The 227,114-nt window shown below is 71.1% G+C and carries 204 protein-coding genes, 7 tRNA genes and 5 pseudogenes (2 of these 216 only partly in view); 56 read left to right on the forward strand and 160 right to left on the reverse strand.

Annotated elements, in window-relative coordinates:
- On the reverse strand, positions 1–776 hold the 5' portion of the coding sequence (locus tag SSPS47_RS04470; protein ID WP_164248912.1) for a class I SAM-dependent methyltransferase. The gene continues 4 nt to the left of window position 1, outside the view; only the first 776 of its 780 coding nucleotides appear in the window; its start codon is at positions 774–776; its stop codon lies beyond the left edge, outside the window.
- Between the two features lie 260 nt (positions 777–1,036).
- On the opposite strand from SSPS47_RS04470, the gene SSPS47_RS04475 reads away from it, so the two are divergent.
- Genes SSPS47_RS04475 through SSPS47_RS04485 form a run of 3 tightly spaced genes read left to right on the forward strand, consistent with a single transcriptional unit; the run spans position 1,037 to position 4,385 of the window.
- Positions 1,037–2,446: an FAD-dependent oxidoreductase gene (locus SSPS47_RS04475; RefSeq protein ID WP_164248914.1), complete on the forward strand. Its 1,410-nt coding sequence runs from the start codon at positions 1,037–1,039 to the stop codon at positions 2,444–2,446.
- Positions 2,443–2,904 carry a MauE/DoxX family redox-associated membrane protein gene (locus tag SSPS47_RS04480; RefSeq protein ID WP_164248915.1) on the forward strand — a complete coding sequence of 154 codons (462 nt, stop codon included), beginning with the start codon at positions 2,443–2,445 and terminating at the stop codon, positions 2,902–2,904. Before SSPS47_RS04475 ends, SSPS47_RS04480 begins: the two co-directional genes overlap by 4 nt.
- The gene (locus tag SSPS47_RS04485) at positions 2,904–4,385 is read left to right on the forward strand and encodes a radical SAM domain-containing protein (RefSeq protein ID WP_203557785.1); all 1,482 of its coding nucleotides are present in this window, start codon (positions 2,904–2,906) and stop codon (positions 4,383–4,385) included. Before SSPS47_RS04480 ends, SSPS47_RS04485 begins: the two co-directional genes overlap by 1 nt.
- 82 nt (positions 4,386–4,467) lie before the next feature.
- Here the strand turns inward: SSPS47_RS04485 and SSPS47_RS04490 are convergent, their stop codons facing one another.
- From SSPS47_RS04490 to SSPS47_RS04545, 12 genes are all read right to left on the reverse strand, one after another.
- A complete protein-coding gene (locus tag SSPS47_RS04490) occupies positions 4,468–5,352 on the reverse strand; it encodes a cytochrome c biogenesis CcdA family protein (RefSeq protein ID WP_164248917.1) in 885 nt (294 codons plus the stop codon).
- 5 nt (positions 5,353–5,357) lie between these two features.
- Positions 5,358–5,945, reverse strand: coding sequence for a redoxin domain-containing protein (locus tag SSPS47_RS04495; RefSeq protein WP_164248919.1), 588 nt, complete (start codon positions 5,943–5,945; stop codon positions 5,358–5,360).
- A gap of 647 nt (positions 5,946–6,592) precedes the next feature.
- Positions 6,593–8,074 carry a polysaccharide lyase 6 family protein gene (locus SSPS47_RS04500; protein ID WP_164248921.1) on the reverse strand — a complete coding sequence of 494 codons (1,482 nt, stop codon included), beginning with the start codon at positions 8,072–8,074 and terminating at the stop codon, positions 6,593–6,595.
- Between the two features lie 488 nt (positions 8,075–8,562).
- Positions 8,563–9,342 carry a polysaccharide lyase family 7 protein gene (locus SSPS47_RS04505; protein ID WP_164248922.1) on the reverse strand — a complete coding sequence of 260 codons (780 nt, stop codon included), beginning with the start codon at positions 9,340–9,342 and terminating at the stop codon, positions 8,563–8,565.
- A 50-nt stretch (positions 9,343–9,392) separates the two neighbouring features.
- Positions 9,393–10,469 (reverse strand): DUF1565 domain-containing protein, encoded by a 1,077-nt coding sequence (locus tag SSPS47_RS04510; protein ID WP_164248924.1) that lies wholly within the window; start codon positions 10,467–10,469, stop codon positions 9,393–9,395.
- Positions 10,466–11,053 carry a hypothetical protein gene (locus SSPS47_RS04515; protein ID WP_164248926.1) on the reverse strand — a complete coding sequence of 196 codons (588 nt, stop codon included), beginning with the start codon at positions 11,051–11,053 and terminating at the stop codon, positions 10,466–10,468. Before SSPS47_RS04515 ends, SSPS47_RS04510 begins: the two co-directional genes overlap by 4 nt.
- Before the next feature lie 24 nt (positions 11,054–11,077).
- Positions 11,078–13,105 carry a heparinase II/III family protein gene (locus SSPS47_RS04520; protein ID WP_164248928.1) on the reverse strand — a complete coding sequence of 676 codons (2,028 nt, stop codon included), beginning with the start codon at positions 13,103–13,105 and terminating at the stop codon, positions 11,078–11,080.
- Between the two features lie 8 nt (positions 13,106–13,113).
- Positions 13,114–14,871 carry a heparinase II/III family protein gene (locus tag SSPS47_RS04525; protein WP_164248929.1) on the reverse strand — a complete coding sequence of 586 codons (1,758 nt, stop codon included), beginning with the start codon at positions 14,869–14,871 and terminating at the stop codon, positions 13,114–13,116.
- Positions 14,859–15,626 (reverse strand): SDR family oxidoreductase, encoded by a 768-nt coding sequence (locus tag SSPS47_RS04530; RefSeq protein ID WP_164248931.1) that lies wholly within the window; start codon positions 15,624–15,626, stop codon positions 14,859–14,861. The genes SSPS47_RS04525 and SSPS47_RS04530 overlap by 13 nt, the downstream gene beginning before the upstream one ends.
- 37 nt (positions 15,627–15,663) lie before the next feature.
- Positions 15,664–16,590 carry a carbohydrate ABC transporter permease gene (locus SSPS47_RS04535; RefSeq protein ID WP_164248933.1) on the reverse strand — a complete coding sequence of 309 codons (927 nt, stop codon included), beginning with the start codon at positions 16,588–16,590 and terminating at the stop codon, positions 15,664–15,666.
- Complete coding sequence (locus tag SSPS47_RS04540) at positions 16,580–17,572, reverse strand: sugar ABC transporter permease (RefSeq protein WP_164248935.1); 993 nt, start codon at positions 17,570–17,572, stop codon at positions 16,580–16,582. The genes SSPS47_RS04535 and SSPS47_RS04540 overlap by 11 nt, the downstream gene beginning before the upstream one ends.
- Positions 17,572–18,861, reverse strand: coding sequence for an ABC transporter substrate-binding protein (locus SSPS47_RS04545; protein WP_164248939.1), 1,290 nt, complete (start codon positions 18,859–18,861; stop codon positions 17,572–17,574). The genes SSPS47_RS04540 and SSPS47_RS04545 overlap by 1 nt, the downstream gene beginning before the upstream one ends.
- A 187-nt stretch (positions 18,862–19,048) precedes the next feature.
- Here SSPS47_RS04545 and SSPS47_RS04550 point away from each other — a divergent pair, with 187 nt between their 5' ends.
- Together SSPS47_RS04550 and SSPS47_RS04555 are read left to right on the forward strand one after the other, a co-directional pair.
- Positions 19,049–20,131 carry a LacI family DNA-binding transcriptional regulator gene (locus tag SSPS47_RS04550; protein ID WP_239064776.1) on the forward strand — a complete coding sequence of 361 codons (1,083 nt, stop codon included), beginning with the start codon at positions 19,049–19,051 and terminating at the stop codon, positions 20,129–20,131.
- A gap of 224 nt (positions 20,132–20,355) precedes the next feature.
- Positions 20,356–21,654 carry an MFS transporter gene (locus SSPS47_RS04555; protein WP_239065217.1) on the forward strand — a complete coding sequence of 433 codons (1,299 nt, stop codon included), beginning with the start codon at positions 20,356–20,358 and terminating at the stop codon, positions 21,652–21,654.
- A 297-nt stretch (positions 21,655–21,951) separates the two neighbouring features.
- On the opposite strand, the gene SSPS47_RS04560 is transcribed toward SSPS47_RS04555, so the two are convergent.
- Both SSPS47_RS04560 and SSPS47_RS04565 read right to left on the reverse strand, forming a co-directional pair.
- Positions 21,952–22,584 (reverse strand): GNAT family protein, encoded by a 633-nt coding sequence (locus tag SSPS47_RS04560; RefSeq protein WP_164248944.1) that lies wholly within the window; start codon positions 22,582–22,584, stop codon positions 21,952–21,954.
- A 133-nt stretch (positions 22,585–22,717) separates the two neighbouring features.
- A complete protein-coding gene (locus SSPS47_RS04565; protein WP_164254380.1) occupies positions 22,718–23,116 on the reverse strand; it encodes a DUF302 domain-containing protein in 399 nt (132 codons plus the stop codon).
- Between the two features lie 162 nt (positions 23,117–23,278).
- Between SSPS47_RS04565 and SSPS47_RS04570 the strand changes: the two genes are divergently transcribed.
- The 3 genes from SSPS47_RS04570 to SSPS47_RS04580 are packed head-to-tail and all read left to right on the forward strand — an operon-like array spanning position 23,279 to position 25,787.
- Positions 23,279–24,643 carry an MBL fold metallo-hydrolase gene (locus SSPS47_RS04570; RefSeq protein WP_164248946.1) on the forward strand — a complete coding sequence of 455 codons (1,365 nt, stop codon included), beginning with the start codon at positions 23,279–23,281 and terminating at the stop codon, positions 24,641–24,643.
- A gap of 38 nt (positions 24,644–24,681) precedes the next feature.
- Complete coding sequence (locus SSPS47_RS04575) at positions 24,682–25,047, forward strand: rhodanese-like domain-containing protein (RefSeq protein WP_164248948.1); 366 nt, start codon at positions 24,682–24,684, stop codon at positions 25,045–25,047.
- Positions 25,044–25,787 (forward strand): sulfite exporter TauE/SafE family protein, encoded by a 744-nt coding sequence (locus SSPS47_RS04580; RefSeq protein ID WP_164248950.1) that lies wholly within the window; start codon positions 25,044–25,046, stop codon positions 25,785–25,787. Before SSPS47_RS04575 ends, SSPS47_RS04580 begins: the two co-directional genes overlap by 4 nt.
- A 21-nt stretch (positions 25,788–25,808) precedes the next feature.
- Here the strand turns inward: SSPS47_RS04580 and SSPS47_RS04585 are convergent, their stop codons facing one another.
- On the reverse strand, positions 25,809–26,087 hold the full coding sequence (locus SSPS47_RS04585) for a metal-sensitive transcriptional regulator (protein WP_164254381.1): 279 nt from the start codon (positions 26,085–26,087) through the stop codon (positions 25,809–25,811).
- 85 nt (positions 26,088–26,172) lie between these two features.
- On the opposite strand from SSPS47_RS04585, the gene SSPS47_RS04590 reads away from it, so the two are divergent.
- Positions 26,173–26,739, forward strand: coding sequence for a rhodanese-like domain-containing protein (locus SSPS47_RS04590; protein WP_164248957.1), 567 nt, complete (start codon positions 26,173–26,175; stop codon positions 26,737–26,739).
- Between the two features lie 170 nt (positions 26,740–26,909).
- Here the strand turns inward: SSPS47_RS04590 and SSPS47_RS04595 are convergent.
- From SSPS47_RS04595 to SSPS47_RS04630, 8 genes and pseudogenes are all read right to left on the reverse strand, one after another.
- Positions 26,910–27,622 (reverse strand): annotated as a pseudogene (locus SSPS47_RS04595) (IS256 family transposase); the annotation flags it as partial.
- 1,397 nt (positions 27,623–29,019) lie between these two features.
- On the reverse strand, positions 29,020–30,069 hold the full coding sequence (locus SSPS47_RS04605) for a sugar-binding domain-containing protein (protein WP_187280310.1): 1,050 nt from the start codon (positions 30,067–30,069) through the stop codon (positions 29,020–29,022).
- A 102-nt stretch (positions 30,070–30,171) separates the two neighbouring features.
- Positions 30,172–30,855, reverse strand: coding sequence for a ribulose-phosphate 3-epimerase (gene rpe / locus SSPS47_RS04610; protein WP_078078347.1), 684 nt, complete (start codon positions 30,853–30,855; stop codon positions 30,172–30,174).
- Positions 30,856–31,146: 291 nt separating this feature from the next.
- The gene (locus SSPS47_RS04615; protein WP_164248959.1) at positions 31,147–31,437 is read right to left on the reverse strand and encodes a helix-hairpin-helix domain-containing protein; all 291 of its coding nucleotides are present in this window, start codon (positions 31,435–31,437) and stop codon (positions 31,147–31,149) included.
- Positions 31,437–31,571 carry a hypothetical protein gene (locus tag SSPS47_RS35935; protein WP_275405138.1) on the reverse strand — a complete coding sequence of 45 codons (135 nt, stop codon included), beginning with the start codon at positions 31,569–31,571 and terminating at the stop codon, positions 31,437–31,439. Before SSPS47_RS35935 ends, SSPS47_RS04615 begins: the two co-directional genes overlap by 1 nt.
- A gap of 10 nt (positions 31,572–31,581) precedes the next feature.
- Positions 31,582–32,193 (reverse strand): TetR/AcrR family transcriptional regulator, encoded by a 612-nt coding sequence (locus SSPS47_RS04620; RefSeq protein ID WP_203557786.1) that lies wholly within the window; start codon positions 32,191–32,193, stop codon positions 31,582–31,584.
- A gap of 79 nt (positions 32,194–32,272) precedes the next feature.
- Positions 32,273–32,761 carry a pyridoxamine 5'-phosphate oxidase family protein gene (locus tag SSPS47_RS04625; RefSeq protein WP_203557787.1) on the reverse strand — a complete coding sequence of 163 codons (489 nt, stop codon included), beginning with the start codon at positions 32,759–32,761 and terminating at the stop codon, positions 32,273–32,275.
- A gap of 117 nt (positions 32,762–32,878) precedes the next feature.
- Positions 32,879–33,454, reverse strand: a complete 576-nt coding sequence (locus SSPS47_RS04630; RefSeq protein WP_164248960.1) for a CGNR zinc finger domain-containing protein — start codon at positions 33,452–33,454, stop codon at positions 32,879–32,881.
- Between the two features lie 82 nt (positions 33,455–33,536).
- Here SSPS47_RS04630 and SSPS47_RS04635 point away from each other — a divergent pair, with 82 nt between their 5' ends.
- Entirely contained in the window at positions 33,537–34,709 is a 1,173-nt protein-coding gene (locus SSPS47_RS04635; protein WP_164248962.1) for an epoxide hydrolase family protein, read from the forward strand.
- A 106-nt stretch (positions 34,710–34,815) separates the two neighbouring features.
- Here SSPS47_RS04635 and SSPS47_RS04640 read toward each other — a convergent pair whose 3' ends face one another.
- From SSPS47_RS04640 to SSPS47_RS04675, 8 genes are all read right to left on the reverse strand, one after another.
- Positions 34,816–37,995: an amidohydrolase family protein gene (locus SSPS47_RS04640; RefSeq protein ID WP_164248963.1), complete on the reverse strand. Its 3,180-nt coding sequence runs from the start codon at positions 37,993–37,995 to the stop codon at positions 34,816–34,818.
- 4 nt (positions 37,996–37,999) lie between these two features.
- Entirely contained in the window at positions 38,000–39,316 is a 1,317-nt protein-coding gene (locus SSPS47_RS04645; protein WP_239064777.1) for a PLP-dependent aminotransferase family protein, read from the reverse strand.
- Positions 39,313–40,782 carry a (3,5-dihydroxyphenyl)acetyl-CoA 1,2-dioxygenase DpgC gene (gene dpgC / locus SSPS47_RS04650; RefSeq protein ID WP_239064778.1) on the reverse strand — a complete coding sequence of 490 codons (1,470 nt, stop codon included), beginning with the start codon at positions 40,780–40,782 and terminating at the stop codon, positions 39,313–39,315. The genes SSPS47_RS04645 and dpgC overlap by 4 nt, the downstream gene beginning before the upstream one ends.
- An 82-nt stretch (positions 40,783–40,864) precedes the next feature.
- The gene (dpgB, locus tag SSPS47_RS04655; RefSeq protein ID WP_164248965.1) at positions 40,865–41,629 is read right to left on the reverse strand and encodes an enoyl-CoA-hydratase DpgB; all 765 of its coding nucleotides are present in this window, start codon (positions 41,627–41,629) and stop codon (positions 40,865–40,867) included.
- Between the two features lie 109 nt (positions 41,630–41,738).
- On the reverse strand, positions 41,739–42,941 hold the full coding sequence (dpgA, locus tag SSPS47_RS04660) for a 3,5-dihydroxyphenylacetyl-CoA synthase DpgA (protein WP_164248966.1): 1,203 nt from the start codon (positions 42,939–42,941) through the stop codon (positions 41,739–41,741).
- Positions 42,938–44,182 (reverse strand): aminotransferase class I/II-fold pyridoxal phosphate-dependent enzyme, encoded by a 1,245-nt coding sequence (locus tag SSPS47_RS04665; protein ID WP_164248967.1) that lies wholly within the window; start codon positions 44,180–44,182, stop codon positions 42,938–42,940. The genes dpgA and SSPS47_RS04665 overlap by 4 nt, the downstream gene beginning before the upstream one ends.
- A gap of 114 nt (positions 44,183–44,296) precedes the next feature.
- Positions 44,297–45,664, reverse strand: coding sequence for a phenylacetate--CoA ligase family protein (locus SSPS47_RS04670; protein ID WP_164248968.1), 1,368 nt, complete (start codon positions 45,662–45,664; stop codon positions 44,297–44,299).
- A 143-nt stretch (positions 45,665–45,807) separates the two neighbouring features.
- Positions 45,808–46,659: an enoyl-CoA hydratase-related protein gene (locus SSPS47_RS04675; RefSeq protein WP_164248969.1), complete on the reverse strand. Its 852-nt coding sequence runs from the start codon at positions 46,657–46,659 to the stop codon at positions 45,808–45,810.
- Positions 46,660–46,966: 307 nt separating this feature from the next.
- On the opposite strand from SSPS47_RS04675, the gene SSPS47_RS04680 reads away from it, so the two are divergent.
- Entirely contained in the window at positions 46,967–47,968 is a 1,002-nt protein-coding gene (locus SSPS47_RS04680; protein WP_164248970.1) for a helix-turn-helix transcriptional regulator, read from the forward strand.
- Between the two features lie 21 nt (positions 47,969–47,989).
- Here the strand turns inward: SSPS47_RS04680 and SSPS47_RS04685 are convergent, their stop codons facing one another.
- The 4 genes from SSPS47_RS04685 to fmt all read right to left on the reverse strand — a co-directional run bounded on the left by SSPS47_RS04685 (position 47,990) and on the right by fmt (position 52,942).
- A complete protein-coding gene (locus tag SSPS47_RS04685) occupies positions 47,990–49,321 on the reverse strand; it encodes an MFS transporter (protein WP_164248971.1) in 1,332 nt (443 codons plus the stop codon).
- A complete protein-coding gene (locus SSPS47_RS04690) occupies positions 49,318–50,283 on the reverse strand; it encodes a hypothetical protein (protein ID WP_164248972.1) in 966 nt (321 codons plus the stop codon). The genes SSPS47_RS04685 and SSPS47_RS04690 overlap by 4 nt, the downstream gene beginning before the upstream one ends.
- A gap of 185 nt (positions 50,284–50,468) precedes the next feature.
- Complete coding sequence (locus tag SSPS47_RS04695; RefSeq protein ID WP_147877584.1) at positions 50,469–51,902, reverse strand: transcription antitermination factor NusB; 1,434 nt, start codon at positions 51,900–51,902, stop codon at positions 50,469–50,471.
- Between the two features lie 83 nt (positions 51,903–51,985).
- Complete coding sequence (gene fmt, locus SSPS47_RS04700) at positions 51,986–52,942, reverse strand: methionyl-tRNA formyltransferase (RefSeq protein WP_147877585.1); 957 nt, start codon at positions 52,940–52,942, stop codon at positions 51,986–51,988.
- Between the two features lie 279 nt (positions 52,943–53,221).
- Here fmt and SSPS47_RS04705 point away from each other — a divergent pair, with 279 nt between their 5' ends.
- Complete coding sequence (locus SSPS47_RS04705) at positions 53,222–53,758, forward strand: hypothetical protein (RefSeq protein ID WP_164248973.1); 537 nt, start codon at positions 53,222–53,224, stop codon at positions 53,756–53,758.
- A 146-nt stretch (positions 53,759–53,904) separates the two neighbouring features.
- Here the strand turns inward: SSPS47_RS04705 and SSPS47_RS04710 are convergent, their stop codons facing one another.
- The 14 genes from SSPS47_RS04710 to pyrR all read right to left on the reverse strand — a co-directional run bounded on the left by SSPS47_RS04710 (position 53,905) and on the right by pyrR (position 70,687).
- Positions 53,905–56,052, reverse strand: coding sequence for a primosomal protein N' (locus SSPS47_RS04710; RefSeq protein WP_164248975.1), 2,148 nt, complete (start codon positions 56,050–56,052; stop codon positions 53,905–53,907).
- A gap of 139 nt (positions 56,053–56,191) precedes the next feature.
- Positions 56,192–57,400 carry a methionine adenosyltransferase gene (gene metK, locus SSPS47_RS04715; protein WP_147877588.1) on the reverse strand — a complete coding sequence of 403 codons (1,209 nt, stop codon included), beginning with the start codon at positions 57,398–57,400 and terminating at the stop codon, positions 56,192–56,194.
- Positions 57,401–57,659: 259 nt separating this feature from the next.
- On the reverse strand, positions 57,660–58,910 hold the full coding sequence (gene coaBC, locus SSPS47_RS04720; protein WP_164254386.1) for a bifunctional phosphopantothenoylcysteine decarboxylase/phosphopantothenate--cysteine ligase CoaBC: 1,251 nt from the start codon (positions 58,908–58,910) through the stop codon (positions 57,660–57,662).
- Positions 58,911–59,026: 116 nt separating this feature from the next.
- A complete protein-coding gene (gene rpoZ / locus SSPS47_RS04725; protein WP_023542989.1) occupies positions 59,027–59,299 on the reverse strand; it encodes a DNA-directed RNA polymerase subunit omega in 273 nt (90 codons plus the stop codon).
- Positions 59,300–59,380: 81 nt separating this feature from the next.
- On the reverse strand, positions 59,381–59,944 hold the full coding sequence (gene gmk, locus SSPS47_RS04730) for a guanylate kinase (RefSeq protein ID WP_164248977.1): 564 nt from the start codon (positions 59,942–59,944) through the stop codon (positions 59,381–59,383).
- A 38-nt stretch (positions 59,945–59,982) separates the two neighbouring features.
- A complete protein-coding gene (locus SSPS47_RS04735; RefSeq protein ID WP_003970367.1) occupies positions 59,983–60,306 on the reverse strand; it encodes an integration host factor in 324 nt (107 codons plus the stop codon).
- 233 nt (positions 60,307–60,539) lie between these two features.
- Positions 60,540–61,433: an orotidine-5'-phosphate decarboxylase gene (gene pyrF / locus SSPS47_RS04740; protein WP_275405139.1), complete on the reverse strand. Its 894-nt coding sequence runs from the start codon at positions 61,431–61,433 to the stop codon at positions 60,540–60,542.
- Entirely contained in the window at positions 61,430–62,539 is a 1,110-nt protein-coding gene (locus tag SSPS47_RS04745) for a quinone-dependent dihydroorotate dehydrogenase (RefSeq protein ID WP_164248979.1), read from the reverse strand. The genes pyrF and SSPS47_RS04745 overlap by 4 nt, the downstream gene beginning before the upstream one ends.
- Before the next feature lie 14 nt (positions 62,540–62,553).
- Positions 62,554–65,865, reverse strand: coding sequence for a carbamoyl-phosphate synthase large subunit (gene carB / locus SSPS47_RS04750; RefSeq protein WP_164248981.1), 3,312 nt, complete (start codon positions 65,863–65,865; stop codon positions 62,554–62,556).
- Complete coding sequence (carA, locus tag SSPS47_RS04755) at positions 65,858–67,009, reverse strand: glutamine-hydrolyzing carbamoyl-phosphate synthase small subunit (RefSeq protein WP_147877592.1); 1,152 nt, start codon at positions 67,007–67,009, stop codon at positions 65,858–65,860. The genes carB and carA overlap by 8 nt, the downstream gene beginning before the upstream one ends.
- Positions 67,006–67,662, reverse strand: coding sequence for a hypothetical protein (locus tag SSPS47_RS04760; protein ID WP_164248983.1), 657 nt, complete (start codon positions 67,660–67,662; stop codon positions 67,006–67,008). The genes carA and SSPS47_RS04760 overlap by 4 nt, the downstream gene beginning before the upstream one ends.
- Complete coding sequence (locus SSPS47_RS04765) at positions 67,659–68,945, reverse strand: dihydroorotase (RefSeq protein ID WP_164248984.1); 1,287 nt, start codon at positions 68,943–68,945, stop codon at positions 67,659–67,661. Before SSPS47_RS04765 ends, SSPS47_RS04760 begins: the two co-directional genes overlap by 4 nt.
- 2 nt (positions 68,946–68,947) lie before the next feature.
- Entirely contained in the window at positions 68,948–69,988 is a 1,041-nt protein-coding gene (locus tag SSPS47_RS04770) for an aspartate carbamoyltransferase catalytic subunit (RefSeq protein ID WP_164248986.1), read from the reverse strand.
- Positions 69,989–70,111: 123 nt separating this feature from the next.
- Positions 70,112–70,687: a bifunctional pyr operon transcriptional regulator/uracil phosphoribosyltransferase PyrR gene (gene pyrR / locus SSPS47_RS04775; RefSeq protein WP_147877596.1), complete on the reverse strand. Its 576-nt coding sequence runs from the start codon at positions 70,685–70,687 to the stop codon at positions 70,112–70,114.
- Between the two features lie 216 nt (positions 70,688–70,903).
- On the opposite strand from pyrR, the gene bldD reads away from it, so the two are divergent.
- Entirely contained in the window at positions 70,904–71,404 is a 501-nt protein-coding gene (gene bldD / locus SSPS47_RS04780) for a transcriptional regulator BldD (protein ID WP_023542978.1), read from the forward strand.
- Positions 71,405–71,836: 432 nt separating this feature from the next.
- On the opposite strand, the gene nusB is transcribed toward bldD, so the two are convergent.
- The 14 genes from nusB to SSPS47_RS04850 form a co-directional block, all read right to left on the reverse strand.
- A complete protein-coding gene (gene nusB / locus SSPS47_RS04785; RefSeq protein ID WP_147877597.1) occupies positions 71,837–72,280 on the reverse strand; it encodes a transcription antitermination factor NusB in 444 nt (147 codons plus the stop codon).
- Between the two features lie 2 nt (positions 72,281–72,282).
- A complete protein-coding gene (efp, locus tag SSPS47_RS04790) occupies positions 72,283–72,849 on the reverse strand; it encodes an elongation factor P (RefSeq protein WP_147877598.1) in 567 nt (188 codons plus the stop codon).
- 83 nt (positions 72,850–72,932) lie between these two features.
- Complete coding sequence (locus SSPS47_RS04795; RefSeq protein ID WP_164248988.1) at positions 72,933–74,045, reverse strand: aminopeptidase P family protein; 1,113 nt, start codon at positions 74,043–74,045, stop codon at positions 72,933–72,935.
- A 105-nt stretch (positions 74,046–74,150) separates the two neighbouring features.
- The gene (locus SSPS47_RS04800) at positions 74,151–75,161 is read right to left on the reverse strand and encodes an AAA family ATPase (RefSeq protein WP_164248990.1); all 1,011 of its coding nucleotides are present in this window, start codon (positions 75,159–75,161) and stop codon (positions 74,151–74,153) included.
- Positions 75,162–75,315: 154 nt separating this feature from the next.
- A complete protein-coding gene (aroQ, locus tag SSPS47_RS04805) occupies positions 75,316–75,756 on the reverse strand; it encodes a type II 3-dehydroquinate dehydratase (protein WP_078078325.1) in 441 nt (146 codons plus the stop codon).
- Complete coding sequence (gene aroB / locus SSPS47_RS04810) at positions 75,753–76,856, reverse strand: 3-dehydroquinate synthase (RefSeq protein WP_164248992.1); 1,104 nt, start codon at positions 76,854–76,856, stop codon at positions 75,753–75,755. Before aroB ends, aroQ begins: the two co-directional genes overlap by 4 nt.
- The gene (locus SSPS47_RS04815) at positions 76,853–77,419 is read right to left on the reverse strand and encodes a shikimate kinase (RefSeq protein WP_164248994.1); all 567 of its coding nucleotides are present in this window, start codon (positions 77,417–77,419) and stop codon (positions 76,853–76,855) included. Before SSPS47_RS04815 ends, aroB begins: the two co-directional genes overlap by 4 nt.
- Entirely contained in the window at positions 77,416–78,600 is a 1,185-nt protein-coding gene (gene aroC / locus SSPS47_RS04820) for a chorismate synthase (protein ID WP_164248995.1), read from the reverse strand. Before aroC ends, SSPS47_RS04815 begins: the two co-directional genes overlap by 4 nt.
- 129 nt (positions 78,601–78,729) lie before the next feature.
- Entirely contained in the window at positions 78,730–79,575 is an 846-nt protein-coding gene (locus tag SSPS47_RS04825) for a shikimate dehydrogenase (RefSeq protein ID WP_164248997.1), read from the reverse strand.
- The gene (gene mltG, locus SSPS47_RS04830; protein WP_164248999.1) at positions 79,562–81,445 is read right to left on the reverse strand and encodes an endolytic transglycosylase MltG; all 1,884 of its coding nucleotides are present in this window, start codon (positions 81,443–81,445) and stop codon (positions 79,562–79,564) included. Before mltG ends, SSPS47_RS04825 begins: the two co-directional genes overlap by 14 nt.
- 191 nt (positions 81,446–81,636) lie before the next feature.
- Complete coding sequence (ruvX, locus tag SSPS47_RS04835; protein ID WP_237285771.1) at positions 81,637–82,113, reverse strand: Holliday junction resolvase RuvX; 477 nt, start codon at positions 82,111–82,113, stop codon at positions 81,637–81,639.
- Positions 82,114–82,139: 26 nt separating this feature from the next.
- On the reverse strand, positions 82,140–84,809 hold the full coding sequence (gene alaS, locus SSPS47_RS04840; protein WP_164249001.1) for an alanine--tRNA ligase: 2,670 nt from the start codon (positions 84,807–84,809) through the stop codon (positions 82,140–82,142).
- A complete protein-coding gene (locus SSPS47_RS04845; protein ID WP_164249003.1) occupies positions 84,809–85,183 on the reverse strand; it encodes a DUF6167 family protein in 375 nt (124 codons plus the stop codon). Before SSPS47_RS04845 ends, alaS begins: the two co-directional genes overlap by 1 nt.
- Positions 85,184–85,188: 5 nt before the next feature.
- Positions 85,189–85,659, reverse strand: a complete 471-nt coding sequence (locus SSPS47_RS04850; protein ID WP_147877608.1) for a DUF948 domain-containing protein — start codon at positions 85,657–85,659, stop codon at positions 85,189–85,191.
- Between the two features lie 213 nt (positions 85,660–85,872).
- On the opposite strand from SSPS47_RS04850, the pseudogene SSPS47_RS04855 reads away from it, so the two are divergent.
- A pseudogene (locus tag SSPS47_RS04855) lies at positions 85,873–88,174 on the forward strand (regulator).
- Positions 88,175–88,223: 49 nt separating this feature from the next.
- Here the strand turns inward: SSPS47_RS04855 and rpsD are convergent.
- Positions 88,224–88,838 (reverse strand): 30S ribosomal protein S4, encoded by a 615-nt coding sequence (rpsD, locus tag SSPS47_RS04860; RefSeq protein ID WP_147877610.1) that lies wholly within the window; start codon positions 88,836–88,838, stop codon positions 88,224–88,226.
- 180 nt (positions 88,839–89,018) lie between these two features.
- Here rpsD and SSPS47_RS04865 point away from each other — a divergent pair, with 180 nt between their 5' ends.
- Entirely contained in the window at positions 89,019–89,696 is a 678-nt protein-coding gene (locus tag SSPS47_RS04865; RefSeq protein ID WP_164249005.1) for a DUF2470 domain-containing protein, read from the forward strand.
- Positions 89,697–89,732: 36 nt separating this feature from the next.
- Here the strand turns inward: SSPS47_RS04865 and SSPS47_RS04870 are convergent, their stop codons facing one another.
- From SSPS47_RS04870 to SSPS47_RS04885, 4 genes are all read right to left on the reverse strand, one after another.
- Positions 89,733–91,100 (reverse strand): replication-associated recombination protein A, encoded by a 1,368-nt coding sequence (locus tag SSPS47_RS04870; RefSeq protein WP_147877612.1) that lies wholly within the window; start codon positions 91,098–91,100, stop codon positions 89,733–89,735.
- A gap of 45 nt (positions 91,101–91,145) precedes the next feature.
- Positions 91,146–91,781, reverse strand: coding sequence for a vitamin K epoxide reductase family protein (locus tag SSPS47_RS04875; RefSeq protein WP_147877613.1), 636 nt, complete (start codon positions 91,779–91,781; stop codon positions 91,146–91,148).
- Positions 91,782–91,937: 156 nt separating this feature from the next.
- The gene (gene hisS, locus SSPS47_RS04880; RefSeq protein WP_164249007.1) at positions 91,938–93,200 is read right to left on the reverse strand and encodes a histidine--tRNA ligase; all 1,263 of its coding nucleotides are present in this window, start codon (positions 93,198–93,200) and stop codon (positions 91,938–91,940) included.
- Positions 93,201–93,213: 13 nt separating this feature from the next.
- On the reverse strand, positions 93,214–93,927 hold the full coding sequence (locus SSPS47_RS04885) for an MBL fold metallo-hydrolase (protein ID WP_147877615.1): 714 nt from the start codon (positions 93,925–93,927) through the stop codon (positions 93,214–93,216).
- A gap of 192 nt (positions 93,928–94,119) precedes the next feature.
- Between SSPS47_RS04885 and SSPS47_RS04890 the strand changes: the two genes are divergently transcribed.
- Together SSPS47_RS04890 and SSPS47_RS04895 are read left to right on the forward strand one after the other, a co-directional pair.
- Positions 94,120–94,908: a peptidylprolyl isomerase gene (locus SSPS47_RS04890; protein ID WP_164249009.1), complete on the forward strand. Its 789-nt coding sequence runs from the start codon at positions 94,120–94,122 to the stop codon at positions 94,906–94,908.
- A gap of 248 nt (positions 94,909–95,156) precedes the next feature.
- Complete coding sequence (locus SSPS47_RS04895) at positions 95,157–96,386, forward strand: DUF349 domain-containing protein (protein WP_164249010.1); 1,230 nt, start codon at positions 95,157–95,159, stop codon at positions 96,384–96,386.
- Positions 96,387–96,454: 68 nt separating this feature from the next.
- Here the strand turns inward: SSPS47_RS04895 and SSPS47_RS04900 are convergent, their stop codons facing one another.
- The 15 genes from SSPS47_RS04900 to pgsA form a co-directional block, all read right to left on the reverse strand.
- Complete coding sequence (locus tag SSPS47_RS04900) at positions 96,455–99,079, reverse strand: bifunctional (p)ppGpp synthetase/guanosine-3',5'-bis(diphosphate) 3'-pyrophosphohydrolase (RefSeq protein WP_164249012.1); 2,625 nt, start codon at positions 99,077–99,079, stop codon at positions 96,455–96,457.
- Positions 99,080–99,353: 274 nt separating this feature from the next.
- Complete coding sequence (locus tag SSPS47_RS04905; RefSeq protein WP_164249014.1) at positions 99,354–99,899, reverse strand: adenine phosphoribosyltransferase; 546 nt, start codon at positions 99,897–99,899, stop codon at positions 99,354–99,356.
- Positions 99,896–101,035 carry a protein translocase subunit SecF gene (gene secF / locus SSPS47_RS04910; protein WP_164249015.1) on the reverse strand — a complete coding sequence of 380 codons (1,140 nt, stop codon included), beginning with the start codon at positions 101,033–101,035 and terminating at the stop codon, positions 99,896–99,898. The genes SSPS47_RS04905 and secF overlap by 4 nt, the downstream gene beginning before the upstream one ends.
- A 1-nt stretch (position 101,036) precedes the next feature.
- On the reverse strand, positions 101,037–102,839 hold the full coding sequence (gene secD / locus SSPS47_RS04915) for a protein translocase subunit SecD (RefSeq protein WP_164249017.1): 1,803 nt from the start codon (positions 102,837–102,839) through the stop codon (positions 101,037–101,039).
- A gap of 144 nt (positions 102,840–102,983) precedes the next feature.
- Positions 102,984–103,475 carry a preprotein translocase subunit YajC gene (yajC, locus tag SSPS47_RS04920; RefSeq protein ID WP_147877622.1) on the reverse strand — a complete coding sequence of 164 codons (492 nt, stop codon included), beginning with the start codon at positions 103,473–103,475 and terminating at the stop codon, positions 102,984–102,986.
- 164 nt (positions 103,476–103,639) lie between these two features.
- Complete coding sequence (gene ruvB / locus SSPS47_RS04925) at positions 103,640–104,758, reverse strand: Holliday junction branch migration DNA helicase RuvB (RefSeq protein WP_239064780.1); 1,119 nt, start codon at positions 104,756–104,758, stop codon at positions 103,640–103,642.
- A 93-nt stretch (positions 104,759–104,851) separates the two neighbouring features.
- Positions 104,852–105,475 carry a Holliday junction branch migration protein RuvA gene (ruvA, locus tag SSPS47_RS04930; protein WP_164249019.1) on the reverse strand — a complete coding sequence of 208 codons (624 nt, stop codon included), beginning with the start codon at positions 105,473–105,475 and terminating at the stop codon, positions 104,852–104,854.
- Positions 105,421–106,029 (reverse strand): crossover junction endodeoxyribonuclease RuvC, encoded by a 609-nt coding sequence (ruvC, locus tag SSPS47_RS04935; RefSeq protein ID WP_164249021.1) that lies wholly within the window; start codon positions 106,027–106,029, stop codon positions 105,421–105,423. The genes ruvA and ruvC overlap by 55 nt, the downstream gene beginning before the upstream one ends.
- 201 nt (positions 106,030–106,230) lie before the next feature.
- A complete protein-coding gene (locus SSPS47_RS04940; protein WP_164249023.1) occupies positions 106,231–106,983 on the reverse strand; it encodes a YebC/PmpR family DNA-binding transcriptional regulator in 753 nt (250 codons plus the stop codon).
- Positions 106,984–107,045: 62 nt separating this feature from the next.
- Positions 107,046–107,618: a pyridoxal 5'-phosphate synthase glutaminase subunit PdxT gene (pdxT, locus tag SSPS47_RS04945; protein WP_164254388.1), complete on the reverse strand. Its 573-nt coding sequence runs from the start codon at positions 107,616–107,618 to the stop codon at positions 107,046–107,048.
- A 22-nt stretch (positions 107,619–107,640) separates the two neighbouring features.
- On the reverse strand, positions 107,641–108,555 hold the full coding sequence (gene pdxS, locus SSPS47_RS04950) for a pyridoxal 5'-phosphate synthase lyase subunit PdxS (RefSeq protein ID WP_164249025.1): 915 nt from the start codon (positions 108,553–108,555) through the stop codon (positions 107,641–107,643).
- 134 nt (positions 108,556–108,689) lie between these two features.
- Positions 108,690–109,232: a hypothetical protein gene (locus tag SSPS47_RS04955; RefSeq protein ID WP_078078298.1), complete on the reverse strand. Its 543-nt coding sequence runs from the start codon at positions 109,230–109,232 to the stop codon at positions 108,690–108,692.
- A 148-nt stretch (positions 109,233–109,380) separates the two neighbouring features.
- Complete coding sequence (locus SSPS47_RS04960) at positions 109,381–110,544, reverse strand: glycosyltransferase family 4 protein (RefSeq protein WP_164249027.1); 1,164 nt, start codon at positions 110,542–110,544, stop codon at positions 109,381–109,383.
- Entirely contained in the window at positions 110,541–111,521 is a 981-nt protein-coding gene (locus SSPS47_RS04965) for a phosphatidylinositol mannoside acyltransferase (protein WP_147877629.1), read from the reverse strand. The genes SSPS47_RS04960 and SSPS47_RS04965 overlap by 4 nt, the downstream gene beginning before the upstream one ends.
- Entirely contained in the window at positions 111,518–112,174 is a 657-nt protein-coding gene (pgsA, locus tag SSPS47_RS04970; protein WP_203557788.1) for a phosphatidylinositol phosphate synthase, read from the reverse strand. Before pgsA ends, SSPS47_RS04965 begins: the two co-directional genes overlap by 4 nt.
- Positions 112,175–112,397: 223 nt before the next feature.
- On the opposite strand from pgsA, the gene SSPS47_RS04975 reads away from it, so the two are divergent.
- A complete protein-coding gene (locus tag SSPS47_RS04975) occupies positions 112,398–114,611 on the forward strand; it encodes an elongation factor G-like protein EF-G2 (protein WP_164249031.1) in 2,214 nt (737 codons plus the stop codon).
- A gap of 164 nt (positions 114,612–114,775) precedes the next feature.
- A complete protein-coding gene (locus SSPS47_RS04980; protein ID WP_147877632.1) occupies positions 114,776–116,428 on the forward strand; it encodes a hypothetical protein in 1,653 nt (550 codons plus the stop codon).
- 15 nt (positions 116,429–116,443) lie between these two features.
- Here SSPS47_RS04980 and SSPS47_RS04985 read toward each other — a convergent pair whose 3' ends face one another.
- A complete protein-coding gene (locus SSPS47_RS04985; RefSeq protein ID WP_164249033.1) occupies positions 116,444–117,016 on the reverse strand; it encodes an HIT domain-containing protein in 573 nt (190 codons plus the stop codon).
- 64 nt (positions 117,017–117,080) lie between these two features.
- Between SSPS47_RS04985 and SSPS47_RS04990 the strand changes: the two genes are divergently transcribed.
- Positions 117,081–117,791 (forward strand): potassium channel family protein, encoded by a 711-nt coding sequence (locus SSPS47_RS04990; RefSeq protein WP_164249035.1) that lies wholly within the window; start codon positions 117,081–117,083, stop codon positions 117,789–117,791.
- A 28-nt stretch (positions 117,792–117,819) separates the two neighbouring features.
- Here SSPS47_RS04990 and thrS read toward each other — a convergent pair whose 3' ends face one another.
- Positions 117,820–119,802, reverse strand: a complete 1,983-nt coding sequence (thrS, locus tag SSPS47_RS04995) for a threonine--tRNA ligase (protein ID WP_164249037.1) — start codon at positions 119,800–119,802, stop codon at positions 117,820–117,822.
- 192 nt (positions 119,803–119,994) lie between these two features.
- On the opposite strand from thrS, the gene SSPS47_RS05000 reads away from it, so the two are divergent.
- A complete protein-coding gene (locus SSPS47_RS05000; RefSeq protein ID WP_164249039.1) occupies positions 119,995–120,720 on the forward strand; it encodes an exonuclease domain-containing protein in 726 nt (241 codons plus the stop codon).
- Between the two features lie 87 nt (positions 120,721–120,807).
- Here the strand turns inward: SSPS47_RS05000 and SSPS47_RS05005 are convergent.
- Positions 120,808–120,879: transfer RNA gene (locus SSPS47_RS05005), tRNA-Val, on the reverse strand.
- Between the two features lie 39 nt (positions 120,880–120,918).
- Complete coding sequence (locus SSPS47_RS05010; RefSeq protein ID WP_164249041.1) at positions 120,919–121,374, reverse strand: SRPBCC family protein; 456 nt, start codon at positions 121,372–121,374, stop codon at positions 120,919–120,921.
- A 94-nt stretch (positions 121,375–121,468) separates the two neighbouring features.
- Here SSPS47_RS05010 and SSPS47_RS05015 point away from each other — a divergent pair, with 94 nt between their 5' ends.
- Positions 121,469–123,961, forward strand: coding sequence for a hypothetical protein (locus SSPS47_RS05015; protein ID WP_164249042.1), 2,493 nt, complete (start codon positions 121,469–121,471; stop codon positions 123,959–123,961).
- A gap of 84 nt (positions 123,962–124,045) precedes the next feature.
- Here the strand turns inward: SSPS47_RS05015 and SSPS47_RS05020 are convergent.
- Positions 124,046–124,117 (reverse strand) — tRNA-Val (locus SSPS47_RS05020).
- 54 nt (positions 124,118–124,171) lie between these two features.
- Positions 124,172–124,630, reverse strand: coding sequence for a TIGR02611 family protein (locus tag SSPS47_RS05025; RefSeq protein ID WP_164249044.1), 459 nt, complete (start codon positions 124,628–124,630; stop codon positions 124,172–124,174).
- Positions 124,631–124,820: 190 nt separating this feature from the next.
- On the opposite strand from SSPS47_RS05025, the gene SSPS47_RS05030 reads away from it, so the two are divergent.
- Both SSPS47_RS05030 and SSPS47_RS05035 read left to right on the forward strand, forming a co-directional pair.
- Positions 124,821–125,234, forward strand: a complete 414-nt coding sequence (locus SSPS47_RS05030; RefSeq protein ID WP_078078286.1) for an SsgA family sporulation/cell division regulator — start codon at positions 124,821–124,823, stop codon at positions 125,232–125,234.
- A gap of 206 nt (positions 125,235–125,440) precedes the next feature.
- Positions 125,441–125,998: a CGNR zinc finger domain-containing protein gene (locus tag SSPS47_RS05035; RefSeq protein WP_164249046.1), complete on the forward strand. Its 558-nt coding sequence runs from the start codon at positions 125,441–125,443 to the stop codon at positions 125,996–125,998.
- Between the two features lie 3 nt (positions 125,999–126,001).
- Here SSPS47_RS05035 and SSPS47_RS34730 read toward each other — a convergent pair whose 3' ends face one another.
- Both SSPS47_RS34730 and SSPS47_RS05040 read right to left on the reverse strand, forming a co-directional pair.
- Complete coding sequence (locus SSPS47_RS34730; protein WP_203557789.1) at positions 126,002–126,154, reverse strand: hypothetical protein; 153 nt, start codon at positions 126,152–126,154, stop codon at positions 126,002–126,004.
- A gap of 128 nt (positions 126,155–126,282) precedes the next feature.
- Positions 126,283–126,744, reverse strand: coding sequence for a hypothetical protein (locus tag SSPS47_RS05040; RefSeq protein WP_164249048.1), 462 nt, complete (start codon positions 126,742–126,744; stop codon positions 126,283–126,285).
- 205 nt (positions 126,745–126,949) lie between these two features.
- Here SSPS47_RS05040 and SSPS47_RS05045 point away from each other — a divergent pair, with 205 nt between their 5' ends.
- Positions 126,950–127,462, forward strand: a complete 513-nt coding sequence (locus SSPS47_RS05045) for a DsbA family protein (protein WP_164249050.1) — start codon at positions 126,950–126,952, stop codon at positions 127,460–127,462.
- A 24-nt stretch (positions 127,463–127,486) separates the two neighbouring features.
- On the opposite strand, the gene SSPS47_RS05050 is transcribed toward SSPS47_RS05045, so the two are convergent.
- Genes SSPS47_RS05050 through SSPS47_RS05060 form a run of 3 tightly spaced genes read right to left on the reverse strand, consistent with a single transcriptional unit; the run spans position 127,487 to position 130,246 of the window.
- Positions 127,487–128,326 (reverse strand): GNAT family N-acetyltransferase, encoded by an 840-nt coding sequence (locus tag SSPS47_RS05050; protein WP_164249052.1) that lies wholly within the window; start codon positions 128,324–128,326, stop codon positions 127,487–127,489.
- Between the two features lie 42 nt (positions 128,327–128,368).
- Entirely contained in the window at positions 128,369–129,190 is an 822-nt protein-coding gene (locus tag SSPS47_RS05055) for an aminodeoxychorismate lyase (protein ID WP_164249054.1), read from the reverse strand.
- Entirely contained in the window at positions 129,191–130,246 is a 1,056-nt protein-coding gene (locus tag SSPS47_RS05060) for a chorismate-binding protein (RefSeq protein WP_164249056.1), read from the reverse strand. It lies immediately after the preceding gene.
- A 178-nt stretch (positions 130,247–130,424) separates the two neighbouring features.
- Between SSPS47_RS05060 and SSPS47_RS05065 the strand changes: the two genes are divergently transcribed.
- From SSPS47_RS05065 to SSPS47_RS05085, 5 genes are all read left to right on the forward strand, one after another.
- Positions 130,425–130,497: transfer RNA gene (locus SSPS47_RS05065), tRNA-Gly, on the forward strand.
- Between the two features lie 36 nt (positions 130,498–130,533).
- Positions 130,534–130,607: transfer RNA gene (locus SSPS47_RS05070), tRNA-Cys, on the forward strand.
- 1 nt (position 130,608) lies between these two features.
- Positions 130,609–130,680 (forward strand) — tRNA-Val (locus tag SSPS47_RS05075).
- Between the two features lie 20 nt (positions 130,681–130,700).
- Positions 130,701–130,772, forward strand: a tRNA-Val gene (locus tag SSPS47_RS05080).
- A gap of 25 nt (positions 130,773–130,797) precedes the next feature.
- Positions 130,798–130,869, forward strand: a tRNA-Val gene (locus SSPS47_RS05085).
- 56 nt (positions 130,870–130,925) lie between these two features.
- Here SSPS47_RS05085 and SSPS47_RS05090 read toward each other — a convergent pair.
- The 4 genes from SSPS47_RS05090 to SSPS47_RS05105 all read right to left on the reverse strand — a co-directional run bounded on the left by SSPS47_RS05090 (position 130,926) and on the right by SSPS47_RS05105 (position 133,151).
- Entirely contained in the window at positions 130,926–131,207 is a 282-nt protein-coding gene (locus SSPS47_RS05090; RefSeq protein ID WP_164249058.1) for a zf-TFIIB domain-containing protein, read from the reverse strand.
- 68 nt (positions 131,208–131,275) lie between these two features.
- Positions 131,276–132,280 carry a phosphotransferase gene (locus tag SSPS47_RS05095; RefSeq protein ID WP_164249060.1) on the reverse strand — a complete coding sequence of 335 codons (1,005 nt, stop codon included), beginning with the start codon at positions 132,278–132,280 and terminating at the stop codon, positions 131,276–131,278.
- Positions 132,281–132,498: 218 nt separating this feature from the next.
- On the reverse strand, positions 132,499–132,705 hold the full coding sequence (locus tag SSPS47_RS05100) for a hypothetical protein (protein WP_078078277.1): 207 nt from the start codon (positions 132,703–132,705) through the stop codon (positions 132,499–132,501).
- A gap of 158 nt (positions 132,706–132,863) precedes the next feature.
- Positions 132,864–133,151 carry a hypothetical protein gene (locus SSPS47_RS05105; RefSeq protein WP_147877648.1) on the reverse strand — a complete coding sequence of 96 codons (288 nt, stop codon included), beginning with the start codon at positions 133,149–133,151 and terminating at the stop codon, positions 132,864–132,866.
- Between the two features lie 205 nt (positions 133,152–133,356).
- Between SSPS47_RS05105 and SSPS47_RS05110 the strand changes: the two genes are divergently transcribed.
- Complete coding sequence (locus SSPS47_RS05110) at positions 133,357–134,583, forward strand: serine/threonine-protein kinase (RefSeq protein WP_203558033.1); 1,227 nt, start codon at positions 133,357–133,359, stop codon at positions 134,581–134,583.
- Positions 134,584–134,590: 7 nt separating this feature from the next.
- On the opposite strand, the gene SSPS47_RS05115 is transcribed toward SSPS47_RS05110, so the two are convergent.
- From SSPS47_RS05115 to SSPS47_RS05155, 9 genes are all read right to left on the reverse strand, one after another.
- Positions 134,591–135,412 carry an RNA methyltransferase gene (locus SSPS47_RS05115; RefSeq protein ID WP_164249062.1) on the reverse strand — a complete coding sequence of 274 codons (822 nt, stop codon included), beginning with the start codon at positions 135,410–135,412 and terminating at the stop codon, positions 134,591–134,593.
- On the reverse strand, positions 135,405–136,652 hold the full coding sequence (gene cobA / locus SSPS47_RS05120) for a uroporphyrinogen-III C-methyltransferase (protein WP_164249064.1): 1,248 nt from the start codon (positions 136,650–136,652) through the stop codon (positions 135,405–135,407). The genes SSPS47_RS05115 and cobA overlap by 8 nt, the downstream gene beginning before the upstream one ends.
- A 300-nt stretch (positions 136,653–136,952) precedes the next feature.
- On the reverse strand, positions 136,953–140,549 hold the full coding sequence (cobT, locus tag SSPS47_RS05125) for a nicotinate-nucleotide--dimethylbenzimidazole phosphoribosyltransferase (RefSeq protein WP_164249066.1): 3,597 nt from the start codon (positions 140,547–140,549) through the stop codon (positions 136,953–136,955).
- Between the two features lie 337 nt (positions 140,550–140,886).
- Entirely contained in the window at positions 140,887–142,107 is a 1,221-nt protein-coding gene (gene cbiE / locus SSPS47_RS05130) for a precorrin-6y C5,15-methyltransferase (decarboxylating) subunit CbiE (RefSeq protein WP_164249068.1), read from the reverse strand.
- 176 nt (positions 142,108–142,283) lie between these two features.
- Complete coding sequence (locus tag SSPS47_RS05135; RefSeq protein WP_164249070.1) at positions 142,284–142,922, reverse strand: GNAT family N-acetyltransferase; 639 nt, start codon at positions 142,920–142,922, stop codon at positions 142,284–142,286.
- A gap of 118 nt (positions 142,923–143,040) precedes the next feature.
- Positions 143,041–143,901 carry a MetQ/NlpA family ABC transporter substrate-binding protein gene (locus SSPS47_RS05140; RefSeq protein ID WP_164249072.1) on the reverse strand — a complete coding sequence of 287 codons (861 nt, stop codon included), beginning with the start codon at positions 143,899–143,901 and terminating at the stop codon, positions 143,041–143,043.
- An 80-nt stretch (positions 143,902–143,981) separates the two neighbouring features.
- Positions 143,982–144,650: a methionine ABC transporter permease gene (locus tag SSPS47_RS05145; RefSeq protein ID WP_164249074.1), complete on the reverse strand. Its 669-nt coding sequence runs from the start codon at positions 144,648–144,650 to the stop codon at positions 143,982–143,984.
- A complete protein-coding gene (locus tag SSPS47_RS05150; RefSeq protein WP_164249076.1) occupies positions 144,647–145,759 on the reverse strand; it encodes an ATP-binding cassette domain-containing protein in 1,113 nt (370 codons plus the stop codon). The genes SSPS47_RS05145 and SSPS47_RS05150 overlap by 4 nt, the downstream gene beginning before the upstream one ends.
- A 462-nt stretch (positions 145,760–146,221) precedes the next feature.
- On the reverse strand, positions 146,222–146,869 hold the full coding sequence (locus SSPS47_RS05155) for an HAD-IA family hydrolase (protein WP_164249078.1): 648 nt from the start codon (positions 146,867–146,869) through the stop codon (positions 146,222–146,224).
- Positions 146,870–146,975: 106 nt separating this feature from the next.
- Between SSPS47_RS05155 and SSPS47_RS05160 the strand changes: the two genes are divergently transcribed.
- On the forward strand, positions 146,976–147,335 hold the full coding sequence (locus SSPS47_RS05160; RefSeq protein ID WP_164254390.1) for a hypothetical protein: 360 nt from the start codon (positions 146,976–146,978) through the stop codon (positions 147,333–147,335).
- Positions 147,336–147,457: 122 nt separating this feature from the next.
- A complete protein-coding gene (locus SSPS47_RS05165; RefSeq protein ID WP_343234922.1) occupies positions 147,458–147,793 on the forward strand; it encodes a hypothetical protein in 336 nt (111 codons plus the stop codon).
- A gap of 38 nt (positions 147,794–147,831) precedes the next feature.
- Here SSPS47_RS05165 and SSPS47_RS05170 read toward each other — a convergent pair whose 3' ends face one another.
- Together SSPS47_RS05170 and SSPS47_RS05175 are read right to left on the reverse strand one after the other, a co-directional pair.
- Entirely contained in the window at positions 147,832–148,335 is a 504-nt protein-coding gene (locus tag SSPS47_RS05170; RefSeq protein ID WP_147877658.1) for a GNAT family N-acetyltransferase, read from the reverse strand.
- A gap of 331 nt (positions 148,336–148,666) precedes the next feature.
- Positions 148,667–149,821 carry a glycerophosphodiester phosphodiesterase gene (locus SSPS47_RS05175; protein ID WP_164249080.1) on the reverse strand — a complete coding sequence of 385 codons (1,155 nt, stop codon included), beginning with the start codon at positions 149,819–149,821 and terminating at the stop codon, positions 148,667–148,669.
- Positions 149,822–150,101: 280 nt separating this feature from the next.
- On the opposite strand from SSPS47_RS05175, the gene SSPS47_RS05180 reads away from it, so the two are divergent.
- The gene (locus SSPS47_RS05180) at positions 150,102–150,776 is read left to right on the forward strand and encodes a lysophospholipid acyltransferase family protein (protein WP_147877660.1); all 675 of its coding nucleotides are present in this window, start codon (positions 150,102–150,104) and stop codon (positions 150,774–150,776) included.
- A gap of 75 nt (positions 150,777–150,851) precedes the next feature.
- On the opposite strand, the gene SSPS47_RS05185 is transcribed toward SSPS47_RS05180, so the two are convergent.
- Positions 150,852–152,405 (reverse strand): MFS transporter, encoded by a 1,554-nt coding sequence (locus SSPS47_RS05185; protein WP_164249082.1) that lies wholly within the window; start codon positions 152,403–152,405, stop codon positions 150,852–150,854.
- The gene (locus SSPS47_RS05190; protein WP_164249084.1) at positions 152,402–152,950 is read right to left on the reverse strand and encodes a TetR/AcrR family transcriptional regulator; all 549 of its coding nucleotides are present in this window, start codon (positions 152,948–152,950) and stop codon (positions 152,402–152,404) included. Before SSPS47_RS05190 ends, SSPS47_RS05185 begins: the two co-directional genes overlap by 4 nt.
- Before the next feature lie 138 nt (positions 152,951–153,088).
- Between SSPS47_RS05190 and SSPS47_RS05195 the strand changes: the two genes are divergently transcribed.
- Positions 153,089–155,308 (forward strand): NADP-dependent isocitrate dehydrogenase, encoded by a 2,220-nt coding sequence (locus tag SSPS47_RS05195; protein ID WP_164249086.1) that lies wholly within the window; start codon positions 153,089–153,091, stop codon positions 155,306–155,308.
- 79 nt (positions 155,309–155,387) lie between these two features.
- Here the strand turns inward: SSPS47_RS05195 and argH are convergent, their stop codons facing one another.
- The 3 genes from argH to SSPS47_RS05210 form a co-directional block, all read right to left on the reverse strand.
- Entirely contained in the window at positions 155,388–156,815 is a 1,428-nt protein-coding gene (gene argH / locus SSPS47_RS05200) for an argininosuccinate lyase (protein ID WP_164249088.1), read from the reverse strand.
- 149 nt (positions 156,816–156,964) lie between these two features.
- On the reverse strand, positions 156,965–158,158 hold the full coding sequence (locus tag SSPS47_RS05205; RefSeq protein WP_147877664.1) for an argininosuccinate synthase: 1,194 nt from the start codon (positions 158,156–158,158) through the stop codon (positions 156,965–156,967).
- 103 nt (positions 158,159–158,261) lie between these two features.
- On the reverse strand, positions 158,262–158,648 hold the full coding sequence (locus SSPS47_RS05210; protein ID WP_164249090.1) for a DUF488 family protein: 387 nt from the start codon (positions 158,646–158,648) through the stop codon (positions 158,262–158,264).
- Between the two features lie 75 nt (positions 158,649–158,723).
- Here SSPS47_RS05210 and SSPS47_RS05215 point away from each other — a divergent pair, with 75 nt between their 5' ends.
- Together SSPS47_RS05215 and SSPS47_RS05220 are read left to right on the forward strand one after the other, a co-directional pair.
- Positions 158,724–159,338 carry a pyridoxamine 5'-phosphate oxidase family protein gene (locus tag SSPS47_RS05215; RefSeq protein ID WP_164249092.1) on the forward strand — a complete coding sequence of 205 codons (615 nt, stop codon included), beginning with the start codon at positions 158,724–158,726 and terminating at the stop codon, positions 159,336–159,338.
- Between the two features lie 193 nt (positions 159,339–159,531).
- Positions 159,532–160,245, forward strand: coding sequence for a L,D-transpeptidase family protein (locus tag SSPS47_RS05220; protein ID WP_164249094.1), 714 nt, complete (start codon positions 159,532–159,534; stop codon positions 160,243–160,245).
- Between the two features lie 24 nt (positions 160,246–160,269).
- On the opposite strand, the gene SSPS47_RS05225 is transcribed toward SSPS47_RS05220, so the two are convergent.
- The 5 genes from SSPS47_RS05225 to argC are packed head-to-tail and all read right to left on the reverse strand — an operon-like array spanning position 160,270 to position 165,291.
- The gene (locus tag SSPS47_RS05225) at positions 160,270–160,881 is read right to left on the reverse strand and encodes an arginine repressor (protein ID WP_164249096.1); all 612 of its coding nucleotides are present in this window, start codon (positions 160,879–160,881) and stop codon (positions 160,270–160,272) included.
- Positions 160,882–160,888: 7 nt separating this feature from the next.
- The gene (locus tag SSPS47_RS05230; protein WP_164249098.1) at positions 160,889–162,103 is read right to left on the reverse strand and encodes an acetylornithine transaminase; all 1,215 of its coding nucleotides are present in this window, start codon (positions 162,101–162,103) and stop codon (positions 160,889–160,891) included.
- On the reverse strand, positions 162,100–163,041 hold the full coding sequence (gene argB, locus SSPS47_RS05235; protein WP_164249100.1) for an acetylglutamate kinase: 942 nt from the start codon (positions 163,039–163,041) through the stop codon (positions 162,100–162,102). The genes SSPS47_RS05230 and argB overlap by 4 nt, the downstream gene beginning before the upstream one ends.
- Positions 163,038–164,207, reverse strand: a complete 1,170-nt coding sequence (argJ, locus tag SSPS47_RS05240) for a bifunctional glutamate N-acetyltransferase/amino-acid acetyltransferase ArgJ (protein ID WP_164249102.1) — start codon at positions 164,205–164,207, stop codon at positions 163,038–163,040. The genes argB and argJ overlap by 4 nt, the downstream gene beginning before the upstream one ends.
- A 55-nt stretch (positions 164,208–164,262) precedes the next feature.
- Entirely contained in the window at positions 164,263–165,291 is a 1,029-nt protein-coding gene (argC, locus tag SSPS47_RS05245; protein WP_164249103.1) for an N-acetyl-gamma-glutamyl-phosphate reductase, read from the reverse strand.
- A 506-nt stretch (positions 165,292–165,797) separates the two neighbouring features.
- Between argC and SSPS47_RS05250 the strand changes: the two genes are divergently transcribed.
- Genes SSPS47_RS05250 through SSPS47_RS05260 form a run of 3 tightly spaced genes read left to right on the forward strand, consistent with a single transcriptional unit; the run spans position 165,798 to position 168,441 of the window.
- Positions 165,798–166,151, forward strand: a complete 354-nt coding sequence (locus tag SSPS47_RS05250) for a YciI family protein (protein ID WP_164249110.1) — start codon at positions 165,798–165,800, stop codon at positions 166,149–166,151.
- Complete coding sequence (locus tag SSPS47_RS05255) at positions 166,151–167,422, forward strand: sigma-70 family RNA polymerase sigma factor (protein ID WP_203557790.1); 1,272 nt, start codon at positions 166,151–166,153, stop codon at positions 167,420–167,422. The genes SSPS47_RS05250 and SSPS47_RS05255 overlap by 1 nt, the downstream gene beginning before the upstream one ends.
- 41 nt (positions 167,423–167,463) lie before the next feature.
- On the forward strand, positions 167,464–168,441 hold the full coding sequence (locus SSPS47_RS05260; RefSeq protein ID WP_164249114.1) for an SDR family NAD(P)-dependent oxidoreductase: 978 nt from the start codon (positions 167,464–167,466) through the stop codon (positions 168,439–168,441).
- Positions 168,442–168,532: 91 nt separating this feature from the next.
- Here the strand turns inward: SSPS47_RS05260 and SSPS47_RS05265 are convergent, their stop codons facing one another.
- From SSPS47_RS05265 to SSPS47_RS05275, 3 genes are all read right to left on the reverse strand, one after another.
- Positions 168,533–169,111, reverse strand: a complete 579-nt coding sequence (locus SSPS47_RS05265) for a histidine phosphatase family protein (RefSeq protein ID WP_147877315.1) — start codon at positions 169,109–169,111, stop codon at positions 168,533–168,535.
- A 31-nt stretch (positions 169,112–169,142) separates the two neighbouring features.
- Positions 169,143–169,586, reverse strand: a complete 444-nt coding sequence (locus SSPS47_RS05270; RefSeq protein ID WP_164249116.1) for a GNAT family N-acetyltransferase — start codon at positions 169,584–169,586, stop codon at positions 169,143–169,145.
- 63 nt (positions 169,587–169,649) lie between these two features.
- Positions 169,650–171,086, reverse strand: coding sequence for a PLP-dependent aminotransferase family protein (locus SSPS47_RS05275; protein ID WP_164249118.1), 1,437 nt, complete (start codon positions 171,084–171,086; stop codon positions 169,650–169,652).
- On the opposite strand from SSPS47_RS05275, the gene SSPS47_RS05280 reads away from it, so the two are divergent.
- Positions 171,085–171,981: a DMT family transporter gene (locus SSPS47_RS05280; protein ID WP_164249120.1), complete on the forward strand. Its 897-nt coding sequence runs from the start codon at positions 171,085–171,087 to the stop codon at positions 171,979–171,981. The two genes, SSPS47_RS05275 and SSPS47_RS05280, sit on opposite strands and share 2 nt — an antisense overlap.
- A gap of 31 nt (positions 171,982–172,012) precedes the next feature.
- Here the strand turns inward: SSPS47_RS05280 and SSPS47_RS05285 are convergent, their stop codons facing one another.
- Positions 172,013–173,263: a family 10 glycosylhydrolase gene (locus SSPS47_RS05285; RefSeq protein ID WP_239065219.1), complete on the reverse strand. Its 1,251-nt coding sequence runs from the start codon at positions 173,261–173,263 to the stop codon at positions 172,013–172,015.
- Positions 173,264–173,484: 221 nt separating this feature from the next.
- Between SSPS47_RS05285 and SSPS47_RS05290 the strand changes: the two genes are divergently transcribed.
- Positions 173,485–174,345, forward strand: coding sequence for a 3-hydroxybutyryl-CoA dehydrogenase (locus SSPS47_RS05290; protein ID WP_147877320.1), 861 nt, complete (start codon positions 173,485–173,487; stop codon positions 174,343–174,345).
- 27 nt (positions 174,346–174,372) lie between these two features.
- On the opposite strand, the gene SSPS47_RS05295 is transcribed toward SSPS47_RS05290, so the two are convergent.
- The 9 genes from SSPS47_RS05295 to infC all read right to left on the reverse strand — a co-directional run bounded on the left by SSPS47_RS05295 (position 174,373) and on the right by infC (position 184,586).
- Positions 174,373–174,912: an NUDIX hydrolase gene (locus SSPS47_RS05295; protein WP_147877321.1), complete on the reverse strand. Its 540-nt coding sequence runs from the start codon at positions 174,910–174,912 to the stop codon at positions 174,373–174,375.
- A gap of 51 nt (positions 174,913–174,963) precedes the next feature.
- Entirely contained in the window at positions 174,964–176,301 is a 1,338-nt protein-coding gene (locus SSPS47_RS05300; RefSeq protein WP_164249124.1) for a transcriptional regulator, read from the reverse strand.
- 476 nt (positions 176,302–176,777) lie between these two features.
- Positions 176,778–179,357 carry a phenylalanine--tRNA ligase subunit beta gene (gene pheT, locus SSPS47_RS05305; RefSeq protein ID WP_164249125.1) on the reverse strand — a complete coding sequence of 860 codons (2,580 nt, stop codon included), beginning with the start codon at positions 179,355–179,357 and terminating at the stop codon, positions 176,778–176,780.
- Positions 179,357–180,493, reverse strand: a complete 1,137-nt coding sequence (pheS, locus tag SSPS47_RS05310; RefSeq protein WP_164249127.1) for a phenylalanine--tRNA ligase subunit alpha — start codon at positions 180,491–180,493, stop codon at positions 179,357–179,359. The genes pheT and pheS overlap by 1 nt, the downstream gene beginning before the upstream one ends.
- 280 nt (positions 180,494–180,773) lie before the next feature.
- Positions 180,774–182,000 (reverse strand): ATP-binding protein, encoded by a 1,227-nt coding sequence (locus SSPS47_RS05315; RefSeq protein ID WP_164249129.1) that lies wholly within the window; start codon positions 181,998–182,000, stop codon positions 180,774–180,776.
- 95 nt (positions 182,001–182,095) lie between these two features.
- The gene (locus SSPS47_RS05320) at positions 182,096–182,935 is read right to left on the reverse strand and encodes an RNA methyltransferase (RefSeq protein ID WP_164249131.1); all 840 of its coding nucleotides are present in this window, start codon (positions 182,933–182,935) and stop codon (positions 182,096–182,098) included.
- A 157-nt stretch (positions 182,936–183,092) separates the two neighbouring features.
- The gene (rplT, locus tag SSPS47_RS05325; RefSeq protein WP_023542860.1) at positions 183,093–183,479 is read right to left on the reverse strand and encodes a 50S ribosomal protein L20; all 387 of its coding nucleotides are present in this window, start codon (positions 183,477–183,479) and stop codon (positions 183,093–183,095) included.
- Between the two features lie 95 nt (positions 183,480–183,574).
- Positions 183,575–183,769, reverse strand: a complete 195-nt coding sequence (gene rpmI / locus SSPS47_RS05330; protein ID WP_078078233.1) for a 50S ribosomal protein L35 — start codon at positions 183,767–183,769, stop codon at positions 183,575–183,577.
- Between the two features lie 121 nt (positions 183,770–183,890).
- Positions 183,891–184,586 carry a translation initiation factor IF-3 gene (gene infC, locus SSPS47_RS05335; protein ID WP_147877327.1) on the reverse strand — a complete coding sequence of 232 codons (696 nt, stop codon included), beginning with the start codon at positions 184,584–184,586 and terminating at the stop codon, positions 183,891–183,893.
- Positions 184,587–184,931: 345 nt separating this feature from the next.
- On the opposite strand from infC, the gene SSPS47_RS05345 reads away from it, so the two are divergent.
- Positions 184,932–185,294: a DUF1844 domain-containing protein gene (locus tag SSPS47_RS05345; protein WP_147877328.1), complete on the forward strand. Its 363-nt coding sequence runs from the start codon at positions 184,932–184,934 to the stop codon at positions 185,292–185,294.
- A 12-nt stretch (positions 185,295–185,306) separates the two neighbouring features.
- Here SSPS47_RS05345 and SSPS47_RS05350 read toward each other — a convergent pair whose 3' ends face one another.
- Positions 185,307–186,044: an SseB family protein gene (locus SSPS47_RS05350; protein WP_164249133.1), complete on the reverse strand. Its 738-nt coding sequence runs from the start codon at positions 186,042–186,044 to the stop codon at positions 185,307–185,309.
- Positions 186,045–186,116: 72 nt separating this feature from the next.
- Here SSPS47_RS05350 and SSPS47_RS05355 point away from each other — a divergent pair, with 72 nt between their 5' ends.
- Positions 186,117–186,824: a serine hydrolase gene (locus SSPS47_RS05355; protein ID WP_164249135.1), complete on the forward strand. Its 708-nt coding sequence runs from the start codon at positions 186,117–186,119 to the stop codon at positions 186,822–186,824.
- On the opposite strand, the gene mycP is transcribed toward SSPS47_RS05355, so the two are convergent.
- Both mycP and SSPS47_RS05365 read right to left on the reverse strand, forming a co-directional pair.
- A complete protein-coding gene (mycP, locus tag SSPS47_RS05360; RefSeq protein ID WP_164249137.1) occupies positions 186,802–188,067 on the reverse strand; it encodes a type VII secretion-associated serine protease mycosin in 1,266 nt (421 codons plus the stop codon). The genes SSPS47_RS05355 and mycP overlap by 23 nt on opposite strands.
- Positions 188,064–189,176 carry a hypothetical protein gene (locus SSPS47_RS05365; RefSeq protein WP_239064781.1) on the reverse strand — a complete coding sequence of 371 codons (1,113 nt, stop codon included), beginning with the start codon at positions 189,174–189,176 and terminating at the stop codon, positions 188,064–188,066. Before SSPS47_RS05365 ends, mycP begins: the two co-directional genes overlap by 4 nt.
- A gap of 578 nt (positions 189,177–189,754) precedes the next feature.
- Between SSPS47_RS05365 and SSPS47_RS05370 the strand changes: the two genes are divergently transcribed.
- A complete protein-coding gene (locus SSPS47_RS05370) occupies positions 189,755–190,957 on the forward strand; it encodes an amino acid deaminase/aldolase (RefSeq protein WP_164249139.1) in 1,203 nt (400 codons plus the stop codon).
- A 31-nt stretch (positions 190,958–190,988) separates the two neighbouring features.
- Here the strand turns inward: SSPS47_RS05370 and SSPS47_RS05375 are convergent, their stop codons facing one another.
- From SSPS47_RS05375 to SSPS47_RS05390, 4 genes are all read right to left on the reverse strand, one after another.
- A complete protein-coding gene (locus SSPS47_RS05375) occupies positions 190,989–191,921 on the reverse strand; it encodes a DUF2510 domain-containing protein (protein ID WP_164249140.1) in 933 nt (310 codons plus the stop codon).
- A 63-nt stretch (positions 191,922–191,984) separates the two neighbouring features.
- Positions 191,985–192,788 carry a 3-oxoacyl-ACP reductase gene (locus tag SSPS47_RS05380; RefSeq protein WP_164249142.1) on the reverse strand — a complete coding sequence of 268 codons (804 nt, stop codon included), beginning with the start codon at positions 192,786–192,788 and terminating at the stop codon, positions 191,985–191,987.
- A gap of 3 nt (positions 192,789–192,791) precedes the next feature.
- Entirely contained in the window at positions 192,792–194,165 is a 1,374-nt protein-coding gene (locus SSPS47_RS05385) for an aldehyde dehydrogenase family protein (RefSeq protein WP_164249144.1), read from the reverse strand.
- A gap of 11 nt (positions 194,166–194,176) precedes the next feature.
- A complete protein-coding gene (locus tag SSPS47_RS05390; RefSeq protein WP_164249146.1) occupies positions 194,177–195,547 on the reverse strand; it encodes a glutamine synthetase family protein in 1,371 nt (456 codons plus the stop codon).
- 77 nt (positions 195,548–195,624) lie between these two features.
- Between SSPS47_RS05390 and SSPS47_RS05395 the strand changes: the two genes are divergently transcribed.
- The 3 genes from SSPS47_RS05395 to SSPS47_RS05405 all read left to right on the forward strand — a co-directional run bounded on the left by SSPS47_RS05395 (position 195,625) and on the right by SSPS47_RS05405 (position 198,899).
- Positions 195,625–196,377: an FCD domain-containing protein gene (locus tag SSPS47_RS05395; protein WP_164249148.1), complete on the forward strand. Its 753-nt coding sequence runs from the start codon at positions 195,625–195,627 to the stop codon at positions 196,375–196,377.
- Positions 196,378–196,552: 175 nt separating this feature from the next.
- On the forward strand, positions 196,553–198,076 hold the full coding sequence (eat, locus tag SSPS47_RS05400; RefSeq protein WP_164249150.1) for an ethanolamine permease: 1,524 nt from the start codon (positions 196,553–196,555) through the stop codon (positions 198,074–198,076).
- A 106-nt stretch (positions 198,077–198,182) separates the two neighbouring features.
- A complete protein-coding gene (locus SSPS47_RS05405) occupies positions 198,183–198,899 on the forward strand; it encodes a gamma-glutamyl-gamma-aminobutyrate hydrolase family protein (RefSeq protein ID WP_239064782.1) in 717 nt (238 codons plus the stop codon).
- 525 nt (positions 198,900–199,424) lie between these two features.
- Here the strand turns inward: SSPS47_RS05405 and SSPS47_RS05410 are convergent.
- A complete protein-coding gene (locus tag SSPS47_RS05410; RefSeq protein WP_147877341.1) occupies positions 199,425–200,366 on the reverse strand; it encodes a LysR family transcriptional regulator in 942 nt (313 codons plus the stop codon).
- 70 nt (positions 200,367–200,436) lie between these two features.
- Here SSPS47_RS05410 and SSPS47_RS05415 point away from each other — a divergent pair, with 70 nt between their 5' ends.
- Positions 200,437–201,660, forward strand: a complete 1,224-nt coding sequence (locus SSPS47_RS05415; protein WP_164249152.1) for a TDT family transporter — start codon at positions 200,437–200,439, stop codon at positions 201,658–201,660.
- On the opposite strand, the gene SSPS47_RS05420 is transcribed toward SSPS47_RS05415, so the two are convergent.
- From SSPS47_RS05420 to SSPS47_RS05435, 4 genes are all read right to left on the reverse strand, one after another.
- On the reverse strand, positions 201,599–202,345 hold the full coding sequence (locus SSPS47_RS05420; RefSeq protein ID WP_343234866.1) for a helical backbone metal receptor: 747 nt from the start codon (positions 202,343–202,345) through the stop codon (positions 201,599–201,601). The genes SSPS47_RS05415 and SSPS47_RS05420 overlap by 62 nt on opposite strands.
- Before the next feature lie 11 nt (positions 202,346–202,356).
- Positions 202,357–202,905: a helix-turn-helix domain-containing protein gene (locus SSPS47_RS05425; protein ID WP_078078194.1), complete on the reverse strand. Its 549-nt coding sequence runs from the start codon at positions 202,903–202,905 to the stop codon at positions 202,357–202,359.
- Positions 202,906–203,239: 334 nt separating this feature from the next.
- The gene (locus tag SSPS47_RS05430) at positions 203,240–205,861 is read right to left on the reverse strand and encodes an ABC transporter permease/substrate binding protein (RefSeq protein WP_164249154.1); all 2,622 of its coding nucleotides are present in this window, start codon (positions 205,859–205,861) and stop codon (positions 203,240–203,242) included.
- Positions 205,854–207,011, reverse strand: a complete 1,158-nt coding sequence (locus SSPS47_RS05435) for a glycine betaine/L-proline ABC transporter ATP-binding protein (RefSeq protein WP_164249156.1) — start codon at positions 207,009–207,011, stop codon at positions 205,854–205,856. Before SSPS47_RS05435 ends, SSPS47_RS05430 begins: the two co-directional genes overlap by 8 nt.
- A gap of 288 nt (positions 207,012–207,299) precedes the next feature.
- Between SSPS47_RS05435 and SSPS47_RS05440 the strand changes: the two genes are divergently transcribed.
- The 4 genes from SSPS47_RS05440 (at position 207,300) to SSPS47_RS05455 (ending at position 211,026) form a co-directional block, all read left to right on the forward strand.
- Positions 207,300–208,205 carry a 5'-3' exonuclease gene (locus SSPS47_RS05440; protein WP_164254395.1) on the forward strand — a complete coding sequence of 302 codons (906 nt, stop codon included), beginning with the start codon at positions 207,300–207,302 and terminating at the stop codon, positions 208,203–208,205.
- A gap of 100 nt (positions 208,206–208,305) precedes the next feature.
- Entirely contained in the window at positions 208,306–209,151 is an 846-nt protein-coding gene (locus SSPS47_RS05445; protein ID WP_164249158.1) for a siderophore-interacting protein, read from the forward strand.
- A gap of 532 nt (positions 209,152–209,683) precedes the next feature.
- Entirely contained in the window at positions 209,684–210,268 is a 585-nt protein-coding gene (locus SSPS47_RS05450) for a sigma-70 family RNA polymerase sigma factor (RefSeq protein WP_147877346.1), read from the forward strand.
- Entirely contained in the window at positions 210,265–211,026 is a 762-nt protein-coding gene (locus tag SSPS47_RS05455; RefSeq protein WP_164249159.1) for an anti-sigma factor, read from the forward strand. Before SSPS47_RS05450 ends, SSPS47_RS05455 begins: the two co-directional genes overlap by 4 nt.
- A gap of 93 nt (positions 211,027–211,119) precedes the next feature.
- On the opposite strand, the pseudogene SSPS47_RS05460 reads toward SSPS47_RS05455, so the two are convergent.
- The 4 genes and pseudogenes from SSPS47_RS05460 to SSPS47_RS05475 form a co-directional block, all read right to left on the reverse strand.
- Positions 211,120–211,380, reverse strand: a pseudogene (locus SSPS47_RS05460) (DUF1295 domain-containing protein); the annotation flags it as partial.
- 58 nt (positions 211,381–211,438) lie between these two features.
- Positions 211,439–211,861 (reverse strand): annotated as a pseudogene (locus SSPS47_RS05465) (SAM-dependent methyltransferase); the annotation flags it as partial.
- 182 nt (positions 211,862–212,043) lie between these two features.
- Entirely contained in the window at positions 212,044–212,814 is a 771-nt protein-coding gene (locus SSPS47_RS05470; protein ID WP_239064783.1) for a DUF1365 domain-containing protein, read from the reverse strand.
- On the reverse strand, positions 212,811–214,127 hold the full coding sequence (locus tag SSPS47_RS05475; protein ID WP_164249161.1) for an FAD-dependent oxidoreductase: 1,317 nt from the start codon (positions 214,125–214,127) through the stop codon (positions 212,811–212,813). Before SSPS47_RS05475 ends, SSPS47_RS05470 begins: the two co-directional genes overlap by 4 nt.
- A 226-nt stretch (positions 214,128–214,353) precedes the next feature.
- On the opposite strand from SSPS47_RS05475, the gene SSPS47_RS05480 reads away from it, so the two are divergent.
- The 3 genes and pseudogenes from SSPS47_RS05480 to SSPS47_RS05490 all read left to right on the forward strand — a co-directional run.
- Positions 214,354–215,937: a molybdopterin-dependent oxidoreductase gene (locus SSPS47_RS05480; RefSeq protein ID WP_239064784.1), complete on the forward strand. Its 1,584-nt coding sequence runs from the start codon at positions 214,354–214,356 to the stop codon at positions 215,935–215,937.
- Positions 215,938–215,998: 61 nt separating this feature from the next.
- Positions 215,999–216,649 carry a fasciclin domain-containing protein gene (locus tag SSPS47_RS05485; protein WP_164249165.1) on the forward strand — a complete coding sequence of 217 codons (651 nt, stop codon included), beginning with the start codon at positions 215,999–216,001 and terminating at the stop codon, positions 216,647–216,649.
- A gap of 43 nt (positions 216,650–216,692) precedes the next feature.
- Positions 216,693–216,935 (forward strand): annotated as a pseudogene (locus SSPS47_RS05490) (ADP-ribosylglycohydrolase family protein); the annotation flags it as partial.
- Between the two features lie 12 nt (positions 216,936–216,947).
- Here SSPS47_RS05490 and SSPS47_RS05495 read toward each other — a convergent pair.
- The 11 genes from SSPS47_RS05495 to pafA form a co-directional block, all read right to left on the reverse strand.
- Positions 216,948–219,776, reverse strand: coding sequence for a DEAD/DEAH box helicase (locus SSPS47_RS05495; RefSeq protein WP_164254397.1), 2,829 nt, complete (start codon positions 219,774–219,776; stop codon positions 216,948–216,950).
- Positions 219,777–219,845: 69 nt separating this feature from the next.
- Positions 219,846–220,742, reverse strand: a complete 897-nt coding sequence (locus SSPS47_RS05500; protein WP_164249167.1) for a diacylglycerol kinase — start codon at positions 220,740–220,742, stop codon at positions 219,846–219,848.
- Positions 220,743–220,785: 43 nt separating this feature from the next.
- The gene (tatC, locus tag SSPS47_RS05505) at positions 220,786–221,679 is read right to left on the reverse strand and encodes a twin-arginine translocase subunit TatC (protein WP_164249169.1); all 894 of its coding nucleotides are present in this window, start codon (positions 221,677–221,679) and stop codon (positions 220,786–220,788) included.
- 112 nt (positions 221,680–221,791) lie between these two features.
- Entirely contained in the window at positions 221,792–222,085 is a 294-nt protein-coding gene (gene tatA / locus SSPS47_RS05510; protein WP_078078173.1) for a Sec-independent protein translocase subunit TatA, read from the reverse strand.
- Between the two features lie 209 nt (positions 222,086–222,294).
- A complete protein-coding gene (locus SSPS47_RS05515) occupies positions 222,295–222,492 on the reverse strand; it encodes a hypothetical protein (protein ID WP_147877359.1) in 198 nt (65 codons plus the stop codon).
- 54 nt (positions 222,493–222,546) lie between these two features.
- The gene (locus SSPS47_RS05520; protein WP_187280298.1) at positions 222,547–222,798 is read right to left on the reverse strand and encodes a hypothetical protein; all 252 of its coding nucleotides are present in this window, start codon (positions 222,796–222,798) and stop codon (positions 222,547–222,549) included.
- A 29-nt stretch (positions 222,799–222,827) separates the two neighbouring features.
- Positions 222,828–223,793, reverse strand: a complete 966-nt coding sequence (locus tag SSPS47_RS05525; protein WP_164249170.1) for a WYL domain-containing protein — start codon at positions 223,791–223,793, stop codon at positions 222,828–222,830.
- A gap of 18 nt (positions 223,794–223,811) precedes the next feature.
- The gene (locus tag SSPS47_RS05530) at positions 223,812–224,768 is read right to left on the reverse strand and encodes a WYL domain-containing protein (RefSeq protein WP_164249172.1); all 957 of its coding nucleotides are present in this window, start codon (positions 224,766–224,768) and stop codon (positions 223,812–223,814) included.
- A 134-nt stretch (positions 224,769–224,902) separates the two neighbouring features.
- Complete coding sequence (locus SSPS47_RS05535) at positions 224,903–225,277, reverse strand: FKBP-type peptidyl-prolyl cis-trans isomerase (protein ID WP_147877363.1); 375 nt, start codon at positions 225,275–225,277, stop codon at positions 224,903–224,905.
- A 43-nt stretch (positions 225,278–225,320) separates the two neighbouring features.
- On the reverse strand, positions 225,321–226,256 hold the full coding sequence (locus SSPS47_RS05540; protein WP_147877364.1) for an FKBP-type peptidyl-prolyl cis-trans isomerase: 936 nt from the start codon (positions 226,254–226,256) through the stop codon (positions 225,321–225,323).
- Between the two features lie 124 nt (positions 226,257–226,380).
- Positions 226,381–227,114, reverse strand: the 3' portion of a protein-coding gene (gene pafA, locus SSPS47_RS05545; protein WP_078078166.1) for a Pup--protein ligase. The gene runs 628 nt beyond the window's last position; 734 of the gene's 1,362 nt are visible here — the last part of the coding sequence; the start codon falls outside the window, past its right edge — the gene reads right to left on this strand; its stop codon occupies positions 226,381–226,383.

The raw sequence follows: 227,114 nt of genomic DNA on the forward strand, positions 1-227,114 counted from the left end.
ATCGGCTCCTGTGGCGGTCGTTCAGTGGGAAGGCCGGCCACCACGCGGCGCAGCGGCAGCTCCAGACGTCGCCCCGAGTCCGCCCAGCGCGCCAGGGAACGCTTGGCGGCCCGGGCGCGGTCCGGTGTCAGGCCGGGCAGGTACAGGGCGTCCGCCAGCAGTGCCGCGGAGTCGGCCGAGTCGATCGCCAGGGTGAAGACCCGCCGCTCATCGGCGCGAACGCGGAAGCCCGTCGTGCGCAGTAGGGCGGCCAGCCCGTCGCGGGCCTGCGGGTTGGGCCACGGTTGGCGTACGGCACGCAGGGATGTCATCACCCGGACCCAGTCGAACATGCCGGACGGGGAGAGCCCGGACCGGGACGGCACAAGCGCCGCGAGCGTCCCGCCGGGCCGCAGCACGCGCCGGATCTCCCCCAGCGTCTGCGGCAGGGGCGTGACCACCGGCAGGCACATCGCCGCGCAGACCGCCCCGACGCTCCCGGATGCCGCCGGGAGCGCGTCCGCACCGGCCCGCACCAGCGGCCCGCGACTCCGGCGCGCCGCCTCGGCGAGTTCCGCCGCCGACAGGTCGATGCCCAGCCAGTGGGCGTCGGGCAGCTCCGCCCGGGTGGGTGCCGAGCCACAGGCCAGGTCGAGCACCGTGCCCTCGACACCCCGCAGCGGTTCGGCCAGCCAGGCGTACGGGGATGCGTCGGCCAGGCCGAAGAGTTGCTCGGTGATGCCGGCGTGCGCCTGGTGATAGGCGGTGATGAAGCGCCGCCAGTCCGATTCGTCCATCCAACCCTCGCCCCTCTCTCGAACCGTGGGGACAGCTCGCCCCGCTGTGCTTGTTCGGGAACCCTGCCGGGCCTTTCCCGCATTCCGTTTCGGACACGCCGGACACGCCGGAGGCGGACGATGACGCGCGACGGCCCTCGTGACCGTGATGGTGGGGCCGGGAAAGGGAAGGTCCCCATGGTGTCACCGGGTTCCCCTCACATCCCACGACCGCGCGCCGACCGTCCCACGACGGCGCACCGACAAGAGAGCCCCGCACCATGAACAGGTACGACCTGGTGGTCGTCGGCGGCGGAAGCGCCGGCCTGACCGCGGCCCGCACCGCCGGACGCTTCGGCGCCCGCACGCTGCTCGTCGAACGCGACCGGCTGGGCGGGGACTGCCTATGGACGGGGTGCGTACCGAGCAAGGCGCTTCTCCGCGTGGCCGCCGATGTCCAGGCGGCCCGCCGCGCCGCCGCCTACGGGCTCCCGCCCGTGACCGGCCCGGCCGACCTCGCGGTGGCGATGGGAGCGGTGAGGCGGGCGATCGGCGCCATCGAGCCGCACGACTCGGCCGAGGCGCTCGCCCCGTACGGAGTCGATGTCGCCCACGGCGCGGCGTTCTTCACCGGTCCGGGCACCCTGACCGCGGGCGAGCGGGAGGTCTCCTTCCGGTACGCACTGATCGCCACGGGCTCCTCGCCGACCCTGGCACCGGTCCCCGGCCTGGCCGAAGCCGAGCCGCTGACCAGCGACACCGTCTGGGAGCTCGCCGAACTCCCCCGCCGCCTGGTGGTGCTCGGCGGTGGGCCCATCGGCTGTGAGCTGGGGCAGGCGTTCGCCCGGCTCGGCTCGCAGGTCACCCTCGTGGAGGCGATGGACCGCCTGGTGCCCCGCGAGGAACCCCGGGCCTCCCAGGTGCTGCGGGAGCGGCTGGAGGCCGAGGGCGTCACCGTGCTGACCGGCTACCGCGCCGCGAAGGTCGACGCCGGAGCCGTACACGGCCCCGGCGGCCCTCTCCCGTACGACGCGCTGCTGGCCGTCACGGGCCGCCATGCCGCCACTCGGGGCCTGGACCTGGAAGCCGCCGGTGTGGCGGTGACCGGTACCGGTGACGTCCTCACCGACGGCCGGCTGCGCACCACCAACCACCGGATCTACGCCGCCGGAGACGTGACCGGTCGCTCGGCCTTCACGCACCTGGGCGGCACGCAGGGCGGAGCAGCCGCCGTGGACGCTCTGCTGGGGGTGCGCCGCCCCATTGACTACCCGGCGGTGCCCCGGGTGACGTACACCGATCCCGAGATCGCCCGCGTCGGCCTCACCGTCGACGCGGCGCGTGAGAAGTACGGCGACACCACGCGCGTTCACACCCTGGAGAACGACCGGGTCGACCGGGCGGTCGCCGACGGCCGCACCGAGGGCTTCACGACTTTGGTGCTGGGCCCGCGAAGGAAGATCGTCGGGGCCACGGTGGTGTCACCCAGGGCCGGCGAGACCATCGCCCACCTGGCGGCGGCGGTGCGCCTGGGCTGGACGCCCTCCGACTACGCGCGCACCGTGCACCCCTATCCCACCTACGCCGACGGGCCGTGGCACACGTCGCTGGCCGACGTCTACGCCCGTCTCACCCGCGGCAGCGGCCCCATCGGCACACTGCTGAAACTCCGCAGAGGGGTCATCCGGTGACCCTCCGCACAGTCCTGGGCCTACTCCTCGCCACGATGGCGCTGGGCCAGCTCGCCTCCTTCGACGCGATGCCGGCCATCCTGACCTCCTACGGCCTGACCTCCGGCGCCGTCTCGACCGCCCTGGCCGTGGTATTGATCGGCGCCGAGGCCGTAACAGCCCTCTGGTTCCTGGTCCGGCCCCGCTCCCGCGCCGTCACGCCCGTCCGGCTGTACACGGGCGTCGCGGTGGTGTGGTCGGTGCTGGCCGCCCAGGCGTTCGCCCGCGGGTTCGTCCTGGACAACTGCGGCTGCTTCGGGACCTACCTCGCCCAGCCGCTGCGCTGGTACGTCCTGGTTGAGGACGCGCTGATGGTGCTGTACGCCTGGCTGCTGTGGCGCGGCCTGCGCCGGGCCCGGCCCAACCCCCTCACCGACCGAACCTCAACGGCAGCCCCCACACCGCAGGAGAACCACTGATGCGGATCATCGCGGCACTGCGCGACCTCGAACACGCCACCCGCCCCTACGACAGTGAGTTCGCCGCGGCCATGGAACGCCGCTGGGCGGAACTCCCCGAGGCAGCCAAGACACCCGGCCAGATCCTCGGCCGGCACGGCGTCGGCTGCGAGGGCACCCACGGCGTCTTCCCCAAGTGCAACCTCAAGTGCACCCCCTGCTACCACTCCAAAGACGCCAACCAGGTACGCGTCGACGGCCCCCACACCCACGAACAGATCACCGCGCAGATGCGCCTGCTGCGCGAACTGCGAGGCCCGCGCGCCCACACCCAGCTCATCGGCGGCGAGGTCAGCCTGCTCACCCCCGACGACCACGCCACCGCCCTCGCCATCATGCGGGAGCACGGCCGGGAACCGATGAGCTTCACCCACGGCGACTTCGACGACGACTACCTCACCCGCCTCGCGCTCGGCCCGGACGGCACACGGCGCTTCGACCGGCTGTCCTTCGCCGCGCACTTCGACAAGTTCATGTACGGCCGGCGCGGCATCGAACGCCCGACCGACGAGAAGGCGCTCAACCCCTACCGCGCCCGATTCGCCGCCATGCTCACCCGCCTTCGGCACGAGCACGGGGTGCGGTTCTTCCTCGCCCACAACATGACCGTCACCCCGGGCAACCTCGACGAGGTCGCCGACGTGATCCGCGACTGCCACGCCATGGGCTACGGGATGTTCTCCTTCCAGCCCGCCGCCTTCCTCGGCGACGACCGCCGCTGGAAGGAGAAGTACCGCGAGGCGACCCCGGACGCCGTGTGGGCGGAGATCGAACGCGGCGCCGGAACCCGGCTGGACCACCGCGTCTTCGAGAACGGCGACGTGCGCTGCAACCGCACCGCCTACGGCTTCTACGTCGGCCGGCGCTGGTACCCGTTCCTCGACGGCGACGACCCGCGCGACCTCGCCGTACGCGAGGCGTTCTTCCGGTACTTCGGGAAGGTGACCTTCACCGGCACCCCGCCCGCCCTCCTCGTGGCAAGGCTCCTGCGGGTGGTGGCCCGCCACCCGTCGACCGCGGTGACGGCGCTGCGCTGGCTGACCCGCACGATCCGCCGCGTCGGACCACTGCGGCTGGCCCGCCACCGGATGCGGGTGCGCCCGGTCACGTTCGTCATGCACCAGTTCATGGACGCCGACGTCGTCGCCCCGGCCTGGGAGATGATGCGGCGGGGCGAACAGGCCGCCGAGCCCCGGCTGCGCGAGACCCAGGAACGCCTGGCCGCCTGCCACTACGCCATGGCCCACCCCGAGAACGGCACCCTCGTCCCCGCCTGCGTGCAGCACGCCGTACTCGACCCCGCCGAGAACGCGGCACTGCGCACCCTGCTGCCGGTCGTCGAGGTCCGCGGGGCGGGAGACCGCCCGCCCGTGGCGGGTGCGCACGACCTCACGCCGCCTGCGGGAGTGGGGAGATCTCCCGGCGCTGCTGCGGACAGGTAGCAGGCAGCTGACCGCACCCCGGCAGTCGTCTTCGCGGAGCCGCTCGACCCCGTCACCAAGGACGGACCCGCCAGGCAATGGTTCACTCGGAGGGGCGGGACGTTGTACCGGGCCGCTTGGTGCGGGGGGCTCGGCGTGCCCGTCGGCGGATCGCCCAGGCCGTCACGAGCAGCGCGGCCAGGAGCCCGGCGAGGACAGCGGGTCCGGCGCTGTCCAGACTGTCGGCGAGGACACGCTGGACAGCACCGGCGGCGTCGATGACGGGATCGGTGGTGGTGGGGTCGCGCTGGACACGGATTTCGTACCAGCCGTAGTAGGCGACGTAGGCGCCGACGAGGAGAAGGAGTCCGCCGCCGATACGGGGCGCGAGCGCGCCGGCGCGGCGTAGCTGACCAACAGCGGCGCTGCGGGTGAGGGCGACGGTCACGGAGGCGACTCCGACGATCAGGCCCATGCCTGCCGCGTACGCGGCGAACAGGGCGACTCCCTCGCCCGTCGAGCCGCTGCGGAACGCGGAAACGACGATGGCGAGGAAGGGCGCGATGGTGCAGCCCAGGGACGCCGTGGCGTAGGCCATGCCGAACAGAGCCATCGAGGGGACGGAGCGGGTCACCGAGGGAGCGCGTCGGACCTTGGGCATCAGGGCGGGCAGTTGACGGCCGGCCGACAGCCAGGCTCCGGCCAGGCCCATGAGGATGCCGAAGAAGATGGTGAACCAGGGCAGGTGTTCCTGGACCTGACCGGCGACGGGCTGGATCGCCAGGCCGAATACGCCGAACAGGGCGGCGAAGCCGACGGTGATCGAGGCGGTCGCGGTGAGGGCGCGGCCGACGGCGACACCGCGGGTGGGGCTGTCGTCGCCGAGGACGAGGAGGGAGAGGTAGGCGGGGAGCAGGGCGAAGCCGCACGGGTTGACGGCGGCGAGGACGCCCGCGGTGAGCGCGAGGGCGAGGGGGAGATCGGACATCGCGGTCAGCCGGTCAGTCCGGCGACCTTCTCGGCCAGCCCCTCGCCTCCGGGCAGGACGCCCTCGTAGACGGTCTTGCCGTCCTTGTCGAGGATGACGTAGCGGCTCTGCTCGATGACCTCGAACCGCCTCCAGACCTCGCCCTTCTCGTCGGACAGCTGTGGAAAGCCGTCGGTCCCGGTGTCGGCGACGAAGTCCTTCATCGCTTCGTTCCTGTCCAGGCCCGCCACACCGACGACGTTGGCCTTGCCCGCGTAGTCGGCGGCGACCTTGGCGGTCTCGGCGGCCTGCGCCTTGCACTTGGGGCACCAGGGCGCCCAGAACCACAGCACGGTCGGCTTGCCCGCCAACGTCTTGGCGTCGAAGGGCTTGCCGTCCACCGTCGTCGCGGTGAACCGAATCGCCTGTGGTGCGGGGGACCCGGTGGCCGCGGTGTCGCTCGCGTCGGGGGAGGCAGACGGCTGTCCCGGGGACGACGCGTTCGAAGGGGACGTGCTCGCTGTCTCGTCGTCGGCGCCACTGCCGGTTCCACATCCCGTGAGAGTGATCAGGGCGGCGGCAAGGGCGGCCGGGAGGAAGGTGCGGGCGCGCATGGGGATCTCCAGTGTGCTCGGGATGAGTGTGACTGTAGATCCCCCGCTCTCACCGGGTGGGTGGTGGTGGGCTTACGGTTCGGTGACATCAGCCGGCGGAACCGGACCGGCCGGGGACGCCTCGATCGGGGTCAACCGAACGAACGAACTCTCCCGGCTGGGTTGGACATCCGTTGCTCTCACCGCGAGGGCGTGTCCTCACGGCATCGGGCACCCTCAGTCGGTGCTTCATCGTGTCCTCGCCGATCCCGCCCCCACCCTGACCACTCCCCACTGCCCCTCGCACCGTTCTTCCCCCGGCGCACCGTGGCCGAGCGAGGTGTCACGCCGGATGTCGCGCGGCAACGGTGCTCTGCGTGGCGCTCGGCGCGGGGCCGCGACCGGCTCCCGTACGGTCGCGGCCCCGCGCTCAGGGGCGTTGGGGTCGGTCATGACCGCAAAGGCCGCCCCCGTCGGTCTCGGGGCCCGTTCGTCGAAGAGTCCGGCTCCGCCGCGGGCGCCGGTTTCGGGGAGGGCGAGTTCGACGCGGTCGGCCGCTTCGAGGTCGGCGGCGGCACCTGTCCCGTCCTCCCCGGCAAGCACCCTGTCGACATCGGCGGCTGCCCGCCACACCTCGTGGTGTGGCGGGCAGCGCTGTTCCGGCCCCGTCAGGGGGCGCTGATTCCGACGTCGGCGGGTTTGAGCGGCTTGTGGACCACGGTGCCGGTGGACAGTTCGTCCGCTCCGACATCGGCCGTTCCACTGCGTGACTGGCCGTCCATGTCCTCGGCGAGGAAGCTGTAGCCACCCGACGCGGTGTTCACCGCGGGGCTACCGGTACCGAGGCGGTACACCTCACTCTGCTTGACCAGGAGCGGGTTGACCGTCCGGACACCAGTGGTGATCCCGATGGTGGCGGAACCGGTCGGCCAGCCGATGTTGCCCGAGTACGTCATGTTCTTGGGCGCCTTCAGCTCGTTGAAGAGCTTGCCGGAGGAACCGACGACGATGTTGTCGGCGACCAGGCTGTCGACCGGGGCGAGAGTGTAGTTGGCGCCGATCTCGATGTTCGAGACGTTGTTGACGAAGGTGTTGTGCACCGCCGTGGCCCGGTACACCCGCCAGTGCGAGGAGAGCGCGCCCGAGGTGTCGACGTCCCCGCCGTCGAGTTGCAGCGCCGCGTCGTAGCCGCTGCCGGTCAGTCCTTCGAAGTGGTTGTTGTAGATCTTGTGGTCCTGGCCGTAGACCCGGACACCGCCGGTGCCTGCCTTGCCGCCCCCGAAGAAGAAGTTGCCGTAGACCTGGCTGCGGTTGCCGTGGCGCAGGGACAGGGAGCCCTGTGATGTCCGGAAGGTGTTGTACCGGACGGTGTTGGCGTTGCTCTTCACGGAGACGATCTCGGGGTCGCCGTCGCAGTTCTCGAAGAGGTTGTTCTCGATCGTGGTGAACCCGTCCGACTTGGAGATCGCGCTCCAGCCGACCCGGATCGCCTCCATTTCGTTGGTCGCCCGCGGACCGATGTTGCGAAAGTGGTTGTAGTCGATCTGGTCGTACTGCGACTGCTGGGTCGAAGACCCGTCGATGGTGATGAAGTTGCCGAGCTCGTGCTTCTCCTCGAACAGGTTGTGATCGATCCGGTTGTGGTGGCTGTTGGCTCCCTGGATGATGATCCACTTCAACGATTCCGACTCGGTGAGCCGGAAGTGGTTGCGGGTTAACCGGATGTGGTGCGAACTGGTGATCTTCAGCGTGTCGCTGTTCGTCCACTTCAGCCCGGAGAACGTCACGTACGACGAGCTGAGAACCTCGAGCTGCCCTTCGGTGATGACCGCCTTGCCCTGTTGGGCGGCCATGATCGTGATGGGTGCGCCGGCGGTGCCGTTCTTGGCGTTGAGCTTGCCGATCGAGTAGGAGCCGTTGGCGAGGACGATCGTTTGACCGGCCACGGCCTTGGACATCGCGGTGGTCAACTGCGACGACGTCGAGACGTTGACGATGGTGGCGTTGGCCTGCGTGGTCGAGGTCGTACTCGGGTTGAGCGATGACGTGTCGCCGGTGGAGGCGAGAGCGGGTGCCGCAGTGGTGAGGGCCGCGATCGTGAGCGCCGCGGCGGCGATCGCGCCGCAGTTGCTGAGCTTTGATCTGGTCATGTGTTTTCTCCGCACGGTAGAGAGGGGCATGGGACGTCGAGCAACCCAGCGCTGGACAAGTAGGCCGTCCAGGTGCTGATGGGACGAGCCTGTGACAGTCGCGCGTGATGGCTGTGGCCACGCCGGCCGGTGGAGGCCGGGGTGGCCAAGAGGTGGAAGTCGATGACCTGCATCGGTGATGTGCGAGTTCGCGGCGCCGACCAGGGTCTGTCTTGAAAGTCCCGCCTGGCACGACACTTCGCCGCGTCGTCGGACTCGGACTCGGCCAAGTAGGCCCAGTACAAGACCGATCCTCGGCCTTGCGATGCACCGCGCCGTCCGCCCGCGGGTCCCGCCCCGCGGGCGGACGGCGCTGCTTGTAGGCAGGCCATGGGCCGCGATGTCTCTCACCGCGCACGCCGGTGGCCTGTGGGGCGGAAATCCGTGCATCGTTGTACCGTGCTGCGAGGTGCCGGGCCTCCTAGTCCGAGGCCCGGCACCCCCTGGCGTCAGGAGTGGGTGGCCTGCAGGCTGTAGATGCTCACCTGCCCGTAGTTGGAGCTGCTGCACGGCGAGGAGTTGTCGCAGTTCGCCTGGGTGTAGGCGCCGGCCTTGAAGTAGTTGCCGGACGCCGAGTGCGCGATGGTCGTCTGGAGGGCGCCGTTGTAGTAGACCTTGATCTGGCCGCCGCTGACCACGAACTTGCCCTCGAAGACCGTGTTCAGCTTGTAGTTGCTGGTCACGAGCTTGTGGTGCGTGGTGTCACCCTTGGTGATGTAGAGGCTGGTCCCTTCGAGGCGGAAGACCGTGACGTCGTCGTCGCCGTCGTGGATCTGCGCGCCGACGACGTGCGGCTTGGTGCTCGGGAGCTTGTTGAACGCCTCACGGAAGGTGAGGGTGTGGGTCCCGGAGGTGGACGACCAGGAGGCGTTCGACGTGCCGTTGTTGGCCATCTCGCGCAGTTCGGAGCGCGCGTAGCTGGAGCCGGAGGTGGTCACGCCGTTGACCGCGGAGCGGAACTGCACTCCGGTGCACGCGGCGTTCACCATGAACCAGGGGTTCGAGGAGAAGGTCGCGAGTGCGGGCTGCTTGATCTCGGTCGGGGAGCCGGAAGACCCGGTCGGCAGGGTCTCCTTCCAGTTGGTCAGGTTGAGCTGCTGGGCGGGGTAGTCGCACGGGGCGGCCGCCACGGCGGTGCCGGAGGTGACGATGGGGGCGGTCATCGCCGCGAGGGCGGAGAGCGCGGCCACGCCGGCCGTGGTGAGGGTGCGCTTGCGGGTGAGACGCATGTCAGCTGTTTCCTTACGGTTGATTGGACCGGGTTGCTGGGGTGGTTCGCTCAGCAGGGGCGCGACGGGTGGTACTGGTCCCCGTAGGTTCCTGTCGCGGCGCCGCCGGTGTTGCCCGCCAGGGTGTTTCCGCACACCTGGCCCTGCGGGGTGGCTTCGAACTTGATGCCCCCCGCAGCGTTGGAGAGGAGGACGTTGCCCTCGATGTTGTTGCGGGTGCCGTCGGCGGGAGTGTCGCCGCCGACCCGGACACCGGCACCGACGTTGCCGTAGGAGCGGTTGGCCTTGAAGGTGTTGCCGCTGCCGCGTGCGTCGAGGCCGGCCGAGTTGGGGTCGAGCTGGCCGGTGCAGTCGTTGCGTTCCACCAGGTTCGCGGTGGAGTTCTCCTTGATGTCCACGCACTCGTTGCCCCGGGTGTCGATCCGGTTGTGGTGGATCCAGTTGTCGCGGCTGACATCCGGCCGGTCGTCGGGTGCGCCGTTCATGCCCTGCTGCTCGGGCGCCGTCCCCAGGTAGATGCCCTCACCCACCTTGCCGCCGTCGTCGAAGTGGAAGTCCCACACCCCGCAGCCGGTGATCCGGTTGTGGGCGACCTCGGCGCCGGTGATCAGGTAGCGCAGCCGCACGCACTCCTCCCCGGCGTTACGCAGTGTCATCCGCTCGATACGCAAGCCGTCCACTCCGTCACCGGATGTCAGGCTCATGACATAAATAAGCTTCTTGCGATAGTCGGCCTTCTGCGTGGGATCACCGAAGAGGCCGTCGACGGTGAAGCCCTTCAGCCGGACGTCGTCGTGCTGGATCTCTACGACAGCACGGCCGGCACCGGAACCCTGGACGACGGCGGACGCGGGTCCGGTGATGGTGACGCCGGGATTGCGGCTGATGAAGTCCTGGAGATAGCGGCCGGGGGCCAGATGCACCGTCGATCCCGGTTCGGCGGCGTCCAGCGCGCGCTGGATGCCCGCGAAGGGCGAACCGCTCGTGCCGGCGTTGGTGTCGCTGCCACGCGGAGAGACGTAGTAGTCCTGGGAGCCTTTCGGTACGGCGGCGGACGCGGCGGGCCCGGCCGCCGTCATTGCCCCCAGTAAGGCGGCCAACGCGGCGATGCGACGGGTGACTCTCATACCGTTCTCCTCGAATGCGTGGGTGTGTGCAGGGAAAGGGCCAGGAGCAGGGGAAGGGTGGGGCCCAGCAGCAGGGGTCCCAGGGGGATCGGGAGCACGGCGAGCGGGGCCAGTACGAGGACGAGCAGCAGGGCTGCGGTTCGCCGCGGTGAACCGAAGGCCAGGACGGCCGCCGCGCGCCGAGGGTCTCGATCCGTGCCGACCGCGCGAACGGCTGCCAGCGACAGGGCGTACACCGCCACCGTGGCCATCAGCCCCGCCTGCACGGGGAGCAGGACCAGACCTGTCGTGCTCCCCGTGTCCAGGAGGAAGAGGCAGTTCAGCGTGAGGACGGCCAGCACGGCGGTGGCGACGAGCCCTTCCTTCCACAAGGCCCGCCAGAAGCGCGGGAAGGCCCGCAGCGTCGCGGTGAAGGGGCGTCCGCCTCCGTCACCGCGCCAGTCCTGCAGCGCGCTTCCCGCAGCGGCCAGCGCCGGCAGCCAGGTGACGACCCCCAGGGCGAGCAGGCAGAACGCGGCGCCCGCCAGCGCCGGCTGTGCGACGAACTCCATCGCCCGCAGCGCACCGCGTTCCCAGCCCTTCATGGAGTGCTCCAGGGTCTCGAACGGTCAGATGGTCAGAAGGCCCGTGAAGGGCTGGTCGGTCCGGAGCACGTCGCTTCCGTCGAGCTGGACACCGCGCGCCCGTACGGCCGCGATGTGCGTGCCGGAGAAGAGAACCGCCGCCGCGTCGGCGCGCACGCCCTCCGTCTCGATGACTCCCGTGCTAGGGGCGAGGAGGACGAGTTCGCTCTCGGCGCCCTGGCCGACGGACACCGCGTGTCCTTGGTCCGAGGGCAGGAGCACGGCCGGCACCGGATGCGGGGCCAGCGAACCCGTGCTTTCGAACACGGTCAGGAACGTGGCCGTGCTGGTCCTCGGGGTGGCGAGGCGCAGGGTGTGCATCGTCTTGCTGACCTTGAGGCTCGGAGTGCTGGAGGTCGGGTTCGCCTCCACCTCGGTGCGCTCCTGAGTGGCCGAGGCGTCGGTGGGCAGGAGCCGGGTGAGGCGTGCGCTGCCGGGGCCCGACTCCAGCCGCCAGCCGTCCGGCTCCAGCTGTGTGGTGGGCCAGTCGGTGTGCAGCAGGTAGGACCACTCGCGCGGTGCGTCGGCCTCGAGCTCGTCGAGGATGACCACCCGCCCGCGCGGAGTCACCACCAGCGTACGGTCGATGCGCCGCACCCCCAACCCCTCGGAGAACATCGCCGCGGACTCCGCCGTGGCGTGGGCGAACCCGCCCTCCGCGAGCACGTCCCGTACGCGCGCCCGGCGCTCGTGCGGTATGCCTTCGTACACGTGGTAGCGGCCCTCGTCCGCCCACCCCTCGCCGTCGACCAGGATCAGATTGTGGTGAGCGGCGCGCTTGTGGTTGCTGTACCCCTCGTCCACCGCGAGGAAGGCGCCGTGCGAGTGCAGGACGAAGGCGCCGGCGTCGGGATGGTGGTGGCCCGCGCTCATCGCGTCCCAGCCGCCCGCGGCCTTCAGCCGGTGCCCCTCCTCCCAGGCCCGGTGGCCACCGCCGGGCGCCGCCTTGAAACTGACGCAGGTGGCGGCGGCGTCCCAGCCGGTGCGCGCCGTGATCTGCCCGAGGTCCGGGAAGTACGCCGTGAGGGGCTCCTCGTCGGGCGCGACGGGCGCGACCTCCGGGTCGTACCAGAGCAGTTCGAGGAATGCCTCGGGCATGACACCGGGGCGCACACCCGACTCGTACGCCTCGCGCCAGAAGTGGCGCTCCGCGACCAGGTTGCCCAGCCACTGAGCCGTCCCGTCCTGGTACGCGGAGGCCAGACGGTAGTAGAGGGCGACGCTGTGGCCGCTGCGCCGGTCGTGGCAGTCGCCGTGATCGATGTTCTCCTCGAAGCCCGGCGCGCTCTGGTGCAGGCGCCAGTGCGTGGTGTGGCGCAGGAAGCCGCCGACCGACCACAGGTCGGCCTTCTCCTGGTGCTGCACGAGGTCGGTGTGGATCGCGAGCCACGGCACGCCGTACCGCCAGTAGACGACGCCCTCGGAATCCGAACCGTCTTCGGGGAGCATCCCGAGGACCGTCTCCAGGTTCGCGCGGGCCGCCTTGGTCCACTCGGAGCGCCCCAGCGCGTAGCCCGCGGTGGCGACCCCGGTCCAGCAGATCCAGTTGTGGTTCTGCCAGTACGCGCTCGACCACCAACTACCGGTGGTCTCCTCGGCGTACGAGTGGAGCCGCTCACCCTGCAGTTCCAGTTTGGCGCGCAGGATCTCACGCCGTTCCGGCTCCAGGTCCTCGCCCAGCCAGGAGTACGCGAGCGAGAGACCGTGCAACAACCACCCCGCGTCCAGGTCGTGATCCGGCATATGGGCGCGGCCCCAGTGGGGGAAGCCGACGCAGGCCGAGATCCAGCGCCATGCCTCTTCCAGATATCCGCGCTGGCCGGTGAGCCGGTAGGCGAGAGCGAGGTTGGCCGCGGCGGGCCCGAAGTAGGTGATGCTCGCCTCGGGGTGCTCCGTGGGCGGCGTCTGCCGGCGATACCAGTCGCACTGTTCGTACAGCCGGCGCCACTGGGAGGCACGCGCGCCGTTCAGCTCGCCGCGGAGCAGCTCGAGTCGCCCGTCGAGAAGCAGCATGTGCGGACTCACCTTCCGATGGAGTGGGTGGCGACGGTTCCGTCGGCCAGATCGATGTGGACGGTTCGTTCGGACAGGCTCAACCGGCGGACCGGTGGTGTCGCTTCGGCGGACTGGTAGACGGAGACGAACACCGCGTGCCTGCCGGTCGTGGACCAGTCGACTCCCTGGCACGTTCGCGCCGGGTCGTCGGCGGGACCGGGGTGTGCGACGACGGTGAACTCGGCCGGCGGACTCGACACGTGCTGCCCGGTCATGACCGCGCTCTGGCTGTCGCCCCAGACGGTGCGGGCACGATCGGGGCCCTGGGCGACGACGTCGAGATCGGTTCCCGGACGCAGCTGCGCCGTGAGCAGGCGCTCGGTGTCGGCTTCGAGGACAAGGATGTCGAGGAGGTAGCGCGGGTCGGTGACGATCCGCCGGACGGCGCTCACCCCGTCGTAGGCCCCGGTGCATCTGCCGGTGTCGCCGTCGAGGACGGCATCGCAGGGGGCCTGTTCCGCATCGTCGACACGGAACGCCGGGTGGGCCTTCGTGCCGGCGTAGTGTGTCCGGAAACTCCGGTGCGCGTAGGGGACCTGGCCCGGATCCGGCTGCCAGGCGGTGCCGTCGTCCGCGTAGAGGTAGAGGGACAGTTTGTCCAGGTGCCCGTGCCCTCCCCCGTGCGGTCCGGCGTCCAGAAGCGCGTGGATTCCGGCCGTACGGAAGACCGCGTACCCCGCGTCCGGGAAGGTCCGCCGGACGGTGCGCGCGGGCAGCCTCGGCCCGGTGAACCATCCCACGAGGTCTGCGGGCAGCTCGGTGGCCGTGTCCTTCCCGGCGGCCAGGGCCACCGCGGCCAGGGGAGCTCCGGCGAACAACTGATCGGCGAGCGTGGCCACTTCGCTGATCTCGGCAGACTGCGCTTCGCGTCGGTAGGGGCCGTCGTGCAGGGCGGGCAGGGTGCCGGCGGAAGTCGCGATACCGGCCAGCGCCGTGATCATCGCGCCCAGGACTTCGGCGATGTCGCCGGGCAGCCGCTCCGGCTCGCCGCCCCGCAGGGCGAGCAGGTACGCGTGCAGTACGAAGAGGTGGTAGTAGGTACTGCCTTCCCACTCCCAGCCGTCCTCATGCATCGCCACGCGCATGTGCTCGAACAGGCCGTAATGACCGGCCAGTTGCACGGTGTCGGGATCGGCGCCCTCCACGGCGAGTGCGGCCGAGCGGCAGCAGGTCTCCGCGGCGGCGAGCCATGCCGTGTAGTTGGAACGAATCTCCCCCTTGTGGCGCAGCTCCGCCCGGGCCTCACCGGCGCGGTCGCCGAGCGACCGGAGGAAGGGCAGCAGGGCAGCGAGCTCGGCGCGCATGTCCCGGTGTGCGGCGAGAGTACGTATCGCGTGGGAGACGGCCACCGCCCAGATGGCCTCGGTGAGGGCCTGGTGGAAGAGCCGGCCGTGCAGCATCCAGCCGGCCGCACCCGGATGGGTGCTGGGCAGAGCCGCGTACAGCTCCGCGTACTCCAGGAGCAGCCGCAGTGCCTCGGAGCGCTCGGCCGGGCCGCCGCAGGCGAGATGGCGCAGGCGCTGGGCGGCGGCTTGATGGGCCAGCACCGTTCTCGCCCCGCGCACCGCCTCGGTGTCCACCCGGCAGCCGTAGCGGCATGCGGCTCCGGCGCGCGGGAAGGGGTCGCCGAGCAGGTCGCCGTGGTCGAGTTCGACACCGTGGGCCGGGCACACATAGGCGTGCCACCAGCCGCCCCGCTCGCGCGTGATGGTCAGCGCGGCCATACGCCACCGCCGATGTCGAGGGTGGCTCCGGTGATGTACCCGGCCTCGTCCGAGGCGAGGTAGACGGCCGCTCCGGCAACGTCTTCCACCGTGCCGCCCCGGCCGATGGGAAGCTTCTCGACGATGCCCCGCTGAGCCTCGGGCGAGGTGAACGTGCCGTGGAAGGTGGTACCGCCGATGTATCCGGGGGCGAGCGCGTTCACGGTGACGCCGGTGCCTCCGACTTCCTTGGCCAGCCCCTTGGCGAAGCCGATCACTCCGGCCTTGGCGGCGGCGTAGGCGGCAGCTCCGGGGCCGCCGCCGTCGTGGGCCGCCTGAGAGGCCATCAGGACGAAGCGGCCCGAGGAACCCGCTTCCTTCAGATGCGGCAGCGCCGCCCGGCAGGTACGGAAGACGGAGAAGAGATTGACATCGATCACGCTGTGGAAGTGCTCTTCGCTCATCTCCGCGACCGGAACCCGGCCGACGAGGTGTCCCGCGTTGGCGACCACGATGTCGAGTCCGCCGAGGAAGGCGACGCTCTCGTCGACGAGCCGCGTGACGTCGCCGGCATCGGTGACATCGGCGGCGAGGGACATGGCCTTCCGCCCCATCGTGTTGATCTCGGCCACCACCCGCTCGGCGGCCTCGGCGGAGCGTCCGTAGTGGACTACGACATCAGCGCCCGCCTTTGCCAGCCCGAGCGCGACCGATGCGCCGATGCCGTGGCCGGCACCGGTGACGAGCGCGCGACGACCTGTGAGATCGAAAGGCATGAGAATTCTCCATGTTTATCGAGGTGAATCAACGGTGCTATTTGATACCGGAGTTGGCGAAACCCTGGACGAAGTAGCGCTGGGTGAAGAGGAACAGCACCACCATGGGGATGGTGGCGAGCGTCGTGCCGGCCATCAGGTACGCCCAGGCGTTCTGGTCGGCCTGTTGGAACGCGGACAGGCCCACCTGGATGACACGCAGGTCGGTGTCGCTGGTGATGATCAACGGCCAGAGGAAGTTGTTCCAGCTGCTCTCGAAAGTGAGCAGGGCGACGGTGGCGATGGCCGGCTTGACCAGCGGTGTCATCACCCGTGCGTAGATACCGAATTCGCTCATGCCGTCGATGCGGGCGGCCTCCTCCAGCTCACGCGGCAGCGAGAGGTAGAACTGCCTGAACAGGAAGATGGCGAACGGCGTCAGCGCGCCGGGGATGATCAGGCCCCACCAGGAGTCGAGCCAGCCGTGCCCGCCACGCCCCAGGTAGTCGTTCCCGCCGAAGAACGGAATGCCCTTGGCTATCAGGTACTGGGGAACGATCTTCGTGTACGTCGGGATCATCATGGTGCCCAGCACTCCCATGAACACCACGGTCCGGCCCCGGAACGGCACCCGGGCCAGGGCATACCCCGCCATGGAGGCCAGAGCGAGGTTGAGCGCCGTGTGTCCGAGCGAGATGAGCAGGCTGTTCCTGAAGTACGTACCGAAGGGGGCGTACTCGAGCGCCTCCGAGTAGTTGCTCCAGTCCCACACCTGCGGCAGGAGGTTGGGCGGGTACTCGGCGAGATCGGGATCGGTCTTCAGCGAGCTGATGATCATCCACAGGAACGGCACCACCATCACGAGCGATACCGTGACGAGCACCAGGTGCAGCGCCGTCCTTCGCAACCGGCGGGCGAGCAGGGGGTGGTTCGTGAGCAAGGTGCCGCGAGTCACGTCCCCGCGGAGAAGCTTCTCAGCGGACATCGTCTTCCTTTCCGGTGAGACGCCGGCTGATCAGCATCAGCACCAGCAGGAACGCGAACAGCACCACACTCTGCGCGCAGGCCGCGCCCATGTTGAACTCCTTGAACGCGGTGCGGTAGATCTCGTAGGTCATGACCGTCGTCGAGTTGCCGGGGCCACCGTCCGGCGTCAGCACGTACAACTGGTCGAACGCCTGGAACGAGTCGATGATCGACACCACCAGCACGAAGAACGTGGCCGGCTTCAGCAGCGGCAGTGTGATGGAGAAGAACTGCCGCACCTGCGAAGCCCCGTCGATCCTGGCCGCCTCGTACACGTCCTCGGGCATGGCCTGCAGAGCGGCCAGGTAGATGAGCATCTTGATGCCGATGCCCTTCCAGATACTGACGACGATCACGGCCGTGAGCGCCCAGTCCGGGTCCGCGAGCCACACCGGCCCGTCGATTCCCACCCACCCGAGCATGGTGTTGACCACACCGAGCCGTGGTTCGAACATCCACATCCACACGAGCGCGATCGCCACCGTCGCGGTGACATGCGGCATGAAGACAGCGGTGCGGTACCACGAGGCCGCCCGCATCTTCACGCTGAGCAGGATGGCCAGCACCACGGCGATGGCCATGGCGACGGGCACGGTGAAGAAGGTGAACACCACCGTGTGCCACATGGAGGCGTTCCACGTCTCGTCGCTGAAGATCTCCTGGAAGTTGTCCAGGCCGTTGAACGAGACGGTGCCGGCGAGGATGTCGTAGTCGGTGAACGCCAGAGCGAAGGTGGCGACCACGGGAATGCCGATCCACCAGACGAGATGGATGACCGAGGGCGCCAGCAGAAGCACGGCCGTCCTGCGCCGGTCGTGACCGAACTTCTTCTCACGGGGCGGCCGACCCCGCCAGGACGAGGGCGCCGCACCTTTGGTGGAACGATGCACTATCGGCCCGTCCCTGCTTGTGTCGGTGGCCGGACGGGTGGACGTCGGCATCAGGCCCCCTTGGCGATGATCGCCTCGGCCTTCCCAGCAAGCCCCTTGAGGGCCTCGGCGGGAGTGGCCTTGCCGAGCAGAGCGCTTTCCAGCGCCGGCTTGAACTCTTCACGGATCTCGAGCCAGGTCGGCACCCCGCCCTCGGAGAAGGCGTGGTCGAGGTTGTCCACGGCGAACGAGACGAGCTTGTTGCTCTTCACGTACGACGAGTCGGCCGCACTGAGGACCGCCGGGATGTTCCCCCGCTGCTCGGCCGCCTGGGGCGACACCTTCTCGCCCGACAGGAACTCCACCAGCTTCTTGGCCTGCTCGGGGTGGCTGGTCTTCGCCGACATGGTGGCCAGCGTGCCGCCCTGGAACAGCGCGGGACGCTGCTGGTTGAGCATGAACCCGTCGACCTTGTCCTCGGCGATCAACTCGGGCGCGCTCTCGGAGATCTGTCGCCACATGTCGTTGTGGCCGATCATCATGGCCGCTCGCCCCTGCACGAGGGGAGCGGCGACCGCTCCCTTCTGGGTGAACCCGTAGTCCTCGATCTTGTCCGTACGGATGATGTCGACCATCCACTGGAGGGCGTCCACCGCCTCGTCGGAGTCGAGGACCGGCTTACCGCCGTCGAACAGGTCGGCGCCGTGGGCCCACATCACAGGAAGGTAGGTCTGGCGCAGGTCGTTGCTGAGGATGTCGACGCCGGCCCGTGTCAGCTTGCCGTTCTTGCGGACCGTCAACTCCTTCGCGATCTCCTTCAGTTCGGTGAGGTCCTTGGGGGGCGCGTCGATACCCGCCTCGGCGAACACGTCCTTGCGGTAGATGCCCATCCTGGTGTCGAGCAGGATCGGACGCGCATAGATCTTGCCGTCGTACACACCGGGCTCGACCACACGGGGGTTGTAGAGCCGGGCCAGTTCGTCCTTGCTGGCCTCCAGGTCGGCCAGGACCCCCTTCTCGGCGAAGGGCGGTATCCAGCCGACGCCCATGAGCATGACGTCGTAGGGCTGGCCTCCCACGATCGAGGTGGTCAGCTTCTCGTTGAGCTTCCCGTACTCGGTGTAGTCGACCTGAACGCTGACACCGGGGTTGTCCTTCTTGAAGTCGGCGAGCAGGGACGTGAGGAGCTTCTGCCCGTCCGCCCGGTCGAAGATCGGTGTCAGCAGGCGCAGTGACGCGCTGCCGCTGCCGGACTTGCCGGGGGCGGCCCCGCCGCACGCGGTCAGAGCCGTGCCGGCCACCGCCGCGGCGCCCAGACCCAGCAGGCTTCGTCTGGACAGGGATGAGGGATGTGAACGCATAACTGACTCCCGACAGCGGAACATGCACTGGGTGGGTGAGCGAGACTTGCGTTGATCGCGGTGCACCGATTTACTGGTGCATCGATGCATGAGACTAGGAACACCGATACTTGATGTCAACATCGTGGAAACAATGGGTTTTCTTTGAGAGCGGGGGGCGGTTGTGGCAGGAACAACGATTTACCAGGTGGCACAGGAAGCGGGAGTCTCACCCAGTACGGTCTCCAACCTGCTCAACGGCCGCACCGGCAAGATGCTCCCGGAGACCAGAGCACGGGTCGAGTCGGCGATACGGCGTCTGGGCTACCGTCCCAACCGGGCCGCCCAGCAACTGCGCACCGGGCGCATCCAGATGCACGGGCTCATCGTGCCGTCGGTGGCCAACCCGTTCTGGGGCACGTTCGCACGCCACCTCGAAGCCGCTGCCCTGGCGGAAGGGTTCTACATGCTGCTGTGCAACAGCGAGCGTGACCGCGACCGTGAACGCCACTACGTCGAGGAGCTCTGGGGCGACGGCATCGGTGGCGTGGTCCTGTGCTCGTCGCTCCCGTCACTCGACCACGTGAAGCAGACCATCGAGGCGGGACTCCGGCTCGTGGCCTTCGACCGCACCGCCCAACCCGGAGACCCGCACAACGTGGTGAACATCGGGACGGACAACGTGCTCGGAATGCGCTTGGCCACGGAACACCTGCTGGCGCTCGGACACCGGAGGCTGGCCTTCGTGTCCGGATCGATCGGCAGCATCAACCGGGCCGAACGCTACAGCGGGTTCCGGCAGGCCATCGAGGCCGCCGGTCTGCCTCCGGAGGCCGGGATCGTCTGGTCGGGAGCGGACACCCTGGACTTCGACGACCGGGACACCGCGGAGCTGGGACGCTCAGCGGCGCGCGAACTCCTCGCGACCGCCAATCCCCCGACCGCGATCGTCGCCATCAACGACATGTGCGCCCTCGGCGTCATCGCGGGTGTGCGGGAAGCGGGGCTGACCGTGGGCCGCGACATCTCAGTGGTGGGCTACGACGACATCATGCTCGCGGGCATGGCGATGCCCGGGCTCACGACCGTACGGCAGCCGGTGGAGGAGATGGCGTCCAACGCGTTCAGCAAGCTGAGGCAGGGCATGGAGAGTTCCGAGGACTCGACAGGTCACTCCGTACTCCACAGACCCAGACTCATCGTCCGTGATTCGACCGCGGCTGCGGCTGTCCCCCGGCCCGAGGGGTCCCATGTGCCCGGTCGGAGAAAGGCCTTGAAGGCGCACCCCTGAGCCAGGATACCGGGAAACCGGACGACGGTCCCGGAACCAGCCGCCCGGCGCTACGGATCACTGGCGACGACGGCCCACAAAGGACGTGGCCGCCCCTGCCGCGGCAGGGCCGATCCCCGAAACCCCGCGCGCACGACACCTCTGCCGCTACCGCCCGACTTCAGGAGGCGACCCAGTTGAGTACGGGGCGAGGAGCAGATCCCGCAGCCGACACCGACCACTCCATCGACGCCCCACCTTCCGGAGGGTCCCTCTTCTCCTCGCTGAAGGTCAGGAACTACCGGCTGTTCTTCCTCGGCCAAGTCGTCTCCAACAACGGCACCTGGATACAGCGCATCTCCCAGGACTGGCTCGTGCTCAGCCTCACCGGCTCCTCCACCGCCGTCGGCATCACCACCGCCCTGCAGTTCCTGCCCCTGCTCCTCTTCGGCCTGCACGGCGGCGTCCTCGTCGACCGACTGCGAAAGCGCCCTGTCCTGGCCGCCACCCAGATAGCCATGGCCCTCACCGCTCTCGCCCTGGCCACCCTCACTCTGGCCGGCCAGGTCAACGTCTGGCACGTGTACGCCGCCGCTTTCGCGGTCGGCCTCGCGACCGTCCTCGACAACCCCGCCCGCCAGTCATTCCTCTCCGAGCTGGTCGGCCCGGAACATCTGCGGAACGCCGTCGGCCTCAACTCGGCGAACTTCCAGTCCGCCCGCCTCATCGGCCCCGCCGTGGCGGGGCTGCTGATCACGGGCATCGGCACCGGATGGGCGTTCCTGTTCAACGGTCTCTCCTTCGCCGCACCCCTGATCTGCATGCTGCTGATGCGCACAGCCGAACTGCGCGCCGTCGAGCGCGCCCCGCGCGGCAAGGGACAGTTGCGTGAGGGCCTGCGCTACGTCGCCGGCCGCCCGGAGTTGATGTGGACCATCGTTCTGGTCGGGTTCGTCGGTACCTTCGCCCTCAACTTCCCCGTACACCTCACCGCGTTCACCGACGTCTTCCACATCGGTGCGGGTACCTTCAGCCTCCTCAACACCCTGGTGGCGGCCGGCTCCCTGGTCGGCGCACTGCTCGCCGCCAGAATGGGAACGGCGGGGCTGAGACTGCCCTTCCTGGCCGCGCTGGCTTTCGGCGTCGTGGAGATCGCGGCCGCCCTGGCGCCGTCCCTGTGGAGCTTCGCCCTGCTCATGGTGCCCATGGGGTTGTTCGCCATGGTCGTCAACGTCAGCACGAACACCACCGTCCAGACGTCCACCGACCCCACCATGCGGGGCCGTGTCACAGCCCTCTACATGATGGTCCTCCTCGGGGGTGCGCCCGTCGGGGCTCCGGTCGTGGGCTGGATCTCCGACATCTACGGGCCTCGCGTCGGACTAGCGACGGCCGGTGCCGTGGCCGCCTGCACCGCCATGGCGACAGGGCTCATTCTTGCCCGGGTCGGCGGCCATCGCGTCGCGATCAAGTGGATCAGCTATCGCCCACGGCTGCGAATCGTGCCCCGGAAATCAAAGGCAGGCAAAGACAGCCCCACCTGACCCGGCAGCCACCCACGGGGCTCGGGGACCCGGTCGTGCCCGCGGGCAGGCTCGCCGGGGAGCCCGCCACTCGGCCGGACACGCGCGACTCGTCGGCGTGGGCCGCGGCCGTTCGTGGATCCGCCCGTGGCCCTTTGTACCCAACGGTGTTGCGGCGGCCGTAGGGCTTCGCGCCCCCGACGGAGAGGGCCAGCGCGGATCTCGCGCGACACGCACACCGCGGACCGCTGGACGGGGCAAAGCCGCCTTCTCCCCGAATCCGGGCAGTGCCCGCACAGCGAAACCCTTCCGACATGGTCACTCTTCGCCGTCGCGGCGCGCTGCCTCACCCGTGAAGTCCCCCTGGCGCACCCGGCCGCCCCACCTTTCCGGCACGGGCCCGGCCGGGTCGACACCGCTCCGCGCTCCGGCCTCCCATTCCTCTTCGAGGATGCCGAACATCAGGGAGTCCCGCCAGCCGTCCCGGATCCATGCCGTGTGTCGGTGGTGCCCCTCGTACGTCATTCCGAGCTTTGCCAGCACTCGAGAGGATCCGAGATTCCGCGGGTCGCAGGTGGCGTAGATCCGGTGAAGCCCCAACTGGTCGAAGCCGAGCGACAGGAGCGAGCGCCCGACCTCCGTGCCGAGACCCCGCCCCCATACTCGCGGATGCACGAGGTAGGAGATCTCCCCCTGTCGGTAGGTGTGACTGCGAACGCGCAACTCCCCCATACCGACAACGGCGCCCTCGAAGCGCACCACGTGGGCGAAGCGCTGCCGAGGTTCGTGCGACCAGGCCTCGACCGCGGCCTTCACGAAGTCGCGCGTCTGGTCCTCGGTGTTGGGCCCCCAAGGCTGGAACCGACACGCCTCCGCGAGACGGGCCCACGAGTGGACGTCCCGCCAGTCGTCGAGAGCGATCCTGTCCAGGGTCACCGAGCACTCACTCATCGGTAGATCGTGTCAGACGTAGCGGACAGGGAGGCGGATTCCAGAAGCACGTGCTCATCGCCCTCGGGCAGATCGCAGAAGACGCCGGAGTGGGTTCGTCGGGCCTCCGTCGCCGCCGCGTGCGCATGCGGTGCTAAGCCTGCTGTTGGGTGAGGGTGGACAGGGCCGCGTCCAGCCGGTGGGTGGCATCCTCGGCGACGGGCTCGAGAGCGTCCCGGCCGGTCAGGGTGACCATCGTGGCGGGGTCGAGGGCCTGGACGGCGATGCGCTCGCCGTCGGTGCGGACGACGACGTTGCAGGGCAGCAGCAGGCCGATGGAGCGGTCCGCCTCGATCGCTTGACGGGCGAGCGGCGGGTTGCAGGCGCCGAGGATCAGATAGTTCTCCATGTCGTGGCCGAGCTTCTCCTTCAGCGTGGCCCGCACGTCGATCTCGGTCAGGATCCCGAAGCCCTGCTCGGCCAGAGCCTCGCGCACGGCCCTCACGGTCTCCTCGAAGTCGCCGTCCACGTGCACAGTGCGGCTGTAGGTCATCGGCATCGCCTCATCGTCGTCTGCTGGTCCCGCTTTGGGCGGAGGCCGCCGGGCACCCGCACGGGTGCGGCGATCCACTCACAAAATATACCCCCGGGGGTACGAGTGTTACGGTGGGACCAATACCCCCTGGGGTAATTTTCATGCGAAAGGAATATCCGCGTGTTCTTCGTTGACACCATAGAGCTGGAAGGGCTCGGCAACCGCAGCTACCTGGCCGGAGGGGAGCACACGGCGGTGGTTGTGGACCCGCCGCGTGACATCGACCAGGTCCTGGCGGCAGCCGCCCGGCGCGGTGTGCGGATCGCGTACGTGGCGGAGACCCACATCCACAACGACTACGTGACCGGCGGCCCGGAACTCGCCCGGATCACCGGCGCCCAGTACCTCGTGCCGGCCGGTGCGAACGTCTCCTTCGCGCGGGTGGCTGTCGCCGACGGCGACACCGTGGACATCGACCCCGGCAGCGGGGTGAGCCTGGCCGCGATCGCGACGCCGGGCCACACCCCGCACCACACCTCCTACGCGCTGCGCGAGGGGGGGCGTCCGGTGGTCGTCTTCACCGGCGGATCGCTGCTGATCGGCACGGTGGGCCGGCCGGACCTGGTCGAACCGCGGCTGACCGAACAGCTCGCCCGCGCCCAGCACGCCTCCGCCCACCGTCTGGCCTCCGGCCTTCCGGACGAGACGGCGGTGCTGCCCACGCACGGCTTCGGCAGCTTCTGCTCCTCGGCCCAGTCCGAGGGGGAGGAGACCACCATCGGCAAGGAGAAGAGCGCCAATACGGCGCTCACCGTCGATGTGGACACATTCGTCGCAGACCTGCTGGCCGGGCTGGAGGACGTGCCCGCCTACTACGCGCACATGGGCCCGGCCAACGCCGCAGGTCCGGCCCCGGTCGATCTGACCCCGCCCGCGCTCGCGGACCCCGCCGAGATCGCCACGCGGCTTGCGGCCGGGGAGTGGGTGGTCGACCTGCGCAACCGCGTCGCGTTCGCCGAGGGGCACGTGGCCGGTTCGTTCAACTTCGAGGCCGATGGCAAGATCGCCACCTATCTCGCCTGGATGATCCCCTGGGGCAAGCCGGTCACGCTGCTCGCCGAATCGGCCGAGCAGCTCGCCGACACCCAGCGCGAGCTGGTGCGGGTGGGCATCGACCGGCCGGCCGCCGCCGCCACCGGCGGTCCCGCCGCCTGGCTGCCCGCCGGGGAGAAGCCCGCCTCCTTCCCGCGCTCCACGTTCGCCGCACTCGCCGACCGCGGCCTCGACCACGTGGTGGTCCTGGACGTGCGCCGCGACTCCGAGCGGGCGGACGGCTGGATCGAGGGATCGGTGCACATCCCCATCCACGAGCTCCACGGCCGCCTTGCCGAGGTACCGCGGGGGGCGGTGTGGGTGCACTGCGCGGGCGGTATGCGCGCCGCGATCGCCGCATCCCTGCTCGACGCGGCAGGCCGGGATGTCGTCGCCGTCGACGACGGCTTCGACGCCGCCGCCGGCGCCGGCCTGCCCCTGACCACCGGCTGACCCACACCCCAGCACAGCACGAGAAAGGGGAGAACGTCATGTCCCTCTTCCGCCGCGACCAGCCCCGCGTCAGCGCGGAACGGGCCCGCAGCCGCACCGGTGGCAAGGCCCCGGACGCGATCCCGCTCGATGTCCGCGAGAAGCCGGAGTGGAACGCCGGCCACGCTCCCGGCGCGGTGCACGCCCCGCTGTCGAACCTCAGCGCCGGCGCCGACCTGCCGGCCGGAGTATCGGGCACGCCACTGGTGGTGATCTGCCGCAGCGGGCACCGCTCCCAGCAGGCGGCCGAACTCCTCGACCAGCGCGGAGAGCGGCCGGTGGACGTCGAGGGCGGCATGGACGCGTGGGCCGCCTCGGGATACCCGGTCAGCGACGAACGCGGGAACAGCGGCCGGATAGCGTGACCGCCCTCGTTCTCGCCCTCATCGCCGGAGCCGTCATCGGCCTCGCCCTAGGAACTCTGGGCGGCGGCGGCAGCGTCCTGACCGTACCCGCCCTGATCTACCTGCTCGACTTCACCCCGCCCGCGGCCACCACCGCCAGTCTGATCATCGTGGCCGCCACCTCCGTCACCGCCCTGTACGCCCACGCACGCGACGGCCACGTCGCCTGGAAGACCGGATCACTCTTCGCCGCTGCGGGCATCGTCCCTGCCTACCTCGCCGGAGCAGCCTCTGGTCACGTACCCGAAGTGATCCTGACAGTGGCGTTCTCCCTGATCGCCGCGCTGGCGGCCATGCGCATGCTCCGCCCCTCCACCTCCGAACCGGCGGACCGGACAAGGCCCGGCAAGGCGACCGGGGCAGGCGCCGGACTAGGCGCGGTGACCGGTTTCCTCGGCGTCGGAGGCGGATTCCTTGCCGTCCCGGCTCTGGTGAGCGTGCTCGGGCTGACGATGAGGCGGGCGGTGGGCACCAGCCTGCTCGTCATCACCGTCAACTCATTCGCCGCCCTGATCGCCCGTACCGGAACCGGCGGCGGACTCCAGTGGGAAGTCATCACACCGTTCACGGGGGCCGCGATCCTCGGCGCCTGGGACGGAAAACGCCTCGCCACCAAGATCTCCGGCCATACTCTTCAGAGAGCCTTCGCCGGCGTGCTCCTGGCGGTGGCCGTGTTCATGCTCATCGACGTGATCGCATGAACAAGCCAGCCACCGCCGCCCTCAGGCCAGAGACAGGAACAACTTCTCCAGCCGGGCCCGCATCTGGTCTCGGTCGCCGGCCGCCTGCCCGCCCTCGGCCATGCAGTGCTGCAGCCCGGTCGCAATGATCGCGAACCCGGCCCGGTCCAGCGCGCGGGAGACCGCCGCGAGCTGCGTGATCACGTCCTCGCAGTCCCGGCCGTCCTCGATCATCTTGATGATCCCCGCGATCTGCCCCTGAGCCCGCCGCAGCCGGTTCAGTACCGACTTGAGCTCGCCGGCCGCCATCTCAAGCTCCATCATCCACCTCCATACGATACCCCTAGGGGTATCATACCGGGTGCGGACACCCGCCCCGGGAACACCACGGAAGGACCACCCGCACATGAACACCCCCACCGCCCTCATCCCCGCCCAGGCCGCCGCACGCCTCGACGACTACACGGTCATCGACGTGCGCACCCCCGGGGAGTACGCCTCCGGCCATCTCCCCGGCGCCCACAACATCCCCCTCGCCCACCTCCACACCGCCCTGCCCGCCCTCAAGGCCGCAGCCACCCGCGGCAACCTCCTCATGGTCTGCGCCTCCGGCAACCGCTCCACCACCGCCTGCACCCAACTCGCCGCAGCCGACATCCCCGCCACCACCCTCACCGGCGGCACCACCGCCTGGACCACCGAGGGGCACACTGTCCACCGCCCCGCAAGCGCACAGGCCCCCTGGCCCATGGAACGCCAGGTCCGCCTCGCCGCCGGATCCCTCGTCGTCCTCGGCCTCGCCGCAGGCACCCGCTGGCACCCCGCCCGCTGGCTGTCCGCCGCCATCGGCACCGGCCTCGTCTTCTCCGCCGCCACCGACACCTGCGGCATGGCCGCTGCCCTGGCCAAGCTCCCGCACAACCAGCCCCGCACCACCGACCTCGACGCCACCCTGCGAACCCTGGGGAACTGAAACACTCGCCGACCTGACGACCGCATCGCTCGGCGGCGCAAGGACCATCACGGCCTCCGGCTCTGCCGAGGGGTGGCATTACGGCTCGACCACTCGTGCGCTGGCGGCCGGCTCCGTCACAGGGGGAAGACGATGAGGGCGGTGTCGTCGCTTGCGCCGACGGGCGGGGCCAGGAGGGGCGTCTGGACGATCATGCGAGGCCAGACGGCTTCGGTAAGGCCCTTGAGCCCGTCGCAGACCAGCATGAGCACGTCATCCAGGCCGTGGTTCTTCAGCTCGGTGAACACATGCAGCCAGTACTTCGCGCCCTCGCCGCCGTCGCCGGCCCAGATGCCGAGGATGTCGCGGTGCCGTCCACGGTCACCGCCATCACCACGTAGATAGGACGGTTCGCGACCTGCCCGTCCTTGATCTTGACGCTGATGGCGTCCACGAACAGCACGGGATAGACACGGTCGAGGGGACGGATCTGCCACTCGGTCATGTCCTCCATCACTGTGTCGGTGATTCTGGAGATGGTCTGTTTGGACACCTCGGCGCCGTAGACCTCGGCCAGGTGAGCGGCGATCTCGCCAAGCGTGAGCCCCTTCGCGGACAGCGACAGCACCATCTCGTCGACCCCGGTCAGCCGCCGCTGCCGCTTCTTGACAAGCTGCGGCTCGAACGTCCCCGAGGTGTCACGCGGCACCTTGACCTCGACCGGCCCGACGTCGGTCAGCACGGTCTTGGCCTGGCCTCCGTTGCGGGAGTTGCCGCTGCCCCGGCCGCCGACAGCATGCTTCTCATAGCCGAGGTGATCGGTGATCTCACCTTCCAGCGCAGATTCCCGCTTGGTCAGCTGCAGCCCCTCCGACCGGGCCCGCTCCACCAGCTTCGCGACCAGTTGCTCCTCGGACACAGGCGCAGGCTGCCCGGACTGGACACTCTCGACAGGCTGCACGGTCTCCAACTCCACGGCGTTGTATGTCACTTGACGTCTCTCCCATGATCGTCGGATCCGCCGTGGCCTGAGTTCCTCCGGCGTGGGTTCGCGCGCATCCGGCATCTTCGGGAGCTCACTCAAGGGGTCCATCGACCTCACGTACGCCCTGTCCTTTGCCGCTCGTACCTCGATCTCTCCAAGGACCACGCCCAGGGCCTCTTCGAGCGTCCGGGTCTTCCGATCTCGCCAGCGGCCGGGCCGGTCGGTCAGGCCATGAGTAAGCTCCACGACGAGGCGAGAGGAGCGGTCAGGATCCAAGGACTGCGGGAACTCCTGCCTGACACTGACGGTGTAAGGGAGGCCGTCGACAGCAATGTCCACTCCGCCCTCGCGCGGGTGGAAGAACGAGTGGGCCTTCCGCACCTCGCACCCTCGCCGGACCGCCTCAGCCGACAGTCCCTGCAGCAGAAGAAGCGACCTTCGGCGGAGCACAGAAGGCATGACGAGTCGGCGCTCGTCGTCTTTGAGCGCGGTCACGATCGGATGGAGGTTCCCCAGTCGTGAGGGAACGGGAACCGGACCCCCGTTCTCCTTCGGCCGTTGACTCCGCGCATGGGGATGCGGGCCATCCGCAAGGAACAGCTCCAGCCCCGGCCCACCGTACGGAACCTTCTCAATATGCTTGCCCACTGGTTCCAGGCCGTGCCGTTTCGCGTAGTTGACGACGCGCCGCCACTCCGCGACCTCGTCGTCATCAGGGTCGGTGATCCGAACGCGGCCCTCAGCGACGAGCCGCTCGATCAGTTCTTGAGCCTTCGCCCGTCGGGCCCGCGCGACGGGCCTCTCGCTGTAGGACGTCCGAGGGCTGGCGGGCACTGCCGGCTCACTGGCACCAGCGACCGCAGAGTCGTCGTCGAAAGGGCACTGATGGGTCGTCGTGACCGCCAATCCGCCCCAGCACCAATCCAGCACGGGACAGGTTCCCGCAGTTGCTCAGGGGTGTCGACAGGTCAGCACGAAACCAGCACAGGGACGCGGCAAGGTCTCACCCGCCGTGCGGGACCTTGCTCTTGACCTGCAGGTTTGCGTTCTGCGCGCCCGAGTGCTGATCGACACGTCATCTTTCCATTGAGGAAACGCATACCGACTCTCTCACCTGCGGTTCTACGGAAAGGGCGGGTGGGGAGTCAGCTCGGAGCGGTGACGGTCCCGGCTGCGGCTCCTACGTCATCATCGCCGATGGCACGGACTTCTGGCGAACCGGCGGAGTGCTTTCCGTACCTTCGGCCCGCGGAGGCCGGGGGTGTTCGTAGCATCGGCCGAAGACGCCGGCGGCATCTCGGGCGCCGCCCGTGGCGCTACTCGCTGTCCGGGTCCTTGCGCTCCAGCGCCGGGCGGGGGCCGGGCTCGAAGTCGTGCAGCAGGAAGTCGGCCGCGGCGGTGTCGGTGACCAGGCTCGTGACGAGCCCGGATCTCAGAACGGCTCCGATGGCCGCGCCCTTGCGCTGGCCGCCCGCGATCGCGACGACCTCGGGGATACGGCGCAGCCGGTCGGCCTCGACGGTGATGCACCGCTCGCCCAGGTCCCGTCCGACCCGCCGGCCCTCCGCGTCGAAGAGATGCGCCGACATCTCGGCCTCGACCCCGAGGGACGCGTAGTGCGAACGCTCCTCGTCGGTGAGCATGTCGTGGACCGTGGAGATCCCCGCCTCCCAGGAGCCGATGGAGACGGCGGCGACGGTGACCTTGTCGAAGTAGTCGAAGGCCCGGGCGATACCGGTCTGGCTGCGCAGCGCGGCGGCGGTCGCCGGGTCGGGCAGCAGCATCGGGGCGTAGATCGGGTGCGCCTCGCCGCCGGAGACCTGGGCGGCGCGCCGTACGGCCTCGACGGAGCCGCGCTCGGCGGTGCCCGCGTCGTACACACCGGTCAGCTGGACGACGGTGCAGGGCGGCAGGCGGTCGAGCGCGGCGGCCATGTGGATGGTGGAGCGGCCCCAGGCCAGGCCGAGGACGTCGCCCTCGACCACCAGTTCGCCGAGGAGGTCGGCGGCGACCTCGCCGAGGTTCTCGGGGTCGGGCGACTCGTCGGCGCCTTCGGCGGGCGACTCCACGACGACCGCGTGCCGCAGGCCGTAGCGGGCGCGCAGGGCGTCGGAGCGCTCGGCGTCCAGCTCGGCCGGGACGCGGATCTCGATCCTCACGAGGTCACGTTCGAGGGCGGTCTCCAGGACCCGGGCCACTTTGAAGCGGCTGACGCCGAACTCCTCGGCGATCTGGATCTTGGACTTGCCCTCCAGATAAAAGCGGCGGGCCATGGCCGCCGCCTGCACCAGTTCCGCGGGTCCCATGCGCAGGGCCGGCCGACCCGCCGACATACCAGACACCGCGATCTCCTCACTGCTGTTCACACTCTGGACGCGCTCTCATCCTGTCAGATTCGGCGGTCCTTGATCAGCCCGGATGGGCGCCGTTCATGAAGCCGTGGCCCGGTGGCCGCGTGGAATCGCGCCTCAGTGGGCGCAGGACCAGCCGGCGGAGGCGGTCGCCTCGTCGGCCTGGTGGCGCAGCATCCGTACGGCAGCAGCCGGGTCGTCCGTGCCGTACACCGCCGAACCGGCGACGAAGACGTCCGCCCCCGCCTCGGCACACCGTTCGATGGTGGCGGCCGAGACACCGCCGTCGACCTGGAGCCACAGTTCGAGCCCGTGCTTGGAGATCAGCTCACGGGTACGGCGGATCTTGGGCAGCATGATGTCCAGGAACGCCTGACCGCCGAAGCCCGGCTCCACCGTCATGATCAGCAGCATGTCCAGCTCTGGCAGCAGGTCCTCGTACGGCTCGACGGGCGTCGCGGGCTTCAGCGCCATCGAGGCGCGCGCGCCCTTGGCGCGGATCTCGCGTGCCAGCCGTACGGGGGCCGCCGCGGCCTCCGCGTGGAAGGTGACCGAACCGGCTCCGGCCTCGACGTACTGCGGAGCCCAGCGATCGGGTTCCTCGATCATCAGATGGCAGTCCAGCGGCGTCTCCGTCGCGCGGGCGAGCGCTTCGACGACCGGCACACCGAGAGTCAGATTGGGCACGAAGTGGTTGTCCATGACATCGACGTGGAGCCAGTCGGCGCCTTCGGCCGCTTTCGCCTCCTCGGCCAGACGTGCGAAATCGGCGGACAGGATGCTGGGGTTGATCTGAGCCATGTCCCAAGCCTGCCATGCTCCGGGCGACTTCCCCGCCTCGTTGCGCGGCAAGGGGCCCGGGGGGGCAGGCACAGTCCGCGCAATCCTCGCGATTCGACGAGTGCGGTGGGGTGTCCGGGGGCGAGGGAGCGGGGGCGGGGCGCAGGAGCACGGGTCCGCGGGGGTGGGGAGGGAGCGGAGACGTGGCGCAGGTGCGCAGCGGCGGTCGCGGGTCGTTCAGGGTCGGGCTGGAGGGGCCGGTCGGGCCGGTCGGGCCGGTCGGGTCGGTCGGGTCGGTCGGGTCGGTCGGGCTTACAGCGGCGCCTGTCGCTCGGACCGGAGACGTCTGCGTTCGGGCGTGTAGTGCCACCAAGGGCGGGCCGGCTTTCCTTCGGCCTGGTCCACGGCGGACATGACGGTGTCGAGGAGGCAGGGGTCGAGCCGCTGCCCGGCGGCGGCCGACATCCGCTCGTACAGTTCGACCGGGTCCTCCCCCACCAGCTGAGCGATCCTGGTGACACCGACGCCCTCGAAGTAACGGGCCACGGAACGGCCGACGTTGACCAGCTCGGTGAGGTCCGGCTCATCGTGTGTGGAGGCCATCAGGACCACTCCTTCTCTCTCGTCCGGTCCGTCCGGGCCGCCGGCTCGGCCCGCTCCGTACAGGCCGCCGTACGCGTACCCGTACCGGCCACGTAACCACGCGGGCCCGGCCGGGTCTTGAACGAATCGGACACGCCCGCGGAGTCAGCGCTCGTCGCGTCCGGCGGTCAGTGCGCGGATGCCGAGGATCATGACGTCCATGCCGGTGTCGAAGTGTGACTGCGGGGGCTTCCCGGCCGGGGCGGGAGACGGGGGTTCGAGCCCTGCCAGGGCGAACCCGTTGGCGAAGTCGACGAACATGCCGGCGCACGCGTCGATCTTGTCCGCCGGTACGCCCGCCGAGGTCAGCGCGGCGTGGAGTGGGCCGTTGATCGTCTCCGACGCCTGTGTGACCGCCACCGGGTCGGTGACGATCTGGAGTACGAGCCGGGGGTGGCGCCGGGTCAGGTCCCGGTAGGCGTCCACCCAGGCACGCACCTGCCCGGCCCAGTCGTCGGGTACGGACTCCGGCAACCGCATACGTGAGAAGACGAGTCCGACGAGCCCCGAGACGACCGCGGCCTTGTTGGGCAGATGGTGGTAGATCGACATGGGATCCACACCCAGTTCACGGGCCAGCCGGCGCATGCTCAGGGCATCGAGACCCGCCGCGTCGACGAGGGCGAGGGCGGTCGTCAGGATCCGGTCGGCGGTGAGTCCTGCCCGGTCGGCGGCGGGGCGCCCGCGCTTCCTGACCTTGTCCGGTTCCGTTGCCACCTCGGCATGCTACCGGGCCGAAGCGAATTCATACGCCGTAGATTTCCAGGTGGTCGCGGGGCGTTCGGCGACCGCCGGTTCAGTGCGTCCTGCGCCGCCGGCCGTGCTCGGCGTCCCAGGACTCGATGACGAGGTGGTCGGCGGGGGTACCGAGATAGGTGAGCGCGACTTCACGGATGTCGATCCGGAAGAAGCCCGCGCCCACGTGCGGGTTCCCCGGCGGGGCCGGCGTCTCCACGAGGACTCCGGAGAGTTTGGCGTCTCCGTGCCAGGCCTCCCCCTCCGGGGCGTCGATCGTGGGGCTGTGGACCGCGACGCGCGGATCGCGTCGGGCGTCGCGGAGTTTGACCGATCCGCCCATCATCCCCAGAGTGACGTCGCCGTCCTTGAACTCCAGCTCAATCGCGCTGATTCGGGGTGAGCCGTCCCGGCGGAGCGTCGCGATCGTCTTGTTGACGCCCGCCGCGAAACACGCCGAGACCTTGTCGGCGAACTCCGGGTGCCCGCTCCGGATCTCGTGCCACGTCGCCATGGTGCGAACCTCCCGTTCGGTGGGCGTCTCCCCCACACCCGCACTCTACAGCGTAGGAATATTTTCCTACACCGTAGATTCCAGGGAAGCTCGATGCCCCGCCCGGGAGCGGCTGCCTCCTGTGTGGTCAGCTCCGACGCGTCGAGGTGACGATCACTCGACCGACCCGGGGGTTCGCCGCCGGCCGGCTCTGAAGCGCGCCTTCTTCTGACGATTCCCGCACGTGTTCATGTCGCACCATTTGCGGGTGCGGCTCTGGCTGGTGTCGAAGAAGGCGGCCAGGCAGGTTGGTGACGCGCACAACGCGAGCTTTCCGTCTCGTTCGCCCGCGATGACGCCGATCGCGTCGGCGGCGATCACGCCGAGGGCGTCTTCCAGGCCCGAAGCCGAGCCGAGCAGCCATCGCCGCTCGCCCCCGGGCGTCAGGACCGCCGCGGCCCGCCCCTGTGCGCTGCGGTCATTGATGACCTGGACAGCGGACTCCGGCAGAGCGTCCCGGATCGCGGCCGCTGTCGCGGCGGCGTGAATCGACTCCCTCAGCTCCCGGGCGAGGTCGAGCTGGGCGGTGGTGCAGGAGTCCACGGCGAGGCCGTTCACCGCGAGCCAGTCGACGAGTCGGTGCGGCACGGGGATGCGCTCCACGGCGTTGCCATGACGCTCCGACAGGGTCCCCGTGAAGCTGGTCGCCAGCACACTGCCGAGGCGGAAGTCAGGGAACGCGGCACACATAAAACCACCTTAGCCGGTTGCGGCGTGACCCGGAGAGCTGTTAGAACCGCCTTAGCCGGTTCCACTGTGGCCAGGAGGTCCCATGCCCCGTCCGACCAGCGACGTGCAAGCATTCGAAACCCACGCGACCGACGCCGACCTCGACGATCTGCGCGCGCGGCTGGCGGCGGCGCGGCTGCCGGAGGCCGAGACCGTCCGCGGCGCGGCGCCCGGCCCTCGCCGATGGGAACAGGGCGTCCCTCTCGCCGACCTCGTCGATGTCGTGAACTACTGGCGCACCGAGTACGACTGGCGGTCGTTCGAAGCGCGCCTCAACCGGATCGGCCAGTTCCGCACGACCATCGATGATCTGGGAATCCACTTCCTGCACCGACGGTCCGCGCGCGCGGACGCCACTCCTGTGATCCTGACGCACGGCTGGCCGGGCAGCATCGCCGAGTTCACCGATGTGGTGGACGAACTGGCGGATCCGAAAGACGCCGACGCGCCCGCGTTCCACGTCGTGGCGCCGTCGCTGCCGGGCTTCGGACACAGCGACAAGCCGGCCACCACCGGGTGGGGAACCGAGAAGATCGCGGCCGCCTGGGTGGAACTGATGGGAAGGCTCGGCTACGACAAGTTCGCGGCCCACGGCGGCGACTGGGGAGGTGTGATCACCACCGTCCTCGGCGGCAGGTTCCCCGCGCACGTTCTCGGCATCCACTCGACCCTCGCCCAGGCACCTCCCGGCCTGACGACGGACGGGCTGACGGCGGGCGAGCGCGAGTGGACCGATCAGACCCGCGATTTCTGGCGCCACCGTGCCGCGTACGCGAAGCAGCAGGCGACCCGGCCGCAGACCATCGGCTACTCGCTCGTCGACTCACCGGTCGGGCTTCTCGCCTGGATCCTCGACAAGTTCGCCGAGTGGTCGGACACCGAGGACAGCCCGTTCGAGCTGATTTCCAGGGACCGTGTTCTTGACGACGTCACCCTGTACTGGCTGACGCGGACCGGCGCGTCGGCGGCCCGTATCTACTACGAGAGCCACCACTCCCTGAACCCCGAACTCCGGGTGGACGTGCCGTCGGCGATCAGCATGTATCCCCGCGACATCGAGAAGTGTCCGCGCCCCTGGGCACAGGAGCGGTACCGGCGGATCGTCCGCTGGAGGGAGCCCGAGGTCGGGGGACACTTCCCGTCGCTGGAGGTCCCCGGGTACTTCGTCCGGGATCTGCGGGAGGGCCTCGCGGCGGTGCTGGCCGCGAATCGCTGAACGCGGCCGGGTGGCCGGCCGGTACCGGGACCGGGACAGCGTCCCGGTCACCGGCCGCCCGGCCCGGCCCCCGCCGGTTCTCCCTCAGCGCTTCCTCAGCGCTTCCTCAGCACAGACAGCCCGTCCCGCCGGGGCGCGGGTCCTGCCACCCGTACCGGCGCTCGGTCCGCGCGGACACCAGGGACCGCTCCTTCAAATTGGCCGCGGGAGACCGCGTACCCGTGGCTCTGAAGGGCTCCAGCAGCGAGGACACCGTACGGACCGTGCCGCCCGTCACCACCGTCCGTACGGCCGCCGCCGCGTCGATGTCCCGCAGCGGATCGCCCTCCACGAAGACCAGATCGGCGAGCATGCCCGCTTCGAGCATGCCGAGGTCGCTGTCCATGCCCATGCGCCGCACGGGGTTGGCGGTGGCGGTGCGCAGCGCCTCGTACGGGGTGAAGCCGCCCCGCACCATCGCGCGCAGGTTCTGGTGCAGCGACAGGGCGGGATCGTCCAGCGGGGCGTCCGAGCCCGCGATGACGCTGCCGCCGCCGCGCTGTACGCGCAGCAGCATGTCGACGCCGCCCGCCAGCAGCGCGCGGTTCAGCCCGGCGTCCGGGCCGCCGGCCGCGTCCGCCTTGGCCACCAGGACCGTGTAGTCCCACGGCGGGTAGAGCAGGCGGGTCCGTTCGTCGGTGACCAGGGAACGGTCGTCGGCGAGCAGCACGGAGGAGTTCATCAGGGTGGAGGTGACGGGCATCGAGGCGGCCGTCAGGACGGCGATGGCGTCCTCGTAGGCCCTGCCCAGCCGGGTCTGGGTCTGCGAGTAGCCGACGCGGTTGCCGCCGCCCGTGTGCTCCATGGCGTCCATGCCGTACGCCGCGTGCGGGTAGGCGTAGTGCGAGGTGACGAGCAGCCCCCGCTCGTGCGCCTGGCGGGTGACCGCGCGCTCCAGTGGGGCCTGCAGCCGGATGTAGGTCTTGACGAGGTCGTAACTGAGCCGTTCGGCGCGCTCCATCTCCAGCCGCAGCTGGTCGGTGCCGACCACGGGACGGGCGAAGTTCCAGAACACCCGCGCCCCGTCCAGGGCGTCGCCCGTACCGAAGAAGCGCGGCCCCACCTGGGCGCCCGACTCGATGGCCTCCCTCGTCTCCACCATCTGGTAGGCCGGATCGCCGGGTGACAGCACGGTGGTGATGCCGTACGACAGGAGCAGGCGTCCCGTGCGGTCGCCCCACTGCCGGCCGCGCAGGTGCCAGTGCAGATGGGCGTCGACCAGGCCGGGCATCGCGGTCAGGCCCGACAGGTCCACGACGGTGTCGCCCCGGCCCTGTCCCGCGGGGCGGACCGCGGCGATCCGGTCGCCCTTGACGACGATGTCGGCGGCGCCGCGCAGTTGCTCGGCGCGCCCGTCCCACACGGCACCGGCGCGGAGTACCACGGTGCGGGCCGTCGCCGGTCTGCGGTAGGTGAGGGGGACGGGCACGGTGCGCGGGGTGCCGCCGGTGAGCGGGACGGTGCGCAGCGTGCCGTTGCTCAGATAGAAGAGACGGCCGTTCGTGTCCACGGAGAGGGAGTCGGTGACCTCCGTGGTGATCTGCTCGGGTGCGCCGGTGATCTGTCCGGTGGGATCGACGGGCACCCGCCACGCCGTACTCTCCATGACGAAGACGAAGTGCTTGCCGTCCGGGGTCCACACGGGTCCGTCGTCGCCCCGGGTGGCGATCGACCGGTGGGCGGCCACGGGCTGGGAGCGGGTGGCGCCGGTGGCCAGGTCGACGGTGAGGACTTCGCTCAGCCCGGCCCGGTTGCGCCTGGAGTAGGGCTGGTTGGCGGCGACCGCGAGGTGGGCGCCGTCCGGGGACCAGGTGGGGCGGCCCGGCTGGAAGATTACGGGCAGCACCTGGCGTACGGCGCCGGAGGCGAGTTCCAGCACCCAGGTCGCGCCGTTCTCGTCCTGGTAGGCGATCTTCGTGCCGTCCGGGGACCAGCGGGGGGTGAGCTGCGCGCCCGGCAGCGAGGTCAGCCGTACCGGCTCACCGCCGGTGAGGTCCCGGCGCCACAGTGCGGCCGTTCCCGAGCGGTCGCTCGCGTGGACGAGGGCCGTGCCGTCGGGGGACCAGTCGGGGTCGGAGTTGAAGAATCCGTCGTCGGCCAGTCTGACGGGGGCCTCGCCGGTCTTCATCACCCACAGCGCGTTCAGGGCCCGGAAGGCGACGCGCTGCCCGTCGCGGGAGACGACCGGGCTCGCGATTCCCCTGGCCTGCCGGGCCGCCCGGGAGGTGAAGTCCCTGACCCGCGGCGTCCAGGGCTTGCGGGTGAAGGTGACCGTCGCGGTGAAGTCCACCGTCCGGGGGGTGCCGCCGGGGCGCAGCCGCCGGACGCGCCCGCCTGCCGTGTAGAGCAGGTCGCCGTCCGGGGTCCAGGATGTGCGCAGGGCGTGCACGTCCTCGCCGGCGGCGGCCACCTGGCCGTCGATCATGACATCGGCGCGGGTCCCCGTGAACTGTACGTAGCTCACCCGGCGCCCGTCCGGGCTGGGCGCCGGGCCGAAGATCTTCGCTCCGGCGCTCGCGGTGATCAGCCGGGTCCTGGTCCCGGTCGCCACGTCCACGGAGTCGATGGCCGCGTCGTTCACCGTGCAGACGATCGTCCTGCCGTCCGCCGACCAGGCGGGGGTGCCGTCCTCGTCGGGGCCGGTGGTGAGCTGCGTACGGACGCCGGTGGCCGGGTCGAGCAGCCACAGGTCGTTGCTGCCCGACCGGTCGGAGGTGAAGACGATCCGGCTGCCGTCGGGCGCGTACTGCGGCTCGCGGTTGTCGTAGTCGTCGTCGGTCAGCCGGGTGAGGCCGGTGCCGTCGCGCTTCACCGACCACAGCTGGTAGGCGCCGTCGCGGAAGGACTGGAACACGACACGGCTGCCGTCCGGTGCCCAGTGCGGCTGGGTGGCGTCCTGGAGTTCGCCGGTGAGCCGGACGGCGGCGCCGCCCGCACCGGGGACCACCCAGACGGCGCTCAGCACGTCGATGGCGAGGCCGGTGCCGTCGGGAGAGAGGGCGGCGGCCATGTTGGTGCCCTCGGAGACGGTGACGGTGGCGGTACGAGGCGCACCGCCGGGCCGCTCGGCGGGCCGCCCCTGCTCCGTGCCGGCCGCGGCGGCCCGGCCCGCGCTCGTACCCGCGGCGGTCAGCGCGCCGGCGGTCACCGCGCCGCTCACGGCCAGGACATGCCGTCTGCTCGGGCCGGGAGCGGGGGCGGGGTTCGTGACGTCCATCAGGTTCTCGTGTTTCTTCAGGAGGGACATGCTGTCAGGAGGGACATACCGCGTGCAGGAAGCGGGCCAGCCGGGCAACGCCTTCCTTGATCGCGTCGGGGTCCAAGTAACTACAGGCCAGGCGGAGTTGGTAGTCCCCGCCGCTGCCCAGATAGAAGTGGGACATCGGAGTCCACAACACGCCGAACTCGCGGGCGGACCGTTCGAGCAGCCGCTCGTCCGCCGGTACGGGAAGCCGGACCCGTACGAAGAAGCCGCCGCGCGGCCGGTTCCAGGAGACCCCGGCGGGCGCGCCGGTGCCCGGTCCGAGCGCGTGGTCCAGCGCGTCCAGCAACAGACGCAGATTGCGCTGGTACAGCGCGGCCTTGGCGCTGACGACCGAGGCCAGCGAGCCCCGGTGCTCCAGCAGGATGCCGCCGACGACGGCCTGGGCGATGGGCGAGGTGTTGACCGTCACCATGCTCTTGAGGGTGGCGAGTTCGTCGGCGAGCAGGCCGGTGCGGCCCGACGCGTCCCGTACCCGCTGGTCGGCGACGACGTAACCGACCCGGGCTCCCGGCATGCACACCTTGGCGAACGTGCCGAGATGCACGACCCGTTCACCACCGGGCAGCGCCTTCAGCGGCGGGAGCGCGCCCGGCTGGTGCGCGGTGAACGCGTACGCGTTGTCCTCCAGCAGGAGGAAGTCCTCGCGGGCGGCGACGTCGAGCAGCCGGTGGCGGTCTGCCAGGGAGAGGAAACCGCCGGACGGGTTGGAGAAGTCCGGCGCGACGTACAGGGCCCGGATACGGCGGCCCGCCTCGCGCGCCGCCCGGCACACGTCGTCCAGCTGGGCGAAGTCGATCCCGTCGTCGGTGTCGTCGACCGGGACGAGGTCCACGCCGAGCAGGCCGGCCGCCCCGGACAGACCGACGAAGCACGGGTTGACGACAGCCACGAGGTCCGTGGGCTCGGCGGCGAGCGCGCGCAGCGCCAGCAGCATCGCCTCCTGGCAGCCGACCGTGATCACCACGGACTCGGGCGGCACGTCGATGCCCTGGTCGGTGCGGAGCGCGCCCGCCACCAGATCGCCGATGAGACCCCGGCTCGGCCCGTACTGGTAGAGGAGCCGTTCGGCCTGGTCGGGCTTGAGTCCCCGGTCCTCGGTGAGATGGCGGAGATAGCGGTCGATGTGCCGGGGGACGTCGATCTGGTCGAAGAAGCTGATGTGCGGGGCGCCCGGTGCGAAGGAGAGCGCGTCGGGGAAGCGGCCCATCACCTCGTTGAGGAAGTTGATCGATCCCATGGCGGGAGAGCCCAGGGAGCTGTGCAGGCGCTCGCGCCGCAGGACGACACCTGCCCCGGCGGTCACCGGCCGGTCTCCGCGCCGGCGTGCGTGTCCGTCCTCGTGCCGGCTGCCGCGCCGGGCTCTGTGCCGGACTCGGTGCCGGACTCGGTGCCGGACTTCGGCGGATCGGTGGCCGAGGGCCCCGTCCCCGACCGCGCCGAGAAACGGCCCACCTTGTCCAGCACGTCCTCGCCGTAGAGCCGTTCGGCCTGGACCAGCGAGAACTCCGCCATGTACGCGCGGAACACGTCGACCGGCTCCTCCGAGACACGCAGCATGCGCCGGTTGGCGAGTACGGCGGGCGCCGCCAGCTGGGTCACCGCGTCCTCCACCGCCCGGTCCATCGCCTTCGGGTCGACCACCTCGTCGATCAGCAGCCGGGCGTCCGGCTCACCCGCCCAGATCTTGCGTCCGCCGAGCACCGCCTGGCGGGCCACCCGGCCGCCGGTCAGCCGCGCCAGCCGGAAGTTCGCCGCGCCGGGCACGATGCCCTCCTGCGCGGCGGGGAGGCTGAGATAGGAGTCGGCGGCGGCGATCACCTTGTCCATCACCAGCAGCAGCTGGGTGCCGCCGCCGATGGCGAACGTCTCCACCGCCGCCACCCACGGCTTCTCCACGCCGTGCGCCGGGAAGGTGTCCGGGCGCCCGAGCGTGGACAGACCCCGGTACATCTTGCTGATGTAGCCGAGTTCGCGCTGGAGCAGGAAGCCGGTGAACGAGATCCGGCCGTGGTGCAGATCGGCCAGATTGACGCCCGCGCTGAAGACCCGCCGCCCCCGGTAGCGCGGGTGGGTCATCGGCCCGCCTCGCAGCACCCCCACCCTGATCCCGTCGTCCAGCAGCACGAGGTCGACGGCCACTTCGAGCTGGGCGATCAGGTCGTTGTCCTCGGCGTTGAGACAGGAGTCGTTGTGGAAGGTCACATGGCCGCCGTCGCCCTGCCGCTCCACCGTCACCTTGCCCAGCTCGGCCCGTCCGGTGGCCCGGAAGTCCGGCAGCAGCGCGTGTGCCCGGGGCGTCGGGTCCCGCATCACGTCGACCAGATGCGCGCCCGCGCCGGGCAGCCGCAGGATCTCCCGGAAGAAGATGCCCTGGTCGATCTCCCGGCCTTCCTTGTCCGCCTGCGCGTGGCGCAGCTCCTCGGCCAGCTGGGCGCCGTCCGGGACGAGCCCGGGGAAGCTCTCGGCCGCCGCGCCCGCCAGCTCGGTCAGCCCGAGCCGTGCGGTACGTCCTTCGGTCAGCCGGTCGTAGACCGCCGCCGCGTGCGCCCGCAGGAAGGCGGCCCGCAGCTCGCGGCAGGCGCGGTGGATCGCCGCGGCCCCCAGCTGCTGCTCCTCGGAGCGGTCGGAGCGCGGCGGCAGCGCGGCCAGCGGTGCCTCGCGGTCACGGATCTCGGCGGCCAGCGCGAGGCCGGCGGCCGACAGCTCACCGCCGTCGGCCGGGGCGGCCGCGGGGGCGGAGACGGATCTGGGGGAGCCTGACGTCGACACGCGGTTCCTTCGAAGGAGGAGGGACAGGAGGGGCGTGCGGGGTCCCCGTCCGGGCGGGCGGGGAGCCGCTTCGTACCGGTGGTCAGCGCGCCTGCGCCAACGAGCCGTCGGCCGGGGCCTGTTCGGCCGCCGACTGTCCGGCCGTGGTACGGCGGCGCAGGCTTCGGTCGCACGCGGCCAGATGGGCGCCCAGGGCCTCCTCGTAACTGAGGGTGGCGTCGAACAGCAGCCTGCGCCGAATCGACCACTCGCGGCCCGGCACGGCCGACAGCTCGCCCGCCACCAGCACCGCGCGGCGCAGGGCCGCCTCGCCGCCGTCCGCCGTCTCGTCCACCAGGTCCAGATCAGCGGCCTGCTCACCGTCCAGCCAGGGGCGGCGCAGCAGCAGGCGGCGCGCCCGCGCCGTGCCGATCTGCTGCGCCAGCCGGTGCAGCGCCGTGCTCGGCCAGGCGCCGTCCTCGGCGCCCGGGAGCCGCAGGCGCGCGTCGCCGGCCGCGATCCGGTAGTCGGCGGTGAGCAGCGCCTCCAGCGCGGGGCCGGTGCAGGTGCCCTCAACGAGCGCGAGGGTCGGGCGCCCCGAGGTCTCCAGCCGGCGCAGTGCCCGCTCCCAGGTGTTGACCAGATGGATGCCCGTACCGACGGGGGACGCGCCCTCCGCGGCGCCGGCGCCGCCCAGCAGGAGCAGGACGACACCGCGGTCGGCGCCCTCCGCCTTCTCGGCGGCGGTGCGCACGCGGTCGACCAGCGCCGGGGTCAGTTCCTCGTCGCCGACCGTCAGGACGGCGGCTGCCTCGTCGTGGAGACGGACGGTCAGGGCGTTGGGGGTATCGGTATCCGTGCCGGACACGGTCACACTTCCTTCGTCGTCCGCCGGTGAGGGCGGTGAGGGTGGTGGGGGCAGTGGGGATGATTCGGTGGGTGCCGTGGGTGCGGTCGGTGTCATGGCGCGGGTGCCGTCACCACTGGAGGAGCGCCGTCTCGATGGTGGAGCCGGGGCCCATGGTCATGAGCACGCCGTAGTCACCGCGCCGCACCCGGCCCTCCTCCATCAGGCGCTCGTAGGAGAACAGGAACGAGCCGCTCGACAGGTTTCCGTAGTCGCGCAGCACCCCGGTGGTGTGGCGCAGTGCGTACGTACTGAGGCCGAGGTTGACCTTCACCGAGTCGATGACCTTCTTGCCGCCCGAGTGGACCAGCCAGTGGTCGATGTCCGCGCGTTCCAGACCGGTGCCGCCGAGCAGCCGGTCGACCACCTCCTCGGCGTTCGCCCCGACGACATACGGCACGTCACGGTCGAGGAAGAAGCTGAACTTGCCCTGGTCGTCGTCCCAGTCGTAGCGCATCGCGTCCACCGCTTCGGGGATGATGCGGCTGGCGGCCTTCAGTACGGTGCCCACGGGCGCCGCCTCGTCGGCCTCCGCCGTCTTTGTCGCGTGCGCGCCGTGCGCCGCGCGTGCCGTTCCCGCCGGGTCGGTGACCATCACGACGGCCGCCGCGCCGTCGCCGAAGAGGCTGTTCACCACCGAGGTGCGCATGGTGCCGTCGAAGACATAGGCGGCGGAGCAGACCTCCGCGCAGACCATGACGGCCGCCTGCCCGGGGTTGGCCGCCGACCAGGACGCGACGGCGGCCATGGCGTTGAGGCCGGCGTTGCAGCCCATGCCCACGACGTCGAGCCGGCCGGTGGAGACCGGCAGCCCCGCTTCCTTGACGAGATGGGCGGAGAAACCGGGTGTGAGCAGCCCCGTGGTGGTCACACAGCACAGGTATCCGACATCGGAGAGCGCGAGGCCGGCCCGCTTCAGGGCCGTCTCCAGCGCCTCCCTGCCCGTCCTGACGCCCTGCTCCTTGTGCTTGGCGAGCAGTTCGCCCTGGGTCTCGGTCTTGCGTGTGCCGTCGGCCAGTTCGGGCGGCAGGGTCAGATAGCGGCGCTCGATGGCGCTGTTGAGGAAGACGGACCTGATCCGGGGGTCCTCGATGCCGAACAGCTCCAGCATCTCGCGCTGTGTGTAGGAGTTGGCGGGGGTGGCCGTACCGAAGCCGACAACCGATGGCCGGGGCCCCGCGTTCGCCGTGCTGAGCCGCTGTCCGGGCGCCCGGGTCGCGGGCTCGGTGGGGACGGCGGCGGAGGCCGGGGCCGTGGGTTCTGTGGCGGTCATGCCGGCACCTCCAGCTCGTTGGTGGCCAGCTCGATCTGCTCGGTGGTGTGCGCCGCCGAGACGGCCATCCGGATCAGACCGCTGCCCTTGGCCACGGTCGGGAAGAACGCGGGGGTGACGATGACACCCGCCTTGCGCAGCCGCGCCGCGGTCACCAGCGCGTCCTCCTCGCTCTTGAAGAGCGCCCCGCGGATCGGCGACCGGGTGCCCGCGTTGAACAGCGCGCCTCCCGTGCGGGAGTCGAAGAGTTCGGTGTTGCGCCACAGATCCCGCTGGAGCCGCGCGACCGTACCGTCGAGATGCAGCTCCGCCGACGCCCGGCAGGCGCTGATGACGGGCAGCGCGATGGGGCCGCCGAAGATCAGCGGGTTGCCGAATCTTCGCAGCTCGACCGTGTCCTCCTCGGTGTTCAGCAGGACGAAGCCGCCGTTGCTGCCGCCGAACGCCTTGGCGAGCGAGCCGACGAGGATCACCGAGGCGGGCAGCCCGCCCGGCAGATGGCGGAACTCCTCGTACGCGAAACCCGCCCCCTGTTCACCGGTGATCGACACACCGTGCGCGTCGTCCACGTACAGATAGCCCTCGGCCGCCGCGCACAGGTCGTACAGCGCGGCCACGTCGATGAGCCCGCCCATGGACCCCACGCCGTCCACGAGGACGATCGGCGTGCGCCCGGCGTCGCGCACCGCCGCCAGCCGGACGGCGAGGTCGTCCAGGTCCTCACAGTCGAACCGGTCCACGTCGCCGATCTGTTCGAGCACGCCGCGCAGGACCTGGATGGACGCGTGCGCGGTGCGCTCGATCAGGAAGGTGACCCCGCTCGCCGACACCGGGTAGCTGGGCAGCACACCCGTTCCCAGCAGCGGCAGCACCCCCAGGTGGACGCTGCCGACGGCCGTGAAGCACGTGGCGTGCCGGCCGCCGTAGATGACGCCGAGCATCCGCTCCAGCGATTCGAGGTCCTCGTACCGCATCCGGGTGCGTGACGAGGAGAACTGGACGCCGACCCGGCGCAGGCTGGCGACGGCCGCCTCCACCAGGGCCGGGTGGGTGTCGAGGCCCAGATAGGAGCAGGAGATGAACTCGACGGCGCTGCGGCCGTCGGCGAGCGTCACCTCCTTCCCCTCCCGCCCGGTGAAGACATGGCTGGTCAGGTCGGTGGCGATGGCCCGGGTCAGCGCGTCCGACGTCTTGTCTACGCGCGTGGCTACCCAGTTGTGTCGTTCGATCGTACGAGGCATCGGAGTGTCTCCAGGGATGCGTACGGATGCGTGAGAAGGAGCGGTCGGAGCGGTGGTCTCGGCGGCGCGGAAATCTCGCGGGAGCCGCGTGACGGACGTGCGGCGGAAGGGAGTTCAGCCGGCGGTGCGGTTGACGAAGAAGGGTGTCTTGCCCCGTGCCGTGTGGTGGAACTCGGAGCTGTCGACCCGCTCCAGCGTCAGCCCGCGGTACAGCGGCGCGGTGAAGACCCTCCCCATGTGGTAGGCGCCGTGCAGCGCGGCGACGGCGTCCTCGGTCGTGACCGAGGGCGGCGTACGTTCCGAGACCAGCAGCCGGATCGAGAAGCCCGGATCGTGCTGGGTCACCTGGAACTGGCAGTCGGCCGGGTCGCTGATGCCCAGCGTGGCCAGCTGCTCCATCACCAGATCACGGGAGATGGTGGTGCTGTCGACATTCATGGACATGCCCACCCGGCCCGTGAGGGTCAGCTGCCGCGCGGCGCTGCCGCACAGACAGGGGCGGGTCTCGATGAATCCCTCGTCGCCGATCCGGTAGCGCAGCAGCGGCATACCGGAGTCGGTGAGCATCGTGACGACCACCTCGCCGATCCGGCCGTCGGGCTGTATCCGCTCGGCGTCCGTGTCGACCACCTCGACCACCAGCACGTCCTCGTGCAGATGGTGGGTCGAACCGCTCTGGTAGGTGCACTGGTAGCCGACCGGCCCGGTCTCGCTGGTGGAGTACGAGAACGACCGCACCCGCAGATCGGGCCGGGCGTCCGCGAGTTGACGCTCCCGGCTCTCACCGAGGATCTCCCCGATGTACAGCAGACTGTCCACACCGCGCAGGAGTTCACGTGTCGCGTCGCCGGTCAGCAGCCCCGTCCCCGCCGAGGGTGAGCAGACGACCGCGTCCACCTGGTTCTCGCGGAGCAGCTGAGCCGTCTCCGGGGAGGCGAGGGCGCTGCTGCCCATGGGGAAGGACATGGCCGGCAGCAGCTCCGTGACCTCCTGGGCGAAGGTGAACGCGCCGTTCAGCTCGCCCGGGTAGAGGAAGTTGGCGATACGGCGGGGATGCGGTCGCAGCGCGCTGCGCACCCCGCGCGCGCCGAGAGCCGACACCCGGCGGCTGAACTCCCACGAGTGGTAGATCATCTTGCGCCGTCCCGATGTACCGCTGGAGCGCAGGACGAGCCCGGAGCGGCCGTCGCCGAGCACCAGATTCTCCGAGGCGGGCGGACAGGACGCCTGGAGATCGGCCGGTGAGAACAGGGGGAGTTTGAGCAGATCGCGCGGCACCCGCACGTCGAGCGCGCCGGGCCAGCAGGCGGCCACCGCCGGATTCCTCTTCAGGGCCTCCACCGTGCGGGCGAGATTGCGCTGCTGCATTTCCTCGAGCTGCGCCCGCGTCAGAATGTCGAGATTCTCTGCCAGTTCAATCTTTGACGACTCACCGGCACGCGCCTCGCTGTGGTGCGAGGTCGGATACATTTCCCCCAGCACGATTTCCTCACTTGGTCCACTGTTCAACAGATTCACCTGTCCGCACCACTCGACCGAGGCATGCTTTTCGGCCATTGCGTCGCTGTCGCCGGGCTGGAAATAGTTAAATTCCGATTGCTTCCGCATATGCCCCGACGCGCCCGTCACGGCGGTACGTTCGCTGCCGCGGGCCGATTCCCCTTCCGGTCCGCGGTCCCGTATCCGGGCCACTCCGGCGGGCGGCGGCCGTTGAACGCGGCGACGCCCTCCGCCCAGTCGGCCGAGAAGGCGACCGTGTGCCAGGCGGCGTCCTCGACTTCGAGCCCCGCCGCCAGATCCCGGCCCTGCCCCAGTCGCAGCGCGCGCTTGGCGGCACGCAGCGCCACAGGCGAGTTGGCCGCGTAGGTACGCGCGAGGTCGAGAGCCGTGGCGCGGACCGCGCCGGCGGGCGCGAGGACGTCCACCAGCCCGAGGTCGCGTGCCTCGGTGGCCGGTACCCGTCGCCCGCTGAAGATCAGCTGGGCCGCGACGGCCGCCCCGACCCTGCGGGGCAGCAACTGCGTACCGCCGCCGCCCGGAATGACCCCGACCGTGGTCTCGGGCAGCCCCACGGTCGCGCCGGGGTCCGCCACGATGACGTCGCAGGACAGCGCGATCTCGTAACCACCGCCCAGCGCGTAGCCCTGAACAGCGGCGACGACCGGCATGGGCAGCGCCAGTACGCCCGCGTACGCCGCCCGGCTGCCCGGCCGCGCCGCGGCCCGGTCGGCCTCGGTGTAGCCGGCACGTTCCTTGAGATCGGCACCCACGCAGAAGGCGCGTTCACAGCGGGAGGTGATGACGGTGACGCCGACGGAGAGGTCATGTCCGAGATCAGCCGTCGCGTCGGCCAGCGCGGCGCCGAAGTCGGCGGAAACCGCGTTCATGCGTTCTGGCCGATTCAGGACCAGTTCGGCGATCCGGCCGTTGTGTGTGCGGTGAACGAGAATGTACTCTCCGTAGCGCAGTTCGGACATCACGCCCTGCCCGGTCCGGGATCAGGGCCGATGTCCGCCATCGACGGTGAGCACACCGCCCCACGGTGAATTTCGGCCACGGTCGAATATGACACGGCTGGACATGTGATTGCGCGCAGCACGACTCGCTTCTCCCCCGACGTAATCAGTGCCTGATACGACGTAAATCTGCCATCTGCCGAGAGGGGGCCGCCAGTGCGCATGCACGTCGTAATGCCGCCAGGCGAGAATGCGACGGGCCGAAAACCCGCCAAATTGCCTGAACGGATTAATCTGGAATTTTCGGACATGAGGTAGTGCAGTGAATATGCCAGCTCACCATGTTGATCGCTCCCCGCTCCCGATAGACGAGGAGATCACCTCGGCCTACGCATTCCTCTGCGGTTCGGGGAACGCGTCCGTCGAACAGATCGCCGCCGCGCTGGAAATCGGAATCGAACGAGCGCGGCAATTGGTCGGCCGCCTCACGGAGTTACATCTGATCGATTCCGCCGGGGACGGCACGTACACACCGGGATCGCCCCGGGCGCTCGGCGCCGGCGTCATCGCCCCCGCCATCAGGGAGCTGGAGAGCGGCCAGCAGCAGATCATCAGGATGATGACGGAGCTGGACGCCCTCACCAAGATCTACGAGCGGAGTCCAGCCGAGCGGCTGCGCCGTCCCCGGATCGAGATCCTGCCCGAGGTCACCGCCGTACGGGCGGTCCTGACCGAACTCTCGGCAGGGGCTCGGACGGAGATCCTCACCTCCCAGCCGGGCGGCGCCCGCCCCGCCGATGTGCTGCGCGAGTCCCTCGAACGGACGGAAGCGGTGCTGAGCCGCGGCATCACCATGCGCACCGTCTACCAGTACACCGCCCAGTTCTCACAGGTCACGGTGGACTACGTCCGCCATGTGACGGAGCGGGGCGTCGAAGTGCGCATGCTCGGCGACGCCTTGATGCGGATGATCATCTTCGACCGGGAGATCGCCGTCCTGCCGCAGTACGACCGGGACGGTGCCGTGGTCGTCAGCGACCGGAGCATCGTGGACTTCGCCGTGCAGGCGTTCGAACGCGCCTGGCCGGTGGCGAGGCCGTTCCCCGTCTCGTACGACCGGGGCCAGGTCAAGAGCACCTCGGTCGAAATCCAGCTCTCCATCTCACGGTTGCTGGTGGAAGGGCTGGAGGACAAGGTGATCGCCCGCCGCATGGGCATGTCGCTGCGGACCTGCCAGCGCCACATCTCGGAGATCATGTCGCGCATCGGGGCCCGCAACCGGATGCACGCGGGCTATCTCCTGGGGAAGCTGATCGACAGTCAGAACTGACCGGGCACCGGAGCTCCACGCTCAGGACAGGTCCCGGGCGGACGAGGCTCCGGGCGAGGCGTCCGGCGAGTCGTCGGGTGAGCCGTCCGGGGAACCATCGGCGGAACCGCCGGGCGCGACCTCGCGCGTGGCCTTGGCAGCGCCCGAGGGCACGACGTACCGGGTGACGGCGAGACCGCCCACGAGCAGCACCAGCCCCGCCAGCACACCCACCCCCATGCCGAAGTGGGCCGGCTGCGGCAGCCAGGACGCGGAGGTGCTGACCGCGAGCCCGGCCGCCATGTTCCCGCAGATCTCACCGATGGCCGTGACCAGGCTGACGAGGCCGATGACATCCGTCAGCCGTGTCTGCGGCACCGTGTCCGCCGCCTCCACCTGGATCTTCGGGAAGGCCAGGCACTCCGCGACGGCGAACAGCGTCAGCCCCGCGAGGATGAGCGTCAGACTGCCGCTGAAGGAGAGCACGAGCCCCGTGCCCCCGCCCACCGCGACGATCAGATACAGCGCGCGGCGCCTCAGCCGGGTGAAGAACGGCAGGAGCGCCAGCTGGATGGCGATGATCGCCAGCGGCTGGAAGCTGAGGAACAGCGTCCGGTGCTCCGCCTGGGCGGGGTTGACCACCTCGTACAGCAGGATCATCGCGTAGAGGAACCCCATCGCGAAGTAGATCGCGAAGGTGTAGCCGAGCACCACCGCCACCGCGGGCGTCCTGAGGACGGTGAGCCGTCCGCGCAGCCCGTTCGCACCCCGGGGCGGCAGCGCGAAGTCGAGCCCCCGGGCGAGGAGTCCGACGGTGATCCCGATCACCGTCTCGACGACGGCCAGGACGAGCAGCGCGGGAACCCCGGCCCGTCCGACCGGCCCCGCCGCGAGCGGCGCCAGCACATAGGCGGTGTTCAGCAGGATGAAGAAGACCTGGAAGACCTGGCTGCGGCGGTCGTCGGTCGCCGCGGCGACCAACAGGGAACGCACCGCGGGGCGTGAGATGCCCACGCCGAGACCGGCCAGCACCGCGAAGAGATACAGCGCCGGAGCCGAGGTGCTGACGGCGACGGTGACGAATCCGGCGGCCTTCAGCGACGAGGCGATCGTCAGGACCCAGGCCGGATGGACCCGGCTGAACGCGATCGGCGTGACCAGCGCGCCGACCAGGGCCGAGCCGACATGCACGGACAGCGCGAAGGAGAAGACGGACGGCTCGATCCGCCCGCCGTGCAGGACCGCCACCGGAAGCAGCGTGAGCACCATCGCCAGACCGAAGTTGGACAGCAGGGTGAAACCCAGCCCCGCTCCCACGGCCCGGGGGTACCAGCCCGCCTTCGGCGTGCCCGTCTCGGTGGCCGTTCCCGTCATGCGCTGTGCGCCGGGGCGGGCTCGGACAGCAGCCGGCCGACCCACGGGAAGAACGCGTCGGCCAACTGCGACCGGGCGGGCTCGGGCATCGAGGAGAACTCCGCCATGGCGGTGCCCCACTCGCCGAGCACCGGCCCGTCGTCGGTCAGCAGCCAGTCCACACAGAGATATCCGGCCTGGAGATCCGCGACGATCCGCTCCACGTCACCGAGCACGGTCGCCACGTCCGGGTTGGCGCTCGAACTGCCGCCCTGGGTGATGTTGGCGAGGTACGCGCCCTCCGCCGGGCTGCGCAGCATGCTCGCGGCGAACTTCCCGTCGACCATCGCCACCCGCAGATCACCCTTGTTGGGCAGGTACTCCTGCACGATGTAGCTCTGCCCGGTCTGGGACGCGATGTCGACGGCGGCCCGCAACTGCTCGTAGCTGTCCAGCTTCAGCACACCGAAGCCGATGCCCATCTCGCGCGCCTTGAGGATGTACGGCCCCTCGCCGATCTCCTTGCGGACGACGTCGAGCCCCTTGCGCGCGTAGCGCCCGAAGGGCAGCGCCACCGTCTTCGGCACCCGCACCCCGAGCGTCGACGCACGGGCCAGGATCGCCAGCTTGTCGCGCTCCAGGCATTCCGGCCCCACGAGCGAGCGGTTGAGCAGGACGGAGTCGCTGGCGTCGATGGCCCGGTAGATGCCCCGCAGGAAATGAGTGGCCTGCGGGTCGCCGCTCACATCGTCCACGATGTACGCCTGCCGCGTCCGGAGCAGATCCACCCCGTCGTGCCACAGCCGGGGGCGCTCGTCGCACGCGGGCACGAGCTCGTTCGCGCTGATGAACCGGAAGGCGAATCCGTGCCTCGCGCAGGGCTCCGCCCAGCGCTCCGTCATCTGCTCGGTGATCTTGTCCACATACTCCGGCAGAAAGTCGTCCGGATGGCAGATCCACGTCACCAGGCGCTCATTCGCCACGATCGCAACTCCTACGAGAGACCTCATCGGCATGTGACGGCACCCCCGCGACCCACTCCGACCGCTGCACCGACGACGTCTCACTCTTTCAGGATTCCGGCCGGCCTCCCGTCCCTCCGGGGGCTCGGATCTTCGCCTTGCGCCGATGCGACAGGGGTGCGGGGCGGCCGGCCTCGCGACGGGCCTCAGGCCGTGCGCCGCAGCAGCGCCAGATACATCGCGTCCGTGCCGTGGACATGCGGCCACAGCTGGACGTCGGGGCCCTCCCCCAGCGCTGCGACGCCGGGCATCAGCGGCCGGGCGTCGACCCATTCGGCCTCGGCGGCGGGGCCGCCCCTGCCCTTGAGCACGTCCTCGACCACGACGCGCGTCTCGGCCAGGTGCGGGGAGCACGTGGCGTAGCCGACCACTCCGCCCACCCGCACGGCCTTCAGCGCCTCGCGCAGCAGTGACCGCTGGAGTGGCGCGAAGCCCTCCAGGTCCTCGGGACGACGGCGCCAGCGCGCCTCGGGGCGGCGGCGCAGGGCGCCGAGGCCGGTGCACGGGACGTCGACCAGGACGCGGTCGAAGACTCCGGGCCGCCACGGCGGGCGGGTGCCGTCGGCGGTGATCACCTGGTACGGGCCGGGGTTGCCCGCGAGCGCGCGCTCGACCAGGCGCGCGCGGTGCGGCTGCTTCTCGGAGGCGAGCAGCCGCGCGCCCCGCTCGGCGGCCAGCGCGGCCAGCAGCGCCGCTTTGCCGCCGGGGCCCGCGCAGCCGTCGAGCCACCGGCTGTCGGTGCCTTCCAGCGGCGCGTTGGCGAGCGCCACGGCGACGAGCTGGCTGCCCTCGTCCTGGACTCCGGCCCGGCCTTCGCGTACGGCGTCGATGGCGCCCGGTTCGCCGCCCTCGGTGAGCCGGACCGCGTACGGGGACCAGCGTCCCGGCAGTCCGGACTCCTCGCCCAGTGTGTCGAGGAGTGCGTCGGCCGAGACCCGTCCGGGGCGCGCGACGAGCGTCACCTCCGGGCGTTCGTTGTCTGCTTCGAGCAGGTCCTCGATGCCGGCCCGGCCGCCCCCGAGCGCGTCCCAGAGCGCGGAGACGATCCAGCGGGGATGGGAGTGGACGACGGCGAGGTGGTCCTCGGCGTCCTCGTCGTACGGCGGTGCGACCCGCTCCACCCAGGCGTCGAGGCCGTCCTTGGAGATCTTCCGCAGCACGGCGTTGACGAACTTCGCGCGGCCGTCGCCGAGCACGACGCGGGCGAGCTCCACACTCGCCGACACGGCGGCGTGCGTGGGGATCCGGGTGCCGAGCAACTGGTGCGCGCCGAGGGCCAGTACGTCGAGCACTGGCGGGTCGACCTGGCGCAGCGGGCGGTCGATGCAGGCGGAGATGATCGCGTCGTACGTGCCCTGGCGGCGGAGCGTGCCGTAGACCAGTTCGGTCGCGAGCGCCGCGTCGCGGTTGTCGAAGTCACCCGCCTCCCTGGCCTTCTTGAGGAGGGGCGGGAGGACGAGGTTGGCGTAGGCGGCGCGTTCGTCGACGGCCCGCAACGCCTCGAAGGCGAGGATCCGCACGGGATCCTTCTTGGGACGGCGGTAGGTCTTGGAGGGACGGCGACGTGCCTGCTCGTTCAAAGGTGCTCCGCAGTTGAAAAGGTGCTCCGCAACAGTGCCGCGCGTGAGGGTGCCGTGGTACCGCGCGTGGCGGTGGGACACCCTCAGCGTACGTCCGCGGCCCCCTCTGCCGCGCCGAGCCGCTCACCGGGCGCGATCCGCACGCCGCGGGCCCAGTCGGCGGCCCTCATGGGCTTCTTGCCCTGCGGCTGGACCCAGAGCAGCTCGACGGCGTACGAGCCGGTGCCGACGTGCACGGAGTTCTTGCCGACGGCCGGCTCCCCGGGCGCGAGGTCGGTGCGGTCGGGCACCGGCTTGAGCTGGATCAGCTTCAGGCGTTCGCCGCGGAAGACGGTCCAGGCGCCGGGCGCGGGGGTGCAGCCGCGTACGACACGGTCGACACGCAGCGCGGGCGCCGCCCAGTCGACACGCGCGTCCTCGACGGTGAGCTTGGGCGCGAGCGAGATGCCTTCGGTGGGCTGCTGTACGGCCTTGAGGGTGCCGTCCTCGATGCCGTCCATGGTCGCGGCGAGCAGTCCGGCACCGGCGAACGCGAGCCTGGTCAGCAGGTCACCGCTGGTGTCGGTGGGCCGTACGTCCTCGGTGATCACGCCGTACACCGGTCCCGAGTCCAGCCCTTCCTCGATGAGGAAGGTCGCCGCGCCGGTCGTCTCGTCCCCGGCGATCACCGCGTGCTGCACGGGCGCGGCGCCACGCCACGCGGGCAGCAGCGAGAAGTGCAGGTTGACCCAGCCGTTGGCCGGGATGTCGAGGGCGACGCGGGGCAGCAGCGCCCCGTAGGCGACGACCGGGCAGCAGTCGGGGGCGATCTCGCGCAGCCGGGTCAGGAAGGCCTCGTCACGGGGCCTGGCGGGCCGGAGGATCTCGATGCCCTCCTCTTCGGCGCGCTGCGCGACGGGGCTGGCGACGAGCCTGCGGCCACGGCCGGCGGGCGCGTCGGGGCGGGTGACGACGGCGGCGACCTCGTGCCGGTCGGAGGCGATCAGTGCGTCCAGGGCTGGTACGGCGACCTCGGGGGTGCCTGCGAAGACGAGCTTCACTGCGGGACTTCCTCGCTCTCTCGTGCGGCTTCCGGTCGGTCGTCGGCGGGCGGGCGGCGGGCACCGGCGCGGCCGACGACGGACAGCGCACCAGTCTATGGGCCGCCCGGGGCCGGGGCGGCAGGGGGCGTACGGGAGCCCGCGCGCCCCAGGCATATGCGCATACGCCCCCGCAGCGTGACCACAACGGCGGGTGGCGCGTTGTCAAGGGAGATTGACCTCAAACGGGCCGCCCGGTGCGGCCCGATCCGTTTCAACGCCGGTTCGAGAGGCTTGTTAATGGCCGACCACGCAACCCACGACGCACAAGCCCGGGCAAACCTGCACCTGTTGGTGCGGGACATCGAGCGCGTCCGCCGGCAGGTGGACGCACTGCGCACCCTCACAGCCCAGTTGGGCAACGTCTACCGCCCGCGCCGTTCAGGCCCTTCGACGGGCTTCGTCGTCTACGGCCGGGCGCCGGCCCCGACCGTCCGTCTCGCGCAGGAACTGCGGGACAGTGTCGAGAGTCTGGTGACGGCGGCCGTGGATTTCGATCGCTCGCTGGGCTTCTCGTGGGACGCGGTCGGCTCGGCGCTCGGTGTCACCAAGCAGGCGGTACACCGCCGTTACGGTACGAGACGCGCGGCCCAGCAGTCGGCCCCCGCCGAGGGCGAGCGCCCGGCGGACTCCGCACAGCCCCGCCCGTCGGGGCCCGCGCAGGGCGTCCCGGCGGTGCCCGCTGCCCGGTCGATGCCGCCGCAGCCGACGGTGGCGCCGCAGCCGCTCCGCGAAGAGGCACGCCCGGGGGCGTTCCCGGGTCCACGCAACGGCTGACGAGGCCGCTGCCCGATCGCAGGGACGGGTCGGCCGCGGGTGCGGCCCACCCGCCGGCCGGGGAGGCCGGGACGGGCGGGCAACCACCCGTCCGTCGCCGACGGTCGGGCCACCACCCGGCTGCCGGGGGTGGGTCGGGCGCCCCGTCAGCCGATGTCGGGGGGATCGATCCGGATACGCACCGGGTCGCCGCCGCCCCGTGCCAGCCGGCCCGCCTGGGCCGACTTCAGGGCCGTCGCCAGCGCCGCGCCGCTGCCCGGCGGCACGCGCAGCAGCGCGCGCTCCCACACCTCGCCCGGCGGCTGATCGCCGGTCCTGCGGGGCCGGGCCGGGTCCGTGACCGGCAGCGGGACCGGGCCCAGGACCTCGGCGTCGGGCGGCAGTTCGGCGGCGGCCAGGAACGCGGCGACCGCGTCGGGCCCGCCGGTCACCGCCGCCATCCGCGAGACCGGCGGGAAGCCCAGCTCCGCCCGCTCCGCCAGCTCGCGCTGGGCGTGGCCCACGGGATCCCAGCGCACGAGCGCCTGCACGGGCCGCAGCGTGGGCTCGGCCACGACCACGACCGTGCCGCCGTCGGCCTGGCCCCGGACCAGCGAAGCGGCGTGCAGCCAGCGCCGCAGCGCCTCCTCCCCCGCCCTCAGATCGGGCCGGCCGAGCATCGCCCAGCCGTCGAGGAGCAGCGCCGCCGCGTAGCCGCCTTCGGCGACGGGCTCGGCGCCGGGCGTGCTCACCACCAGCGCGGGGCGGCCGGGCACCGTGTCGAGGATGTGGTCGCGGCCCGACGTACGCACCGGGACCGCCGGGAACGCCCGGCCCAGCTCCTCCGCCGTACGCCGCGCGCCCACGACGCTGGCGCGCAGCCGCGTACCACCGCACTCCGCGCAGCGCCAGGCGGGCTCGCCGCGTCCGCACCATCCGCAGTGCAACTCCCGCTGTTCGGGGGCCTCCAGGGGGCCGGCGCAGTGGCGGCAGCGGGCGGGCGCACGGCAGCGCTCGCAGCCGAGCCGGGGCACATAGCCGCGCCGGGGGACCTGCACGAGGACCGGGCCGGTCCTGAGCCCTTCCCGGACCGCCTGCCAGGCGAGGCTGGGCAGCCGGGCCGCGCGGGCGGCCTCGTCGCGCGCCAGCTCGCCGTCCCCCACCGTCCGGATCAGGGGCGCGGCCGTACGGAACCGCTCCCGGTCGGCCGTCATCGGCAACGCCCAGCCCGTCTCGACCAGTTGGGCCGCCTCGACGGTGCAGCCCGTACTGCCCAGGAGGAAGGCGCACTTGTCGTGCGCGGCGCGCAGCAGCAGGACCTCGCGGGCGTGCGGCAGTGGCGCGTGGAGTTCGCTGTGGCTGGAGTCGCCGTCGTCCCAGATGGCGACGAGCCCGAGATCGCGCACGGGAGCGAACATGGCCGCGCGGGTCCCCACGACGGCCCGCACCGCGCCGCGTCGGACGGCGAGCCACTGGCCGTACCGCTTCTGCGGGCCCGCCTCCGCGGTGAGCAGCGCGTGGTGGCCCTCGCCGAGCAGGGCGGTGAGCGCGGTGTCGACGCGCGCCGCCGCGCGGCCGTCCGGGACGACGACGAGCGCGCCGCGCCCCGACGCGAGGGTCGCCGTGACGGCCCGCGCCAGCTCCTGCGCCCAGTGGGGTCCGGGCAGCGCGGTCCATACGGCCCTCGGGGAGCCGCCGTCGGCGAGCGCGTCCAGAAAAGCCGCGCCTTTCGCGTACCGCTCCCAGGTGCCCGTCTCCGGCCTGCCGGGCGCGGGCAGCGGATCGGGCGAGGGTCTGGCCTCCGCGCGCGCGTTCCTCGGTGGCACGGCCAGTTGCAGGACGTCGGCGAGGCTGCCCGCGTAACGGTCGGCGACGGCCCGCGCGAGCCCCAGCAGCTCGGGGCTGAGCACCGGCTCCGGGGACACCACACCGGCCAGTGCCGCGAGCGGTCCGGTGTAGTCCGACTCGGCCCGCCGCTCGACGACGAACCCGTCGATCAGCCGCCCGCCCTCACGGCGCCCGCCCCGCACCTGATGCGCCCCGGCCCCGAACCGCACCCGCACCCGGACGCCCGGCTGCGCGGCCTCGTCCAGCTCCTCGGGCACGGCGTAGTCGAAGAACTGGTCGAGATGCAGCACCCCTTTGTTCACCACGACGCGAGCCACGGGCAACTCCGCCGCCAATGGCGCCCCCCGCCAGGTCCGGGGCTTGGCGCGGGGCACCTTGGCGGCCCGCACGGTCTCCCGAATGAACGCGAGCTGCTCCGGCCCACCGCCCCCGGCGGACTCCTCGGACTGCTCGTCGTCGCTGCTCACAGCCAAATTCTTACCAGACGGCACCGACAGCCGCGGACGGTCCGGGGCCGACCGATCCCGCCCCCGTGATACGCCGACGGGCCCCGGACACCATCGGTGTCCGGGGCCCGTCGGCGCTGACGTACGCGGAACGCCTTCCTTACAGACCCGCCGCCTCGCGCAGCGCGTCCACGCGGTCCGTGCGCTCCCAGGTGAAGTCCGGCTCGTCGCGGCCGAAGTGGCCGTACGCCGCCGTCTGGGCGTAGATCGGGCGGAGCAGGTCCAGGTCGCGGATGATCGCGGCCGGGCGGAGGTCGAAGACCGTGGCGATGGCCTGTTCGATCTTCTCGACGTCGACCGAGGCCGTGCCGAAGGTCTCGACGAACAGGCCCACCGGCTCGGCCTTGCCGATCGCGTACGCGACCTGCACCTCGCAGCGCGAGGCGAGGCCCGCGGCGACCACGTTCTTGGCGACCCAGCGCATGGCGTACGCCGCCGAGCGGTCCACCTTGGACGGGTCCTTGCCGGAGAAGGCGCCGCCGCCGTGGCGGGCCATGCCGCCGTAGGTGTCGATGATGATCTTGCGGCCGGTGAGGCCGGCGTCGCCCATGGGGCCGCCGATCTCGAAGCGTCCGGTCGGGTTGACCAGCAGGCGGTAGCCCTCGGTCTCCAGCTTGATGCCGTCCTCGAGGAGCTGCTTGATGACGTGCTCGACGACGAACTCGCGGATGTCGGGTGCCAGGAGCGAGTCCAGGTCGATGTCCGAGGCGTGCTGCGAGGAGACGACGACCGTGTCGAGGCGGACGGCCTTGTCGCCGTCGTACTCGATGGTGACCTGGGTCTTGCCGTCGGGACGCAGGTACGGGATGGTCCCGTTCTTGCGGACCTCGGAGAGCCGGCGCGAGAGCCGGTGGGCGAGGTGGATCGGGAGCGGCATCAGCTCGGGCGTCTCGTCGCAGGCGTAGCCGAACATCAGGCCCTGGTCGCCGGCGCCCTGCTTGTCGAGCTCGTCGCCCTCTCCTTCGACCCGCTTCTCGTACGCGGTGTCGACACCCTGGGCGATGTCGGGCGACTGGGCGCCGATGGAGACCGAGACGCCGCAGGAGGCGCCGTCGAAGCCCTTCTTCGACGAGTCGTAGCCGATCTCCAGGACCTTGTCCCGGACCAGCTTCGCGATCGGCGCGTAGGCCTTGGTGGTGACCTCGCCGGCCACGTGGACCAGGCCTGTCGTGATCAGGGTCTCGACGGCGACCCGCGAGGTGGGGTCCTCCCGCAGGAGCGCGTCGAGAATGGTGTCGCTGATCTGGTCAGCGATCTTGTCAGGGTGACCTTCGGTCACAGACTCCGAAGTGAACAGACGGCGCGACACATCGCTCCCTGGGGTTGCAGCGGCTGCTGGCTAGATCCTTGGCGGAAGTGGCGGGGAGCTGCGCCCCGCGTCGTTCCGGGGCCAGTTTATCCGGCAGACGCCGAGAAAGGTCCAGGCGTCTCGGCCAGTGGGAGTGGAGTTAGGGGTTGTCACTCCGTCCTGCGATACGACGATCACCCACTATCCCGACCCCAAACATTGGGTTTGGGCCGATTTCACACGCCCGGAAGGGCGAACGAAGAATTAACTCTCCGTTCGTCTACGCGGACCCGAGCGCCGGTACGACCAGGTCCCAGACGGTGTCGGCGAGCGCCTCCTTGGGACCGTACGGAACGGGCGTCTCGCCGCCGTCCGCGGCGAGGATCACCGCTTCGTTCTCCTCGGCCCCGAAGGTCTTGCGCTCCCCCACCTCGTTGACGACCAGCAGGTCGCAGCCCTTGCGGCGCAGCTTCGCCCGGCCGTTGGCGAGGACGTCGTCCGTCTCGGCGGCGAAGCCGACGATCACCTGTCCGGGCCTGGCGCGCTCGGCGCCGATCTCCGCGAGGATGTCCGGGTTGCGGACGAGCACGATCGGCGCCGGCTCCTCGCCGTCCTTCTTCTTGATCTTGCCCTCGGCGTAGGATGCCGGGCGGAAATCGGCCACCGCGGCGGCCATGACCACGGCGTCGGCGTCGGCGGCTGATTTCAGTACCGCTTCACGCAGTTGTACGGCGGTTCCGACGCGTACCACGTCGACGCCCGCCGGGTCCGGCAGCCCGGTGTTCGCCTCGATGAGGGTGACCCGGGCGCCGCGGGCCGCCGCCGTACGGGCCAGGGCGTACCCCTGCTTCCCCGAGGAGCGGTTGCCGAGGAAGCGCACCGGGTCGAGCGGCTCGCGCGTCCCGCCGGCCGAGACGACGACATGCCGCCCCGCCAGGTCGGGCGTGCTCACGCCGCGCGCCAGCAGCCGGCGGCAGACCTCGAAGATCGCGCCGGGGTCGGGCAGCCGCCCCTTGCCGGTGTCGACGCCGGTGAGGCGGCCGACGGCGGGCTCGATGACGACCGCTCCGCGCTCGCGCAGGGTCGCGACGTTCGCCCGGGTCGCGGGGTGCTCCCACATCTCGGTGTGCATGGCCGGCGCGAAGACCACCGGGCAGCGTGCGGTGAGGAGCGTGTTGGTCAGCAGGTCGTCGGCCAGGCCCTGGGCGGCCTTGGCGAGCAGGTCGGCGGTGGCGGGGGCGACGACGACGAGGTCGGCGGACTGCCCGATGCGCACGTGCGGCACCTCGTGGACGTCCGACCAGACCTCGGTGGAGACGGGGTGGCCGGAGAGCGCGGACCAGGTCGCGGCTCCGACGAAGTGCAGGGCGGACGCGGTCGGCACGACCCGTACGTCATGGCCCGACTCGGTGAGGCGGCGCAGCAGCTCGCACGCCTTGTACCCGGCGATCCCGCCGCTCACTCCCAGGACGACCCCGGGCCCGCCCCCGCCCGGCCGCCCCGGCTCCTGCGACCGCTCCGTCCGGCCCACCTGGTCCACCTGGTCCACCGTGTCTCCCCGCGTTCGGATGGATTCGTCTCCCCCATGACACACCACGGGCCCGGCAGTCGCGCTGCCGGGCCCGTGGTGAGAGGAATTGTTCGCCGTTACTGCGCCGGGCCGTCGATGGCCTCGGACGTCAGCAGACCCGCGTTGATCTCACGCAGGGCGATCGAGAGCGGCTTCTCGTGGACGTGCGTGTCCACCAGCGGACCGACGTACTCGAGCAGGCCCTCGCCGAGCTGCGAGTAGTACGCGTTGATCTGACGCGCGCGCTTGGCCGCGTAGATCACGAGGCTGTACTTCGAGTCCGTGGCCTCGAGCAGCTCGTCGATCGGCGGGTTGATGATGCCCTCGGGCGTGGAAATGGAAGAGGACACTCTCTTGCCTTCCGAAGAAAAAACAGGGAAATACAGGAAATACCGGGTGTTGCCGACGTCTGCGCGACAAGCAGACAGGGGTCAGACAACTGCCATCAAGGCTAGCAGCTCGCGCGCCACGTCCTCGACGGAGGTGTTCACCAGGCTGATGTCGAACTCCGACTCGGCGGCCAGCTCCACCTTCGCGGCCACCAGCCGGCGCTCGATCACCTCGGGCGACTCGGTGCCCCGGCCGGTCAGCCGGCGGACCAGCTCGTCCCAGCTCGGCGGTGCCAGGAAGACCAGCTGTGAGTCCGGCATCGAGTCCTTGACCTGCCGCGCGCCCTGGAGGTCGATCTCCAGGAGTACGGGCTCGCCGGCCTCCAGGCGCCTCTGCACCGCGAGACGCGGTGTGCCGTAGCGGTTGCCCGCGAACTCGGCCCACTCCAGCAGCTCGCCGTTGGCGACCAGCTTGTCGAACTCCTCGTCGGTGACGAAGAAGTACTGGACGCCGTGGCGTTCGCCGGGACGCGGCTTTCTGGTGGTGGCCGACACCGAGAGCCATACCTCGGGGTGGACCTTGCGCATATGCGCGACGACCGTGCTCTTGCCGACGCCCGAAGGGCCGGAGAGCACGGTCAGCCGCGGATGTACCTCTGGTGCCATGCAGCGATTATCCAGGTTCCCGGGAGTGCCCGGGAACGTCAGGCGGGACTGCCGCCGAACTCGCGTTCAAGCGACGCGATCTGGTTGGAGCCGAGACCCCGGACACGGCGGCTTTCGGAGATGCCGAGTCGCTCCATGATCTGCTTGGCGCGCACCTTGCCCACGCCGGGCAGAGATTCGAGGAGGGCGGAGACCTTCATCTTGCCGATGACGTCGTTCTCCTGACCCTGCTTGATGACCTCGTGGAGGGAGGCGCCGGAGTGCTTGAGTCGATTCTTGACCTCGGCCCGCTCCCGGCGAGCCGCGGCGGCCTTTTCGAGCGCGGCTGCGCGCTGTTCAGGGGTAAGGGGCGGAAGAGCCACGCCTACGTCACCTCGGATGTCGAACTGTCGGATACGGACCGGTGCGGAACTGGTTCGTCCCACACCAGGCGAGCAACGAGCGATGGTTCCGCGCGTTGACTCTCGACGGAGACTAGCGGTGCAGACCGCTCTCGTCAGCGAGAACAGCCGAAAAGTCCTGGTCAGCATCGCTCGACCAGGACATTTCCGGCAAAACAACCCGCTTTTCTGTCAGGATCCGCGTTCGAACCGCGTCAGCGCGCTCGCCGAGCGCCCTCGACCGCCGTCCGGACGTCGTCGCCGAACCGCTCCGCCGCCGCACGCAGGACGTAAACATCCGGGCCGTGACGGAGTACTCCCCGGCTCACACTCGGCACCACGTCGCCGACGGCCGCGCCGAACACAGCAGGAAGGTCCGCGGGGGTCGCGCCCTGCGCCCCGATGCCGGGGGCGAGGAGCGGCCCGTTGATCGCGAGATTCACCCCGGCCTCGGCGAGGGTCGCCCCGACGACGGCGCCGACCGAACCGAGCGGCGTCGCCCCGGCGTTCTCCGCGGCGGCGTGGTCGAGCATCGTCTGGGCGACCGAGCAACCGCCCTGGGTGGTGGCCCGCTGGACCTCGGCGCCCTCCGGGTTGGAGGTGAGCGCCAGCACGAAGAGACCGGAGCCGCTGACGCGCGCGGCGTCCAGCGCGGGGCGCAGCGAACCGAAGCCGAGGTACGGCGAGACCGTGAGGGCGTCGGAGAAGAGCGGGCTGTCCTTGTCGAGGTACGTGGCGGCGTACGCGCCCATGGTGGAGCCGATGTCGCCGCGCTTGGCGTCCATCAGGACCAGCGCGCCGGCGGCCCGCGCCTCGGCGACCGCCTTCTCCAGGACGGCGACACCGCGCGAGCCGAACCGCTCGAAGAACGCCGACTGCGGCTTCAGTACGGCCACGCGGTCGGCCAGCGCCTCGACGACGGTACGGGTGAAGGCCGTCAGGCCCGCGACGTCGTCGCTCAGGCCCCAGTCGTGCAGCAGCGAGGCGTGGGGGTCGATGCCCACGCAGAGCGGGCCCCGGGTGTCCATGGCGCGGCGCAGGCGTGCCCCGAAGGGCTCCCGCTCCGTGTCCGCGCCCACGGACGCGGCGGTGACGGTGGCGTCGTTCACGCGTGCGCCTTCCTGGTGTCGGCGCCGACGGCCTCGGCGAGGGTGGCGTACTGACTGGTGGCCAGCCGGGCGGCGAGCCCCTTGTGGATGCCCCGGCTCCAGAACGGGCCCTGGTAGATGAAGGCGCTGTAGCCCTGGACGAGCGTCGCGCCCGCCAGGATCCGCTGCCAGGCGTCCTCGGCGTTCTCGATGCCTCCCACGCCGACCAGGGTGATCCGGTCGCCCACGCGCGCGTACAGCCGCCTCAGGACCTCCAGCGAGCGCGCCTTCAGGGGCGCCCCGGACAGTCCGCCGGTCTCGGCGAGCAGGGACGGGGCCGTCTTCAGGCCGAGGCCGTGCCGCGCGACGGTGGTGTTGGTGGCGATGATGCCGTCCAGGCCCAGCTCCACGGCCAGGTCGGCGACGGCGTCGATGTCGTCGTCGGCGAGGTCGGGGGCGATCTTGACCAGGAGCGGGACACGCCGCTGCGGTACGACGTGGTCGGCGGCCTCGCGTACGGCGGTCAGGAGCGGGCGCAGCTGGTCGACGGCCTGGAGGTTCCGCAGACCGGGGGTGTTCGGGGACGAGACGTTGACGACGAGGTAGTCGGCGTGGGCGGCCAGGCGCTCGGTCGACGTCACGTAGTCGCCGATCGCCGCGTCGTCCGGTACGGCCTTGGTCCTGCCGATGTTGACGCCGACCGTCGTACGGAAGATCTCGCGGCGGGTGGCCAGGCGCAGGGCGACGGTGGCCGATCCGTCGTTGTTGAAGCCCATGCGGTTGATCAGCGCCCGGTCGGCGGGCAGCCGGAACAGCCGCTGCGGGGCGTTGCCCGGCTGCGGCTGCCCGGTGACCGTGCCGATCTCGACATGGTCGAAGCCGAGCATCGACATGCCGTCGACGGCGACGGCGTTCTTGTCGAAGCCGGCGGCGAGGCCGAAGGGGCCGTGCATCCGCAGCCCGAAGGCCTCGGTGCGCAGCGCCTCGTAACGAGGGGCGAGCGCCGCGGCGACGAAGGTGCGCAGCACCGGGACGCGGACGACGAGCCCGATCCAGCGGAAGGCCAGGTGGTGCGCCTGCTCGGGGTCCATGCGTCGGAAGAGGAGCCGGAAGAGGAGTCGGTACATGGCAGCAGGCTCTCCTACTCTTCGCGCGCGGCGATGAGGTGCTCGGCGTGTTCCTGGAGCGAACGCACGCCGACCCCGCCGTGGTTGAGGGCGTCGATGCCCTGTACGGCCGCCGCGAGGGCCTGGACCGTCGTCAGGCACGGGACGCCGCGCGCCACAGCGGCGGTACGGATCTCGTAGCCGTCGAGCCGGCCGCCGGTGCCGTACGGCGTGTTGACGATGAGGTCGACCTCGCCGTCGTGGATGAGCTGGACGATGGTCCGCTCGCCGTTCGGTCCGGTGCCCTCGAACTGCTTGCGCACGATCGTGGCGTTGATGCCGTTGCGGCGCAGGACCTCGGCGGTGCCGGAGGTGGCGAGCAGCTCGAAGCCGTGCGCGACCAGTTCACGCGCCGGGAAGATCATCGAGCGCTTGTCGCGGTTGGCGACGGAGATGAAGGCGCGGCCCTTCGTGGGAAGCGGGCCGTACGCCCCCGCCTGCGACTTGGCGTACGCCGTGCCGAAGACGGAGTCGATGCCCATGACCTCGCCGGTGGAGCGCATCTCCGGCCCGAGGACGGTGTCGACGCCGCGTCCGTGGATGTCTCGGAAGCGCGACCACGGCATGACGGCCTCCTTGACGGAGATCGGCGCGTCCATGGGCAGGGTGCCGCCGTCGCCGCTCGCGGGCAGCAGACCCTCGGTACGGAGGCCGGCGATCGTCGCGCCCAGTGAGATCCGGGCGGCGGCCTTGGCCAGTGGCACGGCGGTGGCCTTGGAGGTGAAGGGCACCGTGCGCGAGGCGCGCGGGTTGGCCTCCAGGACGTAGAGGATGTCCCCGGCCAGCGCGAACTGGATGTTGATCAGACCGCGGACGCCGACCCCGCGCGCGATGGCCTCGGTGGAGGCCCGCAGCCGCTTGATGTCGAAGCCGCCGAGGGTGATCGGGGGCAGTGCGCACGCCGAGTCGCCGGAGTGGATGCCGGCTTCCTCGATGTGCTCCATGACGCCGCCGAGGTAGAGCTCCGTGCCGTCGTAGAGCGCGTCGACGTCGATCTCGATGGCGTCGTCGAGGAAGCGGTCCACCAGGACGGGGCGGGTGGGGCTGATCTCGGTGGACTCGGCGATGTACGAGGAGAGGCGGGCCTCGTCGTACACGATCTCCATGCCGCGGCCGCCCAGGACGTACGAGGGCCGGACCAGCACGGGGTAGCCGATCTCGTCGGCGATTGCCTTGGCCTCCCCGAAGGTGGTGGCCGTGCCGTGCTTGGGCGCGGGCAGGCCCGCCTCGGCGAGGACGCGGCCGAAGGCGCCGCGGTCCTCGGCGGCGTGGATCGCCTCCGGGGAGGTGCCGACGACCGGCACGCCGTTGTCCTTGAGTGCCTGCGCGAGGCCGAGGGGTGTCTGGCCGCCGAGCTGGACGACGACGCCGGCGACGGGCCCGGCCAGGGTCTCCGCGTGGACGATCTCCAGGACGTCCTCCAGGGTGAGCGGCTCGAAGTAGAGCCGGTCGGAGGTGTCGTAGTCGGTGGAGACGGTCTCGGGGTTGCAGTTGACCATCACGGTCTCGTAGCCCGCGTCGCTGAGCGCGAAGGAGGCGTGCACACAGGAGTAGTCGAACTCGATGCCCTGGCCGATGCGGTTGGGGCCGGAGCCGAGGATGATCACGGCGGGCTTCTCGCGCGGCGCGACCTCGCTCTCCTCGTCGTAGGAGGAGTAGAAGTACGGGGTCCTGGCGGCGAATTCGGCGGCGCAGGTGTCGACCGTCTTGTAGACCGGGCGGACGCCGAGCGCGTGCCGCACCTCGCGGACGACGTCCTCGCGCAGCCCGCGGATCTCGGCGATCTGGGCGTCGGAGAAGCCGTGCCGCTTGGCTTCGGCGAGGAGTCCGGGGTCGAGGCGGTCGGCGGCGGCCAGCTCGTCCGCGTACTCCTTGATCAGGAAGAGCTGGTCGACGAACCACGGGTCGATCTTCGTCGAGTCGAAGACCTCCTCCTGGGTGGCTCCGGCGCGGATCGCCTGCATGACGGTGTTGATCCGGCCGTCGGTGGGGACCTTCGCCAGCTCCAGCAGCTCGGCCTTGTCGCCCGGCTCTCCGGTGAAGGCGAACTGGCTGCCCTTCTTCTCCAGCGAGCGCAGTGCCTTCTGGAACGACTCGGTGAAGTTGCGGCCGATGGCCATGGCCTCGCCCACCGACTTCATGGTGGTGGTGAGGGTGGCGTCGGCGGCGGGGAACTTCTCGAAGGCGAAGCGCGGGACCTTCACCACGACGTAGTCGAGGGTCGGTTCGAAGGACGCCGGGGTCTTCTCGGTGATGTCGTTGGGGATCTCGTCCAGCGTGTACCCCACGGCGAGGCGCGCGGCGATCTTGGCGATCGGGAAGCCGGTGGCCTTGGAGGCGAGCGCGGAGGAGCGCGAGACCCGGGGGTTCATCTCGATGACGATGATCCGGCCGTCGACCGGGTCGACGGCGAACTGGATGTTGCAGCCGCCGGTGTCGACGCCGACCTCGCGGATGATCGCGATGCCGATGTCGCGCAGCCGCTGGTACTCGCGGTCGGTGAGGGTCATCGCGGGAGCGACGGTGATGGAGTCACCGGTGTGGACGCCCATCGGGTCGAAGTTCTCGATGGAGCAGACGACCACGACGTTGTCGTTCCTGTCGCGCATCAGCTCCAGTTCGTACTCCTTCCAGCCGAGGATGGACTCCTCCAGGAGCACCTCGGTGGTCGGCGAGAGCATCAGGCCCTGTCCGGCGATGCGGCGCAGCTCGTCCTCGTCGTGGGCGAAGCCGGAGCCGGCGCCGCCCATCGTGAAGGAGGGGCGTACGACGACGGGGTAGCCGCCCAGCTCCTCGACGCCGGCCAGGATGTCGTCCATCGAGTGGCAGATGACGGAGCGGGCGGACTCGCCGTGGCCGATCTTGGCGTTGACGGCTTCGACGACGCCCTTGAAGAGGTCGCGGTCCTCGCCCTTGTTGATGGCCTCGACGTTGGCGCCGATGAGCTCGACGCCGTACCTCTCCAGGACGCCGTTGTCGTGCATGGAGATCGCGGTGTTGAGCGCGGTCTGGCCGCCGAGGGTGGGCAGCAGCGCGTCGGGGCGCTCCTTGGCGATGATCTTCTCGACGAACTCGGGGGTGATCGGCTCGACGTACGTGGCGTCGGCGATCTCCGGGTCGGTCATGATCGTCGCGGGGTTGGAGTTGACGAGGATGACGCGCAGGCCCTCGGCCTTGAGTACGCGGCAGGCCTGGGTCCCGGAGTAGTCGAACTCGGCGGCCTGGCCGATGACGATCGGGCCCGAGCCGATGACCAGGACGGACCGGATATCGGAGCGCTTAGGCACGCTGGCCCTCCATCAGGGATGTGAAGCGGTCGAAGAGGTACGCGGCGTCGTGCGGGCCGGCGGCCGCCTCGGGGTGGTACTGGACGCTGAAGACCGGCCGGTCGAGCAGCCTGAGCCCCTCGACCACGTCGTCGTTGAGACAGACGTGGGAGACCTCGGCGCGGCCGTAGGGGGTGTCGGAGATCCGGTCGAGCGGGGCGTCGACGGCGAACCCGTGGTTGTGCGCGGTGACTTCGACCTTGCCGGTTGAACGATCCTGCACCGGCTGGTTGATACCGCGGTGGCCGTATTTGAGCTTGTACGTGCCGAAGCCCAGTGCGCGGCCGAGGAGTTGGTTGCCGAAGCAGATGCCGAAGAGCGGCGTGCCGCGCTCCAGCACGCCCTTGACGACGGTGAGGTCGGCGGTGGCGGGGTCGCCGGGCCCGTTGGAGAGGAAGACACCGTCGGGCCCGACCGCGTACACGTCCTCGACGGTGGCGGTGGCGGGCAGCACGTGCACCTCGATGCCGCGCTCGGCCATGCGCTGCGGGGTCATGCCCTTGATGCCGAGGTCGAGGGCGGCGACGGTGAACCGCTTGGTGCCGACGGCCGGGACGACGTACGTCTCGGTGGTGGCGACCTCCGCGGACAGGTTCGCGCCCTTCATCAGGGGCGCCTCCTTCACGCGTGCGGTGAGCGTCGTGTCGTCGTCGAGGACGCCGCCGGCGAGCGCGTCGCCGGAGAAGATGCCGACGCGCATCGCGCCGCGCTCACGCAGATGGCGGGTGAGGGCGCGGGTGTCGACGCCGCTGATGCCGACGACTCCCTGGCGCAGCAGTTCCTCGTCCAGGGAGCGCCGGGAGCGCCAGTTGGAGGGGATCCGGGCGGGGTCGCGTACGACATAGCCCGCGACCCAGATCCGGCCGGACTCGTCGTCCTCGTCGTTGATGCCGGTGTTGCCGATGTGCGGGGCGGTCATGACGACGACCTGGCGGTGGTACGAGGGGTCGGTGAGGGTTTCCTGGTAGCCGGTCATGCCGGTGGAGAACACCGCCTCGCCGAAGGTCTCCCCCACGGCCCCGTAGGCGCGGCCGCGGAAGCTCCGGCCGTCCTCCAGGACGAGTACGGCGGGAGCTTTGCCGGCTCCCCGGGTGGAGAGGGTCATCGTGCGGTGCCTTCCGTCGTGAAGGGTGCGTCGTTGGTCGCGGTGGTCGACGCGTCGGTGGTCGACGCGCCCGTGGTCGGTGCGTCGTTCGTCGTGATCGACTGGTTCATGAGATTGACCGCCTCGACCCAGGCGGCGTGCTCCGCCGCGCGGTCGGAGCGGAAGCCGGAGTCGAGCAGCCGGTCGCCGTGCTGCCAGGTGAGGATCAGCAGTCCGCCCTCGGCGAGGACCTTGCCGGCGATGCCCTTGTCGAGCCGGGCGGCGCGCAGCCGGTCCGCCGGGACGAAGAAGTCGGTGGCCCCCGGCCGTACGACCGCCACGCCCGCGTCGGTCAGCGTGAGCTCCGCCCGGCTGCGGACTCCGAGGCCGTGGGCGACGATCCGGTCCAGCCACTGACCGGCGGTCGTCGAGCCGTGGTACCTGCCGCTGAGCCGCAGCTTCACGTCCCCGTCGGCGCCGGGCTCCTCGGGTGCCACCGGCAGCTCCGGCAGGTCGGACTGGAGGCTTCCGCGCCACTTCCAGCCCTGCCGCATCAGCCAGTAGACGAACGCGATGAACAGGAGCAGTCCCACCACCCAGCCGATGCGGGCGGCCCAGTCGGTCACCTCCGCCGATTTCTGTTCGGCGGCCAGATTGATCAGTGCAGCGCTCACGCCAGATTCCCGTCGACGACCGTGGCACGGCCCCGCAGGAAGGTGTGGGTGACGCGTCCCGGCAGCTCACGGCCCTGGTAGGGGGTGTTACGGCTGCGGGAGGCGAAGCCCGCGGGGTCCACCACTCCACGGTAAGCGGGATCGACGAGCGTGAGGTTGGCGGGCTCACCTGCCGAGACGGGACGGCCGTGACCGGCGAGGCGGCCGATCTGCGCGGGCCGCACCGACATCCGGTCGGCGACTCCCGCCCAGTCGATGAGACCGGTGTCGACCATCGTCTGCTGGACGACGGAGAGCGCGGTCTCCAGGCCGACCATGCCCATGGCCGCCGCCGCCCACTCGCAGTCCTTGTCCTCGTGCGGGTGCGGGGCGTGGTCGGTGGCGACGCAGTCGATCGTGCCGTCCGCAAGGGCCTCGCGCAGCGCCAGGACGTCGGCCTCGGTGCGCAGGGGCGGGTTCACCTTGTAGACGGGGTTGTACGTGCGTACGAGCTCGTCCGTCAGCAGCAGGTGGTGCGGCGTGACCTCGGCGGTGACGTTCCAGCCCTTGGACTTGGCCCAGCGGACGATCTCGACCGAACCGGCCGTGGAGAGGTGGCAGATGTGGACGCGGGAGCCGACGTGGGCGGCGAGCAGCACGTCGCGGGCGATGATCGACTCCTCGGCGACGGCGGGCCAGCCGCCGAGGCCGAGTTCGGAGGAGACGATGCCCTCGTTCATCTGGGCGCCCTGGGTGAGCCGGGGCTCCTGGGCGTGCTGGGCGACGACTCCGTCGAACGCCTTCACGTACTCCAGGGCCCGGCGCATGATCACCGCGTCGTCCACGCACTTGCCGTCGTCGGAGAAGACCCGCACTCCGGCGGCCGAGTCGTGCATGGCGCCGAGTTCGGCGAGCTGCTTGCCCTCCAGGCCGACGGTGACGGCGCCGACGGGCTGTACGTCGCAGTAGCCGGACTCCCGGCCGAGCCGCCAGACCTGCTCGACCACGCCGGCGGTGTCGGCGACGGGGAAGGTGTTGGCCATGGCGTGCACGGCGGTGAAGCCGCCGACGGCCGCCGCCCTGGTGCCGGTGAGGACGGTCTCGGAGTCCTCACGGCCGGGCTCGCGCAGATGTGTGTGGAGGTCGACCAGGCCGGGCAGCAGGATCTGGCCCTCGGCCTCCACCACGGTGGCGTCGCCGGCGTCGATGCCGGTGGCCACGCGTTCGACGACCGTGCCGTCGATGAGGACGTCACGCGCCTCGCCGCCGAGGATGTTGGCGCCGCGGATAAGGATCTTGCTCATGGTTACTTGTTCTCCTCGGTGGCGGACGCCGGACGGGAATGGGTGACGGCGGGCACGGTCGGTGAATTGAACACAGCACCGCCCAGAAGCAGATACAGGACGGCCATCCGGGTCGAGACGCCGTTGGCGACCTGCTCGACGGCCGTGCAGCGGTCGGAGTCGGCGACCTCGGCGGTGATCTCCATGCCCCGGTTCATCGGGCCGGGGTGCATGACGATCGAGTTGTCGGGCATCCGGGCCATCCGCTCGCCGTCGAGCCCGTAGCGCCGTGAGTACTCGCGCTCGGTCGGGAAGAACGCGGCGTTCATCCGCTCACGCTGGACCCGCAGCATCATCACGGCGTCGGACTTGGGCAGCACCCGGTCCAGGTCGTACGACACCTCGCAGGGCCACTTCTCGACGCCGATCGGCACCAGGGTCGGCGGGGCGACGAGGGTGACCTCGGCGCCGAGCGTGTGCAGCAGCAGGACGTTGGAGCGGGCGACCCGGCTGTGCAGGATGTCGCCGACGATCGTGATGCGGCGGCCTTCGAGGTCCCGGCCGATGCCCGCGTCGGCGCCGACCAGCCTGCGGCGCATGGTGAAGGCGTCGAGCAGGGCCTGGGTGGGATGTTCGTGCGTGCCGTCACCCGCGTTGATGACGGCGCCGTCGATCCAGCCGGAGTTGGCGAGCCGGTACGGGGCGCCGGAGGAGCCGTGCCGGATGACGACGGCGTCGGCGCCCATCGCCTCCAGGGTCAGCGCGGTGTCCTTGAGCGACTCTCCTTTGGAGACCGACGAGCCCTTGGCCGAGAAGTTGATGACATCGGCGGACAGCCGCTTGGCGGCGGCCTCGAAGGAGATCCGGGTGCGGGTCGAGTCCTCGAAGAAGAGGTTGACGACGGTACGGCCGCGCAGCGTCGGCAGCTTCTTGATGGGCCGGTCGGCGACCCTGGCCATCTCCTCGGCGGTGTCGAGGATCAGTACGGCGTCGTCGCGGGTGAGATCGGCGGCGGAGATGAGATGGCCGGGGGTTCGGGGGCTTGCCCCTGGGAGGCGCAGCATCGGGTGTGCTCCGTTGTGTGGAGGTGGTTCCGGGTTCCCGGGTCTCCCCGGGCGGGCACGGCGGCGTCAGGGCGCGCCGACGCGCGGGCCGTGTACGGGTCTGCGGTGTACGGGAGGGGCCCGCTACCGCTCGCCGGCCGGGTCGGTCCCGCGCAGGCCCAGCAGCACGGTGTCGCGGCCGTCCTCCTCGGCGAGCTGGACCTTGACGGTCTCGCGCAGCGAGGTGGGGAGGTTCTTGCCCACGTAGTCGGCGCGAATGGGCAGTTCGCGGTGGCCGCGGTCGACGAGGACGGCGAGCTGGACCGCGCGCGGCCGGCCGATGTCGCCCAGCGCGTCGAGGGCGGCGCGGATCGTGCGGCCGGAGAAGAGCACGTCGTCCACGAGGACGACGAGACGTCCGTCGACGCCGTCGGCCGGGATGTCGGTGCGGGCCAGTGCGCGGGCGGGCCGCATACGCAGGTCGTCGCGGTACATCGTGATGTCGAGGGAGCCGACCGGGATCTTGCCGCCGGTGATCTCTTCGAGCTTGTCGGCCAGCCGCCGGGCCAGGAAGACGCCACGGGTGGGGATGCCGAGCAGGACCACGTCGTCGGCGCCCTTGGCACGTTCGACGATCTCGTGGGCGATACGGGTCAGTGCCCGTGCGATGTCGGGTGCCTCCAGCACGGGGCGGGCGGCATCAGAGCTGTGCGTGTCCATAAGAAACGGACCTCCTTCTCCGCCTCACGGGACGGACGTTAAAGGACGTCGGATTTGCGCCGTCGACATTACCAGGTCCGGCGCCCTTTTCCGGACTTGTGGAGGGGCGGGTACGGACCATTCGGCTTGACGCATCCAAGTCACGCTGCGTAACCTCACAGTGAGTTACCAGCCACGCGGCGGAGCCGCAGATTGTCCCAGCGTCCGGGGAGCCATATGTCCAGCGAATACGCAAAGCAGCTCGGGGCCAAGCTCCGCGCCATCCGCACCCAGCAGGGCCTTTCCCTCCACGGCGTGGAGGAGAAGTCACAGGGCCGCTGGAAGGCAGTGGTGGTGGGGTCGTACGAGCGCGGCGACCGCGCGGTGACGGTGCAGCGCCTCGCCGAGCTGGCCGATTTCTACGGTGTCCCGGTGCAGGAGCTGCTGCCGGGCACGACGCCCGGCGGAGCCGCCGAGCCGCCGCCGAAGCTCGTCCTGGACCTGGAGCGTCTCGCCCATGTGCCCCAGGAGAAGGCGGGCCCGCTCCAGCGTTACGCGGCGACCATCCAGAGCCAGCGCGGTGACTACAACGGCAAGGTGCTGTCGATCCGCCAGGACGACCTGCGCACGCTCGCGGTCATCTACGACCAGTCTCCGTCGGTCCTCACCGAGCAGCTGATCAGCTGGGGTGTGCTGGACGCGGACGCGCGCCGCGCCGTGGCTCACGACGAGGGCTGACACCGCGGTACAGAACAGCAGAAACGTCACATCCGACAGGGGCGGACCGCGATCGGCGGGCCGCCCCTTTGGCGTGCCGCCCTCGGCAAGGGCCGTGGTCGCCCGGTGCGCGCGTGTCGGGCGCCGTGTGGCTCCCCGGGGCGCAGGTCCGTCGCCGGGAGCGCACAGACGGCGTCGGTGGCCCCCGCGGATCCGATGAGCACGGCGGCGTCGCGCGGCGCGAGAGAGATGTCACTCATACACACCGCCGGGTCGAACGCGCGTACAGGCGCGGCGGCGGGCGATCGGGCCGCGTGTCACACGAATGGCCCAGTGGCCGACGGCCGGCTTCGATCTCGGCCGACTTCGATCGCCGGCCGGACCGCGAGTGCGGTCCGGCCGGCGATCGGCGTTCCCGGGCCGCGAGACCGCCCGGGAAGGGAGCTGCGGGAGCTACTCGGCGTCGGCGTCGGCGCGGAGCAGGCTCGGCTTGAGGTCCTTGAACCGGCCGAGGAGGCCGTTCACGAAGGACGGCGAGTCGTCGGTGGAGAACTCCTTGGCGAGCTGTACCGCCTCGTCGATCACCACGGCGTCGGGCGTGCCGTCCACCCACACCAGTTCGTACGTGCCGAGCCGCACGATGTTCCTGTCGACGACCGGCATGCGGTCGAGCGTCCAGCCCACCGAGTAGGTGGTGATGAGCTCGTCGATCCGGTCCGCGTACCGCGCGTACCCCTCGACCAGCTCCATCGTGTATTCGCTGACCGGCGGCTGGCGGTCGTCGGTCCGGGCGTGCCGCAGCCAGTCCGCGAGGACCGTCTGCACGGGCGCCCCGCGCTGGTCGGCCTCGAAGAGGATCTGGAAGGCGCGCTTACGGGCCTTGTTGCGGGCAGCCACGGTTAGCTGTTCACCCGGCCGAGGTACTCACCGGAGCGCGTGTCGACCTTGATCTTCTCGCCGGTCGTGATGAAGAGCGGGACACCGATCTCGTAACCGGTCTCCAGCTTCGCGGGCTTGGATCCGCCGGTGGAGCGGTCGCCCTGCACGCCGGGGTCGGTGTGCTCGATGACCAGTTCGACGGCGGCGGGCAGCTCGACGTAGAGCGCGTTGCCCTCGTACATCGCCACCGTGGCCTCGAAGCCCTCCAGGAGGAAGTTCGCGGCGTCGCCGACGATCTCCCGGCTGATGTGGATCTGGTCGTAGGTGCCCATGTCCATGAAGACGAAGTACTCGCCGTCCATGTACGAGAACTGCATGTCGCGGCGGTCGACGTTGGCCGTCTCGACCTTCACGCCGGCGTTGAAGGTCTTGTCGACGACCTTGCCGGAGAGCACGTTCTTCAGCTTGGTGCGCACAAAGGCGGGGCCCTTGCCGGGCTTGACATGCTGAAACTCGACGACGGACCAGAGCTGGCCGGAGTCGAGCTTGAGAACCATGCCGTTCTTGAGGTCGTTCGTGGAAGCCACGGTTGCGGAATCTCCTGGACTGAAGCGGGGTGGGACCACGGGTGCGCGCCACCACCGCGACCGGCGAAAACCTTGCCGGAGCACTACAGCGCGAGCAGTTCCTTGGTCGTAATGGTGAGTAGCTCGGGTCCGCCGTCCGCCAGGGGGCGGACGACGAGCGTGTCATCGATCCGGACACCGCCCCGGCCCGGGAGGTGGACCCCCGGTTCGACGGTGACCGGCACACAAGCGTCCAGTTTACCCATGGCGGTGGGTGCCAACTGCGGGTCCTCGTCGATTTCGAGCCCGACACCGTGCCCCGTACGGGCCGCGAGCCCTTCCCCGTACCCCGCCGACTCCAGCGGCCGGCGGGCCGCGCGGTCCACGTCGCGGTAGGCGGTTCCGGGCGTCAGAGCCTCCCGACCTGCCCGTTGTGCGGCGAACACCAGGTCGTACAGATCGATCTGCCAGTCGGCGGGCGACGATCCGATGACGAAGGTGCGGCCGATCTCGCAGCGGTACCCGTGGTAGTTGGCACCGAGGCGTACGGAGAGGAAATCGCCCTCCTCGACCCTGCGGTCCGACGGCCGGTGGTCGGCGCGGCCCGAGTTCGGGCCGGTGGCGACCGAGGTCCGGAACGCCGGCCCGTCCGCGCCGTGGTCGACCAGGCGCCGCTCCAGCTCCAGGGCGAGATGCCGTTCGGTGCGGCCGACGAGGATCGATTCGAGCAGTTCACCCAGTGCCTGGTCGGAGATCTCGGCGGCGATCCGCAGCTGCGAGATCTCCTCCTCGTCCTTGACCGTCCGCTGCTGTTCCACGGTGCGGCCGAGATCGGCGAGGAGCAGCCGGGGTGCCACGGAACGGATGGCTCGGTGGCGGGCGACGGTCAGGTGGTGTTCCTCGACGGCGAGGGTGCGGGCCGCGGCCGGATCGAGGAGGTCCGCGGCGGCGACGGCCGGATCGCCCGTCGCGGTGGGCAGCACGCTCAGCCGCAGCTGCTCGTCGGGGCGGCCGTCGGCGGGGTCGCCGGTGGAGGTACGGGGACAGAGCAGTACGTCGCGCCGGTCGGCGACGCCGAGCAGCAGGACGGCGCCCGGTGGAGCACCGCCGGCGAGATAGCGGACGTTGGCGGGCAGTGACACCAGGGCTGCATCGGTGCCGGCCGCGGAGCACCGGTCGCGCAGCCGGCCGCGACGGACCGCGAACACCTCTGACATGTACCGAGCCTATGAGCGCGGGCCCGGCTCGGCGCGTCGGCGCGTCCGACCGGGGTGGCCGCCGCACCGGGCGGCCCCGGACCCGGACGCCCCGCCGGGCGCCCGCTACCAGGCCGGCGGGCTCGCGATCGACCGGGCGAGTACGTCGTCCAGGACCCGGGCCGTGGTCTCGACGTCGTACTTCGAGTTGTCGATGATCGGCAGTCCGGAGCCGTACCAGCCGGCCATCCGGCCGTGGATGCCCGCCACTTCCTCGTCCGAGAGCCTGCGGTTGCCGCTGCGCTCCGCGTTGCGCTCCAGCACGATCTCCAGGCCCGGCAGCAGGACGACGGGCAGCAGGCCGGGGCCGACGTGGCGCTTCCAGCCGCCGAGTCCGACGACGGGGCGGTCGGGGAAGACCGCGTCGTCGAGGATGCAGGAGATCCCGTTGGCGAGGAAGTTACGGGCGGCGAAGCCGCAGGTGCGGCGGGCCAGCCGGTACTGCGCCTCGGAGTGGTCGTTCCACCCCGACTGCGGGTCGGCGAAGCCGGAGCAGACCCATTCGCGTACGTCGTCGAGGCTGATGTGCGCGGTGGGGACCTGTCGGCGGGCCGCCCAGTGCCGGGCGACGGTCGTCTTGCCCGCACCGGCGGGTCCGATCAGCAGGACGGCGAGCGTGGCGGCGCCCGTACCGCTGTCGGCGGGATGCGGTACGGGGAGCGGGACCGGCCCGCCCGGCGGCAACTGGATGTGCCCGGTCGAGTCCGGCGGCGGGGCCGGCGGGCCCTGCTGGGGCACGGGGGTCCCCGGCGGCGCCGGAGGGATCCGCTGCGGTCCGCTGGGGCGGCCGCCCGGTGGCGGACCCGGATGCGGGGCGCCGTGCGGCGGCGGCGCGCCGTGCGCGTGCGGACCCGGCGGGCCACCGGGGCCCGGCTGCCCGCCGTACGGCGCCGCGCCCGGGACGGGCGCGTGCCCGTGGGGCGCGGGAGGGCCGGCCGGCGGGCCGGAGTGCGGTGCGCCGTGCGGTGGCGGACCGTGGGGCGGGGAGCCCTGCGTCCAGCCGCCCGGCCCCTGATCGCCCGCGCCGTGCGCCGAGCCATGGGGAGGCGGCAGCGGAGCCCCCACTGCGTGCTGCATCCGGTGCCACTCCGTCTCGTACGTCTGACGCTGATCGCTCGGCCACCGGGCCGACTTGCTTTCGAACGGTACCGTCACCGGCCGTCCCCGGAAGAACGTCGAAAACCCGCTCCGAGTGCCCGGCCGCCCGTTCGGGCTTCCCCACCGGCCGCCGTCAGCCGTCGAGTTCCTCGGCGACGGCACGCAGCGCCAGCCGGTAGGAGCCGATGCCGAACCCCGCGATCGTGCCACTGGCGACCGCCGCGACGACCGACGTGTGGCGGAATTCCTCGCGTGTGTACGGGTTCGAGATGTGCACCTCGATCAGCGGCGCGGTGCGCTGCGCGGCGGCGTCCCGCATTCCGTACGAATAGTGCGTGAACGCCCCGGGGTTGAGCACGACGGGGATCGATCCGTCGGCCGCCTCGTGCAGCCAGCGGATCAGTTCGCCCTCGTCGTTCGTCTCGCGCACGTCGACGTCCAGGCCCAGTTCCTTGCCGGTCGACTGGCAGGTCTCCACAAGTCCGGCGTACGAGACGGAGCCGTAGACGTCCGGTTCGCGCGAGCCGAGGCGGCCCAGGTTGGGGCCGTTGAGCACCAGGACCCGACGGGTCACTCGGACACCTCCCCGTACGCGGCGAGCAGCACCGCCGGGTCCGGTCCCTCCAGCACGGTCGGCTTGGCCAGACCGTCGAGGACGATGAAACGCAGCAGGTCACCGCGGGACTTCTTGTCGACCTTCATGGTTTCGAGCAGCTTGGGCCACTGGTCGCCGCGGTAGGTCAGCGGCAGTCCGACGGACTTGAGGACGTCGCTGTGCCGGTCGGCGGTGGCGTCGTCGAGACGGCCGGCAAGCCGGCCCAGTTCGGCGGCGAAGACCATGCCGATGGAGACGGCCGCGCCGTGCCGCCATTTGTAGCGTTCGTTCTTCTCGATGGCGTGGGCGAGGGTGTGACCGTAGTTGAGGATCTCGCGTACGCCGGACTCCTTGAGGTCGTTGGACACGACCTCGGCCTTGACCCGGATGGAGCGCTCGATCAGTTCGGCGGTGTGCGGTCCGGCGGGAGTACGCGCGCCTTCGGGATCGGCCTCCACCAGATCGAGAATGGCCGGATCGGCGATGAATCCCGCCTTGATGATCTCGGCCATGCCGCTCACGTAGTCGTGCACGGGCAGCGAGTCCAGCGCCGCGAGGTCGCAGAGGACTCCGGCGGGCGGGTGGAAGGCGCCGACGAGGTTCTTGCCCTCGGCGGTGTTGATGCCGGTCTTGCCGCCGATCGCCGCGTCGACCATGCCGAGTACGGTCGTCGGTACGGCGATCCACCGCACCCCGCGCAGCCAGGTCGCGGCGACGAAGCCCGCGACATCGGTCGTGGCGCCGCCGCCGACTCCGACGATGACGTCGCTGCGGGTGAAACCGGTCTGGCCGAGCGCCTTCCAGCAGTAGGCGGCGACCTCGACGGTCTTGGCCTCCTCCGCGTTGGGGAGCTGGATGGCGACCGCCTCGTACCCCTGGTCCGCCAGGTCCTGGCGCAGGGTCTCCCCGGTCTCGGCGAGCGCCTCCGGGTGGAGGACGGCGACACGCTTGGCCCGGGGGCCGACGAGTACGGGCAGCTCGCCCAGCAGCCGCCGGCCGATCAGCACCTCGTACGGGTCGTGGCCGGCGGTGCCGCCGACCTGGATCCGGGTGACCTGCTGGTCCTGGTCCGTCGTCATGTCTGGTTCTCCTTGCCGGGGGTGGCGGACGGATCCGCGCCGGGAACGGCCGCCGGGCCCAGTTCGAGCGCCTCGATGACGGCTTCGGCGACTTCCTCGGGCGCCCGCTCGTCGGTCGGGACGACCGCGCGCGCGACCTCCGTGTAGAGGGCGCGGCGCTCCTCCATCAACTGCTTCCACTGCTGGCGGGGGTTGATGGCGAGCAGCGGGCGGGCCAGCCCGAGCCCGGTGCGGCGGACCGCCTCGTTCGCCTCCATGGAGAGATAGACGACCGGGAGCCCGGCGAGCAGTTCGCGGGTGTCCTTGTCGAGGATCGCGCCGCCGCCGAGCGCGAGGACGCCGGGGTGTTCGGCGAGCGCGCTGCGTACGGACGCCCGCTCCAGCTCGCGGAAGTGCTCTTCGCCGTCCTCGAAGAAGATGTCCGAGATCTCCCGGCCCTCGGCGGCGACGATGTCCGCGTCGGTGTCCCGGTAGCCGGTGTCGAGGCGTTCGGCGAGCAGCGCGCCGACGGTGGTCTTGCCGACGCCCATGGGGCCGACGAGGACGATCAGCGGGCCGCTCATCGGACCACCAGGTTCACGAGGTAGGACTCGACGTTGCGCCTGGTCTCGGGCACGCTGTCGCCGCCGAACTTCTCGGCCACTGCGTCGGCGAGGGTCAGCGCGACCATGGCCTCCGCGACGATGCCCGCGGCGGGCACCGCGCAGACGTCGGAGCGCTGGTGATGCGCCTTGGCGGGCTCACCGGTGGCGACGTCGACGGTGGCGAGCGCGCGGGGCACGGTCGCGATGGGCTTCATCGCGGCCCGTACGCGCAGCAGTTCACCCGTCGTCAGACCGCCTTCGGTGCCGCCGGAGCGGCCCGAGGCGCGCCTGATGCCCTCGTCGGTGACCATGATCTCGTCGTGCGCCCGGGAGCCGGGCACGCGGGCGAGGTCGAAGCCGTCGCCGACCTCGACGCCCTTGATGGCCTGGATGCCCATGAGTGCGGCGGCGAGCCGGGCGTCGAGCCTGCGGTCCCAGTGGACGTGGGAGCCGAGCCCGACGGGCACGCCGTACGCCAGCACCTCGACCACTCCGCCGAGGGTGTCGCCGTCCTTGTGGGCCTGGTCGATCTCGGCGACCATCGCGTCACTCGCCTCGGGGTCGAGGCAGCGCGCGGGGTCGGCGTCGAGCCGCTCGACGTCGCCCGGGGTCGGGTACACGCCGTACGGGGCCCTGGCGGTGGCCAGTTCGACGACGTGCGACACGATCTCGATCCCGGCGGTCTCCTTCAGGTACGACCGCGCGACGGCGCCGAGCGCGACCCTGGCCGCGGTCTCGCGGGCGCTGGCACGCTCCAGGATGGGCCGGGCCTCGGACGCGCCGTACTTCTGCATGCCCGCGAGATCGGCGTGACCGGGGCGCGGGCGGGTCAGGGGCTCGTTGCGGGCGAGACCGGCGAGCACCTCGGGGTCGACCGGGTCGGCCGCCATGACCTGTTCCCATTTGGGCCACTCGGTGTTGCCGATCATGATCGCGACCGGCGATCCCATGGTCAGGCCGTGCCGTACGCCGCCGAGGAAGGTGACCTCGTCGCGCTCGAACTTCATACGGGCGCCGCGTCCGTAGCCCAGGCGCCGCCGGGCGAGATGATCGCCGACGATCTCCGTGGTGATGGGCACACCCGCGGGAAGGCCCTCCAGAGTCGCGACGAGTGCGGGTCCGTGCGACTCCCCCGCGGTCAGCCAGCGCAACCTGCTCAACGGTGCTCCTCGGTAACTTTCGACAGCTTCGACGGTACGAATCCGGTACGCATCCTCAGGTCCTCGATCCTGCCATGACCGGCCCCCCGTTCCGTGACTCGTCCAGCCTGCGGATAGGCGGGCGAGCCGTCAGCTCCGGTGAACCTCAAGTGCCTGTTCGCCGGCCTTGCGCATCACGGCGAGCGGTGCGGGTGTCCGGCCGGTCATCAGCTCGACCTGGATGACGGCCTGGTGCACGAGGAGGTCGAGGCCGCCGACCACGGGGCCGCCCTGCGCGGACCACGCCGCGGCGAGCGCGGTGGGCCAGGGGTCGTACAGCACGTCGAAGAGGGTTCCGGGGCGGGCGGGGACCCGCGGCGCCAGCGCGTCGGTCGCACCGGCGGGCGTCGTCGCGATCACCAGTGGCGCGGTGAGCGCGTCGGCCGCGTCGGACCAGTCGGCGGTGCGGACGTCGACACCGAGCCGTGTCCCCCAGCCGCGCATCTCGGCCGCGCGGGCCGCACTGCGTACGTAGGCGGTGACCGGGCCCGTACAGAGCTGGGAGAGCGCGGCGAGTGCGGACGAGGCGGTCGCGCCGGCGCCGAGGACGGCCGCCGACTGCACGGCGGTGACGCCGCGCTCGCGCAGGGCGGCGAGCATGCCGGGGATGTCGGTGTTCTCGCCCGTGCGGCGGCCGTCGCCGTCGATGACGACGGTGTTGACGGCCTCCACCGACGCGGCCGTCCCGCTGACGGCGTCGAGCAGCGGAATGACGGCTCGCTTCAGCGGCATGGTCAGGGAGAGACCGGCCCAGGACGGGTCGAGGCCCGCGAGAAAGGCCGGGAGCTGTGCCTCGGCCACCTCGAAGCGGTCGTACGACCAGTCGGCGAGGCCGAGTTCCGCGTACGCCGCCCGGTGCAGTACCGGGGAGAGCGAGTGCGCGATGGGCGATCCGAGGACGGCCGCCCTGCGTCCGGTGGTGCTAGTCGTTCGCATTCTTCCGTCGCTCGTTGAATTCCTTGACCAGCTTCTCGTGCTCGGCCAGGGTCTTGGTGAATTCGGTGGTCTTGCCGTCAATGGAGATGAAGAACATCCAGGCGCCCGGGTCCGGTGCCTTCGTGGCTTTCAGCGCGTCGGCGCCGGGATTTCCGATCGGACCGGGAGGAAGACCCTTGTGGAAGTACGTGTTGTAAGGGTCGGGGTTGTTCCTGATCTCCGAGGTGGAGATATCGATCTCGGACTCGTTCTTCAGATAGTTGAACGCCGAGTCGAATTCAAGCTTCTGGTTGGTGGCGGTGTTCGTCGGCTTGAGCCGGTTGAAGACGACGGACGCCATCTTCTTGAAGTCGTCGTGCGTGATTCCCTCGGCCTGTACCAGGCTGGCCACCGTGACGACGTCGAGCGGCGAGTCGAGACCCAGCGTCTCGGCCGATTCCTCCAGGTCGTACTTCTCGTACTCCTGGTTGGAGCGCGCGACCATCTGCTTGAGGATGTCCTGCGGCTTGGTCTTCTCACCGATCTCGTAACGCGCGGGGTAGAGGAATCCTTCGAGCGGATCCTTTATGTTCTTGTCGTCGTCGGCCCAGTCCGGCAGACCGAGGTTGTCCGATTCGGCCTTGGCCACGTCCGCGGTGGTACCGGGGTCGAGCTTGAGCTTTGTGTCGATGAACTCGTACACCTTGACGGCTCGGACGCCCTCGGCGATGGTCAGCGAATTCAGATTGGCCGGGTTGGTCATCAGCTCGACCGCGGCCTTGGCCGACATCTCCTTCTTCATCGGATAGAGACCGGGCTGGATGGCTTCGCCCTTGGGGTGCTCACCCGCCGCGTCGATGAATGCCTGCGTGCTCTTGACCACGCCGCTCTTCTTGAGCAGACCGCCCATTTCGGCGAGGCCGGCGCCCTGCGGGATCTCGACCTGGACGGTGCCCGTACCTGCGCCCGAGAAGTCGGCGGGCGGGCCGAAGCGATCCTGCCAGAACCGGTAGGCGTAGTACCCGCCGCCGGCCACACCCGCGACCAGGACGAGGGAGGCCACGAGGCAGGCGCCGCCGCCGCGGCGCTTCTTCTTCGACTTGCCGCGGCGGTCACGGCCGCCGCCGCCGCCGCGCCGGCCGCCGCCCTCGTCGTCGTACTCCGGGTCGTCGTCCCGGTCGTCGAGGAGGCGGGGACGGTCGTCGTCGCGCCCGCTGTCGTGGTCCGCGCCGGTGAAGAACGGGTGCGTCTCCTCGGGCTGCGGGCCGTCCCAGTCGTTCTCCGGCTGCTGCGGGGGCGGCGGGGGCGGCTCCTGCCGGCGGCGGACCGGTGGACGCTGCTGCTGGTAAGGGTCGGACGCGCCGTACGGGTCGGGGCTCTCGCCGCCGTAGCCGGGACTGCCCTGCCCGCCCGTGTAGGGGTCACCGGGATTCTCGCCGTACGGCGTGGCCCCTTGCTGGCCCGTGTCCCAACCGCCGCCGTACTGGGGCTGGTTGTCGTACTGCGGGTCGCCGTACTGCTGTTGGGGGTACTGCGGCTGGTGCTGGTGCTGAGGGTGCTGCTGCGGATGTTGCGGCTGCTGCTGGACGTACTGCTGCTGACCGGTGTCCCAGCCACCGCCGTCGTACTGCGGGTCGTACTGCTGCTGGGGGTGTTGCGGCTGCGTGTACTGCTGCTGGCCCGTGTCCCAGCCACCGTCGTACGGGTACTGCGGGTCGTACTGCTGCTGCGGGTGTTGCTGCTGCTGCGGGTGGGGATGCTGAGGCTGAGCCTGGGCGTCGTAAGGGGCCCGGCCGTCGGCGGCCTGCTGCGCCCCCCATCCCTGGTCCCCGTGACGGGGGTCCTCGGGGTGCCACGGTTCAGGGCCTCGGCCCCGGCCATAGTCAGTCATCGATCCCCTAGAGCCGCGAGGCGGCCGGTGCCGGGCGCGGATGGCCCGGTGTCCGTAACGCCTCTCTCTGTGCGGCAGTTGTTCGAATCCCCGCCGCATCGCGCGGAACGTTACCGTATCGCGATCAGACGACCTTCATCCGCGCAGACCGACAACCATAAGTATGTTCCGGTTTCGCCTGATCAGGCGTCTCAGGTCTGGACCCGCACGCCCTCGCCCGGCGGTGCGCCCGACGCTCTCTCCGACTCCAGCGCGTTCTGCAGGATGATGACGGCCGCCACCTGATCGATGACGGACCTGCCCTTCTTGGCCTTCACACCCGAGGCGCGCAGTCCCTGGCCGGCGGTCACCGTGGTCATTCTCTCATCCACGAGACGCACCGGAACAGGCGCGATACGACGGGCCACTTCCTCCGCGAACGCCCGTACCTTGACCGCCGCCGGGCCCTCGCCGCCGCTGAGCGAGCGCGGAAGACCGATCACGACCTCGATCGGCTCGTACTCCTCCACCAGCTGTACGAGCCGTCTGTGGGCGGCCGGGACATCACGCCCCGGTACGGTCTCCACGGGCGTCGCGAGGACCCCGTCGGGGTCGCACGAGGCGACCCCGATCCGGGCGTCCCCGACGTCGACGGCCAGTCTGCGGCCCCGGCGCACGAGCGCCGTCACGTCCTCACGTCCCCGGCCATGTGTCCTCAGGCCGTCTCGGCGACGAGACGCTCGACGGCGGCCACGGCGTCCCCGATGGCCTGCGGGTTCTGACCGCCGCCCTGGGCGACGTCCGGCTTGCCGCCGCCTCCTCCGCCAAGGGTCTTGGCGGCGGCGCGCACCAGCTCGCCGGCCTTGAGTCCGCGCCCACGGGCGGCCTCGTTGGTGGCGATCACCGTCAGCGGGCGACCGCCCACCGTGGTGAACAGCGCGACGACGGCCGGCCGGTCCCCGGCGATCCGCCCGCGCACGTCGAGCACCAGCCTGCGCAGGTCGTCGGCGGACGTGCCGTCCGGCACCTGGCCGGTGACCAGGGCGGTGCCCCGTACGTCCTTGGCGCCCTCGACCAGTCCGGCGGCGGCGGCCAGCACCTTCTCCGCGCGGAACTTCTCGATCTCCTTCTCGGCGTCCTTCAGCTTGGCGAGCATCCCGGCGATCTTCTCCGGCAGCTCCTCGGAGCGGCCCTTCACCAGCTCCTGGAGCTGGGCGACGACCGTGTGCTCCCTGGCGAGGAAGTTGTAGGCGTCCACGCCGACCAGCGCCTCGATACGGCGCACACCGGAGCCGATCGAGGACTCGCCGAGCAGCTTGACCAGACCGAGCTGGGCGGTGTTGTGCACGTGCGTGCCGCCGCACAGCTCCTTGGAGAAGTCGCCGATGGTCACGACCCGGACCCGCTCGCCGTACTTCTCGCCGAACTCGGCGATGGCGCCCTGCTTCTTGGCCTCGTCGATGGACATGACCTCGGCCTGGACATCGAGTTCACGGGCGAGGACTTCGTTGATCTTCTGCTCGACGTCGGTGAGGACCGTGCCGGGTACGGCGGCGGGCGAGCCGAAGTCGAAGCGGAAGCGGCCCGGCGAGTTCTCGGAACCGGCCTGGGCGGCCGTCGGGCCCAGCGCGTCGCGCAGCGCCTGGTGCGTCAGATGGGTGGCGCTGTGGGCGCGGGCGATGGCGCGCCGGCGACGGGTGTCGATGGCGGCGAACGCGGCGGAGCCCACCGTGACCTCGCCGACCTGCACGGACCCCTTGTGCACGGAGACGCCGGGGACCGGCTGCTGGACGTCGCGCACCTCGACGACGGCGCCGGTGTCGAGCTTGATCCGGCCCTGGTCGGCGAGCTGGCCGCCACCCTCGGCGTAGAACGGGGTGCGGTCGAGTACGACCTCGACCTCGTCGCCCTCGGTGGCGGCGGGCGACGGCACGCCGTCGACGAGCAGGCCGACGATCCGCGACTCGCCCTCGGTGCCGGTGTAGCCGGTGAACTCGGTGGAGCCGGAGGTGTCGGCGACCTCTCGGTAGGCGGAGAGGTCGGCGTGGCCGGTCTTCTTGGCCTTGGCGTCGGCCTTGGCCCGGTCCCGCTGCTCCTTCATGAGCCGGCGGAAGCCGTCCTCGTCCACGGACAGGCCCTGTTCGGCGGCCATTTCGAGGGTGAGGTCGATCGGGAAGCCCCAGGTGTCGTGGAGCAGGAACGCCTTCTCGCCGGCCAGGACCGAGCCGCCGCCCGCCTTGGTCTCGGTGACGGCGGTGTCGAGGATGTTGGTGCCGCCCTTGATGGCCTTGAGGAATGCGGCTTCCTCGGCGAGGGCGACGGTCTCGATGCGCTTGCGTTCGGTGATCAGCTCGGGGTACTGCTCGCCCATGGACCCGATGACGACGTCGAGCAGGTCGGCGACGACCGGTCCGGTGGCGCCGAGGAGCCGCATGTTGCGTACGGCGCGGCGCAGGATGCGGCGCAGGACGTAGCCGCGGCCCTCGTTGCCGGGGGTGACCCCGTCGCCGATGAGCATCACGGAGGTGCGCATGTGGTCGGTGACGATACGCAGGGAGACGTCCGAGGCGGGGTCGGCGCCGTAGCGGACACCGGTCAGTTCGGTGGCCTTGTCGATGACGGCCATCGACGTGTCGATCTCGAACATGTTGTGGACGCCCTGGAGGACCATGGCGAGACGTTCGAGGCCGAGGCCGGTGTCGATGTTCTTGGAGGGGAGGTCGCCCAGGATCTCGAAGTTCTCCTTGCCCTCCCCCTCGCCGCGCTCGTACTGCATGAAGACCAGGTTCCAGATCTCCACGTAGCGCTCGTCGTTGACGGCGGGGCCGCCCTCTTCGCCGAACTCGGGGCCGCGGTCGTAGAAGATCTCCGAACAGGGTCCGCAGGGGCCGGGTACGCCCATGGACCAGTAGTTCTCCTTCATACCCAGCCGCTGGAGCCGCTCGGCGGGGAATCCGACCTTCTCGGTCCAGATGTCGGCGGCCTCGTCGTCGTCCAGGTAGACCGTGACCCAGAGCTTCTCCGGGTCGAGGCCGTAGCCGCCGTCCGCCACGGAGCTGGTCAGCAGCTCCCAGGCGAGCGGGATGACGCCTTCCTTGAAGTAGTCGCCGAAGGAGAAGTTGCCGCACATCTGGAAGAACGTGCCGTGCCGGGTGGTCTTGCCGACCTCTTCGATGTCCGGCGTACGGACGCACTTCTGCACGCTGGTCAGGCGCGGGGCCGGCGGCTTGGCCTCACCGAGGAAGTACGGCTTGAAGGGCACCATGCCCGCGGGGACCAGCAGCAGAGTCGGGTCGTCCGCGATGAGCGACGCCGAAGGGACGACGGTGTGCCCGCGCTCCTCGAAGAAGCGCAGCCAGCGGCGGCGGATTTCGGCCGACTCCATCAGTGGTCCTCATTCCGGTTGTGCGGTGTACGCGAGTTGAATCTGTCGCTGTGGTCGTGGTCTTGGTCGTACCGGTGCTCGTCGTACCGGTGTGGCGCGCGGGACTCGACGGCGAGGCGGCGGCTCGCGGGGAGTTGGGGGTCGACGGGTGTGTCGAGCCCCAGCACCTCACCGAGTTCGGACTCGCGCTGGGCCATGCCGGCCCGGACGTCGAGTGCGAAGTCCTTGAGCCGGTGTCCGGCGTCGACCGCCTTGTTGGCGGCCTGCGCGGCGAGGCTCTCGGGCGTCAACTGCCGGAGCTTGGTGTGGACCTTGGTGGTGGCCCACACGCCGGCCGCCGCGCCCGCGGTGAACCAGAACGTACGGCGGAACATCGGCCTCAGCCCTTCTGCTTCCTGCTGCGTCGGGCGGCCGGAACGGTCCTGCCCACGATGACGGTGCGGCGTCCGCGCGCGGACGGTGCCGGCGCCGGTGCCTCACGGTCGGCGCGCGCCGGCTCGGCCGGGGCCTTGCGGCTCATCGCCCGCCGTACGCCGTAGCCGAAGGCCGCGACCTTGACGAGGGGGCCGCCGAAGGTCGACGCCACGGTGGTGGAGAGCGCCGACGCGTTGGAGGTGACCTCCTGGACGTCCGACGCGATGGCGTCGACCCGGTCGAGCTGGTTCTGCGCGGCGCGTACCGTCTCCGACGCGTCGGCCAGCAGCGGTACGGCCTGATCGGTCACGTCCGCCACGAGTTTGGTGGTCGCCTTGAGCGTCTGGGCCAGCCTCACGAGCACCACGGCGAGGAGGGTGACCAGAACCGCCCAGAAGACGGCCACCAGGATCCCGGCAACCTCTCCACCGGTCACGCTGCACCGCTCTCTGCGTCGTTGGTCGGCCGGCTCGGATCCGACGGATCCGGGCGGCCCGGGAAAGTCCCTACTCGACCCTATCGCGCCCGGAGCGGCTCCCCGTACCGGTTTGACGCGGTCGCGGACCCTACCTCATCCGCGCGGGCCCGGAGGGATAGTCGCGTCGACAGATTGTACGCAGCGCTTCCGTGTGAGTACTGTGCGTGTCCCATGCGACCTGTCCCCGGCAATCTCCCCGCGGAGCTGAACCGGTTCGTGGGCCGTACCGACGAACTGGCCGAGCTGACACGCCTCCTCACCGGATTCCGGCTGATCACCCTGGTGGGAGTGGGTGGCGTGGGCAAGACGCGGCTGGCCGTGCGCGCCGCCGCGCAGGCGTTGACGACCCCGGGTCCCGAGGATCTGGAGAAACGCTGCTTCGACGGTGTCTGGCTCGCCGAGCTCTCCCCGATCCGCGACCCCGGACTCCTCGACCACGCGCTCGTCGACGCGCTGCGCATCACCGACCACAGCGGCCGGCAGCCGCGTGAGGTGCTGCGCGGCCATCTCGCCGGCCGCCGCCTCCTGCTGGTGCTGGACGGTTTCGAGCAGCTCGTCGACCCCTGCGCCGAGCTGGTACGGGACCTGCTGCGCCGCTGCCCCGGCCTCCGGGTACTGGCCGTCGGCCGCAGGCCGCTGCGGCTGGAGGGCGAACGCGCCTTCCCGCTGGCCCCGTTGGACGAGACGGACGCGGCGCGGCTCTTCGCCGACCGGGCCGCCGACGTACTGGCCGGGAGCTGCCCGCTGAACGAACACGACGACGCCGTACGAGTTGTGCCGCCGGCTCGACGGCATCCCGCTCGCGCTCGAACTGGCCGCCGCCCGGCTGCGCGCCCTGTCCCTCGACCAGATCCTCCGCCGGATCGACGACCGCTTCCAGCTGCTCACCGAGGGCTCGCGCGGCGAACTGCCGCGCCACCGCACGCTCCGAACCGCGATCGGCTGGAGCCATGAACTGTGCACCCGCGCCGAGCGGTTGCTGTGGGCGCGGCTCTCGGTCTTCGCCGGGCCCTTCGACCTGGAGGCGGTCGAGTACGTGTGCGTCGGCCCGGACCTGCAGGCCGAGGGCGTCCTCGACGTACTCGGCGAGCTGATCGCCCAGTCCGTGGTCGTGCGCGAGGACACGGCCGCCGGGGTGCGCTACCGGATGCTGGACACGGTGCGGGCGTACGGCGCCGAGTGGCTGGACGCCCTGGCGGACACGGGCCGGATGCGCAGAAGACACCGTGACTGGTACATGGGTCTGGCCACCTGGTGCGAACTGGACTGGTCCAGCCCGCGGCAGGCGGAGATCGCCGCCGTCACCGACAGCGCGCTGCCCAATCTGCGCGCCGCCATCGAACTCTGCCTGGAGACGGCGGGCGAGACCCGTCTGGGCCAGTGTCTGGCGGGCACGCTCTGGTTCTACTGGGCCGGCTGCGGACGGCTCACCGAAGGTCGGCACTGGCTGGACCGGGCCCTCGCGCCGGCCGCCCGGCCCGACACCTCACCGCACGAACCACCCCGCGCGTCGCCCCACGAACCGCCGCACGAGGGGGCACGGCACGACGGCTCACGGCTCAAGGCCCTCTGGGTGCTGGGCTATGTGGCGATCCTCCAGGGCGACAACACGACCGCGGCGCGCACGCTCCACGAGTGCCGGGAGGAGGCCACCCGTACGGGAAACGCTCTCGCGCACGCCTACGCGGTGCACCGGCTGGGCTGTCTCGCGCTCCTCACCGGCGACATGCCGCGGGCCGAGCGGCTGCTGCGCTCCGCGATCGGCTCGTACGGCGAACTGGGCGAGATCAACAGCAATGTACTGATGGGCCGGGCGGAACTCGCCCTTTCCCTCGTCTTCCTGGGCGACCTGGACGCGGCCGTGGCGCTGTGCGCCGATGTGCGGGAGATCTGCGAGAACAGCGGCGAGCGCTGGGCCCGGTCCTACGCGCTCTACGTCCACGCCTCCGCGGCCTGGACGCGCGGCCGGCTCACCGAGGCGCGCGCCCTGCTCGGCGAGGCCGTCACCATCCACCACACCTTCAACGACATGGTCGGTCTGGCGCTGGCGATGGAGCTGATGGCGCTGGTGACGGCGGGCGAGGGGGACCCGGCGGAGGCCGCGGTGCTCCAGGGCGCCGCCGCCCGGCTCTGGCGGTCGGTCGGGGTTCCCCTGTTCGGCTCCGCCACGTTCGGAGGGCCGCACGAGCAGTGCGAACGGCGGGCGAGAGAGGCGCTGGGGGCGCAGGCTTTCGACGCCCGGGTGGCCGAGGGGCGCGCCCTGTCGCAGGCGGCGACCGTCGAGCGGGCGCCGGCCGGGCCGCGGGGGGTGTCCGCTTCCGTGCCGCCGGGCCGGTCGCCGGACGAGCGCGGGCCGGCGCGGGACCGGGAGACGGTGCGGGACCAGGACCGGGAGCCGGGCCGCGGGACCGACCGGGAAACGCGAGAGCCCGCCGGCTCCCCCGGCCGGATCGGCGGGGAAGCGGCGGGCTGAAGCGCGGTCGTTCGCGGTGAACGCGAACCACGCCTGGATCAGCGGGTGATCAGCGGGCGTAGTACTCGACGACGAGCTGCTCGTCGCAGATGACCGGGATTTCCTTGCGCAGCGGGTCACGGTCCAGACGGAACGCCAGCGCCTTCAGGTTGACCTGGAGGTAGCGCGGGGTCTCGCCGTCCGTGTCGTAGCCACCCTCGCGGGCGACCTGGAAGGGAACCTTCTCGCGGCTGCGCTCGCGGACCATCACGACGTCGTCGGGACGGACGCGGAACGACGGCTTGTCGACCTTGCCGCCGTTGACCTCGATGTGGCCGTGGACGACCATCTGACGGGCCTGGTAGATGGTGCGGGCGATGCCCGAACGCAGGACCAGGGCGTCGAGACGACGCTCCAGCTCGACGACCAGGGCCTCGCCGGTCTTGCCGCCGGCCTTGCGGGCGCGGTCGTAGGCGCGGGCCATCTGGCGCTCGCTGATGTCGTACTGAGCACGCAGACGCTGCTTCTCCAGCAGACGGACCTTGTAGTCACTGTTCTGCTTGCGGCCGCGGCCGTGCTCGCCCGGCGGGTAGGGACGGGCCTCGAAGTACTTCACGGCCTTCGGCGTCAGCGCGATACCGAGCGCGCGTGACTTCTTGACCTTGGGACGCGACTGGTTAGGCACGTTCTCCAGACCTCCGTTGTAGGTTAGGTTAGGCTCACCTTACTCAAAGGAGATCGCATGTCTCGTCGCCCTGGGAACACCACACGCATCACAGACAGTCTCGACGCGCAGGGCATCGATACGACGGAGGTCCGATCAGCTCATGGTCAGCCGCGTCCCAGCGGGCTTGAAATCGCCCGGATGCCGTCAGCAGCCGAGCGCACACGAACTCTCGTACAGAGTACATGCTCAGCGGTGCTGCTCGTCCCGGGTCCGGACGCGCTGCGGCCCGACCAGTTGATGCCGGACGCGCGGACCGTGGACACCGACGGTGACGTACTGCTGGCCTTCGCGGCCGACTCCCCCGTCGTCAGGGCGGCGACGCACGCGCAGGCCGACGAACTGGCCGCCGTGCTGGAGGTCACCGATGTCGCACCGGTCTCCGTACCCCACCGTATCCGGGGCCGCGCCTGGGTCTCCGGCTGGCTGACGCGCCTCCCGCACGGGGCCGAGCCCGGCCGGACGACGCTGCGGCTGGAGGTCGGCGAGGCGTTCGTGGACGACCTGTGGGGCGCGGAGCCGGTGGAGGCGGACGAGTTCGCCGCGGCCGTACCCGACCCGCTGTCGGAGCACGAGGCCGAACTGCTCCAGCACCTGCACGCCGCGCACAGCGCCGAGGTGCGGACGCTGCGCTCGCTGCTCGGCGAGCGGTCCGGCGGCACGGCGGCCGTACCGGTCGGTGTGGACCGCTTCGGACTGCGGGTGCGCTTCACGGGCGTCAACTGCTTCGACGCCCGCTTCGACTTCCCGGAGCCGGTGCGTGACGTGGGCGAACTGCGCCGCGCCATGCACGCGCTCTTCGACGCGGCGAGCCGCTGAGCGGCGGCGGGAACGATCGGGGGAACCGCACACCGCTCAGCTGGAGGGAGCGTCGCCGCGCAGCCGTTCGCGGACCTTCTCGACCACGTCCGCGTACCGCGCCTCCGCGCCGTACCGCGTCGGTTCGTAGTACCGCTTGCCCCGCACCTCTTCCGGGGCGTACTGCTGCGCGGCGATACCGCCCGGCACATCGTGCGGATAGACGTACCCCTGCGCGTGACCGAGCTTGGCCGCGCCCTTGTAGTGACCGTCGCGCAGATGCGTCGGTACGGGACCGGCCAGCCCCTTCTTCACGTCCTCCAGCGCGGCGGAGATCGCGTTCATCGCCGCGTTCGACTTGGGGGCCAGCGCCAGCGCGATGGTGGCGTGGCTCAGGGTGAGCGCGGCTTCCGGGAAGCCGATCATCGCCACGGCCTGGGCCGCCGCGACGGCGGTGGGCAGGGCCGTCGGGTCGGCCAGGCCGATGTCCTCGCTGGCCGAGATCATCAGCCGGCGGGCGATGAACCGGGGGTCCTCGCCCGCCTCGATCATGCGGGCCAGATAGTGCAGGGCCGCGTCCACGTCCGAGCCGCGGATCGACTTGATGAGCGCGCTCGCCACGTCGTAGTGCTGGTCGCCCTCGCGGTCGTACTTCACGGCCGCGCGGTCGACCGTCTCCTCGACCGTGCCGAGACTGATCTCCTTCTCGCCCTTGGAGATGGCGGCGCCCGCCGCGGCCTCCAGGGCGGTCAGGGCACGCCGGGCGTCTCCGCCCGCGATCCGCAGCAGATGTGCCTCGGAGTCGTCCGGGAGGGAGACCGCGCCGCCGAGGCCGCGCTCCTCGGTGAGCGCGCGCCGCAGCAGGGCGCGCAGGTCGTCGTCCGTGAGCGGCTCCAGCGTCAGCAGCAGGGAGCGCGAGAGCAGCGGGGAGATGACCGAGAAGTACGGATTCTCGGTGGTGGCCGCGATGAGCGTGATCCAGCGGTTCTCCACGGCGGGCAGCAGGGAGTCCTGCTGGGCCTTGCTGAAGCGGTGGATCTCGTCCAGGAAGAGGACGGTCTCCTTGCCGAAGCCGCCGGACGCGCGCCGGGCACCGTCGATGACCGCGCGGACCTCCTTGACGCCCGCGGTGATCGCGGAGAGCTCCACGAAGCGCGCGTCGGTCGCCTTGGAGACGACATAGGCGAGCGTCGTCTTGCCCGTGCCGGGCGGGCCCCAGAGAAGGACCGACGAGGGGCCCGCGGGTCCCCTGCCCCGCGCGGCCTGCTCGACCAGTCGCCGCATCGGGGAGCCGGGCTTCAGCAGATGACCCTGGCCGACGACCTCGTCAAGGACTCGCGGGCGCATCCGTACAGCGAGCGGGCTGCTGGACGGGTCGTTCTCCTGGCGGTCTTCGGCCGCTGCGGTAAAGAGGTCGGGCTCCACATTCAGAACCCTATGTCAGCCCACCGACAGTGCGGACCGGCGCGGTCAGCCGGTCCAGAAGTCCCACCAGCGGGTCAGGATGAGCATCCCGATGATCCCGGTCCACAGAACCGGCAGCACCCAGTGGAACTCCCCCATGACGCCGCGCAGCCACCGAGGCGCCGGGATGATCCCGCGTGTGACGTTGTGCGTCGTGACGTAGGAGAACATCACGATCGTCGCCACCCAGGCGAGACAGCACCACAGGCACAGTGAGTTGATGTTGTACAGCGACTGGTACTGGAGCCAGGTGCAGAAACCGACACCGAACAGCATCCCGGCGTTCAGCCCGAGCCAGAACCAGCGCCGGTACCGCGCCCCCGCCAGCAAGCCCAGCCCCACGCACACCACGACCGCGTAGGTGACCAGGCCAAGCATCGGGTTGGGAAAGCCGAAGGCCGACGCCTGGTCGCTCGTCATGATGTTCCCGCACGAGACCACCGGGTTCAGACTGCACCCCGGCGTGAACCCCGGGTCCTCCAGCAGCTTGAACTTGTCGATCGTGATCACCCACGACGCCAGCACACCCGCCGCGCCCGTCACCACCAGCAGCCACGCCAGCACCCGCCCGGCCCCGATCGGACCGGTGGCGCCGTGCTCCGCCCGGTCGGCGGACACGTCGTCAAGCGCTGCACTCGTCATATCGCCGTTCCATCACTCGTGGCCTGCACCTGAAGCAGAGGGCTCAGCCATTCTGCCGTACCCGTGCCCGTATCCACCGTTCGATGGAGATAAGGAGGTACGCGAAAGGCCCCGGACACTCGGTGGTGTCCGGGGCCTTTCGGTGGTCCCGCGTGGTCAGACGAGCTTCGCCGTGAGGTCGGCCACCAGTGCGTCGAGCGGTACGGGTTTCTGCTCGCCGCTCTCCATGTCCTTGACCTGGGCCACTCCCTCGGCGAGATCGCGCTCACCGGCGACGATCGTGAAGCGCGCGCCCGAGCGGTTGGCGTTCTTCATGGCGCCCCTGAGCCCCTTGCCGCCGTAGCTGAAGTCGGCCGCGACCCCGGCCCGGCGCAGCTCGGTGACCACGCCGAACAGCAGCCGGCGCGCCTCCTCGCCGAGCGGCACCGCGAACACGCTGGTGGCGGGCGGCAGTTGGAGGGTGATGCCCTCGGCCTCCAGCGCCAGCACCGTACGGTCCACACCGAGCGCCCAGCCGACGGACGGCAGCGCCGGGCCGCCGATCATCTCCGAGAGCCCGTCGTAGCGCCCGCCGCCGCCGACCGCGGACTGCGCGCCGAGGCCGTCGTGGACGAACTCGAAGGTCGTGCGGGTGTAGTAGTCCAGGCCCCGTACGAGCCGTTCGTCGTCCTCGTACGCGACACCCGCCGCGGTCAGCAGCTCGCGCACCTCGGCGTGGTACGCCCGGCACGCCTCGCACAGGTAGTCGCGCAGCTTCGGAGCGCCGGTGAGCTGCCGCCGTACGTCGGGGCGCTTGTCGTCCAGGACCCGCAGGGGGTTGATCTCGATGCGCCGACGGGTCTCGTCGTCCAGGTCGAGGTCGCGCAGGAAGCCCTGGAGCGCCTCCCGGTAGACGGGGCGGCACTCCTTGTCGCCCAGGGAGTTCAGCAGGATGCGGAAGCCGCGCAGCCCGAGCGAGCGGTACGCCTGGTCGGCGAGGATGATCAGCTCGGCGTCGAGCGCCGGGTCCTCGGCGCCGATCGCTTCCGCGCCGACCTGCGAGAAGTGGCGGTAGCGGCCCTTCTGCGGGCGCTCGTAGCGGTAGTACGAGCCCGAGTACCAGAGCTTGACGGGGAGGTTGCCGGCCTTGTGCAGGTTCGCTTCGAGCGCCGCGCGCAGCACGGAGGCGGTGCCCTCGGGGCGCAGCGCCAGCTCGGAGCCGCCCTTGGTGGTGAGGGTGTACATCTCCTTGGTGACGATGTCGGTGGACTCGCCGACGCCGCGGGCGAAGAGTTCGACGTCCTCGAAGCCGGGGGTCTCGATGTAGCCGTAACCGGAGTTCTTCAGCGGTGCGGAGATCGCCTCGCGCACCGCGAGGTACACGGCGGAGTCCGGCGGAAGCAGGTCGTAGGTGCCCTTGGGGGCCTGAAAGGTGTTCATGGGATTCGCTGCGTCACATTCCTCGTCGCGGAGCGGCACTCTCGCCGCCTCCGTAGCCTGCGGCCACCTCGCGCAGATAGGGGTTGGTGGCTCGCTCCCGGCCGATGGTCGTCTGGGGGCCGTGGCCGGACAGCACCACGGTCGAGTCGTCGAGCGGCAGGCACACACGGCCCAGCGAGTCGAGCATCTCGGCCGGATCGCCGCCGGGCAGGTCGGTGCGTCCGACGGAGCCGGCGAACAGCAGGTCGCCCGAGAAGAGGACGGACGGGATGTCCGCGGCCTCGGGCACCCTGAAGGTCACCGACCCCTTCGTATGGCCGGGCGCGTGCGCGACGCCGAAGTTCAGGCCCGCCAGTGCCAGCTCCGCGCCGTCGCCCAGCTCCTTGACGTCGTCGGGCTCCCCCACGGTCAGCTCGCCCATGAGCGGCATCCCGATGGAGCGGCCGAGGGCCTTCTCGGGGTCGCTCATCATGTACCGGTCCGACGGGTGGATCCACGCGGGCACGTCGTGCGCGCCGCACACGGGGACCACCGACGCGACATGGTCGATGTGGCCGTGGGTGAGGATGACGGCGACGGGCTTGAGGCGGTGCTTGGCGATCGTCTCCGCGACGCCTTCGGTGGCCTGGTGGCCGGGGTCGATGATCACGCACTCCTCGCCCGCGGCGGGGGCGACCAGATAACAGTTGGTCCCCCAGGCCCCGGCCGGGAACCCGGCAATAAGCACGATCGTCCTCAAATGTCGTCCGTCGGTGGATTGCAGCAGATCAGAGCCTACCGGCGCTCCTCATTACACAGGTAACCCATATAACGTACGGGGCTAGTCAGGCGTTCACAGGACTTGGTGGTGAGCACCGTCTGAGCACCGCCTCAGCACAGCTCCACAACAGGGCCCACGAAGACACGAGGAGACGACCCGGTGGTCAACAGCGAGCAGCGCCGGCGCCAGCTTGCCAGGGAGAAGTTCGAGCGACAGCAGCAGCGCCGGGCGGAGATCCGCAACAAGGCCCGGCGCCGTAACGCGGTCATCGCCGCGGCGCTGGCCGTCGTGGTGGCGGCGGGCGGCGGCGCGTACGCCATCGCGGGTCTGACGGACGACGGCGGCAAGAAGGACAGCGCCGCGGACAACCCGTCGGCGCCGCCGTCGCCGAGCGAGAGCAAGCCCGCCGGGCCGAAGATGACGATCGACGCCAAGGCCAAGTACACGATGTCACTCAAGACCAGCCAGGGCGACATCGGTATCGCGATGGACGCGGCGAAGACGCCCGAAACGGTGAACTCCTTCAAGTCGCTCGCCGACAAGAAGTTCTTCGACGGCACGAAGTGTCACCGCCTGACCACGGAGAACATCTTCGTGCTCCAGTGCGGCGACCCCAAGGGCGACGGCACCGGTGGTCCGGGCTACACCATCGCGGACGAGAATCTGGACGCGCTCGGCAAGCCCGCCGCGGACGGCGCGGTGACCTACCCCGCGGGGTCGGTGGCGATGGCGAATACCGGCCAGCCGAACAGTGGCGGCAGCCAGTTCTTCCTCGTGTGGAAGGACACCAAGCTGCCGCCCTCGTACACCCCGTTCGGGGCGATGGACGCCGAGGGCCTGAAGACCGTGAAGGCCGTCGCCGCCGGGGGTGTCACCGGTGACAACAAGGGTGACGGTGCGCCGAAGAAGACCGTCACCGTCGAGAAGGGCACCGTCGACAAGACGTGAGAGCGGGTGACCGGCGGCACGGCCCGTGGCACGGCCCCTCGGAGCACCCCGGTGCCGTACCCCGCGAATTTCGGCCGTGCGCAGTGCGGACAGCCGGGCCGCCGGTCACCTAGATTGGCGTTGTGCGGCGCGCGGATCGGCTTCGGCGGATCGGCTTTCGCGTCGCGGAAGACGGGCGATGCCCGTCCAGGAAACTGTGGACGATGCCCGGGGGGCACCCCTCGCAGGCATCAGGTGGAGGAGGCGCTGTGAGCAGCGACCCGTGGGGCCGAGTCGACGAGACAGGCACCGTGTACGTGCGCACGGCCGAGGGCGAGCAGGTCGTCGGATCGTGGCAGGCAGGCTCTCCCGAGGAGGCACTGGCCTACTTCGAGCGCAAGTACGAGGGCCTGGTGGTCGAGATCGGCCTTCTCGAACGGCGGGTGAAGACCACCGATCTCTCGGCCAAGGACGCGCAGTCCGCCATCGATCACCTGCGCGCGCAGGTGGACGAGCATCACGCGGTCGGGGATCTCGCCGCGCTGCGTACGCGTCTCGACGGGCTTGTCGCCACGGTCGAGGCGCGCCGTGAGGAGCGCAAGGTCCAGAAGGCCAAGCAGACGGACGCCGCGCGTGAGTCGAAGCAGGCGCTGGTCGCGGAGGCCGAGGAGCTGGCGGTGAGCGACCAGTGGCGCTCCGCGGGTGAGCGGCTGCGCGCGCTGGTGGACACCTGGAAGAGCCTGCCGCGGCTCGACCGGAAGTCCGACGACGAGCTGTGGCACCGCTTCTCGCACGCGCGCTCGGCGTTCTCCAAGCGCCGCAAGGCGCACTTCGCCTCGCTCGACGCGCAGCGCGAGGAGGCCCGCAAGGCCAAGGAGAAGCTGGTCACCGAGGCCGAGTCGCTGTCGGGCTCCACGGACTGGGGCGGGACGGCGGCCCGGTACCGCGAGCTGATGACGGAGTGGAAGGCCGCGGGCCGCGCGCAGCGCGAGGCCGAGGACGATCTGTGGAACCGCTTCCGCGGTACCCAGGACGTCTTCTTCGCCGCCCGCGGCGAGGTCTTCGCCGAGCGTGACGCGGAGCAGAGCGAGAATCTGAAACTCAAGGAGGAGCTGGCGACCGAGGCCGAGCGGCTGCTCCCGGTGACGGACCTGAAGGCGGCCCGTGCCGCGTTCCGGGCGCTCAACGAGCGCTGGGAGGCGATCGGGCACGTGCCGCGCGACGCCAGGCCCCGCGTCGAGGGCCGGATGCAGACCGTCGAGCGGGCGCTTCAGGAGTCCGAGGAGAACGAGTGGCGCCGTACGAACCCGGAGGCGCGTGCGCGTGCCGCGGGTCTGACGGGGCAGCTCCAGGCGGCCGTCGACAAGCTGCGTACGCAGATCGACGCGGCGCGCGCCTCGGGCAACAACGCCAGGGCCGACAAGCTGGCGAAGGAGCTCGAAGGCCGGCAGGCGCTGCTCGACCAGGCGCTGAAGGGTCTTCAGGAGTTCGGCGGCTGACGCGGGCGCACGACGACGGAGCGGCCCGGCGGTGATCCCGCCGCCGGGCCGCTCCGTCGTCCGGTGGCCTACGGTCTGCGGGCCGAGGTGACCCGGTAGACGTCGTACACGCCCTCCACGCCCCGTACCGCCTTCAGTACGTGCCCCAGGTGCTTCGGGTCGCCCATCTCGAAGGTGAAGCGCGAGGTGGCGACCCGGTCGCGGGAGGTCTGGACGGCCGCCGACAGGATGTTGACGTGCTGGTCGGACAGGACGCGTGTGACGTCGGACAGCAACCGGGACCGGTCCAGGGCCTCGACCTGGATGGCGACGAGGAAGACGGACGACTGGGTGGGCGCCCATTCGACTTCGAGGATCCGCTCCGGCTGCTGCGACAGCGAGTCGACGTTGACGCAGTCCGCGCGGTGTACGGAGACGCCGCTGCCCCGCGTGACGAAGCCGATGATCGGATCACCCGGGACGGGTGTACAGCAGCGGGCGAGCTTCACCCACACGTCCTCGACGCCCTTGACGACCACACCGGGGTCGCTGCTGGAGCGGCGCTTGGAGCGTCCGCGCGAGGGCGGTGCGCTCTCGGCGATGTCCTCGTTGGCGGCCTCCTCGCCGCCGAGCGCCTGCACGAGCTTCTGTACGACACCCTGCGCGGCGACATGACCCTCGCCGATCGCCGCGTACAGGGACGAGATGTCGGGGTAGCGCATCTCGTGCGCGAGCGTGACGAGCGAGTCGCCGGTGAGGATCCGCTGGATCGGCAGGTTCTGCTTGCGCATCGCCTTGGCGATGGCGTCCTTGCCGTGTTCGATCGCCTCGTCGCGGCGCTCCTTGGAGAACCACGCGCGGATCTTGTTCCTGGCCCGTGGCGACTTGACGAAGCCCAGCCAGTCCCTGGAGGGTCCGGCGCCCGACGCCTTGGAGGTGAAGACCTCGACGAGATCGCCGTTGTCGAGGGTCGATTCGAGGGGCACGAGCCGCCCGTTGACCCGTGCTCCTATGGTGCGGTGGCCGACCTCCGTGTGGACGGCGTAGGCGAAGTCGACGGGGGTGGCCCCGGCCGGCAGCGCTATGACGTCGCCCTTGGGCGTGAAGACGAAGACCTCGTTGCGCGACAGGTCGAAGCGCAGGGACTCCAGGAACTCGCTGGGGTCCTCGGTCTCCTTCTGCCAGTCGAGCAGCTGGCGCAGCCACGCCATGTCGTTGACGGTGTCCTGGCCCGCGCCGCCCTTGCCGGCGTGTCTGGGCACGTCGGTGCGGACCTTGGACGCCCCGGCGACGGCTTCCTGCTTGTACTTCCAGTGCGCGGCGATGCCGTACTCGGCGCGGCGGTGCATGTCGAACGTACGGATCTGGAGCTCGACGGGCTTGCCGCTGGGTCCGATGACCGTCGTGTGCAGCGACTGGTACATGTTGAACTTGGGCATCGCGATGTAGTCCTTGAACCGCCCCGGCACCGGATTCCACCGGGCGTGGACGGTGCCGAGCGCCGCGTAGCAGTCGCGGACCGTGTCGACGAGGACCCGGATGCCCACCAGGTCGTAGATCTCGGCGAAGTCCCGGCCCCGCACGATCATCTTCTGGTAGACGCTGTAGTAGTGCTTGGGCCTGCCGGTGACGGTCGCCTTGATGCGGGCGGCGCGCAGATCGGACTGGACCTCGTCGGTCACTATGGCGAGGTACTCGTCGCGCTTGGGCGCCCGCTCGGCGACGAGCCGGACGATCTCGTCGTACATCTTGGGGTAGAGGATCGCGAAGGCGAGGTCCTCCAGCTCCCACTTGATGGTGTTCATGCCCAGGCGGTGGGCCAGCGGGGCGTAGATCTCCAGCGTCTCGCGGGCCTTCTTCTCCTGCTTCTCCCGCTTGAGATAGCGCATGGTGCGCATGTTGTGCAGCCGGTCGGCGAGCTTGATGACCAGGACGCGCGGGTCCTTGGCCATGGCGACGACCATCTTGCGCACGGTCTCGGCCTGGGCGGCCTCGCCGAACTTGACCTTGTCGAGCTTGGTGACACCGTCGACCAGGAGCGCGACCTGGTCGCCGAAGTCCTTGCGGAGTGTGTCCAGGCCGTACTCGGTGTCCTCGACGGTGTCGTGCAACAGCCCCGCCATCAGCGTGGCCGGGTCCATGCCGAGCTCGGCGAGGATCGTCGTCACGGCGAGGGGGTGGGTGATGTAGGGGTCGCCGCTCTTGCGCTTCTGGCCGCGGTGCCAGCGTTCGGCGACCTGGTAGGCGCGCTCGATCTGGCGGAGCACGGCGGTCTCGATCTTGGGGTCGTTGCCGCGTACGGTCCGCAGCAGCGGTTCGAGGACCGGGTTGTACGGCGACGAGCGCTGGACGCCGAGACGGGCCAGCCGGGCGCGTACGCGGTTGGAGGACCCACCGGAGCGCGAGGGGGCGGCGGGGGTGGGCTTGGGGGCGGTGACGGGGACCGGGAGCCGGCTCTTGGCGGGCGAGGAGCCGGGGGTGGGCTCCGGGGCGGGACCGGGCGCCGGTGCCCCGCCGGCCGCCGGGTCCAGGGGCTTCGAGCCGTTCCGCGCCGGGGCGGATCCGTTGCGTCCGGATCCGTTCCGCTCGGCGGGCGTGCGCGCAGCCGTCCCCGCCGCGTCCGCCGGCTTCTGCGGCGCGGCAGGCGCCGCGGTGCCCTGGTCTGCGTGCGGATCGGGCTGGGCGGCGGCGAGTGGCTGGGCCTCGTCTGGCAAGAGCGCTCCTCGTGCTTTCCGGGTCCCCCGGTCAGGTCCGGAACGGCCATGGTATCGACCCCGTCGCGCCGGTGCTCACGGGACCGGTGCCCGCGCGGGCGCGCACACGCCCTCCCACTCCCCCGCGGGGCCTGTTCAGAGCACCTGTCGAAGGGACGCGGAGAGATTCCGGGCCGATGAGAACAGAACGCGGACACTCCGGGTGGAATTCCCGGAGTGTCCGCTTGTGCCGCATCTCGTCACGACGCTTTCTCGTCACCCGTGACGGTGTGGGTCAGACCTTGATCAGTGCCTCCAGCGGAGCGCCGAGCAGAAGCGGCTCCAGACGGTCCCTGCCGCCCAGGAAGCCCAGTTCCAGCAGGACGGCCACGGCCACCACCTCGGCGCCGGCCCGGCGCACGAGTTCGACCGAGGCCCCGGCGGTGCCGCCGGTGGCGAGCACGTCGTCGATGACGATGACGCGGTCGCCCTCCTGGAGGTCCTCCGCGTGGACCTCCACCTCGGCGCTGCCGTACTCCAGGTCATACGTCTGCGACAGCGTCGCACCGGGCAGCTTCCCCACCTTGCGGATGGGGATGAAGCCGATGCCGGCACGCACCGAGACCGGCGCGGCCAGGATGAAACCGCGCGCCTCCAGGCCGACGATCTTCGTGGCACCGTGCCGCACCGAGAGCTCCGCGAGCGCGTCGGTCAGCGCCGCGAACGCCTTCGGATCCGCGAGCAGCGGTGTGATGTCCTTGAACATCACACCCGGCTTCGGATAGTCGGGCACCTCACGGATCCGGCTGAGGAGCAACTCCCTCGTGCTGTCGTCGGTCATCGACGCTTCCCGGACGGACGGCCGCGGCCACGGCCGCCGTGGCTGCGGGGACCCGCGACGGCGGCGGCGGGCGGGATGTCCCGCTCCGCGGGCTCACCGTCGTCCGGCTCCGAGCCCCTCGGCTCGCCCGGACCCTCGTCCGAGTAGTCGGGCGCCTCGCCCTTGGCCGCGGCGGCCTTGCGCTTGGCGAGGACGCGCTTCTTCAGTGCCCTTATCGACGGCTCGCGCTCCTTGAGGTCGGCGACCAGCGGAGTGGCGATGAAGATCGACGAGTACGCACCGGCGGCGAGACCGACGAACAGCGACAGCGAGATGTCGTTCAGCATGCCGGCGCCGAGGACACCGCCACCGATGAACAGCAGACCGGCGACCGGCAGCAGCGCGACCACGGTGGTGTTGATGGAACGCACCAGGGTGGAGTTGATGCTGCGGTTGGCGACCTCGCTGTAGGTGAAGCGCGTCTGCTTGGTGATGTCCTTCGACCCCTCCTTGAGGCTGTCGAAGACCACCACCGTGTCGTAGAGCGAGTAACCGAGAATGGTCAGCAGACCGATCACCGTACCCGGGGTGACCTCGAAGCCGACCAGCGCGTACACACCGACCGTGATCGTGAGGTCGTGGATCAGGGCGATCAGCGCGGCGACCGCCATTCTCCATTCGAAGGCGATCGCGAGATAGATCACCACCAGGATCATGAAGATCCCGAGACCCGTCCACGCCTTGTTGGCGATCTGCTTGCCCCAGCTCGGACCGACCAGGTCGGCGTTGATCTTCTCCTGGGGGATGTCCAGGTCCTGCGCGAGCTGGGCCTGGACCTTGTCGGCCTGCGCGGTGTTCAGCTCGGTGACCTGGATGCGCAGTCCGCCGTTGCCGAGCTTCTGGACGATCGCGTCGTGGCCGGAGGCCTCTTCCGCGTGGTCCTGCGCCGCCGCCACGGAGATGCTCGTCTTCGGGGTGTTGAAGACGGCACCGCCCTTGAACTCGATGCCCATGTTGAGCCCCCGCACCGCCAGGCCCGCGATGGCCGCGATGGTGATGAGGATCGAGAGCGCGTACCAGAACTTGCGCTTCCCGACGAAGTCGTAACCGACTTCGCCGCGGTAGAGCCGGGCGCCGAGATCGCCGAGTCGCGACATCTCACGCCTCCTTCGGGTCGATGGGGGCGCTGAGACGGCGGGGACTGCGGCGCAACGGCGGTTTGGCCCCGAGGCGCTTCGGATCGAGACCGGACCACGAACCACCGCTGGAGAAGAACTTCGTGCGGGCGACCAGCGTCATGATCGGCTTCGTGAAGAAGAACACGACGACGACGTCGAGCAGCGTGGTCAGGCCGAGCGTGAACGCGAAGCCCTGCACCTTGCCGACGGTCACGGTGAACAGCACGGCCGCGGCGAGGAACGACACGAAGTCGGAGACCAGGATCGTGCGCCGGGCCCTCGGCCATGCCCGTTCGACGGCGGGCCGGAGCGTACGGCCCTCTCTGATCTCGTCACGGATTCGTTCGAAGTACACGATGAACGAGTCCGCCGTGATGCCGATCGCAACGATCGCACCACACACCGCGGGAAGGTTGAGGGCGAAGCCGATACCCGGCCCGAGCAGAGTCATGATCGCGTACGTCATGACCGCCGAGGCCAGCAGGCTGACGATCGCGATCAGCGCCAGACCCCGGTAGTAGAGCACCAGGTAGATGATCACCAGCGCGAGACCGATGGCACCGGCGATCAGACCGGCGTGCAGCTGCTCACCGCCGAGCGCGGCGGTGACCGTGGTGACGGTCTCCTCACGGAAGGTCAGGGGCAGCGCGCCGTACGACAGGATGTTGCCCAGGTCCTGCGCGGACTCCTGGGTGAAGTTGCCGGAGATCTCGGCGTTGGCGCTCAGCGTCTGGCGCACCGAGGGCGCCGAGACGACCTCACCGTCGAGGACGATGGCGAACTGGTTCTGCGGGGCCTGCTGCTGCGAGAGCTTGCTGGTGATGGCCTGGAACTTCTTCGAGCCACCGCCCGTGAAGTCCATCTGGACGATCCACTGGCCGGTCTGCTGGTTGATGGTGGCGTTGGCGTCGTCGACGTCCTTGCCGCCCACCTCGGCGGGGCCGAGGATGTACTTCTCCCAGACTCCGTCGTTCTCACCGCAGGCGAGCGTCGGCTGGCCCGACTTCGCGTTGTCCCCGAGGGCGCCCCTGGCCTTCTCGTTCGTGCAGTCGAGCGCGGCGAAATCGGCCTGGAGCTTCTCCGTCGCGGGGTCGGCGGGCGGCGTCGCGGGCTCGCTCGCCGACGGGCTGGCGGAGGGTTCGGGCTTGTCGGAGCCGGACGGCGTGGGCGTCGCGTCGGCCTTCAGGTCCTCCGTCAGGGCGCGGCCCTGGGTGGTCTCCGAGGCGCTGGGAGCCTCGGCCGCCGGCGGGTCCGCCGACTCCTTGTCCGGCTTGTCGCCGTCCTTGTCGCTGCCCGAGGGGCTGGGGCTCTTCGACGAATCGGCGCTCGGGGCCGGGCTCGCGTCCGGCGGCGGCTGCTGCGTGGAGGGGTCACCGGGGCCGAGGGTCAGGACCGGCCGGAAGTACAGCTGAGCGGTGGTGCCGACCTGCTCACGAGCCTGCTGGGAGTTCGTGCCCTTGGGGATGTTGACAATGATGTTGTCGGATCCCTGGGTCTGAACCTCGGCCTCCTGAACGCCGAGACCGTTCACACGACGCTCGATGATGCCGACCGCGGTGTTCATGTTGGTCTCGTTGACCGCGTTCGCCTGGCCCGGCGAGCTCTTGGCCTTGAGCGTGATGGTCGTACCACCGGCGAGGTCGATGCCGAGGCGCGGTGTGAGCTCACCGGCCCCGAACATCCCTCCGACGAGGGCGATCATCGCGATCAGGAACAGAATCAGGGTGCGCCCCGGCTTTCCCGGGGCCCCCGTCTGCCTTCGGCCCTTCTGAGGTGCTGCCACCTTTTCGTTTCTCCCTGTCCAACCGCCCCACGCCGGGTGAGCGACGGAACGGCAACGAAGTGTTGTGGGGACCTGCCCATGCGAATGTCGGCATGCTCCGGGAGCCGCAGTGCGCCCGGGGGCGCAGCGCGGTGCCGGAGGTGACTACTTCGCGCCGCTCTCGCCGTCGGCCTTGCCGTCCTTGGTGGACTCGGCCTTCTCGGCGTCCGCGTCGGCCTTGGGCGCCTCGACGTCGGCCGCGGCGGCGTCAGGACCGTCCTTCTTGCCCAGGTCGAGCTTCGGGGCGTCGTCCTCCTCGGTCAGCGAGGACGCGTCGTCGGGGACGACGGGAGCGTCGTCCTCCAGCTCCTCCTCGTCGCCGTGCACGATGCGGTTGTACTCCGCGTCGGTGAGGACCGCGCCGATGGAGTTCTTCGCGTACACGGCGTGGACGGCCGGGGCGACCTCAAGGAGGACCGTGTCGTCGTGCACTTCCTTGACGGTGGCGTACATGCCCCCGATCGTCCGGACACCGGTGCCGGGCTGCATCTCGTCGCGCATCTGCGCGGCGGCCTGCTGCTTCTTCTTGGCGGACCGGGTCATCAGGAACATGGCCCCGATGAGCACGATGAAGGGGAGAAGGGTCACGAGACTCACGGGAGGGAACTTCCTTCGCACGACCGCGCTGTGGAGCGGCCTGGTATACGGGGGTGGGTAGCCGACCGTTACGGGCGGCATCGGCGGAGTCTAAGCGAGTCCGCATCATTGGAACAACGCCCAGCATGGCACCGGGGTTCCTGCCTGGGCGAGTGACTGCGCGCTCACGCCCCGAACAGCCCCGGTTGTCCGCTTGCGCCCGGCCCCGGCAGGGGTGGCGTGAGCCCGAGGTGGGCCCATGCCGCGGGGGTCGCCACCCGGCCGCGCGGTGTACGGGCGAGCAGCCCCTCCCGTACGAGGAAGGGCTCGGCGACCTCCTCGACCGTCTCGCGCTCCTCCCCGACCGCGACGGCGAGAGTCGACAGACCGACGGGTCCCCCGCCGAACAGTTTGAGCAGGGCCTGGAGCACGGCGCGGTCCAGCCGGTCGAGACCCCGTTCGTCCACCTCGTACACCCGAAGGGCTACCGCGGCGATGTCGCGGTTGATCCAGCCCTCGGCCTTGACCTGCGCGTAGTCGCGGACCCGGCGCAGCAACCGGTTGGCGATGCGGGGCGTGCCCCGTGAGCGTCCGGCGATCTCGGCGGCCCCGTCCGCGTCGATCTCCAGGTCGAGCAGGTGCGCGGAGCGGTGGATCACCCGTTCCAGCTCGACGGGCTCGTAGAACTCCATCTGCGCGGTGAAACCGAAGCGGTCGCGCAGCGGGGGCGGCAGCAGTCCGGCCCTGGTGGTGGCGCCCACGAGGGTGAACGGCGGGAGCTCCAGCGGGATGGCGGTGGCGCCGGGGCCCTTGCCGACGATGACGTCGACGCGGAAGTCCTCCATGGCCATGTAGAGCATTTCCTCGGCGGGCCGGGACATCCGGTGGATCTCGTCGAGGAAGAGGACCTCGCCCTCCTGGAGGGAGGAGAGGATCGCGGCGAGGTCGCCCGCGTGCTGGATGGCGGGGCCCGAGGTGATGCGGATGGGGGCGCCCATCTCGGCGGCGATGATCATGGAGAGGCTGGTCTTGCCGAGGCCGGGGGCGCCGGAGAGCAGGACGTGGTCGGCGGTGGCGCCCCGGGCGAGGGCCGCCTTCAGGACGAGGTCGAGCTGTTCGCGTACGCGCTCCTGCCCGACGAACTCGTCCAGCGACTTGGGCCGCAGGGCCGCCTCGACCGCCTGGTCCTCGCCGTCGGCCGACGCGCCGACGAGCCGTTCGGCGCCGTCGGCCGGGTCGGGTCCGCCGGTCCGGTCCGCCGGGGGGCCGCCCGGCGTCCCGCTGCGGCTGTCGTCCCAGTTCACTGTGGATCACCTCGTGGAATCGGGACGCCCGTGGAGGGTCCCGTGGAGTTCGGCCGGCGCGGCAGGTCGGTGTGGCGGGGCGGCGGGCCCGGGTCAGCGGGTCCGGTTGAGCGACTGGAGGGCGGCGCGCAGGAGTCGCGGTACGGCGGGGGCCTCGCCCGCCTCGATCGCCGCCTCCGCCTGGGGCGCGACCAGCGCGACCGCCTCGTCGGCCTCCCTCGTCGCGTACCCGAGGCCGATCAGTGCCGAGTGGAGCTGATCGTTCCAGGACGCGGGGGCGGCGGCGACGCCCTGTCTGCCGATGGGCGTGCCGACAGGCGCGCCGAGGCGGTCCTTCAGCTCCAGCAGGAGTTTCTGGGCCCCCTTCTTACCGATGCCGGGGACGGCGGTCAGCGTCTTCTCGTCACCCGTGGCGACGGCGACGCGCAGCGTGTCGGGCGAGTGCACCGCGATCATCGCCTGGGCCAGCCGCGGACCGACGCCGCTCGCGGTCTGGAGCAGCTCGAACGTCTGGCGCTCGTCGTCGTCGGCGAAGCCGTACAGCGTGAGCGAGTCCTCCCGGACGACCAGCGACGTGGCGATCCTGGCCTCCTCGCCGATCCGCAGCCCGGCGAGGGTGGCGGGCGTGCACTGGACCAGCATGCCGACACCGCCGACCTCGATCACCGCGGTGGTCGGGGCGAGCGCGGCCACCGGGCCGCTGACGAAGGCGAACATCGGGAGACCTTCCGTACGGGTACGTTGCCTGAGGGGCGGGACGCCTTGGCCGCGGCGTGCGCCTGCTGGAGGCGGTTGACCGCGGGGGCGCGCCAGATGTGACAGATGGCGAGGGCCAGGGCATCGGCCGCGTCGGCCGGTCTGGGCGGGGCGTCCAGCCGCAGCAGCCGGGTCACCATGGCACCGACCTGGGCCTTGTCGGCGCGCCCGCTGCCCGTGACGGCGGCCTTGACCTCGCTGGGTGTGTGCAGGGCGACGGGGATGCCGCGGCGTGCGGCGCAGAGCATGGCGACGGCGCTGGCCTGGGCCGTCCCCATCACGGTGCGGACGTTGTGCTGGCTGAACACCCGCTCCACGGCGACCAGTTCGGGCCGGTGCTCCTCCAGCCAGGCTTCCACGCCACGCTCGATGTCGACCAGCCGCGATCCGAGGTCCGCGTCGGCGGACGTCCGCACGACTCCGACGCCGAGCATCGTCAGCGGGCGCCCCGCGACGCCCTCGACGACACCGACACCGCACCGTGTCAGCCCGGGGTCCACGCCCAGTACCCGCATCGCGCCCCTCCCCCTCGCACTCCCGGTCCGCCCGATCACCTGTTCTGCCGGTGAGTCAGAACCCCTGATCAGCACAGTATCGGTAGGCACCGACAACGCGGCGGGCCGACGGGGGGTGTGTCCCCGTCGGCCCGTCGCGTTGAGCCGAGTTGACGCCGGTGACCGTGCCGATGACGACCGCGCGCCGATGACGTCGGCGGGTCAGGCGTCGACCTTCTCCATGACGTCGTCCGAGACGTCGAAGTTGGCGAAGACGTTCTGCACGTCGTCGCTGTCCTCCAGCGCGTCGATCAGCTTGAAGATCTTCCGTGCGCCGTCCTCGTCCAGCTCGACCTGCATGGTCGGGACGAAGTTGGTGTCGGCCGAGTCGTAGTCGATGCCGGCCTGCTGGAGCGCCGTGCGGACCTCGACCAGGTCGGTGGCCTCGCTGAGCACCTCGAAGGACTCACCGAGGTCGTTGACCTCCTCGGCGCCCGCGTCGAGGACGGCGCCCAGGACGTCGTCCTCGCCCAGCTCGCCCTTGGGGACGATCACGACGCCCTTGCGGTGGAACAGGTAGGACACGGAGCCGGGGTCGGCCATCGAGCCGCCGTTGCGGGTCATCGCGACGCGGACGTCGGACGCGGCGCGGTTGCGGTTGTCGGTGAGGCACTCGATGAGGACGGCGACACCGTTGGGTCCGTAGCCCTCGTACATGATCGTCTCGTAGTCGGCGCCACCGGCCTCCAGGCCGGCGCCGCGCTTGACGGCCGAGTCGATGTTCTTGTTCGGCACCGAACTCTTCTTCGCCTTCTGGATGGCGTCGAAAAGGGTCGGATTGCCGTCGACGTCGGCGCCGCCGGTGCGGGCGGCGACCTCGATGTTCTTGATCAGCTTCGCGAAGAGCTTGCCGCGCTTGGCATCGATCACGGCCTTCTTGTGCTTCGTCGTAGCCCATTTAGAGTGGCCGGACATCTGCCTGTCTCCTTCGCGTAACCAATCCTGCTCCGTTCGGCAGAGATCCTACCGGGATCCCCTCACCCCGCGGAGCGCACCATCTCGGTGAAGAAGCCGTGCAGCCGGTGGTCGCCGGTGAGTTCGGGGTGGAACGCGGTGGCGAGGGCGTTGCCCTGCCGTACGGCGACGACATGCCCGCCGTGCTCGGCGAGCACCTCCACCTCCGCGCCCACGGACTCGACCCACGGCGCCCGGATGAAGACCCCGTCCACCGGTCCCACACCCGCGACGTCGACGGCCGCCTCGAAGGACTCGTTCTGCCGCCCGAAGGCGTTCCTGCGGACGATCATGTCGATCCCGCCGACCGTCTCCTGACCCGAGCGCGGGTCGAGGATCTTCTCGGCGAGCAGGATCAGGCCGGCGCAGGTGCCGTAGACCGGCATCCCGGCGCGTACGCGCTCGCGCAGCGGCTCCAGCATCCCGAAGAGGACGGCAAGTTTGGACATGGTCGTGGACTCCCCGCCGGGGATCACCAGGCCGTCGACGGCGGCCAGTTCGTCCGGCCGCCGGACGGTCGTGGGCACCGCGCAGGCCGCCGCAAGGGCGGCCAGGTGCTCCCGTACGTCGCCCTGGAGGGCCAGGACGCCGATCAGCGGGCCGCGCGCGGCGCCCTGGTCACCAGCCACGGTTCGCGTAGTGCTCGGACTCGGGCAGGGTGTCGATGTTGATGCCGACCATGGCCTCGCCGAGGTTGCGCGAGGCGTCCGCGACGATCTTGGGGTCGTCGTAGAAGGTGGTGGCCTTGACGATGGCGGCGGCGCGCTTGGCGGGGTCGCCGGACTTGAAGATTCCGGAGCCGACGAAGACGCCCTCGGCGCCGAGCTGGCGCATCAGCGCGGCGTCCGCCGGGGTGGCCACGCCGCCCGCGGAGAACAGCACGACGGGCAGTTTGCCGAGCACGGCGACCTCCTCGACGATCTCGTACGGGGCGCGCAGTTCCTTCGCGGCGGCGTACAGCTCGTTGTTGTCGTAGCCGCGCAGCCTGGCGATCTCGTTCTTGATCTGGCGCAGGTGGCGCACGGCCTCGACGACGTTGCCGGTGCCGGCCTCGCCCTTGGAGCGGATCATGGCCGCGCCCTCGGCGATCCGGCGCAGGGCCTCGCCCAGATTGGTCGCGCCACAGACGAACGGTGTGGTGAAGGCCCACTTGTCGGCGTGGTTGACCTCGTCGGCGGGGGTCAGCACCTCGGACTCGTCGATGTAGTCGACGCCGAGCGACTGGAGGACCTGGGCCTCGACGAAGTGGCCGATGCGGGACTTGGCCATCACCGGGATCGAGACGGCCCCGATGATGCCGTCGATCATGTCGGGGTCGGACATCCGCGCGACGCCGCCGTCCTTACGGATGTCGGCGGGAACGCGCTCCAGCGCCATCACGGCGACCGCTCCGGCGTCCTCGGCGATCTTCGCCTGCTCGGGCGTGACGACATCCATGATCACGCCGCCCTTGAGCTGCTCGGCCATGCCGCGCTTGACGCGCGCGGTGCCGGTCTCGGGGGTCTGGCTGTCGGTGGGAAGCGTGCTGGACACGGGACGACCTCACTGGGGGACGGGAAGGGAGCGGTTCGACCTGCGCAGCAAACCTCTCGGGACCAGTCCACAGCAAGGGCCAATGGGAGGCCGGTGGATCGTTCTCACGCCCGCGGGCCTGCCGGGCCGGTGCGCTACTGGGGGCGGTCGGCGAGGGCGACCGGCGGCTCGTCGTCCATCTCGAAGGCGAGCGGGAACGGCGCGTGGCCGGCGAGCCGGAACCAGCGGACCGTGCGGTGCCGGCGCAGGGCGCGGGCCGCGCGTACGGAGTCGTTGTGGAAGCGCCGGGCCATGGGAACGCGGCGTACGGCGGCGGCCAGCTCGGTCGCGGCCTCCTCACCGCCGGGAGCCTCCCGTACGGCCTCGACCTGCGCGACCTCCCCGAACACCGCCCGCAGCGCCTCGCTCAGCTCGCTCTCGGCCACCTCGCGCTGCTCCTCCTCGGCCTGGCGGGCGGCGTGCGCGCCCTGGTAGAGCACGATCGAGGCGGCGGGATCGAGGACACCGGCGGTGGCCAGCTCCTGGGCGACCGAGGCGCGGCGCAGCAGTTGGGCGTCGAGGGAGGCGCGGGCGGCGTCGATCCGTGAGTGGAGACGGTCGAGGCGGCCGGCGGTCCAGCTGAGGTAGAGGCCGATCGCCAACAGCCCGGCGAAGATCCAGATCAGGGTTTCGGTCACGAACGGCAGGCTACTGGGGGCGGGGTCGTGTTCCCCCACCCCGCCCCTGCCCGAAACCGTGGGCGGGCCCCGGTCCCCTGGTGTCCCCGATCGCCGGACGAGCTCCGAGGAGCCCGTCCGGCCGGACCGGGCCGGGCCCGGCTGCCGCTCAGTCGCGGGTCGCCAGGCCGAAGCGGGCCCGCAGGCCCACGCGTTCGTCGGTGGCCACCGACGCCGCCCCGTCGGTCACCGTCTCGTAGACCGCCAGGATGTCCGCGCCCACCGTCGACCAGTCGAAGCGCCGCACGTGCGCGCTCCCGCGCCGGCGCAGCTCGTCGCGGCGCTCCGGGTCCCCCAGGAGCCGTATCGCCGCCTCGGCCAGCGCGTCCGCGTCCTCGTTGGCGAACAGTTCGCCCGCCTCGCCCTGGTCCAGTACCTGCGCGAACGCGTCCAGGTCGCTCGCCAGCACCGCGGCGCCCGCCGACATCGCCTCGACCAGGATGATGCCGAAGCTCTCGCCCCCGGTGTTGGGCGCCACGTACACGTCGACACTGCGCAGCAGCCGCGCCTTGTCCTCGTCGCTCACCATGCCGAGGAATTCGACGCGCTCACGCATCTTCTTGGGAAGCGCCTCAACGGCTTCCTTCTCGTCACCGCGTCCGGCGACCAGCAGTCTGGTCCGCGGGAAGGCTTCGAGGATCGTCGGCAGGGCCTTCATCAGGACGGGCAGCCCCTTGCGGGGTTCGTCGATGCGCCCGATGAAGCCGATCGTGCCGCCCCGCCACTCGGGGTTGACCTCGGCGTCGGAGAAGAAGCCGACGTCGACACCGTTGGGGATGACGACGGCGTCGCCGCCCAGGTGCTCGACCAGCGTGCGCCGCGCGTACTCGCTGACGGCGATCCGCGCGCTTATCTTCTCCAGCGCCGGCTGGAGGATCGGATACGCGGCGAGCATCACGCGCGAGCGCGGGTTCGACGTGTGGAACGTCGCGACGATCGGACCCTGCGCCGCCCAGCAGGTGAGCAGTCCGAGCGAGGGCGCCGTGGGCTCGTGGATGTGGATGACGTCGAAGGTGCCGTCGTGCAGCCAGCGCCGTACCCGGGCGGCGGCCAGGAAGCCGAAGTTGAGCCGGGCGACGGAGCCGTTGTACGGGACGGGTACGGCCCGCCCGGCGGACACCACGAACGGCGGGAGCGGTGTGTCGTCGTCGGCGGGCGCGAGCACCGAGACCTCGTGGCCGAGGCGGATCAGATGGTCCGCGAGATCCCTGATGTGGAACTGCACTCCGCCCGGTACGTCCCAGGAGTACGGGCAGACGATGCCGATCTTCACCCGGTCCCCCCGGCGCGCTCGGTGCTCCCCGCGGTCCCGGCGCCTTCGGCGCTTCCGGCCTCTCCGGCGCTGTCGCCGGTACGCGGTTCGAGGTCCGCGAGCCACAGACGTTGCAGCATGTGCCAGTCCTCCGGGTGCTCGGCGATGCCGACGGCGAACTTGTCCGCCAGGGCCTGTGTCATCACAGACGACTTTTCGGCCCGTTTGCCTGTCTCCGGCACCTCGACGGCCGGATACACCCGCCCGCGCATGAGCTTGGGCCCGTCGAAGTTGAGCGTCACGGGGAACAGCAGTGCCCCGGTCTGCTGGGCCAGCATCGCCGGCCCGGCCGGCATCCGTGTCTTCTCACCGAAGAACGTCACCTCGACGCCCGACGCGGACAGATCGCGGTCGGCGACCAGACAGACCAGGCCACCGGCCCGCAGCCGCCTGGCGAGTGTCCCGAAGGCGCTGCCGCCGGTGTGCGGCAGCACCTCCATACCGAGGCTCTCGCGGTATTCGACGAAGCGGTCGAAGAGTGATTCGGGCTTCAGCCGTTCCACGACGGTCGTGAACGCAACGCCCATCCCCCGGGTCAGCCAGGCGCCCGCCAGATCCCAGTTGGCGAGGTGAGGCAGCGCGAGGACGACGCCCCGCCCGCTCTCCAGGCCCTCGTTGAGGAGGTGTATGTCCTTGATCTCGACGCTGTCGCGTACCCGCTCCGCGCTCCAGACGGGCAGCCGGAACGACTCCATCCAGTACCGCATGTACGAGCGCATGCCGGCCTTCGACAGCTCCGCCAGGCGCTCGGGGCCCGCGCCGGGCTCCACGCGGGCCAGATTCGCTTCGAGCCGCAGCACACCCGTGCCGCGCCGCTTCCACACGGTGTCGGCGATGGTCCTGCCGAGTGCGTTGGCCGCCGGTTCGGGGAGCTTCTTGACGGTGCTCCAGCCGAGCCCGTACAGCGCGTCGACGATCCGGTCCTGCGCGCCGCTCATGAAGCGGACTCGGTCGCACTGGCGGCGTCCGCCTCGGCGGACTCCCGCCGTACGGTCACCACGCGCTGTCCGAGGGTCACCAGACTGCCCACGGCCACCACCCACAGCGCGATCGGCAGCAGGATGTCGATGCCGGGCACGCCGAACGCGTGGAGCCCCGCGAGCCCCGCCGCCACCAGCGAGATGACCAGCCGCTCGGCGCGCTCGATGAGTCCGTTGACCGCCACGGGCAGTCCGATGGACTCGCCGCGGGCCTTCGTGTACGAGACGACCTGGCCGCTCGCCAGGCAGAAGATCGACACCGCGCACAGCACGTTGTTGTCGCCGGTCCCCGCGTACCAGAGCGCGAATCCGCCGAAGACCGCGCTGTCGGCGACGCGGTCGAGCGTGGAGTCCAGGAAGGCTCCCCACCGGCTGGAGATCCCGGCCTGCCGCGCCATGTTGCCGTCGACGAGGTCGGAGAAGACGAAGAGCGTGATGACGATGGTGCCCCAGAAGAACTCTCCGCGGGGGAAGAAGAACAGCGCTCCGGCCATCACTCCCGCCGTACCGATGAGCGTCACAGCGTCGGGGCTCACCCCCCGGCGGAGCAGAAACGCGGCGAACGGAGTGAGGACACGCGTAAAGAATGCACGCGCGTACTTGTTCAGCATGGCCTTCCCGACGGTCGGTTGACCGGCCGCCCCATCGGCCGCCGGCTGGCCCATCGTAGCCAGCCCCGACTGCCTCCACCGCCGGGGCGCCCACCCACGTATGGACGCGGGCCGACGCGAGTGGAAAGCTCGAAGGACCACCGTGGGCGTCGCCGGAGCTGCCGCGCGGCTCCCGTTGCCCGCGCCCTGCTCCTCACCGTGCGATCGATCGGGAGGCATGATCATGGGCGACAAGGCGAACGGGCATCCCGGGGCCGCCGGAAGGGCGACGACGGTCGACCGGCCCTCCTCCGTGAGGAACGTGGTGCTGGTCGGCCACAGCGGATCCGGCAAGACCACTCTCGTCGAGGCCCTGGCGCTGACCGCCGGGGCGCTCACGCGGGCGGGCCGCGTGGAGGACGGCGGCACGGTCTCGGACCACGACGAGATCGAGCACCGGCAGCAGCGCTCCGTACAGCTCTCCCTCGTCCCGCTGGAGTGGGGCGGGTACAAGATCAATCTGCTGGACACCCCGGGATACGCGGATTTCGTCGGGGAGCTGAGGGCCGGTCTGCGCGCGGCGGACGCGGCCCTCTTCGTCGTCTCGGCCGCCCAGGAGGCGGAGGCGGTGGCCGGCGCCACCCGCGCGGTGTGGGAGGAGTGCGCCGCCGTCGGCATGCCGCGCGCGATCGTCGTGACCCATCTGGAGACCGCCCGCGTGGGCTTCGACGAGCTGACCCGGGTCTGCGGCCGGATCTTCGGCGGCGACGACCCCGACGCCGTCCTGCCTCTCTACCAGCCGGTGTACGGCCCCGAGGGCCCCGACGGGCACGCGCCGGTCACCGGGCTCACCGGACTGCTCTCGCGGCGCGTCCACGACTACTCCTGCGGCACCCGCGAGGAGCTGGCGCCCGATCCCGCCCGGCTGCCGCTCATCGACGAGGCCCGTGACCGGCTGATCGAGGGGATCATCGCCGAGAGCGAGGACGAGACACTCATGGACCACTATCTGGGCGGCGGCGAGGTCGACGAGCGGACCCTCGTGGACGATCTGGAGAAGGCCGTCGCCCGCGGTGTCTTCCATCCCGTCCTCGCGGCGGCGCCCGCCGCCGACGGTGCCCGTCAGGGCCTCGGCACGGTCGAGCTGCTGGAGCTGATCACCGGTGGCTTCCCCACCCCGCTGGAGCGCCCGGCCCCCGAGGTGACCACCCCGCAGGGCTCGGCACGCCCGCGCCCGGTCTGCGACCCGAGCGGTCCGCTGGTCGCCGAGGTGGTGAAGACGGCGTCGGACCCCTACGTCGGCCGGCTCTCCCTCGTGCGGGTCTTCTCCGGCACCCTGCGGCCCGACGAGACGGTGCACGTCTCCGGGCACGGTCTCACCGACCGGGGCCACGAGGACCACGACGTGGAGATACGGGTCGGCGCGCTGTCGGCGCCCTTCGGCAAGCAGCAACGCGCACTGGGCAGTTGTATCGCGGGCGATCTGGCGTGTGTGGCGAAGCTGTCGTGCGCCGAGACCGGCGACACGCTCTCCGCCAAGGACGATCCGCTGCTGATGAGGCCCTGGGCCATGCCCGACCCGCTGCTGCCGCTCGCCGTGGAGGCGCACAGCACGTCGGACGAGGACAAGCTGTCGCAGGGGCTCGCGCGGCTGGCCGCCGAGGATCCGACGATGCGTCTGGAGCAGAATCAGGCCACCCGCCAGGTCGTGCTGTGGTGCCTCGGCGAGGCGCACATGGACGTGGCCCTGGAGCGGCTGCGCCACCGCTACGGCGTCCAGGTGGACGTCGTACCGCACAAGGTGGCCCTGCGTGAGACCTTCGGCGAGCGGGCGGTTGGGCGCGGCCGGCACGTCAAACAGTCCGGCGGCCACGGTCAGTTCGCGATCTGCGAGATCGAGGTCGAACCGCTGCCCGCCGGGTCCGGCGTCGAGTTCGTCGACAAGGTCGTCGGCGGTGCGGTGCCCCGGCAGTTCGTCCCCTCCGTGGAGAAGGGCGTGCGGGCGCAGGCCGCGCGCGGTGGCGCGGCCGGGCATCCGCTGGTCGACGTACGGGTGACGCTGGTCGACGGCAAGGCGCACTCGGTGGACTCCTCCGACGCCGCTTTCCAGACGGCGGGAGCGCTGGCCCTGCGCGAGGCGTCCGCGGACGCCCGTATCGAACTGCTGGAGCCGGTCGCCGTGGTGGAGGTGGTGGTCCCCGACGAGTACGTGGGCCCCGTGATGAGCGATCTGTCGGGGCGGCGCGGCCGGGTGGTCGGCACCGATCGGGCCGGGCAGGGGCGGACGGCCGTACGGGCCGAGGTGCCGGAGATCGAGATCGGCCGGTACGCGATCGACCTGCGGTCGGTGTCGCACGGCACGGGACGGTTCAGCCGCTCGTACGCCCGGCACGAGGCGATGCCGCTCCACCTGGCCGGCCGGTTCCGCGCGAGCGCCGGAGCCGCCGTGGGGGCGTGAGCCGGTGTGACGCCGGCGGGACGTTCGGGGCCAGTCCGGTTTCTCCCTGACGCGGAGCGTGTGCCCCGGATACGCTGTGATGCGCCCCAGCTCAGCAGGTGTGCGGGGCACGGTAGTTGGGAAAAGGGCGCAGCAGCAGATGCTCGCGGCGATGGGGGCGGACAGTGTCGGACGGATTCGATTTCTCTCCTGGGGCTCAGGTTCCACTTCAGGGGTCGGCGGGTCAGACGGCGGCGACCCATGCCCTGGCCTCGGCGGCGTACCGGGACAGCCCGGTGGAGGAGATCCTCAAGGCGAACAGCGAGTGGCACAAGTCCGAGGTGAAGAAGGGCAAGGTGTCGCTGTTCGAGCCGAATCTGGGCGAGGCGTTCTCCCGCGCGGTGCAGACCCGGATGCTGGGCGGCGGCCGTGCCGCGCTCATTCAGTCCTTCGGTACGGAGCCGCAGACGGTGGTGGAGCACGCGCTGGCGGCGTCCCGCATCCGTAAGGAGCGCGACACCCGGCTCACTCTGGTGACCGTCCTGTTCGGGCTGCTGTTCCTGCCGGGGGCGCTGCTGTGGATCGGTGTCTTCCAGTTGCGCAGGACGCTGGCGGGTTCGAAGGACAAGAAGGCGGGCGCCATCGGCGGCGCCCTGCTGCTCGGCGTGGCTGCGCTCGCGGTGGTCTTCCTGGTGGCGCTGCCGTTCACGGGATTCCTCGGCTGGTATCTGCGCGGTGTGATCATCGCGCCCGTCATCGGCTGGCTGCTCGCCAAGCGGATCTGCGAGACGACGGCGAAGGACCTGCGCGCCCGCTGGAGCGATCTCCTGGCGGGCGGCGGTCTCGGCGCCAAGGTGCCCGAGGCGGTGCCGGGGCATCCCGACGAGACGGCGCGGGAGGAACTGCGCAGCGGGCTGGAGAAGCTGACCGCCGAGCAGCGTTCCAACGCGGTCTTCTACGCGGGCCCCAAAGGGATATTGGGCATGGGTACCCGGTGGGGCAACTGGACGCTCGCGGAGGAGTTGGTTCCCAAGGAGGCCGGCAAGGAGATCCACCAGTTCCGCAGCTACGACGTCATAAGGGCGATGCACGACCAGCTGAAGATGCTGGAGCGCGGCCCCCTCAACTCCGGTGGTTTCCCCAAGCCCGAGGTCAAGCACTGGATCGTACGGCCGGTCGACGAGAACGCCGGATCGGTCAGCAGGCCGGAGGGGCAGGACGTCGAGGCGTACCAGGTCAAACCGCACGAGATACAGCGCATCTGCAACCACCAGCAGTTCGGGGCCGGTGACCGGCACTATCTGGGTGTGCAGTTCGTCCTCTGGGACGGCCAGTTGATCATCACCATGATGATCACGGTGACGGTCCTGCACGAAACACTGCGTATCGAGGTGACGGGTCACGCGCTGGGGCCGGTGAACCCCCTCTTCTTCTCGAAGCCGTCGCCGAAGACGGTCACCAAACCCAAGACGGTCAGGTTCTGGGAGACCACGACGCACAGTCTGCCGCTGGTGGAGCCGAAGGAGGCCGTGCGGCTCGCGGTCCGCGCCCCCTTCACCTGGTATCCGCCGATCCTCGACTTCCTCGGTGGGAAGCTGTCCCTGCCGGAGCCCTTCGGCCTGCGGCACGCCTGGGCGGACAAGCCCTGGCGGCACCGCTTCATGGCCGACGACGCGATGCGCGCGGCCACGCCGGTGCTGCGGGTGGCGCACGCGGCGGCCCTGCGGGTGCTGAACGAGAACGGCGTGGACACCGAGCGCTTCGGCAGCCGCTCCTCGTCCCTCAGCGGCGCGGTCCAGGACCCGACACCGAAGAAGGTGGACGTGTACGACGCGTAGGACCGGCTGCCGGGGTTACGAGGAGGAGCCCGGCGCCGGCCAGGCGTCCGCCAGCATCACCCGTGTGTCGGCGAGCAGTTGGGGCAGTACCCGCGTGTGGGCGACGACGGGCATGAAGTTGGCGTCGCCGCCCCAGCGAGGCACGACGTGCTGGTGCAGATGGGCGGCGATGCCCGCTCCCGCCACGGTGCCCTGGTTCATGCCGATGTTGAAGCCGTGCGCCCCGGACGCCGTACGCAGCGCGGTCATCGCCCGCTTGGTGAACGCGGCCAGTTCGACGGTCTCGTCCGCGTCCAGCTCCGTGTAGTCGGCGACGTGCCGGAACGGTACGACCATGAGGTGGCCGCCGTTGTACGGATAGAGGTTCAGCACCGCGTAGACCGACTCGCCTCGGGCGATGACGAGCCCGTCCTCGTCGGACTTGCGCGGGATGGAGCAGAAGGGACAGCCGTCGTCCGCGTTCGGACCGGTGGGCTTGTTCTCGCCCTGGATGTAGGCCATCCGGTGGGGCGTCCACAGGCGCTGGAACGCGTCCTGGGTACCCACTCCGATCTGCTGCTCCGGCTCGCTCGTCATGCTGTGAAGCATATGACTTCGGCCCGGTGAAGCGTGTCGCCGGGCCCGCCCGCGCAGCCCCCGCCATGCTGGCGCGATGCGTGTCCGGAACCGACCCGAGCGGCTGCGCGACTGGGAGCGGGGCGCCGAACTGCCGATGCTCGTCGGCTCGCCGCTCTTCCTCGCCTGTTACGCGGTGTGCGTGCTGAACCAGAGCAGCAACCCCGTCGTGCGCGACGTGGCGCTGTCCGTCCTGGTCACCGTCTGGGCGCTGTTCGCGGTGGACTACGGGGTACGGCTGGTCCTGAGCGGTCAGGGGGCGCACTTCGTCACGAAGCACTGGCTGGACACGGTCGTGCTGCTGCTGCCGCTGCTGCGTCCGGTGCGGATCGTGAACACGTACGTGGCGCTCCAGCGCCGCCGCGACCAGCCCCGGCTGAGCCTGTACGGACGGGTGATGGCGTACGCGGGGGTGACGGCGGCCCTGCTGAGTTTCGCCGCGGCGCTCGCGGTCTACCAGCAGGAGCGCGGGGCGCCGGGGGCCACCATCCGGACCTTCGGGGACTCGGTGTGGTGGGCCTGCTCGGCGATCACCACGGTCGGGTACGGCGACGTCACCCCGGTGACGCCGCTCGGCCGGCTCTTCGCGGTCTGTCTGATGCTCTGCGGTCTGGCGCTGCTGGGCGCGGTCACCGGCTCGTTCTCCTCCTGGCTGATCCAGGTCTTCGGCCGGGAGGACCGGGCGACCGGGGCGGAGCGTGGCAGCCCGCCCCCGGACGACGTACCGCCACCGCCCCCGGCAGGCTGACGCCTCTGCGGGGGCGGTGGATCACGCCTCAGACCTGTACGCGGCGCTCCACGACGTCCAGCAGCTCGGCCAGGGCCTCGTCGGCGGGGATGCCGTTCTTCTGCGTGCCGTCCCGGTAGCGGAAGGACACGGCGCCGTTGGCGACGTCCTCGTCACCGGCGATGATCATGAAGGGCGTCTTGGCCTTCTGGTGGTTGCGGATCTTCTTCTGCATCCGGTCCGCCGACGCGTCCACCTCGACCCGCAGCCCCTTGGCCTTCGCCCGCGCGGCGAACTCCTGGAGGTAGGGAACGTGCGCGTCGCCGATCGGGATGCCGACCGCCTGCACGGGCGCCAGCCAGGCCGGGAACGCGCCCGCGTAGTGCTCCAGGAGTACGGCGAAGAAGCGCTCGATCGAGCCGAACAGCGCCCGGTGGATCATGACGGGCTGCTGCTTGGAGCCGTCCGGCGCGGTGTACTCCAGCTCGAAGCGCTTCGGCTGCTGGAAGTCGACCTGGATGGTGGACATCTGCCAGGACCGGCCGATGGCGTCCTTGGCCTGTACGGAGATCTTGGGTCCGTAGTACGCGGCGCCGCCCGGGTCCGGGACCAGCGGCAGCCCCTGCTTGTCGGCGGCCTCCTGGAGCGCCGCGGTGGCCTCCTCCCACTCCGCGTCCTCGCCCATGAACTTGTCGGACTCCGGGTCGCGGGTGGACAGCTCCAGCTCGAAGTCGGACAGGCCGTAGTCCCGCAGCAGCTCCAGCACGAAGGTGAGGAGGGAGTCCAGCTCCTGCGCCATCTCCTCCTTGGTGCAGTAGATGTGCGCGTCGTCCTGGGTGAAGCCGCGTGAGCGGGTGAGGCCGTGCACGACGCCGGACTTCTCGTAGCGGTAGACCGTGCCGAACTCGAACAGGCGCAGCGGCAGCTCCCGGTAGGACCGCCCGCGCGCCTTGAAGATCAGGTTGTGCATCGGGCAGTTCATGGCCTTGAGGTAGTAGTCCTGGCCGTCGAACTCCATGGGCGGGAACATGCCCTCCGCGTAGTGCGGCAGGTGTCCCGAGGTCTCGAAGAGCTTCTTCTTGGAGATGTGCGGGGTGTTGACGAACTCGTACCCGGACACCTCGTGGCGGTGGCGCGAGTACTGCTCCATCTCCTTGCGGATCACCCCGCCCTTGGGGTGGAAGACCGCGAGACCGGAGCCCAGCTCGTCGGGGAAGGAGAACAGGTCCAGCTCGCTGCCCAGCCTGCGGTGGTCGCGGCGCTCGGCCTCGGCGAGGAAGTCGAGGTGGGCCTTCAGCTCGTCCTTGGACGGCCAGGCGGTGCCGTAGATCCGCTGGAGCTGCGGGTTCTTCTCACTGCCGCGCCAGTAGGCGGCGGCGGAGCGCATCAGCTTGAAGGCCGGGATGTTGCGGGTGGTGGGCAGGTGCGGGCCCCGGCACAGGTCCTTCCAGCACAGCTCGCCGGTCTTGGCGTCGAGGTTGTCGTAGATGGTCAGCTCACCGCCACCGACCTCGGCCGACGCGCCCTCGGCGGCGTCCGCGGCGCTGCCCTTGAGCCCGATCAGCTCGATCTTGTACGGCTCGTCGGCCAGCTCGATCCGCGCGTCCTCGTCGGTGGTGACCCGCCGGGAGAACCGCTGGCCGCGCTTCTGGATCTCCTGCATCTTCTTCTCGACGCGCTTGATGTCGTCGGGGGTGAAGGGCTCGGCGACGTCGAAGTCGTAGTAGAAACCGTCCTTGATCGGCGGACCGATACCGAGCTTCGCCTCGGGGAACAGCTCCTGCACGGCCTGGGCCATCACGTGCGCGGTGGAGTGGCGCAGGATGTCCAGGCCGTCCTGCGAGGACATCTCCACAGGCTCGACGCTGTCGCCGTCGGCGACCTCGTGGCTGAGGTCCTTCAGCTCGCCGCCCACCCGGGCGGCGATCACGGTGCGCTCGCCGGGGAAGAGGTCGGCCGCCGTAGTGCCCGTCGTCACCACGCGCTCTTCCCGCTCGGAATCGCGTTCAATGGTCACGCGGACATCTGACACCGGTCTCTCCTTCACTCACGGGGCGCGCAGGCTCGTATCCGTACGCGACGGGAATCGTACCGAGCCGGAGGGTCCACTCGCTAAACGGTTCAATTGTGCCGTCATCTCCGGCGTACGGCGCAAAGAGCGCGGGTATCACCGATTCGGGCAGTCGGCCTGATGCCATCTGCCGAGCGTGCGTGAGGAGTTCGGATGACGCACTGGTACGAGGGCCCGCTGGCCGCCTTCGACATAGCGACGACAGGCTTCGACGCCGAGGAGGACCGGATCGTGTCGGCCGCCCTCGTCGTCCAGGACATCTCGGGCGCCCGCGCCCGGGTCACCCGCTGGCTGGTCAATCCGGGGGTCCCGGTGCCGGTCGGGGCGACCGAACTGCACGGTCTCACCGACGCGTTGGTGCAGCGCTCGGGCCGCTGGCCGGCCCCGGTGATAGAGGAGGTCGGCCGGGCGCTGGCCGAGCAGTGCGCGGCCGGCCGGCCGCTCGTGGTGATGAACGCGCCGTTGTGTCTGACGCTCCTGGACCGCGAGATGGGGCGCCACCGCAACTCCTCCATGGCGCGTTATCTGGAGAACGCCCCGCTCTGCGTGCTGGATCCGAGTGTGCTGGACCGCCATCTCGACCCCGTCCGCAAGGGCCGGCGGCAACTGGTCGATCTCTGTTCGCTGTACGGGGTGGTGCTGGACGGCGAGCACGAGGCCGTGGCCGAAGCGGTGGCGGCCCTCGAAGTGGTGCGGTCGGTGGGGCGCCGGTTCGCCACCACGACACAGCAGCTCACCGTGGCCCAGCTGCACGGGCGGCAGGCAGTCTGGCACGCGGCGCAGGCGCGCGGCCGGCAGGACCGGTTCGCCCGCGGCGGCGAGCGGGCGGCAGCCGATCCGGCGTGGCCGCTGCGACCCCAAGTACCCGCGGTGGCCTGAGAGTCACGCCACCCGGCGGCCTCGGCCACGCGCTCGGCCCGGAGAACAGCAAGGCCGGTCCGTCATCGACGGACCGGCCTTTCCCGGTGGGCGATACTGGGTTCGAACCAGTGACCTCTTCGGTGTGAACGAAGCGCTCTCCCACTGAGCTAATCGCCCGGGAACGGACTGAACCATACAGGTCTCGGCGGGTTTCGTTCAAACCGTATGACGGCGTGCGAGCACCTTCCGCAGCCCCCGCCGCCCGGCCCGCATCATCAGCGCGTGATTGGCGACGAAGAAGGGCCGCCCGGCCACCGCGAGACGCCGCAGGAGCGGCTTGTTGACGTCGACCTCCTGCTCGTACAGGGCGTGTGTGCCGCCGCCCCGGGCGCTCAGCGTCCACCGCGCCCAGCCTTCGAGGTCGCCGGTCATCTCGATCTCCAGGACGCGGGCGCGCGGATCGTTCCTTCTCTCGCGGGCGCGGACGTGGAGGTCGTACGGGATAACGGACCGGAACCGGGCGGTCCCGGTGCGCTCGTCGACCGGGGTGACCTCCCGGACCTGGGGCCACCAGTCGGGGTACTCGCCGGCCCGCTCCAGGACACCGAACACGACGTCCGGGGCCGCGTCGAGTTCCCAGACACTGCGGAAGCGGTAGTGATACCTGTCCATGGCCCAAGTGTGCGGTCCCCCGCACGTACTCACACACGTATCTGAGTACGAGAGCCGATGGCCCGTCCTGTGGCACGGGCCACACTGCGAGACCATGGAGAACGTTCCGCGTCCGGCCGAGGAGCTCGCGGTCCTCGATCGCGAGCTGGCCCACATCGACGCGCGCAGAGCGCAGTTGCTCGCCCGCAGGTCCTATCTGCTGACACTGCTGACACCACCGCGCCCGGTGGCACCGCGGCCGCCGCACACGCCGGCGGCGTGGCCCGCCGCCCGCGCGCCCGAGACGTCCCCGCCGAGCGTGCAGAACGCCCTGCTGGCGCTGGGCGGTGTGCTGCTGACCATCGCGGCGATCGCCTTCACCGTGGTCAGCTGGGGCTCCATGGGCATCGGCGGCCGGTCGGCCGTGCTCGGCACGGTCACCGCCGCCGCCCTCGCCGCGCCCGCCCTGCTGCTGCGCCGCGCGCTCACCTCCACCGCCGAGGCCGTCGGCGCGCTCGCTCTGGTGCTGACGGTCCTCGACGCCTACGCCCTGTACCGGATCGCGCTGCCGGACGCGGACCCGCTCGGCTGCACGGCCGCCGCGTGCGCCGTGCTGGCCGCCGGCTGGGGCGCGTACGGGCTGGTCATCGACCGGCTCCGTACGCCACTGCCCGCCGCCGTCCTCATCGCCCAACTCCCGCTTCCTCTCTGGGCGCTGGCGGCCGGTGCCGGCCAACTGACGTTCGCGTGGGCGCTGCTGGCGACCGCCGCCGCGGACATCGCGATCGTGCTGTGGACAAGGTCCGAGCCGGCCCGGTCGGTCGCGGGTGTCACCGCCTGGGTGGCCGGCGGCTGGGCGCTGCTGATCACCGCCGGGCTCTCGGTGGCCGCCGGCTCCGCGCTCGACGCCGCCCGCCCCGGCGCGCTGTTGCTCGCCGGGGCCGGTGTCGGTCTCTTCGTGGCGGTCCGTGTTCCCGGCGTCGCGTTCGCCGGCGCGCTGGTGGCCGGTCTGGCCGCGACCGTCGCGACCGGCGGCGTGCTGCGTCCCTCCGTACCGCTCGGCTGGGCCGTCGTCGGGTATCTGCTGTGCGGCGCGGCGCTGTTGACGGCCGTACGGGCTCCGCTGCCCCGCGCGGCGGTGCGGGGGCTCTGCACCGCCGCGGGGGCCGTCGTGACCGCGGCGGTCCTCTTGACGCTGCCGTCGGTGGCCGTGACGCTGCTCGGTCCGGTCTCCCGGGTGGACGACATCTGGTCGGGGGCGCCCGGCGGCGTACGGGAGGCGATCGGGACCGATCCAGGATGGTCGGCGATGTCCACTGCGCCGCTGGTGCTGCTGATCACGGCCGGGCTCCTCGCGCTCGCGTACGGGCGGCTCCCCGCCTCCGCACGACCCGCCGCCCTGTCCGGTGCCACGGGCCTGGGCTGGGCCGCCGCGCTGGTCCTGCCCGCCGCGCTGGACCTCGGGTACGCGACAGCCGTGGCGGCGGGCCTCGTCACCACGGCGGGCGCGCTGGCGCTCGCGGTGTACGCGCACCTGCCGAACGCGCCGCGGCGGCCCGGCCCCGCGGTGCTGTCGGCGCTCTCGACGACGGCCCTGGCCTGCGCGTTGACCGGCGCGGGCGGTGTCTCGCTGCTGTCCCTGGCCGCCGAGACGACCACGCTTCTCACCCTGGGCGTGCTGCTCGCCCTGTTCTGCGGCGCCGCGGTGGCCCTGAACGCCGCCGTGACCGACACCGGGACCGGCGACGACACGGCAGTCTCCCCTTCGGCGCGGGCCGCCTTCCCGGCCCCGTCCTTCCAGGCGGTCCTGGCCTGCCTCACCGTCGTGACGGCCGTCGCCCTGCTCTGCGCGCTCGGCGCGTCCGCCGGACTGCGCCGCGAGCACGTCGCCCTGGTCGTCCTCGCCGTGCCCGCCGCGGGCGCGCTGCTCGGCGCGCGCCTGCGCCGCCATCCCGTGGCCCTGCCGATGGAACTGACGGCGGCCGGGGCCGGCCCGCTCGCCCTCGGCCTCGCCGCCGGCCGCCCGGAGACCGTCGCCCTCGTGCTCGCCCTGTGCGCGGTCGTCGCGGCGGGTACCGCGCTGCGCCCGGACCGCCGCCCGGCGGCCGGGTATCTCGCGGCGGCGCTGTTCGTGCTGGCCACCTGGGTGCGGCTGTACGCGTCCGACGTGACCACCCCGGAGGCGTACACCCTGCCGGTGACGGTCCCCGCGCTCGTGGTGGGTGTCCTGCGGCGCCGGGGCGACCCCGAGGCGTCGTCCTGGACGGCGTACGGCCCCGGCCTCGCCGCGACACTCCTGCCGAGCCTCGCGGCCGCCTGGGGCGACACGCACTGGCTGCGCCCGCTGGCCCTGGGGACCGCCGCGCTCGCCGTCACGCTCGTCGGCGCCCGGCTGCGGCTCCAGGCGCTGCTGGTCCTCGGCGGCGCCGTGCTCACCCTGGACACGCTGCACGAGCTGGCCCCGTACATCGTCCAGGTCGTGGGCGCCCTGCCGCGCTGGCTGCCGCCCGCGCTCGCCGGGCTGCTGCTCCTGGCGCTGGGCGCGACCTACGAACGGCGGCTGAACGACGCCAGACGCCTCAGGGAGTCCCTGGGCCGGATGCGCTGACGGACCGGCGTCGGCGTCCGGGATTCGCACCGGGAACGACCGATGCCCCGGAGACGGTGAAGTCTCCGGGGCATCGATTCCGGGTGGGCGATACTGGGTTCGAACCAGTGACCTCTTCGGTGTGAACGAAGCGCTCTCCCACTGAGCTAATCGCCCGGACGCGGGGCAAACATTACCCCATGTCAGTTGCCCCTCAAGACCGCTCCCCGCTCACGCGTCGATCTTCCAGGGCATGGCCAATCCGAACTCCCAGAGGTAAATGCCGACCAGCACCGCGATGATCACCAGACCGACCGTGGTGAGGATGATGTTGCGCCGCCGGACCTTGGGATCGAGCGCTTTCTGCGCCGCTTCGGTGACCTTGCGCCGCGTCCACCTGAGCACCAGTTGCGCCCAGACGAATTCCGTCGCCCAGATCGCCATACCGCCGAAGATCACCAGCCAGCCGGGGCCCGGCAGCACCAGCATCGCCGCACCCGCCACGACCACCGCGAGGCCGACGACGAATACCCCGACCTGCCAGCTCACATGAAGCGGCTTCGAACTCCTGATAAAGCCCGGAGCGCGTGAACCCAGCTCACGCTCCGCCAGCTCCGCGGTCAATTCTCCAGCGGATTTCTCTGCCGTCGGCACGACGACATCCCCCCGTCCGTCACTCTCCGCATGCATGGCACCCAACCTACCCGACGCCGAGTCGTCACCGGAATGGCGGCATAAGTCGAAGTTACGCACCGCTGTACGAGCTACCTGAAGGATCACAAAACAGACAGAGGGGTTTACAACGACACCGTAGGTGGCATGTCGATTTCGCCGACGTGCGAATCCCCGAGCGCACACTGAGCGAAAGGCCCTGGCGCTTATGAACACCACGGTCAGCTGCGAGCTGCACCTGCGCCTCGTTGTTTCGAGCGAGTCCTCACTGCCTGTACCCGCGGGCCTGCGGTATGACACGGCCGATCCCTATGCCGTGCATGCCACCTTCCACACCGGAGCCGAGGAGACGGTCGAGTGGGTTTTCGCCCGCGACCTTCTGGCCGAGGGGCTGCACCGGCCCACCGGCACGGGCGACGTCAGAGTCTGGCCCTCACGCAGCCAGGGCCAGGGCGTCGTCTGCATCGCTCTCAGCTCTCCGGAGGGGGAAGCCCTGCTGGAGGCACCGGCGCGAGCCCTGGAATCCTTCCTCAAGCGAACCGACGCCGCGGTGCCACCCGGTACCGAGCATCGGCACTTCGACCTCGACACAGAGCTTTCCCACATCCTGGCCGACAGCTGAGCCAGCCCGAGAACTGCTCGGCGCCGTCCGACTCGGGGAGACGGCGCCGTGCGGACAACCACATACGGCGGACAGCGACGCCGTCGCCGCGGAGCCACCGCGACGACGGTGTCGCCGCGCTCGCGGGCCCCTTCCGACCGCGAAACACCCCCTAGGATCTGCGGAACCCGGCGGGCACCGGTCCGCAGCAGGCCAGGGAGCCAATCGTGCAGATCCCCCACGACACCCGCAACGCCCTTGGGACCGTCGTCAGTCTCGTGAACACGGTCCCCGAGGCCGGCGGCTCGGACGGGCTCGCCGATGTCGAGGCCCTGTACGACTTCGCACGGACCCACCGCGTGAGCGGCGTGGGAGAACTCGGCCCCCGCGATCTGCGGGCCGTACGGGAGGTACGTACGCACCTCGCCGACGTGTTCGCCGCGCCCGGCCCCCGGGAGGCCTCCGAGCTGATCAACCGGCTGGTCGCCGCCGCGGGCACGACCCCGCAGCTGACGGATCACGACGGCTACGACTGGCACGTGCACTACTTCGCCCCGGACGCGTCGGTGGCCGACCATCTCGCCGCCGACTGCGGCATGGCGCTGGCGTTCATCGTGGTGGCGGGCGAACAGGAGCGGCTGCGGCGCTGCGAGGCGCCGGACTGCGGGCACGCCTTCGTCGACCTGTCGCGCAACCGCTCCCGCCGTTACTGCGACAGCCGCACCTGCGGCAACAGGCTCCACGTGGCCGCCTACCGGGCACGCCGCAAGGAAGCGGCCGGCTGAGCGTCACAGGAGGAACAGATCATGGACCGCCGCCATCAGCAGCAGGGTGCCGATCACGGTGAGGAAGATCATCAACGGCGGCTGGGAGAGCGCGAACAGACAACCGCGCGGCTCTTCGTTGGGTGCGGGATTTGTGCCCCGGGAGGTATCGAGCATCTCGGGGTGATCATGACGCAGGGCACGGTCCGCCGGACAACCAACACGCGTCCCGGCGGGGCCAGTTCGTCAGATTCCCGGCAAACGTCCACCCCCTGAGACGGACCGGGCTCCGGGAGCCTCCCCGGTCAGATGCCGTGCTTCTTCAAAATGGCCTCGACGTCGCTGAAATCGTCACCGGGGTCGGCGGCGGCGGGCTTCTTCGCCTTGCCCTCCTTCGGCTGCGCCGCGGGGGCCGCGGACGAGCCGAGCGAGGGCGCCGAGGCCGCCGGCGCGACCGCGTCGCGCTGCGCCGCCCTGTTCGCCGCCCTGCGTTCCTTACGGCTGCCGACGCCCGCGCGCCGCTCCACCATCCGCGTCGTCATGAAGAGCAGCCAGGAGACCCCGAGCAGTCCGACACCCACCCACGCGGTCGGGCTGAACGCCTTGTCGGCGAGCCACTGGACCACTCCGGTCATCACGAGCGCGACCGGCACCAGGGAGTACGCGGCGATCCTGGTCGCCGCCAGGAAGCGCTTGCGGTAAGCGGTGATCGCCGCGATGCCGAGTCCGGCAGCGGACACCGCGGAACAAATGGTCTCGGCAATCATCCGGTCCTCCAGGCTTGGCGCCGTCGTCGGTAAGGGCGGTTCTCGTCGAGCGTGCCGGTAGGGGCCGACATGTCGACGCTTCCATCCTGCACCTCCCGGCGGGGTAGGGGCCACGGCCGGGAGGGACCTCAGGGAGATCTCCGGGGTTCGTCTCCTCCCCAGGTCCCGGTCGGGAGCGGGTCCGGGGACCTGGAAGACTGGTTCCATGAGTGACTCCCCCACCGCCGGCCCCGTCGTCCTCGACGTCTGGTGCGAGCTCCAGTGCGCCGACTGCCACACCGCGCTGGCCGACCTGCGCGCGCTGCGGGCGCGCTACGGAGACCGGCTGGACGTACGGCTGCGGCACTTCCCGCTGGACAAGCACCGGCACGCCTTCGCCGCCGCGCAGGCGGCCGAGGAGGCGGTGGAGCAGGGCCAGGGCTGGGCGTACGCGGAGGCAGTGCTGGCCCGCCACGCGGAGCTGGCCGACCGGGGCGAACCGCTGCTGCTGGATGTCGCCCGCCGACTCGGCCTGGACGACGAGGAGTTCGACACCGCGCTCATCGACGGCCGGCACACCCTGATCGTCGACGCCGACCAGGCCGAGGGCAAGGCGATCGGTGTGACCGGCACCCCGACATATGTCATCGGCGGCGAGCGGCTCGACGGCGGCAAGAGCCAGGACGGGCTGCGCGAGCGCGTCGAGGAGATCGCCGACCGGCTGCTCGCCGAGGTCTGACGGCCGCTCTCCCGCCGTGTTCGGTCAGAGCAGGGTCTTGAAGAGATTGCGGTGCGTGGTCACGTATCCGAGGGATTCGTAGAGGCCGATCGCCGGCGCGTTGCCCGCGAAGACGTGCAGGCCCAGCGCGCCGCTCCCCATGCCGTCGGCGATCCGCTCGGCGTGCAGCATCAGCGCGCGGCCGTAGCCCTTGCCGCGCCGCTCCTCGGGCACCTCCACGTCGTAGACGAACGCGACGACCGCACCGGGGCTCAGCTCCCGAGTGCCCACCCACACATGGCCGACGACCTCTCCGTCGTGGACCAGGACGTCGATCGAGGTGCCGGGGCTGGCTAGGCCGTCCGGCAGGAGCTGACGGCGGCTGGACTCGGCCTTGGCGCGGGCCTGTTCCTCCGGCAGGCCGCGGTCTGTCCAGCTCTGCCGGAAGCCTTCGAACGAACGCTCCGCCCAGAGCGCGTACTCCGCGCGCTCCATCCCTCTGCCCACGAGTCCGGCCGGCAGGACCGGCGGCTCCCGGTCCAGCTCCTTGAGCATGTTCCTGCTGCGCTCGGTGTGCCCCAGGGTCTCCAGCAGCAGCAGCGCGCCCCCGGCCTCGGCGGGGACGGAGGCGACCACCTGGCCGCAGCCCCAGCCGCGCAGGACCTCCTCGGCGGCCAGGACGGCGATCGTGCCGCGACCGCGGCGGCGGTCCGCCTCGTCGATCCGCAGCCGGCGCAGCACACCCGCCGGCGTACCGAAGGCGCCGTCCATGCCGAGCTCGATCCGACCGACGGACCGGCTGTTGTCACACACCTCGTAGTCGCGTGACGCCATACCGTCGTCGGTCTTCTGAAGCGGCCCGGTCGGCCGCAGAGTCGTGGTCATCAGGGGAGTTCTACCCACCCGACAGGCACACGTCATCAGGTTCTACGGATCGATGTCGCCCGCCGCGCGCTCCTCGAAGACGCGCATGGCCTTCGCCGTGACCGGACCCGGCGCGCCGGGCAGCTCACGGCTGTCGACGCGGTGGACGGCCTGCACGTCGCGCAGTGACGACGTCACGAAGATCTCCTCGGCACGCTCCAGCGCGTCGAACGGCAGCCGGGTCTCGTGCGCGCCGGTCCACTCCACGGTCAGCGCCCTGGTGATGCCGGCCAGACAGCCCGAGGAGACGGGCGGGGTGTGGAGCCGGCCGTCGAGCACGACGAAGACGTTGGAGCCCGTGCCCTCGCACAGGTCCCCGACCGTGTTGGCGAACAGCGCCTCGGAGGCGCCCTGTTCACGCGCGGCGGCGAGGGCGACGACGTTCTCGGCGTAGGACGTGGTCTTGAGCCCGGTCACCGCGCCGCGTTCGTTGCGCGTCCAGGGGACGGTGATCACCGCGGTGGTGTCGGGGCGGCGCCGTGTCTCCCCGACGGCCACGACCAGGGTGGGGCCGGCGTCGCCGCGGTCGGAGCCGAGCGGCGACAGACCGCCGGTGTACGTGATCCGCAGCCGGCCCATGTCCACCGGGTTGGCGTCCAGGACGGCGGCGCAGGCCGCGCGCACCTCGTCGTGGTCGGGGTCGGGCAGTCCGAGACCCCGCGCCGAGCGGGTGAGCCGGTCCAGATGCCGGGTGAGCGCGAAGGGCCGCCCATGGACGGTCTTCACCGTCTCGAAGATTCCGTCACCCACGGTCAGCCCGTGGTCGAGCACGGAGACCCGCGCGGCGTCATCCGCCCGCAGTCCGCCGTTGACCCAGATCATCATCTAGCCCGTCCTTCCCGTCGCCTCGTACACTCCCGACGCTACCGCCAGCAGGCGCGATGCCTTGAGTTCCGTCTCCCGCCACTCCCGCTCGGGGTCGGATCCCCAGGTGATGCCCGCGCCGGTGCCGAACCGGACGACGGGTCCGTGCGGCGGGTCCCGCTCGATCCAGAACGTCCTTATCCCGACGGCGAGTTCGGCCGTCCCGCGGTCGGCGTCGACCCAGCCGATCGCGCCGCAGTACGGTCCACGAGGGGCGGTCTCCAGCGCCTGGATGATCTTCAGCGCGCTGGATTTCGGCGCGCCGGTGACCGATCCGGGCGGGAAGGTCGCGGCCAGCAGTGCGGGCCAGCCCGCGCCCTCGGCGAGTTCGCCGCGCACCGTCGACACGAGATGGACGAGTCCGGGGTGGGGCTCGACGGCGCAGAGGGCGGGCACGGTCACCGATCCGGTGGCGCAGACGCGGCCGAGGTCGTTGCGGACCAGGTCCACGATCATCACGTTCTCGGCGTGGTCCTTCTCCAGCAGGTCGGCGGCGGTGCGGCCGGTGCCCTTGATGGGCCCGGACTCCACGGTGCGGCCGGTGCGCCGGAGATAGAGCTCCGGGGACGCGGTGGCGATCTCCACGCCGTGGGCGGGCAGCCGGATCGTGCCGGCGTACGGGGCGGGGTTGCCGCGCGCCAGGAGTGCGGTCAGCGCGTCGACGTCGCAGGCGTCCGGGTCGGGCAGCGCGGCCGTGAGGACGCGGCAGAGGTTGGCCTGGTAGACCTCGCCGGCGGCGATGAGTTCGCGGACGCGCCGTACGCCGGAGAGGTACGCGGCGCGGTCGAGCGACGACGTCCAGTCGCCCGCCTCGGGGCCCTGCCACCGCCCCGGCACCGGCACGGGAACCGGTTCGCGGCGCACGTCGCCGAACCGGGCGCAGGTCGGACGGCCCTCGAAGTCCATGGCGACGGCCCAGAAGCCGGTGGAGTCCAGGGCTTCCGGGTCACGGGTGACATCGCGCAGATCGGTGGCGACGAGGTCACCGAAGCGGGCGAGCGGAGGGAGGTCGGGCACGATGGTGAGTCTAGGACGGCTCATGGGACGCGCCACGAAGTGTCACGGGGACGCCGTGGAGGTGCCGCAGTGTGAACGCACGGCAGCACGCTGCACAAACGCGTTTTTGTACTCGCCCCGTAATCCGCTAGAGTTCACCACGTCGCCCGGCCGCGAGTTGAGGACCGGGAAACGGCACGCGGACGTAGCTCAGTTGGTAGAGCGCAACCTTGCCAAGGTTGAGGTCGCCAGTTCGAACCTGGTCGTCCGCTCGAGTTGGGGGATCAATTCCCGGCCCCCGCACTCCTGGTGGAGTGGCCGAGAGGCGAGGCAACGGCCTGCAAAGCCGTCTACACGGGTTCGAATCCCGTCTCCACCTCCAAGGACGATTAGCTCAGCGGGAGAGCGCTTCCCTGACACGGAAGAGGTCACTGGTTCAATCCCAGTATCGTCCACTGGATCCATCTGGATTCCCGCGCGATTAGCTCAGCGGGAGAGCGCTTCCCTGACACGGAAGAGGTCACTGGTTCAATCCCAGTATCGCGCACGCAGTACACACGCGGGGTCACCCTGCGCGATTAGCTCAGCGGGAGAGCGCTTCCCTGACACGGAAGAGGTCACTGGTTCAATCCCAGTATCGCGCACAGCCCGAAGCCCCCGGCCCGACAAGGCCGGGGGCTTCGTCGTGTGTGCGGAGTGCTCAGGACGAGAAGAGCATCCGGCCGAAGCCCTTCTGGCGGTGGTGACCGCCGTGGTGACCGCCGTGCGGCGCGCCCCACGCGGGAGCGGGCGCGGCGGCGGGGTAGCCGCCGGGGGCCGCGGGCGGGGGCGGGGCCTGCTGTCCCCACTGCGCCTCAAGACGGGTCAGGGACTCCAGCTCGCCGTAGTCGAGGAAGATCCCGCGGCAGCCGCTGCACTGCTCTATCTGGACACCGTTGCGGTTGTACGTATGCATCGCTGCATGGCACTTGGGGCACTGCATGGGTCGGGTCAGCTCCTCGCCGGTCGGTCGGCATCGCCGGAATGCCTCCCGACGACGGTGAGTTCACCCTACGACGAGGGTCCCGCCGCCAACTCCGTTGGCAGTGTGGCAATTCGGGCACAGGTCTCGATCATCGCCCCCTCCACCTCGTCCGGTTCACGGCTCTGTTCGGCCGCTTTCGCGACGGCGAGCGCGGCGGTCTGGACGCTGAGGGCGCGGGCGGGGACGTCGAGCCGGGGCCAGGGGTCTCCGTCGGCCGGTACGGCGGGCCCGCCGGCCGTCCGGTAGGCGCCGAGGAAGCGCTGCCACTCGTCGGGGGCCAGCAGTCCGGCGGCGTACCAGGCGGCCGGGCGGGCCAAGTCCCAGGCGGCGTCGCCGAGTCCGAGGTCGTCCACGTCGATCAGCAGCCAGGGGCCGTTGGTCGCGGGGTGCCGCACGAGCTGGCCGAGGTGGAGGTCGCCGTGGCACAGGGAGCCGCCGACGGGTGCGGGCGCCTCGTCCCTCGCCCAGGCGGGCAGCCCCGACCAGGCGCGCTCGACATCGGCGGCGGCGGTGTGGGGTCCGGCGGCCCGCATCCGGGAGAGGGCCTGTGCGGCCCTGAGCGGGCCGCGCGTGGGCGGAAGGGACAGCGGGGCGAGGGCGGCGGGCGGTACGGCGTGCAGCAGGGCCAGCAGGGCCCCCGCCGCCTCCCAGGGCGCGTCGTCGGGCCGGTCGGGGTCCACGGGGGTGCCGTAGGGCCAGACGGTGACGGGGCGGCCCGCGATGTGCGGGGTGGCCGCGGGGAGCGGTGGGAGCAGGATGCCGGCGAGCAGCGGATGCGCGGCCACGGAGAGCCGGGCGCGGTGTCCCGCCGGGTCGGTGCCGGGGGCGTGGGCCTTGGCGACGGCGGCCCCGTGCCGTACGACCACACCGTCGGACCGGTCGGCCAGGACGGTCTCCTCGCCCCCGCAGGCGTGGCAGGCCGGCGACGGCGCGGCCGGGGGGCCGGTGTCCGGGTGGGCGGCGTGCCGGGCGGCGCGGGTGAGCGCGCGTACGACGGAAGTGGTCGAGGCTGCGCTCGCGGATGTGGTCACGGCGGTGTCCCCCGGTGCGGTGTGTTCCCGCCGGGAGCCTACGCGGCAGGGGCGGGGAACGGCCCGGAAAGGTCCGGGAAACGGGTCCGGACAGCGCGATGGCCGGTCAGCTCCCCAGCTGACCGGCCAAACGCTGCCGTCCGCCGCACCCCCGTCCCCACGGGGTTGTTGGCCGGATGTCGGAGGTTCGGGCCGCTCTCCCGAACCTGGGACGCCGCTCAGCGCCCCAGCATCACGCCCACGGACGACGCTTGTGTGACCACTGCTTCCCAGCCGCCGAATACGACGACCAGCAGGGCCGCGAGAGGGAGGACCATGGCTGTGGCCACCAGGGGGTGACGCGAACCCGAGTTCCGCCCGCCGAACGCGTCGAACGCCCTGCGTCCCTGCGTGCGGGTCATCGCTCGCGATGCCGTGTCGGCCATGGTCCTTCTCCTGTCGTGTCTGGCAGCGGCGAGTGTCTGACCTCGGGGGACGAGTGCTGCACTCGCCGCTTGACAACAACATTAGGTACGCGACGGGCCCGGGTCGTCATGCCCGCGTACCGATTGCCGGGCCTCCCGGAGGATGAGCGGTACCCCCGTCACGTACTCCCCTGGGTGGAGAGTGGGTCCTCGCCCTTGGGGACATCCCGGAGGGGACGCTCCGAGAGGTCCTCCCTGGGCACTGGTTGTTCGACCAGAGCGAGCACGCGCGTGGCCATGAAGCGCGCCGTGCGCACCACCGAGCCGTTGCGGGTGACTTCACTCACTTCCACCACTCCTCGACGCACCGCCGTCTCCACCCGGCGGCCTGCCCGACTTGCCACGACTTCGTACGTACGCGTCGTGTCACCCGCGTCCACCACTATCTCCACGCGGTCACCCTTCATTGATCCAATCCCCCTTCTGCGACCGACCATTGAGATCTCGCACGGGCCCGAGGACCTTGGATCCGCGGTCCTCTGACCACCCCTCAAGTTTCTCACCCGGCACTGACAATCGATCGGTTCGTGAGGGCGCGGCCTATGAGCGCCCCGGGGCGCGGGTACGTAAGCTGTGCCACGTCACACGGACGACCGGGCAGCGGGGATGGACATGGCGATGATGCGGCTCCGGCGCGAGGACCCGCGTGTCGTCGGTTCGTTCAGGCTGCACAGGCGGCTGGGCCAGGGCGGCATGGGCGTGGTGTATCTGGGTTCCGACCGGCGTGGCCAGCGGGTCGCGCTGAAGGTGATCAGACCCGATCTCGCCGAGGACCAGGAGTTCCGTTCGCGGTTCGCCCGTGAGGTCTCGGCGGCCCGGCGGATCAGGGGCGGCTGTACGGCCCGGCTGGTGGCCGCCGATCTCGACGCGGACCGGCCGTGGTTCGCCACCCAGTACGTTCCGGGGCCCTCGCTGCACGACAAGGTGGCCGAGGACGGGCCACTGTCGGCCGCCGAGGTCGCCTCCGTGGGAGCCGCGCTCTCCGAGGGGCTGCTGGCGGTGCACGAGGCGGGGGTCGTCCACCGCGATCTGAAGCCGTCGAACATCCTGCTCTCTCCCAAGGGCCCGCGCATCATCGACTTCGGGATCGCCTGGGCGACCGGGGCGAGCACCCTCACGCACGTCGGTACGGCTGTCGGATCGCCAGGCTTCCTGGCGCCCGAGCAGGTGCGCGGCGCGGCGGTGACCCCGTCGACCGACGTCTTCGCGCTCGGCGCGACGCTGGCCTATGCGGCGACGGCCGACTCGCCCTTCGGGCACGGCAGTTCGGAAGTCATGCTGTACCGCGTGGTGCACGAGGAGGCGCAGCTGTACGGGGTTCCGGACGCGCTCGCGCCGCTGGTGCGGGCCTGTCTGGCCAAGGACCCCGAGGAGCGGCCGAGCACGCTCCAGCTCTCGATGCGGCTCAAGGAGATCGCGGCGCGGGAGGCCCAGGGGCTGCCGGACGGCCGGCCGCCCGTGCAGCGGGAGCGGAGCCGGCAGGACGTGCCGACGGGGCGGATGCCGGAGCGTACGGCGCGGATGCCGCAGCGGACCGAGCGGCCGGACCGGTCCACCCAGGGCCGTACGGCGGGCGGGCCGGACTCGCGTGCACAGGGCTCCCGCGGCTCGGCGCCGCGCACGGGTGGCGGCGGGCGCCCGCCGCGGCCCCGTGACAGCTCGCGTACGGGTTCACGTACCGGTGGACGTCAGGGCAGCAGGCCCGGCGCGCGTACGACGTCGGGTGGACGGGGCGGGCGCAGGCCGGCCAATCCGCGTCTGCTGCGGCAGCGGCTGATCGTGTTCGTGGTGGTGACGCTGGTCGTCGCACTGGGGATCGCGGCGGCGCAGCAGTTGTAGGAGCCGGTCAGGCCCGGGGCCGCGTCATGTAGAAGGCGACGGCCGAGGTGGCGGCGACGTTGAGGGAGTCGACGCCCGCGTCCATCGGGATGCTCACCCGCACGTCGGCCGCGGCGAGGGCACCGGCGCTCAGCCCGTCGCCCTCGGTGCCGAAGAGGAGCGCCAGTCTGTCGTGGCGGCGCCCGGCGAGTTCGTCGAGGGTGATCGAGTTCGCGTCCAGGCACAGGGCCGCGGTGACGAATCCCGCCTCGTTCAGCAGGTGCGCGTCCTTCGGCCAGGACTCCAGCCGGGTCCAGGGGACTTGGAGGACGGCGCCCATCGAGACCTTCACGGCCCGCCGGTAGAGCGGGTCGGCGCAGCGCGGGGTGAGGAGTACGGCGTCGACGCCGAGCGCGGCCGCGTTGCGGAAGGCGGCGCCGAGATTGGCGTGGTCGACCATGTCCTCGAAGACGACGGCGCGGCGTGCCTTCCTCAGGAGGTCGGCGGGAGGCGGCAGGGGCTTGCGGCGCATGGAGGCGAGTGCGCCGCGGTGGACGTGGTAGCCGGTGACGCGTTCGGCGAGGTCCGGGGCCACCTGGTAGACGGGGGCGGCTGTCTCGTCGATGACGTCCCGCATGACGTCCGTCCACTTGGCCGTCAGGAGCATGGACCGCATCTCGTAACCGGCGGCCACGGCGCGGCGGATGACCTTCTCGCCCTCGGCGATGAACAGGCCCTCGGCGGGCTCGCGCCGACGGCGGAGTTCGACGTCCGTGAGGTCGGTGTAGTCGGTGAGGCGGGGGTCGGCGGAGCCGTCGGGGGACGCCTCGACGGTGACGATCTCAGCCACGGTCGGGACCGCCGCCGTCGCCGTCGTCGGGACCGGCGCCGACCGAGACGACGTCGCCGATGACGATGACGGCCGGGGGGCGCACGTCCCCCGTCCTGGCGGCTTCGGCGGCAGTTTCGAGTGTGGCGTCCACACGTCGCTGCGCCGCGGTCGTGCCTTCCTGGATCAGCGCCACGGGGGTCGACGGCGATTTGCCGTGGGCGACGAGGGTCAGGGCGATGGCGCCGATCTTGTCGACGGCCATCAGCAGGACGAGTGTGCCGCGCAGCCTGGCGAGCGCGGGCCAGTCGACCAGGGAGCGCGGGTCGTCGGGCGCCACATGGCCGCTGACCACGGTGAACTCGTGCGCCACGCCCCGGTGGGTGACGGGGATGCCCGCGGCGCCGGGCACGCTGATGGAGCTGGAGATACCGGGGACGACCGTGCAGGCGATGCCGGCCTCGGCGAGTGCCTGGGCCTCCTCCATGCCGCGGCCGAAGACGAAGGGGTCGCCACCCTTGAGCCGTACGACGGCCTTGCCCGCCTTGGCGTGCTCGATCAGCGCGTCGTTGATCGCCTCCTGGGCCATGGAGCGGCCGTACGGGATCTTCGCGGCGTCGATCACCTCGACGTGTGGCGGGAGTTCGTCGAGGAGGTCACGCGGGCCGAGACGGTCGGCGATGACGACGTCTGCCTCGGCGAGAAGGCGCCTGCCGCGCACGGTGATCAGCTCCGGGTCGCCGGGGCCGCCGCCGACGAGGGCGACCCCGGGGGTCCTGGTGCGGTGCCGGGGAGCGAGGAGGCTGCCGTCGCGCAGGCCCTCCACGATGGCGTCGCGCACGCCGGCGGAGCGTCGCGGATCGCGTCCGGTGAGGACGGCGACGGTCACGCCCTCACTGCGGCCGGTGGCCGGGGTCCAGGCGGTGGCGGCCTCGGCGTTGTCGCTGCGTACGCACCATGTCCTGTTCCGCTCGGCCTCGGCCGACGCGCGGGTGTTGGCGTCGGTGTCGCTGGAGGCGATCAGGACGTACCAGGCGTCGGCCAGGTCGCCGTCGGCGAACGGGCGGCGCTCCCAGCGGAGTTCACCGGCGTCGGCCATGGCTTCGACGGAGGGCGTCGCGGAGGGCGACACGAGCACGATGTCGGCGCCGGTCGCGATGAGGGCCGGCAGCCGGCGCTGGGCGACCTGGCCGCCCCCGATGACGACGACGCGCCGCCCGGCCAGACGGAGTCCGACGGGGTAGGCGGGATGCTCGGCCATGGTGCTGCGGGCTCCTCTGGGGACGGTGCGGGGTGGGGTGTCGGGGTGGTGAAGGGGCTGGTGGGGCGCGGGTTCCAGCTTAGTCGGGGGCGGCGAGGTGACCGTGAGGCGTCACCCGATCGCAGCGGATCCGCTCGGTTCCGGGTACGGGCACAGGGGTCGCCCCCGCACCCGCCCCTTCCCGAAACCGGGGCGCCGCCCCGGGCCCGTACGGCCTGCGCCCGTGCCCGCAGGCGCCGGGCAGGCTGGTTCGGGGCGCCGCCCCGGACCCCGCTCCTCGAACGCCGGAGGGGATGGGGACTACTTCTCCGTCACACCCGCCGAGTCGAACGTCGCCACCTCGTGCATCGCCCGCGCCGCGCTCTGGACGACCGGGAGCGCCAGCAGGGCGCCGGTGCCCTCGCCCAGGCGGAGGTCCAGATCGACCAGGGGCCGCAGGCCCAGCTTGTTGAGCGCGGCCACGTGGCCCGGTTCGGCGCTGCGGTGGCCCGCGATGCAGGCCGCCAGTGCCTCGGGGGCGATCGCGCGGGCGACCAGGGCCGCCGCTCCCGCGCTCACGCCGTCGAGGATGACCGGTGTACGCAGCGAGGCGCCGGCCAGCAGGAACCCGACGAGCGCCGCCTGCTCCAGTCCGCCGAAGGCCGCGAGGACGCCGATCGGGTCGGCGGGGTCGGGCCGGTGGAGTTCGAGACCACGGCGGACGACATCGATCTTGCGCGCGTGCATCTCGTCGTTGATGCCCGTGCCGCGCCCGGTGACCTCGGCGGGGTCGGCGTCCGTGTAGACCGAGATCAGCGCGGCGCATGCCGTGGTGTTCGCGATGCCCATCTCGCCGGTGAGCAGACCCTTGTTGCCCGCCGCCACCAGATCGCGGGCGGTCTCGATGCCCACGTCGATCGCGGCCAGCACCTCTTCGCGGGTCAGCGCGGGTCCGGTCGTGAAGTCGGCCGTGCCCGCGCGCACCTTCCGGGGCAACAGGCCCGGTGTGGCGGGCAGTTCACCCGCGACTCCGACGTCGATGACGCAGACCTCGGCGCCGACCTGATTCGCGAAGGCGTTGCAGACCGCGCCCCCGCCCAGGAAGTTGGCGACCATCTGGGCCGTCACCTCCTGGGGCCAGTGGGTGACGCCCTGCGCGTGCACTCCGTGGTCGCCCGCGAAGACCGCGACCGCCGCGGGCTCGGGGATCGGCGGCGGGCACTTCCGGGACAGACCGCTGAGCTGCGCGGAGATGATCTCCAGCATGCCGAGCGCACCGGCGGGCTTCGTCATCCGCTTCTGGCGCTCCCACGCCTCGCCGAGCGCCTTCGCGTCGAGGGGGCGGATCCCGGCGATCGTCTCCTTGAGGAGGTCGTGCGGCTCCTCACCGGGCAGGGCCCGGCGGCCGTACGTCTCCTCGTGGACGACCCAGGACAGCGGGCGGCGCTTGGACCAGCCCGCTTGGGCCAGCTCGGGCTCCTCCGGGAACTCGTCGACGTATCCGACACACAGGTACGCCACGACATCGAGGTGTTCGGGGAGGCCGAGCGCGCGGACCATCTCGCGCTCGTCGAAGAAGCTGACCCAGCCGACGCCGAGTCCTTCGGCGCGGGCGGCGAGCCACAGGTTCTCGACGGCGAGGGCGGAGGAGTACGGCGCCATCTGCGGCTGGGTGTGACGGCCGAGGGTGTGCCGGCCGCCGCGCGTCGGGTCGGCGGTGACGACGATGTTCACCGGGGTGTCGAGGATGGCCTCGATCTTCAGTTCCTTGAACTGCTTGGCCCGGCCCTTGGGGAGGGACTTGGCGAAGGCGTCGCGCTGGCGCTGGGCCAGTTCGTGCATCGTCTGCCGGGTCTCGGCGGAACGGATGACGACGAAGTCCCAGGGCTGCGAGTGACCGACGCTGGGGGCGGTGTGCGCGGCTTCCAGGACGCGGAGCAGCACCTCGTGCGGGATCGGGTCGGAGCGGAAGCCGTTGCGGATGTCGCGCCGTTCGCGCATCACGCGCAGAACGGCCTCGCGCTCGGCGTCGTCGTAGCCGGGGGCGGGGGGTGACGCGTCGTCGGTGACGGCGGAGGGCTCGGCGTCGGGCACCGGCGTCGGGGCCGCCACGGGAACGGCGGCAGCCACCGGCTCGGGGGCGGGCGCCGGTACGTGCTCCGCCACCTCCGCCTCGGCCGCGGGCTCCGCCTCCGCGACCGGTGCGGGCTCGGGGGCGGGCTCCGGTTGCGGCTCGGGCTCCGCCTGTACGGACTGCGGCTCGGCCGGCGCGGGGGCCACCGCGTCCGCGCCGGGCAGCGCTATCGGCTCGCGCTTCTCCTCTGCCTCGACCGGCTGCTCCACCGGTTCGGCCGGCTCGACGGCGGGGGCTTCGTCCACGACCCCCGCGTCGGGTGCGGGGAGAGGCTCGGGGGCGGGCTCCGCCACCGGCTCCTCGGCCACCGGCGCGGTCGCGGGCTCGGATTGGGCCTCGGGCTCGGGCACCTCTTCGGCAACCGTCTCGGGCTCGGGCTGGGGCTGGGCCTCGGGAGTCGGCTCGGGCGCGGGCACCTCTTCGGCAACCGCGTCGGGCTCGGGTTCGGGTTCGGGCACCTCTTCGGCAACCGCGTCGGGCACGAGCACGGGCGCGGGCACCTCTTCGGCAACCGCGTCGGGCTCGGGTTCGGGTTCGGGTTCGGGCGCGACTTCCCGGACCGGCTCGGGCTCCGGCGCCGGCTCCTGAACCGGCTCCTGAACCGGCTGGGGGGCGAACGTCGGTCCCCCCTCAGGGACGACCGTCTCTGCGGGAGCCTCGGGCGCGGACGTTTCCGCCACCACCTGCGGCTCGACGGCCACCTGCGGCTCGGCGACCGCGACGGCGGTCTCCGCCACCGGTGTCTCGGACTGCGGCGGGAGCGAGGCCCACGGGTCCGCGCCCAGCACGGGAATCGCGCCGAGCTGCGGGCCGGGGAGCGCGTCGGCCTCCTCGCGCGGGATGTCCAGATACTCGGGTCCGGCCGTGGGCGGCCCCTGGGTCCGTACGCGGACGGGGTTGGGCGGCGTACTCGAGGGACCGCGGTCCGCGAGCGAACGCACCACGCCACCCGTCGAGTCGGGCATCGGCGGACCCATGTGCAGCGGGCGGCGCGCGGGCGGCGGAGTCGGCGCGGGCGTGGCGGTCGGGACCCGTACGGCCCCGAGGTCGACCGAGCCCGAGTCACGGCCACCGGTCTCGTGCGCGCCCGGTTCGGGCGCGGGCGCTTCCCGGACCGCCGGTGCGGGAGCTTCCCGGAGCGGCTCCGGAGCGGGTGCCTCGGCGACTTCCTGCGGGGCGCTCCGCACGGCTTCCCGGGCGGGCTCGGGGGCCGACTGCGCCGCGGCGGCCGGAATCGGGCTCTCCACGGGGACGTCCGCCGGCGCGTACGCCTCGGGCGCCCCGGCGAACTCGGCCTGCTGAGGCACGGGTTGAGCGGACTGCGCGGGCGGGGCGGCGTGCATCGGCTGCATCTGCATGTGGGCCACGTCCGGCGCCGGGTACTCGGGCGGCGCCTGGTACGGAACCTGCCCCTGCACCGAGGGGTCGGCCTGGTACTCGGCCTGGTATTCGGGCTGCGAGTAGGTGGCGAGTCGCGACTGCGGCAGCGACGGTTCCTGCGGTGCGTACTCGGCCCGTCCCATCTGCTGCGGGACATGCCCCACGGGGACGGGCTCCGGGTCCGGCACGGCATAGCCGGGCGCGAGCGGATCGGCCGGGGGCGCCGGCTGCGGATCGCCCCAGGCACCCTGCGAACTCGGCATCAGCAGCAGGTCGTCGTCTTCGGGAGCACCGTCGGAGGGGCCCAGGTAGGCGTAGGAGCCGGCAGCGGGGTCGCCCGGCTGCTCCACCATGCCTGCGTTCTCCGGCTGTCCCTCGCCCGGGACCTGGCCGGTGTCAGTCATGCGTACCCCTCGCCCATTGGTTGTGCTCCTTCGGCCCTTCGACCGGGGCGCCCGATTTCGGCGGCGCGTCCGGCGCCCGTCAGTGTCAACGAGCGTGGGCGCCGCGCGGCACGAGTCGAGCCGCGGCCCGCACGTATTCTCGCGGCCCTTCGGCGCCGACACACGGTGATCCGCGGCGGCATGCTGTGGGCTGCGCCACGTTGCGCGTCCCCCGGTGCAGCCGTACCACATGGGGGTCCAAAACGACCCACTTTTCCGGACATTGACGAACGAAGCGACGAACGACCGGCTGCGGTACAACGATCGGTCAGCCTACCTCGCGCCTCTGACAACGGGGTCAGGGGGCGCGATCCGGCCGCTTCCCGGACACCAGGAAAACCACGGAGCGTTCGCGCTCGGACCAGGCCCCGGTGTCCATGTCGACGGACTGGAGCAGAACGCATTCCACCGTGTAACCACCCTCGCGCAGGGCGCTGCTGACGGCCTCGGCCTCGTCCCGTGTGGCCGCGTGCGTCACGATGCGCGCGGGCCTGCGGTCGGCGCAGGCGACGACGACATCGACTCCCCCGCCGCCGATGCGTACGACGTCGGGTTCGGGCAGGTTCTCCAGGACGTGGGGCGCGCGGCCTTCCACGACTTCCAGTTGCACGCCGGCGCGACGGGCGGCGGCGGCCGTGCTCGCGCACGCGCCCGGCTCCGCGTCGACGGCGATCACGGCGGCGCCGAAGCGCCCCGCCTCGGCGGCGAGCGCGCCGCTGCCCGACCCGATGTCCCAGACCAGGTCGCCGGTACGGGCTCCGAGCCGGGCGAGCTGGGCCGCGCGCAGCCAGGTCGACTCGCCCTCGTCGAGGTCGATGCCGTACTCCTCGGAGGGCAGTGCCCAACCCCGTACGGCGGGCGGGTACTCGGGGTCGTGGCCGGCGATCCAGCCGCCCGTCCGGACGGGCGCGGTGCCGATGCCGCCGACGACGATCACCACGTTGGGGTCGCGCCAGACGTGGTCGGCGGCCTTGTCGGAGGTGAGGACGGTGACCTGTTCGCGGTCGGTGCCCAGCTCCTCGCAGATCACGAAGGTGCGGTGAACTCCTGCGAGCAGCAGGGCGAGTTCGGCGGGGCCGGCGCCCGGGGAGGTGAGGACGGCGACCTTGGTGTGCGCCCGGCACACGTTGACGGCGCGCCGGAGCGTGCGCCGTTGGGCGACCACCACTTGGGCGTCGTCCCAGGGCATTCCGGCGCGGGCGAAGGCGGCGGCCACGGCGGACACGGCGGGTACGACTTCGACCTCCAGGCCGTGCTCGGGGGCGCGCAGGGTGCGTACGACACCGAAGAACCCGGGGTCGCCGTCGGCCAGTACGACGGCGCCGCCGCGGTGGCCGGCGATCCGGCGGGCCGCGAGGTCGACACTGCCGAGGCGGATGCGTTCGGCGTCCGGCGGGACTTCCGGCAGGGTGAGATGGTGGGCGGCACCGGCCACCAGTGTGGCGGCGGCGAGCGCGGACGTGGCCGCGGGCGCGAGGGGCGAGCCGTCCCAGCCGATCACCGTGACGCGGTCGGCCATCGTCGTCAGTCTCCCCAGAGGTCGTGAGGTGGTGTTCTCGCAGGCCGGAGTTGCCGCGGATCAAGTGATTCTTGAGGGGGTCCGCACCGGGGCGGTGCGTGTGAGGGTACCCGTCGCGCCGTCCGCCCGGGGGCCCGGGGCCCGGGAGCCGCGGCTGGATCGCGGACCGCCCGCGTTCAGTTCCAGTCGGTGAAGGAGGCGTAGCCGCCCGCGTCCGCCATCTGCTCGGCCACGCCTTCGAGGTCCTCGGGCAGCAGGCTCCAGACGATGAGGTCGGTGCGGATGTCGATCCAGCCCCCGGCCTCCGTCTGGGTCCGCGCTATCCACGCGTTGCGCAGGACTCCCTCGCTGATGCAGCCGGCCTTCTGCGCGACCTGCTGGGCCGCGGTGTTGTCGGCGGCGGTGCGCAACTCGATGCGCTCGAAGGTCTGGTCCCGGAAGAGCCACTGCGCGACGGCGAGCACCGACTCGGTGGCGTACCCCTCGCCGCGCGCCCAGGGTGCGGTGATGTAGGAGATCTCCGTCGCGCGGGTGCGCCAGTTGGTGTTCTGGAGACGGGCGAGACCGACGAGGCGCTGGGTGAGGAACTCGGTGACGGCGAGGACCAGTCCGCGCCCCTCGGTGCGTTCGGCCGGGGCGAGCCCGCTCACCCACTCCTCGGCGTCCCGGGTGGTGTAGGGATGCGGCGTCGACGTCCACGCGATGACCGGTTCGTCATTCATCATCTCGATGTGCGCCGGGATGTCCGCGGCCTCGAACGGGCGCAGCACCAGCCGCTCGGTGCTGATGGAGACGTCCGGAAAGGTGGTAGTCATGCGCAGCTCCATGCCTCAGTCCGTCGTAAATGCACAGCATGCAGCATCGGGTGAGCCCCGCACACGGGCGGGGTGTGCGGGGCTCGTACCGGATTGACGGGCTGGTTACGCGAGTTGGTTACGCCGGCGGACCGAAGGCGGGCAGGACCGCGCCGTTCTTGTAGGTGTCCTTGATGTACTTCTCCACCTCGGGCGAGTTGAGGAGCTTCGCGAGCTTCAGCACGCGCGGATCCTTCTCGCTGCCCTCCTTGACGGCGAGGAAGTTGGCGTACGGGTTGTCCTCGGTCTTCTCCAGGGCCAGTGAGTCCTCGGCGGGGTTGAGGTCCGCCTCGATGGCGTAGTTGCCGTTGATGACGGCGGCGTCCACGTCGTTCAGTGCGCGGGGCAGAGTCGCTGCCTCCAGCTCCTTGAACTTCAGGCCCTTGTCGTCCTTGATGTCGGAGAGGGTGCCGTTGCCCTCCACACCGTCCGCGAGCGTGATCACGTCGTTGTCGGCGAGGAGCTTCAGCGCCCGGCCCTCGTTGACGGTGTCGTTGGGGATCGCCACGGTCTGGCCGGACTTGAGGGAGCTCAGGTCCTTGACCGTCTTGGAGTAGAGGGCCAGCGGCTCCAGGTGGACGTTGACGACCGGCACGATGTGGGTGTCGTTCTTCTTGTTGAAGTCGTCGAGGTACGGCTTGTTCTGGAAGTAGTTGGCGTCGACCTCGCCGCTCTCGGTGGCGGTGTTCGGCAGGACGTAGTCCGTGAACTCCTTGACGTCCAGCTCGAGTCCGGCGTCCGCCGCGAGATTGTCCTTGATGTGGTTCAGGATGTCGGCGTGCGGCGTCGGGGACGCCGCGACGGTCAGTGGCTTGGACTCGTCGGCCTTCGCGCCGTCCCCGGTCTTCTCCGCGGGGTCGGACGAGGTGCCGCAGCCGCTCAGGCCGATGGCGAGCGCGGTGGTGGCCGCGGCGGCGGCGATCTTGAGGTGAGTGCGCACGAAGAGTGCCTCTTTCCGGTGTGGGTGGTCGGTCCCGGACAAGGAGTGCGGGCCCGGTGGGACATCTGGAGGGCTGCGGCCTACGCCGTACGGGTCCGGCGGGTCAGCAGCCGTACGGCGAGGTCGCCGATCAGCTGAATGGCGGTGACGATCAGGATCAGCACGACGACCGTGGCGATCATGAAGCCGTTCTCGAACCGCTGGAATCCGTAGGTGACGGCCTTGGAGCCGAGACCTTCGCCGCCGACCGCGCCGGCCATGGCCGAGTAGCCGATGAGCGCGATGACGGTGGTGGTCGTGCCGGAGACGATCGACGGCAGGGCCTGCGGCAGCAGCACCTTGCGGACGATGGTGGGGATCGAGCCGCCCATGGCCTGGACGGCTTCGACGAGGCCGTGGTCGACCTCCCGTATCGCCGTCTCCACCAGCCGGGCGAAGAACGGGATCGCGCCGATGGCGAGCGGCACGATCATCGCGGTGGGGCCGATGAAGGTGCCGACGACGAAGGTGGTGAAGGGGATCAGTGCGATCAGCAGGATGATGAAGGGCAGGGAGCGGCCGATGTTCACGATCACGCCGACGACCTTGTTGACGGGCGTGTTCTGGAGCAGGCCGCCCTTGTCGGTGAGGACGAGCAGGACGCCGAGCGGCAGTCCGCCGACGACGGTGACGAGCGCCGACCACAGCACCATGTAGAGGGTGTCGAGAGTCCCCTGGCCGAGCAGCGGCTGCATTTCGGACCAGGTCACCTGGCACCGTCCTTGGTGAGCGCGGCGGGCTGTTCGGTGGATCCGGCCGGGTCCTCGGTCACCGGGCCGGCCACGTCCTCGGCGGCCGGTTGGTCGACGACCCGGACCTGGAGACCCTGTTCGCGCAGGAAGCCGAGCGGTACGACGTTCTCCTCGAAGGGGCCGGGCAGTTCGATGCGCATCCGGCCGATCTGGCGGCCTGCGACGGTGTCCATCGCCGCGCCGAGTATCGAGATGTCGATGTTGTAGGTGCGCGACAGCCGGGAGATGACCGGCCGGGTGGCCGCGTCGCCGTGGAAGGTGACGTCGATGACCGTGCTGCCGGGTCCGTTTCCGGCACCGTCCACGGGGAACAGCTCGTGGGCCAGCCTGGAGCCGGGAGTGGCGAGCAGTTCGCCCACCGTGCCGGACTCGGTGATCCGGCCGTTCTCCATCAGCGCGGCCGAGTCGCAGATCGTCTTCACGACCTCCATCTCGTGCGTGATCAGCAGGACGGTGAGGCCGAGTTGCCGGTTGATGTCGCGCAGCAGTCGCAGGATGGAGCGGGTCGTCTCCGGGTCGAGCGCGCTGGTCGCCTCGTCGGAGAGCAGCACCTTCGGGTTGCCGGCCAGGGCGCGTGCGATGCCGACGCGCTGTTTCTGGCCGCCGGAGAGCTGTGCGGGGTAGACCCCGGCCTTGTCGGCGAGGCCGACGAGGTCGAGCAGTTCCAGGGCCCGGCGGGAGCGTTCCTGCCCGGAGCGGCCGAGGATCTCCAGCGGCAGTTCGATGTTGTCCTTGACGGTGCGCGAGGACAGCAGGTTGAAGTGCTGGAAGACCATGCCGATGGAGCTGCGCGCGCGGCGCAGTTCCTTGCCGGCCCGTCGGCCGCGCCCGGCGAGCGCGGTCAGATCGGTCCCGTCGACGCTCACGGTTCCCGCCGTGGGGCGTTCGAGGAGGTTGACGCAGCGGATGAGGGAGGACTTCCCGGCGCCGCTGCGGCCGACGACTCCGAAGACCTCACCCTCGCGTACGTGCAGGTCGACGCCGTCCAGAGCGGTGACCTCATGGCCGCGCGACCGGCCTGTCCGGCCGGTCCGGTAGACCTTCGTCAGGCCCGTAGTGGTGATCACAGGGGTTTCCGTCACTGTCGGGTGCGCGGCGCGATGGCCGCCGGGGCAGGGGGAGTTGCTGGAGGGGCGGGCGGGGGTCCGACAGGACGCGGCGCGGCACGGCACGTCGGCTCACGGCGGCCCACGGCCGGTCACCTGTGCTGTGGTGGGTGACCGTGCGGCGCTGTGCGCGGGCGGGCGTGGTCCTGGTGCGTGACGTACGAGAGGTACGGAGCGCCTCGACGGACACCGCGTCGCTGCTGTCGGGTCCCGCTTCGGGGCGCGGGACTCAGGCAGGGGCCCTCAGTGGGCGCACATTCGACACAGACAGCGAGCACCGGGCGTCGTGATCGCCTCGGTCGCAAGGGTGCGGCTGCTCGTCGTGGTCATGGCGCAAGTAAAGCAGACACCGTTCTGAGATCCGGCCGGCTGTCCGAATACCGGACGCGCCGTCCGGGCCCTGTCCGCGGTGCGGCGGAGCGCTCAGACGACCACGTCGATCTCCAGTTCCGAGCCTCTGACCTGCACGGATACGACAGTGAGATCGCCGACGACGGCGTCGGCGGTCAGTTCGGCGCGGTCGTGCGTTGTGGCCAAGGCCACGGTCCCCATGCCGGCGGCGGTCCCGGAGCGCAGTCCGGCCGGTGCGTCCTCGAAGACCAGGCAGCGCGCCGGGTCGACGCCGAGCCGCCGCGCGGCGAGCAGGAACGGCTCGGGGTCGGGCTTGCCGCGCGTGATGTCGTCGGCGGCGATCAGCGTCTTGGGCCGGACGCCGACCTCGGCGAGCCGGGCCTCCGCGAGCCGCCGGGAGGCGGAGGTGACCACGGCCCACCGGTCGGCGGGCAGCGCGGCGAGCAGATCGGCGGCGCCGGGCAGCAGGACGACTCCGCCGGCCACGTCCTCGACCTCCAGCCGCTCGATGCGGGCCACGGCCGCGGGCACGGTCGCGGCGGGCAGCAGGTCGGCGACGATCTCGGCGGCGGGGCGGCCGTGCAGCTCCACGCGGGCGAAGTCGTCCGCCGAGACGCCGAACTCGCCGGCCCAGCGGGTCCAGCACCGGTACACCGAGGCCATGGAGGAGATGAGCGTCCCGTCGTTGTCGAACAGGAGGGCGTCGGCGTGGATCTTCATGGGAATCGACCCCACGACACCGGTCCGGGCCGTCCTCGACACCTTCGGGGACCGGCCCGCAGGGGCGAGGACACCGGCCCTTTCGGGCCGTAATAGTCTCGACCTCATGCTTGTCGCCCTGACGGTCACGGTCTCCGTGGCCGCCCTCCTCCTCGCCGCCTGGTGCGGTTTCGCCGCGTACCGGCACCAGCCCACCAAGGACTGGCACTTCATCGGCATGGCCGTGGTCACGGTGCTGGCGCTCGCCCAACTGGTCGTCGGGATCGTCCAGTTGGCGCGCGGCGAGGAGCCGGCGGAGAGTTCGGTGATCTTCGTCTCGTATCTGATCGGCGCGTTCGCCGCCGTACCGGCCGCGGGATTGCTGTCCCTGTCCGAGCGGACCCGGTGGGGCTCGGTGACGGTCTCCGCGGGCGCGGTCGTCCTCGCCGTGCTCGAAGTGCGCCTGTACGACATCTGGGGAGGCTGACGGTGGAGACCGGGACAGGGGCCGGGGCGGGCACGGCGGGCCGCGACGGGGGCGAGCGGCCGGGCGGGCGGACACGGCTGGTCCAGGGGCCCGGACTGCTGCTGGTCTGGCTCTACGGGGTGATGTCGGTCGGCGCGGTGTCGCGGACCGCCTTCGAGATCTCCACCAAGTTCGACCGCGCACCACTGGCGTACGCGCTGTCGGGCATCGCCGCCGTCGTGTACGTGTTCATCACGTACACGCTCGTACGGGGCGGCGAGACGGCCCGGAAGGCGGCGCTGGTGTGCTGCGCGGCCGAACTCGTCGGCGTGCTGGCCGTCGGGACCTGGACGATCGTGGACCCCTCCGCCTTCCCCGAGGCGACGGTCTGGTCGGGGTTCGGCTGGGGCTATGTCTTCATTCCCGTGCTGCTGCCGGTCACGGGGATGCTGTGGCTGCGCGGGTCCCGACGGAGTTGAGCGGACCGACGAGGCGTACGCCGTCGCGCCGTTGAACGTCAGGCGCTGGCGACGAAGGCTCCCGCGGACGCCTCCTTCTCCAGTGTCACGAGCGTGATGCCGGGACCGGCCGCCTCGCTGGCCACCGGCGCGTACCCCTTGCTCCGGTAGAGCCGCAGATTGCCCTCGCTGCGATTGCCGGTGAAGAGCTGGAAGCGCTTGGCCGCCTCGTCGCCGGCGAAGCTCCCCTCGATCGCGTCGAGCAGCCGGCCGCCGAGGCCGTGGTGCCGCATCCGCGGATGGACGATGAGCTTGCCGATCCTGGCCGTGCCCTCGGTGTCGATGACGCCCCGCACGGAGGCGACGACTTCACCGCCGAGCCTGGCCACCAGCGCGTGGCCGCGGGCGATCTCGTCCTTGAGGTCGTCGAGGGTCTGGGTCAACGGTTCGATGGTGTAGTCACCGTAGAGCTCGGCCTCGCTCTGGTAACACAGGTACTGCAGCTTGAGAATGTGCTCCGCGTCCTGCGCACTCGCCGCTGAGATGGTCACGCTCATGCCCATGTGTGCATGCCTCCCGCTCACCTGCTGCCGCCGGTTGTCTACCGCTCCTTTCCCCGGAGTTCAGGAGCTGCAACCTCTGTGGTGAGCATTCTGCGCAGGCATCACAGGCATCCGGAATACACCGACCTCAATCTCTCCTGTGAGATACCCAACTCCCCTGTGATTCAGCGGGTGCTGGGGCCGTCGGGCGACAACATCCCAGCCGGTGGGGCCGGACGGCGGCCAGGTGTACGCTCTGCCCCTCCCTGCCCAACTCGGCCCCCGCCACGAACGGTTGTGCCCCGGCCGGCAGGAGCCGGCCGGGGCACCAACGGGCGCGTTCGTGCGGGACTCAGTCCTTGGTGAAGTCGGCGGCGGCCAGCAGGCCCGTGTCCGGGTTGTCGGTGAAGATGCCGTCGATGCCCTGCTCGAAGTAGGCCTTGAAGGCCCCGAAGGCGTCGCCGTAGGCGTTGGGGTCCGTGCCGACCCGGAAGTCGGCCGGCAGGAAGCTGTTCTCGTTGCGCATCGTGTACGGGTGCAGGATCAGGCCCTTCGCGTGGGCGTCGCGCACCAGCGTGGTCGGCTCGCCGAGCTTGCCGTCCTTGTCCTTCGGGATGATCAGGTCGACCCACGGGCCGATGCCCTGCGCGAACGACGCGATCCACTTCAGGCCCGCGGGCGTGATGAGGTCGGAGACGAAACGCGGGTCACCCGACTGCTTGAAGTCCCACGGCTGGGTGTCGGCCGCGTCGAAGAGCACGACACGCGGGGTCGAGACCAGCTTGGCCATCCGCTGCATGCTGGTGGGCTCGAAGGACTGGAGGAAGAGCGGGGAGTCGCGGCGGTCCCTGCCGTAGCGGCGCAGCAGCTTCGCGAGCCGCTCCTCCAGGCCGAGGCCGAGGCCGCGGAAGTAGGTGGGGTGCTTCGTCTCGACGTACAGCCATACGGGCTCACCCCGGCGGCGGCCCTCCTCGTCCGCCCAGCGCAGCACCTCCTCGAAGGTGGGGATCTCCCAGCGGCCGTTGTAGAGGGTGCTGTGGGGGCGGCTCTGCGGGATGCGCTCCTTGGCCCGCAGCTTCTTCAGCTCGGCGAGGGTGAAGTCCTCGGTGAACCAGCCGGTGAGGCTGACCCCGTCGACGCTCTTGGTCGTCCTGCGCCCCGCGAACTCGGGGTGGTCGGCGACGTCCGTGGTCCCCGTGATGTCGTTCTCGTGACGGCAGACGAGATGACCGTCCTTGGTCGGCACGAGGTCCTGCTCGATCACATGGGCGCCGAGGTCGAGCGCGAGCTGGTACGAACCGAGGGTGTGCTCGGGCCGGTAGCCGCTGGCGCCGCGGTGTCCGACGATCGTGGGCACGGGCAGGCGCCCCTTCGGCGGGCGGGTCCGGCCGCCGTGCGTGCCGCTCTGCGCGGCCTGCGCCGTACCGGCCGCACCCACGGAGAGACCGAGCACCGCCGCTCCCAGCACGGTCCTTCGTCCCGGGATGTTTCCCGCACCCTGTGTCATGAACGCTCCTTCATGTGATGTCCATGTGCTGTCCCGCACCTGTCAAGCCAGGGCTTGATCGTAGGCAGCCGACCCCTACGGAGGGCAGACCCGGCGCGAACACACCCCAAACTCGTGTCAACACTGGGTATCCGTTCGATGAACCCGATGTGCGCGGGGGGCCGACCCGCGAGTATCGTCCTCACCTGCAGAGAGTTAGGGCCCGTAGCCCTGATCCGGCCTGATCCAAGAGACGGGCCCCAACGGCTCGATACGACCGCTCACCAACCGGAGGACCACGTTGTCCCGCTTTGCGCTCGTCAAGGCAGTGCTCGGACCGATCTTGCGTCTGATGTTCCGCCCACGGGTGGAGGGCGCCGAGAACATTCCGGGGACGGGTCCGGTGATCCTCGCCGGCAACCACCTCACCTTCATCGACTCGATGATCCTGCCGCTCGTCTGCGGCAGCCGTCCGGTCTTCTTCATCGGCAAGGACGAGTACGTCACCGGCAAGGGGCTCAAGGGCCGGCTGATGGCCTGGTTCTTCACCGGCTGCGGCATGATCCCGGTGGACCGTGACGGCGGGCGCGGCGGTGTCGCCGCGCTGATGACCGGCCGCCGGGTGCTGGAGGACGGTCATATGTTCGGCATCTACCCGGAGGGCACGCGCTCCCCCGACGGCCGCCTGTACCGGGGCCGTACGGGTATCGCGCGCCTCACGCTGATGACCGGCGCGCCCGTGGTGCCGTTCGCGATGATCGGCACGGACAAGATCCAGCCGAACGGGTCGGGGATGCCGCGGCCGAGCAGGGTGACGGTCCGTTTCGGCGCGCCGATGGAGTTCTCGCGGTACGACGGCATGGACCGCGACCGCTACGTGCTGCGGGCGGTGACCGACTCCGTGATGACGGAGGTCATGCGGCTCGGCGGCCAGGAGTACGTGGACATGTACGCCACCAAGGCGAAGGCGGCCTGACCCGCCGTCCGCTCCGGGGCACGGTCACCGGGCGCCGGTGACCGGTCCGGTCCGGTCCGGTCCGGTCCGGTCCGGTCACCGTACGGACGAGGGCTGCTTCTCCACTTCCTCCTCCAGCTTCTGACCGCGCAGCAGGAACCACGCGACCACCGAGGTCGCGAGCAGCACCGCCGCTCCCGCGCCCGCCGCGATGCGCAGGCCGTGGACGAACGCCTCCTGCGCCGCGGCGACCAGTTCCGCGGCCTGGTGGCCGGGGACCGCGCCGGCCGCCTCGACCGCGCCGCCCAGGGACTCGTGGGCGGCCGAGGCCGTCTCCGCCGGTACGCCCGCCGGTGTCGGGAAGCCCCGGTAGACGCCGGTGACGATCGAGCCGAGGAGCGCGATACCGAGCGCGGCGCCCAGTTCGTACGCCGTCTCCGACACCGCCGACGCCGCGCCCGCCTGTTCCTTGGGAACGCTGGAGAGGATCACGTCCGCCGTCACGGTGAAGGAGAATCCCGCGCCGACGCCGACGACCAGCAGCACGCCGCCGAGCAGCGGGTAGCCGGTGTCCTCGGACAGCAGGACGAGCGCGGCGGTCGCCAGGCCGACACCGGCGAGGCCGCCGGCCACCACCAGCCGTACGGAGAACCGGCGGGCGGCCCGGCCGGCGAGCAGCCCCGCCGTCACGGCGCCGACGGCGGCGGGCAGTTCGGCGACGCCCGCCTCCAACGGGCCGCGCCCCTGCACGAGTTGCAGATACTGCGAGAGGAAGAAGACGAGCCCCGACAGGCCGAGGATGGTCAGCAGATCGGCCAGCACGGCCCCGGAGAAGCCCCGGTTCCTGAACAGCCGCATGTCGAGCAGCGGGTGGCGGATCGTGAGCTGTCGCCGTACGAACACGATCAGCGCGCCGACGCCGACCACCGCGGCCGCGGCGATGTCCCAGCGCATCCCGTGCGCGGCGGCTTCCTTGATGGCGTACACGACACCGACGATCCCCACGAGGGACAGCAGCACGCTGCGCATGTCCCAGGGGCCGGGTGCGGGGTTCTTCGACTCGGGCAGCAGCTTCACGCCGACGACGACGAGGACGGCCATGACGGGCAGGTTGATCAGGAAGACCGAGCCCCACCAGAAGTGCTCCAGCAGGAATCCGCCGACGACCGGGCCCACGGCGGCGCCCGCCGAGGCCGCGGCGCCCCAGATGCCGATGGCGAGGCTGCGCTCCCTCGGGTCGTGGAAGATGTTGCGGATCAGGGCGAGCGTGGACGGCATCAGTGTGGCGCCCGCGACACCCAGCAGCGCCCGCGCGACGATCATCATCTCCGGGCTGGTGGCGTAGGCGTTGAGGACGGAGACGGCGCCGAAGGCGACCGCGCCGGTCAGGAGCAGCTTCTTGCGGCCGATCCGGTCGCCGAGGCTGCCCATGGAGACGAGCAGGCCGGCGATGACGAACGAGTAGATGTCGCCGATCCAGAGCAGCTGGGTGCCCGACGGCTTGAGGTCCTCGCTGAGGAACGGAGTGGCGAGGCCGAGGACCGTGGCGTCGACGGCCACCAGCAGCACGGCCAGGACGAGCACCGAGAGGGCGAGCCAGCGCCCCGGCTGGTACCGGCGGTCCGCCGCCGGCCGGTCGGTGATGATCATTGCTCCACGCTCCGTCGTGCTCCGCCGAGCAGCAACTCGGCGATCATGTACTGAAAGTCCTTGGGGGCGACCCGTCCGTCCTGGACGGCCCACGCGCAGCTGCCGATGAGTCCGTAGAAGGCCTCGGTGAGCCAGGCGGGGGGCAGATCGATCCGGAACTCGCCCCGCTCCTGTCCGCGCCGGAAGAGCGCGGCGACGCGGGCGTCGAGCCTGTCCCACCCCTCGTTGACCTCGCCCTCGAAGAGCTGGTTCTCGGTGACGAGGAAGGCCAGCAGTCCGGCGGCGGGCTCGACCCGGGCGATGAGCCGGCGGACCGCGTCGCCCGCGGGGCCCTCGTCCGTCCGTGCCGCGTCGAGCGCCGCTTCGAACTCCTGGATGCCGGACTCCTCCAGCGCCCTGACCAGGGCGTCGCGTCCCGCGAAGTGCCGGTGCAGGGTGGCCCGGCCGATCCCGGAGGCCCGCGCGACCTCGTCCATGGTGGCGGTGGCCTTGCGGGTGAGGAGGGCGGCGGCCGTACGCAGCACCTGGTCGCGATCGACTGTCATGAGACAACCATAGACCAAATGAGACACCGATGTCTCATTCAATACGAACGCCGCTCAGTACAGGGCGCTGTCGAACGGGAGCCCTCCAAGGGATATCTTGATGTCGAGCAATGTTGCAGACGTTGAGCGGAGCAGCCGGTGACAGACTCGACCATCATTTACACGCACACCGACGAGGCCCCGGCCTTGGCCACGTACTCGTTCCTGCCTGTGGTCGAGGCCTATGCCTCGACGGCCGGGGTCACGGTGGAGCGCCGTGACATCTCTCTGGCGGGGCGGATCATCGCCGGATTCGCCGACCGTCTCGAAGAGGGACAGCGGATCGACGACGCGCTCGCGGAGCTGGGCGCCCTCGCCAAGACCCCCGCGGCCAACATCATCAAGCTGCCGAACATCTCGGCGTCGATCCCGCAGCTGAAGGCGGCGATCGCGGAGCTCCAGCAGCAGGGGTACGCGCTCCCCGACTACCCGGACGACCCGAAGTCGGACGAGGACAAGGACGTACGGGCACGCTACGACAAGGTCAAGGGCAGCGCCGTGAACCCGGTGCTGCGCGAGGGCAACTCGGACCGCCGCGCCCCCGCCTCGGTCAAGAACTACGCCAAGGCGCACCCGCACCGGATGGGCGCCTGGACCGCCGAGTCCAAGACGAACGTCGCGCACATGGACGCCGACGACTTCCGCTCCACCGAGAAGTCCGCCGTGATCGCCGAGGACGGCACGCTGCGGATCGAGCTGGTGGGCGACGACGGGAACACCACCGTCCTGCGCGAGTCGGTACCCGTGCTGGCCGGCGAGGTCGTGGACGCGTCCGCGATGCGCGTGGCGGCGCTGCGTGAGTTCCTCACGGCGCAGATCGCCCGTGCCAAGGCCGAGGACGTGCTGTTCTCGGTGCACCTGAAGGCCACGATGATGAAGGTCTCCGACCCGATCATCTTCGGTCACACCGTGCGCGCCTTCTTCCCCAAGACGTTCGCGGAGCACGGCCACACCCTCGCGGCGGCCGGTCTGAGCCCGAACGACGGTCTCGGCGGCATCCTCAAGGGCCTTGAGTCGCTGCCCGAGGGAGCGGCGATCGCGGAGTCCTTCACGGCCGAGCTGGCCGAGGGTCCCGCGCTGGCGATGGTCGACTCCGACAAGGGCATCACCAACCTGCACGTGCCGAGCGATGTCATCGTCGACGCCTCCATGCCGGCCATGATCCGTACCTCCGGCCACATGTGGGGCCCGGACGGCGGCGAGGCCGACACGCTCGCCGTCATCCCCGACAGCAGCTACGCGGGCATCTACCAGGTTGTCATCGACGACTGCCGCGCCAACGGCGCCTACGACCCGTCGACCATGGGCTCGGTGTCCAACGTCGGCCTGATGGCGCGGGCGGCCGAGGAGTACGGCAGCCACGACAAGACCTTCGAGATCCCCGCCACCGGCACGGTGCGCGTCGTGGACGCGGCGGGCACCGCCGTACTGGAGCAGACGGTCAGCGCCGGCGACGTGTTCCGCATGTGCCAGACCAAGGACGTGCCGATCCAGGACTGGGTCAAGCTCGCCGTCACCCGCGCCCGCGCCACCGGGAACCCGGCCGTGTTCTGGCTGGACGAGGGCCGCGCGCACGACGCCAACCTGATCGCCAAGGTGAACGCGTACCTGCCCGAGCACGACACCGAGGGGCTGCGCATCGAGATCATGACGCCGGTCGAGGCCATCGCGTTCTCGCTGGAGCGCATCCGGCGCGGTGAGGACACCATCTCGGTCACCGGCAACGTCCTGCGTGACTACCTGACCGACCTCTTCCCGATCCTGGAGCTCGGTACGAGCGCCAAGATGCTCTCGGTCGTGCCGCTCATCAACGGCGGCGGGCTCTTCGAGACCGGCGCGGGCGGCTCGGCCCCCAAGCACGTGCAGCAGCTCGTCAAGGAGGACTACCTGCGCTGGGACAGCCTCGGCGAGTTCCTCGCGCTGGCCGTCAGCTTCGAGCACCTCGCGACGACGACGGGCAACGCGCGGGCCCAGGTGCTGGCCGACACGCTCGACCGCGCCACCGGCACGTTCCTGAGCGAGAACAAGTCGCCCAGCCGCAAGGTCGGCGGGATCGACAACCGCGGCAGCCACTTCTACCTGGCGCTCTACTGGGCGCAGGAGCTGGCGAAGCAGACCGAGGACGCACAGCTCGCCGAGGCGTTCACGGCCCTCGCCGGGACGCTCGCCGAGCAGGAGCGGACGATCGTGGACGAGCTGCTCGCCGTGCAGGGCTCGCCCGTCGACATCGGCGGTTACTACCAGCCGGACCCGGCCAAGGCGGAAGCCGTGATGCGGCCGTCGAAGACGTTCAACCAGGCGATCTCGACGCTGGGTTGATCCGACCGCGCGACGCGAGAGCGCCGGACGGGCTCGACAGGAGCCCGTCCGGCGCTCTCGTTTCCGGCCGCTTCCGCGCTTACCCCTTCGCCGTCGCCCACGCGTGCTGGAGCGCCAGGTCCGTCTTCACCTCGGCGAGCTGGACGGCGACCGCCGAGGGCGCCGTACCCCCGCGCCCGTCACGGGACGCCAGTGCGCCGGAGACGTTGAGGACGCCACGGACCTCCAGCGTCAGATGCTCGGAGATCGCGGCGAACTGGTCGTCGGTCAGCTCGTCGAGCTCGATCCCCTGCCTCTCGCACACCTTGACGCACTCGCCCGCGACCTCGTGCGCGACCCGGAACGGCACACCCTGCCTGACCAGCCATTCGGCGATGTCGGTGGCGAGGGAGAATCCGGCGGGGGCCAGCTCCGCCATCCGCTCGCGGTTGACCGTGAGGGTTGCCATCATGCCGGTGAACGCGGGGAGCAGGACCTCCAGTTGGTCGCAGGAGTCGAAGACCGGCTCCTTGTCCTCCTGGAGATCGCGGTTGTACGCGAGCGGCAGCGCCTTGAGCGTGGCCAGCAGGCCGGTGAGGTTGCCGATGAGCCGGCCCGACTTGCCGCGGGCCAGCTCCGCGATGTCGGGGTTCTTCTTCTGCGGCATGATCGACGAGCCCGTGGAGAACGCGTCGTGGAGCGTGACGAAGGAGAACTCCTTCGTGTTCCAGATGATGACCTCTTCGGCGATCCGCGAGAGGTTCACGCCGATCATCGCGGTGATGAAGGCGAACTCGGCGACGAAGTCCCGCGAGGCGGTGCCGTCGATCGAGTTGGCGGCCGAACCGTGCTCGAAGCCGAGGTCGGCGGCGACCGCCTCCGGGTCGAGCCCGAGCGACGAGCCGGCCAGCGCGCCGGAGCCGTACGGCGAGACCGCCGTCCGCTCGTCCCACTGCCGCAGCCGCTCCGCGTCGCGCGACAGGGACTGCACATGCGCCAGCACATGGTGGGCGAAGAGCACCGGCTGAGCGTGCTGGAGATGCGTACGGCCCGGCATGGCCACGTCCGGGTGCGCCTCGGCGAGTGAGACGAGCGCGTCCTGGAGTTCGGCGATCAGGCCGCCGATGATCCGCGCGTGGTCGCGCAGATACATCTTGAAGAGGGTGGCGACCTGATCGTTGCGGGACCGGCCGGCGCGCAGCTTGCCGCCGAGGTCCGCGCCGAGCTGTTCGAGGAGGCCACGCTCCAGTGCGGTGTGGACGTCCTCGTCGGCGATCGTGCCGGTGAAGGAGCCGTCGGCGACGGACGCCTCCAGCCGGTCGAGCCCGGCGAGCATCCGGTCCAGCTCCTCCTCGGTCAGGAGGCCGGCTCTGCTGAGCACGCGCGCGTGCGCGCGGGAGCCCGCGACGTCGTACGGCGCGAGGCGCCAGTCGAAGTGCACGGAGGCCGACAGCTTGGCCAGGGCCTCGGCGGGGCCGTCGGCGAAACGGCCGCCCCAGAGCCGGACGTCGCCGGTGTTGCTGCTCACTACGGGGGTGCTCCTTGAGTGCGTCGCGCTGGTGCGGCGAGCGGGGCCGGGGCTCTGCCCGGGCCCCGGTCCTCGATCGCCGGGCGGGCTCATTATGAGCCCGCCCGGCGATCGAGGACATTCGGGTAGGAGTGTGGCGGGGAGAGGGACTACGCCTGGTCGCGCTTCGCGGCGATCTTGGCCGAGAGACCGAACAGCTCGATGAAGCCCTGCGCCTTGGACTGGTCGAAGGTGTCGCCCGAGTCGTACGTCGCCAGGTTGAAGTCGTAGAGCGACTCCTCCGAGCGCCGGCCGGTGACGACGGCACGGCCGCCGTGCATGGTCATCCGGATGTCGCCGGTGACGTGCTGGTTGGCCTCGTTGATGAAGCCGTCCAGGGCGCGCTTCAGCGGGGAGAACCACAGACCGTCGTAGACCATCTCGCCCCACCGCTGCTCGACCTGCCGCTTGTAGCGGGCCAGCTCGCGCTCGACGGTGACGTTCTCCAGCTCCTGGTGCGCGGTGATCAGCGCGATCGCGCCCGGGGCCTCGTACACCTCACGGGACTTGATGCCGACGAGCCGGTCCTCGACCATGTCGATCCGGCCGATGCCCTGGGCGCCCGCCCGCTCGTTCAGCTGCTGGATCGCCTGGAGGACCGTGACCGGCTTGCCGTCGATGGCGACCGGGACGCCCTCCTTGAAGGAGATGACGACCTCGTCGGCGTCGCGGTGCTCGGCCGGGTTGGACGTGTACTCGTAGATGTCCTCGATCGGGCCGTTCCAGATGTCCTCCAGGAAGCCCGTCTCGACCGCCCGTCCGAAGACGTTCTGGTCGATGGAGTACGGGGACTTCTTGGTGGTCGCGATCGGGAGGTTCTTCTCCTCGCAGAAGGCGATCGCCTTGTCACGGGTCATCGCGTAGTCGCGGACCGGGGCGATGCACTTCAGCTCGGGGGCGAGGGCGACGATGCCGGCCTCGAAGCGGACCTGGTCGTTGCCCTTGCCGGTGCAGCCGTGGGCGACGGTGTCGGCGCCGTGCTTCTTGGCGGCGGCCACGAGGTGCTTGACGATCGTCGGCCGGGAGAGGGCCGAGACCAGCGGGTAGCGGTCCATGTAGAGCGCGTTGGCCTTGATCGCCGGGAGGCAGTACTCGTCGGCGAACTCGTCCTTGGCGTCGGCGACCTCGGCCTCGACGGCACCACAGGCGAGCGCGCGCTTGCGGATGACGTCGAGGTCCTCGCCGCCCTGACCGACATCCACGGCGACGGCGATGACCTCGGCGCCCGTCTCCTCGGCGATCCAGCCGATGGCGACGGAGGTGTCCAGGCCCCCCGAGTAGGCGAGTACGACGCGCTCGGTCACGGGTTTCTCCTAACGGTGCATACGCTGACGGGTATAACTATGCAGTCCACCGTATGTTTTGTCAACGCGGTCCCGGCAGGTCGGCCCGAACACGCTCCCCGCATCACCCGTCGCTCTCCGTGATCTCGGCCACCAGTACCCGTGGATGGCTGTGCTCCAGGTCCTTGGTGGCCGTGAGAAGGGTGAGCGTGCCTTCGGCGGCCAGCTCCACGAGCCGTTCGAGGGCCTCCGAGGCGGCCGAACCGGCTTCGGCCAGTTCCTCGCGGTATCGGTCGGCGAATTCCGGGTACTTCCGCGGATCGTGCCCGTACCACTTCCGCAGTTCGGCGGACGGGGCCGCCGTTTTCAGCCAGTCGTCGAACACGGCGTCGGTCTTGGCGAGCCCGCGCGGCCAGAGGCGGTCGACGAGCACCCGCGTGCCGTCGCCCGGCTCCGCCGCCTCGTAGACCCGCCGGATCCGTACCCCGTGTGCCGGCTTCTTCTCGGTCATGCGTCCCGTCCCGTCCGGTTCACTCGCTGGGAAACGTCTCGACGCGCGCGACATTCGGCGCCGACAATAGATGTCATGGGAAAGCACTACGAACGGATCGATGGCCGCATTCGCACCTTCATCGAACAACAGCCCCTGTTCTTCACCGCAACGGCCCCTCGCGCCGACGACGGGCATGTCAACCTCTCGCCCAAGGGCCGCTCGGGCAGCCTCGTCGTGCTGGACGAGTCGACGCTCGCGTATCTCGACTTCGGCGGCAGCGGCGCCGAGACCATCGCGCACCTGCGGGAGAACGGCCGCATCACGCTGATGTGGTGCGCGTTCACCGGGCCGCCGAAGATCCTGCGGGTGCACGGGCGCGGCGAGCCGGTCTTCCGCGACGACCCGCGCTGGGGCGGGTACATCGCACGGTTCGGGGACGCGGACGGGCCGAGCGCACGGGCGATCATCCTGGTCACCGCGGTACGGATCAGCGATTCCTGTGGATTCGCCGTCCCCTTCATGGACTACCGGGAGGAGCGCACCCAGCACGCGGAGCACTTCGGCAGGAAGTCGGACGACGAGTTCGCGGCGTACTGCGAGAAGAAGGAGTTCGTGGGCGTGAGCCTGGACGGCCTGCCCGCGCTGCCACTACCGCTCCCCGCGCGCACGGACACCCCCGCCGAGACCCTTGAACCCCGTACGGCCTAGGGTCTGTCGTTCGGATCAGGCCGGATCAGGGAGCGGGGTCCGGTGCGTGCGATCGCAACGCGGAGCGTTGGCGACCGACGACAACGCGGCACGCACGCCCGCCGCGTTGTCGGACTCGCCCGAGTACGCCCGGTACGGATGCGATCCTCCGTCTGGAGAGGCGGTCAAGTCGCGACCGGCATACGGTCCGAGCATGCGCGTCCTTCGCACGCTCGGCTCCGTCCTGCTCGCCGTCACCGCCACGGTCGCCGCGGGACCCGTCGTACCCTCGGACACCTCCGTGCCACTGCCCGAGCGGATGGCCGACACCGGCGGCGGCAGTCAGCTGATCACCGCCGAGGCCGCGACCACCGGCGCGACCACGGGCCGCGTCACCTGGTGGGACCGGCGCGGCGGGCGCTGGGTGGCGGCGGGGTCGGCGGACGCGCGGTTCGGCGCGGGCGGACTGGTCCGGGGCACCGAGCGCCGGCAGGGCACCTCGACCACACCCACCGGGCTCTACGACCTGCCCTACGCGTTCGGCATCCGGCCGGCGCCGAAGGGGACCCGTTACCCGTACCGCCCGGTGACCGACCGGTCCTGGTGGTGCCAGGACAACGACTCGCGCGCGTACAACCGGTGGGTCGAGGGCCTGCCGGCCGACTGCCGGGCCGGTGAGGCCGAGAAGCTGACCGACTTCGGCACGCAGTACGCCCACGCCCTGGTCATCGGCTTCAACTACGAGCGGCCCGTGCGCGGCCGGGGCGCCGCGATCTTCCTGCACGTCGACGGCAAGGGCGCGACGGCCGGTTGTGTCTCCGTGCCCGCCGGGGCGATGAGCCGCATCCTGGCGTGGGCCGACCCCGGGCGCTCACCGCACATCGCGGTGGGCACGGAGTCGGGGCGCACGGCGCTCACGAACTACTGACCCCCGCCGGCCCGGCTCCCCCGGTCAGCCGTCCTTCTGGGCCAGCCGCAGCAGATGGTCCGCGAGCGCCTGCCCGCCCGCCGGGTCGCGGCTGATCAGCAGCAGCGTGTCGTCGCCCGCGATGGTACCGAGGATCGGCCGGAGTTCGGCCTGGTCGATGGCCGAGGCGAGGAACTGGGCGGCGCCCGGCGGCGTACGGAGCACCACGAGATTGGCGGACGCCTCGGCGGAGATGAGCAGTTCGCCGGAGAGCCGGCGCATGCGCTCCTCCTTCGCGGACTCACCGAGCGGGGCGTGCGGGGTGCGGTAGCCGCCCTCGCTGGGGACCGCGTAGATCAGCTCGCCGCCGGTGTTGCGGATCTTCACGGCGCCCAGCTCGTCCAGATCGCGCGAGAGCGTCGCCTGCGTGACGCTCAGACCGTCGTCGGCGAGGAGCTTGGCGAGCTGGCTCTGGCTGCGGACCGGCTGCCGGTTGAGGATGTCCACGATCCGGCGGTGCCGCGCCGTGCGGGTCTGCGGGACGGACGGGCCGCTGTGCTCGGCCGCGCCGTTCCCGCCCTCGGCGCCGTGCGTGCCGTTGCCGTTGGTGCCGTTCGCTTCGATCCCGTTGTGCTCGGGTGCCTGCGCCTCGGTCATCGTCGTCTCATTCCCCGGATCGTCCGTCCCCGTCGGTCCCCTGTGCGGTGTCGAGGATGCCCGGCAGGGCCCGGAGGAACGTGTCCACCTCGTCGTCGCCGATGATCAGCGGTGGCATGAGCCGTACGACATCGGGAGCTGGCGCGTTCACCAGGAGACCGGCATCCTGAGCCGCCTGCTGCACCCGCGGCGCGAGGGACCCGGTGAGCACGATACCCAGCAGCAGCCCCGCGCCACGGACATGCGAGACCAGGGGGTGTCCGAGCGCCTCGATTCCGTCCCGCAGCCGCTCCCCCAGCCGCTTCACCTGGTCGAGCGCGCCGTCGGCGCCGAGCGTGTCCAGCACGGCGAGTCCGGCGGCGCACGCGACGGGGTTTCCGCCGAAGGTCGTCCCGTGCTGGCCGGGCTTGAGCAGGTCGGCCGCCGGGCCGAACGCCAGGGTCGCGCCGAGCGGCAGACCCCCGCCGAGCCCCTTGGCGAGCGTGACGACATCGGGCTCGACACTCTGGTGGGCCTGGTACTCGAACCAGTGCCCGGTCCGGCCGACACCCGTCTGGACCTCGTCGAGCACCAGCAGGGTGCCGGTCGCGCGGGTGATCTCCCGCGCCGCCTCCAGGTATCCCTTCGGCGGGACGACGACGCCGTTCTCCCCCTGGATGGGCTCGATGATCAGCAGCGCGGTCTCCTCGGTGACGGCGGCCCTGAGCGCGTCGGCGTCTCCGTACGGAACGTGCGTGACATCACCGGGCAGCGGCAGGAACGGCTCCCGCTTGCCCGGCTGCCCGGTGAGCCCGAGCGCGCCCATCGTGCGCCCGTGGAAGCCGCCGTCGGTGGCGACCATGTGCCCGCGGCCGGTGAGCCGGCCGATCTTGAACGCGGCCTCGTTCGCCTCGGCGCCGGAGTTGCAGAAGAAGACCCGGCCGGGGCGGTCGGCGAGGTCGATGAGCCGTTCGGCGAGGGCGACGGGCGGGCCGGCGACGTACAGGTTCGACACGTGCCCGAGGGAGGCGATCTGCCGGGAGACCGCCTCGACGACGGCGGGGTGCGCGTGTCCGAGGGCGTTCACTGCGATACCGGCGACGAAGTCGGTGTACGCGGTGCCGTCGGCGTCCCAGACGGTGGCCCCGTCGCCGCGCACGAGGGAGAGGGGCGGGGTGCCGTAGTTGTCGGCCATGACGTGCCGCCAGCGCCGCGCGAGCTCCTGGTTGCTGTCGTCGGTCATGATGCTCCCCCTTCTGTGAGCGGTGCGATCTCTGTCGGTTCGACCGGCTCCCGGCCGTCGGGGACGACCATCGTGCCGATGCCTTCGTCGGTGAAGATCTCCAGCAGGATCGAGTGCTGTACGCGGCCGTCGAGCACGCGGGCGGTGTTGACCCCGTTGCGCACGGCGAACAGACAGCCCTCCATCTTCGGCACCATGCCGCTGGACAGCTCGGGCAGCAGCTTCTCCAGCTCGGTCGCGGTGAGCCTGCTGATGACGTCGTCGTTGTTCGGCCAGTCCTCGTACAGGCCCTCGACGTCGGTGAGGACCATGAGCGTCTCGGCCCCGAGCGCCGCGGCGAGCGCGGCGGCGGCGGTGTCGGCGTTGACGTTGTAGACGTGTCCGTCGTCGGCGCTGCGCGCGATCGAGGAGATGACGGGGATACGGCCGTCGGCGAGCAGGGCCTCGATGGCGCCGGGGTCGATGGCGGTGATCTCCCCGACGCGGCCGATGTCGACGAGTTCGCCGTCGATACGGGGCCGGTGCCGGGTCGCCGAGATGGTGTGCGCGTCCTCGCCCGTCAAGCCGACGGCGAGCGGACCGTGCTGGTTGAGCAGTCCGACGAGTTCACGCTGGACCTGGCCGGCGAGCACCATCCGTACGACGTCCATCGCCTCGGGCGTGGTGACCCGCAGCCCGGCCTTGAACTCGCTGACCAGCCCGTGCCGGTCGAGCTGCGCGCTGATCTGGGGGCCGCCGCCGTGCACGACGACCGGCTTGAGGCCGGCCTGCCGCAGGAAGACGACGTCCTGGGCGAACGCGGCCTTGAGGTCCTCGTCCACCATGGCGTTGCCGCCGAACTTGATGACGACGATCTTGCCGTTGTGACGGGTGAGCCAGGGCAGCGCCTCGATGAGGATCTGCGCCTTGGGCAGGGCGGTGTGCTTGCGCGCGGTCATGAGCTGTACGCGCTGTTCTCGTGTACGTAGTCGGCGGTGAGGTCGTTGGTCCAGATGACCGCGGACTCCGTGCCGGCCGCGAGGTCGGCGGTGATCCGTACCTCCCGGAAGCGCATGTCGACGAGGTCGCGGTCGTCACCGACCGAGCCGTTCCTGCATACCCAGACGTCGTTGATGGCGACGTTCAGCCGGTCGGGGTCGAAGGCGGCGGAGGTCGTACCGATCGCCGACAGCACACGGCCCCAGTTGGGGTCCTCGCCGTGCAGTGCGCACTTGAGGAGGTTGTTACGGGCGACGGAGCGGCCGACCTCGACGGCGTCGTCCTCGGTCGCCGCGTTGATCACCTCGATACGGATGTCCTTGCTGGCGCCCTCGGCGTCGCCGATGAGCTGGCGGCCCAGGTCGTCGCAGACCGCGCGGACGGCCTCCGCGAACTCCGCCCGGCCGGGCGTCACCCGGGAGGCGCCGGAGGCGAGGAGCAGCACGGTGTCGTTGGTGGACATGCAGCCGTCGGAGTCGACCCGGTCGAAGGTGGTCCGGGTGGCGGCGCGCAGGGCCGAGTCGAGCGCGGGGCTGTCGACGTCGGCGTCGGTGGTGAGAACGACGAGCATGGTGGCGAGGCCGGGGGCGAGCATGCCGGCGCCCTTGGCCATCCCGCCGACGGTCCAGCCGTCGCCGCTCACGACGGCCGTCTTGTGCACGCTGTCGGTGGTCTTGATGGCGATGGCGGCCTTCTCGCCGCCGTGCGCGGAGAGTTCGGCGGCCGCCTTCTCGATGCCCGGCAGGAGCTTGTCCATCGGGAGGTTGATGCCGATGAGCCCGGTGGAGGCGACGGCGATCTCGCCGGGGCTGTGGCTCTCGGGGGCGGCCTGGTTGAGCACCTCGGCGGCCTTCTCGGCGGTGGCGTGGGTGTCCTGGAAGCCCTTGGGGCCCGTACAGGCGTTGGCACCACCGGAGTTGAGGACGACGGCGGAGATCCGGCCGCCCTTGACGACCTGCTCCGACCAGAGGACGGGGGCGGCCTTGACCCGGTTGGAGGTGAACACGCCGGCGGCGGCGCGGCGCGGGCCGGTGTTGACCACGAGGGCCAGGTCCGGGGTGCCGCTGTCCTTGATCCCGGCGGTGATGCCCGCCGCCGTGAATCCGCCTGCTGCGGTGACGCTCACTGCATCTCCTTGGTCGGGTGGGTGTTGGTGTCTCTCGCCCCGTTGGGGTGGCTGCTCACGGTGCGACTCCGGTGGCCGGGAGACCGGTCTCCTCGGGCAGCCCGAGCGCGATGTTCATGCTCTGGACCGCGCCGCCGGCGGTGCCCTTGGTGAGGTTGTCGATGGCGCTGATCGCGATGACGCGCCGGGCGTCCTCGTCGAGGACGACCTGGACCTGCGCGGTGTTGGAGCCGTACACGGACGCGGTCGCCGGCCACTGCCCCTCGGGCAGGAGCGTCACGAACGCCTCCTCGGCGAACGCCTTCTCGTACGCGCCGCGCACCTCCGCCGCGCTCACGTCCGGCCTCGCCTTCGCCGAGCAGGTGGCGAGGATGCCGCGTGACATGGGGGCGAGGGTGGGGGTGAAGGAGACACCGACGCGTTCCCCGGCCGCCGCGCTGAGGTTCTGGATCATCTCGGGGGTGTGCCGGTGTCCGCCGCCGACGCCGTACGGGCTCATGGAGCCCATGACCTCGGAGCCGAGCAGATGCGGCTTGACCGCCTTGCCCGCCCCGGAGGTACCGGTGGCGGCGGTGATGACGGCCTCGGGCTCCACGAGCCCCGCGCCGTACGCGGGGAAGAGCGCGAGCGAGACGGCCGTCGGATAGCAGCCGGGCACCGCGACGCGCCTGGACCCCTCCAACGCGGCGCGGGCGCCCGGCAGTTCGGGAAGCCCGTAGGGCCAGGTACCGGCATGGGCGGAGCCGTAGAACGCCTCCCAGTCGGCGGCGTCCTTCAGCCGGAAGTCCGCGCCCATGTCGACGACGAGCGCGTCGTCGCCGAGCCGCTCGGCTACGGCGGCGGACTGCCCGTGCGGCAACGCGAGAAAGACCACGTCGTGCCGGGCGAGGACCTCGGTGGTGGTGGGCTCCAGCACACGGTCGGCCAGCGGCCCGAGGTGGGGCTGGAGGGCACCGAGAAGTTGACCGGCATTAGAGTTGCCGGTCAGGGCGCCGATCACGACCCCGGGGTGCCCCAGGAGCAGCCGGAGCAATTCCCCGCCGGCGTATCCACTGGCTCCCGCCACCGCTGCACGTACTGCCATCGAAGCCCTCCTCGTCGATGGCATGACTATACGTAGCTTCGCAGCTTTATGCAATGACGATTTCCCGGCCGGGGTGGGCCGGAGCCGACGATGTCCGACCTGCCGAAGGCGGTCCACCCCGAGCCCGAGGACGTGTCGGCGAGTACGCCGGGCATCCGTCGCGTCATGTGCGCCGTCGACGACGTCGGGAACGCACGTGGGCCGAGTTCGGACGCCGGCCGGGCCGCCGCCGTACGGACCCATCGCGGGACGGGCGTTTTCCCGGCCCGGACGAGGCGGCGACGGCGTCCTGCGTACGGCACCGGATCCTGAGCGCGCTGCCGCACTGGGAGACCTGTGTCCGCTGCTCCGAGGAGTGGGGCTGAGAAATATCCGACCGGTTTCTCCTCCGCGTGTCGATCCGGGCCGCCGCCGTTCGTATGGACGGTGAGAGGTCGGCGAACCGTCGCCGACCACGCCCGCACCACCCGCACCACCCGCACCACCCGCACCGAGGAGGAACCGGAATGAAGCACTATCTGCTCAGCGTGATCCAGCCCGCCGGAGAACCGCCCGCCGCCGATGTCCTGGCGGAGATCGGCCGCAGTCTCGACGCCTTCCACGACGAGCTGAAGACCGCGGGCGGCTGGGTCTTCGCCGGCGGACTGCACTCCCCGGACACCGCCACCGTCGTACGGGTCGAGGACGGCCACGTGCTCATGACCGACGGGCCGTACACCGAGAGCAAGGAGTTTCTCGGCGGACTGTGCATCGTCCGCGCGCCCGATCTGGACGCGGCCCTCGAATGGGGGGCGAAGGCCACGCGTGCGACGACACTGCCCATCGAGGTGCGGCCGTTCCACGGCGAGACCGACAGCTGATGTCCGACTCCCCGGACGCTCCGGCGCGGGACACCGTCTCCCGGTCCGCGATCGAGCGCGTCTTCCGTACGGAGTACGGCCGGGCGGTGTCCGTCCTGGTCCGTGTCTTCGGCGACATCGACATCGCCGAGGAGGCGGTCCAGGACGCGTTCACCACGGCGCTCTCGCGCTGGCAGGACACCGGGGTCCCGCCGAGTCCGGCCGGCTGGATCATCACCACGGCGCGCAACCGGGCCATCGACCGGCTCCGCAGGGAAGCCACCCGCGCCGACCGTTACGCGCGGGCCGCGCTCCTGTACGCCCCCGACGGACCGGCCGAGGAGGGCCCCGTGCGTGACGACCGGCTCCGGTTGATCTTCACCTGCTGCCATCCCGCGCTGGCGCCCGCCGCCCGCGTCGCCCTCACCCTGCGGCTGCTCGGCGGCCTCACCACCGCGGAGATCGCCCATGCCTTCCTGGTGCCCGAACCGACCATGGCGCAGCGGCTCGTACGCGCCAAGGGCAAGATCCGCGACGCCGGGATCCCCTACCGGATCGCGCGCGACGCCGATCTGCCCGACCGGCTCGACGCGGTGCTGTCCGTCGTGTATCTGATCTTCAACGAGGGCTACGCGGCGAGTTCGGGCGACCGGCTCGTCCGTGACGACCTCTGTAAGGAGGCCGTCCGTCTCGGCCGGCTGCTGGTCGACCTCATGCCCGACGAGCCCGAGGCCCGGGGGCTGCTCGCGCTCATGCTGCTGATCGAGTCGCGCCGGGCCGCCCGTACCACCGCCGACGGAGGGCTCGTGCTCCTCGCCGACCAGGACCGCGACCGCTGGGACCGCGACCTCGTCACGGAGGGGCAGGCCCTGGTGCGGCAGTGTCTTCGGCGAGGCCGGCCGGGCCCGTACCAGATCCAGGCGGCGGTCAACGCCGTGCACAGCGACGCGCCGAGCGCCGCCGCGACGGACTGGGGGCAGATCCGCCGGCTGTACGACCAGTTGCTCGCCCTCGCTCCGGGTCCGGTCGTCGCCCTCAACAGGGCGGTCGCCGTGGCCGAGGTCGACGGGCCCGCCGCGGCGCTGACGCTCGTGGACGCCCTCGGGGCGGAACTCGACGGCTACCACGCGTTCCACGCCGTCCGCGCCGATCTGCTCGGACGCCTCGGCCGTCGCGGGGAGGCGGCGCAGGCGTACGCGGCGGCCGCCGCCCGGACGGAGAACGCCGCCGAGCGCGACTTCCTGCGGCGCCGCGAGAGCGAGTGCCGGCCCGGCCCGGCGCGCCCGCGGTGAGCGCTTGACTTCGAGAACACTCCAATACGTACCGTCGCCTCATGACTACTCCTCAGCACAGGATCGGATCAGGTTTCGGCGCGGCCAGCACCGCGGAGGAGGTTCTGCGGGGTGTCGACCTCGCCGGGAAACTCGCGGTCGTCACCGGCGGTTACTCGGGCCTCGGCCTGGAGACGACGCGCGCGCTGGCCGGCGCGGGCGCCCACGTCGTGGTGCCCGCCCGGCGGCGCGCCGTCGCCGGGGAAGCCGTCGCGGGGATCTCGGGAGCAGCCGGGAAGGTCGAGGTGGACGAGCTGGACCTCGGTGACCTCGACAGTGTCCGCGCCTTCGCCGAGAGGTTCCTGGCCTCGGGCCGCGGCATCGACATGATGATCGACAACGCCGGGATCATGGCATGCCCCGAGACCCGCGTCGGACTTGGCTGGGAGGCGCAGTTCGCGACCAACCACCTCGGCCACTACGCCCTGGTCAACCGCCTCTGGCCGGCGCTCGAGCGCGGCGGCGCCCGCGTCGTCTCGGTGTCGTCGGCGGGCCACCGCAGCTCCCCCATCCGCTGGGACGACGTGCAGTTCGAGCGGGGTTACGACAAGTGGCAGGCGTACGGGCAGGCGAAGACCGCCAACGTGCTGTTCGCCGTGCGGCTCGACGCGCTCGGCAGGGACTCCGGTGTACGGGCCTTCTCGCTGCACCCCGGTGGCATTCTCACGCCGCTCCAGCGTCACCTTCCCAAGGAGGAGATGGTCGCCCTCGGATGGATCGACGAGGAGGGCAACCCGCTGAACCGGTCGTTCAAGACGCCCGAGCAGGGGGCGGCCACACAGGTCTGGGCGGCGACCTCTCCTCAGCTGGCCGGCGCGGGCGGTGTGTACTGCGAGGACTGCGACATCGCCGAGCCCGCCGACGAGGCGGACTCCAAGGGCGGCGTACGCGAGTACGCGAAGGACCCCGAGCAGGCGGCGCGGCTCTGGGCGCTCTCCGCCGAACTCACGGGCGTCGACGCTTTCGCGGCGAAGGGCTGAGCGGTTCGAAGGTGACGGGGCGGAAGGACGGGTCGGCTCGGGATGTCCGCCGGTCCGTGGTCGTCCCGGCAGCCCGCACCGCGGTCACGGGTCACGACGCGCGGGCGTCGAGGCGCAGGCTCCAGCGGCCGGGGCCGCCCATGAGGGTCACCGTGGACAGGGGACGCACGTCCACGTTCCAGAAGCTCGGTGCGGGGGCGTGCAGGGCGTACACGAGCGCCGCCCTGATGACCGCCGGTTCGGCGACGGCCACGATGGCGGCGATGTCGTCGGCGGGTCGGGTGTCCAGCCAGCCGCCTATACGGGAGATGAACGCCAGCAGCGGTTCGCCGCCGTGCGGGGCCGAGCGCGGGTCGGCGAGCCAGGCGTCCACGGCGGCCGGTTCACGGGCGGCGACGTCCGCGAAGGTGCAGCCGCGCCAGCGGCCCATGTCGCAGTCCCGGAGGGCCGGCTGGACGAGGGGTGCGTAGCCGAGGGCCTCCCCGGTGGCGCGGCTGCGCGCGGTGGGCGAGCAGTAGCGCAGATCGGCGGCGGCCAGCGGCACGAGCGCGTGCGCGAGGAGCTGCACCTCGTGCCAGCCGGCCTGGTCGAGGGGGCGGTCGTCGTCGAAACGTTCGGCAAGTGGGGCTGAGCTGCGCGCTGCGGCGACCAACGTGACCCGAACACTCATGCCGGGATCGTGAGCCCGAAACCCGCACAGGTCAAGAGGGGGGCTGAAGGTCCGGAGTCATCCACATCAAGGGGTTTTCGAGGGACTTGAACCCCACTTTCTCGTAGACGCCGTGGGCGTGCTCCGTGGCCAGCAGCACGCGCCGCAGCCCCAGCGGGGCGAGGTGGTCGCGTGCGGCGGTGACCAGTTCGGTGCCGAGCCCCTTGCCCCGGGCGACGGGGGCGACGCACACGTCGCAGAGCCAGGCGAAGGTGGCGTGGTCGGTGACGACGCGGGCGTAGGCGACCTGTTCGCCCGACGCGGGGTCGCAGGCACCGAAGTTGAGCGACCCGGCGATCGCCCTGTCCTGGACACCGCGGTCCCGGCCGAGCGCCCAGGACGCGTCCGTCGACAGCCAGCGGTGGATCCGCTCGGCGTCGAGGCGCCCGGGGTCGGTGGAGATGTCGTACGCGGCGGAGGGCGTCGTCTCGGTCATGGCGGAAGGTTGCCGGCCGGGGCGCCGGTTGTCAGTGGCGGGTGCCACGATCGGCCCATGTGGTCAGCCCAGCACCTCGTCGCAGGCGGTACGCAGCCGCCGCACGCCGTCGGCGATCTCCTGCGCTCCCGCGACGGCCGCGTAGCCCAGCCGCAGGTGGCCGGCGGAGGGTTCGGCGCAGAAATAGGGGCGGCCGGGGGTGACGGCGACTCCCGCGCGCAGTGCGGCGGAGGTGAGGGTCCGCTCGTCGGTGCCGTCGGGCAGGCGCAGCCACAGGTGGTAGCCGCCGGGCGGGATGTACGGGAGCGCGAGTTCCGGGAGGTGTTGGCGGACGGCGGCCGCCATGGTGTCCCTGCGGTTCTTCAACTCCCTTGAGAGGGATCGCAGATGGCGGTTCCATGCGGACGATCCGACCAGTTCGAGGGCGGCCTCCTGGAGGGGGCGGGCGACGAAGAAGCAGTCGACGACATGGATGGCGCGCAGCCGTTCCAGCACCGGGCCGCGGGCGGCCAGCACCCCCACCCGGAGGCTGGGTGACGTGGCCTTGGTGAGTGAGCAGACATGGACGACGACTCCGTCGGGGTCGTCGGCGGCGAGCGGGCCGGGCAGCGGCCCCGCGTCCTCGTGGACGAGACGGCGCACGAAGTCGTCCTCGACGACGAAGGCCCCCGCCTCACGGGCGATCCGCAGCACCTCGGGCCGCCGGGCGGTGGAGAGGATCGCTCCGGTCGGGTTCTGGATGAGGGGCTGGCAGACGAACACCCGCGCTCCGGTGGCACGGAAGGCGGAGGCGAGGAGTTCGGGGCGTACGCCTTCGGGGTCGACGGGGACGGGAACGGGCCGCAGTCCGGAGGCCCGTGCGATGGCGAGCATGCCGGGATAGGTGGGTGATTCGACGAGGACGGGCGCGCCGGGCGGGGCGAGCGCGCGCAGCGCGGTGGTCAGGGCGCTCTGGCCACCGGAGGTGACGAGTACGTCGGCGGCCGTCCAGGTGTCGCCGATGCCGCGGGCGAACCACTCACGGAGTTCGGGCAGCCCGTCGGTCGGCGGGCGGCTCCAGGCGCCGGGGCGTCTGCCCGCGCGGGCCAGGGCGGCGGCCATGGCCCGCTCGGGCTGGAGGGAGGAGTGGAGGTAGCCGCCGTTGAACTCGATCACTCCGGGGGCGGGCGCGGCGAGGGTGGTCAGTACGGCGGAGGAGTCGACGCTGCGCGGGACGAGTTCGGTGGCGGCGTCGGCGCTGAGCGCGACCTCCTGCCAGGAGGTGTCACCGGCTCGCGGGGTGCCGGGCCGGGCCGGTGCGCGGAAGGCTCCGGCGCCGGGGCGGGTGACGACCAGCCCTTCGGCGGAGAGCTGGGCCAGTGCACGGGAGACGGTCACCGGGGAGACCCGATGGCGCTCCACCAACTCTCTGCTGGACGGCAGCTTTCCACCAGGTGAGTAGCGGTCCAGCTCCGCTCGCAGAGACTTCGCCAACTCGGCCACACTGCTACGCTCTTGCATGACAGCACAGGATAGCGCTACTCGCCCGGCACCGATAGCGGTCACCGGCGGCACCCTCCTCGCGTCGGCGGGTGTCCTCGCCTTCTCCCTCACCTTCCCGGCGACGGTCTGGGGGCTGGAGAGTTTCGGTCCCTGGTCCCTGGTCGCGGTGCGCAGCGTGCTCGCCGCGCTGATCGCGGGCGGCTTCCTGCTGGCGGTGCGCGTACCGCTCCCGGCGCGTCGGCACTGGGGCGCCTTCGCGGTGGTGGCGGCCGGTGTGGTGCTCGGCTTCCCGATGCTCACGACGCTGGCCCTCCGGACGTCGACCACGGCGCACGCGGCCGTCGTGGTGGGGCTGCTCCCCTTGAGCACCGCCGCGTTCTCGGCGCTGCGTACCGGCCGGCGACCGTCGGTCACGTTCTGGTGCGCGGCCGTCGCGGGCGCGGCCGTGGTGATCGCCTTCACCCTCCAGCAGAGCGGCGGGGCGGTCTCGACCGGCGATCTGTATCTCTTCGGCGCGCTGCTGGTCTGCGCGGCCGGTTACACGGAGGGCGGCAGGCTGGCGCGGCTGATGCCCGGCTGGCAGGTGATCGGCTGGGCCCTGGTCGCGTGCCTGCCGCTCAACCTGGCCGTCTCGGCGGTCGCCCTGTCCGTCGAGCCGGTACGGCTGACGGTTCAGGGTGTGACCGGCCTGGTGTGGGTGGCGGCGGGGTCGACGTTCTTCGGGCTCTACGTCTGGTACCGGGGCATGGCGTCGATCGGGGTCGAGCGGGCCAGCCAGTTGCAGCTCGCCCAGCCACTGCTGACGCTGGTCTGGTCGGTGCTGCTGCTCGGGGAGCGGCCGGCGACGGCCGCGCCGCTGGCGGCCGTCGCCGTACTGCTGTGCATCGCGGTCACCCAGCGGGCCCGCGCGTAGGCGCACTCCCGTCGGGACGGGGCGGGCGCTGTCAGCCCTTGCGCGGCGGGCGTACGCGGGACTTGTAGTGGTCGGCCACCGCCCTCGCGAACGCGCCGTTCTTGTCGTTCACGCACTCCAGCGCGGAGAAGTAGCAGTGTCCCCGTACCTCCGGGTACTGCTTGGCGAAGGTCAGATGGCGGGAGACCTCCGCCACGTCCTGCCAGGGCGCGGGCTGGGCGGGGTCGCCCGCCTTGTAGAGGGCCTCACCGATGTAGAGGTCGACGTCGGTCCCCTTCACCACCTCGCTCCACCAGGGCACGAGCTTCGCGTAGTCGGCGGCGGCGAAGCCGATGTTCCAGTAGACCTGCGGGGTGATGTAGTCGATCCAGCCCTCCTTGACCCACTTCCTGGTGTCGGCGTACAGGTCGTCGTAGGTCTGCACGCCGGCCATGGTGTCGGAGCCGGTCGGGTCGGTGGCGATGTTGCGCCACACCCCGAACGGGCTGATGCCGAAGGCGACGTGCTTCTTGGTCCTCTTGATCCGCTCCGCCGTCTCGCGCACCAGCCGGTCGGTGTTGTCGCGCCGCCAGGACGCCTTGTCCGGGAAGCCCGCGCCGTACTGCTCGTACTGCGCGTCGTCGTCGAAGACCTGGCCGGCCACCGGGTACGGATAGAAGTAGTCGTCCCAGTGCACGGCGTCGATGTCGTAGCGCCGTACGGCGTCGAGCATCGCGTCCTGGACGAACTTCCTGACCTCCGGGATGCCCGGGTTGTAGTACAGCTTTCCGCCGTACGGAAGGATCCACTCGGGGTGCTTGCGCGCCGGATGGCTCGGGATCAGCCGGGACGGGTCCGTGTGATTGGCCACGCGGTACGGGTTGAACCAGGCGTGCAGTTCGAGACCGCGCTTGTGGGCCTCCTTGACGGCCGTACCCAGCGGGTCCCAGCCCGGGTCCTTGCCCTGTACGCCGGTCAGACACTCGGCCCAGGGCTCGAAGGACGACGGCCACAGCGCGTCGGCGGTCGGCCGCACCTGGAAGATGACGGTGTTCAGCTTCCGGTCGACCGCGGTGTCGAGGAACTTCAGCAGTTCCGCGCGCTGTTCGGCCGCCGGCAGTCCGGGCTTCGACGGCCAGTCGCGGTTGACGACCGTGGCGAGCCACATGCCGCGCAGCTCACTGCGTGCGCTGTGCCGGCCCCCGGAACCCCCGGCGGCCCCCGCACCCGCCGCCGCTCCGGTCCCACCGGTCGTCCCGGTCGCCCGCGCCGCTCCCGCCGCGGCGACGGCGTCGCCCGCCATCGCCAGTGACGTGAGCGCGCCCGTCGTGACCGCCACGAACCCTCTTCTACCGATTTGCCGCATTTACTGACCCCTCGTGGGTGAACTCGGACTGACGTTGCCGCACAGCATGCCCGCCCCGACCCACGGTGCACACACCTGTGCGGAGTAACGTCGAGGGCCGAAGCGGGCACCGGAATCACACGGCGCCCCGCAGAACCGGGACCAGCGAAAGGCACGATGTGACCGACATCGAACGCGTCGGAGTGGTGGGCTGCGGCCAGATGGGCGCAGGCATCGCGGAGGTGTGCGCCCGCAGCGGCCTCGAGGTGATGGTCGCCGAGACCACCGGCGAGGCACTGGAGATAGGGCGCACCCGCCTCTACAACTCCCTCTCGAAGGCCGCCGAACGCGGCAAGATCACCGAGGAGGACCGTGACGCGACCCTCGGCAGGCTCAGTTTCACCACCGACCTCGGGGAGTTCGCCGACCGCGATCTGGTGATCGAGGCCGTCGTCGAGAACGAGCAGGTCAAGACGGAGATCTTCCAGGTCCTCGACCAGGTCGTGACGCGCACCGACGCGATCCTGTCCTCGAACACCTCCTCCATTCCGCTGGTGAAGCTGGCCGTCGCGACGTCCCGTCCCGACCAGGTCATCGGCATCCACTTCTTCAACCCGGCACCGGTCCAGCAGCTCGTCGAACTGATCCCGGCGCTGACCACGTCGGACGACACGGTCAAGCGCGCCGAGGCCGTCGTGCGGGACGTGCTGGGCAAGCACGCGATCCGCGCCCAGGACCGGTCCGGTTTCGTGGTGAATGCCCTGCTCATCCCCTATCTGCTCTCGGCGATCCGGATGTTCGAGTCCGGCATCGCCAGCCGTGAGGACATCGACAACGGCATGGAGATGGGCTGCGCCCACCCGATGGGTCCGCTCAAGCTCGCCGATCTGATCGGCCTGGACACCGTCGCCTCGGTCGCCGATTCGATGTATGCCGAGTACAAGGAGCCCCTGTACGCCGCTCCCCCGTTGCTGCAGCGCATGGTGGACGCGGGGCGCCTCGGCCGTAAGTCGGGCTCGGGCTTCTACCCGTACGGCTGAGCCTTCGGGACCGGGCTCACCTCGGCGCTACGCGCCGCCGCCCAGTCGCAGGTGATGGAGCATCAGCAGTCCGGCCGCCATGTTGGCGGCCGGCACCAGGCCGCGCGCGATCATCTCGGGGACGTGTTCGAGCGGTATCCACTCCCGGCGCGAGGACTCGAAGTCGTCCTCGGGATGGCCGGTGTAGGTGGCCGCTTCCGACCAGTAGAGATGGTGCCGGGAGTCGGTCAGGCCGTTGGACGGCTCGACGGTGAGCAGGTGATGGAGGCGGCCGGGGCGCCAGCCGGTCTCCTCCTCCATCTCCCGCGCCGCCGCGCTCTCGACGGACTCGCCGTCCTCGACGACGCCCGCGGCCAGTTCCCAGCCCCAGCTGTCGGTGATGAAGCGGTGCCTCCAGAGCATCAGCACCTCGTTGGCCTCGTTGACCGCCGTCGCGACGGCCACCGGACGGAGCCGGATGAGGAAGTGGTCCAGATGCCTGCCGTCGGGAAGTTCGACGTCCGCGAGATTCACCTGGAACCAGCGATTCTCGTACACGGTCTGTTCGCTCAAGTTCGCCCACTGCACGGTTTTGCCACCTTCCGGTTGGGAGTTGGCAATATGGCAGCAGGCGCCTGCTCACAGGGGAACGCGCAGTGCCCGTGCGACGAATCCGGCCGCTTCCGTCGCCTCCGCGCTGCCGCTCTCCATCAGCCCCAGCCGCACCGCGCCCATCCGGTCCCTGAGTCGCAGCGACTCCATCCCCCGGGCCCGCTCGGCCATCTCCCGGGCCGTACCGGCCGCCCGGTCCGCTTCGCCCTGCCGCAGCTCGATCTGGCTCAGCATCGCGAGCCGGTGCACCCGACCCCGCTCGTGCGCCGGAGCTTCCACCGCCCGGGCCGCGTGCGTCCGCGCGGCCGTCAGATCACCGAGACCGAACAGGGCCTCGGCCACCTGCACATTGACCAGGCCGGGCTCCACATAGCCGGTCTCCTCCGGCTCCTGGCCCGGTGTGATCCGGCCCGCCTCGGCCTCCGCCCGTCCGATGCACACCCGTGCCGCGCCCCCGTCGCCGAGGAGGGCGTACGACTTGGCCTGCATCGCGTACAGATCCGCGGCCAGCGCCGGGGTGATCGCCCGCCCGGCCGTACGCAGCGCGGCCTCGGCGAAGGCCACCGCCTGCCGGTACTCGCCCGTGAACAGCGACTGGTTGACGAGCAGCGCGATGGCGTACGCGCCCAGTCCCGTGTCCCCGCTGGCCTTCGCCAGCCGCAGCGCCTGGTGGAAGTAGCGCTGGGCGAGACCCTGCGCGTCGGAGTCGTACGCGCAGATACCGGCCACCGCCACCAGTCCGCCCGTGGCACGGTGCAGTTGGCGGCCCATCGCGTCGCTGTAGCCGCCGCGCAGCATGGGCGCCGTCTCTGCGTTGAGGAAGCCGACGACCCGCGCGTGGGTGGCGAGACCGCCCGCGCGGCGATACATCAGCTCGTAGTGCGTCCTGGCCGTCCGCAGCAGCTCGATGTCCGCCGGGCCGACACGGCTGTGGCCGACGCGCGAGACGTCCGCGTCCTGCGGCGGGTTCTCCCACTCCCAGACGGGCATCACGGCGTGCGTACCGGTCACGGCGGGCGCCGCCACGACATGGCCCCGCTGCTGCTGGTCGGAGCGCCACAGCGCGGTGGCGCGCTCCACGAAGACCGACAGGGTGGCGTCGCGGCTCGGCGCCCCGGGGGCCGAGCCGAGGCCGATGTCGTCCAGGGTGAGCGTCCGCCCCAGCCGGTCGCCGAGCACCTGGCAGATCAGCTCCGGCACCGGGCCGCGCGGTCGCTGCCCCCTCAACCACCGCAGCACGGACGTGTGTTCGTACCGCAGACCGAGTCCGCGCGCCTGTCCCGCCCGGTTGACCCGGGCGGCGAAACCGGCGTGGGACATGCCCGCCTCGTCGATCAGTGAATCCAGCAGGGTATTGGGCTGCATGTGCCCCTCCGGGAGCTAGGCAGCCTCAGGTTAGTGGGGCATCGCACGGGGTGTGAACGTAACGCCCGTATCGGTACGTTGTGCGCCCTGCCGCGCAGGTCGCCGTGCCGGTTGACTTGGTCGTCTCGCAAGGAGCGGCCGGGCCGCCGCACTCCCCCTCGTGCGGTACGGCGGCCCACACCCCGTCGTCCGTCCCGCCCACCTGCCGGACACTCCGCGGGCGGGACGGACGACTCGGCCGCACGACCCTGTGCCGGCAGCGGCGAACAGGGGGTTGCGAGGCGGATCCACGGCGCAGTGTTCGCCCCCCGGCCTGCGCCGTATCCGCGTTTTCCCTACGCGACTCGACGCGAGCCGACGAGACCGGCGTACGGACACGGCCGAGGGGCGCGCCCGGACCTGAATCCGGACGCGCCCCTCGGTCGTTCAGCCTTCCCGCCGTCGGCTTCCGGGCCGTTCGGCGGACCTGCGGGCGATCACGCCCCGCGCAGCACCGCCCCGGTGCGCCCGGCGGCCAGCGCCACCGCGGAATCGCGCGCGGCGGACGCCTCCTCGACGGTCAGCGTCCGGTCGGCCGCGCGGAACCGCAGCGCGTACGCGAGGGACTTCCTGCCCTCGCCGAGCTGCTCGCCGGTGAAGACGTCGAACAGCCGGATGGATTCCAGCAGTTCACCCGCGCCCTCGTACAGCGCCCGCTCCACGTCGGCGGCCGGCACGTCCTTGCCGACGACCAGCGCCACGTCCTGGGTGGCGACGGGGAAGGTCGAGATCCGCGGCGCCGTCAGCGCGCCGGCGCCCGCCCGCTCCACGAGATCCAGATCGATCTCCATGGCGCAGGTGCGCTCCGGCAGGCCGTACGCCTTGATGACACGCGGGTGCAGCTCACCCGCGTGACCGACGAGGGTCCGCTCGCCGTCCACCGCTGCGTACAGCGCCGCACAGCGGCCCGGGTGCCACGGCGCGTGCTGATCGGCCTCCACCGTCAGCTCGGCGCCCGCCTCGGCGGCGACCGTACGGGCCGCCTCGACGGCGTCCGCCCAGTCGGCCGGACGGCCCTTGCCCCACCAGCCGGCCTGCTCACGCGCACCGGCGAGGACGACGGCGGCACGGCGCGGCTGCCGGGGCAGCGCGGCGTCGAGCGCGGCGATCTCCTCGTCCGTGGGCCGCCGGTCGACGGGCAGCCTGACCGGTGCGCTCTCCTCGCCCGTGGGCCGGAAGACCAGACCCGTCTCGAACAGTGCCAGATCGTGCGAGCCCCGGCCGTCGTTACGGCGCAGCGCGCCGAGGAGCCCCGGCAGCAGCGTCGTGCGCATCGCGGGCTCGGTGTCGGCGAGCGGGTTGACGAGCGTGACCGTACGGCGCCGGTCGTCGTCTGGGGGCAGTCCGAGCTGGTCGAGCTGCGCCCCGCCGATGAACGGGTAGTTCAGCGCCTCGACATAACCCGCGCCCGCCAGCGCGCGGCCGACCCTGCGGTGCAGCCGCTGCCGTCCGGTGAGCCCGCGCCCCGACGACGGCCGGGGCAGCGTGGACGGCAGGTTCTCGTAGCCTTCGAGCCGGATGACCTCTTCGGCGAGGTCGTTGATCTCGCGGAGGTCGGGCCGCCAGCTGGGGACGGTGACGATCAGCTCGTCCTGTCCAAAGACGTCGCAGCCGATCTCCTGGAGACGGCGTACGACGGTCTCTCTGCCGTATCCGACACCGGCCACCCTGTCGGGGTGGTCGGCGGCCATGGTGATGGTGTGCGGTCCGGACGGCGCGACGACCTCGGTGACACCGGCCTCCGCGGATCCGCCCGCGAGCAGCACCAGCAGATCGACCGTGCGCTGCGCGGCCGCCGCCGCGGCGTGCGGGTCGACGCCACGCTCGAAGCGCCTGGACGCCTCGGACGACAGCTTGTGCCTGCGTGCGGTGCGGGCCACGCTGACCGGGTCGAAGTGCGCCGCCTCGACGACGACCTCGGTCGTGCCGCGCGCCGCGCGTTCGGCGGCGGACGAGGACAGCGGGCTCGCCACGATCTCGCCGTCGGCGATCTCGGTGTCGGCGCCGCCCATCACACCCGCGAGGCCGATCGGCCCACGCTCGTCGGTGATGACGAGGTCGGCCGCGTCCAGGACGCGCTTGACGCCGTCGAGGGTGGTCAGCTCCTCGCCCTCCTCGGCACGCCGCACACCGATGGTGCCGTCCACGAGCTTGCGGTCGTAGGCGTGCAGCGGCTGGCCGATCTCCAGCATCACGTAGTTGGTGATGTCGACGGCCAGCGAGATGGGGCGCATCCCGGCCTTCTGGAGCCTGCGCTTGAGCCAGATCGGGGAGCGCGCCTCGGGGTCGAGCCCGGTGACGGTGCGCATGGTGAAGTGGTCGCAGCCGACCGGGTCCGAGACCTCCACGCGGTGGCCGAAGGAGTTCGGCGCCGGAACGTCGATCAGCGCCGGGTCGCGGAGCGGAAGCCCGTACGAGATGGCGGTCTCGCGGGCGATGCCGCGCATCGAGAGGCAGTAGCCGCGGTCCGGCGTCACGGCGATGTCGAGGACCTCGTCGACGAGCTGGAGCAGCTCGACGGCGTCGGTGCCGACCTCGTACTCGGGCGGCAGGACGACGATGCCGCCGCTGCCGTCGTCGCCCATGCCCAGCTCGGCGCTGGAGCAGATCATGCCGTGCGAGGTCCTGCCGTACGTCTTGCGGGCGGAGATCTCGAAACCGCCGGCCAGCACGGCGCCGGGCAGGACCACGACGACCTTGTCGCCGACGGCGAAGTTCCGGGCACCGCAGATGACCTCCTGCGGCTCGCCGGTTCCGCCCCCGGAGCCTTCGGCCCGGGAGGTGCCCCCCGCGTCGCCGATGTCGAGCGTGACGAAGCGGATGGGCTTCTTGAACTCGGTCAGCTCCTCGATGGTGAGGACCTGGCCGACGACGATGGGGCCCTTGAGGCCCGCCCCGACCTGTTCGACGGTCTCGACCTCCAGGCCGGCCGAGATGAGTCTGGCCTGGACGTCGCGACCGGTCTCGGTGGCCGGCAGCTCGACGTACTCGCGCAGCCAGGAAAGCGGGGCGCGCATCAGATCTCCATCCCGAACGGCCGGGTGAACCGGACGTCACCCTCGACCATGTCTCGCATGTCCTCGACGTTGTGCCGGAACATCAGCATCCGCTCGATGCCGAAGCCGAACGCGAATCCGCTGTACCTCTCCGGGTCCACACCGCAGGCGACGAGCACCTTCGGGTTGACCATGCCGCAGCCCCCGAGCTCGATCCAGCCCTCGCTGCCACAGGTGCGGCAGGGCCGGTCGGGGTTGCCGACGGACTCGCCGCGGCACACGTAGCAGACCATGTCCATCTCGGCGGACGGCTCGGTGAAGGGGAAGAAGTTCGGCCGCAGCCGGGTCTTCATGCCCTCGCCGCCGAACAGCGCCTGGACCATGTGGTCGAGGGTGCCCTTGAGGTCGGCCATGGTCAGGCCCTCGTCGACGGCGAGCAGCTCGACCTGGTGGAAGACGGGGGTGTGCGTGGCGTCCAGCTCGTCCGTGCGGTAGACCCGCCCGGGACAGATCACATAGACGGGCAGCTCACGGCCGAGCAGGGCGCGGGCCTGCACGGGCGAGGTGTGCGTACGCAGGACGAGGCCGGAGCCGTCGTCCGCGCCGTCCGCTCCCGCGCCGGTCCCGACGAAGAAGGTGTCGTGCTCGCCCCGCGCCGGGTGGTCCGGGCCCATGTTGAGCGCGTCGAAGTTGAACCACTCGGTCTCGATCTCGGGTCCCTCGGCCACCTCGTAGCCCATGGCCACGAAGATGTCCTCGATGCGCTCCGAGAGCGTGGTGAGCGGGTGCCGGGCGCCGGCGGGGGTGCGGTCGTAGGGCAGCGTGACGTCCACCGCCTCCTCGACCAGCACCCGGGTGTCCCGCTCGGCCTCCAGCTCCGTCTGCCGGGCGGCGAGCGCCTTGTTCACGGCGCCGCGGGCCTGGCCCACGCGCTTGCCCGCCTCGGCCTTGGCCTGCGGCGGCAGTGCGCCGATCTCACGGTTGGCGAGCGACAGGGGCGAGGTACCACCGGCGTGCGCGGTCTTCGCGTGAGCGAGCGCCTCGAGGTCGCCCGCGGCGGCGAAGGCGGCGAGCGCCTCGTCCCGCATGCGCTCGATCTCTTCCGGTTTCAGCGCCTCGACCTCGACTGGGTCGTACGACTTGTTGGGTGCCGACATCTGTTCCCGTACTTCCGGTTGGCTGGGTCCTGTCCGGTCGGTGTTCGCGGTCCGGCCCGCGGCGCCTGGTGCCGTACATCGCAAGGCGGGGGATCGTCCTCGTACTGGACGTACTTGGACGACTCCGACAACGCGGCGAGGTGCGGTGCCAGGCTTCGCGGGCCCGCGAAGACCGACCGGACAGGGTCCAGGCGAAAACGACCCCGCTCGATGGCCGAGGACGCGAAGGTGCCAAGGGTCGAGTCTAAAGGCCGTACGGAGTGAAGAAGCCCGTGGGCGGTCAGGCCAGGTAGGCCGGGGCGCCGACGGGCAGGATAAATCGGAACTGGGCCCCGCCGCCGGGTCCGCGGCCGACGGTGATGGTCCCTCCGTGCGCCTCGACGATGCCCTTGACGATATACAGCCCGAGGCCGGTCCCACCGCGCTTGCTCCCCCGCCAGAAGCGGGTGAAGACACGGCCCATCGACTCCTCGGGGATGCCGGGGCCTTCGTCGCTCACGGTGACCGCCGTTCCTTTCGCGCCGCCGTCGGAGTGCGTGTGCTCCGCGCCGGGCCGCTCCGTGTGCCCCTGGTCGACATGTTTGACCTGGGCGGGTGCCACTTCGATGGTGACAGTTCCCTCGCCGTGGCGCACCGCGTTTTCCAGCAGGTTGCCGAGTATCTGGTCGATCTTGTCGGGGTCGGCCCACAGCGCGGGCAGCGGCTGCTGGATGCGGACGAGGAAACGGTCCGGGGACTGCCCGGAGGCGATGAACGACTGGATGTGGCGTCCGACCGCGGTCCCGATGTCGACCGGCTGACGGCGCAGTTCGAGGCGTCCGGAGTCGATCCGGGAGATGTCGAGCAGCTCGGCGATCAGCCGGGTCACGCGGTTGGCGTCGGCGTCGACGGTCTCCAGCATGAGCCGCTTCTGGTCGTCGGTGAAGCGTTCCCACTTGGCGAGCAGCGTCGCGGTGAACCCCTTCACGGAGGTGAGCGGGGAGCGCAGCTCGTGCGCGACCGTCGCGATCAGCTCGGCGTGGCTGCGTTCGGTACGGCGACGGGCCTCGGTGCCGCGGATGCTGATGACCAGTCTGCGTACGGGCCCCTGGGGGAACACGCGCACATAACGGGCGGAGACCAGGACCTCACGGCCGCCGGGCAGCAGCAGATTGCGCTCCGGCTGGCCGAAGCGGGTGCGCAGGCCGCCGTACGGATCGGTGAGCGCCCACCAGCGGCGGCCTTCGAGGTCTTCGAGGGGCAGGGCGCGCTCCAGCGGACTGCCGACGGCCTCGGCGGCGGCGACGGCGGTGATCCGGGTGGCGGCGGCGTTGAAGCAGATCACGCGGCCCGTCTCGTCGGCGACGACGAGCCCGTCGGGGAGGTCGTCGGGATCGATCCCGAAGTCCTGTCCGAGGTCCTGTCCCGGGTTGCGCGTGGGGCCACCGGGGCCGCCGGGGGCCGATTCGCCGGGATCGGGCCTGACGGGTCCCCGAGTGATGGCCGACCCGCTCGCCCCGACCGTCATGCCCGCATCCCACCTCTTCCGAAGAGCACAGTGGGCCCCCGAGTTTCGGGTCACCCTACTAGCTCTCATCGCTCAAGGTGACTGCGCGGACCCCCTCAGCTCGCGGTGCTGACTCGTTGCGCCCGAGCGGAGGCGTAGAGACATACGGCCGCCGCGGTCGCCAGGTTCAGACTCTCGGCCCTGCCGTGGATCGGCACGCGTACGACGGCGTCCGCCAGTGCCCGTGTCTCGGCGGGCAGCCCCCATGCCTCGTTGCCGAAGATCCAGGCGGTCGGACCGCCCATGGTGCCCGCGTCGAGTTCGTCGTCGAGGTCGTCGTCGCCCGCCCCGTCGGCGGCCAGCACCCGCGCTCCCGCGCCCCGCAGGCCCGACACGGCCTCCCCGACGGGGACGCCGACGGCGACCGGCAGATGGAAGAGCGAACCGACCGACGCCCGGACCGACTTGGGGTTGTAGAGGTCGACGGACGCGTCGGTGAGGACGACGGCGTCGGCGCCCGCCGCGTCGGCGCAGCGCAGCACGGTGCCCGCGTTGCCCGGGTCGCGTACGTGCGCGAGGACGGCGACGAGCCGGGGGCGCGCCCGCAGGATGGACTCGAACGGCGTGTCCAGGAAGCGGCAGACGCCGAGCAGGCCCTGCGGGGTGACGGTCTGCGAGACGTCGGCGACGACCTCGGCGTCGGCGTAGTGCACCCGTGCCCCGGCCGCGCGGGCGGCCGACACGATGTCGGTGTACCGCTCGGCCGCCTCGACGGTGGTGAACAGCTCCACCAGCGTGGGGGCGCCGTCCTCGCCCCGGTGCTCGACCGCCTCGCGCACGGCCTGCGGTCCCTCGGCGATGAACCGGCGTTCCTTGCCGCGGAAGGCCCGTCTGGCGAGCCGCCGGGCGGCGACGACTCGCGGGGAACGCGGAGAGATCAGCTCGGGGGTGCCCATGGGCGGCGGCTCGCTTCTCGTGCGGACGTAGGCGTGCGTGGAGTTGGGTGGCGCGCGCGGTTACGTACTTGCGTGTACGGCGTGGAACGCGCCGGACCCGCAGGCGGTGTGCCTGCGGGTCCGGCGGGAAGTGTCGCGATCGTGATCCGGCTGGGGATCAGGCGGCGGCCTTCGGGGCGTTGACGTCGCTCGGGAGCGCCTTCTGGGCGACCTCGACGAGCGCGGCGAACGCGTTGGCGTCGTTGACCGCGAGCTCGGCCAGGATCTTGCGGTCCACCTCGATGTTGGCGGCGTTGAGACCCTGGATGAGGCGGTTGTACGTCATGCCGTTCTGGCGGGCGGCGGCGTTGATCCGCTGGATCCACAGCCGGCGGAAGTCGCCCTTGCGCTTCTTGCGGTCGTTGTAGTTGTAGACCAGGGAGTGTGTGACCTGCTCCTTGGCCTTGCGGTACAGGCGCGAACGCTGGCCGCGGTATCCCTTGGCCTGCTCGAGGATCGCCCGGCGCTTCTTGTGGGCATTCACTGCCCGCTTGACGCGTGCCACTTGTTAACTCCTTGTAGCTGGGTCACGGGCGTTGACGTGACCCGAGAACGGCGTGGTCGGTATGGCGGCTGGGCCCCGCCGGGCGGGGCTCGCGCCTACAGGCCGAGAAGCTTCTTGGCCTTCGCGGCGTCACCGGGAGCCAGCTCCACCGTGCCGGCGAGACGGCGCGTCAGGGTGGACGGCTTGTGCTCCAGGTAGTGGCGACGGCCCGCACGCTGGCGAAGGATCTTGCCGGAGCCGGTCACGCGAAAGCGCTTCTTCGCACCGCTGTGCGTCTTGTTCTTCGGCATAACGCCGTTCTCCTCATCAGTGGCACTCCCCGGCCGGCCGGAACCGGCACATGGGAGCGTCAGATTGCTATGTATGGAATCCGGGCGGGATTCCGGGGGCGCCTGGCCGGCGGCCCGTGGATCACGCCTCGGAGGACGATTCGGCCGGAGCCTCGGCGTCGGCTTCCGCACGGGCCCTCGTGGCGTCCGGGGACTCGTCCACGTGGTCGTCGGGCGCGTGACTCTGGCGCTCCGCCTTGCGGGCCGCCTGGGCCTCGCGGGCCTCTGCCATGGCTTCGGTCTTCTTCTTGTGCGGGCCGAGCACCATGATCATGTTCCGGCCGTCCTGCTTCGGGTTCGACTCGATGAAGCCGAGCTCCTCGACGTCCGAAGCGAGACGCTGGAGCAGTCTGAAGCCCAGTTCCGGGCGGGACTGCTCACGACCACGGAACATGATCGTGATCTTGACCTTGTCACCCTGCTTGAGGAACCGGACGACGTGACCCTTTTTGGTGTCGTAGTCGTGCGGGTCGATCTTCGGCCGGAGTTTCATCTCCTTGATGACCGTGTGCGCCTGGTTCTTGCGCGCCTCACGGGCCTTCATGGCCGACTCGTACTTGAACTTCCCGTAATCCATGAGCTTGCACACGGGCGGACGGGCGGTCGCCGCGACCTCGACCAGGTCCAGGTCGTACTCCTGCGCGAGCTCCAGGGCCTTCGCAAGCGGCACGATGCCGACCTGCTCGCCGCTGGGGCCGACAAGGCGGACCTCGGGAACACGAATCCGGTCGTTAATGCGGGGCTCAGCGCTGATGGATCCTCCTCGGTAGCACCACACGACTGTCTGGCAGGCAGCCGCGTAACGTCTGTTTCGTCAGACCAACCGCGCGGAGAATCGAAAAATGCCCCGGACGGGACACAGGCGGGAGCTCCATGAATACCGGAACACCGCCGCGTCGAACCGCGGGGCGAATCGGGCGGCTCCATCGTCCGTACGGAACGATGGCGACCACCTGACCGGTGACCCGCCACCCCGAGGGGCGGCCAGGTGGGAGAACGGAGCCTCCACTTGTGGGTCGGGCACACACATGTCCGACCGGTCGTTACACAAGGTTAGCAGCTCCGGCCCGCGTGAGCTAACCAGCTGTCTCCTCCTCCCGCGCCGGGGCATATCGTGTGCCGAATGAGCGACACGACCTCCCCCCAGGAACCAGCCGACTTCGACGCCATGACCCGCGACATCGCGGAGGTACCGGCCGTCGAGGTGATCGTCACGGTGGCCGTCAATCTGATGAGCGCCGCCGCGGTGAAGCTCGGTCTCACGGAGGACGGCGACGCCCACAAGGACCTGGACGAGGCCCGCAAGCTGGTGCACTCGCTGGCCGGGCTGATGGACGCGAGCGCGACGGAGATCAGCTCCTTCCACGCGGCTCCGCTGCGCGACGGGCTGAAGTCGCTCCAGCTGGCCTTCCGCGAGGCGTCACTGGTCCCTGACGAGCCGGGGCAGGGTCCCGGCGAGAAGTACACGGGGCCGGTCTACGGCTGAGCCACGGCTGACCTACGGCTGATCGCGTACGAACAGGGGCTCGCCCGGAGGTGAGACGCCGGCCGGCAGCAGCGCCAGGTCGAGACCGCGCACCAGGCGGGCCCTCAGCACGTCGTGCGCCGCCAGCGCGCCCGCGATCCGCCGCACGGCGTCCGCCGGGGCCGCGTCCGGCAGCAGGACGAGCGCGAGGGTGCCGTCGGCCTCCCCCGGACCGAGATGGGCGCTCAGTACGGAGGGCTCGGCGGCGGCGACCTCCTTCACCGCCGCGACGACGGCCGGGTCGTCGAGCGGGTCCGTGCTGGTGCGGCCCTCGGCGAGCGCGAACAGGGCCGGTCCGGCGAGTTCGTACGGCACCGGTCCCGCCAGGTCGATGACGACCGTGTCGGCCTTCTCGTGCGCCGCCGCGCTCAGTGCCTGGTGCAGCGGTACGGCGACGGGGCGCGCCGCGGGGTCCCAGCGGGCCAGCGAGTCGGTCGAGGTGAAGGCGGGCAGGGCGCGCCGGCCGCCGGCCCGAAGCGTGGGGACGGCCATGTCGCTGCTCTTCTCGCGCCGCAGCCCCCGCTCGTCCTCCTCGCTCTCACCGAGCACGGCCACGACCGGGACGAGCAGCCGGGCTCCCCGGAGCGCGGCGAGGACGCGCGGCTCGGCGGCCCTATCGGCGGACCAGGCGGCGAGCGCGTCCACGAGGACGGGATCGGCGGCGCCGTCGTCGTCGGAGAAACCGGAATCGGGAATGTTCTTGAGAGCCACGGGCCGAGCCTAGTGGGCGGGCCGGCTCCCCCCGGCCGGGGGGAGCATCGGCCGCGAACCGAGGGGGACACCATGGACGCCCGCAGAGAACCGCTCGTCGACACCGCCGACGGGAACGTCACGTACAGCGTCGCCGTCCGCGACACCGCCACCGGCCGTACCTCGGCCCACCACCGCGGCCCGACGCCCGCCCACCCCTCCGCCAGCGTCGTCAAGCTCGGCATCCTCCTCGCGCTGCTGCTGCGCTGCCAGGACACCGGCCGGGAGCCGACCGCCCGGGAGCGGTTGTCGGCCGCCTGGATGATCGAGCGCAGCGACAACGACGCCGCGACCGAGCTGTGGCATGTGATCGGCGGCGCGGACGCGCTGGACGCGGCCCATCGGCGGCTCGGTCTGCGCGAATCGGCCGCGACACCCGAGTGGGGGCTCTCACGGACCACCGCGTCAGATCAACTGACGCTGCTGGAAGCCGCGTTCGGCGTGGGCGCGACACCTCTGAGCGAGCGCTCGCGCGCCTTCGTGGCGGACCTGATGACGCATGTGGTGGCGGACCAGACGTGGGGCGTCTCGGCGGTGGGGAGAGCGCCGGCGCTCAAGAACGGCTGGATGCCGTTGAGCGCCACGGGGCTGTGGGTGGTCAACTCGGTGGGCCGGGTCACCGCCGGGGGCCGTGACGTCCTCGTGGCCGTCCTCTCGGGCGGGCATCCCACGAAGGACGCGGGCATCGCCCTGGTGGAGAGGGCGGCGCGGGCCGCCGTCAGCGCGGTCGGCGTCCGGTGATCGGTCCGCCGCGCCAGAGCACCACCGCGCCGGCCAGCAGCAGCGCGCCGAGGCCGCCGGCGAGCGGGGCGAGCCAGGCGGCCGGCTCGGAGGCGCCCCGGGTGTTGTCGGGGCCGCGGCCGAAGTACTGCTTCGTGTAGCCGGTCGCCGCCTTCTCCCCGTCGGCCTTGGCGGTGTTCAGCTCTCCGCCCGCCTCGATCGCGGCGGCCGGATCGACGATGCCGTACCCGGTGGCGTCGTCGCGGCCGTTGTCGGGGGCGTCGCGAGCGGTGTCGGCGAGCAGCTTCTTGATCTGGGCGGGCCGGAGGTCGGGGTGGGCCGCGCGTACGAGGGCGACGGCGCCGGAGACGAACGCGGCGGCGGCGCTGGTGCCCCAGCCTTCGTAGTAGCGGCGGTCGGGATCCGCTATCACCACGTCGACGCCGGGCGCGCTGACGGTGGCGTACCAGCGGCGGGTGGAGAAGGCCGCGTGCGTGCCGTAGCGGTCGACGGCCGTCACGGCGATCACGCCGGGGTACGCGGCGGGATACGAGATGCGGTCGCCCTTCTCGCCGCCGTTGCCGGCCGACGCGACGACGGCGGCGCCCTTGGCGAGCGCGTACTGGACGGCGGCGTCCTCACCGGGCTCCGGGTGGGCGGACTCGCTGTCGTCGCCGAGGGAGAGGTTGATGACGTCGGCGCCGTTGTCGGCGGCCCAGCGGATGCCGTCGGCGAGTGAACCGCCGCGTGACTTGCGGGCCTTGGCCCGGTCCGGGTCGGTGCCTTCGAGGATCACGCGGATCGGCAGGATCTTGGCCTCGGGGGCGATGCCGAGGACGCCGTCCTCCCGGCCGGGGCCGTGTCCGCGGCCCGCGATGATGCCCGCCATGGCCGTGCCGTGGCGGGCCCAGGCGCGGTCGCCGCTCTTGGCGCCGAAGCCGATGAGGTCCTTGCCGGACAGGACCTGACCGGCGAGGTCGGGGTGCGTGGGGTCGACGCCGGTGTCGAGTACGGCGACGGTGATGCCCTCGCCCTTGGTGGTGCGCCAGGCGTCCTCGGTGTGCATCGCGTCCAGGGCCCACTGCTGGGCGCGGATGACGTCCGCGTGCGCGGGTGCCGCCGGAACGGCGAGCAGGAAGCAGGCGGCGGTGAGCGCGGCCGCGAAAGGGTGGGAGAAGGACCGGAACAGTCGCGGCGTCCGCGCTGCCGGAGCCGGTCCCGCTGCCGGAGCCGGTCCCGCTGCCGGAGTCGGGGGCGTCGTCATCGGGGCTTCTCCGTTGCCATGCTGACTGTCGTACGAAGACCGCGCTCCACCCGGTCGGCGATGCCCTTGGCGTCGTGGCCGAGCCCGGACTGGGCGGCGGCCGTCTTCGCGCCGTCGGCGGTGGCCTTGGCGACCGGCTGCGGGTCGGGGATCCGCCGGCCGTCGGCGAAGCCGGAGACGGCGTACACGACGACGGGGGCCTCGGTGAGGACGTTCACGGTCCAGCTCGCGCGCTGTCCGTCGCCGAAGCCCGCCGCCACGGTGCCCTTCACCGGGTAGGTGCGGGGCATCAGATCGGTGCGCTGGGTGAGCTTCTCGTCGGTGAAGCGGGTGCCCAGCGCCTCCATGGCCGACGGTTCGCCTTCGGTGAAGACGAGGCCGACGGTGGTCACGGTAGTGCTGGTGGCGTCGGCGTAGGTCGCCCGCAGGACCCGCTCGCAGCCGACCGGACGCAGCGTCTTCAGGAGGAGCGGATCGAGCGCGTCCGCGCAGCGGGTGTCCGGTGAGACGGCGACCCTGGTCCAGGTGCGGTCGGCGCCGCCGGGGCCCGCGCCGTCGCCCTTGAGGGTGGACGGGAAGAAGGTGTCGACGGGGGTGCTGTGCCAGAGCGTACGCAGCGGTGCGTAGCCGCCGCCCGAGGCGGCGTCGGCGGACGAGTCGCCGGTCAGATAACTGCCGGTGACGGCGCCGCCGATCAGGCCGAGACCGAGGACGACGCAGGCGATGGCGGCGGCGGTCCTGCCGGGGTGACGGGCGGGTACGGGGAGGAGCCGGGCGCTCGTCCCGGCCGGGGCCTCGGGGGGCCCGGCCGGCCGGCGGTACGGCGGCGGGGCCGTGGGCGGGCCGCCGGGCGGGGTCCGGGTGAGGTGGGCGGGGCCGGGGCCTCGGTGGGCCGGGGCGGGCGGGCCGTCCGGGCGCAGCGGGGCGTCGCGGGCGACCTCGTAACCAGGAGGCGGTGGCGGCAGCCGGGTGGAGATACCCGTGGACGCGAAGGTCGGTGCCGTGGGCGGTGGTGGTGCGGGGCTCCTGGTGGGCCGGGGCGGGGCCGTACCGGCCGGTGGTGCCGGGGGGACGGGACGGAGGCGGGCGGTGTCCTCGTCGGGGGGCACGGTGGAGCGCGGTGCCGTGAGCCGTGGGGCCGTTCGCCGGGGAGGAGGTCCGGCCGGGCGCGGGGGTATGGCGGGCTCCCCGCCGGAGGACCGTCCCGATGTCCCGCCGGGCGGGGTGGCGGGCGTCGCGCCCGGCGGGCCCGTGGGCGGCTCGGTGGTTCTGGTTTCCGGGGGCCGGGTCGGCTTCGTGGCCGGGGGCCTCGGCGGGGGGCCCGCCTCCGTACCGGGGGCGGTTCGGTCGCCGTCGCCGTCGTGGGCGGCGGGTGCGGGCCCGGTGCCCCGGGTGGGGTCCGCGTGGGGCCGCGAGGGGGTCTGTGCGTTCGGGAAGCCTGACGGCGGGGGTGGGCCGGTGGGCCGGGGTGGCACGGGCGCGCGCCGCGCTTCGGTACTCATCCGCCCCCCTGTGATCATGGCCGTGTCCGCGCCGGATCGCCGTCCGGGGCAGGCCCGTTCGTCGCCGCGTGGGCGTCACTCTACGGGCTGTGGCGTGCCCCGCGGGAACAGGTCCGCAGGTCGGCGGCGGATCTGACCAGAACATCCCCCTACCGTCGGGTAAGCCCGTCTGGCAAGCTCGGACGATGACTCCCCGCGCCGCCGACCGGGCCCGGTACGACCGGGCCACCGCACATCTCGACGCCCCGCTGGCCGTGGTCGATCTCGACGCCTTCGACGCCAACGCGGACGACCTCGTCCGCCGGGCCGCGGGCAAACCGATCAGGGTCGCGAGCAAATCGGTGCGCTGCCGCGCGCTGCTGGAGCGGGTCCTGGCGCGCGACGGCTTCGCGGGTGTCATGTCGTTCACCCTGGCCGAGTCGCTGTGGCTGGCGCGCGCCGGTTTCGAGGACGTGCTGCTCGCCTATCCGTCGGTGGACCGGGGGGCGTTCGCCGAACTCGCCGCCGATCCGAAGCTGGCGGCGGCCGTGACGGTGATGGTCGACGATCCGGCTCAGCTGGATCTCGTCGATCTCGCGCGGGCGGGCGGTACGGAGGAGATCCGGGTCTGTCTGGAGCTGGACACCGCGTTCCGGCTGTTCGGCGGGCGGGTACGGATCGGGGCCAGGCGCTCGCCGCTGCGTGAGCCGGCGCAACTGGCCGAGCTGGCCCGGTCGATCGCCCGCAGGCCGGGTTTCCGGCTGGTGGGGCTGATGGCGTACGAGGGGCATGTGGCCGGTGTGGGCGACTCGGTCGCGGGCCGGCCGCTGCGCTCGCGCGCGGTGCGGCTGATGCAGTCGGCCGCGCGCAAGGAGCTGGCGGAGCGGCGCCGGGCCGTGGTGCGCGCGGTGCGGCTGGTGGCGCCGGACCTGGAGTTCGTCAACGGCGGGGGCACGGGGAGCGTGCAGCACACGGCGGCCGAGGGCTCGGTGACGGAGATCGCCGCCGGTTCGGGGCTGTACGTGCCGCGGCTGTTCGACAACTACACGTCGTTCACGGGCCGTCCGGCCGCGCTGTTCGCGCAGCCGGTGGTGCGCAGGCCGGGTGTCGGCGTGGTGACCGTCCTCGGCGGCGGCTATCCGGCGTCGGGCGCGGCGGGCCGGGACCGGCTGCCGCAGCCTTATCTGCCGGAGGGGCTGCGCTACGACTCCCAGGAGGGCGCCGGGGAGGTGCAGACACCGCTGCTCGGGTCCGCCGCCGACGATCTGCTGATCGGCGACCGGGTGTGGTTCCGGCACGCCAAGGCCGGGGAACTGTGCGAGCGCTTCGACGAGTTGCTGCTGATCGAGGGCGACCGGGTGACGGCGACCGTGCCGACGTACCGGGGCGAGGGCCGTACGTACCTCTGAGGTCCGTACGCGGACCGGTTCCCGGCCGGCCTCAGGAGGGGCCGATGGAGCTGCCGACGCCGCCCGTCGTGTCACCGATCGCCCGGATGCCCTTGGTGATCGTGTCCATACCGCTGAGCGGCGGGCCCTCGGACCCCGCGTCGAAGGCGAACCGGACGACGATCAGTGACTCGGCGCCGATGGTCGAGGGGAAGGCCAGCGACTGGACGTGACCGCCGGGCCCCGAACCTGTCTCGACCTTCCACCGCACGAGATACCCGGTGCGTCCGGCGACCGTGACGGCCCCGGACCTGACGACGGTGTGCGACTTGACGCCTCCGTAGAGGGCGTTGCCGATGGAGTCCTCGTCGTACAGGGCGTCGGACGCGTCCTGGATGTCCTCCTTGGCGAGGGCTTCGGGCGTGGCCGCGTCGGTCTGGGTGGCGGTGGAGGACATGACCCGGCCGTACCGGCAGTACCGGTTCGTCTCGCCGGGGCACTCGCGGTCCGCCACCGTCGTCATGGTGACCGCGCGGTCGACCATGCTGTCCGACTTCTCCCAGTCGTCGGGGATCGGGAGGGTGATGCCGTTGAGCTGGTCGACGAGCACGTCCGGGTCGGCGCTCGGCTCGGCGGTGGGGCTCTCGTCCCCACCGCCGGTCGGACCGCCCGCGGGCTCACTGGTGGTCGGCGCGGACCGGGGCACGGTCTTCGTCCCGTCGTCGCCGAACAGCGTGATGCCGGCGACGACCGTGGCGAGGAGCATGAGCCCGCCGGCGACGACTCCGAGGAACACACTCCGGCGGCGGGGCACCGGCCCCGGTTGCCGGGGCGCCGGTTGGTACGACGGCTGATGACCCTGCTGATACGACGCGCCCCCACCGAGCGGCCGGGTGTGCGCGGTCCATCCGTTCCCGTCCCACCACCGCTCGCTCCCGGGCACACCCGGATCCGCGTACCAGCCGGGCGGGGTAGTCATGCTCATCCCGCCACCCTAAGCGCCGTACCCCCCGCACCCGCACATGAGTTTCCCGTCCATGGACAGGTCCTACAGCGGTGTCACGTACGCCCCCGCGATGCCGCCGTCCACCATGAAGTCCGTCGCGTTGACGAACGAGGCGTCGTCGCTGGCGAGGAAGGCGACCGCCGCCGCGATCTCGTCCGCCTCCGCGAAGCGCCCGCCCGGGATGTGCACGAGGCGTCGTGCCGCCCGCTCGGGGTCGCTCGCGAACAGTTCGCGGAGCAGGGGGGTGTTGACCGGGCCCGGGCACAGCGCGTTGACCCGGATGCCCTCGCGGGCGAACTGGACGCCCAACTCGCGTGACATCGCGAGCACGCCTCCTTTGGAGGCGGTGTAGGAGATCTGGCTGGTGGCCGCGCCCATGGTCGCGACGAACGACGCGGTGTTGATGATCGAGCCGCGCCGCTGCTGCCGCATGTAGGGGATGACGGCCTTGCAACAGAGGTACACGGAGGTGAGGTTGACGTCCTGGACCCGGCGCCAGGCGTCGATGCCGGTGGTGAGGATCGAGTCGTCCTCCGGCGGTGAGATGCCCGCGTTGTTGAAGGCGATGTCGACGCTGCCGTAGGTGTCGAACGCCTTCTTGAAGAGGGCGTCGACCTGTGCCGCGTCGGTGACGTCGACCCGTACGTAGATGCCGCCGACCTCGTCGGCCACCGCCTTGCCCGCCGTCTCGTCGATGTCGCCGCAGACGACGTGCGCGCCTTCAAAGGCGAGTCGGCGCGCGGTGGCGAGACCGATGCCGCTGCCCGCGCCGGTGACGACGGCGGTGCGGCCGACCAGCCGGCGGCAGACGGGCGCCTCGGCGCTCTGGTTGATCTCGTCGGGCATGGGTCAGGCCTCCGTACTGATGAAGATGTTCTTGGTCTCGGTGAACGCGGTGAGGGCGTCGGGCCCCAGCTCACGACCGACGCCTGACTGCTTGTAGCCGCCGAAGGGGGTCGAGTAGCGCACGCTGCTGTGGGAGTTGACGGACAGGTTGCCGGCGGCGACGGCGCGCGAGACGCGCAGCGCGCGGCCGAGATCGCGGGTCCACAGGGAGCCGGAGAGCCCGTACTCGGTGTCGTTGGCGAGGCGGATCGCGTCCGCCTCGTCGTCGAACGGGATCACGACGGCGACGGGTCCGAAGATCTCCTCGGTCACGGCGGGGTCGTCGGCGGCGACGTCGGTCAGGACGGTCGGCGGGAACCAGAAGCCGGGCCCGTCGGGGGCGGTGCCCCGTACCGCCGTCCGGTCCTCGGGGACGTACCCGCGCACGCGCTCCAGTTGGGCGCGCGAGATGAGCGGGCCCATCTGGGTCCTGTCGTCCGACGGGTCGCCGACGACGACCGACCGCACGGCGGGGGCGAGGAGTTCGAGGAACCGGTCGTACGCGGTGCGCTGGACGAGGATGCGGGTACGGGCGCAGCAGTCCTGTCCGGCGTTGTCGAGATAGGCCATCGGCGCCTCGGCGGCGGCCCGTTCGACGTCCGCGTCGGCGAAGACGATGTTGGGGCTCTTGCCGCCGAGTTCGAGGGTCACGCGTTTCATCCGCCGCGCGCCCCTGGCCATGATCTCCTTGCCCACCCGCGTGGAGCCGGTGAAGACGATCTTGGCGATGCCGGGGTGGTCGACCAGGGCCTGGCCCGTGACGCCGCCGGCGCCCGGCAGCACTTGGAACAGGTGCTCGGGGAGGCCCGCCGCCAGGGCGAGTTCGGCCAGTCGCAGCGCGGTCAGCGGGGTGGTCTCGGCGGGCTTGAGGAGTACGGCGTTGCCCGCCGCCAGGGCCGGTGCGGCGCCCCAGGCGGCGATGGGCATGGGGAAGTTCCAGGGGGCGATGACCCCGACGACGCCGAGCGGTTCGAGCAGGGTGATGTCGAGGCCCCCGGCGACCGGGATCTGACGGCCCGTCAGTCGCTCCACTCCCCCGGCCGCGTAGTCGAGGAGGTCGCGGACGTTGCCCGCCTCCCAGCGGGCGTTCCCCAGGGTGTGGCCCGCCTCCCGGACCTCCAGCCGGGCGAGCTCCTCGAGGTGTCCGTCGACCGTGGCGGCGAACCGGCGCAGCAGTCGTGCGCGGTCGGCGGGGGCTGCCTCCGACCACCGGCGCTGGGCGGCGGCGGCCCGTACGACGGCGGCGTCGACCTCGGCCGCGCTCGTCGCCGGGACGGTCGCGACGACCTCCTCGGTCGCCGGGTTGAGGATCTGGTGGGCGTGGGGCTGGTCGGGCACGGCTGTGTTCCTCACATGCGTTCGAAGGAGCGGCGCAGCTCCCAGTCGGTCACGGCGGCGTCGAAGGCGGCCAGTTCGACCCGTGCCATGTTGAGGTAGTGGGCGACGACCTCGTCCCCGAAGGCGGCCTTGGCGATGGGACTGTGCTCCCAGAGGTCGGCGGCCTCGCGCAGCGTGGTGGGGACCTGCTCGTACTCGGAGGTGTAGGCGTTCCCGGCGCAGACCTCGGGGAGTTCGAGCTCGTGCTCGATGCCGTACAGACCCGCCGCGACCAGTCCCGCGACGGCCAGGTGGGGGTTGACGTCGCCGCCGGGCAGCCGGTTCTCGAAGCGCATGGAGCGGCCGTGGCCGACGACCCGCAGGGAGCAGGTGCGGTTGTCGTTGCCCCATGCGACGGCGGTCGGGGCGAAGGAGCCGGGCGCGAAGCGTTTGTAGGAGTTGATGTTCGGCGCGTACAGCAGGGAGAACTCGCGCAGCGCGGCGAGCTGGCCGGCCAGGAAGTGGCGCATCACGGGTGACATGCCGTGGGCGTCGTCGCCCGCCATGACGTTCGTGCCGGGTTCGTCGGCGGACTGGAGCGAGAGGTGGATGTGGCAGGAATTGCCCTCGCGCTCGTTGTACTTGGCCATGAAGGTGAGCGAGACGCCTTCCTGGGAGGCGATCTCCTTGGCGCCGGTCTTGTAGATGGCGTGCTGGTCGCAGGTGAGCAGGGCCTCGTCGTAACGGAAGACGATCTCGTGCTGGCCCGGATTGCACTCGCCCTTGGCGGACTCGACGGTCAGCCCGGCGGCGGTCATGTCGTTGCGGATCCGGCGCAGCAGGGGCTCGATACGGCCGGTGCCGAGGACGGAGTAGTCGATGTTGTACTGGTTGGCGGGGGTGAGGCCGCGGTAGCCGCTGTCCCAGGCCTGCTCGAAGGTGTCCTTGAAGACGATGAATTCGAGCTCTGTGCCGACGTGCGCGGTGTAGCCGTGCTCGGCGAGCCGGTCGAGCTGGCGGCGCAGGATCTGGCGGGGCGCGGCGACGACCGGCGAGCCGTCGTTCCAGGCGAGGTCGGCGATGAGCATCGCCGACCCCTCGTTCCAGGGGACACGGCGCAGGGTCGCGAGGTCGGGGTGCATGGCGAAGTCGCCGTAACCGCGTTCCCAGGAGGACATGGCGTAGCCGTCGACGGTGTTCAGCTCGACATCGACGGCGAGGAGGTAGTTGCAGCCCTCGGTGCCGTGCTCCAGGACGTCCTCCAGGAAGAACTGCGCGGCGAACCGCTTGCCCTGGAGTCTGCCCTGCATGTCGGGGAAGGCCAGGACCACGGTGTCGATCTCGCCGTTCGCCACGAGGGCGCGCAGCTCCTCGACGGAGAGCGGGGGTGTGCGGTCTGCCACGGGACAACTCCTCCATCGGCCAGCCGGGACCTTAAGGTATTCCGGGAGACCATTGCTTGGGAAGGGGAAACGGCGACGTGGCGAAGAAGGATGCGGCGAGGAAGAGTGAGCCGGCCGACCGGCTGACGCCCGTCCTGCGTCCCGTGCGGGCGGGCAACGGTTTCGAGGAGGCGCTGGAGCAGATCCTGCAGGTGCTGCGGCTCGGTCTGGTCGCGGGCGGTGAGCGGCTGCCCGCCGAGCGGGATCTGGCGGAGCGGCTGCGGATCAGCCGGGTCACGCTGCGCGAGGTACTGAAGGTCCTAGCCGACCAGGGGCTGGTGGAGAGCCGGCGGGGGCGCTACGGCGGCACGTTCGTCCTGCCCCGGCCGGACACCCCGTCACAGGGGGGCGCGGAGGAGCTGCGACGCCGGGTCTCCGGGGTGGACATCGAGGACGTGCTGCGGTTCCGCGAGGTGCTGGAGGTGGGCGCGGCGGGGCTGTGCGCGGCGCACGGCCTGTCCGGGGCGGAGGCGTCCCGGCTGCGTACGGCGCTCGCGGCGACGCACGACGCCCCGCTGGGCGACTACCGCCGCCTCGACACCCTGCTGCATCTGACGCTCGCGGAGTTGTCGGGCTCCGCGCGGCTCACCGAGCAGTACGCGTCGGTCCGCGCGACCGTGAACGACCTGCTGGACTGCATCCCGCTGCTGGTAAGGAACTTGGAGCACTCCCAGCAGCAGCACACGGCGCTGGTCGAGGCGGTCCTGGCCGGTGACGCGGACGCGGCGCGCGAGGCGATGCGCGAGCACTGCGGCGGGACGGCGGCGCTGCTGCGGGGTTTTCTGGCCTGAGAGCGGGTAGCGGGGCGGTTGGGAGCCGTGGGAGGTCACGGGAGCCCCGGCCGTCCCCGCCCGGCGGGTCCGCGCCGGTCGTCCGTAACAGCCGCTTAACGCACAGGGCTTGCGCACGGACGTTTCCGGCCGCAATGGTGTGGCCCCACACCTTTACCCGAGGCAGGAGCGGCTCATGGCCGAAGGCACGGAATCCCGTATCCCACCAGCCGATCCGCCGGGTCCTTCGGGTCCGGCCGGTCCCGGGCGGGACGGCTCCCCGGCGGTTCCCGCGCAGGGCGGCTCCACCGACGACGCGGCCTATCTCCAGCGCCGTACGCTCAAGCGCGGCAGCGCGGGGTGGCTGCTGCTGACCGGCCTCGGTGTCGCCTACGTCGTCTCCGGGGACTTCTCCGGCTGGAACATCGGGCTCTCCGAGGGCGGCTTCGGCGGACTCGCCATCGCGACCCTCCTGATGGGCGCGATGTACGCCTGTCTCGTCTTCTCGCTCGCCGAGCTGTCCGCGATCCTGCCCACGGCGGGCGGCGGTTACGGCTTCGCCCGCCGCGCGCTCGGCACCTGGGGCGGCTTCCTGACCGGCACGGCCATCCTCATCGAGTACATCCTGGCCCCGGCCGCGATCTCGATCTTCATCGGTGACTACATCGAGTCGCTGAACCTCTTCGGACTCGAAGCGGGGTGGCCGGTCTATCTCGCCTGCTTCGCCGTCTTCATCGGCATCCACCTCTGGGGAGTCGGCGAGGCGCTGCGCTTCAGCCTGGTGGTGACGGCCATAGCCGTGGCCGCGCTGCTGATCTTCGCCGTGGGCGCCTTCACCGAGTTCGACAGCAGCGGCCTCAACGACATCCCTGTCCAGGAGGACGCCTTCGGGTCCAACTCCTGGCTGCCGTACGGACTGCTGGGCATCTGGGCCGCGTTCCCGTTCGGCATGTGGTTCTTCCTCGGCGTCGAGGGTGTGCCGCTGGCCGCCGAGGAGGCCAAGGACCCGGTGCGCTCGATGCCCAGGGCGCTGTCGATCTCCATGGGCATCCTCGTCCTGCTGGCCCTGATCACGTTCTTCGCCGCGACGGGCGCCCGGGGCTCGGCCGCCGTCCAGGAAGCGGGCAATCCGCTGGTCGTCGCGCTCCAGGGGGACGGCGAGCCCACGGCGCTCAGCCGGTTCGTCAACTACGCCGGCCTCGCCGGTCTGGTCGCGTCCTTCTTCTCGCTGATCTACGCCGGTTCCCGGCAGCTGTTCGCCCTCTCACGCGCCGGCTATCTGCCCCGCTTCCTCTCTCTGACCAGCAGCCGCAAGGCGCCCTACCTCGGCCTGCTGATCCCCGGCGCGATCGGCTTCGCCCTCGCCGCGGGCAGCGGCAACGGCGGCCGGATGCTGAACGTCGCGGTATTCGGCGCCACGATCTCCTACTCCCTGATGGCCCTGTCGCACCTGGTGCTGCGGCGCCGCGAGCCGGGCCTGCACCGTCCGTACCGGACGCCGGGCGGCATGCTGACCTCCGGCGTAGCGTTCGTCCTGGCCCTGTCGGCGCTGGTGGCGACGTTCCTGGTGGACAAGGACGCCGCGTTCATCGCCCTCGGCGTCTACGTCGTGGCTCTCGCCTACTTCGCCTTCTACAGTCGGCACCGGCTGGTGGCCGCCGCGCCCGAGGAGGAGTTCGCGGCGCTCGCGGAGGCGGAGGACGAGCTGAAGCGGGACTGAGCCGAAGGCACCACGTGTCGCACCACCACGCATCGCCGCACCACGGGCACCACAGCACCGCCGCGCCATCGCACCACAGCACAGCACCACATCGGAGGAACGTTCAGTGAAGCCGCTCATCGGCGTCAGCACATATCTGGAGACGTCGGCCAGGTGGGGCGTGTGGGACCTGCCCGCCGCCCTGCTGCCCATGGCTTACCCCCGGCTCGTCCAGCGCGCGGGCGGCGTCGCCGTCATGCTCCCGCCGGACGGGCCGGCCACCGCCGCCTCGCTGGTCGCCCGGCTCGACGGGCTGGTCATCTCGGGCGGCCCGGACGTGGAGCCCGTACGGTACGGGGCCGAACCGGACCCCCGCACCGGACCACCCGCCCGTGAGCGGGACGAATGGGAACTGGCGCTCATCGAGGCAGCGCTGGCGTCCGGAACACCGCTGCTCGCGATCTGCCGGGGCATGCAGCTGCTGAACGTCGCGCTGGGCGGGACGCTGATCCAGCACCTGGAGGGCCATACGGCGGCGACCCTCGGCGTCTTCGGCGAACATCCGGTGAAGCCGGTACCGGGCACGCGGTACGGAACCGCCGTCCCGGAGGAATCGGACGTACCGTCCTCCCACCACCAGGCGGTGGACCGCCTGGGCGAGGGCCTGATCGTCTCGGCGTACGCGGGCGACGGCACGGTGGAGGCGGTGGAGCTGGTGGACGAGCGGTGGGTGCTGGGGGTGCAGTGGCACCCGGAGATGGGCGAGGACGTGCGAGTGATGACGGCACTGGTGTCGGCGTCCTCGCGCAGGGCGTCGACGGCGGCGGGCGGTGCGTGGGCCTGAGCGGTGGGTGTGCCTGAGTGGTGGGCGAACCCGAACGGGCGGGCCTGATCCAGCTGTCGCACAACCGCCGCGCAGGCTCCGGCGGGTCGCCGCATCAGGTGACGAAGTCCGGCCCGGCCGTGTGCACGGTGGCATGCGGCCGGGCCCGCTTACGCAGATCCGCCGGCCCAACCGGCGCGCTGAGCGCCTTCGCTCAAGCCGCCACTTCCTCCAGTCGTCCGGAAGGACGTCCCGTACGCACCACGCCGGACACGGTCGTCCCGACCGCCGGGCCGTCCCCCGGCCGCGACGGGCCGGCCCGACGGCGGACAGGACTGACCGGCCGACGGTCCGGACCGCTGCCGCCCGCCCGCCGCGCCGACTCGGTCGGCTCGGGCGGCTCGACGCACCGGGCGACGGCGTCCGGCCCGGCCGTGTGCACGGTGGCACGCGCACCGATCCGCCGCGGCCCACCCGGCCCCCTCGCGCAAGCCGCCGCCCAGTGGCAGCCGGCGGCGGACCCGTGCGGCGGCGGCCGATCCGGGCTCACTCGGCCGGCGGGTCCGCTCTCAGGTCACTGCGCGTCAGCGACAGCAGTTCGCGGGCCGGGCCGCTCGGGCGGTGGCCCGTCGGCCAGACCGCTCGCAGGTCGCGGCGCAGTGATACCCCGGACACCGCCACCTCCTTCAGCCGACGTGACGCCAGCTCCTCACCCACGGCCAGCTCACTGAGCACCGAGGGACCCGCGCCGCTGACCACCGCTGCCTTGACCGCCGTCGTCGAGGACAGTTCCAGCAGTGGCGTGGCGGGGCCTCCGTAGGAGGCGAGTGCCGCGTCGAGCACCTGGCGCGTGCCCGAGCCCTCCTCACGGAGGATCAGCGGGGCGGCGGCCAGTTCCTCGGGTGTCAGGGACGTGCGGCGCCCCCAGGCGTGCGTCGGCGCGACCACGACCACCAGCCGGTCCCGGCCGATCACCGTGCCGTCCAGCCCCGCGGGCACCGCCAGGCCCTCCACGAAGCCGAGATCGGCCTCGCCGCCGGTCAGCCGCGCGGCCACGGCTCCCGAGTTGCCCGCGAGGAGCGAGACGGCCGTGTCCGGCCGGGCGGCACGGAGGGCGATGAGCCAGCCGGGGAGCAGATACTCGGCGATGGTCATGCTCGCGGCGACCCGCAGCCGTGAGTCCCGCCGGTCGCGCAGCGCCTGCGCACCCGCGTCGAACGCCTCCGCCGCCTCCATGATCCGCCGCGCCCAGTCGGTGACGAGCGCCCCCGCGCCGGTGAGCCGGGACCCGCTCGGCGACCGGTCGAAGAGGCTGACGCCGAGCTGCCGTTCGACGGAACGTATCCGGCTGCTCGCCGCAGGCTGGCTGATGCCCAGCTCACGGGCCGCCCCGCCCATGCTGCCGTGCCGGGCGACGGCGATCAGCAGCTCCAGCGCGCCCAGTTCGGGCACCCGGTGGGCGAGGGACACAACGGGCTCGTCAGTCATACATTCAGGTTATGGCCTCATAGCGCCAAGGGACCTGGTGAGGAGGATGCGGTGCGACGAGGGTGCGAGCATGGCCACCCTCGCCCCGACCACCCGCACCTCTTCGATCCCCGGAATCGCCGCGCCCCTGCCGCCTGCCCGCCCGGCGCGCTTCGCGGTCCTGCGTCACGTCGGTCCCAACTGGTACGCGAGCGTCATGGGGACCGCGATCGTCGCGAGCGCCGGCGCCGCTCTGCCGACGGAGCCGCTCGGCCTCGCGAGCCCGGCGGACATCCCCGCACTGCGCGCCGCCTGCGTCATTGTCTGGGCGCTGTCGGCGCTGATGCTCCCGCTCGTACTGGCCGCCCGCGTCGGCCACTGGATCCACCACCGCGACCGGGCCCGCGCCCATCTGCTCGATCCCTCGGTGGCGCCCTTCTACGGATGTCTGGCGATGGCGCTGCTCGCGGTCGGCGGCGCCACCCTCACCGTGGGGCGGTACGTGATCGGTGAGAGCGCGGCCGTGGCCGTGGACGCGGTGCTCTTCACGGCGGGCACGCTCGTCGGCCTGACGGCGGCCGTGGCCGTCCCGTATCTGATGGTGGTGCGCCACCGGGTGCGGCCCGGGGACGCGTCCCCGGTGTGGCTCCTGCCGGTGGTGGCGCCGATGGTGTCGGCGGCGCTCGGCCCGGGGCTGATCCCGTATCTGCCCGCCGGTCAGTGGCGCGAGGCGCTTCTGCTGGCCTGTTACGCCATGTTCGGCCTGAGCCTGCTCGCCACCCTGACCCTGCTGCCGCTGATCTTCGGCAGGCTGGTGACCCACGGACCGCTGCCTCTCGCCCTGACGCCCGCGCTCTTCCTCGTCCTCGGCCCGCTCGGGCAGTCCACGACGGCCGTGGGCCATCTCGCGCGTGCGGCGCCCCACGCCCTCACCTCCGCGCCGCCCGCCTCCCCCGCCCCGTACATCTCTGCCCTCGACGCCTTCGCCGTGCTGTACGGCGTCCCGGTGCTGGGCTTCGCGCTGCTGTGGCTGGCGCTTGCCGGCGCGATGGCCGTGCGGGCGGCACGGCGCGGGATGCCGTTCTCGATGACGTGGTGGGCCTTCACCTTCCCGGTCGGTACGTGTGTGACCGGCGCCGCCGGACTCGCCCACGCCACGGGACTGACCGCCCTGGCCTGGCTGTCACTCGCGCTGTTCGTCCTGCTGACGGCCGCCTGGGCGGTCGCCTGGACCCGTACGGTGCACGGTCTGGTCAGCGGAGCGCTGCCCGCAGCGCCGCCGGTGCCCGGACCAGCGACGGCCCGTACCAAGTGAGGTGGCGGCCGTCGACCAGCGCGGCAGGCAGCCCGGGGAACGCCTCGGGGCCGTCGTCGGCGGTGAAGCGGTACGGCTCGTCGGGCAGGACGACCAGGTCCGCCCCCGAGGCCCTCAGCCGGTCCAGCGGGATACGCGGATAGCGCTCGGGCAGGTCGCCGTACACGTTGTGCACGCCGAGTCTGGCGAGCAGATCACCCGCGAAGGTGTTGCCGCCGAGCACCATCCAGGGCCTGCGCCAGATCGGCACGACCGCCCGGCGCTCCCCTCCGTACGGAGGGGGCACCGCCGCCCAGGAATCCCGGGCCTCGTCCAGCCAGCGCGGCGCGGTGAGCCCGCAGCCCGTCACGAGCATCCGCTCCAGCTCGGCGAACGCCTGGTCGAGGTCGCGCACCTCGGTGACCAGCACCTCGACGCCCGCGGCCCGCAGGGCGGCCAGATCCGGCTCGCGGTTCTCCTCCTCGTTGGCCACCACGAGATCGGGGCGCAGCGCGATGACGGCGTCGGTGTCCGGATTCTTGGTGCCGCCGACGCGTACGACGTCGAGACCGGCGGGGTGGGTGCACCAGTCGGTGGCGCCGACCAGGAATCCGGGCGCGGTGACCGCCACGGCCTCGGTGAGCGAGGGAACCAGCGAGACGACGCGGCGCACGGCAGCCGGTGCGCCGGCCCGTTCGGCGGTCACGGCCCCGGCCCTCAGCGCCGGGTGTCGAACGTCGCGTCGATGTGTTCGGCGACGGCGACGACCAGGATGCGCGTGCCGGGCTCGGTGGCGCGCCAGCGGTGCCTGACCCCGCCGGAGAGATACAGCGTGTCGCCACGCTCCAGACGGTAGGCGCGGCCTTCGGCCTCGACCTCCACCGAGCCGTCGGCGATGTACATCACCTCGTCGTTGCGGTGCTGGTACTCGCGTCCGGTGTCCTGCTCGCCGGTGTACTCCTTGGCGTGCAGCTGGTGTCCGCCGCGGGCCACCCTGCGTACGCCGGGCCCGCCGTCGCCGGCCCGTACGACGTCGACGGTGCGCGCCGAGTCGGCCGCGGCGTGCAGCACGGCGATGGTGGTCTCCAGGGCGTCGGCCACCCGTTCCAGCGAGCGGGCGCTCGGCCGGGCGCGTTCGTTCTCGATCTGGCTGAGGAAGGGTACGGAAAGCCCGCTGCGGTCGGCGACGGCCGCCAGTGTGAGGCCGAGGGACCTGCGCCGCCTGCGGACGGCGGCGCCCACCCTGAGCGCTTCCTTGTCGTCCATGTCTGGGCTCCCTCCCGGCCGGATCGTCATCTTCTCAGAGTTGACGGCCGCGCAAAGGCGGTCTGCCCCACCCGGGGTGGAAGGCGCCACGGTGAACCCCGTGGAAACCGACGGCCACGGTGAGCACGACGACGACTGGTCGACAGACCTCCATCCTCCGGCCGCCGGGGCCTTCACACCACTGGTGGGGCCCAGGTCGCAGGAGGCGGGCGCCGCCCCCGGCGACACCCGCCTCCCCCCGGCGCCCTACGGCACCTCCCGATGGCTGTCGGCACCTCTCGTACCGGCAGGTACGTACCTCCCGGTACCGACAGGTACCTCTCCGTGCTCTCCGCTACCGCGGGGCGATCTCGTCGGCGATGCCCGGGTTCTTCTCCATCCAGGCCGCCACCGCCTCTTCCTCATGACCCGTACCGCGCTTCTGGATCTCGTTCTCCAGACCGGCGAGCTGTTCCTCGCTCAGCTTGAAGTCCTTGAACCACTTGGTCAGCTGCGGGTAGTTCTTCGGGAAGTCCTTGTTGCCGACGGTGCGGATCTGGTCGCCCTCGCCGAACGCCTTCCGCGGGTCCTTCAGCTTGGTCAGCTCGTACTCGCTGTAGGCCCAGTGCGGGGTCCACAGCATGACCGCGATGGGTTCCTTCTTCGCGTACGAGCGCTCCAGCTCGGCCAGCATGCCGGGTGTGGAGCTGTCGACGACCTTGTAGTCGCCGTCCAGGCCGTACCCCGGCAGGACCTTGTTCTTGAGGATGTTCATGGTCTCGGTGCCGGGCTCGATGCCGACGATCCGCCCCTTGAACTCGTCCTCGCGGCCCTTCAGGTCCGAAAGCGATTCGACGCCCCTCACATAGGAGGGCACGGCGATCTCCAGTGACGTCGGCCCGTACCAGGCGCCGAGGTCGGAGAGTTTGTCGCCGTACTTGTCCCAGTACTTCTTCTGCGTGTTGGGCAGCCAGCCGTCGAACTGGACGTCGATCTGCCCTCTGGACAGGGCCGTGTACATCGGGCCGACCTCGAACTGCTTGAGGTTCATCCTGTAGCCCCGGTCCTCCAGCACCGCCTTCCACAGATACGTGGCGGCGATGTCCTCCTCCCAGGGGAACCAGGCGACCTCGATGGGCCGTTCGCGCTCGTCCTTGCCGTTCGCGCCCTTGCTGACGCCGGAGACCGGGGTCCACTTGTCGGCCAGCTCGGGGTTGTCCCTCAGCCAGGCGCGTACGGCGTCCTGTTCCTCGCCCTTGCCGGCGCCCTGGATCTCCGCCTCCAGACTGGTGAGCTGGTCCTCGGTCATCTTGAAGTCCTTGAGCCACTTCGCGACGCCCGGGTTGTCGGCGGAGAAGCCCTTGCGGGTGAGTGTGTGCACGCCGTCGCCCGCGCCCCAGGTGCCCTTGGGGTCCTTGAGCTTCTTCAGGTCGTAGGTGTTGTACGCCCAGTGCGGGGACCAGAGCGTGACGACGACCGGTTCCTTCTTCTCGTACGCCCGCTTCAGCTCGGCCAGCATGCCGGGCGTGGAGCCGTCGACGACCTTGTACTCGCCTTCGAGGCCGTACTCCTTCAGGACCTTGTCCTTGAGGATGCCCATCTCGCCGGCGCTGGGCTCGATGCCGATGATCCGGCCCTTGAACAGGTCGGCCTTGCCCTTGAGGTCCGCGAGGGAGTCGACACCCTTCACGTAGGAGGGCACGGACAGCTCCAGGGACGTCTCGTCGTACCAGGCGCCCATGTCCTCCAGCTTGTCCTGGTACTTGTCCCAGTAGCTGGCGTGGGTGGTCGGCAGCCAGGAGTCGGTCTGGATGTCGATCTGGCCGTTCGCCTGGCCGGTGTAGAGCGCCCCGGCCTCGTACTGGGTGGCCTCGACCTCGTAGCCGCGCCGCTCCAGCAGTTCCTTCCAGAGGAAGGTGGAGGCGATGCCCTCGTCCCAGGGGATGTACCCCATGCTGATCTTCTTGCCCTGGCCGACGTCCCCCTCGCCGGCGACCGTCGTGCTCTTGCCGCCGCCGAAGATGCTCATGCCGCCGGCGACGAGCGCGAGGACGACCACGCCGACCACGGCGACCGAGGGACGCGGACGGTGGTCCCAGACCTTGAACGAACCGCTCATCGCCTGTGCCTTGGCCAGCGCGCGGCGGCCCAGCGGGGAGACCTGCCGGCCCAGCGCGCCGGTCAGCCGGTCCAGGTACATCGCCAGGATGACGATGGAGACGCCCGCCTCGAAGCCGAGGCCGATGTCGACGTTGCCGATGGCGCGGTAGACGGCGCCGCCGAGGCCGCCGCCGCCGACCATGCCCGCGATGACGACCATCGACAGGCCCAGCATGATCACCTGGTTGATGCCGGCCATGATCGTCGGGAGCGCGAGCGGGAGCTGGACGCGCAGCAGGGTGTTGCGCGGGCTGGTGCCGAACGCCTCGGCCGCCTCGACCAGTTCGGCGTCGACCTGCCGGATGCCCAGTTCCGTCATACGGACGCCGGGCGGCAGGGCGAAGATGATCGTGGCGATGATGCCGGGGACCACGCCGACGCCGAAGAAGATGATGCCGGGGATCAGATAGACCATCGCGGGCATCGTCTGCATGAAGTCGAGCACCGGCCGGATGACGGCGCTGACGGTGGCCGAGCGCGAGGCCCAGACACCGAACGGCACCGCGATGACCAGGATGACGATCGTCGCGACGAGGACCAGCGAGAGCGTGGACATCGCCAGTTCCCACAGCTCGATCGAGTCGATGAGCGCGAACCCGACGAAGGCGAGACCCGCCGCGAGCAGGCCGCGCAGCCACCAGGCGAGCACGGCGAGGATGCCGGCGAGGAGCAGCGGTTCGGGGCCGTTCAGCACGGCGTCCACGGCGTCGTACATACCGGTGACGAGCGAGCTGATCGCGTCGAACAGCCAGGAGAGATGGCGCTGGAGGAAGTCGACTCCGCTGTCGACCCATTCGCCGAGCGGGAGCCTAGGCACTGGCGGCCTCCTTGTCGGCGGAGAGCGTCGCCGGGCCGGCGTCGGCCACCGGCGGGGACGTGCTCGGGGACGCGTCGGCGGGCGTCATCGGCTCGCCGAGCACGGCCAGCAGCCGGGCGCGCGGTACGACTCCGACCAGCCGCCCCTCGTCGTCGGTGACGGCGACGGGGACCGAGCTGGTCGAGCAGGGGGTGAACAGCTCGATGATCGGGGTGCTCACGGAGACGGTGGCGGGCGCCGCCGCGAGCACGTCCTTGTCCGTACGCAGTTCCTTGCCGTCGTCCGTACGGCTGCCATGGGCGGTGTCGGCGTCCGCCATGATCGCCCCGGCGGTCAGGACGCGCGAGCGGTCGACGTCCTGGGTGAAGGAGGCGACGTATTCGTTGGCCGGGGTGACGAGGATGTCCTCGGCGGTGCCGAGCTGGACTATCTCGCCGTCGCGCATCACGGCGATCCGGTCGCCGAGCCGCATGGCCTCGTTGAGGTCGTGGGTGATGAAGACGATGGTCTTCTTCAGTCGCTTCTGGAGTTCCAGGAGCTGGTCCTGCATGTCACGACGGATCAGCGGGTCGAGCGCGCTGAACGACTCGTCCATGAGCAGCAGGTCCGCGTCGGTGGCGAGCGCGCGGGCCAGGCCCACACGCTGCTGCATACCGCCCGAGAGCTCGTCGGGCCAGGCCTTCTCCCAGCCGGCCAGCCCCGCGAGCTCAAGGGCCTCCTTGGCCCGTCTGTCACGCTCCGCGCGCGGGACGCCCTGCACCTCCAGCCCGTATCCCGCGTTCTCCAGCACACTGCGGTGCGGGAAGAGCGCGAAGTGCTGGAACACCATGCTGATCTTGGTGGAGCGCACGGCGCGCAGCTCGGCCGCGCTCAGGGCGGTCAGATCCTGGCCGTCGAAGAGCACCCGCCCGGCCGTCGGCTCCAGCAGTCCGTTGAGCATGCGCAGCAATGTCGATTTGCCGGATCCGGAGAGGCCCATCACGACGAATATCTGACCGGGATCGACGGAGAACGAGGCATCGATCACCGCTGCGGTCCTGCCGTCGGCGCGCAACTCGTCGCGGTCCGTGCCGCTTTCGAGCTTCCTCACCGCTTCTTCGGGTCGTGCGCCGAATACCTTGTACAGGTGTTCCGCCTGCAGCCTGGACACATATACCTCACGCCGTCGAAATGAGAAACGGCCCGCCACCCCCGCCGGCGGGCCGTTGAGCGGTACGGGGTCTGCCCGCGTGGCCGGCCGGCGGCCTGTGAAGAGTCCGCGCCCGGGTTCGCTCCGGGTGCGCGCCTGCCCTCCCTTGCATGGACCAAACATTTATGTGGTCCACACCACTCGGGGATGCCGCCGCGCAGGTCAGAGAGGAATCGGTGGTGGCCCGTCACCGCTCTCCGGCCACTGTCGGTGGCATGGGGCATCATCAGGGATGTGACGCGACGCCTGATGCTCCTCGACACCGCTTCCCTCTACTTCCGGGCCTATTTCGGGGTCCCCGACTCCGTGCGCGCTCCGGACGGCACACCTGTCAACGCGGTCCGGGGCCTGCTGGACTTCATCACCCGGCTCGTCCAGGACCACCACCCGGACGATCTCGTGGCGTGCTGGGACGCGGACTGGCGGCCGCAGTGGCGGGTGGATCTGATCCCGTCGTACAAGGCGCACCGCGTCGCGGTGGAGACGCCAGAGGGGCCGGACGAGGAGGAGACGCCGGACACCCTGGCGCCACAGGTGCCGATCATCGAGGCCGTCCTGGACGCGCTGGGCATCGCCCGCGTCGGCGTGGCGGGGTACGAGGCGGACGATGTGATCGGCACGCTCGCCGGCGCCGCCACCGGCCCGGTGGACATCGTCACCGGCGACCGGGACCTCTACCAACTGGTGGACGACGCGCGCGGTGTACGGGTGCTGTATCCGCTCAAGGGCGTCGGATCGCTCCAGCTGACGGACGAGGCGTGGCTGCGCGAGAAGTACGGGGTGACCGGCTCCGGTTATGTCGATCTGGCGCTGCTGCGGGGCGATCCGAGCGACGGGCTGCCCGGCGTGCCCGGGATCGGCGAGAAGACGGCGGCCAAGCTGCTGGACGCCTTCGGTGATCTGGCGGGGATCATGGCGGCCGTCGACGATCCGCGTTCGGGGCTGACGCCCTCGCAGCGCAAGCGGCTGGACGAGGCCAGGGATTATGTGGCCGTCGCGCCGACGGTGGTGCGGGTCGCCGGGGACGTCCCCCTGCCGGACTTCGACCCGGCGCTGCCCTCCGAGCCGCTCGACCCCGAGACTCTGGACGCGCTGGCGGCGCGCTGGGGTCTGAACAACGCGCTGCACCGGCTGCTCACCGTGCTCGGAAAGTGACGGCACCGAGGGGTGCGGTCGACGGCGGAGTGTTAAGTTAGGTAAGCCTAAGCATCGCTCGCCCGTCCGGGGGCGGCCGCATCAGTCAAGGGAGACCGCCGTGGCAGCACAGGAGGCGCGTAAGTCACCGAAGGTCCGCGAAGCGCGGGTGATACGCACCCAGCGCATCACTCCGCACATGGTGCGCCTGGTCCTCGGTGGCGACGGGCCGGCCGGGCTCGGCGTCGGTGAGTTCACCGACCACTACGTGAAGCTGCTGTTCGCGCCCGAGGGCGTCAGCTACCCCGAGCCGTTCGACATGGACCGCGTCCGCGAGGACTTCCCGCGTGAGCAGTGGCCCACCAGCCGTACGTACACGGTGCGCGAGTGGGACCCGGCCGCCGGGGAGATCACCATCGACTTCGTCGTGCACGGCGACGAGGGCCTGGCGGGACCGTGGGCTGCCGCCGCGCGGCCCGGTGACACGGTGCGGTTCCTGGGCCCCGGTGGCTCGTACGCCCCCGACCCGGCCGCCGACCGCCATCTTTTCGTGGGTGACGAGAGCGCGCTGCCCGCCATCGCCGCGTCGATCGAGCAGGCTCCCGAGGACGCGGTGATCCACGCGTTCATCGAGGTCGAAGGCCCCGAGGAGGAGCAGAAGATCGCCGCCCCCGCCGGGGCCGAGATCGTCTGGCTGCACCGCCGGAGCCGTCCCGTCGGCGAGGCGCTGGTCGCCGCCGTACGGGCACTGGACCTCCCCGCCGACGACGTGCACGCGTTCGTGCACGGCGAGGCCGGTTTCGTGAAGGAGCTGCGCCGCCATCTGAGGCACGACCGGAAGATCCCGCGCGAGCGGCTGTCGATCTCGGGCTACTGGCGGCTGGGCCAGAACGACGAGGCGTGGCGGGCCGTCAAGCGCGAGTGGAACGAGCAGGTCGAGCGCGAGCAGGAGAGCGCGAAGGGCTGAGTACCCTCGGGCGCCGGGCGGGCTCCCGCGCCCGCGCCCTGGATCGCCGGGCGGGAGTCCCTGGGCCCGCCCGGGGCCCGAGGACGGCCGTCACCGCGTCCGGCGGGATCGACCGGCATCGCCGAACGGCCCGCGCCCGGCGCCCGGTTCACCGCGTCGAGGTCGGCAATCCCGGCCGTCCACGAGGGCATCCGGTGGCGCCATGAAGGCCGACGGGAGGAGCGCCGTCCGGCAGGTCCTCGCCCTCCGGCCGGCCTCTACGGCCGCGTGCCGGCTGTCGAGCGCGTCGGCCCGCTCCTCGGGCAGCGCCACCGCCTCGTCCGGCGGCGGAACTCCCGTCAGCGGCATCTCCACCCCCTGCCCCGGTGTACCGATGGGCATCAACCGCGACATATCGCGTATTCGCCGGGTCGTGGCACGATCGGACCGGGACGGGACCAATCCGTCGCGCGTCGCGCTCCGAATTCCCGGTGAAGCCGTCCGGTACGCCGGACGACGTGCCAGCCAGCCCGCACCGTGGAGGAACAGCCGCGTGAAACAAGCCGTGCATATCGGCGGCCCCGCTTCTGCCGGGCCGGACCTGCAGGAATTGCTGGGCCAGGTGGCCCGGGGCGATCAGGAAGCCTTCGCCCGTGTGTACGACATGGTCTGCGGGCCCGTACTCGGGCTCGTCCGCTCCGTCCTGCGCGACCCCGCCCAGTCCGAGGAGGTGACCCAGGAGGTCCTGCTGGAGGTCTGGCGCAGCGCCCCGCGTTTCCAGGCCTCGCGCGGCAGCGGTATGACCTGGGTGCTGACCCTCGCGCACCGGCGCGCGGTGGACCGGGTCCGCTCCGCCCAGGCGTCCAGCGACCGCGAGCACCGCGCGGCGCTGCTGGACCGGACACCGGCCTTCGACGAGGTCACCGAGCAGGTCGAGTCCCGGCTGGAGCGCGAGCAGGTACGGCGCTGTGTCCGTACCCTCACCGAACTCCAGCGCCAGTCGGTCACGCTCGCCTATTACCAGGGGCTCGCGTACCGGGAAGTCGCCGAACTGCTCTCCGTGCCGCTCGGCACGGTCAAGACACGACTGCGCGACGGCCTCATCCGGCTGCGCGACTGCCTGGGGGTGAGCGCATGAGCACCGCTGAACTGCACACACTGACCGGCGCCTACGCGCTGCACGCGCTGGAGGCAGACGAGCGCGCCGAGTTCGAGCGGCATCTGGAGGCGTGCCCGGCCTGCGCCCAGGAGGTCGCCGAACTCGCCGCCACCACCACGCGGTTGGGGCTGGCCGTGGCGGTCGCACCGCCGACGGAGCTGAAGGCGCGGGTGCTGCGGCGGATCGCCACCGAGCGCCAGGAACCGCCCAAGGTGACACCGGAGTCCCGTGGCTCGGGCGGCGGGGCCGGGGCCGCGAGGGGGCGCGCGCTGTCGCGCTTCGCACTGGCCGCCTGTCTCGCCGCAGCGGCCGGTTTCGGCGGGATCGCCGTCTGGCAGCACCAGGAGGCCCGGGAAGCCGGCGAGCGGGCATCGGCCTCGCAGCAGCGGTCCGAGGCGCTGGCGGCCGTACTCGCGGCGCCCGACGCCAAGATCAGCACGGGCGGGTTGACCGACGGCGCGACCGGCACGGTCGTCGTGTCGCGCGCAAGGGACAAGGCGGCGTTCATCGCGTCCGGCATGCCGAAACCGCCCGGCGGCAAGGTCTACCAGCTCTGGTTCAACGACGACGGCGCGATGCGGGACGCGGGTCTGATGGACCCCTCCGCCACGTCGGGCTCGGTACTGATGGCCGGATCCGTCGGGGCGGCCTCGGGGATGGGCATCACCGTCGAACCGGCGGGCGGCTCACCGCAGCCGACCTCGGACCCGGTGGCGCTGATGAACTTCCCGGCCTGACCGGCGGCACGGAGCCCTACGGCCCGCACCCGATGACAAGGGGTGCGGGCCGTACGGTTGTTCCGTGTCCGTCAACTGCCGAGTGTCCCGCGGCTACTGCGCGTCCTGCGGCTTCTCCGTCTCCTTCAGCCCGCCTTGACGCGGCGGAAGCGGAAAGAAACCGCTCGTACGGGCGGCGTACTCGGCGAATCCCGGCCGCCGCGCCATATGACGCTCCAGCAGCCGCTTCCCGCTGCCGCCCACCAGCAGACAGCTCATCACCAGCGGACTCACCAGCGTCACGGCGGCGACCACCGGATCGTCACAGACGATCAGGAACAGTCCCCACCACACGCAGAAGTCACCGAAGTAGTTCGTCCGAAGGGCGTACGGCCGGGATCTGGTCCACGCCCATCCGTCGTTCCTCGAAGGAGTCGTCGGAGAGGTCGTAGTGATGGCTGATCGCCGCCCGGTCACGTGCCTTGCTGTGCGGGGCGCCGCCGAGCCCGGCCTGGGAGGACGGTACGGGCGGGCGCGGCCCGACCGCGCCGAGCCGCACCATGGTGGCGACGGCGCGGGCCCGGTCGGCGAGGGTGAGCTTCGGCGGACGCGGCCCTCGCTCGCGCGCCGCGCCCCGGACGGTGCGCAGCCCGTCGGTGAGGTCGCCGTCGATGTCGAGCTCGCCGGTGACGTACGCCTGGGCCAGGCCGAGTTCGTCGGGTTGCCGGACGAGTCGGCGCAGGGCCCGGCGTGAGCGCAGGACGACGACCGGGGCGCCCTCGGGGCCGGCGGTACTGCCGTCCCGGGCGCGCAGGGCCGGCCGGGCCAGCGCGTGGCGGACGACGCGTTCGGCGATCGCGGTACGCGGCCACGAGGCGCGGGGCGGCCGGGCGACGTCCGGCCAGCGCCGCGCGTCCACCGGGGACGACGCCGTGGCGGGCGCCGCACCGACTGTGGTGGCCGCCGCACCGGCCGCCCACTCGGCCGCGGCCACCGCGGGCTCCGGCGAGGTCGGCGACGGCGGGGAGACGTGCGCGCTCATTTCACACCCTCCTGGGGGCGGTGTAGGGGGCGGGGCCGCACAGGAAGGCCGCGCAGATACAGACGGATGCCGTGGTAGCGGATGCCGGCGGAGACGACGGCGGTGGACAGGGGGTGGCGCAGCGCGGTCCGCAGCAGCGCCCACGGGGTGGCCGCGCGCCGCACGCCTCGCAACGTCGCGGTGAACGGCCTACCCCCGTACCGTTCCAGATGGACCGTCAGCTCCAGCCGCTCGCCCGGATCGGGCAGCCGCATCCGGTAGCCGCCGTCGACGGGGAAGAAGGGCGAGACGTACAGCTCCTTGTCCACCCGGAAGGTGTTCTCGTCCGCTCCTTCGGCCCGGTCGCCGGGCCGAAGGAGGTAGCAGTGCCGCTCGCCGTAGGTGTTGTGCACCTCGGCGACGACGCAGAGCGGTTCGCCGCCGGGCGCGTGGCACCAGTACAGGGTCAGCGGGTTGAAAACGTGCCCGAGGACGCGGGCGTGCGCGAGCATCACCACCCGCCCGTCGCCCAGTTCCACGCCACGCGACGCGAGATACGTCCGGAGCCCGGCGCGGATGGTCGGCGACGCACCGCCGAAGTGGTCGCGGGCGTCGAAGCGGGCCAGTGGCCGCAGCGGCCGGGGCAGCCCTGGCGGGTGGTCGGGGTCGATGAGCCACATATAGGTGCGCAGCCGCAGGTCGTAGCGGCGGGGCGAGGTCCGTACATGCGTGACGGTGCACGGGTAGAGCGCGGGAGCGGCGGCGGTCGCGCGGATGTCGGTGCTCACCAGCGCACCCCCAGCGCGGCGGCGGCCTCGACTCCCGAGCGGCAGCCGTCCTCGTGGAATCCCCACCCGTGGTACGCCCCCGCGTACGCCGTGGCGGGTCCGCCCAGTTTGGGTAGCCGGCGCTGGGCGGCCACCGACTCCGGTGTGTAGACGGGGTGTTCGTACGTCATCCGGGCGAGCACGCGGTCCTCGCGGACGCGGTCGGCGCCGTTGAGCGGCACCACGAAGTTCTCGGGGGCGTCCAGGCGTTGCAGCCGGTTCATGTCGTAACTGACCCGTACGCGGCCGGCGTCGGCCTCGCAGGAGGGCATGGTCAGGTTCCAGGAGGCGCGGGCGCGCCGGCTGCGGGGCAGCACGCTCGTGTCGGTGTGCAGCACGGTGGCGTTGCGCGAGTAGCGGAAGGCGCCGAACACGCGCCGTTCGTCGTCGGTCGGGTCGGCGAGCAGCCGCAGTGCCTGGTCGGGGTGGACGGCGACGACGACCGAGTCGTACCGCCGGGTGGAGCCGTCGGCGGTGGTGACCTCGACATCGTGCGGGCCGCGCCGCAGCGACCGGACGGGGGCTCCCGTGTGGACGGAGTCGAGCTGCTTGCCGACGCGTTCGACGCATTCGCGTGAGCCGCCGCTGACCGTGCGCCAGACCGGTGAGCCGCTGACGGACAGCAGACCGTGGTGGTCCAGGAAGCGGAACAGACAACGGGCCGGGTAGCGCAGGGCCGTTCCGGCGTCGCAGGACCAGACGGCCGAGACCAGCGGGGTCAGGAAGGGGGACACGAAGTACGCCGAGAACCCGCCGTCCGCGACGAAACGCCCCAGTGTCATGGTCTCGTCGGGACGGGCTCCGGACGCGTTGTCCGGGGCGCCGGCGTGGTCCGTGTCGTGCGCGAGCAGTCGTCGTGCCCGGCGGTGGAAGGCGGGCACTTCGCTGAGCAGCCGCAGATACCGCCCGCGCAGGACATGGCCGGGGCGCGGGAAGAGGCCGGGCAGCCCCCGGGCACCGGCGTATTCGAGCCCGCAGCCGTCGCACCGTACGGACATGCTCATCTCCGACTCCCGGGTGGTGACGCCCAGTTCGCGAAAGAGCCGCAGCAGCAGCGGATAGGTGCGCTCGTTGTGGACGATGAACCCGGAGTCGACGCGGTGTGTCCGGCCGTCGGACGACATCAGGTCATGGGTGTGGGCGTGGCCGCCGAGGCGCTCGTCGGCCTCGTACAGCGACACCTCGTGCGAGCGCCGCAGTACGTACGCGGCGGTCAACCCGGCGACTCCGCCACCCACGACCGCCGTACGCCGGCGCCGGCCTTCCCCGCTCATACAGCTCCCTCCGATCCGGTTTCGGGCACAGCCCCTCAGGGAGGATTCGAGCCACGGCGGCCGATGGATTGGTGTCGGAGCGATCCTTCTTCCGGCCGGTCCTACTTTTAAATTCTTCGGGTGCGGGACCAATCCGCCTTGCATCCCGCACCGAATGGCCGGTGTGAGCGAAGATCAGAAAGATCCGAGGAGCGGGGCCGGCCATGGGGCGCGTGGCGTACGAGCGGTGCGCGGTGCCTTGGCCGCGCTCAGCGGATTGATCGCCGGGCTCGTGGCGCTCTGCGTCGCCGAGCTGGTATCGGCGGCCGTACGGCCCGAGGCGGGTCCCGTCACCGCGGTGGGCGGCGCGGTCATCGATCGCACACCGGCACCGGTGAAGGACTTCGCCGTCCGCAACTTCGGCAACGACGACAAGCTGGTACTGCAACTGGGCATCCTGGCCCTCCTGGCGCTCTTCGCCATGGCGGTCGGAGTGGCCTCGCTGCGGTACCGGAAGGCCGGCTCGGCGGCGGTCCTGGTCTTCGGCGCGATCGGGGCACTGGCGGCGGTGGAGCGGCCGGACGGCCGCCTCTCCGACGCCCTGCCCTCGGTCGTGGGCGGTCTGACGGCCTGTGGGGTGCTGTATCCGCTGGCCGGCAGGCTGACCTCCCGTCCGTCCCCCCATGGGGATCGGGGGGCGGACGGGCCCGGCGCCCCGGCCGCGGAGAGCTCCGCCGGCGGCTTCGACCGGCGTGGATTCGTCATCGCCGCGACGGCCGCCGCGGTGGCATCGGCCGGAGCGGGCGTCGTCGGCCGACGGCTCAACGCCTCGGGCGCGGCGGAGGCCGCGGCCTCTCGCAGGACCGTCGTTCTCCCGGCCCCGTCCTCACCGGCCCGGCCGGTACCACCGGGGGCCGACCTGGGGATCCGCGGTCTGAGTTCCTTCACCACGTCCAACAAGGACTTCTACCGGGTGGACACCGCCCTGGTCGTGCCCCGTGTGGACGCCGACAGCTGGCGTCTGCGCATCCACGGCAAGGGCGTCACCCGGCCGCTCACGGTCGGCTTCCAGGACCTTCTCCGGCGGGACCTGATCGAGCGCGACATCACTTTGACCTGTGTCTCCAACGAGGTCGGCGGCCCGTACGTCGGCAACGCCCGCTGGATCGGCGTCCCCCTGGCCGACCTGCTGGCCGAGGCCGGCGTGGAACCGCCCTCCAAGGGCGGCCCCGCCGACCAGTTGGTGTCCCGCTCCGTGGACGGCATGACCATCGGCACGCCCGTCGAAGCGGTCATGGACGGCCGCGACGCGATACTCGCGGTCGGCATGAACGGCGAACCTCTGCCGTTCGATCACGGCTTCCCGGTCCGCATGGTCGTCCCCGGCCTGTACGGATACGTATCGGCGTGCAAGTGGCTGGAAGACCTCGAACTGACCACCTTCGCGGAGTACGACGCGTACTGGGTCAAGCGCACCTGGTCCCGCCAGGCGCCCGTCAAGACCCAGTCGCGGATCGACACCCCGCGCCCCTTCGCCTCCCCGAAGGCGGGCACGGTGCCCGTCGCCGGGGTGGCGTGGGCACAGCACCGCGGCATCGAGCGGGTCGAGGTGCGCGTGGACGGCGGCGAGTGGAACCCCGCCGAACTGGCCGCCGCGAACAGCACGGACACCTGGCGGCAGTGGAGGTGGGAGTGGCCCGCCACCTCCGGCAGCCACACCCTCGAGGTCCGTGCGACGGACCGCGACGGCGACACCCAGACCGACAAGCGCGTGGGGACCGTACCCGACGGCGCGACCGGCCGGCACTCGGTGGTGGTCACAGTCGACTGAGGGCCCCATCGAGTGCCGCACACCCCCTGTATCAACAGCACCACCTTTCAAGGAGATTGACATGAAGATCACCCGTTTCCAGCGTGCCGCCGTCACCGTCGTCGCCGCCGTCGCCCTTCCGCTGGCGCTCACCTCCTGCTCCGGCGACGACAAGGACAGCACGGCGGAGTCCTCGTCCGCGGCCGAGGACACGGCGGCACCTGAGGAGACGGCCGACGACGCCGCGGGCGACACCGCGGGCGGGCCGTTCGGTCCGGCGTGTGCGTCGGTGCCGAAGACCGGTCCCGGCAGCTTCGAGGGCATGGGCCAGGCCCCGGTCGCGACCGCCGCCTCCAACAACCCCGAACTCTCCACCCTGGTCACCGCGGTGAAGAAGGCCGGTCTGGTCGACACCCTCAACAGCGCCGAGAACATCACGGTGTTCGCGCCCACCAATGACGCCTTCGCCAAGATCCCGAAGGCCGACCTGGACGCCGTGCTCGCGGACAAGGCCATGCTCACCAAGATCCTCACCTACCACGTGGTGGGCGAGAAGCTGGCCAAGAAGCAGCTGGAGAGCGGCACGTACGACACCCTCCAGAAGAGCACGCTGACCACCGCGGGCTCCGGCGACTCGTACAAGGTCAACGACTCGGCCGGTGTCGTCTGCGGTGACGTCCCGACGGCCAACGCGACGGTGCACATCATCGACACGGTGCTGATGCCGAAGTAGTCCCCTGTTCACGGGCGTTGTCCGGCCTCCCTGTGCTGGCCGGATGACCCCCGTGGATCAGCCGTTCCCCTCGTACGGCGCGGCTCGACGCGACCGGGTGCTCGGAGCGGTCGTTGGCTCGGCCGTCGGTGACGCGCTCGGAGCACCTTTCGAGTTCGGCCCGGCCGGTGCGTTCACCGCCCGCTTCCCGGACGGCGTGGGCGAGTTGTGCGGAGGCGGCGGCTGGGAGCCGGGCGAGGCCACGGACGACACACAGATGGCGGTGCTGATCGGCGAGTCCCTGCTCGCCCGCCCGCCGTCACCCCACCGAGCTGTACGCCACCACCCCGCGGAGCACCCCGTCGACCGCCTTGCGCGCGTTCTTCGCGACCGTGCTGTTCTCGCGGGGCGCCGCCGCGGCGATCTGCCCGAGGACGTCGATCACCTGCTTGCACCAGCGGACGAAGTCGCCCGCCGGCATCTCGGCGTCCCGCAGCACCTCGTCGAGGCCCTTGCCCGACGCCCACATGTGCACCGCCCAGGCGAAGCCGAGATCGGGCTCACGCTGCCCGACCCCCTCCGCCTGATTGATCTTGAAGTCCTCCTCCAGCGCGTCGAGCCGGCCCCAGATGCGGACCATCTCGCCGAGCGCGGCCTTCGCCGCCCCACTGGGCAGCCGCGGCGCCACCGCGTCGTCCGCCTGGCGCGCCTCGAAGACCAGCGCCGAGACGCACGCGGCCAGTTCCGCCGGGGAGAGCCCTTCCCACACGCCTTCGCGCAGGCACTCGCTGGCGAGCAGGTCCAGCTCGCCGTAGAGCCGCGCGAGCCGCTTCCCGTTGCCCGTGACCTCGTCGCCGCGCAGATAGTCCATCTCCGTGAGGAGGGCGACGATCCGGTCGAAGGTGCGGGCGATGGTGTTCGTACGGCCCTCGATCCGCCGCTCCAGCTGACGGGTGTCCCGTTGCAGCCGGTGGTAACGCTCGGCCCAGCGCGCGTGGTCCTCGCGCTCGTCGCAGCCGTGGCAGGGGTGTGCGCGCAGAGCGGTGCGCAGCCTGGCGATCTCACGGTCGTCGGCCGCCGGAGCGCGCCCCTTGCGGTGCCGCTCCGGGACGACATGGCCGGCCTTCGAGCGCAGCGCGGACGCCAGATCGCGGCGCGACTGCGGCGACCGCTGGTTGAAGCTCTTGGGGATCCGCATCCGGTCCAGCGCCTCGACCGGCACGGGGAAGTCCATCGACGCGAGCCGCTTGACCTGCCGCTCGGCGGTCAGGACCAGGGGCCTGGGGCCGTCGTGGTACTCCACGCCCCGGTGTCCGTTTGCCCGCCCGGCCGGCAGTCCGGGGTCGAGCACCAGGGCGAGACCGGCGAACTTTCCGGTCGGCACGTGGATGACGTCGCCGGGCTTGAGCTTCTCCAGGGAGGAAGCGGCGGCGGCCCGCCGCTGCACGGCCCCCTGCTTGGCCAGCTCCGTCTCGCGGTCCTTGAGGTCGCGGCGCAGCCGCGCGTACTCCTCGAAGTCCCCCAAGTGGCAGGTCATGCCCGCCCGGTAGCCCTCCATCCCCTCTTCGTTCCTCTGGACCTGCCGGGAGATCCCGACGACCGACTTGTCCGCCTGGAACTGCGCGAACGAGGTCTCCAGCAGCTCGCGCGAGCGGTGCCGGCCGAACTGCTGCACCAGGTTGACCGCCATGTTGTACGACGGCCGGAAGCTGGAGCGCAGCGGATACGTGCGGGTGCCCGCGAGGCCGGCGAGCGCGCCCGGATCCATCCCGCGCTGCCACAGGACCACCGCGTGTCCCTCGACGTCGATGCCGCGCCGCCCGGCCCGGCCGGTCAGCTGGGTGTACTCGCCGGGTGTGATGTCCGCGTGCTGCTCGCCGTTCCACTTGACGAGCTTCTCCAGGACGACCGACCTGGCGGGCATGTTGATGCCGAGCGCCAGGGTCTCCGTGGCGAACACGGCCTTGACCAGGCCCCGTACGAACAGCTCCTCGACGACCTCCTTGAAGGTGGGCAGCATCCCGGCGTGGTGGGCCGCGATGCCGCGCTCCAGGCCCTCAAGCCACTCGTAGTACCCGAGGACGTGCAGGTCCTCGGTGGGGATCGACGCGGTGCGCTGCTCCACGATCTCGCGGACCCTGGCCCGCCTGTTGTCGTCGTTGAGCCGCAGCCCCGCGTACATGCACTGCTGCACGGCGGCCTCACAGCCGGCCCGGCTGAAGATGAAGGTGATGGCGGGCAGCAGGTCCTCGGCGTCGAGCCGCTCGATGACCTCGGGCCTGCCCGGGGTCCAGATCCGGCTGCGCTGTCTGCGCTCGCGCTCCCGGTCGGCCTCGCGGACCATCTTGCCGCGGCGGCGGTCCCGCGGGTTGTACGTTTTCTGGTTCTCCATCCGGGCCAGGCGGACGAGGTCCGGGTTGACCTCGCGGCGCGCCCCGCCGCGGCCACCGTGGTCGGTGCTCTCCTCGAAGAGGTCGTACATCCGGCGGCCGGCGAAGACGTGCTGCCACAGCGGCACGGGGCGGTGCTCGGAGACGATCACCTCGGTGCTGCCACGGACGGTGTCCAGCCAGTCACCGAACTCCTCGGCGTTGGAGACGGTCGCCGAGAGGGACACCAGGGTCACGGACTCGGGGAGGTGGATGATCACCTCTTCCCAGACGGCGCCCCGGAAGCGGTCGGAGAGGTAGTGCACCTCGTCCATCACGACATAGCCGAGCCCGGTCAGCGACTGCGAGCCCGCGTAGAGCATGTTGCGCAGGACTTCGGTGGTCATCACGACCACCGGGGCGTCTGAATTGACGCTGTTGTCGCCGGTGAGCAGGCCGACCTTGTCGGCGCCGTAGCGTTTCGCCAGGTCCGCGTACTTCTGGTTGGACAGTGCCTTGATGGGCGTGGTGTAGAAGCATTTACGGCCCTCGGCGAGGGCCAGGTGCACGGCGAACTCACCGACGATCGTCTTGCCCGAGCCGGTGGGCGCCGCGACCAGGACGCCCTTGCCCGACTCCAGCGCCTGACATGCCTCGATCTGGAACGGATCGAGGCCGAATTCGTACATCTCGCGGAACGGCGCGAGTGCGGTGGCCTGCTCGGCTGCCCGGATCCGAGCTGCGGCGTAACGCTCGGCCGGTGTGAGGTCCTCTGTCATCTTGCTCACGAGCCTACCCGTCCCCTCTGACAGTCAGGCGATCTTTATGGGTGAGCTGGCGGGCGCCCGTCAGGGGCCGGCGGTCAGTACCCGTACGGCCCCGGCGACACACTCGGCGGTCAGCGGGAGGGGCCCGAGCGGCTCCCCGTCGGCGTAGCCGGTGAGTCCGGGGGCGGCCAGGGTGATCTTCGAGGTGCGGTGGACGGTGACCTTGGGGTGGCTCAGATGCGTGCCCCGGTACACGCGCGGAAAGACCTTCAGCAGCGTGGCGCGGCTGCAGTCCCCGACGACGGTCACGTCGAAGAGCCCGTCGTCCATGGCGGCGCCGGCGCAGATCCGCATGCCGCCTCCGTAGGAGGGGCCGTTGCCGACGGCGACCAGGGTCGCCTCGATCTCCCGCTCGGTGCCGTCGTCCAGGGTCATGCGGTACGGGGCGGGCCTGAAGGCGGCGAGTTCGGCGACCATCGCCAGGTCGTACTTGGCACGGCCGCTCGGCCAACGCATGCGGTTGCCGCGGTCGTTGACGCGTGAGTCGAATCCGGAGGCGAGGACGGTCCCGTACCAGCGCCCCGCGACCCGGCCGAGGTCGACGTCCCGGACGCGGTCGCCTCTGAGCGCGTCGGCCGCTATCCGCCCGGCCGCCGCGGGGTCCCGGATCGGCAGACCGAGGGCACGGCCGAAGTCGTTCCCCGTACCGACGGCGACGACGCCGAGCGGGGTGTCCGTACCGGCCACGGCCTGGAGGGCGAGGGAGACCAGCCCGTCCCCGCCGACGGCGATCAGCGCGCCGGTACCCGCTGCGACGGCCTCGCGGGCCCGCCGCAGCGCGTCCTCGGCGTCGGATCCCAGCACCGTACGGACGGAGTACCCCGCGTCCCTGAGCGCGCGGGCGGCGGGCTGCGCGGCTCGGGCGCCCCTGCCGCGGCCTGCGGTGGGATTGACGAACAGGCTGATCTCACTGGTCACGGTCGGGTCCCACAGGTCACCGTCGGGCTCGGTCCGATCCGGATCAGGTGATGTCGTCGTAGCCGTTCACACGGCTCGTGCGGCTGCTGTCCGCCTGCTCGGGAAGGGCGGGCACCGCGGCGACCGGTTCGACACTCCCGACGCTCTCCGGGGTGTGGTCCAGGTCCGACGCCTCGTCGTCGTCCAGCTCCGCGTCCGGGTCCTTGCGGCGCCTGCGCCGGTCGTTGAGGAGCGAGAAGCCGACCGCGCCGAAGTAGAGGATGACGATGGGGCCCGCGAGCGCGAGCATGCCCACGGGGTCGGTCGTGGGGGTGATCACCGCGCCGAAGACGAAGACGCCCATGACGACGCCGCGCCACCATCCGACCATCCGGCGGCCGGTGACGATGCCGGTCATGTTGAGCATGACCAGGACCAGCGGCAGCTCGAAGGCGAGACCGAAGACCAGCACCATCCGGGTGGTGAAGTCGAGGACCTCGTCGAGCGAGAGGATGTTGGACGAGCCTTCCGGCGTGAGGCTGATGAGCACCTTCACGCTGATCGGCAGGATGATGTAGGCCAGGTAGGCACCGGCCGTGAAGAGCGGCACCGCGCTCGCGACGAACGCGTACGTGTACTTCTTCTCGTTCTTGTGCAGGCCCGGGGCGATGAACGCCCACAGCTGGTAGAGCCAGATCGGGCTGGCCACGATGATGCCGGCGGTGAGGCTGACCCGGATCGTCGTGGTGAACGGCGAGGTGAGGGTGTTGAAGGAGACGACCGCGCAGTTGCCGCCGTCGCTCTCCTGGAGCCCGTTCTCACACTTGGGGACCGACTCGGAGAGGAACGACATGATCTGCTCGCTGTAGAACACGGCCACGATCGTCACCACGACGATCGCGAGCAGCCCTTTCGACAGCCGGTTGCGCAGTTCACGGAGATGCTCCACGAGCGGCATGCGCCCCTCGGGATCCTTCTCTTCTGTGCGGGCAGACTTGGGCAACCCACGTCCTCATCTCGTGCGGCAGGCCGTCACCGTGCCCGGTGCGTGCATCGGCCCAGGGGTCGGATCAGCGCTTGGTCGAGTCGGTGGGCTCCGCGACGGGGCGCGAGCTGGTGACATCGCCGGGCGCGGCCTGGATGGTCCGGGGCGCGGGCTGGTCCGGGTCGGCGGAGGCGGTCGGCGGGTCCGTCGGAGCCGTGCCGCTCTTGTTCTCGTCGGACTTCATCGCCTTCGCCTCGCTCTTGAGGATGCGCGCCGACTTGCCGAGTGAACGGGCCATGTCGGGAAGCTTCTTGGCGCCGAAGAGCAGGATGATGACGACGAGAATAAGGATGATCTCGGTGGGGCCGAGCCTACCCATAGCGATTACCTTCTTCACCGAGGCGACAGGGGGTCTGCGACGACGACCGGACATCTGGCCGAGCATCGTGCTGGCAGCGATCGTAACCCGCAGGGGTAAACGCAGGGCAATGCCTGTGCGTACTCCCTACGACGCGGCCCCCGCCTCCAGTCCGGGACCGCTTCGTCAGCCTACCGCCCGAACTGACGATGGAGGGAGGGTGCATTCATTTATCGGACGGCGTCCCCGGTCCGCGCGAGATGGGTGGCGGCCACCTCCAGCTCCTCTGCCGCCCGGTTGATCCGCCGTGTGGTGGAGGCGACCTGGTGACCGAGGCGCTGGGCCTCGACGAAGACCCGGATCGCGAGGACGCCGAGCACGGCGATCCCGCAGAACCCGAGAGCGATGGCGAGCATGGGCCAGAACATGCCAGGAGCCTTTCCGCTGCGCCTGTCCGGTGGATCAGGCTGGATCAGCGCTTGCTAGGGGGTCGAATGCAGGCGCAGCGTCCGTACGCCGCCCCCGGTGAGCAGCTCCACGATGCGCTCGCCCGCGGGTTTGCGTACCGCCGTCTCGCACTCGGGGCAGGTGAACGAGTAGAAGGTCGTACGGCTGCTGGCGCCGATCGCCAGCCGCAGCGCTCCGGCCGAGAGCTCGAACCGGGCCCGGCACTGGGGGCAGGAGGCCTGGAAGAGGACGGGCACCATGGCCGCCGGAGCGGAGAAACCAGTCATCACGGACAAATCCCCCAATTTCCCTGGTTTCACCGGTTCGTGTCGTCGCTGTCGTACGCCGCCAGCGCCTCGCCCGCCGCCCGGCGCGCGCTCTCCGCCAGCTCCGGCGGGGACGCGATACGGCCGTCCCGGCCCAGCCGCAGCGCGAGGCGCCGCAGCGAGGCCGGCGCCGGGGTGCGCAACGTGATCCGCAGCCCCCCGTCGAAAAGCTCCTCCGCGCTGTCGTGCGGGTAGTACTCGGCGACCCAGCGCCCGCCGGGCCCGACCTCGACCACCACCTCGGGATCGTCGGCCGACGGCTGGACCAGCCCCTCCGACAGATCACGCAGCTCCAGCTCAGGCGGCGCGGCCGGCGCGTCCAGCAGCTTGATCTCGGCGACCCGGTCCAGCCGGAACGTACGCCGCGCCTCGGAGAGCCGGCACCACGCCTCCATGTACGTGTGGCCCACCGCGAACAGCCTGATCGGATCGACCTCGCGCTCGGTCAGCTCGTCCCGCGCCGGCGAGTAGTAACGCAGCCACAGCCTGCGCCGCTCCGAGATCGCCCGGTCCACATCGGCGAAGACACCGCCCTCGGACTCGAAGGTCACCGAGAGCCGGGAGCTGGCACCCGCCACCTCCCCGGCGGCGGCCTCCAGCTTCGCGGTCGCGCGCAGCAGCGCCTGCCGGTCGCTCTCCCGGAGCCCCGGCAGCGTCGCGACGGCGCGGGCGGCCACCAGCAGCGCGGTGGCCTCGTCCGCGGCCAGCCGCAGCGGCTCGGCCACGTCGTCCGGGTTGTGCCACCAGATGCGGTCGCCGTCGGTGTCGATGTCGAGCAGGTCCCCGCCGCGGAAGCTCGTCCCGCACATGGGCAGCACGTCGAGGTCGGAGATCAGCTCGTCCTCGGTGATCCCGAAGGCACGGGCGACATCCTGGACGTGCGCGCCGGGACGCTCCCGCAGATACGTCACCAGCGAGAGCATCCGGCGGGTCTGGTCGATGGCGTTGGCTGCCATGGTGTGTACGAGTTCCCCTCAGACCTTGGCCACGGCGCGCAGCCGGTCCACGACATCGGCCCGCAGATCCGCGGGCTCCAGCACGACCACGTCGGGGCCGAACTCCACCAGCCAGGCGTCCAGGCCATGACCGTACGGGATCTCCAACTCGTCCCAGCCGTCGCCCAGTTCCCGCGACGACACCGCCCGGGCACGCAGCGGGTAACCGCAGTCGGAGCGAAGCCGGATCAGCGCCGAACGCGTCGCCGTCTCACCCGCCCAGCTCTCGACCGTCTCACGCACCGTGACCACATCGGGTACGGGAGCGGTGAAGCCACCGGGCCTGGAACGGACCCGGCCGGTGATCCGCGAGAGCCGGAAGACCCGCTCCGCCCGGCGCTCCCGGTCCCAGCCGGCCAGATACCAGTGCCCGCGCCAGCACTCCAGCGTCCACGGCTCCACCTGGCGCTGCTCGGGCTTGGCGGCGTTGGCCTTGCGGTAGTCGAAGACGACCGGCCGGCGGTCCCGGCAGGCGAGCATCAGCGGCTCGAACGCCGCCTCGTGGACGGGGATGCGCGGCTCCAGGGCGCTGTGGTGCGCCTCGTACGAATCCTCCGCCTCGGGCATTCCCGCGGCCCGCAGCTTCTGCAGCGCGCCGCTGGCGGCGCCCGCCAGACGCGCCTGCTGCCAGACCTTCGCGGCGAGTCCGAGCGCCGCGGCCTCCTCGGCGTCCAGCGTGATGGCCGGGAGACGGTTGCTGTCCCGGCGGGCCAGATATCCGGTCTCGCCGTCCAGATTCTCCACCGTCTCGATGACCAGGCCGAGTTCGCGCAGATCGTCCTTGTCCCGCTCGAACATCCTGTTGAAGCTGTCGTCGGAGCCGGCTTCCAGATACGCCTCGATGGACTCGCGCAACTCGCGCTTGCTGAGCGGGCGCCGCGTACCGAGCAGGCACAGCGCGAGATTCATCAACCGCTCGGCCTTGGCAATGGCCATCGACGCCCTACACCTCATTTGATAGTGCCGCATCCGCGCGTCGACCGTACCGCCCGGGGGTCCCGCGGTAAAAGCCGAGGGCCCACGCCGGACAGCATGGGCCCTCGGTGTGTCCGTGAGTGACCGGACGTAGGTCAGACAGCGACCAGATCGCAGACGAAGATCAGCGTCTCGCCGGGGGCGATCGCCCCGCCACCCGCGCCACGCTCGCCGTAGGCGAGGTGCGAGGGAATCGTCAGCTGACGACGGCCGCCGACCCTCATGCCCTCGACGCCCTTGTCCCAGCCGGAGATGACCTGTCCCTGACCGAGCTGGAACTGGAGCGGCGTACCGCGGTTCCAGGAGGCGTCGAACTCCTCACCGGTGGAGAAGGCCACACCCACGTAGTGGACGGAGACGGTGTCGCCCGACTTGGCGACGGCACCCTCGCCCTCCCAGATGTCCTTGATCTCCAGGTCGACCGGCGGCTCGCCACCCGGGAAGTCGATCTCGGGCTTCTCGATGCTCACTGAACTGCTCCTCTAAATGATGAACGGGGCAACCGGGACAGTCTTACACCTTCGCCAGGATGTCCACGGCGAACACCAGAGTGGAGTTCTTGGGGATGCCCTGCTGCTCCTTGTCACCGAACGCCTGGGCCGGCGGGATGACGACCAGCACACGGCTGCCGACCTTCTTGCCGACGACGCCGTCCTTCAGCCCCTTGAGGGTGAGCTGCGGCAGCGGGAACGTCACGGTCTTGCCGTTCTTGTACGTGCTGTCGAACGTCTTGGCGTCCTTCCACAGCAGCGCCTCGTAGTTCAGCACCACCGAGTCCGTCTCCTTGACGACCTCGCCCTTGCTCTCCAGCACGTAGTTGGAGACGAGCTTCTTCGGCGGGTCCGTCTTCGGCACCGTGACCTTGGGCGCCTTGCCGTCCGCGTTGACCCCGACCTTCGGCAGATCGATGTTGTCCTGCGCGACCTCGCTGCCCTTGGCGGTGGTCGGAACCTGCGTCGCCTTCAGGATGTCGACGACGAAGACCAGCGTGGCGTTGGGCTTGATGTCGCCCTGGCCCTGCGCCCCGTAACCCAGCTCCGGCGGGATGCCGAGCGCGACACGGCTGCCGACCTTCTGGCCCTCCAGACCCTTGTCCCAGCCCTGGATAACCATGCCGGCGCCCAGCGTCAGATCGAAGGGGGCCTTGCGGTCGAAGCTGTTGTCGAACGGCTTGGCCGAGTCCCACGACTGCCCCAGGTAGTTGACCTGGATCGCGTCACCCTTCTTGAGCTTCGCGCCGTCGCCCTCGCTGATGACATCGGTCTGAAGCTCCTTCGGCGGCTTGCCCTCCCCTTTCCCCAGGGTCGGCTTCTCACCGAACTTGGCGCCCGCGGTGATCTCGGGAAGCCCGTTCTTGGACGAGGTTGAGTCGGAGCCTCCGTCGTCACCGCATGCCGCCGTGGACAGCAGCAGTAGGGGGATGACGATGAGGCCGGCAAGTCGGCGCACGAATTCCTCAGATCTCAGACGGAAGGTTAAGTTCCTCGACACTCTAGGGCGTGGCAAGGGCCCCGCACGAGAAACGTACGGGGCCCGAGTCGTGTTCCGGTCCTCAGGTGTCAACCGCCGGCGGTCACATACCGGCGATCAGTTTCTCCACCCGGTCGTCCACCGAGCGGAACGGGTCCTTGCACAGCACGGTGCGCTGCGCCTGATCGTTGAGCTTGAGATGGACCCAGTCGACGGTGAAGTCCCGCCGCTGTTCCTGGGCCCGCCGGATGAAGTCTCCGCGCAGCCGCGCCCGGGTGGTCTGCGGGGGCACCGACTTGCCCTCGAAGATCTTCATGTCGTTGCAGATCCGGGCCGCCTGGCCGCGCTTCTCCAGCAGGTAGTAGAGCCCCCGGCGGCGGTGGATGTCGTGGTAGGCGAGGTCTATCTGGGCGACCCGCGGGTGGGACATGGTCATGTTGTGCTTGGCCCGGTAGCGCTCGATGAGCTTGTACTTCATGACCCAGTCGATCTCGGTACCGATCCGGTCCAGGTCCTCGGCCTCGATCGCGTCGAGCGTACGGCCCCAGAGCTCCAGCACCTGCTCGACGGTGCCGGTACGGATGCCCCGGCGGTCGACGAAGTCCACCGCCTTCTCGTAGTACTCCCGCTGGACCTCGATCGCGGACGCCTCGCGCCCGCTGGCCAGGCGCACCTTGCGCTGACCCGTGATGTCGTGGCTGACCTCGCGGATCGCCCGGATCGGGTTCTCCAGGGTGAGGTCACGCATGACCGTGCCCGCCTCGATCATGCGCAGCACGAGATCCGTGGCACCGACCTTGAGGAGCATCGTCGTCTCGGACATGTTCGAGTCGCCGA

This window comes from Streptomyces sp. S4.7 (genome assembly GCF_010384365.1).
Classification (GTDB): Bacteria; Actinomycetota; Actinomycetes; order Streptomycetales; family Streptomycetaceae; genus Streptomyces.

What these genes read in the sequence shown, in the direction of transcription:
- SSPS47_RS04475 (WP_164248914.1), top strand. Translation starts at nt 1,037, where the DNA reads ATGAACAGGTACGACCTGGTGGTCGTCGGCGGCGGAAGCGCCGGCCTG.
- SSPS47_RS04485 (WP_203557785.1), top strand. Translation starts at nt 2,904, where the DNA reads ATGCGGATCATCGCGGCACTGCGCGACCTCGAACACGCCACCCGCCCC.
- SSPS47_RS04490 (WP_164248917.1), bottom strand. Translation starts at nt 5,352, where the DNA reads ATGTCCGATCTCCCCCTCGCCCTCGCGCTCACCGCGGGCGTCCTCGCC.
- SSPS47_RS04495 (WP_164248919.1), bottom strand. Translation starts at nt 5,945, where the DNA reads ATGCGCGCCCGCACCTTCCTCCCGGCCGCCCTTGCCGCCGCCCTGATC.
- SSPS47_RS04500 (WP_164248921.1), bottom strand. Translation starts at nt 8,074, where the DNA reads ATGACCAGATCAAAGCTCAGCAACTGCGGCGCGATCGCCGCCGCGGCG.
- SSPS47_RS04505 (WP_164248922.1), bottom strand. Translation starts at nt 9,342, where the DNA reads ATGCGTCTCACCCGCAAGCGCACCCTCACCACGGCCGGCGTGGCCGCG.
- SSPS47_RS04510 (WP_164248924.1), bottom strand. Translation starts at nt 10,469, where the DNA reads ATGAGAGTCACCCGTCGCATCGCCGCGTTGGCCGCCTTACTGGGGGCA.
- SSPS47_RS04515 (WP_164248926.1), bottom strand. Translation starts at nt 11,053, where the DNA reads ATGAAGGGCTGGGAACGCGGTGCGCTGCGGGCGATGGAGTTCGTCGCA.
- SSPS47_RS04520 (WP_164248928.1), bottom strand. Translation starts at nt 13,105, where the DNA reads ATGCTGCTTCTCGACGGGCGACTCGAGCTGCTCCGCGGCGAGCTGAAC.
- SSPS47_RS04525 (WP_164248929.1), bottom strand. Translation starts at nt 14,871, where the DNA reads ATGGCCGCGCTGACCATCACGCGCGAGCGGGGCGGCTGGTGGCACGCC.
- SSPS47_RS04530 (WP_164248931.1), bottom strand. Translation starts at nt 15,626, where the DNA reads ATGCCTTTCGATCTCACAGGTCGTCGCGCGCTCGTCACCGGTGCCGGC.
- SSPS47_RS04535 (WP_164248933.1), bottom strand. Translation starts at nt 16,590, where the DNA reads ATGTCCGCTGAGAAGCTTCTCCGCGGGGACGTGACTCGCGGCACCTTG.
- SSPS47_RS04540 (WP_164248935.1), bottom strand. Translation starts at nt 17,572, where the DNA reads ATGCCGACGTCCACCCGTCCGGCCACCGACACAAGCAGGGACGGGCCG.
- SSPS47_RS04545 (WP_164248939.1), bottom strand. Translation starts at nt 18,861, where the DNA reads ATGCGTTCACATCCCTCATCCCTGTCCAGACGAAGCCTGCTGGGTCTG.
- SSPS47_RS04560 (WP_164248944.1), bottom strand. Translation starts at nt 22,584, where the DNA reads ATGAGTGAGTGCTCGGTGACCCTGGACAGGATCGCTCTCGACGACTGG.
- SSPS47_RS04565 (WP_164254380.1), bottom strand. Translation starts at nt 23,116, where the DNA reads ATGACCTACAGCCGCACTGTGCACGTGGACGGCGACTTCGAGGAGACC.
- SSPS47_RS04575 (WP_164248948.1), top strand. Translation starts at nt 24,682, where the DNA reads ATGTCCCTCTTCCGCCGCGACCAGCCCCGCGTCAGCGCGGAACGGGCC.
- SSPS47_RS04585 (WP_164254381.1), bottom strand. Translation starts at nt 26,087, where the DNA reads ATGGAGCTTGAGATGGCGGCCGGCGAGCTCAAGTCGGTACTGAACCGG.
- SSPS47_RS04590 (WP_164248957.1), top strand. Translation starts at nt 26,173, where the DNA reads ATGAACACCCCCACCGCCCTCATCCCCGCCCAGGCCGCCGCACGCCTC.
- rpe (WP_078078347.1), bottom strand. Translation starts at nt 30,855, where the DNA reads ATGGCTCAGATCAACCCCAGCATCCTGTCCGCCGATTTCGCACGTCTG.
- SSPS47_RS04615 (WP_164248959.1), bottom strand. Translation starts at nt 31,437, where the DNA reads ATGGCCTCCACACACGATGAGCCGGACCTCACCGAGCTGGTCAACGTC.
- SSPS47_RS04630 (WP_164248960.1), bottom strand. Translation starts at nt 33,454, where the DNA reads ATGTGTGCCGCGTTCCCTGACTTCCGCCTCGGCAGTGTGCTGGCGACC.
- SSPS47_RS04635 (WP_164248962.1), top strand. Translation starts at nt 33,537, where the DNA reads ATGCCCCGTCCGACCAGCGACGTGCAAGCATTCGAAACCCACGCGACC.
- SSPS47_RS04640 (WP_164248963.1), bottom strand. Translation starts at nt 37,995, where the DNA reads ATGTCCCTCCTGAAGAAACACGAGAACCTGATGGACGTCACGAACCCC.
- dpgA (WP_164248966.1), bottom strand. Translation starts at nt 42,941, where the DNA reads ATGACCGCCACAGAACCCACGGCCCCGGCCTCCGCCGCCGTCCCCACC.
- SSPS47_RS04665 (WP_164248967.1), bottom strand. Translation starts at nt 44,182, where the DNA reads ATGCCTCGTACGATCGAACGACACAACTGGGTAGCCACGCGCGTAGAC.
- SSPS47_RS04675 (WP_164248969.1), bottom strand. Translation starts at nt 46,659, where the DNA reads ATGTCCGAACTGCGCTACGGAGAGTACATTCTCGTTCACCGCACACAC.
- SSPS47_RS04680 (WP_164248970.1), top strand. Translation starts at nt 46,967, where the DNA reads ATGCCAGCTCACCATGTTGATCGCTCCCCGCTCCCGATAGACGAGGAG.
- SSPS47_RS04685 (WP_164248971.1), bottom strand. Translation starts at nt 49,321, where the DNA reads ATGACGGGAACGGCCACCGAGACGGGCACGCCGAAGGCGGGCTGGTAC.
- SSPS47_RS04705 (WP_164248973.1), top strand. Translation starts at nt 53,222, where the DNA reads ATGGCCGACCACGCAACCCACGACGCACAAGCCCGGGCAAACCTGCAC.
- gmk (WP_164248977.1), bottom strand. Translation starts at nt 59,944, where the DNA reads ATGGCACCAGAGGTACATCCGCGGCTGACCGTGCTCTCCGGCCCTTCG.
- SSPS47_RS04745 (WP_164248979.1), bottom strand. Translation starts at nt 62,539, where the DNA reads ATGTACCGACTCCTCTTCCGGCTCCTCTTCCGACGCATGGACCCCGAG.
- carA (WP_147877592.1), bottom strand. Translation starts at nt 67,009, where the DNA reads ATGACCCTCTCCACCCGGGGAGCCGGCAAAGCTCCCGCCGTACTCGTC.
- SSPS47_RS04765 (WP_164248984.1), bottom strand. Translation starts at nt 68,945, where the DNA reads ATGAGCAAGATCCTTATCCGCGGCGCCAACATCCTCGGCGGCGAGGCG.
- SSPS47_RS04770 (WP_164248986.1), bottom strand. Translation starts at nt 69,988, where the DNA reads ATGCTGCGCCTCCCAGGGGCAAGCCCCCGAACCCCCGGCCATCTCATC.
- pyrR (WP_147877596.1), bottom strand. Translation starts at nt 70,687, where the DNA reads ATGGACACGCACAGCTCTGATGCCGCCCGCCCCGTGCTGGAGGCACCC.
- bldD (WP_023542978.1), top strand. Translation starts at nt 70,904, where the DNA reads ATGTCCAGCGAATACGCAAAGCAGCTCGGGGCCAAGCTCCGCGCCATC.
- SSPS47_RS04795 (WP_164248988.1), bottom strand. Translation starts at nt 74,045, where the DNA reads ATGTCAGAGGTGTTCGCGGTCCGTCGCGGCCGGCTGCGCGACCGGTGC.
- SSPS47_RS04800 (WP_164248990.1), bottom strand. Translation starts at nt 75,161, where the DNA reads ATGCAGCACGCAGTGGGGGCTCCGCTGCCGCCTCCCCATGGCTCGGCG.
- aroB (WP_164248992.1), bottom strand. Translation starts at nt 76,856, where the DNA reads ATGACGACGGACCAGGACCAGCAGGTCACCCGGATCCAGGTCGGCGGC.
- SSPS47_RS04815 (WP_164248994.1), bottom strand. Translation starts at nt 77,419, where the DNA reads ATGAGCGGCCCGCTGATCGTCCTCGTCGGCCCCATGGGCGTCGGCAAG.
- SSPS47_RS04825 (WP_164248997.1), bottom strand. Translation starts at nt 79,575, where the DNA reads ATGCGAACGACTAGCACCACCGGACGCAGGGCGGCCGTCCTCGGATCG.
- mltG (WP_164248999.1), bottom strand. Translation starts at nt 81,445, where the DNA reads ATGACTGACTATGGCCGGGGCCGAGGCCCTGAACCGTGGCACCCCGAG.
- alaS (WP_164249001.1), bottom strand. Translation starts at nt 84,809, where the DNA reads ATGGAGTCGGCCGAAATCCGCCGCCGCTGGCTGCGCTTCTTCGAGGAG.
- SSPS47_RS04845 (WP_164249003.1), bottom strand. Translation starts at nt 85,183, where the DNA reads ATGTTCCGCCGTACGTTCTGGTTCACCGCGGGCGCGGCGGCCGGCGTG.
- SSPS47_RS04865 (WP_164249005.1), top strand. Translation starts at nt 89,019, where the DNA reads ATGCCGTCAGCAGCCGAGCGCACACGAACTCTCGTACAGAGTACATGC.
- SSPS47_RS04875 (WP_147877613.1), bottom strand. Translation starts at nt 91,781, where the DNA reads ATGACGAGTGCAGCGCTTGACGACGTGTCCGCCGACCGGGCGGAGCAC.
- hisS (WP_164249007.1), bottom strand. Translation starts at nt 93,200, where the DNA reads ATGAACACCTTTCAGGCCCCCAAGGGCACCTACGACCTGCTTCCGCCG.
- SSPS47_RS04905 (WP_164249014.1), bottom strand. Translation starts at nt 99,899, where the DNA reads ATGACCGACGACAGCACGAGGGAGTTGCTCCTCAGCCGGATCCGTGAG.
- secF (WP_164249015.1), bottom strand. Translation starts at nt 101,035, where the DNA reads ATGTCGCGACTCGGCGATCTCGGCGCCCGGCTCTACCGCGGCGAAGTC.
- ruvA (WP_164249019.1), bottom strand. Translation starts at nt 105,475, where the DNA reads ATGTTCGCCTTCGTCAGCGGCCCGGTGGCCGCGCTCGCCCCGACCACC.
- ruvC (WP_164249021.1), bottom strand. Translation starts at nt 106,029, where the DNA reads ATGCGGGTACTGGGCGTGGACCCCGGGCTGACACGGTGCGGTGTCGGT.
- SSPS47_RS04940 (WP_164249023.1), bottom strand. Translation starts at nt 106,983, where the DNA reads ATGTCCGGCCACTCTAAATGGGCTACGACGAAGCACAAGAAGGCCGTG.
- SSPS47_RS04965 (WP_147877629.1), bottom strand. Translation starts at nt 111,521, where the DNA reads ATGAGCGGCGCGCAGGACCGGATCGTCGACGCGCTGTACGGGCTCGGC.
- pgsA (WP_203557788.1), bottom strand. Translation starts at nt 112,174, where the DNA reads ATGCTGAACAAGTACGCGCGTGCATTCTTTACGCGTGTCCTCACTCCG.
- SSPS47_RS04975 (WP_164249031.1), top strand. Translation starts at nt 112,398, where the DNA reads ATGGGCGACAAGGCGAACGGGCATCCCGGGGCCGCCGGAAGGGCGACG.
- SSPS47_RS04985 (WP_164249033.1), bottom strand. Translation starts at nt 117,016, where the DNA reads ATGCTTCACAGCATGACGAGCGAGCCGGAGCAGCAGATCGGAGTGGGT.
- SSPS47_RS04990 (WP_164249035.1), top strand. Translation starts at nt 117,081, where the DNA reads ATGCGTGTCCGGAACCGACCCGAGCGGCTGCGCGACTGGGAGCGGGGC.
- SSPS47_RS05000 (WP_164249039.1), top strand. Translation starts at nt 119,995, where the DNA reads ATGACGCACTGGTACGAGGGCCCGCTGGCCGCCTTCGACATAGCGACG.
- SSPS47_RS05010 (WP_164249041.1), bottom strand. Translation starts at nt 121,374, where the DNA reads ATGGACAGGTATCACTACCGCTTCCGCAGTGTCTGGGAACTCGACGCG.
- SSPS47_RS05015 (WP_164249042.1), top strand. Translation starts at nt 121,469, where the DNA reads ATGGAGAACGTTCCGCGTCCGGCCGAGGAGCTCGCGGTCCTCGATCGC.
- SSPS47_RS05025 (WP_164249044.1), bottom strand. Translation starts at nt 124,630, where the DNA reads ATGCATGCGGAGAGTGACGGACGGGGGGATGTCGTCGTGCCGACGGCA.
- SSPS47_RS05030 (WP_078078286.1), top strand. Translation starts at nt 124,821, where the DNA reads ATGAACACCACGGTCAGCTGCGAGCTGCACCTGCGCCTCGTTGTTTCG.
- SSPS47_RS34730 (WP_203557789.1), bottom strand. Translation starts at nt 126,154, where the DNA reads ATGCTCGATACCTCCCGGGGCACAAATCCCGCACCCAACGAAGAGCCG.
- SSPS47_RS05040 (WP_164249048.1), bottom strand. Translation starts at nt 126,744, where the DNA reads ATGATTGCCGAGACCATTTGTTCCGCGGTGTCCGCTGCCGGACTCGGC.
- SSPS47_RS05045 (WP_164249050.1), top strand. Translation starts at nt 126,950, where the DNA reads ATGAGTGACTCCCCCACCGCCGGCCCCGTCGTCCTCGACGTCTGGTGC.
- SSPS47_RS05050 (WP_164249052.1), bottom strand. Translation starts at nt 128,326, where the DNA reads ATGACCACGACTCTGCGGCCGACCGGGCCGCTTCAGAAGACCGACGAC.
- SSPS47_RS05055 (WP_164249054.1), bottom strand. Translation starts at nt 129,190, where the DNA reads ATGATGATCTGGGTCAACGGCGGACTGCGGGCGGATGACGCCGCGCGG.
- SSPS47_RS05090 (WP_164249058.1), bottom strand. Translation starts at nt 131,207, where the DNA reads ATGCAGTGCCCCAAGTGCCATGCAGCGATGCATACGTACAACCGCAAC.
- SSPS47_RS05100 (WP_078078277.1), bottom strand. Translation starts at nt 132,705, where the DNA reads ATGGCCGACACGGCATCGCGAGCGATGACCCGCACGCAGGGACGCAGG.
- SSPS47_RS05105 (WP_147877648.1), bottom strand. Translation starts at nt 133,151, where the DNA reads ATGAAGGGTGACCGCGTGGAGATAGTGGTGGACGCGGGTGACACGACG.
- SSPS47_RS05110 (WP_203558033.1), top strand. Translation starts at nt 133,357, where the DNA reads ATGGCGATGATGCGGCTCCGGCGCGAGGACCCGCGTGTCGTCGGTTCG.
- cobA (WP_164249064.1), bottom strand. Translation starts at nt 136,652, where the DNA reads ATGGCCGAGCATCCCGCCTACCCCGTCGGACTCCGTCTGGCCGGGCGG.
- cobT (WP_164249066.1), bottom strand. Translation starts at nt 140,549, where the DNA reads ATGACTGACACCGGCCAGGTCCCGGGCGAGGGACAGCCGGAGAACGCA.
- cbiE (WP_164249068.1), bottom strand. Translation starts at nt 142,107, where the DNA reads ATGGCCGACCGCGTCACGGTGATCGGCTGGGACGGCTCGCCCCTCGCG.
- SSPS47_RS05135 (WP_164249070.1), bottom strand. Translation starts at nt 142,922, where the DNA reads ATGACTACCACCTTTCCGGACGTCTCCATCAGCACCGAGCGGCTGGTG.
- SSPS47_RS05155 (WP_164249078.1), bottom strand. Translation starts at nt 146,869, where the DNA reads ATGAAGATCCACGCCGACGCCCTCCTGTTCGACAACGACGGGACGCTC.
- SSPS47_RS05160 (WP_164254390.1), top strand. Translation starts at nt 146,976, where the DNA reads ATGCTTGTCGCCCTGACGGTCACGGTCTCCGTGGCCGCCCTCCTCCTC.
- SSPS47_RS05165 (WP_343234922.1), top strand. Translation starts at nt 147,458, where the DNA reads ATGTCGGTCGGCGCGGTGTCGCGGACCGCCTTCGAGATCTCCACCAAG.
- SSPS47_RS05170 (WP_147877658.1), bottom strand. Translation starts at nt 148,335, where the DNA reads ATGGGCATGAGCGTGACCATCTCAGCGGCGAGTGCGCAGGACGCGGAG.
- SSPS47_RS05175 (WP_164249080.1), bottom strand. Translation starts at nt 149,821, where the DNA reads ATGACACAGGGTGCGGGAAACATCCCGGGACGAAGGACCGTGCTGGGA.
- SSPS47_RS05185 (WP_164249082.1), bottom strand. Translation starts at nt 152,405, where the DNA reads ATGATCATCACCGACCGGCCGGCGGCGGACCGCCGGTACCAGCCGGGG.
- SSPS47_RS05190 (WP_164249084.1), bottom strand. Translation starts at nt 152,950, where the DNA reads ATGACAGTCGATCGCGACCAGGTGCTGCGTACGGCCGCCGCCCTCCTC.
- SSPS47_RS05210 (WP_164249090.1), bottom strand. Translation starts at nt 158,648, where the DNA reads ATGACCGAGAAGAAGCCGGCACACGGGGTACGGATCCGGCGGGTCTAC.
- SSPS47_RS05215 (WP_164249092.1), top strand. Translation starts at nt 158,724, where the DNA reads ATGGGAAAGCACTACGAACGGATCGATGGCCGCATTCGCACCTTCATC.
- SSPS47_RS05220 (WP_164249094.1), top strand. Translation starts at nt 159,532, where the DNA reads ATGCGCGTCCTTCGCACGCTCGGCTCCGTCCTGCTCGCCGTCACCGCC.
- SSPS47_RS05225 (WP_164249096.1), bottom strand. Translation starts at nt 160,881, where the DNA reads ATGACCGAGGCGCAGGCACCCGAGCACAACGGGATCGAAGCGAACGGC.
- SSPS47_RS05230 (WP_164249098.1), bottom strand. Translation starts at nt 162,103, where the DNA reads ATGACCGACGACAGCAACCAGGAGCTCGCGCGGCGCTGGCGGCACGTC.
- argB (WP_164249100.1), bottom strand. Translation starts at nt 163,041, where the DNA reads ATGACCGCGCGCAAGCACACCGCCCTGCCCAAGGCGCAGATCCTCATC.
- argC (WP_164249103.1), bottom strand. Translation starts at nt 165,291, where the DNA reads ATGGCAGTACGTGCAGCGGTGGCGGGAGCCAGTGGATACGCCGGCGGG.
- SSPS47_RS05250 (WP_164249110.1), top strand. Translation starts at nt 165,798, where the DNA reads ATGAAGCACTATCTGCTCAGCGTGATCCAGCCCGCCGGAGAACCGCCC.
- SSPS47_RS05255 (WP_203557790.1), top strand. Translation starts at nt 166,151, where the DNA reads ATGTCCGACTCCCCGGACGCTCCGGCGCGGGACACCGTCTCCCGGTCC.
- SSPS47_RS05260 (WP_164249114.1), top strand. Translation starts at nt 167,464, where the DNA reads ATGACTACTCCTCAGCACAGGATCGGATCAGGTTTCGGCGCGGCCAGC.
- SSPS47_RS05265 (WP_147877315.1), bottom strand. Translation starts at nt 169,111, where the DNA reads ATGAGTGTTCGGGTCACGTTGGTCGCCGCAGCGCGCAGCTCAGCCCCA.
- SSPS47_RS05270 (WP_164249116.1), bottom strand. Translation starts at nt 169,586, where the DNA reads ATGACCGAGACGACGCCCTCCGCCGCGTACGACATCTCCACCGACCCC.
- SSPS47_RS05280 (WP_164249120.1), top strand. Translation starts at nt 171,085, where the DNA reads ATGACAGCACAGGATAGCGCTACTCGCCCGGCACCGATAGCGGTCACC.
- SSPS47_RS05275 (WP_164249118.1), bottom strand. Translation starts at nt 171,086, where the DNA reads ATGCAAGAGCGTAGCAGTGTGGCCGAGTTGGCGAAGTCTCTGCGAGCG.
- SSPS47_RS05285 (WP_239065219.1), bottom strand. Translation starts at nt 173,263, where the DNA reads ATGGCGGGCGACGCCGTCGCCGCGGCGGGAGCGGCGCGGGCGACCGGG.
- SSPS47_RS05300 (WP_164249124.1), bottom strand. Translation starts at nt 176,301, where the DNA reads ATGCAGCCCAATACCCTGCTGGATTCACTGATCGACGAGGCGGGCATG.
- pheT (WP_164249125.1), bottom strand. Translation starts at nt 179,357, where the DNA reads ATGCGCGCCCCGCTTTCCTGGCTGCGCGAGTACGTCGAGCTGCCGGCC.
- pheS (WP_164249127.1), bottom strand. Translation starts at nt 180,493, where the DNA reads ATGTCGGCACCCAACAAGTCGTACGACCCAGTCGAGGTCGAGGCGCTG.
- SSPS47_RS05315 (WP_164249129.1), bottom strand. Translation starts at nt 182,000, where the DNA reads ATGACGGTCGGGGCGAGCGGGTCGGCCATCACTCGGGGACCCGTCAGG.
- SSPS47_RS05320 (WP_164249131.1), bottom strand. Translation starts at nt 182,935, where the DNA reads ATGGGCACCCCCGAGCTGATCTCTCCGCGTTCCCCGCGAGTCGTCGCC.
- rpmI (WP_078078233.1), bottom strand. Translation starts at nt 183,769, where the DNA reads ATGCCGAAGAACAAGACGCACAGCGGTGCGAAGAAGCGCTTTCGCGTG.
- SSPS47_RS05345 (WP_147877328.1), top strand. Translation starts at nt 184,932, where the DNA reads ATGAGCGACACGACCTCCCCCCAGGAACCAGCCGACTTCGACGCCATG.
- SSPS47_RS05355 (WP_164249135.1), top strand. Translation starts at nt 186,117, where the DNA reads ATGGACGCCCGCAGAGAACCGCTCGTCGACACCGCCGACGGGAACGTC.
- mycP (WP_164249137.1), bottom strand. Translation starts at nt 188,067, where the DNA reads ATGACGACGCCCCCGACTCCGGCAGCGGGACCGGCTCCGGCAGCGGGA.
- SSPS47_RS05370 (WP_164249139.1), top strand. Translation starts at nt 189,755, where the DNA reads ATGACTCCCCGCGCCGCCGACCGGGCCCGGTACGACCGGGCCACCGCA.
- SSPS47_RS05375 (WP_164249140.1), bottom strand. Translation starts at nt 191,921, where the DNA reads ATGAGCATGACTACCCCGCCCGGCTGGTACGCGGATCCGGGTGTGCCC.
- SSPS47_RS05380 (WP_164249142.1), bottom strand. Translation starts at nt 192,788, where the DNA reads ATGCCCGACGAGATCAACCAGAGCGCCGAGGCGCCCGTCTGCCGCCGG.
- eat (WP_164249150.1), top strand. Translation starts at nt 196,553, where the DNA reads ATGGCCGAAGGCACGGAATCCCGTATCCCACCAGCCGATCCGCCGGGT.
- SSPS47_RS05410 (WP_147877341.1), bottom strand. Translation starts at nt 200,366, where the DNA reads ATGACTGACGAGCCCGTTGTGTCCCTCGCCCACCGGGTGCCCGAACTG.
- SSPS47_RS05415 (WP_164249152.1), top strand. Translation starts at nt 200,437, where the DNA reads ATGGCCACCCTCGCCCCGACCACCCGCACCTCTTCGATCCCCGGAATC.
- SSPS47_RS05425 (WP_078078194.1), bottom strand. Translation starts at nt 202,905, where the DNA reads ATGGACGACAAGGAAGCGCTCAGGGTGGGCGCCGCCGTCCGCAGGCGG.
- SSPS47_RS05440 (WP_164254395.1), top strand. Translation starts at nt 207,300, where the DNA reads ATGCTCCTCGACACCGCTTCCCTCTACTTCCGGGCCTATTTCGGGGTC.
- SSPS47_RS05455 (WP_164249159.1), top strand. Translation starts at nt 210,265, where the DNA reads ATGAGCACCGCTGAACTGCACACACTGACCGGCGCCTACGCGCTGCAC.
- SSPS47_RS05475 (WP_164249161.1), bottom strand. Translation starts at nt 214,127, where the DNA reads ATGAGCGGGGAAGGCCGGCGCCGGCGTACGGCGGTCGTGGGTGGCGGA.
- SSPS47_RS05485 (WP_164249165.1), top strand. Translation starts at nt 215,999, where the DNA reads ATGAAGATCACCCGTTTCCAGCGTGCCGCCGTCACCGTCGTCGCCGCC.
- SSPS47_RS05495 (WP_164254397.1), bottom strand. Translation starts at nt 219,776, where the DNA reads ATGACAGAGGACCTCACACCGGCCGAGCGTTACGCCGCAGCTCGGATC.
- tatC (WP_164249169.1), bottom strand. Translation starts at nt 221,679, where the DNA reads ATGCCGCTCGTGGAGCATCTCCGTGAACTGCGCAACCGGCTGTCGAAA.
- tatA (WP_078078173.1), bottom strand. Translation starts at nt 222,085, where the DNA reads ATGGGTAGGCTCGGCCCCACCGAGATCATCCTTATTCTCGTCGTCATC.
- SSPS47_RS05515 (WP_147877359.1), bottom strand. Translation starts at nt 222,492, where the DNA reads ATGTTCTGGCCCATGCTCGCCATCGCTCTCGGGTTCTGCGGGATCGCC.
- SSPS47_RS05520 (WP_187280298.1), bottom strand. Translation starts at nt 222,798, where the DNA reads ATGACTGGTTTCTCCGCTCCGGCGGCCATGGTGCCCGTCCTCTTCCAG.
- SSPS47_RS05525 (WP_164249170.1), bottom strand. Translation starts at nt 223,793, where the DNA reads ATGGCAGCCAACGCCATCGACCAGACCCGCCGGATGCTCTCGCTGGTG.
- SSPS47_RS05530 (WP_164249172.1), bottom strand. Translation starts at nt 224,768, where the DNA reads ATGGCCATTGCCAAGGCCGAGCGGTTGATGAATCTCGCGCTGTGCCTG.